We start from the raw sequence: 230,686 nt of genomic DNA, 5'->3' as shown, positions 1-230,686 counted from the left end.
GATCTACGCGGCTTCCTCGCTCGTCGGCGGGCTGGCCCCGTCGCCAGGCGTCCTGCTCGCCGTCCGCGCGGCCCAGGGGATCGGTGGCTCCCTGCTGTTCCCGGCCACGTTGTCGCTCATCACCACCACGTACGCCGAAGGGCCCGTCCGCAACCGGGCGCTCGCGCTCTGGGGCGCCGCGGGTGCGGGCGGCCTGTGTTTCGGCTCGCTGCTCGGCGGCGTCCTGGTCCACGCGTACGGCTGGCCCTCGGTGTTCCTGGTCAACGTCCCCATCGCCCTGGCCCTGGCCGTCTCGGGACGGCTGCTCTTCCCGGCGGATCCGCCCCGGGACCGTACCCGCCGCTTCGACGCGGCCGGAGCGCTCATCGCCAGCGCCGGGCTCACTCTGATCGTCTTCCTGCTGGTCCACGCGCCCGCCGCCGGCTGGACGTCCACCGCGGCCCTGCTCGCCGCGGCGGGAGGGCTTGTCCTCCTGGCCCTGTTCGCGGTGGTCGAGCGACGGACGCCCGATCCGCTGGTGCCCGTGCGGCTCTTCCGGCACCGGGGGCTGGTCCTGGCCACAGTGGTGGCGGCGTTGTTCAGCGCGACGTTCAGTTCACTGCCGTACTTCCTGACCCTGTACTTCCAGTCCGTGCGGGGGTACGACGCCTTCGTCACCGGGCTCTGCTTCCTCCTCCCGGCCGTCGTCGTCGCGGCGGGCACCCAGGCCGGGCCGCCCGCCGTCGCCCGGTTCGGCACGCGGCGGCTGCTGGTCGGCGGACTGGCAGGCGGCTCCGTCGGCGCGCTGGCCCTGGTGCCCGCGGTCGCGGCGGACGGGTCCTACCTGTCGCTGCTGCCGGGGATCGTGCTCGTGAGCCTGGGGCAGGGCTCGGCGTGGACGGCTCTGTGGATCGCCGCCGCCTCGGGCGTGGCCACCGGCGACCAGGGCATCGCCTCGGGAATCGCGTCCGCCTCCCTCCAGGCCGGCGGCGCCGTCGGCCTCGCTCTGCTCGTCGCCGCCGCGTCAGGTGTCGGCCGGCAGTCCGCGGCGGCGGACCTCCTCGACGGCATCCGGACCGCTCTGTCCGTGATGGCCGGGGCCCTGGCCCTGGGCGCGCTCGCCGTCCTCGCGACCCGGAGGGCGACCTCCCCGTGAACACCCCGACACCCCCACTCCCGCACCCACCTGCACCGCTCACCTCACCAGGAGAACCATGTCCGTGACATCCGTCGGGCGAACCGACCGGGCCGCCGTCCTGTGCGGCGTCGGCGGATGGCTGCCCCGGCGTCAGGTCGGCAACGACGAGCTGGCCGCCCGGCTCGACACCGACGACAGCTGGATACGGACCCGTACGGGCATCCGTTCCCGGCACCTCGCCGCCCCCGACGAGGCGACCTCCGACCTGGCCGTCGCCGCCGGCCGCCGAGCCCTCACCAACTCCGGTACGCGGCACGCCGATGCCGTCGTCGTGGCCACCACCACCCCCGACCGCACCTGCCCCGCCACGGCTCCGGCGGTCGCCGCCCGGCTCGGGCTCTCCGGAGCCGCGGCCTTCGACGTCGGTGCGGTGTGCACCGGCTTCGTCTACGCCCTGGCGGCCGGGGGCGGCCTGATCGCCTCCGGGGCGGCGGACCGGGTCCTGGTCATCGGCGCCGACGTGTACTCCCGCATCGTGGACCCGGCCGACCGGCAGAACGCGGTGGTGTTCGGAGACGGAGCCGGCGCCGTCGTCCTGCGCGCCGGGCATGCCGACGAACCCGGCGCCCTGGGGCCCTTCGATCTCGGCAGCGACGGCGACCACGAGGACCTGATCACGGTGGCGGCCGGGGGTTCCCGCGTCCGCGCGGATCCGGACCGGACCTCCCGTGCCGAACGCCACTTCGCGATGCGCGGCAAGGAGGTCTACCGCCACGCGCTGCACCGGATGACGGACTCGGTGCGCACCGTGCTCGACCGCTCCGGCCTGGCCGTGGACGGCGTCGACCGCTTCGTCCCCCATCAGGCCAACCTCCGCATCCTGCGCACCGTCGCCACCGATCTCGGCCTGCCCGCCGACCGCTGCGCGACCCACGTCGAGACGGCCGGGAACACCGGAGCCGCCTCCATCCCGCTGGCTCTCGCCGACGACCACGCGCACCGGGTTCTGCGACCGGGCGACCGGGTCCTGCTCACCGCCTTCGGCGGCGGCCTCACCTGGGGCTCCTGCCTCCTCACCTGGCCGGACCTGCCACCGACCGCCGAACCCGCCCACCGCGAAGAGGAATCCGTCCACCGCGAAGCCGAACCCGCCCACCGCGAAGAGGAACCCGCCCCGTGACCGCCACCTACGAGCAGCTGGTGTCCATCCTCACCACCCTGCACGACGCCCCCGCCGACCGTTTCCGGCCCGAGGCCACCTACGCCGACCTCGACGTCGACTCTCTGACGATGGTCGAGATCAGCATCCACATCGAACGCCACCTCGGCGTCACCGTCGAGGACAGCGAGCTCGTCCCCGACCTCACGCTCAGGGCAACTGCGGAGCTGATCGACGCCCGCCGCCCGGCTGCCTGATCCGGCGCACACCCCGCCACCCCACCACGAGGAGCACCACCATGCGCATCACCGACCGCACCGACACCACCATCGGGTCCTCCGTCGAGGACTTCGACCACACCACGGCTTCGGCGGACGACATCGCGGCGCTCAAGGAGACCGTCTACCGCCGCAAGATCGCCGTCCTCAAGGGCCAGGACCTCTCCCCGCAGGCGTTCCTGGAGCTGGGCCGGCGGCTCGGCCGCCCGGAGACGTACTACGAGCCCATGTACCAGCACCCCGAGGTCTCCGAGGTGTTCGTCTCCTCCAACGTCCCCGAGAACGGCAAGCAGATCGGCGTTCCCAAGACCGGCAAGTTCTGGCATGCCGACTACCAGTTCATGCCCGACCCGTTCGGCCTCACCCTGATCCACCCGCAGGTCGTACCGGCCAGGAACCGCGGCACGTACTTCATCGACATGGGCGCGGCCTACGAGAGGCTGCCGCAGGACCTCAAGGACGAGATCGAGGGCACACGCTGCCTCCACTCCGTACGCAAGTACTTCAAGGTCCGCCCGCACGACGTCTACCGCCCCCTCTCGGAGATCATCCGAGAGGTCGAGGAGAAGACGCCCGCCATCCACCAACCGACCGTTTTCACCCACCCCATGACCGGCGAGAAGGTGCTCTACCTCAGCGAGGGCTTCACCGTCGGCATCGAGGACGAGAACGGCGAGCCGCTCGGCGAAGGACTGCTCCGGCGGCTCTTCGAGGCGACCGGACAGCTCGACCGCGACTTCGCGCACGAGAACATCCACCTTCAGAGCTTCGAACAGGGCGACCTCCTGGTCTGGGACAACCGCAGCCTCATCCACTGCGCCCGGCACACCACCACGCCGGAGCCGACGGTCTCCTTCCGCGTCACCGTCCACGACGAGCGCAAGCTGCACGCCGGACTGGAGGCGGCATGACCGTCACGGAGACCGCCCCGACGCGGACCTTCACCACGGACGAGGAGCTGCTGCCCCGGGTGCTCGCCCCGTACAAGCCCCACTGCCGCTATCTGCTCGGCGCCGAGGTCTCCGCCCTGCCCGGCGGGCTCTCCCGGGTGCGCGCGGTGTTCGCGATCCCGGAGTCCTGCTACATCGACGACACCGGCCACCTGAACGCCGTGGAGGTGAACATCGCCTACAACCAGATGATGTATTACCTCGTCGCCACGTCGGTGAAGGAAGGGCTGCTGACCGGCTTCGAGAGCTGGACACTCGAGGACTTCTGGCGCCACCAGCTGCCCGACATCCTCATCGCCCGCTTCGCCTCCCGCTTCCAACGTCCCATCGACGCGCGGGACTTCCACGGGGAGATGGAGTTCCGCTCCGTCGCGCGGCGCGAACCGGGCGGTAAGCCGCTCCTCATGGCCACCACCGCCTTCCGCTACGGCGACGCCGACGGCGGCCGGTGCGACGGCGAGGCCACCCTCGCCTTCGTCAACATCACCTGATCCCCGGGCCCGCCGGCGCGGGCCGTTACCCGGACGGACCTCACGCATGACCTCTCCCGACAGCCCACGCCCGGGCGCCCGGCTGCACCACGGGCTCACCACACTCGTCGACACCGCCCGCTTCCACGCCGAGCACCGGCCGGACACCCCGGCAGTCGTCTGCGGCGACACCACCCTCACCTACGCGGATCTGCACCACGAGAGCAACCGGACCGCGCGGGCCCTGCGCGCCGCCGGAATCGCACCGGGGGACCGGGTCGCCTACCTCGGCAAGGAGTCCGAGCGCTACTACGAGATCCTGTTCGCGTGCGCCAAGACCGGCACGGTTCTCGTCCCGGTCAACTGGCGGCTCACCTCACCCGAGGTGAGCCACATCCTCCAGGACTCGGGCACCCGGCTCCTCTTCGTCGAGGAGGAGTTCCGCCCCGTCGTGGACGACATGCCCGCCGCGGCGCCCGAACACACCGTCGCTCTCGACACGGCCGAGGGGTACGTCGCCTGGAAGGCCACCGGCACCGGAGCCGACGAGGCATACCCGGCCGGCCGCGACACCCCGGTGGCCCAGCTCTACACCAGCGGTACCACCGGGCTGCCCAAGGGCGTCGTCCTGGCCCACCGCAGTTTCTTCGCCATCGCCGACGCCATGGCCGAGGCGGACGTCGACTGGATCGACTGGCGGGCCGGGGACATCGCGCTGATCGGCATCCCGGGGTTCCACATCGGCGGGCTGTGGTGGGCCACGCAGAACTTCAACGCCGGCACCACCGTCGTGGCCATGCCCGCCTTCGACGCGGCCCTGGCCGTCGAGCTGATCCACCGGATCGGGATCACCACCGCCTGCGTGGTCCCGGCGATGCTCCGGATGATGCTGACCCGGCCCGGTGTCACCCCGGCCGACTTCGCCACCCTCCGCAAGGTCGTCTACGGCGGATCGCCGATCTCCGAGACCCTGCTGGAGCAGAGCCTGGCGGTGTTCCGCTGCGAGTTCGCCCAGATCTACGGACTCACGGAGACCGGCAACACCGCCGTGTGTCTGCCGCCCGCCGTCCACCGACCGGGATCGCCCCTCATGCAGGCCGCGGGCCGCCCCTACCCGGGCGTGCGCGTCCAGGTGATCGACGACCACGGCACCGTCCTGCCTCCGGGAGCCGTCGGAGAGGTCTGCCTGGCCACGCCGGCGCACATGGTCGAGTACGGGAACCTCCCCGACAGGACCGCAGAGACCCTCGTCGACGGCTGGATACGCACCGGGGACGCCGGCTTCGTCGACGAGGACGGCTACGTCTTCATCCGCGACCGGATCAAGGACGCCATCCTCGTGGCCGGGGAGAACGTCTACCCGGCGGAGATCGAGAACGTCCTGGAACACCACCCCGGCGTCGCCGAGGCCGTGGTCGTCGGCGCGCCGGACGAGCGGTGGGGCGAGTACGTCCACGCCTTCGTCGTCCCCGCCGACCGGGGCGGAGATCCCCTGCGCGCCCGCGACCTCCACACCTTCCTCACCCCGCGGCTGGCCGCGTTCAAGCTCCCGGCGACGTACGAGTTCATCGACCACGTGCCGCGTAACCCCAGCGGGAAGATCCTCCGCCGCGACCTGCGCGACCGGTTCTGGGACGGCTCCGGACGCAAGGTCAACTGAGCCCGGCCCACCGGGAATCGCCCGTCGCGCACAGAGGAAGGACCACCATGCCCGCCACGCTCACCCTCCGGCGGTTCCGCGCCGACCTGGCCGAACTGCTCCACCTGGAGCCCGAAGAGGTCGACCTGGACGACAGCCCCGTCGGCGCGGGACTCGACTCCCTGCGCCTCGTCACGCTCACCGAGCGCTGGCAGGAGTACGGCATCGACGTCTCCTTCATCGACCTGGCCGACCTGCCCTCCTTTCAGCGCTGGTGGCAGCTGCTGGACGAACGGCAGCGAGCACGACAGGAAGCAGGACACCATGGCACCGCCTGAACACGCCCTTCGCCGCCACCCGTTGCTCGGCGCCCAGGAGGGCATCTGGACCGGGCACCAGCTCGACACCTCCAGCCCCGCCTACAACACCGCCGAGTACGTGGTGATCGAGGGCCCCGTCGACGTGGACCACTTCGAAGCCGCACTGCGCCGGGCGGTCGAGGAGACCGAGGCCCTGCACGGCGTCTTCACGGCGGACGACGACGGGCGCCCCTGGCAGATCGACACGGCCATCCCCGTCTGGGACCTCCACACCGCCGACCTCTCCGAGGCGCCCGACCCGCACGCCGCCGCGCTCGCCCGGATGGACGAGGACATCGCCCGCCCCGTCGACCTGACCCAGGGTCCGCTCTTCGGCCACGCCCTGTTCCGCCTGGGCACCGGCCGGTACCTCTGGTACCACCGCGTCCACCACATCGCACTGGACGGCTTCGGCCTCTCCCTGGTCGCCCGCCGCGTCGCCGACCTCTACACCGCCCTCGTGGCCGGGACGGATCCGGGCCCGAGCGGCTTCGGCACGCTCGCCTCCGTACGCGAGGAGGAAGCGGCCTACCGTACGTCCGAGCAGTTCGCCCGCGACCGGGACCACTGGAACCGCCGCTTCGCCGACCGGCCGGACGTCGCCACCCCCGCGGCCCGCTCCGCGCTCCCGGCCGCCTCCTTCCTCCGCGACACCGCCGACCTCGACGCCGGGACGACGGCGGCGCTGCGGGCCACCGCCCGTACGTTGAAGGTGTCCTGGTCCGAGATCCTGCTCGCGGTCACCGCCGCCCACCTCCACCGCGCCACCGGGGCACCGGAGATCGTGCTCAGCGTGCCCGCGATGGGCCGCTTCGGCTCGGTGTCCCTCCGTGTGCCCGCCATGGTCCGCAACGTCCTCCCGCTGCGGGTCCCCGTCGGCCGGGACGACAGCCTGCGCACCCTGGTCGCCGCCGTCTCCCACGAAGTACGCGCCGCCCTGCCGCACCAGCGCTACCGCTACGAACGCATCCGCCGCGACCTACGGCTGGTGGGCGGAGGCCGACGCCTCTCCGGCCCCGGCGTCAACATCATGCCGTTCGCCTACGACCTGCTCTTCGCCGGACATCGCAGCACCGTCCACAACGTCTCCGCCGGCCCGGTCGACGACCTCGCGTTCAACGTGTACGACCGCTCCGAAGGCACCGGTCTGCGCTTCGCCGTGGACGCCAACCCCGACCTCTACACCACCGCCGAGGTCACCGGCCACCGCCGCGCCCTGTTCGCGCTGCTGACGGCGGCCGTCGCGGAGCCCGACAGCCCGCTCGCCGCGCTCGCCGCGTCGCCGCCCGCGGACGTGCCCGGTCCGACGGCTCTCGTACTCGAAGGGGATCCGCTCCCCGCGCCGCCGCGCCCCGTCCTCTCGCTCATCGCCGACCACGCGGCCCGCCGGGGCGACGCGACCGCCGTGGAGGAGGGCGGGCGGAGCATCTCGTACGCCGATCTCCTCGGCGCGGCCCGTCGCACCGCCCACCGGCTGGCCGGACGGGGAGTGAGCCGCGGCGACCTGGTGGCCGTGGCCCTGCCCCGGGGCATCGACGCCGTCACCACCCTGCTCGGCATCCTGGCCGCCGGCGCCGTGTACTGCCCTCTCGACCCCGGTGCCCCGGCGAACCGGACCGCCGCGCTGCTCACCTCCGCCGCGCCCGCCCTCGTCGTCACCGAGCAGCGGTACGCCCATCTCTTCCCGGACCGTACGATCCTGCCGCCCGACGCCCCGGCGCACGCCGAGCCCCACGAGCCCCGGCTCCCCGCCCCCGAGGACCTCGCCTACCTGCTCCACACCTCCGGTTCCACTGGACAGCCCAAGGGCGTCGAGGTCGGACACGGAGCACTGGCCCACTTCGTCGCCGGGGCCGGAGCCCGCTACGGGCCCCAACGAGCGGACCGCGTACTCCAGTTCGCGCCCTTCCACTTCGACACCAGCATCGAGGAGATCTTCCTGACCCTGTGCTCCGGCGCCACCCTGGTGATCCGCGAACCGGACATGACCGACTCCGTGCCGCACTTCCTCGCCGCCTGCGAGCGCCTGGCCGTCACCGTCCTCGATCTGCCGACCGCCTACTGGCACGAGCTGGCCTACGCGCTCTCCACCGGGGCGGGCACCCTGCCGGGCACCGTGCACACCGTGGTCATCGGCGGCGAGGCGGCCCTGCCCGAGCGAACCACCCGCTGGCGCAAGGCCGTCGGCACGCACGTACGGCTGATCAACACCTACGGGCCCACCGAGGGAACCGTCGTCGCCACCGCCGCCGACCTGAACGATCCCGCCCTCGCCCCCGACGACACCCCCATCGGCCGCCCCCTGCCCGGCAGCAGGGTCGCCCTGATCGACGGCGAGCTGTACCTCCTGGGCCCCGCGCTCGCCCATGGCTACCGCGACCGGCCCGAGGAGAGCGCCGAGCGGTTCGTCCGGCTGGAGCACCTGCCCGGTTCGCCCCGCGCCTACCGCACCGGCGATCTCGTGGAGCTGGGCGACGACCGGCTCCTGCGCCATCTCGGGCGCGCGGACGACGAGTTCAAGATCAGCGGCCACCGTGTCCAGCCCGCGGAGGTGGAGAGCGCCCTGCTCTCGCACCCCGGCATCAGCGACGCCGCCGTGGCCGGCCAGGTGCTGCCCGACGGCACCCGCAGGCTCACGGCCCACCTCGTCGCCGCCGACGCAGTGCCCTCGCCGGCGGCGGTACGCGACCATCTGAGGGCCCGGCTGCCCGCGCCGATGATCCCGGCCTCGCTCGCCTTCCTGCCCCGCCTGCCCCGTACCGCATCCGGCAAGACCGACCGCAGGGCCCTCCTCTCCCGGCTCTCCGATCGGCGGGGCGGCCCGGACGAGCCCGCCGCCGGGGACCGGACACTGACGGAGGCGGTGACCGGGGTCTGGCGGCAGGTGCTGGCCTCCGGTGACCTCACCGACCACGACGACGTCTTCGACCGCGGGGCCCAGTCCCTCCAGGCCATCCAGGCAGCCAACCGCCTGGCGGAGGTGCTGGGCCGGGAGGTGAAGGTGGCCTGGCTCTTCCAGCACGCCACCCCCGCCGCCCTCGCCGCGTTCCTCACCACCGCACCCGGCTCCAGGTCCGCCGAGGTGCCAACCGGGTCCGTGCTCCCGCCGGCCCTGGCCGCCGACACGACCCTCACCCCCGATGTCCGACCGGGAACAGCCACGGCCGCCCGGCCGCCCCGACGGATCCTGCTCACCGGCGCCACGGGCTTCGTGGGCACGCACCTCCTCGCCGAACTGCTGCGCCGCACGGACGCCGAGGTGGTCTGCGCCGTACGCGCCCGGAGCCCCGAAGCCGCCCTCCGGCGCGTCCACTCCGCGCTGGAGACGGCCGGCCCGGCCCTGTCACCGGACCGGCACCACCGCGTGACCGCGCTCCCGGCCGACCTCGCCCGGACCCGGCTGGGCCTCGACGACGAGCGGTGGGAGGAACTCGGCTCCACCGTCGATGCCATCGTCCACAACGGCGCGGCCGTCAGCGTCGTCCGCGACTACACCGCGCTCCGCCCGGCGAACACCGAATCCACCCACGACCTGCTGCGGCTGGCGGCCCCCCGCCGCATCCCGCTGCACTACGTCTCCACCCTCTCGGTCGGCCCGCCGCGTGCCCTGAGCCCGGAGTTCCGGGAATCCTTCCTCCCCGCCCACGAAGGGCTGGGCTACGGCTACCAGCAGACCAAGTGGGCCTCCGAACGCCTCCTGGAACAGGCCGCCGAGCGCGGTCTCCCCGTCACTGTCCACCGGCTCGGCCGCGTCGTCGGACCGCTCTCCACGGGCCGGGTCAACCGCCAGGACTTCCTGTGGACCGTCCTGCGCGCCGGAATCCCCGCGGGCCTCGTCCCCGACCTCTTCACGGAGGAGTCGTGGACCCCGGCCGACCGGGTCGCCGCCGAAATCGTGGCGACGGGCCCCGGCACGCACCACCACGCCGCGGTGGTCCACCACCACGCGGGAGCACCGGTGCGCCAGGCGGATCTGCACCAGTGGCTCCGCGCGTACGGCTACGCCGTCGAGACCGTGCCCCTGGACACCTGGCGGGAGCGGATACCCCAGGACACCGAGGACGCCTCCGCGGTCCTGGCGTTCTTCGGCTCCCTGCCCGAGCCCCCGGCCGGAACCGGCGGAGACCTCGCCCCGGCGACCGTCCGGGCGGATCACGTACGCGCGAGCCTGGCGGCGGCGGACGGCCCCGTCACGTCCGACCACCCGGCGATCGACCGGGCGGCCTTCTTCCGGCAGCTGGACCACTGCGTGGCCCGGGGAGACCTTCCGGCCCCGGCCTCGCACAGACCGCGGGAGCGGGGAACCGGCCCCGGGCCCCGTCCGACTCTTGCTACGAACCCCGGCCACGAGCCGGCCTCGAACTAGGAGCACACATGTCCACCAAGCGGATCGCCGCCCTCGGTGCGATCGCCGTCGTCGGCCTCGCGACCGCCGGATGCGGGGACGCGTCGGACGGGAAGCCGACGGCGGCCGAGAAGCCGGCCGTCTCGTCCTCGGCCGACGGCTACCCGGTGACACTGGAGAACTGCGGGGTGAAGCAGACCTTCACCAAGGCCCCCGCCCGGGTGGTCGTGATGAACGGCGCCTCGGTCGCCGAGGTCTCCACACTGCTGGCCCTCGGGCTCAAGGACCGCATCGTCGTCAACCAGCAGACCTACGGCATGTCCGAGATCCCGGGCCGGGCCGACGCGATCAAGGCGCTGCCGAAGGGGGACATCGAGCTCAACGACGCCTTCGACATCCCCCGCGAAGCGATGCTCGCCCAGCGCCCCGACCTCGTCCTGTCCACCACCGCCTACGGCTTCGACGCCAAGAACGGCTTCGCCACCCGCGACCAGCTGAAGCAGGTCGGAGCCAACAGCTACATCTCGCCGCAGGGCTGCGACCAGGACACCTCCAGGATGACCATGGAGGACAGCCGGACCCTGCTGCGCGACATGGGCAAGATCTTCGGCGTCGGCGACCGCGCCGAGAAGCTGATCGCCGCGTCCGACCGGCGGATCGCCGAGGTCGCCGAGAAGGTGAAGGGCGAGAAGAAGCCCAAGGTCATGGTGGTCTTCTCCAACATGAGCATGGGCGGCAACGACTTCAGCTCCGTGGTCGCCAAGGGCATCTACAACGACATCCTCGCCGACGCGGGCGGCACCAACGCCTTCGAGAACGCCGCCCAGGGCTCCTTCGCCGACCTCAGCAAGGAGAAGGTCGCCGCCACCGACGTCGACGCCCTCGTCGTCATCAGCTACAACGACCCCGACCCCACGGCGTACGCCGAGAAGCTGCTCAAGGAGTTCCCCCAGTGGACGGCCGCGAAGAACGACGCGTACGTGGTGCTGTCCGACTCGATCTACCTCGGCCCCAGCAACGACGTGGCCGTCGAGAAGATCGCCAAGACGCTCCATCCGGACGCGCTCTGACCGGGCTCCGGCTCTCCCTGGGCGTCACCGTCCTGCTCGCCGCGCTGATCGCCGCCATGATCACGGCGATCAGCATCGGGGCGGTGACCGTACCGGTCACCGACGTCTGGAACATCGTCGCCCACCACCTCACCGGGCAGGGGGCCACCGACGACCCGGCAGCGGACCAGATCGTTTGGGCCTTCCGCACCCCCCGGGTCCTGCTCGCCGCCCTCGCGGGCGCCGGGTTGGCGGTGGCCGGAGCCGTCCTCCAGACCCTCGTCGCCAACCCGCTGGCCGATCCGACCGTGCTCGGCTTCTCCTACGGGGCCTCCTTCGGCGCGGTCCTCGTCATCACCCTCGGCGGGATCGGCATCGGCGGCGTCGGAGTGGCGGGAGCGGCCTTCCTCGGCGCCCTCGCGACCGGGGCGGCGGTCTTCGCCCTGGGCCGCCGCCGAGGACGCCTTGCCCCCACCCGCCTCGTCCTCGCGGGCGTCGCGGTCGGCTATGTGCTGCTCTCGGCCACCAGCTTCGTCCAGCTCTGGGCCACCCCCACCGAGCTGCGCACGGTGATGTTCTGGATGCTCGGCAGCGTCGCCGGGGCCCAGTGGGACCAACTGCCCGTCGTCGCGACCGTCGTCCTCACCTGCACGGTCCTGCTCGGCCTCTTCGGCAGACAGCTCAACGCCGTCCTGGCGGGCGACGAGTCCGCCACCGCGCTCGGCGTGGACGTCGACCGGCTCCGTGCCGTCCTGCTGGTCATCACCGCCCTGCTCACCGGCTCGGTCATCGCGGTGGCGGGCGGCATCGGCTTCGTCGGCCTGATGATCCCCCACCTCGTACGCCTCACCGCCGGCGCGGACCACCGGCGGCTCCTCCCGCTCACCGCGCTGCTCGGAGCCGTCTACCTCGTCCTCGTCGACCTTCTCTCCCGCACCCTCATCCGCCCGAACGAACTGCCGCTCGGCATCCTCACCGCCCTCCTCGGCGCCCCGTTCTTCGTCTGGCTGCTGCGCCGCAACAAGGGCTTGGACACCGTATGAAGCTCACCGTCGACCGGGTCCACGTCGAACTGGAAGGCACACCCGTCCTCCAGGGCGTCGACCTGGAGGTCCTGCCCGGCGCGGTCGTCGGACTCGTCGGCCCGAACGGCAGCGGCAAATCCACCCTGCTCCGCACGGTCTACCGCTCGCTGCGCCCCACCCGAGGCGTCGTCAGGGTCGGGGAGGACGACGTCTGGCGCCTGGCCCCCCGTACCGCCGCCCGTCGGACCGCCGCCGTCCTCCAGGACCCGGTGGGCAGCACCGGGGGACTCTCGGCGGCGGAGATCGTCGAGCTGGGGCGCACTCCCCACCACGGGCTGATCGGCCGGGAGGGACCCGACGACCGCCGCGCCGTCGCCGAAGCGATCGATCGCTGCGGCGTCCGCCCCTTCGCGGCTAGGGAGTACGCCACCCTCTCCGGAGGCGAACGCCAACGCGTCCTGCTGGCGCGAGCCCTGGCCCAGGAGCCGCGCCTGCTGGTCCTGGACGAACTGACCAACCACCTCGACATCCGGGCCCGCTTCGAACTCCTCGACCTGATCCGCTCCACCGGCGTCAGCACCCTCGCCGTCCTGCACGACCTCGACCTGGCCGCCCGCCTCTGCGACCGCGTCATCGTCCTCGACGAGGGGAGGGTCGTGGCGGCGGGCCACGTTCTCGACGCGCTCACCCCGCAGATCATGGCCGACGTCTTCGGGGTGGCGGCCGCGGCCGAACGCCACGCGGACGGAGTCGTACGCATCACCTACGCGGCCGACCCCCTCGACACCGGCCGAGCGACCGGGACGGCCGACCGGTAGCGTGATCGTTCGCCGCGTGGAACGTCCATGTGCCCGGTCGGCCCGTGCGAGGGTTCCGGTGGTGAGTCGAGGGGACCGCGATGAGTGAACCGGCGAAGCCCGAGGTCGAGGTTCCGGAGGGTGTCGCGCCCGCCGAGCTGACGATCCGGGATCTCGTGGTCGGGGACGGGCCCGAGGCGCAGGCGGGCAGGGTGGTCCAGATCCACTATGTGGGGGTCACGTTCGCGTCGGGGCGGGAGTTCGACTCCTCCTGGGAGCAGGGGCGGCCGTTCAAGTTCGCCGTGGGCGGTGGCAGGGTGATCAAGGGCCTGGACCGGGGGATCAGAGGCATGGCGGTGGGCGGGCGGCGCGAGATCGTCGTTCCGCCGCGTCTCGGGTACGGCAAGCAGTCGCCCTCCGCGTCGATTCCGGCGAACTCGACGCTGATCTTCGTCGTGGACCTGCTCACGGTGGTGGGCGGGCCCGCGGGGGCGCGGCCCGGCTCGTCCGGGCCGGCCTGAATCCGGTGCTGGTGAAGGCCGGGCGGGCAGTGGGCCTCTGCCCGGCGGTCAGGTCGACCAGACCACCCTGCCGTTGTGCACGATGACCACCTTGCCGTCGGGCCTCAGGACCAGCTGGGCGCCGCCGAAGTCATGGGTCTTGGAGGCCCAGATGGCTCGGTCGTCGCCGTTGTGGATGACCAGGTTGCCGTCCGGCTGGAAGATCGCCCGGTGGTTCTCGCCGAAGGTCATGGCGGCCCAGATCGGCTTGTTCTGCTCGTTGTAGACGACCAGGTTGCCGTCCTGCTGCATCGTCATGCGGATGCGGTTGGTGGCCCAGGACTGGCCGACCCCGATGGAACTGGTCGCGGAGACCGTCTGGGTGCCCCAGTTCGGCTTCGGGGCCGCCTTGGGCTTCGGCTTCGGTGAGGCCTTCGGCTTTTCGGCGGGAGCGCTCGTCCGGGGTGCGGGGGTGGGCACCACGGGTGCGGGAACGGCCTTCGGCGCGGTGATCTTCTTCTGTTCCGTCGGGGACGGCGTGGGCTTCACCGCCACGTAGTCGTCCATGGCCGCCGGAGCCGATTCGGGGTTGAGCACCGTGTCGGCGCTCCCCGCGACCGGGGTGGTGGCGGGGTTTCGGGGCTCGTCGTCGTTCGCGCTGCCCATCAGCAGCACGGGTATCGCGACCAGGGCGGCACCGACGAACGCGGCTCCCGCCAGGACGGGTGCTCGGGGGCGGCCCCGGTCGGCAGCGGTGAGGGTCTTGGTGTCCGGCTTCGCCGCGACGGCCGCTGCCAGGGCGATGCCCTCGGTGTGGCCCTCGGAGGAGTCGGCGCTCCGCGCCGTGGACGAGGGCTCGGACGGCGCGGCTGTCGCCGGCGATTCCCCGGGCGTGGCCGTGGCTTCGGCCTCGGCCGGTGCCCGGGCGCCTTCGGCGCCGGCTGCTGCGGCGGGCTCGGTCGGGGACTTCGCGGCGCCGGCCGTCGTGGCGGCCTCGCTCCGTGTCTCCTGTGCCTCGGCGAGGGTGGCGGGCGGCGGGGACTTCTCCGCGGCTGCTGCCACGGAATCGGTGCCGGGGGTACGGGGCTCGGGGGGCATACGCGGACTCCTCCTCGGGGGCATGCACAACGTAGCCCGTCGAAGGAGTGGGAGAGGTCACCCGCCTCGATACGTCAGCGTCGCTTTGTCATCCGAAGCCCGTCCTGTCGCGAAAAGTTCCCCACTCGGGCAGTGAACGGGCAGGTGGAAGGCCGATTCGGGCCCGCCGCCGGACCCCGTGAGCGGAGCGCGTATGACATCCTGTTGAGGCCGTTCGGCACTCAAAGATTCGTACGGAGCCAAGAGTTCAGGTGGATGCCTCCCTCGTGCCGGAAGCCGTGAAGGACGCCGCACGTCGTGCGCCGGGCCACTGGGTCGGAATCGTCGATCCGGAGTGGTCGCGAGCGCGGACGCCGCCGGAATGGGCGGTGCTGGGAGAGTGGCGGTCGGACGAGAACGGAGACGTCGGCGAATACCGCGCCAACCCCGCGTACCGTCCCTCGGCCCGCGTCCTCGGCTGGCCGGAGCCCACCGATCCGGTGGACGCGGCAGCTCAGCGGGCCGCCACCGGGTACGGCACGGCGGACGAGGCGCTGGCCGCGCTCGCGGAGGCGGACGTCAGCGTCGTCCGCGGTCCGGACGGTGGGCCGCTCATGGCCGCAGGGCGGGACGGGGCGCCGGTGGTGCTCCTGTTCACCTCGCTCACCCATGCGTTCATGTCCGCGGCACTTCACCATGACACCGTGTCCGTCAGGGAGCTGGCCGGGTCGCTGGCCGGCACCGGCGCTCTGCTGATGGTCAACTCCGGTGCCGCGGCCCCGCTGCTCTTCCCCGCCGACAGCCTTCCCGACGCCGAGAACTCCGGCCCGGTGACCGCGGCCGCAGGCGTCGCCCCGACCGAATCCCGGCCCCACACCACAGGGAGGACCCCGTGACGCGTTCATCGTCCCAGCAGGCCCCCGCCTCCGCTCCCGCACAGGCGAAGACCGAAGCCGCGGCGGCCGAGTCCGCCGATGCGGCGAAAACCCCGAAGACGGGTGAGGGCGAGGGCGGCGAAAAGGGAGCGCGCCCCGAGGCGCAGGTAGCCGAAGTCCGTTCTCCCGCGCCGCAGGTGGCACCGGACCAGGCCTCGGCCGCCACCGCTCCCGAATCCGAGGCCGACCCCGAGGCCTCCGCCGCCGCCCAGAGCCGGCTCCCCGCCCTCGTACGGACCATGACCGCCACCGCCATCGGGCAGCCCCAGCAGGAGGCCGGTCCCGTGGGACGGCCGGGCAAGGCCGCGCTCGCGGGGGCGGCGGTCGTGGGGGCGCTGCTCGTGTCGGTGCCCTTCCTCGTGCTCGCCGGGAACAACGACGACGGGCCCGAGCGGACGAAGACCGCAGGAGCCGGGACCGTCCTCGACGGGAGCGGACCGGAGGCGCCCGGGGAGTTCGCCGTCACCGCGCCCGAGACCAGCGCTCCCACCGAGGACGGGAAGGGGGAGAAGGACGGGGCGAAGTCGGAGAAGGCCGGCAATCCCGTGCCGGCCATCCCTCCGGTGGACGCCGGCAAGGAAGAGGCGAAGAAGGGCGACGCCGCCAAGGATTCGTCGAAGAAGGACGATGCGTCCGAGGAGAAGCCCAAGGCGGACGGCGGCGGTGGCAAGAACCAGCCCGCCAAGGCTCAGCCGGCCGTCACGTTCAGCGGACCCGTCTCCTTCCGCAGCCACCTTTCCGGCCGCTGCCTCGACGTCCCCGGTCACAACTTCAACGACGGCCAGCCGCTGTTCATGTGGGACTGCAACGGCGCCGACGCCCAGAAGTGGCGCTTCGGCTCCGACGGCACCATCCGGGCCAGGGACAAGTGCCTGGACGTCGCCAACGCGAACTTCAACAACGGAACCCGCATCCAGCTCGCCTGGTGCAACGGCGCCGACGCCCAGAAGTTCACCCTGAACGGTGCCCACGACCTGGTCAACACCGCGGTCGGCAAGTGCGTCGACATCCCGAACCACAGCAAGGGCCGGGGCCCGGAGACCTACCTGATCCTGTGGGAGTGCACGGGGCTCGACAACCAGAAGTGGAGCACCTGACCCGGAGGCGCGGAGCGAGACATGATGGGAACGCCGAACCGCGTCTTCGGCGAAGAGGGGCGTCCGGAGAGGACGCCGCCGTAGCAAGGAGGTTGGTGCGTGTCGCGCCAGGTACTGACGGTCGGCCCCGCGGACCGCTTTTCGACGATCGGTGAGGCGCTCGCCGCCGCCCGTACCGGTGCGCTCATCAGCGTCCGGCCCGGAACGTACGCGGAGAACCTGGTGATCCACACCCGGGTCACCCTCACCGCCGCCGAGGGGCGGGGCACGGTGGAGATCCGGCCGCGTTCGGGCAGCGTCATCGCGCTGCGCGCCGACGCCGTGATGCTCTCCGAACTCACCCTGCGCGGCGGTGATGCCGAGCTGCCCGCCGTCGATGTCCGGCGCGGCCAGGCCGCGTTCGACGGCTGCGAGATCATCGGCGCGGCCTGGACCGCGATGCTGGCCGGCGGGACCGGCTCGCTCGCGCTGCGGGAGTGCCGGGTCAGCAACCCGCAGGGCGCCGGGATCGTGGTCACCTCCACCACCCCCACCACCGTCGAGTCCTGCACGCTCGAACACCTCGGCACCAGTGGAATCGTCCTCGCCGAACAGGGCGAGGCCCGTGTCCGCGACTGCACTGTGCGGGGTGCCCGGGGCAACGGGTTGCTGGCCAACGGCGAGACCCGGGGCACCGTCGAGGACTGCGACATCTCCTCCACCGACAAGCCCTCGATCGCTCTGGAGGAGAACTCCGCCCTCTCGGTCGTCCGCACCGTCGTGCACGACACCAGCACCGGCGTTCACCTGAGCACCACGGGCCGCACCACCTTGGAAGACGTCCGCGTCACCGGCGCCTCCGGCAACGGAATCGTCCTCGCGGCGGGCACCGATCCGGTACTGCGCCGCTGCCGTGTGTCGCGCGCACGGGGGCACGGCCTGTTCGTCACCGACCGGGCGCGCGGCACCTTCGAGGACTGCTGGGTGGACGGGGCGCAGGGCGCCGCACTGCGGGTCGCCGGGGCCTCCTCCCCGGCGCTGACCGGTCTGACCGTCCGCGACTGCGAGGGGGCCGGACTGCTCCTCGAGGAGGACGCGGCGCCCGAGCTGGACCGCCTGGAGGTCATCGGCTCCTCGCCCGCCGTCGCTCTGCAGGGCGGTGCCAACCCGCTGCTGCGCCGGGCCCGGCTGGTCGAGCCCGCCGGTGACGGCATCGCGGCCACCAAGGACGCCCGGGGCCGCGTCGAGGACTGTGAGATCGTCCGGCCCCAGGGCGCCGGGGTACGGGTCGCCTCCGGCTCCACCCTCTACCTGGCCGGCGGCGGGGTTTCCGACACCGTCACCAGCGGCCTGATCGTGGAGGACGGCGGCAACGTCACCGTCCGCGACTTCCGGGTCGAGGTCTCCGATGAGGAGGGTGTGGTCGTCGCCGCGGGCGGTGAACTGACCGCCAACCGCACCACCGTGCACGCCCCCAAGGGCCACGGCTTCCTGATCCGTGAGGGCGCGCTCGCCTCGCTCAGCGGCTGCGAGGCCAACGGGGGCGCCCAGGACGGCTTCCGGGTGGAGTCCACCGCGCCCGTCTCACTCGTCAACTGCACCGCCCGGGAGAACGAGGGCGGCGGCCTGGTGCAGACCACCCCCGGCGAACGGCTCGCCGTGGACGGTCTCAACAGCGTCGGCAACGGCAAGCGCGACGCCTGGGGCAGTGGCAGCGCCGAGAACACCGACCCGGCCGGGTCCGGCGCCGCCGACGCGCCTCCGCCGGACCGTGCGGACGGCCCGCTCGGGGCCCTCAACGCGCTGATCGGCCTGGAGAACGTCAAGCAACAGGTGCGCACCCTGGTCAACCTCACTCAGCTCGCCCAGCGCCGCGAACAACTCGGCATGCCCGCACCGCCGATGAGCCGCCACCTCATCTTCGCCGGTCCCCCCGGCACCGGTAAGACCACCGTCGCCCGCCTCTACGGGGCGATCCTGGCCGAGCTGGGTTCGCTGCGCAGCGGCCACCTGGTCGAGGTCTCCCGCGCCGACCTGGTCGCCCAGGTGGTCGGCGGCACCGCGATCAAGACCTCCGAGACCTTCCAACGGGCCCTCGGAGGAGTCCTGTTCATCGACGAGGCGTACACGCTCACCGCCGACAGCGGCAACGGCGGCGCCGACTTCGGCCGCGAGGCGGTGGACACCCTGCTGAAGCTCATGGAGGACCACCGCGACGATGTGGTCGTGGTCGCGGCCGGCTACTCCCGGGAGATGGAGTCCTTCCTCAGCTCCAACCCGGGCCTGGCGTCCAGGTTCTCGCGGACGGTCGAGTTCGAGAACTACGCGGTGGACGACCTGGTCGCCATCATGGAGAGCATGTGCGCCCAGCACCAGTACGAGCTGGGGGAGGGGACGGCCCAGGCGCTCGCCGCCCACTTCGGGGCCATGGACCGGGATGCCGGATTCGGCAACGGCCGTGCCGCGCGCGGGGTGTTCGAGGAGATGGTGGACCGGCAGGCGATCCGGCTCTCCACCCAGACCCAGGTCAGCGAGCACGATCTGAGGCTGCTGCTGCCCGAGGACGTCTCCGCCACCGCCGCCGCGTCGGCCGCCGAGACCGCAGCACCGGCCGACGACCCGCTCACCCGCCTCGGCGACATGATCGGCCTGGCCGAGGTGAAGCGCGAGGTGGCCGACCTGGTCAACCTCATCACCACCGCCCGGCACCGCGCCGCCGCCGGGCTGCCGGTCCCCTCGCTCAGCAACCACCTGGTCTTCACCGGCCCGCCCGGTACCGGCAAGACCACCGTCGCCCGCCTCTACGGCGAGGTGCTGACGCAGCTCGGCGTCCTGGAACGCGGCCAGTTGGTCGAGGCGGCCCGCGCCGACCTCGTCGGCCGCTACATAGGCCACACCGCCCAGTTGACCCGGGAGGTCTTCGAACGGGCCCGTGGCGGTGTGCTGTTCATCGACGAGGCGTACACCCTCACCCCGCGCGGCGGCGGCGCCGACTTCGGCCAGGAGGCGGTGGACACCCTGCTGAAGCTGATGGAGGACCACCGCGACGAGGTCGTCGTCATCGTCGCCGGCTACACCGACGAGATGGAGCGCTTCCTCGCCTCCAACCCCGGTCTCTCCTCCCGCTTCCCCCGCCGGATCGCCTTCGCCGACTACTCCTCCGAGGAACTGGTCACCATCGTGCGCGCCCAGGCCACGGCCATGGGATACGAGTGCGGGCCCGGCACCGGACCCCTGCTCAAGGAGTACTTCGACGCGGTGCCCCGCGACCGCTCCTTCGGCAACGCCCGCCTGGCCCGCCAGGTCGTCGAATCGATGGTCACCCGCCAGGCGGGCAGGCTCAGTTCGCTGGCCGCGCCCACCCTGGACGACCTGCGCATCCTCCTCCCGGCAGACGTCACCGCCGCAGCCCCGAAGGTGGTGCCCCAGTGACGCCGCCCGCCCGCAGGACGACCCGCCTGCTGTACGGGGCCTCGCTCGCCGCCGCCCTGGTGGTGCCCGCGGCCCTGCCCGCGCACGCCGTGCCCCCGTCCCGTACACCGATGGCTCTCCCGGCCGCCGACGGGGCCAAGGGCCAGGAGCTGCCCGGCATGCCCACCGCGCTCGACGCGCGGGCCGAAGCCGTCGCCTGCACCCCCGCCTCGAAGGAGCGGGCGAAGAAGCAGGACTGGTCGCGTCAGCGCCTCGACCTCGACCGGCTGCACCAGCACACCATCGGGGCGGGCGTGACCGTCGCGCTCATCTCCACCGGCGTCGACCCCGAAGCCGAAGGACTCGACGGCCGCGTCACCGCCGAGGGCGAGGCCGCCGATGACTGCGTCGGACAGGGGACGTTCCTGGCCGGGCTGATCGCCGGGACCGGCGGCTCCACCCCGGGCCTGGCCGGAGTCGCCCCGGGGGCGAAGGTCCTCGCGCTGCGCGGCACCGACCGGCGCGGACAAGCGGACCCCGCGCTCGTCACGGCGGCCGTACGCGCCGCGACCACCGCCGAGGCCGACGTGATCGCGGTCGCGGTGGCTCTCCCGCGCAAGGACGCCGCGCTCACCCGGGCGGTCGCCGAGGCTCGCAAGGCCGGGGCCGTGGTGGTCGCGGCGGCCACCCCGGAGCCGCCGACGCGCGGATCGGCCGACGAGATCCCCTCCCGTACCTACTGGCCCGCCGGCGAACCCGGCGTCCTCGCGGTCGCGGACATGCTGCCCGTCGGCGCGCGGCCGGACGGCGCGCTGCCCACCGAGGGCGTCGATCTGGCCGCCCCGGGTGCCGGGGTCGTTTCCGGCGGGCCGCGGGGGAAGGGCCACTACCTCGGCGCCGGTGTGGCGGTGGCCACCGCGTACGCGGCCGGGGCCGCCGCCGCCGTCCGCGCCACCCACCCCGAGGAGTCGGCCGGCGCCGTGATCCGCCGGCTGACCGCCACCGCGTACCCGGCCGATACCCCCCAGTTGGACGCGTACGCCGCCGTGACCACGATTCTCGACGACTCGGCCGCTCCCGTCGCCGGTGCGGAGCGAGCCGCGGACCCGGTGACGGTACGCGACACCTCCGACACCGACCGCGCCACCGGCCGGGCGGTTCTCTTCGTCCTCCTGGGGGCGTCGGGGGTCGGCTCCCTGCTCTGGGCCGGTTTCGCCTTCACCCGGGCCCGTGCCCGGGGCTGGCGCCCGGCGGGGGCGGGCACCGCGGACCGGAGCTGAACGCGAAGGGGCCCCTCCGGCCGGAGGGGCCCTTCGCGTTCAGCCCGGCTCTAGTCCACCAGGGCCGTCTGTACGAGCCGCGGCTTGCGGCGCTGGATGTGCAGGGCCCGGCCCGGCGGCAGGTTCAGCGGCTTCGCGTTGCCGAAGAGGCGGCCCTCCGTGGGCGGGCAGGAGAGCAGAACCGCCGGGTTGTTCGCTTCGTCCAGGCGGCGGATCAGCCCGTCGCTCAGACCGCGCCCCGCGCCCATGGCGCTGCGGGCGACGACCAGGTGAAGGCCCATCTCGTAGCCGAGTGTCAGATGCTCGAAGACCGGCTCGAAGGGGCTCTGGAAGGAGTTGCCCGACACCATGTCGTAGTCGTCGACCAGGATGAACAGACGCGGGCCCGTCCACCAGTCGCAGTTGCGCATCCGCGCCGGTGAGATGTCGGCCCCGGGCACCCGGGTCTTCAGCGCGCGGGCCGCGCCCTCGATGGTCTCGTTGAGGTTGTCCAGCGAGATGACGTGCCCGATGCGGTACTCCTCGGGGATGGCGTCGACCAGGGTGCGGCGGTAGTCCACCGCGATGATCTTCGCCTCCTCGGGGGTGTACCGGGTGGTGATGCCCTTCGTGACGAGGCGCAGCAGGTTGGTCTTGCCGCTCTCGGTGTCGCCGACCGCGATCAGGTGCGGGGTCCGGCTGAAGTCGTGCCAGACCGGCTCCAGGGCGTCCTGGTCGAGGCCGAGCGCGAGGCGCATGCCGCCGCCCTCGGTGGCCTCGGGCGCCGGGAGTTCGGAGACCGGGAGGCGGTGCGGGAGCATCCGGACCTGCGGGGCGGAGGGGCCGGACCAGTGCCGGGAGATCTCTCCGACCAGGTGGGCGACACCCTCGCCGAGATCCTCCAGGGAACCGCTGCCGTCCAGCCGGGGCAGGCCGGCGAGGAAGTGCATCTTGCTGTCCGCGGTGATGCCCCGGCCACCGGTGCGCGGCACCGAGCGGGCCTTGCGGGTGTCGATCTCGGAGTCCATCGGGTCACCCATCCGCAGCTCCAGGCGGGTGGCGGCCTGGTCGCGGACCTGCGCGGACAACTCCACCCAGCGGGTGGTGGTGATGATCAGGTGGATGCCGTAGTTGAGTCCCCGGGCGGCGAGTTCGTTGAACTTCGGGATCAGATCGTCGTAGTCCTGGCGGACCGTGGACCAGCCGTCGACCACCATGAACACATCGCCGTAAGGCTCGTCGGGGAACTCCCCGGCGGCGCGGCGCCGCCGGTAGGACTGCATGGAGTCCAGCGTGTGGTCCACGAAGAACTGCTCACGCCGGGCCAGGAGTGCCATCACCTCGGCCACCGTCCGGTGCACCCGGTCCGGGTTGAGCCGAGCGGCGACCCCGCCGACGTGCGGGAGCGCGGCGAGCTGGGAGAGCCCGCCGCCACCGAAGTCCAGGCAGTAGAACTGCACTTCGGCCGGGGTGTGGGTGAGCGCGAGCGCGGCGATGAGCGTCCGGGCGACCGTGGACTTGCCGCTCTGCGAACCACCCGCGACGGCGACATGGCCGCCCGCCCCGGCGAGGTCCACGATCAGCGGGTCGCGCCGCTGCTCGAACGGCTTGTCCACCAGGCCGACCGGAACCCGCAGCTTCCCGGTGCCCGGCCACCGCCCGGCGATGAGGCCCCGCTCCTTGTCCGCCGCGATCCCCGGCAGCAGCGCGTCCAACGGCGACGGCTCGTCCAGCGGCGGCAGCCACACCTGGTGGGCGTCCGGCCCGGAGCCACGGAGCCGGTCCAGCGCCACCTCCAGCAGCGCCTCCTCGTCCTCCTCGCTCGACGGCTCCGGCTCGGGCGCGGCCTCCAGGGTGCGCGGCACCACCCAGCCGCTGGTCCACGGCACCACCTGGCTCGCCACCCGGGCCTGCACGACGGCCCCCGTACGGCGTCGGTACGTCCCCGAGGAGTACGCGGCGCGGAACCGGGTCAGCGCCTCCACCCCGGACTTCAGATAGCCGCTGCCGGGCGCGGCCGGCAGCTCGTAGGCGTCCGGCACCCCGAGCACACCACGGCTCTCCATCGCGGAGAACGTCCGCAGGCCTATGCGGTACGAGAGGTGGCTCTCCAACTGGTGCATGCGCCCCTCGTCCAGCCGCTGCGAGGCGAGCAGCAGATGCACGCCCAGCGAGCGGCCCAGACGGCCGATCATCACGAACAGCTCCATGAACTCCCGGTGCGTGGAGAGAAGTTCGCTGAACTCGTCGACCACCACGAAGAGGCTGGGCAGCGGCGCGAGATCGGCTCCGGCGGCGCGGGCCCGCTCGTACTCCAGCGCCGATGTGTAGTTGCCCGCCGAGCGAAGGAGCTCCTGGCGGCGGATGAGTTCGCCGTGCAGGGCGTCCTGCATGCGTTCCACCAGGGCGACTTCGTCGGCCAGGTTGGTGATCACGGCGGAGGTGTGCGGGAGTTCCTCCAGGCCGAGGAAGGTGGCGCCGCCCTTGAAGTCGACCAGCACGAAGTTGAGCGTCTCGGAGGAGTTGGTCAGCGCGAGGCCGAGGACGAGGGTGCGCAGCAGCTCGCTCTTGCCGGATCCGGTGGCGCCGATGAGCATGCCGTGCGGGCCCATGCCGCCCTGCGCGGACTCCTTGATGTCGAGCTCGACCGGGCGGCCGTCCACGCCGACCGCGATCGGCACCCGGAGCCGGCCGGAGCCGGAGTGCCGGGCGAACAGGGTCTGCGGGTCGTGCCGGTGCAGGTCGGGGATGCCGAGCAGGGTGGTCAGCTCGACGTCGGTGTCCAGCGGCTGCGCGATGTCGGTGCCGAGGCTCATCCGGCGCGGGGTGAGCAGCCGGGCCAGCGCCTCCGCGCCGAGCGGGCCGAGCCGGTCGGGGCGGCCGAGCGGCACCGTGCGCTCCTTGCGGCTGCGGTCGGTGCGCACCAGGTTGACCTGGTCGGGCCCCACGGTGAGGCGCAGCGTGTTGCGGCCGGGCCGCCAGCGCAGCGCCCCGGAGACGTCGAGTATGAGGGCGTTGCGGTAGCCGTGGCCCTCCCAGCGGTGGCCCTCCGGGACGCTGACGCCGTCCAGGACGACGACGGTGTACGGCTCGTCACGGCCGGGGCGGGCGTCCGGATCGAAACCGGGGCGCTCGGCGAACTCGGCGCCGAGCAGGTCGTCCAGCTCGGCGAGGTCGGCGGTGATCCGGCGGGCCTGCCCGGCGCCGTCCTCCTCGTGCGGATCCAGCACGTGCGGCAGCCACTTGACCCACTCCCAGTCGGCCCGCCGCTCGTCGCTGACACAGAACGCGATCCACAGTTCCTCGGGTGCGTGGAACACCGCCAGCTGCCCGAGCATCGCCCGCACCAGCGCCCGTACGGCGTCGTGCTCCGGGGTCTCCCTGTCGGGGGCCTCTCCCTCCGGACGCAGCAGGATCCGGGCGGAGGAACGCAGGTAGAGGCCCAGCGGCTGCTCGGGAATGGTGGAGTAGGCCCGGATGAAGCGGCGGAGCGCGTGCGCGCAGAGAGGTTCGAGATCCTCGACCGGGCGGGTGGAGACGGGGTTCAGCGTGAGCGCGAGCTGCTGTTCACCCACCGCGAGCCGGACTTCGCCGAAGTCCTCGTCGGCCGGGCGGCGCTCCCACAGCCGGGAGGTGCGGGCCAGCGAGCGGAGCGAGGCCGGCTCCGGGTGGCGCCAGGCCAGCGCCCGCTGCTGCTCCGCGATGGTGGTGCGCACCCGCTTGCGGGTCTGGGCCAAGTAGCGCAGGTAGTCGCGGCGTTCGCCCTTCAGCCGTTGCTTGCGCTCGCTGGAGCGGCGCATGAGCTGACCCAGCAGCATGGCGCCGGCGGAGAGCGCCATGACCCCCATGGCCAGGTACATGAAGACGCCGTTCCCGCCACCGGGGCGCAGGAACATCAGCATCATCGACACCGACATCAGCGCCATCGGCAGGTAGGTCCACACCGCCGAGGTGTCGGGCACCGTCTCGGCGAGGACCGGCGGCTCCTGGAGGGTCAACTGCCCCTCGGGCATCTCCGGCCCGCGCCTGCGGGCCGGGCGGCGAAACAGCACGACACTCAAGGAAAAGAACCTCCGGTTCACTGACTTTCCGGCTCCGCCGAATACCGGCGCATCCGGGGGAGGAAAGGGCCGCACTCGACGGATTCCCCGGGCGCGGGTGCCACGATGAACGCCGGGTGAATGTTTCGAGTTGACAGCGGGGGCAGTCAACTTCCGTGTCGGCCGCCCATTTGCCGGATTCCTCACCCCGGCCCGCCGCACGGCCGGTGGCCGCAGGCAGTAGTCTGCATTCACGGAACGCGCCCTGTCCACGCGGGAGTGGCGGTCACCGGGTGTGCGGGCACATTTTCTCTGCCCGGCCCCCTCGCTCACAGCCACGCGGACTTATCCGTACTCTTCGCACATTCCCGCTCCCGGGGAAGCCTGTCAAAGCCCGCACCGAAGACGAGAGTTCTGCTGATGACCGACAGTGCGGTGGCCGAATCGTGCCGCCTGACCGTACGTGCGCCGAGCGTCACCATCGATCTGGCCGTACCCGCCGACGTGCCGGTCGCCGATCTGCTCCCCACGCTCCTGCGCTACGTCGGCGAGGAGGCCGAGGAGGCCGGCCTCGACCACGCCGGCTGGGTGCTCCAGCGGCTCGGCGACGCCCCGCTCGACGAGGAGACCACCCTGGCCCAGGCCGGTCTCGCCGACGGCGCCGTGCTGCATCTGCGCCCGCACACCGAGGCCCTGCCCGAGGCGCGGTTGGACGACCTGGTCGACGGGATCGCCGAGACGGTGGGCCGCCGACTGCACACCTGGCACGCGGGTGCGGCGCGAGGCCTGCTGGTGGGCACCGCGGTGGCCACCGTGGTGGCCGCGCTGGTGCTGGTGTTCTGGCCCGGAGTCGCCCGCTCCACCGGTATTCGGGCTGCCTGCGCGGCCGTGGCCGGGGTGCTGCTTCTGGCCGGTGCCGGCTCCGCCAGCCGCGCGGTCGGCGACCGGCTCTCCGCCACCGCCCTCGGCCTGCTGGTCGCCCCGTGCTTCGCCCTGGTCGGCTGGGTGCTGCCCGGCGGCGACCTGACCGGCCCGGACGCGGCGCAGGTCGCGGGCGCACGGCTGCTCGCGGCGGGCGCGGCCGCGGCGGGCGGCGCGGTCCTCGCGCTCGCGGCGACCGCCGTCGGCGCACCCGCTCTGCTGGCCACCGCCGTGGTCGCGGTCGCCGCCGCCCTCTCCGGTGCGCTGATGGGCTACACCGGTCTGGACGTGCCCGCAGCCGTGGCGCTGGTGGCGACGGTGGTCGCTCTCGCCGCCGGTGCGGTCGCACCCTTCGCCTTCAAACTGGCCGGGATGCGGATGCCGTCGCTCCCCTCCTCCGCCGGACAGCTCCAGGAAGGCATCGACCCGTACGCGGGCGACGAGGTCGCCGAGCGCACCGAACTCGCCGGGCGCTGGGTCACCGCGCTCTTCGCGGCCACCGGCGCCGTCGCCGCCGCCGCCCTGGCCGTCCTCGCCCACACCCCCGACCTGCCCGAGACGCTCACCGGGCTCGCCCTGTCCCTGCTGCTGCTCCTGCACTCCCGGGGGCTTGTCCACATCGGCCAGCGGCTCACGCTGGCGGTTCCGGGGATCCTGGGGTTGCTCCTCTTCGCCCGCGCCTGGGCGGTGGACAGTGACGCCGACGGCCGCGTGGTCGTCTTCGCGGTGCTGCTCGCCGCCGCGGCCGCGCTGGTGACCGCGTCCTGGATCGTGCCCGGCCGCCGGGTCCTGCCGTACTGGGGCCGGGCGGCCGAGCTGGCCCACACCGGGCTCGCGGTCGCGCTGCTGCCGTTCTCCCTGTGGGTGGCGGGTCTCTTCGGCTGGCTGCGCGGCCTGTTCGGCTGAGCAACCCCGTACGCCGTTCCATCGCCGGTCCATCGAAAAAGAGTTGAGGAGAGGCTGTGCAGTCCAAGCGCGACCAGGTGCAGGCCCACGGTTTCATGATGGGCAGGCTCAGCTCGGGCCTGCTGACGGCCGACCCGGACGCCCCGGAAAGCCCGTTGGGCCGGACGACGCGTGGTGTGGTCTTCGGTCTCCTGGTGACGGTCCTGATCGGCGCCGGAGCCACCGTCTACGGACTCCTGCGGCCCGGTGGCAACGAGACCTGGCGCAAGGGCGAGAACCTGGTGGTCAACCGTGAGACAGGTGCCCGCTACCTGTGGACCGGCACCGACGGTGTGCTCCACCCGGTGCGCAACTACGCCTCGGCCCGGCTGATCGGAGGCCCGCAGCTGAAGGCCGTGGACGTCTCCACGGCCTCGCTGCGGGACGTCCCCGTCGGGTCCCCGGCCGGTATCCCCGGTGCCCCCGACACCCTGCCCGGCCCCGGACAACTCGACTCCGGAGCCTGGAACATGTGCGTCACCGGCCCGTCCGGAGCGTTGCCCAGCACCACCGGCGGTGTCACGGGCACCGGTGTCGACGAGCCCGGAGCCACCACGCTGGTCGCCGGAGCGCCGCTGGAGACCCAGGACGTCGGAGCCGACCGGGGAGTGCTCGTACGCGGGCCCGACCGCAGCGAGTATCTGGTGTGGCGGGGCAGCCGACTGCCCCTGGACCGCGCCTCCGACGCCCGCAACGCCCTCGGCTACGGCTCCGAACAGGCCATGCCGGTCTCGGCCGCCTTCCTCGACGCCCTGGCCCCCGGCCCGGCCCTGAAGCCGCCGGAGGTTCCGGGCCGCGGGGGGAAGGGGCCGGCGATCGGCGGAGAGCCGAGCCGGATCGGTCAGCTCTTCGAGGTGAGCGTGGTCGGCGGTGGCTCCACGTACCACCTGCTGCGCAAGGACGGCCTCGTGCCGCTCTCCGGGCTTCAGGCCGCCCTGGTGCTGGGCGACCCGGCCACGCAGAAGGAGGCCTACCAAGGGCGCTCGCCCGAGGCCCGAAAGGTCGGCGCGGACGTGCTGCGCACGCACCGGGCGAAGGAGACGGCCGGTGGCGCGAACGCCGCAGAGCTGCCGAGTACCCCCCCGCTGCCCCGGTCCACGCCCCGTGGCAGCGCGCTCTGCGCCCAGGTGGACGGCGGCAGCGGCGGCGCCCGGATCAGGTCGGTGCTGGTCCCGCTCACCGGGCTCACCCCCGTGGCGTTCTCGCGGGGAGCCGCCCAGCCGCTTGCCGACGCCTGCGCCCGTACGGACGCCACGGTGGTACGTCCCGGGCGCGGCGCCCTGGTGAGGGCCCTGCACGCCAGTGGCGCGGCGCACGCGGGGACGACCTACCTGGTGGCGGAGAACGGCGTGAAGTACCGCGTCCCGGCCAAGGAAGCCCTGGGGGCGCTCGGCTACGGGGAGGACGACATCGGCTCGGTCCCGGCACCGCTGCTCGCGGCCCTGCCGACCGGTGCGGACCTGGACCCCGCTGCCGCTTCGGGCATCGCGGAGCCCAGGATCACGGCCCCCGAGTGCGCTGCCGACAAGGACGGGGCCGCGAGCAGGAAGGGCACGGCGGTCGAGGACGGCGCACCGGGTGCGATGGAGGCCGCCGGAGCAGCCGATTCTCGGCCATGATTCCGGCGAACACCCCAAACGACCGCAAGTGTGAAGAAGAGCGTGCGCGGCGTCGGCCATAAAGGGAGCCGGGTCGGGGAGATTTGGTGAGGGGTGTGAGCGGTCAACCTCAAACAAAGCTCAGAAAATGGGCTGCCCCGGTGACCGTTCGGATTTCTTCGACGCCCGTTTCCTGTCCGTTTCCCGTTCGCGGGCGGTCCGGCGCCGACGCCTGTTCATTTCCCGGAAACATGCGGCAACTGCCGTGCCCCGGCGGGTAATCCGATACCCAAACCTATGCTCAAATCTTCCTTACATGCGTTGCGTCGGACGGTGAGTTCTCCATAGCCTCGGCGGACAACGGTGTGACGAGAGTTACCTCGACGAAGGGAGCGTGACATGGCGGACAGTGGCCAGAGGAGGGCCGATTATGCCAAGGGCTTGGGAGGTGTCTCCTCACTGGAGTCGGCCCGTGCCTCGGTGGAGAAGACTCAGAACAACGTCGCCGAGATCGCCGCGCGTTCGGGCGTGGGCGGTGACGAGGGCCAGGCCCTGCTGAAGCTCTTCCGCAGCTGGAACGGCGAGGCCCAGAAGGTCGTCGTCCAGATCAGCAAGATGATCGACGCGCTCCAGGAGAACGTGACGTCGGCCAACCGGCTGGCGAAGGAGAACCAGGACCTCACCGAGGTGCTCAACAGCAAGACCAGCCAAGGCGTCTTCGAAGCGCTGCGCTGACCCCCTCGCGTGACCGGCCCCCTCCGTGGCGGCCGGACCCCGTGAGCAGCTCCGGGCCCGCGCGCCCGGCCACCCGAGAGGAGATGTCATGGCCGACGGCATCATCGATGTGCAGTACTCCACGGTCCGCAACGCGATCGAGGAGCTGAAGCAGCAGACCCAGCAGATCATCACCACCCTCAACAACCTGGAGGACGAGCTGAAGCCGCTCGTCACCTCCTGGGAGGGTGACGACCAGGCGATGTACCGCGGCGTGCAGGCCGAGTGGGACCAGGCGACCAAGAACATGGCCCTGCTCCTCGGCGACAGCGGCGAACTGGTCCAGAGCATCCACGACAACCACTCCCGGGACGAGCGTCGCAGCGCCGACAACTGGGGCAGTGTGCGGGCCCGTTAGCCCACCGCCCGGGGCCCGCCCTGCCGCGCGCAGGAGGGCGGGCCCCGGCTTCCCGCAGCCCCGTTGCAGTCATCCCGTCCGGGCCCGATCGCAGGAGGACGTCCCATGGCCGGTGAGCACGCCGACGTCAAGCATTTCGACCTCAAGCAGATGGAGAACTTCCGCGACAACGAGGTGCACCCGGTCTACACCAAGGCCAAGAAGCACAAGGAGGACGGAGAGGGTGAGGGCGACAGCCGTATCCGCCCGCTCAGCGAGCTGATCGGCGGCTACACCACGGCCGACAACCTCGACCAGGAATCACAGCTGCTGCGCCTCGGGCTGATCAACCGGGAGAAGCTGATCTCCGGTCCGACGCTGGTGGAGAGCGTGAAGTCCGTCGCGACCTCCCTCGACAAGCTGCTCGGTGACCAGATGGAGCTCTTCAAGGAGCTCAAGGAAGCCCTCACCGAGACCATCGAAGAGGCCAACAAGACCAAGAACAAGAACCTGGACGCGATCGACGCACAGACGCTGCTCCAGACCTTCGAGGAGGTCGACACGCTCACGAGCGGCTCCTCGGGCACGGAAGAGAAGTAGCCGCCCCGAGCACCGGGGTGGACGGCGAAGGACGAGAGAGGGCGCGCGGTGGCCGACCGGTACGACGAATCATCCGTCGAGAACGTCGACAAGTACGAGAACACGGATGCGGCGTCCAGCGACAACTGGGCCGACCTTGTCACGCACATCACCGGCTATCCCGTGCCCAAGCGCAGCGAGATCTTCGACACGCTCCGCTCCGACCACGGCGGCAAGCTCTTCCGGATGGACATCAAGGAGCGCAGCCTCGGCCTTCTCCTCAAGGACTCCGGCTTCATGCTGGATCCGAAGAACCAGGACTACGACATCTGGTTCTTCGACAGCGGTAAGAAGCGTTCCGTCATGCAGGCCCGGATCGTCTTCGAGGGCCGCGTGAAGTCCGGTGACGAGACCGTCTTCGCCGGCACCGACTCCACCGACGTCAACAACGTGTCCGTACGCGAGGGCAACGAGTTCACGGACTACAACAAGGACAAGTTCAGCACCATCCCGCTGGCCCGGTACATGAACGGTCCCCGTGCGGCGCTGATGGCTCTGCTGAAAGGCAACAGCGGCGACGGCCGCTTCAGTGGCCTGGTCGCCAAGGAGTCCGACGTCGTCGACCTGAGCTCCTTCACCAAGGCCGGCTACTCCTTCGACTACGCGGCCAAGTTCTTCAAGGACCATGCGCCGCTGCTGAAGGACTGGGAGGACCGGTTCGGCAGGGACGACGCGAGCTGGAAGGGCGAGGCCGCGGAGGTCTTCCGCAGCCTCATCAAGAAGATCCGCGAGAACTACGACAGTTACGTGGAGACCTTCAACGAGACGGCGGGCAGCGGGGACGCCACCGGCACCGGCAGCACGGTCTACTCCCGCGCGCTCTCCCTCGGCCGCTCCCACCTGGAGCAGGCCGCCCGGGACCTGCTGAACAACTGGCTGACCTGGGCCCAGTCCGACTACTACGACCCGCACCGGGTGCTGCGTTACGTCCTGGACGACCTGGCCAAGTGGGTGGACGCGGAGAACGTGGCCAGGACCGAGATCAAGTCGTACACCACCCGCTACTCCACCACCGTCAGCCACAGCCCGAAGGAGGGGTTCACCCAGGTGCACCCCGACTACGGGGACCTCACCGACATCGCGAACTGGGCGAAGGTCGGCGACAAGGCGGTGGACATCTGGAGCCGGGCCGTGGACGACCTGCTCGTGAAACCCGCCCGCGAGGTGCAGTCGAGGCTCAACAACCAGTTCCTGACGCTCTCCAAGGACTTCTCCGAGAACGTACCCGAGCCCAAGTCGACCGGCACCGCGAGCGAGGAGTACGAGAAGAAGAAGCTGGAGGAGGAGAAGGAGAAGATCAACGAGGAGAACGAGGAGAACCGCCGCTACCAGGACGAGCTCCGCGAGGAGCAGCGCAAGCAGCGGGAAGAGGACAAGAAGTATCAGGACGAGCTGCGCGAGGAGCAGAACAAGCAGCGCGAGGAGGACAAGAAGCTTCAGGACGAGCTGCGTGAGGAGCAGCGCCTCCAGCGCGAGGAGGACAAGAAGCTCCAGGACGAGCTGCGCGAGGAGCAGAACAAGCAGCGCGAGGAGGACAAGAAGTACCAGGACGAGCTCCGTGAGGAGCAGCGTCGGGAGCAGGAGGAGGCCAAGCGGGAGGCCGAGGAACAGGCCAAGCAGATGGAGGAGAGCCTCGGCAACATCAACGGGCCCGGCGGTGGCGGTGGCGAGGGCCTCGGCGACCTCGACGATCTGCTCAACCTCAAGCAGGACATCCCGGTGACGGAGAGCACGGGCAACCTCGACGGCATCAACAGCCCCGGCCCCGGCGGATCGAACACGCCCAGCCTCGACGACGTGACCAACGCGGTCTCGGAGAACCTCGGCAATCTCGGCGACGTGAACAACCCGGGTGACGTGAACACCGCCGGCGGCGGCCCGCTCCCCGTGGGCCAGAACCTCGGCAACTTCGGCCAGCTCAACGGCGGCCCCGGCACGCGGAACCCCAACGACGCGGCCAACCAGGCGATCACCGAGAACCTGGGCAGCCTGGGCGACCTCAACAACGGGTCGGGCGGCTCCCTCGACACCCCGACCGGCGGTCGGACCCAGCTCGACGGCAACCAGCTCACCACGGGCTTCCCGGACGGCAGCAGCACCTCCTTCGATCCGGACAGCGGACTGCTCACCACCACCCACCCGGACGGCAGCGTCACCACGCAGGATCTGGGCGACGGAACCCGGGTGACCAATCCCGACGGTTCGGTCACCTCTCTCGGTGACGACGGCAAGCTGACGACGACGTTCCCCGACGGTACGAAGCAGGAGATCGACCCGGCGACCGGTCAGGTCACCTCCACCGCCCCGGACGGCAGTGTGACCACGGAGAACCTCGGCAGCCTCGAAGGTCTGAACAACCGCAACGGCATCGGTGACCTGGGCGACCTGGGGAACATCAACGCCGACCTGCCGACCGAGTCGCCCGGTGACCTCGGTGACCTCGGTGATCGCGAGACCGTCAACGACTTGGGCGACCTCGGGAACCTGAACGCCGACGACGCGGGCCTGGAGTCCCCGACCGGCAGTCTCACCGGGCTGGAGAACGGTGACTTCGCCACCACCTTCCCGGACGGCGGCAAGGCCGTCTTCGACCCGGACACGGGACAGCTCACCAGCATCGCTCCGGACGGCTCGAAGGTCACCACCGACCTGACCCACGGGGCCGAGGTGACCAACCCGGACGGTTCCGTCTCCTCGCTGGACAACGGCCGGTTCCTCAACTCCTTCCCGGACGGCTCCAGTCACTCCATCGACCCGGACACCGGGATCGCCACCGTCACCGACCCGCAGGGCAGGACGGAGACAGTCGCCCTGGACGAGCTCAACTCGGCCGGTGGAAACAGCGGTGGCAACGACAGCAGGCCGGACTTCCTGGACGACCTGCGGGACCTCGGCCAGAACCGTGATCTCGGCAACCTCGGAGATCTCAACGGGAACCAGGACCTGGACGGCCTGAACGGGAACCGGGACCTCGATCTCGACGGGCTCAAGGACCTCGCCAACGGCAGTAGCGGCAGCGGTGGGGGCGGTGGAGGCGACGGGACCAGCACCCGGGACGTCTCCCTCTCGGAGCTGGGGCTGAGCGCCCAGGCCGGAGCGGGCGGCCCCGGCGGTGGCCTCTCCGGTGCGAACCTTCCGTCCGCGGAGACCCTCGGCCAGGTCGCTCCGCTCTCCGACAGCGCGGCGAACAACGCGACGACCCCGGGCGCCGGCTCCGGCGGCGGTCCGGGAGCCCCCGGCGCCCCGGGCACGCCGGGCACCCCCGGTATGCCGATGGGCGGCGGTATGGGCGGGATGGGCGCGGGCGGCGGCGAGAAGGGCAACGGCGAGCGTGTGCGCGCCGTCCTGGTCGACGCGGCGGAGGAGAGCGAACGCCGCAACCGCCGCAGGCGCAGCCCGTGGAACCGCCAGGAGGACAGCGACACCTTCCTGGCCCCCGCGCAACGGGTCTCGACCACCGGCGGCAACTCCCCGGAGGAGGAGGGGGAGCAGGAGCGCAGGCCCGCCACGGCCGCCGACTACCTGGAGGAGGACGTGGATGTGTGGGGCACGGAGGAGGGCGGCACTCCGGCTGTCATCGGCCGGTGACAGCCGTGGGGGCGGCAGAGGCGGGGCCGGAGTACGCGGCCGCCGAGGTGAACGTACGGTCATGTGTACGGATGTCGATATGATCATGAAGGTAGGAGGGGTGCGCGCATGACGGAACCGCTGGAGAAGCGCCTGGAAAAGGCCATGGCCGAACTGCACGCCGCCCAGGAGGCGGTGGCGCGTACCGAGCGCGAACTACGGTCGGCCTCGTTCTCCGTGCTCTCCTCCGACCGGGCGGTCCGGGCCACCGCGGGCCCGCAGGGCGAACTGACCGGAATCGAGTTCCTGGAGAACAAGTACCGCGACATGTCGCCGCAGGAACTGGCCGCCAGTGTCCTGGAAGCGGCCGGCGCGGCTCGGCTGAAGATGAACCGGCACGTGATGAAGGCGATGGCCCCCTTCGCCGAGCCGAGCAGCGACCTGCCGGAGCTGAAGGGCTTCGAACTGGACTGGGAGAGGATCTTCGGCCCCGAGGTTCTGCGTGAGGACGACGAGGACACCTCACGAGGCGGTCCGGCGACCCCGGCTTGGCGGGATGCCATCGGCGACGAGGGAGAGGACTGACGATGGGACAGCGCTACTACGTCGACCCGCACCGCATCGAGGCTCTGGCGCGACAGCTGGAGGAGATCGGCACGCTCACCCGGAGCATGACCGAGGAGTTCCTCGACGAGCTGGCGCCCACGGTCAGTTGGCCCGGCACCAACAGCGAGTTCTCGGAGAAGGCCAAGCCGCAGGAGCAGAAGGAGCGGCAGACCACCAAGGACACCATGCTGTCCATCCGTGACGCGCTGGTGGGCATCACCGACGCCACGGTCAGCAACGTCCGGATGATGAAGGACACCCGCGACCGCAACATCGACGAGATCGAGCACGGCAACAGCCGCCTCGAAGCGGACGGATTCGACGGCCCGGGCGGGCATGGCCGCCGCTGACCCGCGCAGCGCAGGCCGCTCCCGTACGCGACCGGGAGCGGCCGCTCCGTCCTGCCCGCACGGTCCCCGGGGCGGCAGTCGGTGAGCATCCAGGTATCGCCCGAGGTCAACGCCATGATCTTCATCCTCACCGGGGAGAAGCTCATGGACGCCGACGAGGACCTCGCCTTCGAGAGCCGTCGGCCCTACTCCGGCCTCGGGCGCAAACTGGATCGGCTGTCCTCGCTGATCGACAAGTCGATCCATGACATCGGCGAGTCCATGCCGGACGATCTCGCCTCGTCGTACGCCAAGGCGATGGGCATGCTCATCGATGACGGCGGCAAGAACTACCTGCGCGAATTCTCCGACCAGCTGGACAAGATCGCCGAGGGCCGCCGCAAGACCTCCATGGACATCATGGAGTCCAAGTGGCAGGTCATCGCCGAGATCATCCGGCTGCTCATCGAGATCGCCATCTACCTGGCGATGTCCTTCTTCACCGGTGGCGCTTCGGCCAGCCAGATCATGATGGCCAAGCTGCGCAGCCGGTTCTTCATCCTCACCACCCTCAGCCACCTCCTCCAGCGGCTGCACCTGGCGCCCTCGCTGACCGAAGCGTTCGCCGAGGCGTTCACCACCTTCGCGGTCCGGCTCGCGATGATGAACTTCGCTCCGGACGGGCGCCGTCCCGACGGCATCGACTGGAGCGACATCGGCAAGGCAGCCGCGTTCGGCGCGGCAGCGGGTTTCTTCACCAGTGTCTTCGACAAGTTCGCCAAGGACATCGTCCGCAGTTTCGACGGCAACTTCCTCAAGGGAGGCCCGGACCTCGACTTCAAGAACCCCAAGTGGCGGGACACGCCGGACGTCGACCTCAAGCCCAACGGCCCGACCCCTCACCCCAACCCCAAGCCGGGCCCCGACCTCGACGATCTGCCGAAGGACCGCCCCGACCCGAAGCCGTACGGCAACGGCCCGACCCCCTCGCCCGGCCCCGTACCCGTCACCTTCCGGGACGGTCCGCTGTCCTTCCGGAACAACCCCGAGCTGTGGCGGAACAACCAGATCCTGCGCTACAACTCCGATCGGCCGGGAGCGCTGGCCGGCCACTACGGGCTCAAGGGCACGGCCGACTTCCTCGCCGCCGGATCCGGCGAGGCCCTGGCGGAGATCCTGATCAAGGGTGCCTTCGACGGTGACTGGTCCACCAGCTGGACCACCTTCGTCGGCGCGGGAGTGAGCAGCCAGGTCGAGTCCACGCTCTCCGACACGGCTCTGAACAGTGGTGCCGAACTGCGCCATGTCATCGACAAGTTGCGCGTCCAGCCGCCGCCGACCGTCTCCTCGGGCGATGTCGGTGCGCCCGGATCCGGGGAATCCGCCGGCGCCGAGGACTCCCGCGGTCCCTCGCGTACGGAGGGAAGCGATGGCGGGGGCAGCACCGGCGGCGCCGGACGTGGCACGCCGCCGCCGCTCGCCCAGCAGACCACGGGCCACAGCGACCTCGTCGGCAGCGAGCCGCCGCCTTACGTCAGGGACGGTTCCACACCGTTCAGCTCCGCACCGCCCCCGTACAGCAGTCCGGCGCCTCCGGCGTACACCCCGGGCCCGATGCCGGTCACCGCGGCCGAGAACGAGCTCTGGCAGCAGGTCCACAGCGGCCCGGTGGAGCTGCGCGAGCAGGTGCTGCGCGATCTGGCGGCGCTGCGGGGCGGCCAGACCCCGGATGCTGCGGAGATAGAAATCCGCGGTCGTCTTCAGGACGGCCTGTCGGGCATTCCCGAGGTACGGGTGGTGCCGGGCGACAGCTCCCCGGCCACCCAGGTGGACACCGACGAGGTCCGCCGTGCTCTCGGCGGTTTCGACACCCAGGTCACCATCGACCGCCCGGCCACCGTCGGCTCCCCGGGGCCGAGCGGCGGCCCGGTCGAGGGCGGTGCGCCGGTCGGCGAGAACGTACCGGTGAGGGGCGATGCGTCGGTCGACGGGCCCGTGTCCGTCGGCGGGACCGGTCCGGACCCGGCGGTTCAACGGGACGGGAGCGACGTCGGCCTCGGTGACGTCTCCGGCATGAGCCGGGACAGTTCCGGCCCGGACGTCCTGGAAGAGACCGGAGGCCGGAAGGCTGACCCCGGTCTCGTCTCCCCGGCGGACGGCACCCCGGAGCAGTCGGACGCACCCACCGCGCCTCATCCGGACGCCGTCGCCACGGACCGGCCCGCCGATCCGACGACGGGCTCCGCCGCCGACGCGGACACGTCGCCCTCCGACGGCTCCGCCACCGCCGGGACGCCCCTCGGCGAGGCACGAGGCGGCGCGTCGGATGCGGATCTCGCGGACGGCTCGACCGAGGGGAGCGGGCGCACCGATCCCGTGTCCGGTGGGACGGAAGGCGTGCCCGTCGCCCCCGCGGCCAACGCCGCTCCGGGGCAGAGCGGTTCCGCCCGGCCAGGAGGCGCCCCCACCACCGCGAGCCCTCCTGCCGCGGGACCCTCGACCGGTCCGGCCCAGGGCACGCGCACCCCGGACGCCACCCCTTCCGCGGACGGCCCCGGGACCACCACCACCGAGGGCGCGACGCAGACCACGGACGAGGACCACTCCACGCGGACCGTTGCCGACGACGCCCCTCGCCCCGGCTCCGACCCGTCCCGGTCGAGTGACGTCGACACCTCCCGGGCCACGGACCTGAACGTGACCACGGACTCCGGTCCGTCCGCCCCACCGTCGAAACCGAGCACGGTCGGCTCGTTCGCCGACCCCGCGGGCCAGGGTCCCGACAGCGCCGTCACCGACGTCAGGACGGCGCCTGACACGTCCCGGGAGACGGGGAGCACGACGGCTCCGTCGCTGACGATCGTGGTCTCCGACGCGGAACCGCCGGGGGAGGGGACGCCGGAGTCGGCCACGCTGCTCGACGCGGCGGGAACCGACCGGGTCGTGGTGCTCGGCCCCGTGACCACGGCTGACGGCACCGGCCCGGTACGCGCCGCCGTCGAGGTGACCCGCGAGGCACCGGGCGCTCCGGTGCGGGTCCGTCCTCTCACCGGGCCCGGCACCGCCGCGACCGCGGACGGCACGGTCTTCCCCGGCGCGGATGTGCTGCGTCCGTTGGCCGACGCCTTCGGACCGGCGCCCCGCCCCGCCCCGCCCAGCAGCACGGCTACCCCCTCCGCTCCCTCGGCCACCTCGTCCGCGACACCCGCCACGACGTCCTCCGACGGCGATGTCCCGAGGAAGCCCACGACGACAAGCGGTCCGGAGAAGCCCGCTTCGACCGTCGGACGTGACCGGGAGAAGCCCGGGGCCGCACGCGCCGACGGGGTCGTTCCCACCGTCTCGTCGGGCCCCGGGAAGCTCGCCGCCTCATCCCGCCCATGGACCGGAACGGCCTCCTCCGTGCTCCTGGAGTCGGACCCGGGCGACGGCGGAGGGCGGGGCACCGGAGGGAACACCTCCGGGACCGGCGGCGGACGCGGACCTGGCAGGGGATCGGCCACCCCGCCCCCCGTGGAGACCGCCCCGGACGACACGCCGGCGGCCACGCCGCCGCCCGCGCCCCCGTCACCGGCCGGCCGGGTCGTCACACGGCCCGCGGACGGCGCCACCGGTGACGGACGGTCCGGTGGCGAACCGTCCATCACCACGCTGGACGGCGCGACGGTCCCTCTCGCACAGGTGCGCCGCTGGGTTCCTGAAGCGGCGGTGCGTCCCCGCCCCGGCCAAGCCGTACAGACACTGACGGTCTCTCAGAGCCCGGCCGAGGACGGTACGGAGCGCAGCGCGGGTCGTCGTGCCCTGCTGGGCCAGGACACCTTCCGTGGCGTACGGACCACACCCCCGCTCCCGGGCACGGACACCGTGACGTCGGCCACCCCCGGCAGGATCTTCACCGGCCCGCCCACGCCGCTGCCCGCTTCCGGAACCGAACGGGGCGCCGACGCCTTCGCCGGGCACGGCAGCTCTCGGACCGTTACCCTCGGCACCGACGACGCCACCCGGCCCACGGTCAAGGTCAGCGGGATCCAGCTCGGCGAGGTCCTCAAGTCCTGGGCGACGGACGGTTCGCAGGACCGGCCGCTGCTGCTGTTCTCCTGCGAGACCGGCCGCCGGCCGAACATCGCGGGCCTGGCGGTGGCTCAGCATGTGGCGAACCGGACAGGCCGCTCCGTCTACGCCCCCACCTCGGAGGTCGGCACCGCCCAGGACGAGGACGGCAACGTCTGGCCGGTGCTCACCGATGGGGCGGACGGACCGGGCCGGTGGCGGCTGTTCACCCCGGAACCCGCCGGGGCCGATCTGGACGCGCTGGCACGCGAGGCGGGGCTGCACGCGGGCCCCGGCCCTGCTGATGCCTTCGCCCGCGCCCGTACCCTCCAACAGGTCCGCACTCTGCGCGAGGTCCTCGGTCCGGACGCCGAACAGCAGCCGGAGAACCGGCAGGCACTGGCAGCTCTCGCCTACGTCGACGGTGTGCGTTGGCGTGCCCCGGGCACCGCCGCCCGCTACGGCGACGGTCGTATGACCCCGGACCTGCTGGACCGGATGGTCACCGACTGGCACACCGCCACCAACCTCACGAACGTCGACCCGGCCACCGGACCCACACCGGGGCAGTACAGGGCATTCCTCGAAGCCGCCGCCGAACTGCGGGCCGGTGCGACCCCGGCGACGACTCTCGACGTCCTGCTGCCGCCCCCACCGCCCGAACTGCCCCCGGACACCTTGGTCTCGCGGTCCGATGCCCTGGGTCTTTCCTATGCGCGCTCCGCCGAGATCGCCTGGTCACTGTCGAACGCACCGCTCCCGTTGCCCGAACTGGGCCTCGGCCCCGAGGACACCGCCGAGCTGGCCCGCCGTCTGCACCAGCCGGAGCCCCCGGCGCCGCCCACCCCGACCAGGCCGCACGACGTGCCCGAGTCCGGTGGGATCCCGCCCTTGCCCGCGACCCCGGTGAACTCCCTGGTCGTCGATTCCTACACGGCTCGGCATGTGTATGGCATTCCGGAGAAGAATTTTTCCAAGTTCCGTGATGTGGCGCGGGATCGGAATGTGGTCGTGGATGTGCGGCCGACGAATCCGTCTGCGCCGAAGTGGTTGGATGCGGGGGCGATGCCGAAGCCGCAGGAGATCAAGGCGAAGACGGTCAACGAGGTTGATGTTCTGTTGGGGGCCGATGCGGGGAACGTCGGTCTGGTGGGTTATTTCAAGCCGGTTCTGCCTGCTGAGGGTTCGGTTCCGGTGGATGCGTGGGACGGGGTGGTCTCGCGGTTCAATCAGCGGTCCGTGGAGTTTCATGAGTTGGCCGGGAAGATGGCCCGGTATGAGGCTGAGGGCACGTTCACGGTGCATGACGGCATTGTGTTCGGTTTTGATGGTGAGGGTGGGCGTCGTCCGATCACGGGAGATCATGATCTGTTCGATGTGTCGTCTCCGGATGGTTCTCGGATTTCGCATCCGGAGCATGATGCGCTGATTGATGAGATGCGGGCCAAGGACATGGCGGTGGCGCATGGTGCGCACATGTTCTGGAATCCGCCGACGGCGTTCGACAAGTCGGTCTTCGACAAGATCGTCGGTTCTCATCAAGGGCCTTCCGGCGAGCCGCTGCTGCGCTTCACTCCGAACAGCGACCACGCCGTGCTCACGTGGACGCAGAAGCTCAAGCCCGGACAGGTCGATTCCTACACGGCTCGGCATGTGTATGGCATTCCGGAGAAGAATTTTTCCAAGTTCCGTGATGTGGCGCGGGATCGGAATGTGGTCGTGGATGTGCGGCCGACGAATCCGTCTGCGCCGAAGTGGTTGGATGCGGGGGCGATGCCGAAGCCGCAGGAGATCAAGGCGAAGACGGTCAACGAGGTTGATGTTCTGTTGGGGGCCGATGCGGGGAACGTCGGTCTGGTGGGTTATTTCAAGCCGGTTCTGCCTGCTGAGGGTTCGGTTCCGGTGGATGCGTGGGACGGGGTGGTCTCGCGGTTCAATCAGCGGTCCGTGGAGTTTCATGAGTTGGCCGGGAAGATGGCCCGGTATGAGGCTGAGGGCACGTTCACGGTGCATGACGGCATTGTGTTCGGTTTTGATGGTGAGGGTGGGCGTCGTCCGATCACGGGAGATCATGATCTGTTCGATGTGTCGTCTCCGGATGGTTCTCGGATTTCGCATCCGGAGCATGATGCGCTGATTGATGAGATGCGGGCCAAGGACATGGCGGTGGCGCATGGTGCGCACATGTTCTGGAATCCGCCGACGGCGTTCGACAAGTCGGTCTTCGACAAGATCGTCGGTTCCCATCAGGGGCCTTCCGGCGAGCCGCTGCTGCGCTTCACCCCGAACAGCGACCACGCCGTACTCGTCCACCCCGCATCCCGCCCGGTCGGGAACCGGAAATCGCCCCGCGAGCACACCGCTGTCCCGGGCCTGGCGGGGACGGTCCAGGCGGACGGCCAGACCTTCCACAGGATGCCCACCCGGGGCGACGGGGACTGCCTCTTCCGGTCGCTCCTCGACACCGCGCGCAGCCACCCTGTCCCGCCTGCCTGGGCCGCGCGGAACGTCGCCGGACTCCGCGAGCTGCTTCGTGACCGGCTCGCCGGCTCCGAACTGCTAGCCCCGAACGTCGAGGCCGCCCCCGATCCGGTGCTCGTCGTCGTGGACGACCTGCGGATGGCCGCTCTGGACCGGGTACGGAACGCCGAGGAGCGGGACCGGACACGGGAGCGCTGGGACCGGATCGCGCAGGAGGTCGTCGAGGCCGGGGACGAACGCCGGTGGCGGCAGATCCTGGAGGAGAGCGGATATCCCCGCCTCGCCGCGGTGGCACCGACCCCTGCCGACGCGCGGCGGCTCGGCACGGACGGGCTGATCCTCGCCGCGGCCGAACAAACGGCCCTGTGGTCCTCACCCTTCGCCGACGCGCTCCCGCTCGCGCTGGCACACACCCTCGACATGGAGCTTCGGCTCGTCCGGCCCGACGCTTCGGCACCGGAGGGCGTCTCCGTCATTCCGCTCAACCCCGGAGGCCGTGGCGGCACCCTGCACGTCGCCTACAACGGCTCCGACCACTACGACACCCTGGTTCCGGCCACGGCTCTGCCCACCCCCACCCCCATCCCCGACCCCGCTCCCACCCGGGCCACCGAAGATCCGGCCGGCTCCGACGTCTTCGGGGAGTGGCTGCGGAGCATGGGGGGGATCACGGATCTGGACGTCCCCGCGAAGGAGAGCCCGGCCCCGGACGTCTCCGCCGAGGAAAGCCCGGACCGGGGCGATCCCGTCCCGCTGGAGACGCAGCTGGAGCGGTACCGTCCGGCACGACTGCTCACCGGCGAGGACGCCCGGCCGCCGGGCCGCGCACCGCGCACCGTCACCTTCGACGACGGCAGTCGCCTGCCCACCGTCCTGATCAGCCCGGACGCCGATCCGGGCGACGGCTCCACCGGACCGGGCGCGCGGCCCGCCGGGACGCCGAGGACCGGACTCCTCAACGGCCCGGGCGTCCTCACGCTGCGCTCACCCGAGCAGGTGGCGAAGGAGATCTTCGACCGGCTGCCCAAGAAGCTCCGCGCCCAGTTCGACGGGGCGGAGCTGCTGCGCCTGCTGCGGGACCAGCCCGGCGCGTTCACCTCCCCGCGCGGTGCCCGCCTCGTCGGCCGGGAGAAGTCCGGGGTCGGCCACGAGATGATCGTCGAGGCCGTCCCGTACCACCGCTGGGAGCGTTTCTCCGAAGCGGGCGGCGCCACCGTCCGGTTGGACACGATGAGGCGCGGCCAGGCCGGTACGGGCGGCGGGCGCAGCGTCGGTGTCGGCCGCCGGGTCGCCGCGGCGCTGGGCATGGGCCCGCCCCTCAACTGGATGCTCAAGATCGGCGTCTCGCTGGGCTGGACCCGCAGGACCGACTACACCTTGGGCACCCAGGCGTACCACCAGAGCGAATACCGGGCCTGGACGGGGTCCCACCTCCACCTGGACGATGTCCACTACCAGGTGCGTGTCGAGCGGATCACCGAGGACCCGTCGGCCCCCGTACCGGGTGCGCCGCCCGCCGCCGCACCCCACTGGCAGCGCAGCGAGGTGCACTCGGGCGGGTTCGCCATGCGCGACGGGTTGAGCTGGCGGCTGCCCGACGACCTCACCGTGCCCTTCACGGGGCCGAAGCGCGCCCCGGAGACGCTCACCTTCCCGGATGGGGTCGAGCCGCGGATCGCCGACACGACCGCCCTGCACCTGACGGATCCGCCGGAGGAGATCGCACTCGCCATCTCCGGTGCACGCCCCGGAAGCTCGGCGCATCGCACGCTGATCTCGTACGTACGTCCCGGGCGGCTCCTCGGCCTCTTCGGCCGCCTCTCCGGACCCGTCAGCGGGCCCGAGCTGACCCGGGGCAGCGGGCAGCACCCCTTGGGCCATCTGATCGTCGAGAGGTCGATCCCGCACCGGGCCACCCTGGTCACGGAATCGGTCAAGGCCGAGATCCGGGACCTCGCCCAGACCACCTACCAGAACCAGCGCGCTCACGCGCGCAACACAGCTTTCGGCGTACAGGTCACCGCGGGGCCGAACAACACCCTCATCGGCCCCGAGACCGACGTACGCATCCAGGCGGGTGCTCTGGTCCGTACCGATCTGAGCGCGGGCCGGAGCCACTTCCTCGGCGCCGACTCCGCGCGCAAGGTGACCGGCCGCGTCCGCAACCAACCGGTGGCGCTCTACCGGGTGGAGCGCACCCTGATGGTCCGCAAGGCCGGTCAGCCCAGCTCCGCGGCCCGGCCGGTCCGCGTGGTCAGCCTCGACTGGTACTCCACCCAGGACGCGCGCCGACTCGCCGGCTGGGACAGCCGTACACCCGGAGCGACCGGGCCGAACCCGACCGCCGAACCGCCGGTGCCGTGGTACCTCACCCGGGAGGACCCGGTGCACCTGGGCGGCCAGGTCCGCGCCGAGGGCTTCGTGCCGGACCAGCGGCCCCCGGCCCCGACGACGGCCACGCCTGCCCCGGTCGCCGCGACGACGGCTCCCGCCCCGGCGACGACCACGCCCGCCCCGCCACCGGTCACGCCCGCGCCCGTCCCCCAGGACCCTCTCAAGGCCTTCGCCGACACGGTCCTGGACACGCTGCACCGCGCGTACCCGTCGCTCTTCGTCCCGCCGCTGATGCTGCGCCACCCCCACCTGGCCAAGCTCTGGTACGGGGACGGGCGCATGCGGACCGCTCTGCACAACGAGCGCCAGGTGCGCGAGGCGCTGAACCGGCCGACCCTCGCGCAGAGCCTCGACGATCTGACCACCACCGGCGTGCCGGTCACCCTGACGGAGGACGGCAAGGTCCGCCGGGGGCACCACACGCTCATCCTGCGCGCCCGGCTCACCGACCGACGGTTCGAGACCACTCTGAGCGAACGCTCGCTGCGCAACGCCGTCGTCGGCACCGAGATCTCCGGTCAGGGCCAGCAGGATTCCACCACCCTCTCCGCCGGCGTCGAGCTGGGCATCTCGCCGCGCGAACACGACAAGGACCCCGGCACCGGGCTGCCCCGTCAGGCGGGCAACGTCTCTCTGGGCGCCCGCTACGCGCAGACGCGCACGCGGGCCACCAAGAACACCGTCGCGGTCACCCACGATCAGCTGGCCTACCAGAACAACGCCGACCTCTACAGCTACCAGGTGGAATTGGGCGCCACCTTCGAGGGGCACCGCCGCCCGCGCGGCTGGACCCGGCTGGTCTCGGTGGGACTGCTGGGCGCCGGCGTCTTCGTCAGCAAGGTCGCGGAGCGCCCGCTGTTCGCCCGGGGGACCGAGACCGTGGGCCGGGTGGAGCTGGCCGTCCCCGCAGCCCACGGCTCCGAGCGCCACGCCCCTGTCGACCCACCGGCCACCGGCCCCGCGCCGACGCCCGCACCCGCCCCCGTACCGCGAACCCTGTCCTCCACCGAGGCCGACCAACTCCTGGACGGCACACGGCCCTTGCCCCGGACCTCCGCGGCCGACCGGCAACTCGTGAACAAGCTGCTCAGCGCCCCGCACGTAGTTCTCGGTGCTGAGGGCGGCGAGCGGCGCCAGCAGCTCGTCCAAGACACCGCCGACCGCGCCACCGGCGACTCCTGGCACGTCAACGCGCCCGGCACCCCGATCCGCACGGCCCTGCGCCGGGCCATGGCCAACCTCGGCGTCGCCGGGCAACTCGGCCAGTACCTGGGCCCGTTCGGATCCCGCATCACCGGTCTCACCGGGGCGGGCCCCTTCTCGACGCACTACCTCAAGGCGGCGGTGCGGGGCGAACTGGAGAACCTCCGCGTCAAGAGCGACCCGAAGCCGGGCAACCTCGAAGCCACGATCGGCAACGAGCACCGCGTCGCCGGCACCTCCGGCCGCGGTTCCCGGACCACCCTCGGACTCCAGGGCGCCGTGACGCCGGTGCAGCGCGTCCCCGGTCAACAGGCGCTGGTGGGTGCGTACTCGTCCGCGTTCCAGTACGCCTGGGGCAAGGGCCGCAGCGTCTCCCAGACCCTCACCCGGGGCCGCAACACCACCCTCAGCTATGCCGGCCGGATGTACCTGGTGGTCGCCGACGCCGCCGAGACCGTGGCCGTACGCGACCGCTGGACGGCCGCGATGGGGACGGTCGGCACCCGGGCCGGGGGCCGGATCAGCTCCGCCGCCGGCCGGATCTCCGGCCGGCTGGGGCGCGGCCTCTCGCCGCGCCGCGCGGCCGCCGCACTTCACCGCGTCCGCGACGCGGTGATGTTCCACCTGCCGATGCAGGACGCGATCGAGGCAGGCCTCGCCCCGGACGGGCTCGGCACCAGCACACCGGACAACCTCGGCGGCGGCTACCGGCTGCCCCCGTTCCTCCGCCGCCGCCACTTCCCCTCCCACCCCAGCGGCCAACTCGACGCGAGCCGGGCGGCGCAGCGGCTGATGGGGCAGCTGGAGCGGATGGGCGTGCCGTCGCACGACCGGGAACAGGTGCTCCAGCGCCTCTCGCCGGACTTCCTCCGCTCCCACGTGCATGAGTTGACCACCGACGGGATGGCCCTGCCGGTCCATTACCGCACCTGGTCCAGCCCGCACCACCTGCCCGTCGGCGGCAGCCCCGGGCAGCTGCGACTGACCCTGACGCCGGTCACCACCACCGTGGAACGGCTGCGTACCGGCTATGAGTTGGAGGACTACCGCACCACCGCCCGCGACGACGTCGACGGCCGTTCCCAGGACCGTGGTGCCGATGCGACGCTCAGCGCGAGCGAACGCGTCGCGGGCAGCGGGGTGCTGGTCGCCAACCCCGCGCTCCAGGGCACCGCGGCCAAGCAGCGGTCGAGCAACGTGACCGAGGCGGTCGGCAGCACCTCGATGCCCAACATCGCGACCACCCAGGCACACGCCGAGATCGTGACCACCTACACGCTGACGGCCACCCTGGTCGACGCGTCCGGCAAGCCGCTCGGCCCCACCGCCACCGCCCCCGTCGGCAGCCTCAACGAGATCCTCCCGGCGAGCCTGCTCACCCCGGACGGCGACGGCGCCGACGGTGCGCTCACCGAACAGGACGTTCCGGAACCGCCGCGCGCGGTCACGATGCTGACGGCAGATCAGGCCCTGCCGGACTCCATCGCGCAGTGGCGGACGGCAAGCGGGGAGACCGGTGGGAGCGACCCGGACATCCTGCCCTTCGACGATGTGATCGGCTCCGGCATCCTCGCCGTGGACATCCTCGGCTCGGCCAATGTGCAGGACGCCCTGACCCTCGCCACCGCACGCGCCGACGGCTTCCCCGGCGACACGGACCTCGGCAAGCGGCACACGGACACCACGCTCACCGAGCGGGTGCGGATGGCCCGGCACACCCCGCTCACCGCCCTCGGCACCGCCCCCGCCCAGGCCCAGCAGGAGGCCACCTCCCAGGTCGGTCTGACCGCGGGCTTCCGCGAGGCGCTCGGGGCCGACGGCTCGCCGCTGCCCACCCAGTCCTCCGCCCGTCTCCTCGGCCAGTCCCACACCGCCGACTCCCGTCTCTACGCCAAGATGCACCGGAGCGGCGCGCGACTGCTGGCCGTGGAGAACAAGCCGCGCATGGAGGCCATGCAGCGGCGCAAGACCGGCGACGCGCTGGACGCCGGCATCACCGACAACGTCGAGGGCGCGATCAGTACGTCGCCGCTGGCGGGCAACAGCAACGCGGGCGTGACCAACCCCGGCGCCACGGTCCCGATCGGCGGCGCCAACGACTCAACCGCGCTCAAGAGCGCCACCGACACCACCCTCGGCACCCACGTCAAGGTGGTCACCGACCGCAGCATGCTCTTCGCGGTCCCGGTCAGCTGGCTCTCGGTGGCCGAGGTGGACCACCGGGTCACCGACAGCCGGCCGCTGCAGGCCCTCGGCAAGCCCAGGCGAGGCCCGCGCGCCGTCGAGGCCGAGACCACCGCCCTGGTCTGGCTCCGCGAGGACATCGCCCGGGACTACGGCCTCCTGGACGACACCACCTTCCCCGACGAAGCCCGCGCGGCCTGGGACGACCAGGCCAAGGCCGCGGCCGACCTCGCCACCGCCGAGAAGAACTACTACGACGCCCGCGCGAAGACCCGGGAGACCTGGCTCGACCTGAGCCCCGAGGAGCAGGCCGCGCTCGGCGACGACGACACGTCCACGGTCCTGCCCCGGACGGTCGCCGCGTCCCCGGCCGTCGCCGCCTGGCAGACAGCCCGTGAAGAGGTACGCCGGTGGCAGCAGCGCCTGGAGACCGCCGCCGACGATCACCATCGCCTGCACCGGGCCGCCGCCCGGCTCACCGCTCACCACCAGGGGCTGACGCCGGACAAGGACGCTCCACAGGAATACGCGGCACCGGACTGGCGCTCCGAGGCGCCGGAACCGTACAAGGTCACCGATGCCACGGACACGGCCCCGCGCACCCTCACCTCCCCGGACGGTGCCACGACGCGTGACGTGCACGAGGTGCCCCACGACGGAGCCTCGTTCTTCCACGCGCTGCTCGCCACCGCCTCCAGCACACCGGACCGGCTGCCCTACCTGCTCGGCGACGACCTCGCCGCCCGGTATGCCGCGAACCCGGGCGACCCGGCGGTCACCGCCGAGGCCGTGACCTCGGTACGCGACCGGCTCGGCTGGGCGTTGGGGGACCCGGCCAACGAAGATCTGCTGGACGCCCTCGCGCTGGACGCGGCCGACAGCTTCACCCAGGACGAGATCGACGCGGCGGGCATCCGGCTGACCCCCGCGCAACAGGCCGAGTTCGACGCCCTCGGGCGCCTGCCGCAGACGCTCTGGCCCAGCCCGGAACAGCGGGCCTCGCTCGCGCTCTCGGCGCTCTCCCGTCCGTTCACCGCCGAGCCCACCACCACCGCACCCGGTGCCGGAACCGAGCAGCCGGCACGCCGCGCGGGCGACCACGGAGGGGCGGATCTGCTGCCCGCTCTGGCCGCCCGGGTGCTGGGCATGCCCCTCACCGTGGTCACCGGCGAGGGGCGTGACCAGGTCTTCCTGCCGCGCGGCGGCGATCCGGCGTCCCTTCGCCCGGCGACCGACCCCGTGCTCTTCCTGGCCGACGGCTACTTCCACGCCGCGTTGCCCCCGGGATCCCCGGCCCCCCGTACCGCGGCTCTCCCCGGGCCCGCGTCCGCCTCCGACGCGGAGACGGACGGCGGCACCCGGACCGATCCCTCCGCGCACCGCACCCACAGCGCGCTCCCGTGGGCTCCGCCCGCCGACGCGGCGGGCCCCCGCTACCGGCTCGACCGCCAGGGGATCCTCACCGCCCCCGACGGAGCCACCTACCGTCAGGGAACCCCCACCGGCCGCGGCAACGGCTTCTTCGGCCTGCTCTCCGCCGCCCTGGAGCAGGCCGCGAGCCGGCCGGGCCTCGACCAACGCGAGGCCCGTCGGCTGACCCGGCGTGCCGAGGAACCACCGGCCGCCCTGATGCGGATGAACGGGCTGCCCGGCACCCCGGAGGAGCGCGGGAAGCTCTTCGACCCGCCCCCGATGGTCGTCCGGCCCGGCGCGCCCGCCCCCAGCCCACAGGCGGTGGACAGCCATCTGCGCCGCTACCTCGCCACCGCCCCCTGGGGCCCGGACGCCGACCGCCTGTTCGCCGAGTGGGCCGCGTCCGCCACCGGCACCGTCGTCACCCTGATCGAGGAGAACGGCACCGCGCACACGTACCCGGGCCCGGCCGCGGCCGGAGAACCGCACATCCGGCTCCGCCGCCGCGGTGGCGACTTCGTCCCGCTCACCGAGCTGACCCCGGCGACCGCCCCGGCCCTGTCCGGAGGCACCCCGCTGCCTCCGCCGCCCGGCCGGGACACCGTCGTACCCACGTCCGGGCAGCCGAGCACGGTGCCGGCCCCGGCGAGGGCCGCCGTCCCCCCGCCGACCGGCGCGCTCGCCGACCTGGCGGCCCTGCTGCCCGGTATGACGGCCGGCGACCGGGCGAGGGAGCTGGCCCTGCTGTCCGCCGCCGACCGGGAGCGGCTGGCCGCCGACCCAGCCCTGGTGGCGGAGCTCCGCTCGACCCTCTCCGATGACGAACTCGCCGCAACCGCGGCTCAGTTGCTCGTGCACGTGGCATCCGGCGTGGACCAGCCGGTGTCCGCCGGACACGTGGCACGGGAGCGGATCGCGGCCATGCTGCGCGACCCCGCGGTGGCGATCCGTCTGCTGGAGCGGGGCGCCCGGGTGCTCGTGGTGCCGAAGAACGAAGCCCTGACGACGCTCGGCCCCTTCCGTGAACTCGCCGGCCGCCGGCTCTCTCCGACGGAACAGCGCACCTGGGACACCGTGCGTGGCGTGGGCCAGTTGAGCACGGGCGTCACCGAGGAGAACCTCCTCGGCGAGACCACCGGCGTGCCGGGCGCGTCGAGCTACGTGGACGGGTACTCCACCACCACCCACGAGTTCGCGCACACCATCCACCTGTACGGGCTCAGCGAGTCCGACCGACGGACGATCACGGCCGCCTACCACGCGAAACTGAACCCGACCGACGGACAGGACCCCGCCCACGTGGACTGGCCGGACGGTCCCCGCCGCAGCGCGGTGGACGGCCGTCCGACCGACAACTACGCCTCCACCAACGAGTTCGAGTACTTCGCGCAGGCCGTCAACGCCTACCTCTCCACCAATACCGGCCATGACCCGTACACGCGGCAGCCGCGCAACAACGGCCCGGACTGGGTACGGGCCAACGAGCCCGGCCTGCTCCCCCTGCTGGAGCGACTGTTCGGCGCCACCCCCGGGCAGGACGGCCCCGGACCCGCCAACCCCGTCGAGGCCACCCGCGCCGAGAACGAGATGTACGAGGGGTTCCGCGCGCTCTGGGACCAGACGGAGGGCCTCCACCTCGCGCAGCCGCACCCGGCCGCCCCCATGCTCCCCGCCACGCCCACCACGGCGGACGCGGGGACGACAGACGACGGACCGACCGCTCTGCCCCCGCCGCCCGACCGCCGCAGCGGCTGGGCCGAGCCGCCGGAGGGACTGATCGAGTCGCTGGACCGGTTGCGCGCCGGCGACCCCGACGCGGAGGCGTTGTCGCGCTTCCGCTTCACCGAGACCGGCGACAGCGACGACTCCGCGAGCGTGGAGAACGACGCCGGCACGGTGCCGCACGGGTGGGGGGACCTGCTGTTCGGACCCGCCGCCAGGTACGACTACTCGCCCGAGGCTCTGGCCGAAGCCGTCCGGTCGCTGGAAGAGCTGTCCCGCCGGGACGGTGCGCACACGTCGGTGGCGACCGGCGTCCTGGACAGCCTGCACGACCTGGCCCGGCGGGTGCTGAACCTCGACCCCGGTACGCCGGTCGGGCCGCGCGACCTGCTGCTGCTGGGATCGCTGGCGCTCAGCGCCTCGCCCGACGAACTGGCCGACGAGGACCTGCTCGCCGCGTACCTGACGCGCCTGGACATCGCCCTGAGCGAGGGGACCCTGGTCGTTTCCGGGCGCAGCACCGGACGGAACTGGGCCGGTGTCGGCGGCCGGACGCCGCCGCTCGACTCCTACGCGGCACAGGACGAGAACGGCCTCCAGACCATCTGGCCCGCCCCCTGGCCGGCCGCATACGTCGTGCTGGCCCAGCCCTCCGGCGACACCCTGCCTCTGCACACCCCGGACGGAACGCTGCGCTTGGAGGAGCCCGAGCAGCTGGCCGGGCTGGTGGCCCGTGATCCCCGCAGGGACGAGGGGACGGACGTGGTGCTCGCCTTCTCCCACGAGGAGATCGAGTCGGTCGCGCGCTTCGTGGCGGATCTCACCGGCTCGCGCGTCTGGTTCCCGAACCTCACCGGCTCCGCCCTCGGGGGATCCCCGCCCACCGTGCGGTTGGCCACCGACTGGCGTGGCGGCCCCGACCGCCTCTCCATCGGTCCGATCCAGGGCGGTTCGACGCACGCATGGATGTCTCTGCGGCCGGGACAGGAACCGGTCGCGGGCGAACGCGCTCCGGACGGCCTGGAGACGGCCGAGGAAGCGCCCGACCGGACCGGGAGCACGACGGCCAGGGAGGCGCGCAGGGCCCGGCCGCTGCTCACACGGAATTACGGGATCATCGACCGGCGGGGCGACGGTGTCCTCTTCCGCACCATCGGCAACGGTGACCTGCGGTGGAACGCGCCGCGAGCTCTGGAGGGCACCGAGTACGCGCCCGAACTCGCCCTGCCGGTCCAGCTGTGGGACGTGGCGACGACCGACGACCGTCCCGTGGTCCGGATCTCGGCCGACCGTACGCTCGCCGTGTTGAACGACGCGTACGGGCAGCAGGTCTATGCCACCCCGCGAGCGGTCGAGGAGGCCACCGCCAAGCTGAAGCGGGCGGGACTGATCGTCCGGCTCAGCACGGACGACGAGCTGGGCATCGTCCTGCCGCTGCCCGGAGGGGGCAGCCGACAGCTCTTCCGGGTCACCCCCTTCTTCGTCAACCGCGAGGGCGACTCCACCGAGGAGGTGTGCCGTGACTTCGCCGACATGCTGGCGGACGAGGGCCGGACGTCCCACCTGATCTTCCGCACCCCGCACGGCGGGCCCGTGGTCACCGCGCCGGTGAACGCCACCAGCGGAACCGAGGTCACCGGCACCCACCACCTCGCCGAAGGACTCGCCGAGGCCGCCGACGGCGACGTATCCCTCGACCGGGTGGACTCCCACTGGGCGGCTTCGCTGGTCCGTCAGGACGATCGGCCCGCCGGCGGCGACGACACCGGTCCCACCCCCGCCGAGGCGTACGGCAGCGCCCTCAGCCTGGAGGCGGCCGACGACCCCCGGCGCGAGAGACTGACGGCGGCGGCCCTGCGGATCGGGGTCAACGAACACGCGTGGGCCGATGTCGGCGAGGGCTATCTCGTCCAGTCCATCGCGGCACCGGGGGAGAACGGCCCGAGTCTGGCGACGAACTACGCCGTGCCGTCGAGCCCGCCCGACGCCTCGCACTTCGGCTACCACTTCATCACCGTGGTGCTCGCCAGCGAGGACGGAACCCACCAGGTCTCCCTGGAGAACCACGCCCGGCAGTACCAGCACGAGGAGCGCTACCGCAGGACCGTCACCGCGAACTACGAGGCCCGCACGATGGCGGAACTGCAGGAGCTCAAGGAGGATCTGGGCCGCGAGATCGCCCGGCAGGAGGCCGACGGCGTGGATGAGAATCTCAGGGAGGTGCAGCGCTTCCGCGATCTCACGATCCTCCTGATCAGCGCCAAGAACGCCGAGGAGACGCGGAACACATTCGCCGTCGGCACCCCGGAACACACCCAGGCGCACGCGAGGTTCACCGGCCTGCTGCGGTCGGCCGCCCAACGGGTGAGGGGCATCGAACGGGTCGTGCCGGGCAACCGGCGCTGGTACATGCGGATGTACACCCAGCGGCCCGGGGAGTCGGCGCACGACGTCAACGCCCATCTGGTGGGCGATGAGCCCTCGGCGGAGGCCAACCCGCTCACCGCGAGCGTCGTCCGGGGTCAGCAACTGCTCCCCGTCCAGGTGCTCTTCGAGCCCGGCACGGAGCGGATGCCCGAGGGTTCGACGCAGGCCGTCCGGTACCTCAGCAGGGGAGTGGCCCGCACCGGGCTGTGGAACCACGCCAACGGGCTGCCGCTCCCCGAGATCACGCTGACCGGTCACCGGCCCGGCCGGTTGGGCCGCGACCTCGGAAAGATCCGTGCCCAGGCGGCCGCCGAGACGGTCCGGCGGGAGCTGGAGACCGCGCTCGCCCAACTCCAGGACGGGCTGCCGGGGCCACACCTGAGCGCCGACCTCTTCACCGTCCGGCCGGTGTCGACGCGCGACCGGGGGAGTTCCGCCGCCGACGCCGTGCACATCACCGTCGACGACCGACGCGGCGGACCCCGGCGGGTCGCCGTCCGGGGCCTGCGCGGCGGCTCGCCCGACGACGGCCTCGACCCGATGGCCGAGCAGTGGCCGATCGGACGCCCGGTCACCGTGATTCGCCCCCGATTCGGCGAGCGGACGCCCCCGGAGTCGCTGTCCGTCTCCGAGGCGCCCGAGCCCGACCGGTCCTCCACCTCCGGGAAGGGCAAGAGCCCCGAGCCCGGTCCCCGGCGCTGGTTCCCCTACATCCGGACCGCCGACTCCCGGCCGGAACCCTTCCGGTACGAGGTCGCCGACACCGGGCACCTTCGCCTGCCGACCGGACGGCAGATCCCGCCCACCGGCTGGACGCGGTTCGGCGACGACTTCGTACACACCGAGGCCGGCGCCCTTCTGCGGGGCGACAGCGGCTGGCTGGGCCGGGTCGCCAACATCGACACCCTCGCGCCGGCCCTGTCGCATCTCGACCCGGACGCCGCTCCGTACCGCGTCACGACCGACGGTTCGTCGCTGCACCTGGTGCCCGAGGACAGCGGCGCCCCCGCGTTCCGCATCCCGCTGCGCGAGGGACCCGCGCCGCGCGCCCGCATCGACGACCGGCCGCGCGTCGTCGTGCGATCCTCCTTCGACGTACGCCGGATCGCCCTCGGCGGCGAGACGGTCACCGACCTGGAGATTCGCCTCGCGCTGCGCCCCGGGGACGGAGAAGAGGCCACCGACACCGTGCTGGCGCGGGTACGCGAGGGCGTGGAGGAGTTCTACAACCGCCCGGAACACCGTCTCCCCAACGGCGACCGGGTGCACATCACCATCACCCCGGTCGCGCCGGACGCCTCCCCCCACCTGACCGTCGACCTCGTCGGCCGGGACCGGCCGATGAACCAACGGGCGTGGTGGGCCGACGCCGAACCGGTGGAGTTCGCCCACGAGCTGGCCCACCAGCTCTTCCTGCGCGACGAGACCCGCGGGGCCGACAACCCGGCCCGGCTGCACGCCCCCGGCAGCCTCCTCGGGCCGTTCCGGGAGCAGGCGCCCGCCGGTCTCGCACAGGGCGGACTGCGCGACCGTCACCTCCAGGTGTGGGCCGCCGTCGTCGGCGATCTCCCGGCGCACGTCGTGGCGGACGGCACGAGCTGGGACCAGGCCTGGGCGGACACGAGGGAAGAGCGCAGAGAACGGGTGTGGGCCGACCCGGTGTCGCTGCCCGCACCCTCCCCGCAGACCGAGCCGGACGGCTCCGTGCCGCCACCGCTGCCCCCCGGAACCCTCCCGGCCGACTCCGACGAGAGCGCCGACCCCCCGGTCTGGACCTGGCCGGACTGGCTCGCCCCCGTCTTCGGATCGCAGTGGAGGCAGGCCCCGGAGGCCCGGCTCCAGGAGACTTCACAGGCCCTGTACGCACGTGCCGAGGAGACCGCCGCCGGCCGAAGCCTGCGCGACGGGCTGGCCGACCTCACCCGGCAGGTCCTGCACCTGCCGGACAACGCTCCGGTGACCGCCCAGGACGTACTGGCCCTGGGATCGCTGGCACTGGAGGCGTCCTCCGACGACCTCGCCAGTGCCGAGGATCTCGCGTTGTACTTCGTCGACCGGCAGATCGAGTTCCACAGCGATGCCCTGGCCGAAGACACCCTGGTGCGCACGGCCGACGGGCAGCCGGTCGGACGCGACTTCACCGACGCCGACGAGCCGGCGCCGGCCCTGGACGCCACCTTCACCGAACGGTTCGGCCGACTCACCCGACTGCGGGCGCCCTGGCGCAACCCGTACCTGTTCGTCGCGGAAGAGGCCGAGGGCGGCGGCATCGAGATCGTCACGCCCACCCGCACCTTCGTGGTGCGTGACGAAGCCGAGATGGCCCGGATCGTCTCCTACGACTCCCGCCGCCCGCCCGGCGCGGACATCGTCCTGGCGCTCCCCGCCGCGTACGCGCCCGCGGTCGCCGACTTGGTCGCCGGGACGACGGCCCGGCCCGTCTGGTATCCGCAGGGCCCCGTCGAGATCGCCACGCACCCCCGGACCCAGGTCCGCCACCTGGTGCTGCACCAGCCCGACGGCGACCCCGAGGCGGGCTGGGCCACGCCCCCGCCGCCCCGGGAACCCGGTCTGCCCGGAGCGCGCGACCTCAGCAGCGACAGCGAGTCCGACGCGGACAGCGAAACCGACAGCGACGGCGACGCGGAATTCGACCGTATGGTCGAGGAGTTGGAGCGCGAGCGCCGGATCGACGCGCTGCGCCCCCGGCCGCTGATCACCCGCGACTACCAGGTCGTCGACGAGAGCGGCACCGGGGTGCTGTTCACCGGGCCGGGGACCCGCACGGTGGGCGAGGTGTCCGCCACGGCTGATCCCGACGCACCCACCCTCGTCCTTCCCCGTCAGACCGGGGGCGAGGTCCGTGCGACCGAGCGGCCGCCGCTGCACATCTCCGCCGACCGCACCCTGGCGCTCCTCTCGGCAGGCGACGACACCACCGGCCGCTCCCGGCAGGTCTACGCCACCCGGGTCGCCATCGAGCGCGCCTCGGCTCGCCTCACCGCGGCCGGGGCCGGCGTGCGACTCGTCGCCGACCCGTCGGTGAGCCTTCTGCTGGACCACGAGGACGGCTCGACGGGAGAACCGCTGCTCCGGGTGGAGCCGCGGTTCCTGACCCCCTCAGGAGTGTCCGAACACGCCTTCACCCGGGATTTCGCCCGCATGGTGGCCGGCACCGGAGCCCCGCCCCTCTCCCACCTCGCCTTCCGCTCCCCGAGCGGAGCCCTGGCCACCGCCCCGGCCAACGCGCAGCACTCCCGCGAGGTCACCGGCACCCACCACCTGGCGCAGGCACTGGCCGGGATCGCCGACGGCACCCGCCCCGCCACCGATGCCACCCCCCGCTGGGCGGCCCACCAGGTCGCAGCCGACCCGCGGTTCGGCGGCGGGGTGGTGGGGGCGCCGATGCCCGGCGCGGCCTACGGCAGTGCCCTGAGCCAGACCCCGGACAACACCCGCCGCGGCCCGTTGACCGCGGCCGCGGCCCGTGCCGGAATCAACGAGTTCGCCTGGGCAGAGGTGGGCGAGGGCTATCTGATCCAGTCGGTCAGCACCACCAACGACGGCGTCGCCCAGCTCTTCACCCACAACCACGCCAAGCCCGGCGACCCGGCCGGCCCGCACGCCCCGTACCACTTCGCCCAGGTGGTGCTGGCCAGTGAGGACGGCACCCACCAGATCACCCTGGAGAACGAGACCCACACCCGCGCCGAGACCGCGGCGGACCAGCTCGACACCGTCGTCGACGAGAACCTGGAACGTTACGACGAGGACCAGCTGGAGCGGCTGGCGGACGACGCGGGCCGCCTCCTCGAGACGGCCCGGCGCGACGGAGCCGGGACCACCCCGCTGGAGAGCTTCATTCGCGCGGCACGGGCTCTCGTCGAGGTCCACCGGGCGGAGCAGGTCCAGTCGTACTTCACCGAGGACCGGCCCGAACACGCCCTGGCGCAGCGGGAGATCGACGTGGCCAGGGTCCGGGCCCGGGACGCCGTCCGGGCTGCCGCGCCCGTGACCGACAGCACGGACCTGTGGTTCTTCCGGGCCTACAGCAAGCGCCCCGGGGAATCGGCACACGCGGTCAACGCGGCCCTTCTGACGGACCACGCACCCTCCGTCGCCAACCCCCTCACCACGGTGGCCCTGCACGGCCACGCGCCGCTGTGGCACCACCGTACGATCCCCTTCGCACGGGAACGGCACACGCCGTCCGCCGAGGCGGACGCGACCCTGGACGGGGTGGCCCTGTCGCTCGTACGGGCCGGTCTGTGGAACCGGGCCCATGGCCTGCCCCTGCCGATGACCACCCTCACCGGCCACGGAAACCGCTCGCAGGCCAGCGGACGCAAGCGCGCCGAAGCGGTCCGGAGCGCCCTCCTGGCGCGGCTCGAACGGCTGCTGAAGGACCATCAGGCAGGCTCGTCCGGACCGCTCGTGACCCCCTCCGACTTCCCCGTGGCCCTGGAGGCGAAGCGGGTGCGGCGTGCGGCCGACCCGGATCTGGGCAGGCTGGTGACGGTCGGCATCGACGACCGGCGCGGAACCCCGGCCATGTCTCCGTCTCCCGCCACCTCCGCGCTGCCCTCCCGGACCGGCACCCCCGATCCGTCCAGGTCCGCGAGCCCCGCCCCGGCCGCCGGGGAACGCTCACGGTCCCCGCGACGCTCGACGCCCCCCGGCCCGGACCGCGGCACACCCGTGCCCGCATGGGTACAGGCCCGCATCCGGTACGCCCAGGAGTCCGCGGTCTTCGAACGGCGGCTGGCCGACCATCTCGCCGACAACCAGGCCGTGGTGGAGGAGTTCCGGAAGATGGCGCGGGCCGCCTGGGAGCAGGCGCGCATGCGGTACCCGAACGCTCTCGGCGCGTTCGGCAGCGCCGCCGCGGTCCACGACGGGGCCGTGGGAACGGGCCGGCCCGCCCTCCAGCGGGTCGTGCGCGACGGAAACCTGCGGGAGCTCGTGAGGCTGATGTTCCAGGGCATCTCCACCGACCTGGTGCCCGAGATGCTCGGCGGAGTCGAGGAGCAGCACCCGGAGATCGCCGCCGAGCGGCCCAGCCGGCGTACCGCCGAAGTCCGCTCCGAACTGGAGCGTCTGGCCCAGCGGTTGCAGAACGATCCCACCCTGTCCCCGCAGGAGCGGCAGGACCGGCTGAGGGAAGCCACCATGCCGCTGCTGGTGCAGACCGACCCGGGCGCGGTGCGGCCGCCTCTGAGCGACGCGGAGCGCGGGCTCGGGCCGGCCGACGGGCGGTTGGCCTGGTATCCGGCCTCCTCGCAGCACGACATCGCGATGAGCGCCGTGTTCCAGAGCCTGTCCGAGGACACCGGCGGCCTGGTCATGACCGGCACCTCGGGTTCGACGTACCGCTTCCTGGTGCATGCCGCGCGGATGCGGGACCAGTGGGGCGTCGACCTGGACCTCGGTCTGATCCGGGCCGGGATGATCGCCACTTCCCTGCCCGCCGGCCACCACTCGTTCCACGAGGTGATGCGCGGAGCCCAGCTCGCCCTCGACGACATGCCCGGCCACGACCCCGCCCTGGACTACCAGGACAACTGGGGCCGTTACTGGAACGTCTACCCGCTCACCGAGCAGGAACTGCGCGACCATGTCGCCCGGGACGGCCGGTTCCCCGACGAGCACGCCGGGGAAGCGCTCGCCGAGCCCGCACCGGTCGCACGGCGCTCGCTCCCGCTCCGGTCCATCCCGACCCGACCCGTGGCCGCCCGGCCCAACCGGCCCGCCCCGCAGCTCCCCAACCACCCGTCGGCCACGGCGCCGCCCCCGGCCGCCTCTCCCGCTGTCCGGCCGGTCACCGCCGCGGAGGCGGAGCAGCACCGCGAAGCCCTCCTCGACGCGCTGTACGGCCTCGGCTCCCTGGACGGCATCCCCAGGGAGGCGGCCGCCGAGGGCCTGGAACGGCTGGACCGGCTGCGTCAGGCCGACCCCGGGCTGAGCGGCGGGTTCCTCGACCTGGACGCCGTGGCCCGCCGCGTCCTGCTGATGGCCCCCGCCGACCCGCTGAACGCGGCGGCCCGGACCGCCTTGCTGCGGCTGGCCACCGATCCGTCCACCACCGGGGCCGTCGGCCTGGACGGACTCTCCGCCCACCACCTCGTCCGGCGCGGGGCCTTCCACCCCGACTTCCGGCTCACCGACGCGCAGGGGCGCGCACGCGGCTGGAACTGGCTCGGCCGGCCGCTGCCCGCCGACTTCGACCCCGACCACACCGGCCGCGTCACCCGCACACCCGACGGCACCACCGGACACAGCGACCCGTGGGACGCGCCGTGGCGTCCCGCCCCGGGCCACCCCGCCGCCTACACCCTGCTGCTCACCGCCGGCTCCGCATCCGCGGTGGTCCGCGGCCTCGGCGGATTCTCGCGCTCCGTCAGCCCCGAGGTGCTGCGCGAACTCCTGGCCCTGGACCCGGAACTGACCGGACAGGCCGCCGACGTGCCGCTGCTGCTGCACGTGGAACGCGCCACCGCCACGGACCTGGAGCTACCGCGCCGGATCGCGGACCGGCTCGGCCGCCAGGTCTGGGCCACCGCGGGACGAGCGGGCATCGGCCGGCTCCCGGGCACACCGGGCGGTTCGATGCTGCTCCTCCTGGACGAGGTGGACCGGGCTCCTCGGGCCCAGTGGCTCCTCAGCTCGCCCGCCACGTCCCCGGCCTCTCCCACCACCCCGTCCGACGACGGGATCGCCGCCGTCTCCATCGGCCACGGCGGTCCCGGGGCGACCGGCTACATCTCCATGGACCTCGCCTCCGACTCCGACGGCGGCTGGTCCCGGACTCTGGCGCACAGCGGACTGGGCTCGGTGACCGTATACACCCACCAGCGCAACGGCTACGGCTTCGGCCGCCCGGCGCCCGCCCCGGTGCCCTGGGTCGAACTCAACCTGGCCCAGCCCTACTTCGCGAACAACCACGGTCTGCCCGGTGCGGTCATGTGGCACACCCCGCTGGGCGAGCGCAGAGACGACGGCCCCCGGTTCGCCCGCACCCTCGCCCGCCGCCGCAGCCTGGCGTCCCTCGACCCCGAACATCCCGTGGTGCTGCTCATCTGCTACGCGGCGACGGCTCCCGGCATCGGCGAGATGCACGGCCGTCACATCGACGGTCCCCTTCCGTTCGTGCCGGACCCGCTCGCCTCCGTCGCGGTCGCCCAGCACACGGCCGACGAGACGGGGCGCACGGTGTTCGCCTCCGTCCTGATGAACGCCGTCGAACACCGGCCCACCGGTTCCCCCGAGCCTCGCATCAACCTCCAGACCGACGCCCGGGGCCGTGCCCACGACTGGGTCATGTTCCGGCCCGAGCCCACCGGCGACGCCGTTGACGCGCGGGCCCGTGACGCCGGACTCCACCAGGGACCCGGACCCGTCCCGCCCGAGACCGCCGAGCGGACCCTGCGACTCGTACGGGCGCTGCGCCGGATCTTCGGCCCCACGGTCGACGACACTCCGGAGTACCCGCGGCTGCTGCGCGGGATGGGCGCACTCGACCTGATGCGCGGTGCCGACCCCCGGCTCGACCGGGACGGTGCGCGCCGGTTCACCATGGACCTGTACGAGCAGATCCTGAGACGCCACTCCGGCGCCGATCTGTCCGGCCCGGTCCCGGCCTTCACGCCGGACGCCCACCGGGCCCTGCTGACCGAGGCGGCCGATCGCCTGGACGCGGGCCGACAGGGCCCGCTCACCGACTGGATCGGCCTGCCCCATCTGACCCACATGCTGGACGGCCTGGCCGCCGCGCCCCACCGCGCGACCCTGGCCCGCGAGGTCCTGGGCCTGGAGGCCACGGATCCGGTGGGGGAGGCCGAACTCTCCCGGCTGCTGTGGGCGTCCTACCGCGTGGCCACCTTCGCCAACGGACAGGACCACGGTCTGTTCGCCGCTGTCGTGCTGCACCTGCCGGCACCGGACGCCACCCGGTACGACGAGGCCCTCCAGGTGGCGCGCCGGGCCGCCGCGGCCGGCCGTGACCTCTGGCAGGTCCACGAGCTGACCGCCTTCCACCTGGAGCAGCAGGGCGTACTCGACGAGGACCGGCTCCTCACGCGTGACGACGGCACATCATGGGGACGCGCCCTGGACGGTGTCGATCGCCCGGAAGGCGCCTTCGACCCCTCCGTGATCACGCTGCTGGGCCGTGCCGCCGACGGATCGCTCGTCCCGGTGGGCACCGAACCGGCCCCTTGGGCGGCCGATCCGCACCGCCCGGCGCCCTTCGTGTACGTCGCCGACGGGGACGCCGACGCGCTGCGCATGCCGGGACCGGTGCCGCCCCGGGAGTTCGGCGAACTGGTCTTCCGCGACCCGGAGCTGGTCGCCGAGGACGGGTACGCCGAGGTCGTCGCGGTGATCCCGCACGGCTCTCCGGCAGCGGGCAACCCGGCCGGCGGCACCGTACCGGGCGAAGGCGCTCGCAACTCGGCCCGCAACTGGTGGACCACCAGCGGCGCCACCACCCTCCACCACGACCCGGCGACCGGTACGTACACCGTCGCGCTGCTCCCGGGCCCGGACGGACAGCCGGGCACCGCCGCCTCCTGGAGCCGGACCGAACCCTCCGACGGCGACCTTTCCGGCACCGCCCCCGACCCCGGGCATGCTCCGGTCCCGACGGCGGCCAACTCCGCCTCTTCGGCCGACGACCGCCTCACCTCCGTCTGGCAGGCGCACACACGGGCCCTGGCGGCTTTCGGCGAGGCCACCGCCGAGGCGGCAGGACTTCAACGGTCCGGGCAGGAGGCATCCGCGACCGAGTCGGCCTGGTCCCGGGCCGACGCCGCCCGCCGACCGCTGGAGGACGCCGAAGCCCGGCTCCGGGAAGGGGGAGTCGCGGCGGAGGCGCTGGGAGCCGCCCGGACCACCGCTCCCGTGGAGGATTCCACCCCGACCGACGCCGCCCCCGTGGTGCCCCGTGACGCGGAGCTGGTCCGCTGGCTCACCCGGCGGGTGACCGAAGCCGACCTGCCGTACGAAGCGCCGACACCCGGTGCCGACGAGACCGTGGGGATTCCCGAGCTGATGGAGGCGGGCGGCACGCCGAGCCCGGGCCAGCGCACCGAGGCGATGCTGCGCGCCGACGGCCGGCTGCCCGCGAGCACGCTCACCCCGCTCGATCTCACCCGGGTCCGTCTGAGCCGCGCCGAGCCCTGGACGCGGACGCTGGACAAGGTGGCCGCCGACGTGGCGCGGCGCCTGTGGGCGCAGACCCGCTCCGACCTCACCGCCGCCGCGCCGCAGGGCACCGACGACGAGCAGCTCGACCGAGCCTGGTCCGCCGCCCTGGCCCTGGTGCTGCCGCCCGAACCGCACCCGGTGCTCGCCGACTTCCGTTACGCGGCGGACGGCTACCGCGACGCGGTACGCCGCGTGGCCGCGCACCTTCTCGCGGAGGACTCGACGCCCTTCGGCACCGGGGACGCGCAGGACTCCGCCGCGGAGCTGGCCGACACCCTGCGCGCCGGTCTCGGCCTGCCACCGCGCTGGACCGCGTCGACCAGCTCCGCGGCGGCCGAGGAGTCTGCCCCGGAGCCGCCTCCGGCCGGCCGGTCGCAGTCCGGCGCCGACCTGGACAGCCTCGACTTCGGCGCCCTCGGCGACCTCGACGGATTCGGCTTCTCCCTCCCGGGAACAGATCTGCCGGACGCCGACCTGGGCCGGTTCCGCACCCCCGCGGGGCTGCACGACGCGCCCTGGGCAAGCGACGACAGGGGCAGGAAGCTGCCCGTCCCCTTCCTGGTCCAGGCCACTCCCGACGCGGACGACCCGGATCTGGTGGAGGTGACCCGGGAGGGCCGGACCCATCGGATGCCACTGGGGGAGTTCGCCGAACTCCTGGCCCACGAACCCGCATCGACGCGCCCGGCGCCGATCGTCCCGGTGGTGCTGGCCTTCCCGGACCCGGTGGCCGATCCCGGGCCCACCGCCGACCGGGTCGCCCGGCGGCTGGGTCGCGGTGTGTGGTGGACCGGCTTCCCGGCCGACCTCTCCGGCACGGACGACTCGGGAACCCCCGTGCTCACCCTGCGTGCCTCGGCCGACGGAAGCCTCCCCGGGTCCCGGTCCTGGCAGCAGGCGCAGCCCGCGCACCCCGGCCGGACGCAGGAGGCGTCACGCCCGCGTCCGGAGCCGCTGCCCCGGAGCGGCGGTCGTGTGGACCGGGGCGAAGAGCCCGGCCCCGACTGGGCGTTCGCCCCGGCCCACGAGTCGGGCCCCGCGCCCCTCTCGCCCGTCTCCGCAACGTCCTCGGCCGAGACGTCCACCGGCACGGACCTCGACCCCGAGACCTCCGGAGCCGCCCTCGCGCTGCTCTCGGACGCCACCCTGCTCACCGACGTGTCCGGCGCGGCGAGGGGCAGGGACTGGACCGGGGCGGCCGCCGGAGTCGTGGATCCGAGCCGGATACGTCTCCGCGGCCTCGGCGACGGCGCTGACGACGTGACCGAACAGCCCGCCCCCTGGGGGCGCGATGCCTATGTGATCGCGGCGGAGGGAGGCTACGAGGAGCTGTTCGCCGCGGGCCGTGAGCTCGGCCCGGACGAGATCGCGGAACTGCTGGCCGCCGACCCGGTGCTGGCTCTGCTGCCGCCCGGCGTCCCCGTGGTGCTGGCGAGCCCCTACGCGGGCGCACAGGACGGTCGGATCGCCCACGCCGTGGCGCGGCGACTGGGCCGGCGGGTCTGGGCGCCCAGCGGGGACGGGCGATTGGAGAGCATGACGGAGGCGCCCCCGGCACCCGGCTCCTCCCGCTCCGGAGCGGGCCCCCTGACACCGACGCTCGTGGACGCCGATCCGAACGCCGCGTACGGCGACTGGGTGCCGTTCGACCCGCCCGCCGACGGGGCGTCGGCCCTTTCCGTGGACCGCGAGTGGGTCACCGTCGACGGCATCCGGTTCAGGGACAGCGACGTGGACACGCGCCCCCTGGTCGGCTCCGACCACCGCTTCGAAGGCCGTGAGTCGATGCCGGACGACGGCCGCGGGCGGCTGCGGGAGCGGCGGCTGCGCCGCTGGCGCGAGATGCGCGAACGCACCCATGTCGTGCGCGTCGGCGACGCCTACCACACGGTCGCCTCCGAGGAGGTCACCCCCGATCCCGAGGCGTCCGTCTACACCTTCCACGCCCACGGCGTGCCCGGTGGCCTGAAGCTTGTCCACCAGGACGGCCGCGTGCTGTTGCTCGGGGCCGAAGAAGGCGGACGCTATGTCGGCGGGCTGCCCGAGGTGGTCGCCCGCGCCGCCGGAGACGAACTGCACCTCGCCAGTTGCTACGGAGGCGTCCCCGGGGACCCCCGACGCGACCAGCCGCAGACCAGGCCCGCACCGCCCGTCGAGGATCCCTGGGAAGAGGTGGCGACCGCCCAGCACGTCGCCAACCACAGCGGGCATACCACGACAGCGGCCACCGGACGCACCGGTTACAACGACACCGGCCGTCTGTTGGCCGCGACCCCGGACGGCACCTTCGCACGGATGGAGACCTTCCGTCCCGAACCGGTGGACGACACGGCGCGCTTCGCCGCCGTCGCCGGTCTCCGACCGCTCACCCACCCCTCCGGCCTGGACGCCTGGGACGGTACGGGACCGCGCGTCCTGCGCCTCGTCCGAGCGCTGCGTCAGGTCTTCGGCAACGACGTGGAAGCCGACCTGGGCGTCCCCGGCGGCCGTTACGAGCGGCTGCTGCGCGGGATCGGCGCACTGGAGACGCTGCGGGCCAACGACCCGTCGCTGGCCGCCCTGACGCCGCTCCGCCGTGAGCTGTGGGACCTGCTCGCCGCACCTCCCGGCGGGGCCCCGCCGACGGCCGCCGACCACGAGGCCGTCCTGGACCGGGCCCTGGCCGCTTCGAGCGACGCCTCCCTCACCGATGTGTGGACGGCTCCCGCGCTGAAGACCGCGCTGAGCCGGCTCGACACCCACGGCGACGCCGAGGTGCGCGCCGTGCTCCGACGTCCCGCCGGCCCGGTCGGTCCGCGCGACCGGGCCCGGGCGCTGTGGGCGATGACCGGGGCCGCCCGACTGCTGGACGCCCGTTCCCCCGCCGAGCGCGAGGAGGGCGGACGTACAGCGCTGCACGTGCCCGCCGACGCGCCGTGGGACGCCACAGCCGAAGTCCGGCTGCGGGAGCTGGCCGAACAGGCCCTGGCCGCGGGGCGGGCCGTCGGCGACCTTGGCGATCTTGCCGTCTTCCACCTGGAGTCGCTCGGCGCCTTCGCCGAGGGAACCCGTGTCCGCCGGCCGGGAGGAACCCTTCAGGGCCGCAACTGGGGGCCCGTGCCGACGCCCGGCGGAATCGACCCGCTCCGGCTCTCGGAGACGGGCCCGGACGGGACCGCCACCCTGCGGTTCGCCCCCTGGGCCCAGGAGGGAGCCCCCGCCCCCTGGTTCGTGTATGCGGAGACGGACGACTCCGGCGCGGTCGTCCTGCGTCTGCCGGGCGGAACGGTCCATGTGCCCCCGGACCAGGTCTACGCCCTCCTGGAATCCGACCCGGAGCCGGCACTCGTCAGCAGTCGCCGGCCGCTGGTGCTCCTGGTGTCCGGCCTGGACGCGGGACCGGACACCGCACTGGGGGAGTTCGCCCTGCGCAACGACCGGACGGTCTGGAGCTACGGCGGTCCGCTCCTGCTCCCCGAGGGGGACGGCCCGACGCATTCCGCCGTGCCGACCACCCGGCCGAACCCCCGGGTGGAACCGGCCGAGGCGAACCCCGAACCGGCCGCCTGGGTCAGCACCCGGCCGCGGCTCCCGGTCGCTTCCGTACGGCCTTCCCCGGCCGATTCCGCCAGGTGGAACGCGCAGCCGGAGGCGGATGCTTCCGCTGTCCCCGCGACGCCGCTGCCCTACTCGGCGGACGGCACGTTCGACAGGACGTTCGCCGAGACGGTGGCGGAGTTCCCGGTGGCCGACTCCACCGAGCGGCACACCGTGTGGGGCTTCGGTGAGGACGACCCGGACTACTACGCCTTCGTGGCGGAGATCCCGTCGCTGGGACTGCGCGGCGAGTACACGTCGGACGGCCCGTCCGCCGGCGGCGTCACCGACATGTCCGGGCGTATCCACCGCGACGGACCCGCGTGGAACTGGTACCTGCCCGGCCGCGGTCTGGTCGCCTCCTCCCGGCTGGAGACGCGCAAGGGCGTGGCGGAGCCCGTACCGGTCGGCTGGCCGGCCACCGGGCCGGTCAGTCCGACGCCCCCCGTGGATCCGGCCGTGGTCGCCGCCGCCCCCGTCGCGCTGGAGGGCGCGACGCTGCCGGACGCCCTCTGGCGCGACCACGACGGCCCGTTGTACCGCTTCAGCCCCGATGGCCCCGAGCGGATCTTCAGCGAGGGGCTCAAGCCGTACGGCCCCGAGATGGTCCATCTGATCGACCACGTCTACGGCGGCAGCGCGCTGGTTCCGAACACGGTCTTCGCGAGCTCCACCGCCAACCCGCACTACGTACGCGACAGCGCGCTGTCCAACCCGCTGGGAGCCGACGCCCTCCACCGCCGCTATCGCTGGCGCTACGACATCCAGGCACCCGGCGGTATCGACGTGAACGCCACCCTGGGGCTCGCCTCACCCTTCCCCGACCAGGAGGAGGTGCTCTTCCCCGGAGGTATCGCCCGCCGGTACATCCGAGGCGCGCAGCCGATGATGTCCGGGATGGCGGTAGGCCCGTACATCCCCAACCCGCACTTCGAGCCGCACGCCCGGGTCCAGGCCGAGGACGCGGACTTCTCGGGCCCGGCGGCGCCGGGCGCCGGGCCGGTCCTGGAGTCGTTCCCGGCGCTGTCCCTGGACACCGACGGTGAGTCGGACTCGGACGACGACCCCAGGCCGCTGTTGTCGCGGGACGACTCGACTCCGCCACCCTCGCGCGGTCGGGAGCCGTCGACGGACCGCGAGACCACCCCGGCTCCGGCCGCGCCCCGGCCGGCCGTCGAACCGGAGGACTCCTCGGACTCCGACGAGGACGCCGACGAACTCCCCGCGCCTGCCTGGGTCCTGGCACGCGTGCGCTACGCACAGGAAGCGCTGTACTTCGAACGCCGACTGGCCGCTCACCTGGGCGAGAACCGTCAGATCAACGAGGAGTTCGGCAAGGTCGTACGGGCTTTCTGGCACATCGCCCTGAGCAACCGCTTGGACTACCGGCTGTTCGGCAGCGACAGAGGCGAGGACGGTGGTGCGGTCGGCACCGCGTACGAGAACCTCGCGCGGGTGGTCGAATCGGGCAACCTGCGCGAACGGGTCACCTTCCTGTTCAACGGCGTCGCCAGCAATCTCGTCCCCTACCTCATGGGCGGCGTCGAGCCTCAGCACCCGGTGATCGGAGTGGAGCGCCGCGACCGGCACCGGAGTGAGCAACTGAGGCGGTTCGAGCGTGAGGTGGCCGAACTCCGGGACGCGGAGCTGGACCCCGAGGACGAGGCGCAGGAGATGGCGGAGCTGGAGGCGATGCTGCGTACGCCGCTGCGGCCCCACGAGGTGGGGCCGGCGCTGAGCCCGGCCGAACGGCGCCTCGCCGTCCGCGACGGCATCCTGCTGTGGTCGCCCGCCGGGCAGTTGCACACGCTGCCCATGGCCGCCGATTTCCAGGCGCGCTCCGAGGACTCCGGCGGCCTGGTCCTGACCGGAACCTCCGGCAGCGCCTATCGGATCATCACGCACGTGGCCCGGTTGAACCGGCTCGCCGGGGTGTCGGTGGACCTCGGCCTGATCCGGTCGGGACTGGCGAGCATCCTCGTCGGCGTCGGTCATCACAGCTTCCACGAGGTGATGACCGGTGCGCAGCACGCTCTCGACGAGATCGATCCCGGGGCGGCCTCCGTCTACGCCGACAACTGGGGGCGCTACTGGGACGTCCTCCCGCTGACGGAGGAGGAGCTGCGGACTTTTGTCGCCCGGGAGGGACGGTTCCCGGACGAGCACGCCAGGGCGCTGTCGACCGTACTGGAGGAACAGGAGCGGCGCCGTGCCGAGGGCCGCCCGGACGGGGGAGAGCCGTGACGGCCGTCGCCCCCCGCTCCTGGACCGCCCGATGGTCCTCCCTCGGGCCCTCCTCTCCGGGCGACGCCTCGCGGTGCCGCCCGTGCGACCACATGACCCGAGCCGCACGCCCGCGCGGCATGACGCTCTGGAGCGACCTCGATGCCGGACTCTGACGCACGTCCCTCGGACGCCCCTGGGCCGAGCGCTCACGGTGGCGCGACGGAAGGCCGGGCCCGGACGCCTGACGCCGGGGTGGTCGCCGTCGGCGACCCGGGCTTTCCGGTCCCGCCCGCGGACATGGTCGCGGCAGCCCGTATCGCGCCGGACCACTGGCTTTCGGTGACCGACCGACACTGGCTGGGCGAGAACGACGAGGAACCGGCGCCCCCATGGGCCGTCCTCGGCCGCTGGCGCAGTGATGCGCGCGGCCGGATCGTGGAATGGGAGCCCAACCCGGACTATCGTCCCTCGCCCGCCGCACGGGGCTGGGCCCCACCGGTCAGCGACGCCGACGCCGCCGTACAGCTGGCCTCCACCGGGTACGGTCCCGCGTCGGACGTGGCCCTGGCGCTCGCCGAGGCCGCGGCGGTGGCCGTCTGCGTGGGCGAGGACGGCCGACCGGGGTGGACACGTCTCCCCGGCGGCGCCCTCGCACTGCCGGTCTTCCCGGAGTCCCCGCAGGCGCCACCGGACCGGTTCCCCCCGCATGTGATGATGACGCTGTCCGAACTCCTCGACCTGCTTCCGCCCGGACGGGACGTGATGTTCCTCAGCGCGTCCGCCCCGGCGGCCCAGCTGGTGGCTGCGGACGAACTGCGGGCGCGGTGGGAGGAGACGGCACCGGCCCCGGCCGGCGGAACCGAAACCCCCGATGCAGGCACCCCCGGTGAACGAGGAGACCATGACTGAGCCCGGCGTCCGGACATCCACCTCCGCTCTGGATCCCGCGCCCCCCGAGGAGTTCGTGGAGGCCGCCCGTCTGGCACCCGACCACTGGCTCTACCTGGCCGACCCTGCCTGGCAGGGTGACGGGCCGCCACCGGAGTGGGCCGTGGTCGGCCAGTGGCGCTCCGACTCGACGGGAGAGATCGTGGAGTGGGAGGACAACGAGGCGTACCGCCCGTCGCCGGAGGCAATGGGGTGGCCGGAGCCGGCCGACGCGGTGGACCGTGCCGTCCAGCTCGCCACCACCGGGTACGGTCCGGCCGAGGACGTCACCGCCGCACTGGCCGGGGCCGAGGTCGCGGTACCGGTCACGGCGGACGGCGTTCCGGTGAGCGCGTCGGCACCCGACGGCACGGCAGTCGTCCCCGTGTACACCTCCGAGCGCTACCTCCGGAGCATCGGGCAGCTGGCATCCGTCACGCTGCCGGTTTCGGAACTGCTCACCAGAATCCCCTCCGGACACCGTCTGTTCCTCAACAGTTCGGCGGCTGTCGGCATGGTGCTGGCCACGGAGGGGCTTGCGGAGATCCTGGCGGAAGGGATCGGGGCTCCGGCGTCCCGGCCATGAAAAGAGCGCACAGCCGAGGGCGTCCACCGGGGCCGGAATCGGCCCCACCGCCGGAGCCTCTCCTCCTGCGCGCAGGAGGAGAGGCAAGGGCTGTCAGACCAGGTCGAAGCGGTCCAGGTCCATGACCTTGGTCCAGGCCGCGACGAAGTCCGTCACGAACTTCTGCCGCGCGTCGTCGCTCGCGTACACCTCGGCGAGGGCACGGAGCTCGGAGTTGGAGCCGAAGACCAGGTCGGCACGGGTGCCGGTCCACTTGACCTTGCCGGACGCGTCCCGGGCCTCGAACTCGTCCTGCGCCGACGACGTGGACTTCCAGGTGATGCCCAGGTCGAGCAGGTTCACGAAGAAGTCGTTGGTCAGCGTGCCCGGGCGGTCGGTGAGGACGCCGTGCTTCGAGCCGCCGGTGTTGGCGCCCAGCACCCGCAGACCGCCGACCAGGACGGTGGTCTCCGGGGCGCTCAGCGTCAGCAGGTTCGCCCGGTCCAGGAGCAGGTACTCGGCGGGCAGCCGGGCCGCCTTGCCGACGTAGTTGCGGAAGCCGTCGTACGCCGGTTCCAGGGCGGCGAAGGACTCGACGTCCGTCTGCTCCTGCGAGGCGTCGACCCGGCCCGGGGTGAACGGCACCTCCACCTCGACACCGGCGTCCTTGGCCGCCTGCTCGACGGCCGCGCCGCCCGCGAGGACGATCAGGTCGGCCAGCGAGACCTGCTTGCCGCCCTTGGCGTTGAAGGACTCCTGGATGCTCTCCAGCGCGCGGACGACCTGGGCCAGCTCGTCCGGGTCGTTCGCCTCCCAGCCGCGCTGCGGCTCCAGACGGACCCGGGCGCCGTTGGCGCCGCCGCGCTTGTCGCTGCCGCGGAAGGAAGAGGCCGAGGCCCAGGCGGCGGAGACCAGCTGCGCCACCGTCAGGTCCGTGGCGAGCACCTGCTCCTTGAGCGCGGCGATCTCCGCGGCGTCCAGCGGCTCACCGGTCCGCGCGGGCAGCGGGTCCTGCCACAGCAGCACCTCGGAGGGCACCTCCGGGCCCAGGTAGCGCTGGATCGGGCCCATGTCACGGTGCGTCAGCTTGTACCAGGCGCGGGCGAAGGCGTCCGCGAACTCTTCCGGGTTCTCGTGGAAGCGGCGCGAGATCTGCTCGTACGCCGGGTCGAAGCGCAGCGACAGGTCGGTGGTGAGCATCTGCGGCTTCTGCTTCTTCGACGCGTCGTGCGCGTGCGGGATGGTCGCCTCCGCGTCCTTGGCGACCCACTGGTGCGCGCCGGCGGGGGACTTGGTCAGCTCGTACTCGTAGGCGAAGAGGTTGTGGAAGAACTCGTTGCCCCACTGCGTCGGCGTGCTGGTCCAGGTCACCTCCAGACCGCTGGTGATGGCGTCGCCGCCCTTGCCCGACTTGTACGAGCTGCGCCAGCCGAGGCCCTGCTCCTCCAGCGGGGCGCCCTCCGGGTCCGCGCCGACGCTCTCGGCCGGGCCCGCGCCGTGCGTCTTGCCGAAGGTGTGGCCACCGGCGATGAGGGCGACGGTCTCCTCGTCGTTCATCGCCATCCGGCGGAAGGTCTCGCGGATGTCGCGGGCGGCCGCGATCGGGTCCGGGTTGCCGTTGGGGCCCTCGGGGTTGACGTAGATCAGGCCCATCTGGACCGCGCCGAGCGGGTTCTCCAGCTCACGGTCGCCGGTGTAGCGCTCGTCGTCGAGCCAGGTGGTCTCCGGGCCCCAGTAGACGTCCTCCTCCGACTCCCAGACGTCCTCGCGACCACCGGCGAAGCCGAAGGTCTTGAAGCCCATGGTCTCCAGGGCGACGTTGCCGGTGAGGATCAGCAGGTCGGCCCAGGACAGCGCCTGGCCGTACTTCTTCTTGACCGGCCACAGCAGCCGGCGGGCCTTGTCCAGGTTGCCGTTGTCCGGCCAGCTGTTCAGCGGGGCGAACCGCTGCTGACCTGCGCCCGCGCCACCGCGGCCGTCGCTGATGCGGTACGTGCCGGCGCTGTGCCAGGCCATCCGGATCATCAGCGGTCCGTAGTTGCCGAAGTCGGCGGGCCACCAGTCCTGCGAGGTGGAGAGCACCTCGGCGATGTCCCGCTTCACCGCGGGCAGGTCGAGCGCCTCGAACGCGGCCGCGTAGTCGAAGTCCGCGCCGAGCGGGTTCGCCACGGCGGGGTTCTTGGCGAGGATCTTCAGGTTGAGGCGGTCCGGCCACCACTGGCGGTTTCCGCCGCCCTGCGTGGGGTGCGGCGCGCGGCCGTGCGCCACGGGGCAGCCGCTCGCCTGCGCCTCGGGCACCTCGGGGACGGCCGTCTCGGGCGAATCCGGGGTGACGGGGTCGAAGACGTGCGACTCGTGGTTCTCGGTCATGAGCAATCCTTCCGGACCCGGCGGGTCGTGGGGCGCTGAACGGGGGAGGAGGATTCGGGCCGTGCAGAAGGGGGCACGCTGTGTGCCGGGGACTCACCGCGGGTCGTCCGAACGCCTCACGGACCACCGGACCGGACGGTCCCGGGCGGTGTGGCGAGGACGGCACCTGGCCGGCCGGCGGCGCTGTGCGGTCGACCGGCGGAGCCCCGCCGCGTGTCTCTGCTGCAGTACCGGAGTCTTCCTGTCTCTTGGATGTCGCCGGGATCGATCCTACGATGGACTTCGTCCAAGTCAAGAAGTGCGCTAAAACTACAATGGTCGAGGCGTGTGTCGTCGGATCTTCCGAGGCCGTACGTCCCCCGCGAACCGGAGCAGGTGAGACGAGATGAGTGACCTCCTTGAGCGGCTGCGGAGCCGTGGCTGGCGGTTGACCTCGCAGCGGCGCGTCGTCGCGGAGGTCCTCGACGGCGACCATGTGCACCTGACGGCGGACGAGGTGCACCTGCAGGCCGCCGCACGACTGCCCGAGATCTCCCGCGCGACCGTCTACAACACGCTGGGCGAGCTCGTCGCGCTCGGCGAGGTGCTGGAGGTCTCCACCGTGGGCCGGGCCAAGCGCTACGACCCGAACGCGCGCCGCCCCCACCAGCACCTGGTGTGCTCCGGCTGCGGCACGGTCCGCGACGTCCACCCGGCCGGCAACGCCATCGGCGACCTGCCCGAGGCCGAGCGGTTCGGCTTCGCCGTCGGCTCGGTGGAGATCACCTACCGCGGCTTGTGCCCGTCCTGCGCCTGAGTGTGCGACAGCGTCGCCTTAGGGTGTCGGCATGTCGCTGAGCCACATGGTCCTCACGTCCGGCCGTACGATCCGGCTCACCGAGCTGCGGATGTCCTCGACCTACGGCGGCATGCTGGAGGGCTACCCGTGCAAGCGCGTCAACGACCTGAGGGTCGGCTGGCTCCAGCGGCAGGCCGAACGCGAGTATTCCGCCATGCGGGTCCATTGCGTCGAGCCCTCCCGTGAGTACCCGGACGGGACCCCGGGCGCCTTCGGGCCCGTCGAGGTGCTTCCTCCCGTGGCGTGCATCGGCGCCTTCGACTCCTCGGCGCTCGACCCGGCCATGGACGGTTCCGCCCTGGTCGTCGCCTGGTTCCAGGCTACGACGGAGGTGCCGGCGGGCGAGGACGCCGATGCCGCGCTGCGTGGGCTCCGCTGGGAGCGACTGGCCGAGGACTACGAGCTGTAGCGGCGCGTGCTCCCGACCCCGCTCACGGTGCGGGCGCCGGTAGCGGTACGTACGCGGCCCCCGGTACCACGCGCATGCCCAGCCCCCGGACCCGGTAGATGCAGGTGTCGTCGCCCCACAGCGACGCGTCCGCCACGGCATAGGGGCCCCGCGCGTCCGTGCCGCTCTCCACGATGTCCATGTCCACCCGGATCAGCCGGTCGGCCGGGGTGATCTGACCGCGGTACGTCCAGGTCACCTCGCGGCCGGGCAGCACCGGTTCGAACCCGGGGGCGGCGATCCCGTCGGCCGCTCCTTGTTCGAGCAGGTGGAACTGGAGGAGCTGGCACATGGCCTCGATCCCCAACGAGCCGGGCTGCACCGGGTCCTGGAAGAAATGGGCCCGGAAGAACCACGCGTCCGGGTGGACGTCCTTCTCCGACCTCAGCCGGCCGAGTCCCGCGCTTCCGCCGTCCGGCCAGTAGCCCGTGATCCGGTCCAGCATCAGCAACATCGGTCCCGGCAGGCGTGGTTCGCCCGAGCAGTACCGGGCGGGGCGGGCGGTCAGGTCGACCGTACGGCCGCAGGGCTCGGACAGACGGGTCCGGTCGTCCGCCGAAGTCGCCAGGCCCTGCTGGTCGTCGAAGGCCGCCGGGGGGAAGTAGCCGAAGACCGTGGACAGTTCGAACACGCCCATGTCGTCGGCGGTGCACGTCACCCGGAACGACTCGATGATCATGTCTCCGCTGTGCGACAGACGTGTCAGTTCGGCCCTGGTGCGGACCGTACGCGTCGCCGGGGTGACCTCGCCGGTGACGGTTCCCGTCCCGTCGAGGTTGCGGAACAGCAGGTCCGTCCCGCTGGTCGTCGCGCTGCCCACGTACGAGGCGAGCCACCCGCAGGGCTGCAGCGCGACCTCCATGAGGACGGCGAACGGCATGGTGCGGCCGGCGTTCTCCTCGAAGAACCACGCCCGGTCCGGTACGTCGTACTCGGCGACGACGACGCTGCCCTCCCGCATCCCGCCCTGCGGACCGTCCACCGACACGATCCGGCTCATGAAGTGGTACGGAGGTCCGGGCAGCCTGGCCACCCGCCGGGTGCCGTCGAAGGGTTCGTACATCGCGCCGAACGCCTCGCTCGGCCGGCCCCAGGCGCACGCCAGCAACGACGCCCGGTCGAAGGGCAATCCGTCGGCCGCCACGGCCACCGGCCCCTCCTCCCGGTGCCCCGCCAGCCCGCCCAGCCGCGGCAGCGGCACCGGCACCCCGTCGGCCTGCACCGCGGGCGGGCCGGTGTGCCGCCAGTGCGACAGCGGCCAGTCGGGGACCAGCCGGAGCGCCATGCCACGGCCCAGGAACGCCTTCACCCCGTCGACCGAGCCGAGGACATCGGCGTGGAGGGTCGGCACCGGACCGGCCGAGACGCCGCGTACGAACAGCTCGTACACGACCCGCCGGGACTCCGGGGTCGCCTGGCCCCGGCACATCGCCGTCGCGGGCTGCTCGTCGACCGGTTCGAACCGCCAGCCGTCCCGGTCGACGGTGAAGCCCATGGCCGTCAGATAGAACGCCATCGCCTGGAGACCGCCCTGCAGCATCAGTGTGCCCGGCATGCAGGGGTCGTTCTTGAAGTGCCCGGTGAAGAACCAGTCGTCGGGCGAAACCGCGGTCTCCGCGCGCAGATATCCACGGCCCCATGGCCCACCGGACGGGTTGAACGCCGTGACCTCGTCCAGCAGCCGCAGCCGCTCCTCGTCCAGCACGGGCGACCGCACATGGGCCGCCGTCGCCTCCCAGCCGGGCCCGAAGCACTCCGCCGGACGCCCCTGCGCCAGCGCGCGCAGCAGGTCCGTGCCGAACCGGCTCCGCTCGCAGCGCAATGCCGGCGGATCGAGCGGCAGACCGTCCCCGGGCGCGTGCTCGGCGGGATCCCAGCGGACCCCACCGCTGCCGGCCAGCTCCGCCGGGGTGAAGAAGCCGGCCTGGCCCTCGCGGACACTGAGCCGCAGCTCACCGTCCACGTAACAGTCGTAGTGGAAGAAGGCCAGCCGGACCCCGTCCGCCTCCGCGTGGCCGTCGACATGGATCTCGAAGCACAGGGTGTCGCCGGGGCGCGGCGGGCTGCCGTGGAACGTCACCTCGCAGCCGAGCAGCCGGTAGGCGCGCTCGCCCCGGTTGAGGAGATCGACCCCCAGCCAGCTGAGCAGCAGCAGATCGGCCTGGCCCGCCTCGATCAGCACCCCGGCCGGCATCCGCCCCGTGGAGTCCAGGTACCAGCTGTCGGGCAGGACATCGGTCTCCGTCCAGATCCTCCCGTCCGTGCGGACCGGGCCCGGCAGCACGAGCGCCGCGGGCACCGCGTCGATGCCGGTGACCCGGTCGGCGAAGAGCATGGGCGGCCCGGGCATCCGGGTCTGCACCGCGTAGCCGTCCTGCTCGGCGAAGCGCGGACCGAACAGGGCGGAGATCTCACGGGAGGCGAGATGCTCCAGCTGGGCGCGGTCGAAGGCCGGCCCCTGCGCTGCCGCTGGAGTGGCGGGCAGGCGTACGGGCGCCTCGGCGGGCAGACGTACGGGCGCTGGTGCGGATCCCGCGGTGGTTGCCGCGGTGGTCAGCGCCGTGACGGTGCGCGCGGACATGCGCAGGAACCGCTGGTGCGCCTCGGTGTGCGCGGCCATGACCTCCTGGTGCACCGCCGCGACCCGCAGGTGCTGCCGGGCGATCAGGCCGCCGACCCCCGCTGTCCCCGGCTCCCGGTCGGCTCCGGCGGGCGGCCGGGACCGCTGGGCCGGGGCGGAGGGCGGCACGGCGACGGCGATGTCGGTGGACGGTGGCGGGCCGGGGTTCCGGTCCGGTACCGGGGCCAGTTCGGGGGCCCGGGGCAGTACGGTCACGGCGGGCTCCAGGGGCGGTAGGCGCGGAGAGGGGGGTACGGGAACGGTGACCGCGGGGCCGGGGTGCGGGAGGTCCGTCGCGGCCTCGGCGAGTCGGGCGAGCAGCGCGTCGGCGTCCACCGGCACTCCGGCGACGACGAGTTCGCCGACCGCGAGACACAGCTGCCGCAGCCCGGTGTCGCCCGGGGCGTCCAGCGCGACGGCCACATGCTCCCGGTCGCCGAGCACCCGCTGGATCCAGCCGGTGCACAGTTTTCGCGGCCCGTGCTCCACGAAGATCCGGACCCCGTCCGCCCACGCCTGCTCGATGGTGGCCGCGAAGTCGATCGTTCCGAGGCCCTGGGCGGTGAGCGCCTCGGCGGCCCGCTCGGTCGTCGGCCGGTACGCCCGGCCGGTGGCCCCGCTGTAGAACCGGACCCCGGGCACCTCGACCGTGGGGCGGCGGTGGGCCTCGCGCCACACCTCGCGGACCTCCGCCAACTCCGGGGCGTGGGCGGCCATGTCGTAGTCCAGCTCGATCGCCAGGTCGGCGCCGATCCTCGCCACGACGGCCGAGCACGCCCGGGACTCGCCACCGATGACACAGACCCCGGGCGCGTTCACCGCCATCAGATGGACCGCGGCCTCCCCGGCCAGCTCCGCCCGGACGGTCTCCACCGGTGCGGCGATCAGATGGCTCGACCACCTCTCTCCCCGGATGCCCCGCTGCCGCCAGTAGCGCCGCACCGCCCGCAGTTCACCGGTGAGTTCGGTGGTGAACAGACCGCTGTCCCGGGTGGCTTCGTACAGCCCCGGGGCGTCCGGCCAGGCGCCCAGCGCGACCAGTGCCGTCGACTCGCCCGAGGAGTAGCCGATCGCGGCGTCCGGCCGCAGCCCGAGGACATCACGGCTGAACACCGTGTGGAAGACGGCCAGTTCGGCGACCGCCCAGATCTGTCCGAGCACGCCGGGCTCCTCCCGAGCCCGCAGCCGCGCCCCCACCGCCCGGTGCCGTTCCCGGACGGTCTCGCCCAGCGACGGCCACGCGAGCGCCAGTTCATGGCCCATTCCGGGGTAGGCGGCCGAGCCGTTGGTGTACACGAAGGCGGTCTGCCCGGTGACGGGACCGTCCCGGTACAGGACATCGGCCGGACGGATCCCGCCCTCCGTCAGCCAACGGCGGGCCGCTTCCCTGCGGTTCGCCGACGAGGTGCCGCCGTCGACCACGAGCGCCAGCCGGGCCGGGCCCGCCGAGGACTCCGTACCGGATTCCAGCGCGGCCAGCACGCCCGCGCGGTCGGCCCCGGAGAACACCTGGAGGCGCGGGGCCGGGCCCCGCAGCCACGGCCGGGCGTCCCCCGCGCGCAGCCGTACGCTCGCGGGCGGCCCCTCCAGCGGTGCGACCACGGCCCGCGCGGTGTGGGCGACGGCCGCGGTGTCCGCGGGCCCGCCCGGGCGGGGGATCGCGCGGTGCTGGAGCGAGAGCGCCGCCACCGCGACGGAGACCAGCCCGGACGCCGCGTGAGCACGCCCGAACGCGGACGCCGGGTCGAACACCGCGTCCGGGCCGTCGCCGATGACCATGTCGGGGGTGCCGTCGGCCTCCTCGTCCAGCAGCGCGACGACGGTGTCGCCGTCCCCGCGGGCGGCGTCCAGGGACTTGAGGACCAGCACGACCGCCGCGTCCCCGGCCTCTTCCGTCCGGCCGAGCTCCCGCAGGGCGGCCCGGTGGACGGCTTCGCAGGACAGGTCGGTGGCGCCGACGAGCGCGGCATCGGCCTCGCCCGAGCGGATGGCCCGCGCCGCGACCTCCAGCGCCACCAGCCCGGACGCCTCCTCCGCCGACACCGTGAACCCGGGCCCGGCCAGGTCCAGTTGGGTGCTGATGCGGTTCGCCGCGAGGTTCGGCATGCTGCCCACCACACCCTCCGCCGTCATCGGCGGGGTGAACGCCTCCCGGGCGAGATCCGCCGCCCCGTCCGTGATCCGCGCACCCGACCGCTCCAGCCAGTACGGAATCCGCCAGCGGGCGCCCGCGCGGGCCACCTCCGGGTCCACCCCCGTACCGATGACCACCATGGTCCGCTCACGGGGCAGACGCACCGTCCGTACGGCCTCCCGGGCGGCCTCCAGGACCAGGAGCTGATGGCGTACGGTCCGCTCCAGCGCCAGCGGCGGGAAGCACAGGTCCGTCAACTCCACGGCGATCTCCGCGACAGGGCCCCGCCGTTCACCGCCCAGCACCGCCCGGCGCAGGTCCTCGGCGGACGTTCCCTCACCGACCCGCGCGCCGACGGCCACGATCGCCACCGGTGTGCGGGTGCGGGGTGCGTCGGCTGCCGGGGGCGAGGGCGGAGCCGGTTCCGGGGCAGGGGCAGCGCCTGCGGCTCGGGGCGTCGGTCCGTCGGCCCGAGCGGTGGAGAGCGGGGCGCGCACCGGCCGGGGGCCCGCAGGCGGGGCGGCGCTGTCCGGGGCGTCGACGATCAGGTGGGCGTTGGTCCCGCCGAAACCGAAGGCGCTGACCGCCGCCCTGCGCGGCCCCGCCCACTCCTCCGGCGCGCCCAGCACCCGCAACGGCGTGCCCGCCAGCGCGTCCAGGGGCTGCTGTGCGCCGAGCGTCGCCGGCCGCACCCCCGCACGCATCGCACCGAGCACCTTAAGCAGCCCCGCCACACCCGCCGAGGCCAGCAGATGCCCGACGTTGGACTTCGCCGAACCGATGGGCACGTCCTCGGCCGCCCCGAAGACCCGGGCCATGCCGCGCGCCTCCACCGCGTCCCCGACCGGCGTCCCCGTCGCATGGCACTCGACGAGCGACACCGACTCCGGAGCGACGCCCGCCACGTCGTACGCCAGGCGCATGGCCCGCACCTGGCCCTCCTCCGACGGGCTGATCAGCCCGGAACCACGCCCGTCGTTGGACAGCCCCACACCGCGGATCACGCCGAGCACGGGCAGCTCCGCGGCACGGACGTCGGACAGCCGCATCAGGGCGACGAACCCGGCGCCCTCGCCGTGCATCAGCCCGTCCGCGTCACGGTGGAAGGGGCGGCTGCGTCCGGTGCGGCTCGTCGCGGACAGCCCGCAGAACCCCATGTGGAGGTAGAGAGGATCGGGGCGGCTGACCGCGCCCGCCACCATCAGGTCGGCCGTGCGGTCGTGCAGCCGGTCGCATGCCAGCTTGATCGCGTACAGCGAGGACGCGCAGGCGGCGTCGAGGGACCACGCCCCCGCGCCGAGGCCGAGCGCACGGGCCGCGAGGAGGGCGGGCAGCCCGGAGGAGAAGCGGTTGCGGGCGTCCGGGCGCGTATGGTGCCCGCCCGTGAGCAGGGCGTCGCGGAGCCGGGGCCGCTGTGCGGACAGCCAGACATGTTCGGCGAAGGCCGCACCGGTGGGTGTGGGGTACGACAGATTCCCCAGCACCAGCCCCCCGCGCGGCAGCCGACCGGTGCGGCCCGCCTCGGTGAGCGCCTGCCGCACCCCGTGCAGCACCCAGTGGAAGAGCGGGTCCAGCGAGGCGATCCGCTCCGGGGCGAGGTCGAAGCCGCCCGGATCGAAGACGGAGTCGAACCCGTGGACGTAACCGCCGACATCGGTCCAGGTCCGGTCGAGGTGGTCGTCCACCGAACCCATCGCCCAGCGGCGCGGCAGCCGCCACCGGTCCGCCGGGGCGGCCGACAGGCTGACGCGGCCGGCCGCGATGTTCTCCCAGAACGTGTCCGGGTCCAGCGCGCCGGGCAGCACACAGCCCCGTCCGACGACGGCGATCGGTTCGACATGCATGGGGATCTCGCTTCACGGCGGGGCCGGGCCCGGGCGGCGGGGCCGGGAGGGCGGCAGTGGGATCAGGAGTGGCGGCAGTGGGGTCAGGAATCAGGAGGGGCGGCGGACGAGTTCCACGCCGAGCAGTTCGAGCCGGACGGACCCGTCGGCGTCGATCAGTGCCGCGTCGCAACGCGCCCCCGTGTCGTGCGTCTTCCGTCCGCGCACCACACAGCGCACGGTGCCGTCCACCGGGCCGCGCCGGTGCACCCGGCATTCGGCGACGGCCATCGGCAGCGTCGCCGCACCGAGCGCCTTCTCGCCCCAGAGCAGCGCGAGTTGGAGCGCGCCGTCCACCGCGGCCGGGTCGAGCGGCCCGTGCCCGCCCGCTTCCCAGTCCAGCGCCCGCAGGCCCGCGACGGTGGCCTCGGCCCCGTGCTCCGAGACACCGCGCACCCTGCGCAGGGCATGGAACCGGGGGCCGTGGAAGAGGACGTCCCCGTCGTACGGATCGGTCCGGTCGAGCGGCTTCAGACCGTCCGGGGTGTCCCAGGCGGCCGCATCGGGCTCCTCGAACCCGGTGTCCAGCACGGCCCGGAAGCGGGCCGGGCCCTCCTCGCCCCGCAGCTCCGCCTCCAGACCCGACGGCGAACCGGGCGCGGCCCCGCCGCCGAGCACGGTGAGCCGGTGCCCCGCCCCGGACAGCTCGGGCAGGGCGTACTTCTGGTACACCCGCAGATCGCGCAGGACCAGCCGCCCAGCCTGCGGCAGCCAGGCCGTGGCCGCGCCCGCGAACCAGTCCAGGACCAGGGCCACGGGCAGCACCGGAGTCCCGGCGGGCGCGTGGTCGGCCACCTGCGGCAGCGTGTCCGCGCGCACCAGCAGCTGGGCGCGGCGCGCGGCTCCGGCCGGGGACAGGGCGGCCGGATCGTCCCCGGCCGCCAGGACGACGCAGACCTCGCCGACGGCCCCGTCCAGCTCGGCGGTGAACGCGGCGGCACCCTGCGCCAGGGGGATCAGCGGCACCCCGGACCTGCCGAAGTGCGCGGCCAGGGCCGGGGTGACCATGCCGCCCTGCCAGGGCCCCCAGGCCACGCACCGCACCAGGCAGCCGGGGCGGCGTGCCTGCTCGGCCGAGGCGACCTGGCGGAGCACCTCATTGGCCAGGGCGTAGTCGCTCTGCCCAGCGTTGCCGAACACGGCCGCCACCGAGGAGAACAGACAGATCGTGTCCAGCGGATCGTCCGCCGTCGCCGCCAGCAGCGCCCGCAGAGCGTCCACCTTGGTGGACATCACCAACTCGGCCTGCTCGTCGGTCTTGTCGGCGATCAGCTTGTCGGCCAGCACTCCCGCGCCGTGCACGATGCCGGTGACCGGCCCCCAGGTCTCGCGCACCTCGCTCAGTGCGGCGGCGAGGGCGTCGGCGTCGCGGACGTCCGCCCGCACGTATCGGACGGCTGACCCCGCCGCCTCCAACTCCGCGATGGTCGACCGTACTTCGCGCGCTGCCAGGATCTCCCGGGCCCGCTCCGCGATCCGGGCGGGCGAGGAGTCCGCCGCGAGCTCGGCCGGACGGTCCGCGAGCAGACGGGTGAGCGCCGCCTCGTCGGCCGCCGCCTCCAGCCCGGCCGGCTCGGCGGCCGGATCGGTCCGGCCCAGCAGCACGATCCGTGGACGGTGGGTCCGGGCCAGGTCGAGCAGGGCGGCGGCGGTCACCCCGCGCGCCCCGCCGGTGGCCACGATCACCGAGTCGGCGGTGATCCGGCCCGCGCCGCCGGGCGTCACGGGTTCGGCCGCCATGCGCAGGACGGCGCGGGCGCCGTCCGCGCGGAGACCGACCTCGGGGTCGCCCCCGCCCCGGAGGAGTTCCCGTACGACGGCCTCGGCGACCTCCTCGTCGTCCCGGCCGCCCCGCTCGCAGTCGACGACCCTGACCGAGGCGTCCGGCCACTCCTTCGCCGCGGTCCTGGCCAGCCCGGCGACCCCGCCCAGCCACGCCCGGCCGGCCGCGCGGCCGCCGAGCCCGAAGTCGCCCCCGGTGTCCTGGACGCTCACGAACACCCCGCCGTCCGCCGCCGCCCGTGACGCCACCGCACGCGCCGCGCGCAGCGCCGACCGGTGGACCTCCCGCGCCGCGTCCGGATCACCGCTCGCGGTGAGCGCTCCGAGGTGGATGACACCACGGGCGCCCTCGGGCACCTCCTTCGCGGCGGTCGCGTCCACGCCGTGCTCGGTGAGCTTCCGGGCCACGAGCGAGACGATCGAGCACCCGCCACCGCCCTCGCCGGTCACCACGACCGGACCGTCCAGCAGCCCCGCCGTCACCAGCCCGGACACCGGAGCCGCCACCATGCGCGGCACCAGCCGTGTCAGCGGCGGTCGTTGGGCGGCCCCGTGGTCCGCTTCCGCCGGGGCAGGGGCTTCGGCGACCACGGACGACCCGACGGTCGCGACGGGCCGGGCGTCGCCCGTGATCGCCTCGACGATCTCGCGCAGCGTACGGAGCTTGCCGAGTCGCCCGACGTCACCCGCCGCCACATCACCCACCCGCCGGCGCACGGCCGACAGGATCTCGACGCGCTTGATGGAGTCGACGCCGAGATCCGCCTCCAGCTCCATGTCCATGTTGAGCATGGCTGCGGGATAGCCCGTGAGTTGGGCCACCACCGACAGCAGCAACTCCTCCAGCTCCGACGGCGACAGGGACACCGAGTCGTCGACGGAAGCGGGAGTGGCCTCCGGCGCGGGGACCTCGCTTGCGGCAGAAGCTGACGGAACCGATGAAACCGATGAGACCGCCGGAACCGCCGGAACCGCCGGAACCGCCGGAGGTGCAGCGGCAGATGCGGCAGATGTGGCAGACGGCGCAACGGCCGCCGGTGCGGGGCGCGGTGACGCAGCACGGGGCAGCGGCAGCGGCAGCGCCGGCGCGTTGGCCGTCAGCTCCACCTCTGCGTCCGCGTCCGGCATCCCGAGCATGGCGGACAGAGTCGTCTCGGTCATGCGCAGAAACGCCATGTGGCTCTCCGCCATCAGGCGTTGGCAGGCCGCATGAGCCTCCGCCGTCTGCCGGTGGACGCTCTCGACGGCGGCGAGCCGGTCGCCGTCGGCGACAGCCGTCCCGTACGACGGCGGCTGCGGGGTGTGGATCGGGGAAGGGACGTGCGCGGGCATGGGAACCGCCGGGGTGTGGGACGCGGATACGGGAGTGGGTACGGATACGGGTGCGGGAGCCGGTGCGGGCGGCGACGCCTCGACGGACGTGGCACGCGGCGACGTCTCGACGGACGCGGCCCGTGGTGGCGGCACGGCGAACTCTGCGCGCGGCGGCGGCGCTTGACCGTAGTTGCCGCCGCTGATCTTCACGGTCATCCGGGGCTCGGGCTCCTTCGCTGCGGCTTCGGGCGGGGCGTACGGGGCCCAGAGGGTGTCGAGTTCGAGGGGGACGCCGCGTACCGCCAGTTCGCCGAGCGCGGCGTGCAAGGTGTCGGCCCCGGGGCGGGCCGACCGGTCCAGGGGCACCGCCGCGTGCTCGCGGTCGCCGAGGATCTGCCCGACCAGGCCGGTCAGCGCCGCACCCGCGCCGACCTCGACGAAGGTGCGTACCCCCGCCGCGTACATCGCCTCGATCTGGTCCTCGAAGAGCACCGGTGAGGCGAGGTGACCGGCGATCCGGCGGCGCACCTCGTCCGGCGACGACGGATACGGCCGCGCGTCCGCGTTGCCGTAGACCTGGAGCCGGGGCTCCGCGAGCGGCACCGTGCGCAGATACGCGGCGAGCGGTTCGACGGCCGGGGCGACCAGCGGACTGTGGAAGGCGGTCGACGCGGCCAGCCGACGGGTGCCGACCCCCGCCGTCGAGAACGCCTTCTCGGCACGCGCGACCGCCTCCGCCGAGCCCGAAAGCACAACCTGGCGCGGTGCGTTGTGGTTGGCGGGCCACAGGTCACCGAAGCCGCCACGGGCCAGCACCTCGGCCACCTGCGCCCGGCCCGCCGCCACCGCCAGCATCGCGCCGGAAGCGGTCGCCGCGTCCCGCATCAGCTCACCGCGGCGGCGGGCCAGGCCCACCAGCGCGTCGGCGTCCAGCGCCCCCGCGCAGTGCAGCGCCACCAGCTCGCCGAAGCTGTGGCCCGCCACGCAGTCCGGCCGCAGCCCCAGCCCCCGTACCACCTCCAGCAGCGCCAGCGCGTGCACTGCCAGTGCGGGCTGTGCCCACTCGGTGGCGTCCAACAAGGCCGCCCGAGCGGCGCGTTCCTCGTCGGTGAAGGAGGGCGGCGGGAACACGACCCGGTGCAGGGCCCGCCCGTCGAAGCGGGTCGGCCCCAGCCGGTCCCACACGGTCTGGGCAGCCGGCGCCAGCATCGCGAGACCGGCCCCCATCCCGACGTACTGGGCCCCCTGCCCCGGGAACAGGAAGCCGATACGGCCGGGCGAGCCCTTCCCGTGCGCGTACCGGATGCCGGACGGTGTGGAGAACGCCGCGTCGGGCCGCTGCCGGATCGCCTCGGCCGCCTGCGCGTACTTCTTCCGCAGGTCCTCGGCATCGGTGGCGACGACGGCCAGCCGCACCCGGGCGGCGGACGAGAAGGCGGCGTGGCTCTCCCGGGCCAGTGCGGCCAGCGGACGGCCGTCGTCCGGCAGGGGCGGGACCAGGTCCGACGGGGAGTCGCCGCTGAACAGGACGAGTTCGCTCGGGGCCGTGCGATGGCGCGGGGCCGCGCGTCCCGGTCCTGACGAGGGCGTGTACTCCTCCAGCGTGACATGGAAGTTGCTGCCGCCGAAGCCGAAACTCGACACCGCCGCGCGGCGCGGATGACCGGCCGGGCGCACCCAGGGGCGGACCTCGGTGTTGACGTAGAACGGGCCGTCCGGGGCAGCGGCTGCCGGGTTCGGCCGGTCGACCTTGACCGTCGGCGGCAGCACCTTGTGGTGCAGGGCCAGCACCGCCTTGAGCAGCCCCGCCGCACCCGCCGCGCACTTGGTGTGGCCGATCTGCGACTTGACCGAGCCGATCGCGCACCACTGGCCGTCCTTGCGCCCCGAAGCGGCGAACACCTCGGTGAGCGCGGCGAGTTCGGCGGTGTCTCCGGCCTTCGTGCCGGTCCCGTGCGCTTCGACCAGCTCCACGGTCTCCGGCCCGTAACCCGCCTCCTCGTAGGCGCGGCGCAGGGCCCGCGCCTGACCGTCGGGCAGCGGGGCGTAGATCGCTGTGCTCCTGCCGTCGGAGGAGGTGCCGATGCCCCGGATCACCGCGTGGATCCGATCGCCGTCACGCTCCGCGTCGGACAGCCGCTTCAGCGCGTACATGACGACCGCTTCGCCGAGCATGGTGCCGTCGGCCGCGGTCGAGAACGGGCGGCAGTCGCCGCTGGGGGAGAGCGCGGGCGTTTTGGAGAAGCACAGGAACATGCCGACGTCGTTCCCGGTGTCCACGCCACCGCTGATCACCAGGTCGGCCCGGCCGAGGGCCAGTTCACCGACCGCCGTCGACAGGGCCGCCAGCGAGCTGGCGCAGGCCGCGTCGGTGGTGTGGTTGACGCCGTGCAGATCGAACCGGTTGGCGATCCGGCCCGCGACCACGTTGCCGAGCAGCCCCGGGAAGGACGACTCCCGCCATGGCTCGAAGCGCGCCGCGATGCGGTCGCAGACCGCTTCCGCCTCGGCCTCGCCGAGTCCGCTCTCCCGCAGACCCGCGAGCCACAGCGGGCGCTGGGCACGCCCGTACATGTGCGGAAGCAGTTCGAGGGCGGCCGCGCCGAGAACGACACCGGTCCGGTCCCGGTCCACCCCGCCCAGGCCGCCGGCGTCCTTCAGCACCTGGTCGGCGACCATCAGGGCGAGCAGCTGGGAGGTGTCCGTCGCCGACAGGTTGGACGGCAGCACCCCGTAGGCCATCGGGTCGAAGTCCACCTCGGGCAGGAAGGCGCCCCGACGGGCGTACGTCTTGTCGGGGGCGGCCGGGTCCGGGTCGTAGTGGTCCTCCACCCGCCAGCGGGAGGCGGGCACCTCGGTGAGCAGATCGCGGCCGCCGGTCACGATCCGCCAGTAGCCGGCCGCGTCCGTCGCGCCGGGCACCAGAGCGCCCACGCCGACCACGGCGACGGGGACCTGACGGGGGGTGGAGCCGGGCACGGTCTCTCCTCGGGGTCGAACGGTCGGTACCGGCACGTCGGTCGCTCCGGGGCCGCTCACGCCAGCTCGCACGGCGGGCAGGTGAACGCTTCCGTCGGCAACGGAACGCCGTAGGTGCGCAGTTGATGGGCGCGCGTGAGCACGGCGGCCCCTTCGAGGAGGTTGAGCGCGATCTGCACCACGGACCGGTGCGCCGGCTCGGCCAGAAACGTGCCCGCCACCCACCGGTTGAACGCGCCCATCGCCGGTCCGCACCAGATCTGGTAGTCGGCCCGCCGCGCCTCCTCCCCGGAGATCGCCCACCGGCTGGAGCTGCCCAGGTACCAGCGGAACACCAGGGCCATACGGTGCTTGGGGTCGGCCTCCGCACGGGCGATCTCGGCGGGATCGCGCCGCTCCCAGAACGCGCGCGTGTGCCGCCAGGTCTCGTCGAACGGGGCGCGCAGCACATCGCGTTCGATCGAAGTGCGCAGCGCGGACGGGATCTCCTCCAGCGATCCGTGGTCCCGGTACGCCGCGTACAGCCGGCCGGCCCGCTGCGCGAACAGCGTGCCCCGGGACAACACCTGGAGCTTCACACCGAGTTCGAACATGTCGGCCGAGGGCGCCATGGCCACATCGGCGACGTCCGCCTCGCAGAGCATCGCCTTGGCCTCGTCGGACAGGCCCGCCTCGACCGCCGTCTGGTTCACCGAACCGACGACCACGTAGGACGCGCCGAGGGCGAAGGCGGCGGCCACCGCGTCCGGGGTGCCGAGACCGCCGGCCGCGCCGAGCCGGACCGGGCGGCGGTAGCCGAACCGCCGGCACAACGCGTCGCGCAGGACGGTGATCCTCGGCAGCAGCACCGACAACGGCCGGTTGTCGGTGTGCCCACCGCTGTCCGCCTCCACGGTGATGTCCTCGGCCACCGGCACCAGGGCCGCCAGCTCCGCCTCCTCGCGGGTGAGCTTCCCCCGGGCGACGAGTGGCTCCAGCAGGGCGGGCGGTGCGGGGGAGAGGAACCTCTCGGCCACCTCGGGCCGCGAGACCTTGGCGAACAGACGCGTACGCCGGACGACGCCGCCGTCCGCGCCCCGGCGCAGCCCGTGGGCCGCGCACAGCACGACCGCCGGGGTCAGCTCCATGAACGCCGACGCGGAGATCCGGGGGACGCCGCAGCGCAGCAGCAGCTCGGCGACCCGGAACTCCAGCGCCGGTTCGGCCGGTGAGTGGATGAGGTTGACACCCCAGTTCGAGCGGGACTCCAGCTCGTGCGCGAGCGTGTGCACGGCCCGCTCCACCTCGTCGTACGCCAGACCTCCCGCCCCGAAGAATCCGAGCATCTCGGCCCGGGCCATCGCCGCGACCATCGTGGTGGTCGCGATGCCGTTCGCCATCTCACCGGCGACATAGGGGAAGCGGACGCCGTGCGCCTCGCAGAACGTACGGTCGCCGAGCCACTCGGGGTACAGCGGTGGCAGCGTGCCCAGCACCTGGCCGCCGGGCGACGGGCCGGTCGCGAGCCCCAGCTCCCGGCCGTCCGGCCCGCTGACGACATGGACGGGTTCCCGGATCCGCCGGGCGCGGGCCGCGATCCCCTCGGGCGAGAAGTCCGGCGGGGGCGCGGCGGTGGCGCCGGGAACGGTGAGGACGGACACGCGAAGACTCCAACGGAAGAGGAGATCGGCAGGTCAGGAGGTCAGGAGGTCGGCCGGTCAGGAGACGGTCGTGGGGATCTGCGGTGGCAGGGGGGCGGGGAGAGGCCTGTCCTGTGGGGCCAGACCGGACCAGAGGTGGTCGAGGCCCACCGGAGCCGAGACCGCCGACGGCCCCAGCCGGACCCTGACCCGGGTGGCGTCGAACCGCCGACGATGGGCGAGGTATACCGTCACACCCGGGTAGAAGTCGATCAGCGCCTCCAGCGCCGACGGGCGCTCCGGCTTGGCGGCGACCAGGTCGATCGCGATCGGGACCAGCCGCTCCAGCAGGGCCACGACCACCGGCACGGGCACATCGCGGTCATGGACGACGTGGTACGTGTCGACCCCGCCGGAGGGCCGCAGACCGGCCAGCCGCACCATGACCTCGGCCGCGTGCTCCACCTGCAACAGGTTCAGCCGGCCGTGCGGATGTCCCACGGTGCGGACGCGCGGCCGGGGCCCGGCGAAGTCGTCCGAGGCGGGCGCGCCGCTGTACGGTGCCGGGCTCGCGGCGGCGGCGCTTCGCGCGTCGCGCAGGATCCGCTCGACGACCTGCAGTGGGTGTGAGGGCAGCTCGGGGTGCGGCGGCAGGTCGGTGACCAGAATGCTCGGCCGCAGCACGAGGACCGGACGGCCGTGCTTCCGGGACCAGGCGTGAACCAGCAGTTCCGCCTCGTACTTGGACCGTTCGTAGGCGTTCTCGAAACCATCGGTGTCGTCCAGCTCGTCCTCGTACGCCACCCCGTCCCGCCGCGCCCCGGCCACGAACGCGGTGCTCACGTGGTGGACCACGGGCGACCCACGGCCCGAGGCCGCGAGCTCCAGCACCCGCCGGGTCCCTTCGACGTTGGTCCGGCGCAGCTCGGGAAGGTCCCCTTCGAGATTGATGCTGCCCGCGCTGTGCCAGATCGCGTCGAGGCTGTCGGCCAGCTCCTGGAACGTCCGCGCGGGCAGCCCCAGCCGGGGCAGCGTCAGATCGCTCTCCACCACCCGCAGCCGATCGGGGAGCCGGGCGATGAACGCCTGTGGTGCACCCGTCACTTCGAAGAACCGGGTGATGCGGTGCAGCGCGTCCCCCGACCCGGCGTGGGCCAGGACCGTCACCGACCGATGGGCGTCGAGCAGGCGACGTAACAGGCGCAGTCCGAGGAATCCGGTGGCGCCGGTGAGTGCGACGTGCACGAGCGTGGCTCCAAGGGCGGTGAGAGGGGGCGGATCGCCGGCCGTGTGCGGAGGGAGGGCGGTGCCGCCGTTACGGAGACCGGATGCGGGAGGAGGACGACGGCACCGGCCGTCCTGCGTCGCGGATCGTCACCGGCGATCGCACCGCGCACGGTCCGGCTCGTCCGGCCGGTCCGGTGCGGCTGGTGCTTGCTCGCCGGTTCTCCGACCACCCGTCCGGACGGGTGTTATCGGGCCTTTCGGACCCGGTGATCTCCGGCGCACGGCACACAATGGCAGACGAGCGGCGGAGAACGCGCCTCGATCTCCGCTGCTCACCCGAACGAAGTACGCCACCCCGAGGCGGGTGAAGGGCCGCCGGTCCGGTGCGCGGCCGGGCGGCACCTCACCTGCGCGGCAGCCGTGCGCGGACGGATCCGTACGGCGGTGGTCGGAGCCCTGTCCTCCTTTCGGGGGAACCCGTCGCGGGAGTCCGAAGGCGGCGTCAAAGAGTCGCCATGTCGACAGTGCCTGTGGGCGGGTGGGGCCGCCGAGCCCGGCAGGACAAGGAAACCGGGGGCCGCCGGGGCCGACCGCGGATACGGCCGACGGCCGCGGGGACGACCGGAATCCGGCTGCCGGGGGCGGGGCGGCGTGCCGACGTGGGGCGGAACCGCTCCGGGCGATGGTCATCCTGATGGCCATCGCCCGGACCCGGCAGTGCGCCGGGCCGGTTCCGGGCGGACGGGCCGCCCCGAACCGGTGGCCTCCTGCCGCTCACGTCCCACCGCCCTCCGGTTCGTCAGCGCGATTCGCCCCGGCCCGAATGGGAGCCCCGAAGCCTCATGCCCGATTCCGAGCAGCGCACCCCGTCCGCCCCGCAGCCGACCCCGCCCACTTCGCCCACCCCGCAGTCGGCTCCGCCCACTTCGCCCACGCCCTCCGTCCCGTCCGCCCGGTCCGAGGCGTCCGTTCCCCCGCCCCGCCACCCCACCCACTCGGTCGACCGCGCGTTCCTCAGCCTGGAGCGCCGTCGGCCGGACGTCCGCTGGGACGCCGGTGGCATCGCCTACCTCAGCGGACCGCCGCCGTCCCTGGCGGACCTGCGCGCGTACGTGGGCTTCCGGCTCGGCGAACTGCCCCTGCTCACGAGCCGGGTGGCGGGCGGCCGGCGGTCACGCTGGCAGCCGGACGGGGACTTCGCCGTCGACCGGCATGTGCACGAGGTGGTCGCCGACGGGCCCGCCGGCTGGGACCCGGCCCTGGACACCGCGCTCAACGCCCCGTTCGCTCCCGGCGCCAACTGGGGAATCTGGCTGGTCCACGGCCATGAACCCGACAGGTACGCCGTCTGCTACCGCTTCCACCACGCCTGCCAGGACGGCGCGGCCGCCGCCATGACCTTCCGGGCCCTGCTGAGCGGAGGCGGGCCGTCCGCCCGCCCGGTGCCGGGCCGGAGCCGGCTTTCCGGGGCGCCCCGGCGGGTCGGCGCGGCCGTCGGTCTCGCCACCAGGTTCCTGGCCGGCTCGCTCGCCGTACGCGGTCACCGCCCGTACGCGGCCTTCACTCCTTCCGGCGAACGGCGGCTGTGGCGCGGTCGCGTCCGGTCGGACACCCTGCGCCGGATCGGCGCCGGCCGGGGCGGCTCGGCCCACGACGTACATCTGGCGGCCCTGGCAGGGGCGTTGTCGGTCTGGTCGGCGCGGGCCGGCGTACCGCTTCCCCGGGTGACGGCCGTGCTGCCCGTCGACGCGCGCCGCGCGGACGAGGAACAGACCTGGGGAAACCGCTGCTTCGCCCTGCCGTTCCAGCTGCCCGTGCACGCCGCCCAGGAACACCCGGACGGCCCCCGGAACACTCAGGCGCCGCTGCGACGGCTGGATCACGTCATGGCGACGACCCGGAAGCTGCGGGGCGAGACCTGGCGGCAGGCCATTCAGGACCTGGTCCGTTTCATGCCGGACGCCCCCACCGAGTGGTACCTGCGCAGGATGCTCTCCCCGCGCGTCACCAACGTCATGGCCACCTCCATGCCCCTCGCCGACCAGGGGAGCCTGGGCGACTCGCAGGTGACGGGCACCGCCCTGCTGCCCCTGCTCGTGCCGGGGCATCTCTTCGCGGTGGGGCTGTCGTTCTTCGGCGACTGGGCCGAGGTGTCCTTCCTCACCGATCGCGCCCTGCCCCTGGGGGAGTCGCTGCCCTTGCTGTGGGAGCAGGCCGTGGGCGAGCTGGCGGAGAGCACGACGCCGGCCTGAGCCGCGCGGGCGCCGCCCGCCACCCGACGCGGACGGGTCTCCGCGGGCCAACAGGAACACCTGGCACGACAACACCCGGCACGACAACACCTGGTACGACGGAGCAACGCGATGGACGTCACCGATGTGCACCACTCCTACCGGCAGCATGCCGTTCTCCGGGGCATCGACCTACGGCTGCGGCCCGGCACCCTCGCCGGGATCGTCGGGGAGAACGGCGCGGGCAAGACCACGCTGCTGAAGATCCTCGCCGGTGAACTGAGGCCGGACCGTGGCTCGGTGCGGCACAGTGGCAGATTCGGCTACTGCCCGCAGTCCGTGGTCCTGGACGACTCCTTCACCGTCCGCCAGCACCTCGACCTCTTCAAGAGCGCGTTCGGTCTCGCGAACCTGCGACGGGCCGAGGAGGTGATGGAGACCCTGGCCTTCACCGAGTACCTCGACCAGCGGGCCGGCCTGCTCAGCGGTGGCTCCCGGCAGAAGCTCAACCTGACCCTGGCGCTCATGCACGACCCGGACGTGCTCCTGCTCGACGAGCCCTACCAGGGGTTCGACTGGGAGACGTATCTGCGCTTCTGGGAGCTGGCGGAGAGGCTGCGCGACGCCGGGCACTCGGTGCTGGTCATCTCGCACCTGGCCTACGACATCGACCGGCTGGACCTGCTCTGGCGGCTGGAGAACGGGCGCCTGGAGCGCCAGGAACGACGTACGGAGGCGGTGGCGGTATGAGGCGGCATCGGCAGCTGTTCACCACGGCGTCCAAATACGCGCTGATCGGGCACGCCCGCAACCGGTTCGCGATGCTCCTGGTGGTCGTGTACATCCCCGTGTGGATCGCCCTCGCCTATGTGACCATCCCCGACCGGCCGGCCCCGTTCCGGCTGCGGGCCACCGGTGAGGTGCTGTCCCCGCCGGGCAACCACCTCACCCAGATCACCGGTGCGCTGAACGCGGTCACCCTGATCGCCGGGTTCATGATGTTCGCGGCCACGTTCACGGGAGGCGCCTTCGACCGCCGCCTCGCGATGGCGGGCTACCCCCGGTATCACCTCGTCCTCGCCAAGCTCTCCGCGCTCACGCTGGTCTGCGTCGCCGTCGCGGTGTACGCCACGGTCGCCGTCGGGGTCTCCTGGCCGCCGCGACAGCCCCTCCTGCTCGCCGCCGCGCTCTTCTGCGCCGCTCTGACCTACGGCGCGCTCGGCGTCGTCCTCGGATCGGTGCTCCGCCGCGAGGTCGAGGGCATGTTCGCCATCCTGATGATCAGCATCCTCGACGTCGCCCTGCAGAACCCCCTCTCCAGCTCCGGCTCGGACAGTGCGGTCGTGCGCTACCTGCCGACGTACGGAGCCGTGCAGGCCAGCATGTCCGCCGCGTTCTCCGACGCGTCGGCCGTCCGGGGAATCGTGATCCAGTGCCTGTGGCTCATCGGCGCCGCGACGGCCGGATTCCTGGTCTTCCGCCGCCGTACCCGCAACGCCCTTGACACGCCCGTGACCTGGGAAGGCGGTGATCGTTCCGTAGCCGTCGGACGCTGATGCCGCGCTCGGAAAGTTCGCCAGGTCCTCGCTGCGGACGCTCAAGACGTACGCCCCGAACGTCTGGCGCGACTCCATGGAGAAGCCGGCGGCGGAGGCCATCAACGCCGACTGCCGCACGGCCTGCAACGCGGTGAAGACCGGCTGGTAGCGGCACGGCGGGCGGCCGGTGCCGCCGCGCCGGCCCGCCCCTGTCCTCCTCCGGCTGCCGGTACGCTGAGCGTGGTCGGACAAAGGGAGGCGCTTGTGCGGCGGTTGGGTGAGCTGGAGGCCGAGGTCATGGACCGGCTGTGGCGGTGGCAGCGGGCCGCCACCGTGCGTGAGCTGGTCGACGACATCAACACCACCATGGGCAGGTCGCTCGCCTACACCACGGTCCTCACCGTGGCGGACGTGCTGTTCCGCAAGGGCTGGCTGAGGCGGGGCAAGGTCGGGCGCGCCTGGGCCTACGAACCGGTGCGGAGCCGCGAGGACTACACCGCCAGCCTGATGGAGCACGCGCTGGGCGGTACGCCGGACCGGTCGGCGGCGCTGCTGCGGTTCGTCGAGCACATGTCCACGGAGGACGTTCAGGCACTGGACGTCGCGCTGCAGGCGGTCAGACATCCGGAACGGAACCGTGGGGCGGGCGGGAAAACCGTGTCCACGGACGGTCGGCGCGAGTGAACCCGCACCTTCTCCCGCCGCTGTTCCTGGCCGCCTGTACCGGCCTGCTCTGCCCCGGGCTGCTGGTCCGGGCCCGCTGGGCGCGGAGGGCGCCCGGCCTGGCTCTCGCCGCCTGGGGGACCCTTGCGGTGGGCTTCGTCTTCGCGCTGGCGCTGGAAGGCACCCATCTGGTGCTGTCGCGTGACCAGATGCTCTCCTCCACCGCCGCCGTGGCGACCGTTCTGTTCGCCCTGCCCGTCGTGGCGTTCTGCGTCGAACTCCTCGGCGCGCGACGCCGGCGGGCACGGCACGCGGACACCCTGCGCCTCGTCGGGCGGAAGGACCCCGGCCTGGGCGTCACCGTGCTCGCGCACGGCGAGCCCGCCGTGTACTGCCTGCCCGGACGGGCCCCTCAGATCGTCGTGACCACCGGCGCCATGAGCCTGCTCACCGATGAACAGCTGGCCGCGACGCTGGAGCACGAACGGGCCCACATCGGGGGCCGCCACCACCTGGTGAGCGCCGCCGCCGAGGGCTTCTCACGGATCTTCCCGGGGCTGCCGCTGAGCCGGCGTGCCCGGGCCGAGGTGCCGTTGCTGCTGGAAATGGCCGCGGACAGACGAGCCTTGCGGAGCAGCACGCACGAAGTGCTGGCCACCGCTCTCTACTCGATGGCGTCGGCCCGGCCGGAGGTGGCGGACCGGGTCGCGTTCGGAGCCGGCGGAACGTCCGTCGTCCTGCGCATCCAGCACATACTGCACGACCGGGACCGCGCGGACCGGCCGGTCGCCCGCGGGCTGCTCACCCTGGGCACGGCCTTCGGTGTGCTGCTGTCCGTCGTCCTCACCTGCTGCGGCGTCAGCTGCTGACGCCGCAGCAGGCAGGGTGCAGAGGGGCAGGGGGCAGGCCCTAGCCCGCTTTCGCGTCCTGGCAGCCGACGAGTTCGAGCGCGGTGGCCCGGTCGGTCGTACGGACCCTGACCCGGCGGTCCACATCCTTCTCCCGGTCGGGGAACCGCACATCCACCCGGCTGACTTCCCGGCCCTGTTCCGACAACGCCCGCAGGGTGCACACGATCACGGCGTCCGTGCTCTTGCGTACCGACAGCCGTGCGTCGACGGCCTCGGGCGAGACCACGTCGAAGGTGACCAGTTCGCCGCTGTAGTTCTGGCCGGTGAGGTACGCGGTGCCGCTCCAGGCGAGGAAGCCGACGAACACGGCGGCGAGGACACCGCCCACGACCGTGAGGATCCGGTCCTTGCGGGCGTCCTCGCCGGGACCGGAGCCGGCGACCGGCCGGGACAGCGTCACGGGCACGGAATCCGGCGGCAGCGGCAGCGACAGCGACGGTGATGGCGACGGAGTCGGTGACGGCGTTGGGGCCGGAGTCCGCGTCGGTGACGGTGGTGCCGGTACGGGGCCGGGCGTGCGGGCCTCGGGACTCTGCTCCAGCTCCCGGCGGCGCAGCCGGAACCACATGAACACGACGAAGCCCGCGAACACGAACCACTCCCCGGTGTAGCCGAGGTTCTGGAACGCCTTCAGATCGAGGCCCGCGCCCTCCGGGACGACCGGTGGCACCGCGCGCAACGGGCCGGTCGGCTCCTGGACCGTGATCCAGGCGTCGTGGGGCGGACGCGGTTCGTCCGGCATGAGGCTGACGAAGGTGGCCGCGCTGATGACACCGATCCGGCCCTCGGGGAGGCCGCCCCGCCCGCGACGCCTGCCGCCACCGCGGCCCCGGGCGGGGCGGATGGACGCGCTCGGGGTTCCTGCGGGGAGCCAGCCGCGTACGACGGGCAGTGCCCGGCCGCCGTCCGTACGGAACAGGGTCAGCACGTAGAAGGCGTCCTGGCCGTTCACCCGGCGGTCCGGGACCTGGAACTCCGCTTCGGGGTCGTAGCGGCCGCTCACGGTGGCCCGCCGTCCCACGGTGTCCGTGCTGACCGGCAGCAGCTCCGTGAGCGGGACGGCCGTTCTGTCGGTACGGGCCTCCTGGTACGCGCGGTCGGCCTCGGTTCGTGCCGAGAACCTCTCCAGCTGCCACAGGCCCATCAGAACGCAGAACGGTACGGCCAGGACGGTGAAGAGGTGGATGCCCCACCAACGGGGCGTGCGCAGCGAGCGGTTCACGGGGGAGAGGTTTCCTTGGTGCTCAGTCGGTCGGCCATGCGGTCGGCGACCAGCGCGACGACTTCGTCCCGTACATCGTTGAGGAAGAAGTGACCGCCGGGGAACACGTCGAGGGTGTGGCCGCGGGTGGTGTGGCGACTCCAGTCGACGGCTTCGTCGATGCTCACCACGGGATCGTCAGAACCGGTCAACACGGCTATGGAGCAGCCGAGTTCGGTGCCGGGCCGGTGTCGGTAGGTTTCTATCGCCCGGTAGTCGACGCGCACGCCGGGCAGGATCATCCGCAGGAGATCGGGGTCCGAGAGCAGTTCCCCGTCGGTGCCGCCGAGCCGCCGGATGTGGTTCGCCAGCCCCTCGTCGTCCTGGAGATGGACGGACTCGGGGCGGTGCCGGCAGGGCGCCCGGCGGCCGGACGCGAACAGCAGCTCGGGGCGGGCCCCCGCCCGCTCCAGGCGGCGGGCCACCTCGTAGCCGACCGTGGCGCCCATGCTGTGCCCGAACAGGGCCGTCGGCCGGTCGTCCAGGAGCGGCAGGAGAGCCGCGGCCGCCCCGTCCGCGAGGACGCCCACATCGTCGATGCCGGGCTCCCGGTGGCGGTCCTGACGACCGGGGTACTGAGCGGCGAGGACCTCGATGTCCGGTGCGAGCGCCCGGGCGAACGGGAAGTAGAAGCTCGCGGAGCCGCCCGCGTGCGGGAAACAGACCAGCCGGGACGCGGCGCTCTCCGTCGTACGGAAACGGCGGAACCAACGGGCGCCGTCCGGCTCGGGCCCGCCCGGCCCGCCGGGCGCGCTCATGCGCCCGCCTTCCGGCCGGTGGTCACGGCGGCCGGCCGGAGCCAGCCGGCGGAGGCGGCTGCCGTGGTGCCCGGCCCCCCGGCCGGAGCGTCGTCCGCCAGACGCAGCAGCAGCTCCTCGTACGCGCGGAGCATGGTGTCCATCAGCCCGTCCGGGAAGAGCTCGTCGACCGCGTCCCAGGCGAGGACCACGCCGTCGTCGGTCCGGTAGACCTGGTGGTCCAGCCAGACCTGCGGGGTCTGGGAGATCATCCAGCTCCACTCGCCGAGCTCCTCGCGCATCTCCGGCGGCACGAACGCGGAGCCGAGATTGCACGCGAACACCACGGGCGCGGCCGTCCTCCTGCCGCCGTGGGCCCTGCGCAGATCCTGGAGCACGCTCAGTGTGGAGTACTGGGCGTGCGAGGCGTTGTCGTGGAGCTGGCGCTGAAGATCCAGCGCCCTCTCCGCGAACGGGACCGGCCGGCCCACATCGACGCTGAGCAGGATCAGACTGGTGAAGTCGGCCACCAGACCGCCTACTTCGGGGGCGAGCGGCTGCCGGTCGAACAGCGGTACGTTGAGCAGGAAGCGGTCCTCCTCGCTCCAGGCCCCGAGCACCTCCGCGTACGCGGTCGCGAGCACCACGGCCGGCGTCAGGCCGAACTCCCGTGCCCGGCCGACGATGTGCTCCCACGCCGCCGTGGGCAGCGTGAAGGCGCGCCGCGAGAACACCGGAGCGGTGATGTCCTCCGGCCGGGTGGCCAGGGGCAGCGCGGGCCCCGACGCCGGCAGTGCGGGAATCCGCTCGCGCCAGTACGCCCGGGCGGCCGCGAGCGGGCTGCCCGCCTCGGCCGGGGCGCCGCACCAGTCGCGGTAGTCGTCCAGATAGCGGGGAAAGCCGTACCCGGAGGCGGGCGCGAGGCCCGCCGGGTCGCGATAGGCCGTCACGAGGTCGGCCAGGACGAGTTCGATGCTGGCCACGTCCGCCACCAGCAGGTCGATGCCGAAGTGGATACGGGTGCGGGAGCCGGGCAGCAGCGACAGCTGCACGTCCACCACCTCGCCCGCCGCGACGTCGAACACGCGGTGCGAGAGCCGGGCGCGCACATCGGCGAGGTGCTGCTCCGCCTTGTCCGGGCCGGCGTCGGTGACGTCATGGACGGTCAGTCCCGGCCACGGGCTCTCGGCGAGGATCTGCTGTCGGCCGTCGTCGAGGAACCGCGCCCGGAGCATGCCGTGCCGGGCGATGACCCGGCGTACCGCCAGGTCCAGCCGGACCGGGTCGACTCCGCTGCCGTCGAACTCCAGGAAGGCGTGGCAGCCGACACCGCCCAGGGGCATCTCCGGGCGGCGGCCGATCCAGTAGGCCCGCTGCACCGGAGTGAGGGCGAACGGAGCCTCGGAGTCCTCGGTGGCGGGCCGGGCAGGTTTCCGGGCCGGTCCCGCCTCCGCCGTCGTCTCGTCCTTTGCTTCCGCCGCGACCGGTGCCGCCGCGGCACCGGATGCGGTGAGGAGCGCGAACCAGGCGTCCACCGTGGGCTGTTCCGCCAGTTGACGGAAGGTCACGGACGCGCCCGCGCGCCGCCAGCCGCCGGCCAGCCGCATCATCCGCAGCGAGTCCATCCCGTGCTTGATCAGGTTGGCGCCGTCCGGAACCGATCCGGCGTCCACCCCGAGCACTCCGGCCGCGGCGCGCCGCACGTCGTCCTTGGACATGCCGGTCATCTGGGTCATCTCCCCTCCTGAGGTCCCTGGGTGGTGCCGGAAGCGGCCGGAACACGGGTGCCGAGCCATGCGGCGGCCCGTTCGGCGATCGCCGGGAGTACGTCGGGCCCGACGATCGTGTAGTGATCGTGCGGCCAGGCCTCCGCCTCGATACCGGGGCACAGGTCCCGCCAAGCGGCCACCGGGTCCGGCCGCTCGACCCGGTCGGCGACCAGGAGGAGGGCGGACACCTCGCACTTCTCCGGCCGGTAGGCGTTCAGTACGTCCAGGTTGTGGGCGTGCACCCGCATGAGCAACGCGTACTGCTGTACGCCGGTTTCGGCCGGCAGCCAGCCGTGCCGGACGGCTGCCGCGGTGCCCGCCTCCATGAGCTGCCCGGCGGGGGCGGCCCGGAGCGCTTCGCGGGCGTCGGTGGGGAGCCGCCCGCCGGCCAGGTCGCCGAGGAACGCCGTGTGCCGGTCGGCCTCGGACCTCGCCGTACGGTCCTCGGTGAGATCGCTGTCGATCATGAACAGGGCAGCGTGGTGGCCCTGTTCGGTGAGCAGGCGCGCCACCTCGTACGCGATGACTCCGCCCATGGACCAGCCGCCGAGGGCGTACGGGCCTTCCGGGCGCAGCTGTCGGATCTCCGCCAGATACGCCGCCGCCATCGTCTCCAGGTCCGGGTCGCCTGCCGTCGACGTCCCCTCGGCGAGGGCCCGGCTCTGGAACGCGTGGACCGGGCCCGGCCAGTGCCGGGCCAGCGCGGTGTAACTGGTGACGGATCCGCCGACCGGATGGAAGAGGAACAACTCCTGCTCGCTGGCCCGCTGTTCGGCACCGGATGACAGGGTTACGCGGCAGGTCGCCGTTCGGCCGGGTTCGTGCTCCCCGATCCGCGCGGCGAGCGCCCGCAGGGTCGGCGCCTCGAAGACCTGGCCGAACGGCAGCTCCACTCCGAGATCGGCCTGGACGCGGTTGACCAGGCGCAGGGCGAGGAGGGAATTGCCGCCGAGCGAGAAGAAGTCGTCGTCGGGGCCGACCGCCGGGAGCCCGAGCAACTCGGTCCACAGCGCACCCAGCCGGGCGAGGAGCCCGGTGGTGTCGGCACTCCCGGCCGCCTCCGGCACGGCCGGCCGCATCCGTTCCCGGGCGGCGATGTCGGCGAGCGCGCTCGCCACGTCCACCTTGCCGTTGGGCGTCAGCGGAAGCCGGGGGAGCAGGTGCACCTGAGCGGGGACGAGGTAGTGGGGGAGCCGGGACCGCAGATGGGCGAGGACGGTCCGGTCGTCGAGCACCGCGCCGTCGTCCGGCACGACCAGGGCGACCAGCCGCCGCTGCCCGCCGGGGGCCTGCGCGCCGTCGACCACGCATTCGCGGACCGCCGGGTGTTCACGGGCGGCCGCCTCGACCTCGCCCGGTTCGACCCGGAACCCCTGGATCTTGAGCTGGCGGTCCTCACGGCCCAGGAACTCGATGGTGCCGTCCGGCCGGTAGCAGCCGAGGTCGCCGGTCCAGTAGAGCCGCTCGCCGGTGTCCGGGTGGTGGAAGTACCGTTCGGCGGTCCGCTCCTCGTCCGCCCAGTAGCCCCTGCTCAGTCCGGAGCCGCCGATGTGGATACGGCCCACGGCCCAGGGCGGGCAGAGCCCGAGACGGTGGTCGAGCACCCGCATGGTCTGGTTCCGCAGCGGCACACCGTACGGGATGCTCGGCCAGGCCGGGTCGACCTCGTCGATCTCGTGGATGTTGGACCAGACGGACGCCTCGGTCGCCCCGCCCATCGCGATCAGACGGGCGTCGGGCCAGCGCGAGCGCAGCAGGTCCGGCAGGGTGGTGGGGATCCAGTCGCCGCTCATCAGGAAGGCCCGGACGGGCGGTGCGACACCGGGCTCGGTGGCCTCGGCCAGCATCTGGGCGAGCGCCGGCACGGAGTTCCACACCGTGGCCCCGCAGTCGGCCGCGCGAGCGGCCCAGCCCACCGGGTCGGGGCGGGACGTCGCCGCGGGCAGGACCAGGGCCGCTCCGGCGGCGAGCGTGCCGAACACGTCCCACACCGACAGGTCGAAGCTCAGCGACGAGATGCCGAAGACCCGGTCCGAGGGGGCGAGGGTCACGCGCTCGTTGACGTCGAGCAGCGTGTTGACCGCCGCCCGGTGCTCGATCATGACGCCCTTGGGCCGGCCCGTGGAGCCCGAGGTGTAGATGATGTACGCGAGATCCTCGGGCCTGCCCGCCGGTTCGGCCGCCGTCGGAAGGGAACCGTCCGGCTCCGTGCCCACCTCGTCCACGGCCAGCAGCGGCCGGTCGCCCAGGGCCTTGGCACCGGGCGCGGTGTACGTCTGCACCAGGACCGCGCGGGCGGAGCAGCTGTCCAGGAGCTCGGCGATCCGCTCGGCCGGGAGCCCCGCGTCCACCGGGCAGTACGCGGCACCGGCCCGCAGCACGCCGAGAACCCCCACCACCTGCTCCCAGCCCTTGGCCATGACGACGGGGACGACGTCCTCGCGGCCGATGCCCTCGGAGCGCAGCCGGTTCGCCACCGCCCGCGAGGCGACCTCCAACTCCCCGTACGTGAGCGTGCGGTGCGGGCTCATGACCGCGACCGCCTCCGGCGTGAGGGCGGCGCTGCGCAGGAAGCCGTCCTCCAGACGCTCCGCCGGCGGCGGCCCGGCGGTGTTGAGGGCCGCGATCACCGAGCGGTGCGCCGCGGGCACCGGATCCGGTGCCCGCGAGCCCGCTCCGGGGCCGGAGAGCAGGTCGAGCATGTCGGCGTACGCGTCGAACATCAGGTCCGCGAGGCCCGCCGGGAAGGCTTCGTCGACGACGTCCCACACACAGTCGACCCCGCCGGCGGCCCCGTCGTGCAGCTGGTTGTCGATCAGGACCTGCGGGGTGCGCAGATCGCTGTGGACCTCGCGGCACGCGAGCCGGCCCGGGGCCGAAGCCCCGGCCGCGCCCGCACCGGCCGCCGCACCCGGTCCGAGCATGCTGGTGAAGACGTAGGGCAGCGCGGCGCGCGAGGTCCAGCCGCGCCGGGCCGTCAGCTCGCGGGTGATCCGTACCCCGGCCACGTCCGCGTTCCGCAGGTCCCGCATGACCTGCCGCTGGAGGGCCCCCGCGCGTTCCCAGAAGCCGGCGGGGCCGCCGAGGTCCACGGCCAGCGGAAGCGTCGCCCCGAACTGCCCGACGACATCGGCCATGTCGGGGCGGGAGGCCGCCCAGTTCTGGTGCAGCATGTTCAGGCTGAAGCGCGGCGACTCCGCCCAGGCGCCGAGTACTTCGGCGAAGACGTGCAGCAACCCCGTGGTGGGCAGGATGCGGTGCTCGCGGAACGTCGCGGTCAGCCGCCGCCAACGGTCCTGGGTGAGGTGGTGGGTGCGACGCCGGAAACGCACCGACGCGATGGCCGACGGCTGCACCGCGAGCGGCAGCCGGGGCCCCTCGGGCAGCGTGTCGAGCCGTTCCTCCCAGTACCGCCACTGCTCCTGGTAGGCCGGGGTGCTCTCGTACGCCTGGAGGGCGAGGCGGCAGTCCCGGTACGTGGTGTCCGGGACCGGAAGACCGGCCGCGGGATCGTGGTAGTACGTCCGCCACTCGTCCACGACGCGGCGGATGCCACGCCCGTCCAGGAGCAGCAGGCTCATGGCGATGTGCGCCCGGAACCGCCGCTCCCGCACGCGCTGGACAACGACCTCGAACAGCGGCCAGCGGGACGGGTCCACACCCTCCCGGCACATCCGCTCGCGGGTGGCGAACAGGGCGGCCTGCTGGTCCTGCTCGCTCAGCGCGGTCAGGTCGGTCGTCCGGAACGGCAGCCGGGTGGTCTCCGCCTCGGGAAGGACGCGCTGGCTGCCGGTGTCCGTGTCTATGACGACGCGCAGATGGCCGTGGCGGCGCACCAGGACGGCGAGGGCCTGCCGGGCCCGGTCGAGGTCGAGGTCCACCAGGTCGAACTCGGCGTAATAGCTGGGATGGAAGCCGCCCAGCTCGACCATGCGGGACATGCCGACCAGATAGCCCTCCTGGAGAGGGGTCAGGGGGAACGGCTCGTACGCGCTCATCCCCGCGCCCCCGCCTCACGGGAGAGGAGTACCGCCAGCTCCTTGATCGTCGGCGCTTCGAAGAGCATGTCGATGGCCTCGCTGCCGTCCTTCTCGATGCCGAGGTCCGTGCGGAACCGGCCCGCGATGCGCACCGCGTGCAGGGAGTCGCCGCCGAGGTCGAAGAAGTTCGTCTCCGTGCCGAAGTCGCCGTGGCCGAGCGTGTCGGACCAGATCGCGTGCAGCCGCTGCTCCAGCTCGGACAGCGGCAGGGTCGGGTCCTGCTCCTCCTGCTCCCGCCAGGGGGACGGCAGGGCCGACCGGTCGACCTTGCCGTTGGCGCTCAGCGGCACCTCGTCGAGGAGCAGGAAGTGGTGCGGCACCATGTAGTCGGGCAGCAGCCGGCCCAGCGCGGTGGCGAGGGCGGCGGTGTCGAGGGGCCGGGGGCCATGGCCCTCGTCGGCCGTGGATCCGTCGGACGTACCGGCGAGCAGCACGTGCTGGATCAGCGCGTCGACGGCGGGCTCGCCCTCGGGGACCGGGGCGAAGCGGGTGAAGCCGGCCCGGGCCAGGTGCGCCTGCCACTCGGGCACCGACAGGAGGGTGGCCTCGCGCTGGTCCTGGTAGTTCCCGAAGCCTTCCAGGAAGGCGAAACTGATCATGTTGAGGGGGGAGTTGACCGTGCCCTCGATCTGCACCAACAGTCCGCCGGGGGCCAGCAGTTCCCGCAGCCGTGCCAGGGTTCGGTCCAGGTGCTTGGCGTCGTGCAGCACATTGGCCGCGACGAGGACGTCGACGCTGCCGGGCGCGAGACCCTGGCCGGCCGGGTCCTTGTCGATGTCGAACAGGCCGTAGTCGACGAAGGGATGAGCGTCCCGGTAGCGCTTCCTCGCCTGCTCGGTGAAGGCGGTCGACAGATCGGTGAAGCGATAGGCGACCCGGTCGGCGGGCAGCGCGGGCAGGATCGTGTCGGCGGTCGAGCCGGTGCCCGCGCCCACCTCCAGGATGCGGACCGTGCGTTCGGCCGGAGCCGCGTCCACGAAGGTGCGTACCGCCCGGGCGGCGATCCTGTTCTGCAGCCGGGCCGCGGGATTGGTCGCGTACAGCGCTTCGGTGACCCGCCAGTCCCCGTCCGGGAGCAGGAGCTGCAGCGGGCGGACCGTGCCGCGCAGCAGGGGGAGTTGACGTTCGATGCACGAGGTGAAGTAGTCGAGCAGCACCTCGTCGGAGCCCTCGGCGTCCAGGGCGCTCAGGACGGTCTCGATCTCGCTGTCCAGCGCGGCGGCGTCGAGGGCGCGGTCGGCGCGGTACTCGCCGGGCCGCCCGGTGGCGGTCAGGACACCCTGCCGGGCGAGGACCGCCGCCCACTGGGCGAGCAGCCCGCGGTAGAGGGGGCGTACGCCACCGGTGGCCACGGCCTCGTCGACGGTGGCCGTCGCGCCCGGCTCGGTGAAGCAGCCGAGCTGCGCGAAGGTGCGGGCCATCACGGCCGGTGCGAGGTCTTCGAGGCTCTTCCACAGCGCGCGGAACGTGGTCACGGCCGGGGCGAGTTCGGTGGCGGCGCGGTGCAGTTCGGAGTGGGCGGCTTCGAGGGCGGCCGGCCAGGCGTCGCCGCCCGGTGCACTGTCCGGGGCCGGACCGGCGCGGCCGTCGTCCTCCGGCACCACATAGGCGACGAGCTGGCCCCGGCCGGTGGCCGGGTTGGCGTCGACCGTGAGCAGCGCCTCGCGCACGCCGGACTGGCGGCGCAGGACGGCGCTGATCTCGTCGAGCTCGATGCGGTAGCCGTTGACCTTGACCTGGCTGTCCTCCCGGCCGAGGAACTCGATGTCCCCGCCCGCCAGATAGCGCCCCAGGTCGCCGGTGCGGTACAGCGTCCCGCCGGTGGCCGGGTGGACCACGAACCGTTCGGCGGTACGGACCGGGTCGGCCCAGTAGCCCTTGGCGACGCCGATGCCGCCGATGCAGATCTCCCCGGTGGTCCCGACGGGGCACGGGTCCATCCGGTGGTCCAGCACGTGCAGCGTCTGGTTGGCGAGCGGCTTGCCGTACGGGATGCGGTGCCAGGAGGCCGGGACGTCCTCGACCGGGTGGTGGACCGACCAGATGGACGCCTCGGTGGCGCCCCCCAGGCTGATGACCCGGGCGTCCGGGTACGGGGTGCGCAGCGCGTCGGGCAGGGAGACGGGGATCCAGTCGCCACTGAGCATCGCCAGCCGCAACGGCGCTTCGGCGGGCGCGGACGACGAGTCGAGCCAGAGCCGCAACAGGGCCGGCACCGAGTTCCACACGGTGACGCCGTGCCGGTCCACCAACTGCGACCAGTGCGCGGGGTCGTGGACCCGGTTGGCGGCGGGCAGCACGAGCGCGGCCCCGGCGGCGAGCGTGCCGAAGACGTCGTACACGGAGAGGTCGAAACTGAGGGAGGACAGCCCGAGCACCCGGTCGGCGGGGCCCACACCGAACCGGTGGTTGATGTCCTGCACCGTGTTGGCGGCGCCCCGGTGGTCGATGACCACGCCCTTGGGCCGGCCGGTCGAACCCGAGGTGAAGATCACGTACGCGAGGTCGTCGGGCGTCGGCGTGACGGCCGGCGGGCCGGTCGGGGCCTCGCGCACCTCCGGGTCGTCGAACGTGACGAGACGGATGCCGTCGGGCCATGCGAGGGTGTCGCGGAGGTGCGGGGTGGTGACGACGACGCGGACGCCGCCCTGGTCGACGAGCTGGGCGCGGCGGGCGGCCGGCCAGGAGGCGTCGATCGGCAGATACGCGGCCCGGGACAGAGTGACACCGAGGACGGCGGGCACCTGGGTGCGGCCCTTGTCGACGACCACGCCGACGAGCTGACCGGGCACCGCGCCGAGGGCGAGGAGCCGGTGGGCGAGCTGCCGGGCGAGGCCGACGGTCTCGCGGTAGGTGAGCTGTCCGTCGTCGGCGAGCACGGCGACGGCGTCGGGGGTGGCGGCCGCCCGGTCCTCGACCAGGCCGCAGAGCGTGGCGGCGGGGAGGTGGTCGGCGGTGGTGCTGTTGGCGGCGGTCCGCTCGTCGATCTGCCACCGCGGGACGCGGGGGAGCCGGTCCGTGGTGTCCCAGGACTCCGGCTCGTGGGCCAGCCGCTCGAACAGCTCGGTGCAGACGGAGACGACGTCGGCGGGGAATCCGGCGGGCAGTTCGGCCGTGCGGAACTCCCAGGTGAGGGTGAGGACTCCGGCGTGCTCGGTGGCGTGGCAGGTCACCGGCGAGGCATCGGCGGACCCCGTGGACGCGGTGGACCCCGTGGACCCCGCGGACCTGTCGGCCTCCGTGGGCGACCCGGGCAGCTCGGCCAGCTGCCGGTGGAGGCGGCCCGCACGTACGGCGAACGAGTCCCCGGGGCGTACGTCGAAGGTCAGCTCGTGGGCCGGCCCGGTGGCCGGCGCGTCCAGCGCCAGCGCGAATTCCGGCTGTTTGGACCAGAGGCGAAGCACCTCGGCGGCGGCCGTCAGAAGAACCGCTACCGAGCTGAGACATCGCTCTCCGGACATCTGGACGATGGAATTCCATTCCACTGCGAATTCTTTGTCCGAGCGGTGGATCGCGTCTTCTCCGGGATCGCTGAACGGAGACGGAACCGGAATTTCGGGTGCTGTGCGGGTGCCCGAAGGTCGGACGGGGAATCGGAGAGATATTCCGGAACGGAGAATTTCAGAAAGATTCGATTCGGGCACTTCTCGATATTCCTTGCCTGTGGGCTCGGGTGGCCGGTGTGAGTGCGGTCAGGAGGCGTCTCTGCCCGCGTCCTCGAGTTCGAGCAGTCCGCTGCGCAGCGCCACGGCGACGGCCGAGGTGCGGTTCGGACACTTCAACTTGCGCATGATGTTGGCCAGATGGCGCTTCACGCCGTGCTCGGTGATGTCCATCCGGCGGGCGATCTGGCGGTTGCTCATGCCCTGGGCGACTCCCCAGAGGGTCTCGGTCTCACGTTCGGTGAGTCGCGGGCGCCGGCTCTCGTGGCGGGCCGCGGAGGAGGCCAGTTGGACGACCTGGTGCAGGGCTTCGGGCGTCACCGCGACGGTTCCGCACCTGCTCTGACCGAGCACTTCGTCGAGTGTGGCCTTGTGGAGGTCCTCCAGGCGGAGGACCGTGTTGGCGAGCACCCACTGCGCGGTGTCGAGCTGATCCTGCATCAGGGAGCGCAGGACGAGGACGACATGCGTCCTCGGATCGAGGAGCAGCGGGCTGAGCTGGGACAGATCCCGCACGCTCGCACCCGACGAGATGAGGAGTGTCAGCGGGGGTGCGGTGAGATGCGCGGGGATGTCGGATGCCGCGGCCACCGCGATGATGCGGTCGGGCCGGGTGTGGGATTCCGCGAACCTCCGCAGCAGCGATCTGGAGGAACTGTCGGGATCGACGACGAGTACCTTACGACAGTCGCTGTCTGCATCTTTTTGCGTTGATTTCACTGTGACCCCCCCGGGCGAGTATCAGCCGTCACGGCTCCAACTACTATTGACCATAGTGGTTCGGGGAGTCAAGCATTTATCGTCCGCCGCTCACGGCGTTCCCGACGGGTTCTTCGGTGTTCATGAAGGTTTGCCTCATGAACACCGAAGAATCTGTCAATGTGCGAACACGGGACCGGCCGAAGGGTCGGGCCGGCCCTTCGGCAGCAGGGTCAGGCCGGCCACGGCGGCGACCGCGGCGATGCCCGCGCAGGCGGCGAACGCACTGCCGAAGCCGTCGATCGAGGGGGCCGTACCGCCGTCCAGGCTCGCCCCGGCGACGGCGGCCACCACGGCGACCCCCAGGGAGGCGCCGAGCTCGTGGCAGGTGTTGACCAGACCGGAGCCCAGGCCGGCGTCCTTGTGCTCGACGCCGTGCATGGCGCTGGTGATGGCGCAGATGAAGCCGACACCGAGTCCGAACCCGAGCAGGACGAAACCGGGAACTACCTGGGTCCACGCGTTGCCGTCCCGCTCCAGGCCGGTCAGCAGCAGGGCGCCCGCGACGGCGACGGCCATGCCGGCGCCGGCGGTCGGCCGCCAGCCGAGCCGGGCCACGGCGGTCGAGCCGAGGTGTGCGCCGACGGTGGTGGCCAGGGCGACCGGCAGGAACATCAGGCCGGTGCGCAGCGGGCTGAAGCCGAGGACGTGCTGGAGATAGAGCGAGCAGAGGAAGAACGCCGAGATCAGCACGCCGGACGCGGCGAGCATCAGCATGCAGCCGCCGACCAGGGAGCGCCGCGCGAGGAACGGCAGCCGGACCAGCGGGGTGGCGGCCCGCCGCTCCGCGACCACGAACAGCGCCGCGCCGAGAGCGGAGCCGAGCAGCGGCAGCCACGCGGTCACATCGCCGAACCCGTGCTCACGCGCCTGCATGAGTCCGAAGATGAGCAGGGCGGGGGTGGCCGTCATCGTCAGCGCGCCGGGCAGATCCATCCCGGACGGGGCTTCGCCGTGGCTGTGCCCGTGCCCGTGGTCGTGTCCGTGCCCATGGCCGTGAGCGGCCGCGTCGCCGTGCCCGTGACCGTGGGCGCTCTTCGTGTCCGCCTTGACCAGGGCGGGCACCGCGACCAGGACGACGATGCCGATCGGCACATTGACGAAGAAGATCCACTCCCAGCCGATGCCGGACACCAGGACGCCGCCGAGCAGGACGCCGAAGGCCGCGCCGGTGCCGCCGATCGCGGCCCAGACGCCGAGCGCGCGGTTGCGCTCCGGCCCCTGGAACACCGTCATGATCAGCGCCATGGCGGCGGGGGACATGGCCGCGGCGCCGATGCCCTGGACGGCCCGCGCCGTGATGAGCGTGCCGCCGTTCTCGGCGAGGCCGGACACCAGCGAGGCCACGGTGAACAGCACCAGGCCGGCCAGGAACATCCTGCGTCGGCCGAGGAGGTCGCCGAGCCGGCCGCCGAGCAGCAGCAGGCTGCCGAAGAAGAGGGTGTAGACGGCGACGATCCATGTCAACGCGGTCGCGCCCAGGTCGAGTTGTCCACCGATCGTGGGAAGGGCGACGTTCACCACGGTCACATCGACGATGAGCATGAACTGCGCCATGCACAGCAGTGCGAGGATCAGCCAGCGCCGGGGGTCGGGTGCGGGGCCCGCCTCGTCGTGCGCCGGGTGGGCCGCCCGGTCGTGCGGGTCGCTGCCCCGCGCGGCCGGGTCGGCGTGGGCATGACTCTCCGGGTGCACCGGAACTCCTTAACTTGAACAGCAGTGTCAGGATTAATATAGAGCAGTGATCCGGCATTTTGAACAGCGATGTTCAAGTTATGTGGTGGGCGGGGTGATCCTGGCCGCCAGCCGGAGCACGGTCGGATGCTCGAACAGCGCCTGGGGCGCGAACTCCAGACCGTGCTGCCGCGCCAGCACGGCGGCGCGCGCCGCCAGGGCCGAATCGCCGCCCAGGTCGAAGAAGTTGTCGTCCGGGAGGACCTGCGGCACGCCCAGCACCTCGGCCCAGACGTCGGCCAGAACGTCAGCCGTACGGGTGGAGCCGCCGGCGTCCGTCGCGCCGGTCACCCGTGGCTCGGAGCCGGAGCCGGAGCCCGCGTCCTGGGCGGTACGTCCGTCGGTCGCCGAACGCTCGTCGAGGGCGTTCGCGGACGCCGGACGGGCGGGCTCCGTCCAGTGCCGCACCCGCCGGAACGGATAGCCCGGCAGCGACAGCCGGCGCTCCTGCCCGTGCCGGGTGCCGGACCAGTCGATGTCGGTACCGGCCTCCCACAGCGCGCCCAGGGCACGGGACAGCGCCTCGCCGTCGTCGATCGTCTCGTCGCGGTGCCGCATGGCGCTCACCGCGCGATGGTCCGCCGACCAGGCGGAGTCGCGGCGTGCCGCGGAGGCCAGCGTCCGGCCGGGGCCCGCCTCGACCAGGAAGCGACCCGCCGCGTCCGGCGTGTCTCCGCCGAGAAGCGTGTGTACGCAGTCGGACCAGCGCACGGTGGAACGCATCTGCCGTGCCCAGCGCAGCGGGTCGACGGCCTCCGCCGCGGTCATCCAGGTCCCGGTCGTGTTCGAGACCAAGGGGACGGCCGGGGCCGACAGTTCGGACCGGCCCACCACCTCCGCGAAGCGTTCCGCCGCCTCGTCCATCGCCCCGGTGTGGAACGCGTGGGGCGTGCGCAACACCGTCACCTGCACCCCGGCCGCCGTCATACGCGCCGCGAACTCCCCGGCCGCGGCCGGGGGCCCGGCGACCACGCGGGCCCCGGGCTCGTTGACCGAGGCCACCTCCAGGGCGCTGTCCACGAGGTGCGCGGCCAGCTGCTCCCGCGAGCAACGGACCGCCAGCATCGTCCCGGCCGGAGCGGTGTGCATGAGCCGCCCCCGCGCCGCCACCAGGCGTACCGCCGTGGCGAGTGCGAACACCCCGGCCAGACAGGCGGCGGTGAACTCGCCCACGCTGTGCCCGCCCAGCGCCACCGGCCGGACCCCGTACTCCTCAAGGGTGCGCGCCAGGGCGTACTCCACGGAGAACAGAGCGGGCTGAGCGATGTCCGTGCGCAGCAGACGCGCCGCGTCGTCGCCGAAGAGGGCGTCCCGCGGATCCTGCCCGGTCTCGTCGGCGAACAGCTGCGCACAGCGGTCCAGTTCACGCCGGAAGGCGCCGCCGCGCCGGTGGAGGTCCTGGCCCATACGGAGGTACTGCGCCCCTTGCCCCGGCAACAGCAGAACCGGCTCGGGCGGCCGCCGAGGACCGGGCGCGGCCGCACGGCCGGCACGCAACAGCTCGGTCGCCCGCTCCGGTGTGTCCGCCGCGACGGCCGCCCGGTACGGGAAGGCCCTGCGCCCCTCGGCGAGGGTGTGGGCCACGTCCGCGAGGTCCGTCCCCGGGGTCAGCGCGTCGGCCAGCCGGTCCGCCGCGTCCCGCAGCGCCTCGGGAGTGCGGGCGCTGACCAGCAGCACGGGGACGGCGGCACGGGCCTGTGCCGCCTCGGGGCGGGGCGGCGGGGCCGGCGCCTCCGTCAGGACCACGTGCGCGTTGGTGCCGCCGACGCCCAGCGAACTCACCCCGGCCGTCAACGGGCCCGGACCGGTCCACCCGCGCGTCCCGGCGACCACCTCGAAGGGGCCCTTGTCCAGGTGGAGTTCGGGGTTCGGGGCGGTGAAGTGGGCGGTGGCCGGGAGGGTCCGGTGCTCCAGTGCGAGCACCGCCTTGATCAGCCCGACGACGCCGGACGCCGCTTCCAGATGGCCGATGTTCCCCTTCGCCGACCCGAGCAGACAGGGCTCCGTACGGTCGCCGGTCGGGTCCAGCGCCTGCCGCAGGGCCGCGACCTCGACCGGATCGCCCAGAGCGGTGCCCGTGCCGTGCGCCTCGACGTAGCCGACCTCGTGCGGGTGGACCCCCGCCACCGCGAGTGCCTCGGCGACCACGGCCGCCTGCATCTCGACACTGGGCGCGGTGAACCCCATCTTCAGCGAGCCGTCGTTGTTGACGGCGGTGCCGCGCACGACCGCCCGGACCCGGTCGCCGTCGGCGAGGGCGTCGGACAGCCGCTTGAGCACGACCACCCCACCGCCGCTGCCGAACACCGTGCCGTTCGCGGCGGCGTCGAAGGGGCGGCAGAACCCGTCGGCGGACATCATCGAACCCGGCTCGTACAGATAGCCCGCCCGATGCGGCACCTTCACCGTCATCCCGCCCGCGAGCGCCACGTCGCTCTCCCCGCACAGCAGGCTCTGACACGCCAGATGCACCGCCACCAGCGAACCGGAACACGCCGTCTGCACGGTCAGCGCGGGGCCGCGCAGATCCAGCGCGTGCGCGACCCGGGTCGCGAAGAAGTTCGGGTCGGTCAGCGTCAGGGCGTGGATCAGCGCCGGCGACGTACCCGAACCGAGCAACGTACGCGGATCGTGGTGCGAGAGCAGGTTGTAGCCGAAGTAGCCGCTGAAGGACGGAGCCCCGAACACGCCGACCGCGCCGTCCCGGCGGGCCGGGTCGTGCCCCGCGTCCTCCAGGGCGTGCCAGCAGGCCTCCAGGAACAGCCGCTGCTGAGGGTCCATGGCGGCCGCCACCGCCGGAGGCAGCCCGAAGAAGTCCGCGTCGAACGCGTCGAACCCGTCGAGGGACGCGGACCGCCGTACGTAACCGCGCCCGGCGAGCACCGGAGCGGGCACCCCCGCCGCGAGCAGCTCCTCGTCGTCCAGCTCGTCCAGGCAGTCCTGCCCGGCGACCAGCCGGTCCCAGAACTCCTCCGGGGTACGGGCCCCGGGGAAGCGTCCGGCGATTCCGACGACGGCGATCGCCTCACCGGGGCCGTCGTCATCGGGGCCGGGGTGCGCCGGCCTGGGGTGCGGGGGTGTGCCGTTCACGGGTTCCTCCTCGAAGTGTTCCGTCGCCGCGCCCGGGCCGCGCCGGCCGTCGCGGTACGGGCGGCGCCCCGGCGCTCGGCGTCGCGCACGACCGAGGGCACACCGGCACGCCCACCTCCACCGCCGAGGCCGTCGGCGAGCCCGTCCGCCACCTGCTCGGCCAGCTCCGCCGCGCTGACGCCCTGGAGCAGCCGGGCCACCGGCACCTCGACGCCGAAGTCCTCGTACAGCGCGCTCTTGACGCGTACGGCGGTGATCGAGTCCAGCCCCAGGTGGACCAGCGGCCGGTCGTCGATCCGGTCGTGGTCGGAGAACCCGAGGACGCGGCCGACGCTCAGCAGGGTCCGGGCCCGCACGACCCCACGACGCTCCCCGTCCGGCATCCCGGCCAGCGCCGCCACGTCGAAGGCGCTCCCGGCTTCGGCCGGGCCGGCCAGTGCGGCGAGGAACGAGGAACCGCGCGCCTGCGGGTGGGCGCGGGCGAACGCGCGGTCGGTCAGCCGGGCCACGCCCGCCCGGCCCGCACCGGCGGCGAGCAGGCGCTCCAGCGCGGCGAAGCCCTCGCGCACGGTGAGCTTCCCCAGACCGGCGATGTCCCGGTCCCGCACCGCGCCGACGCCGCCCCACGGGCCCCAGTTGACGGTCAGCGCGGGCAGGCCGCGGGCGCGGCGCACAGCCACCACGGAGTCGAGGAAGGCGTTGGCCGCCGCGTACTCGGCCTGCCCGGGGGAGCCGACCAGGGCGGCCAGCGAGGAGAACCCGAGCCACCAGTCCAGGCCGGCGTCCACCGTGGCCTCGTGCAGCCGCCAGGCCCCGTCGGCCTTCGGCGCCCACACCCGGTGCAGCCGGCCGCCGTCGTCCGCCGTCATCGCCGCGTCCTCCAGCACGGCCGCCGTGTGCACCACCCCGCGCAGCCGCACCCCCGTGGCCGCCAGGGCGTCGATCATCCGCTCGGCGGTACCCGGCCGCGCCACGTCCCCGCGGACGAGTTCGACGTGCGCGCCCAGCGACCGGATGCGCTCCAGCTCCTCGGCGGCGTCGGGGCCGACGACCCCCCGGCCGCCCAGGACCAGAGCGCCCGCGCCGCCCTCGGCGAGCCAGCGCGCGGTGGCCAGACCGAGGCCCCGGGTCCCGCCGGTGACGAGATAGCCGCCGCCGGGCCGGACGACCGGCCGGCCGCGCCCGTGCGCCGCGTTGCCGGTGCCGCCGACGGTGGCCGTCGGCGGCCCGGCGGTCAGGCGCGCCACCAGGCGCAGGCCGTCGCGCCACGCCACCTCGTCGGGCCCGTCCCGGTCGAGGATCTCGTCGACGGGTATGGGGCCGGGACCCGCCAGGTCCACGCTGCGCGCCCGCAGTTCGGGGCGCTCCTGGCACAGCGTGCGGACGACCCCGCGCAGCGCCGCCTGCTCCGGGTCCGGCTCCTCGTCGGGGCGCACCTGCTGGGCGCGCACGGTGAGAACGGTCAGGGGCGGGGGCGGCGCGCCGGTCTCCTCGGCGCGGAGCAGCAGACCGGCGGCAAGCCGCAGCGCGATGTCCACCTGCCGTTCCGCGCGACGGGGTACGTCGGCCGACGCGTCGGCCGGTACGTCCGGTGCCGCACCCGCGACGAGGAGTACACCGTCCGCATGCCCGGCGGACCCCGGAGGCGCCGACGGAGGAAGCAACTCGCACACGACCCCGGCGGCTGCCAGCGAGGCGGCCGCCGCGCTGTCAGGATCGGCGTCCACGACGAGCCACCGGAGCCCGGCGCCCTGCCGTGGCTCCGGTGCCGGGCCGGGCTCCCAGCGGACGTGCCGGAACAGGGGTTCCACATCGACGGGCAGGGCCTCCGCGCCGACCCGGCCGATCCGCAGGCCGGTCACCTCGGCGACGGGCGCCCCCTCGGCGTCCATGATCTCGATGTCGGCGTGGAGCGCTCCCGAGGCGGCGGTGAGCAGCCGGGCACGGCATACGAGGGTGTCGCCCGGCTGTCCGAAGAACCGGATCCGCTCGATGCCGGTGGGCAGAAAGGTGCCGTCCACGGCGGTCGGAAGCAGTGCGCCCACTCCGTGCAGACAGGCGTCGAGCAGCGCCGGGTGGAAACGCCAGCGGCTGTCGGGGGTGAGGACCGGGGGCCGGGACACCCGGCTCGTGGCGACGCCGCCCGCCACCCGCACCTCGCCGACCCCGGCGAACGCGGGCCCGTGCTCCTGGCCGAGGGCGTGCAGCACCGCGTACAGCTGATGCGCGGCGACCTCGACGCCGTCCTCGCCGCCGGAGTGCACAGCGGTGGGAACGGAATCGGCCGGGGCCGGGTCCACCGGGTCCACCGAGAGCCGCGCACGGGCGAGGACCGTCGGCTCCGCTCCGGTGCGGACGCCCGCGACGACGGTGACCGTGCCGCCGCACCCCTCGGCGTCCTCCTCCAGGGTGGTGGTGAGCGTGACGGGGTCGGTGAGCGGGAGCAGCCGCACCAGCTCCAGGCCGTCGACGCGCACCGCGCCGGGGCCGGCGCCGAAGGCGTCGCAGGCGGCGGCCAGGGCGAGTTCGGCGTACGCGGTGCCGGGAAGGACCGGTGCGCCCTGCACCCGGTGGTCGCCGAGCCACGGCAGCCGGTCGAGCGAGACCCGGCTCTGCCACAGATGACGCACCGGTGTGCCGGGCACCACGATGTGGTGGCCGAGCAACGGGTGCGGAGCCGCGTCGACGGGCGTGCGGGCGGGGCGGTCGAACGTACGGTGCTGCCAGGCGTAGCCGGGCAGCTCGGCGTGGCGTCCCGGCGTGGCCGCCGCCCGGGGCAGCGTCACCCCGGCGCAGTGCAGGGCGGCGAGGGTGTCGGCGAGCGCGTCGGACCCGGCGACACCCCGGCTGAGCGTGCCCAGCACGGTGCTGCGACCGCCGTGCGTGGCATCGGCCTCCAGGACGGTCTCCAGAACGGACTGGGCGACCACCGGATGCGGCGAGACCTCCAGGAACACCCGCAGCCCGTCGTCGGCCGCCGCCCGCACCGCCTCCGTCAGCCGGACCGGCCGCCGCAGATTGGCCGCCCAGTACGCGGCGTCGAGCGCGGCCCGTTCCCTCGGGTCCTCCAGCGTGGTGCCGTAACAGGGCAGCCGGGTAGGCGCGGGGGCGATGTCGGCGAGTGCGGTACCGAGTTCGCTGAGCAGGGGGTCCACCAGAGGGCTGTGCGCCCCGATCCGTACGCCGGGGACCAGCCGGGCGAGCAGCTCCTCGCCCCGGCACTCGGCGACGAACCGTTCCACGGCGTCCGGCCGGCCCGCCACCACACAGGCGCGGGGCGAGGAGTGGACGGCGACGGAGATCCCCGGGCGGCCGGTCAGCCGGCGGCGCGCCTCGGCCGCGGGCAGCTCCACCAGCGCCGTGGCGCCCGTACCGGCTGTTCGCTCCATCAGCAGTGAGCGCCGGCACACGATCCGCGCACCGTCCTCGGGGGTGAGCGCACCCGCGACCACGGCCGCGGCGATCTCTCCCATCGAATGCCCGATGACGGCGGCGGGCCGGATGCCGCGCCCGCGCAGCACGGCGGCGATGCCGAGCTGGAGGGCGTACACGGCCGGCTGGACCCGGTCCATGCCGGAGCCGGTCAGGCCGTCCTCGGTGACGAGCGTGCGCAGGTCGTAGCCGCTCTCCTCCTTCACCACCCCTTCGAGCGCGGCCACCGTGGCGGCGAACTCGGGCTCCTCGGACAGGAGTTGCGCGCCCATGCCGTCCCACTGCGAACCGTGACCCGAGAAGACGAACACCGGGGCGACCGGCCGGGCGTCCCGTACGGTGCCCCGGGCGACGAGCGCTCCGGGCCGGCCGCCGGCGGCCACGGCCCGCAGCAGCCGGATCAGCGTTCCCCGGTCGGCGGCGCGGACCGTCAGCCGCTCGGCGAGATGAGTACGCCGCACGGCGAGGGTGTGCGCCACGTCGGCCAGCGGGACCTCGGCGCCGTCCCCGGCCAGCCAGTCGGCGAGCCGTCCGGCACCGGCGAGCAGCGCCGCCGGGGAACGCGCGGAGAGCGCGAAGAGCATCTCTGGATGTCCCATGGGGGAGTTCACTCTCACTCGGGGATCGACACCGGCTGGGGGAGCGGGGCTTCGACGAGCACCGCATGGGCGTTGGCGCCGCCGAACCCGAAGGAGCTGACACCGGCGGTACGCGGTCGGTCACCGGGCGGCCACGCCACCGGACGGTCCACCACCGACAGGCCCCGATCCGCCATCGGGATCAGGGGGTTGGGCGCGTCGTGGTGCAGGGTCGGGGGAATCAGGCCGTGGTGCAGCGCGAGGACGCACTTGGCCAGGCCGAGGAGTCCGGCCGCGCCTTCCAGATGGCCCAGGTTGGACTTGACCGAGCCGATCCGCAGCGGAGAGCCGGCGGACCTGCCGCCGCCCAGGGCCGCACCGAGCGCGGAGGCCTCGATCGGATCGCCCAGCGGGGTGCCGGTGCCGTGCGCCTCCACATAGCCGGCCTCCGCCGGGTCGAGCCCGGAGCCGGCCCACACCTCGCGGATCAGGGCTTCCTGCGCCGCCGGGTTCGGCGCCATCAGACCGTTGGAGCGGCCGTCCTGGTTGGTGCCGGTGGCGCGCAGCACGGCGAGCACCCGGTCGCCGTCGCGCAGCGCGTCGTCGAGCCTGCGCACCACGACGACCAGACAGCCCTCGCCACGGACGTAACCGTCGGCCGAGGCGGAGAAGGGACGGCACCGGCCGCCGGGCGAAAGCACCCCGCCGTCCGCGAAGTTGAGCGTCACGCCCGGTGAGAGCAGCAGATTGACGCCGCCGACCAGCGCGGTGTCGCACTCCCCGGCGAGCAGCCCGCGCCGGGCCAGATGCAGCGCCACGAGCGATGACGAGCAGGCCGTGTCGACGGTCATGCTGGGCCCGCGCAGATCCAGCGCGTACGACAGCCGGTTGGCGATGACGCTCATGGCCGAACCGGTGCCGGTGCGCGCCGTGATCGACGGCAGGTCCTCCAGCGCGGCCCGGCCGTGGTCGTCGCCGCACGCGCCCACGTACACACCGGTACGGTCGGCGGCCGGGCGGTCGGCCGGCAGCCCCGCGTGCTCCAGCGCCTCCCAGGCCACCTCCAGGAGGATCCGCTGCTGCGGGTCCATCGCAGCGGCCTCGGCCGGTGATATGCCGAAGAAGTCCGCGTCGAAAGCGGCCAGTTGGTCCTCGTCCAGGAACGAGCCGTGCCGGGGCGTCCGGTCGACGGCGGCCGCGTGGCCGGGCGACAGACGGCGGTAGGCGTCCCACCGTCCGTCCGGGACGGTGCCCACCGCGTCGACGCCGGAGCGCAGCAGCTCCCAGAGCCCGGCCGGGGTGCCGACACCGCCGGGCAGCCGGCAGCCGAGCCCGACGATCGCCAGATCCGTGTCACCGTACGGGCCGCCCGCCGCACCGGCCCCGGGGGCCGCCTCCACGGGCCCTGCGGGCGGGCGCGCCGGATCGCCGGTGAGGAAGTCCGTCAGCTCACGGATGGTGGGGTACTGCCAGAGCACGGTCGGCGGCAGGTCCCGGTCGAGCAGATCCTCCAGCTCCGCCGAGAGCGCCACCGCGTCGACGGAGGTGAAGCCGTACGTGTCGAACGGCGCGTCCAGGTCGACGCGTTCGACGGGCAGACCGCCGCGTGCGGCGGCCCGCTCGACGAGCAGACGGTGCACCGCGTCCTTCACCGGGCCGCCGCCCCGTCCGGCACGGCGGCCGATGCGGTGGCGGCGGCCGGGTCCGGTGCGTCGAACGTTCCCGCCAGATACCGGTCCCGGCAGTGCGCCCGGCGGATCTTCCCGCTGGTGGTCCTGGGCAGGGCGCCGCGCCGGACCAGCACCACGTCCCGGGGGTCCAGGGAGTGCCGCGCCACGACGGCCGCACGGATCGCGGCGCGCAATGTCTCCCGTTCCGCATCCGTGCAGCGGCGCTCCAACTCGGCGACGATCACCGCCCGTTCGCCCCCCTCCTCCGGCGATCCGGTGGAGAACGCGGCGACATGGCCCCGCCGCACCGCCGAACTGGCCTCCTGGACGGTCTGCTCCAGGTCCGACGGATGGTGGTTGCGGCCCTCGACGATGATCAGGTCCTTCAGCCGGCCCGTCAGATACAGCTCCCCGTCCCACAGGAAGCCGAGGTCGCCGGTGCGCAGCCAGCGGCCGTCCGGATCGGCGGGGTCGCCCGCCGCGAACACCTCGGCCGTCCGCTCGGGCCGGCGCCAGTACCCGGCGCACACATTGGCCCCGCGCACCCGGACCTCGCCCGTCCGGCCCTCGGTCACCGTCGCGCCGGTGTCGGGCGCGACGATCCGGACCTCCTGGCCGGCCGGTGTCCCGCAGCTCACCACGCGGTATCCGTCCGGGCCGCCCTCGGTCAGGACGCGCACCCGGTCCTGCGCCAACTCGGCCCGGTCCAGGGTCAGAACGGTCGGCTCGGACGGGCCGCCCAGGGTGACGGCGAGCGTCGCCTCGGCCAGTCCGTAACCCGGGCTGTGGACCTCGGGCCGGAATCCGAAGGGGCCGAACGCGGCGCTGAACCGGTCCAGGCTGGCGGCCCGTACCGGCTCCGAGCCGTTGACGAGGGTGCGCAGCGACGACAGATCGAGACCGGTCCTCGCGTGCGCCGGAATCCGGTCGACGCACAGGTCCAGGCCGAAGTTCGGCGACACGGTGTGGGTGGCCCGGTGCTCGCTGATCGCGGTCAGCCAGCGCACCGGCCGCTGCACGAACGAGAAGGGCGGCATCAGCACCGCGGGGACGCCGCTGGTCAGGGGCACCGCCAGCATCAGCAGCAGCCCCATGTCATGGAAGAACGGCAGCCAGCCGGCGATCCGCGCGTCCGCTCCGATGCCGAGCCCGGCCCGCAGCTGTTCGGCGCCGACGGCCAGATTGCGGTGGGTGACCTGGACACCCGCCGGGTCACGGGTCGACCCCGAGGTGTACTGCAGATACGCGATGTCGTGCGGGCGGTCCGCCTCGGCCAGGATCACCCGCTGCCGCGGCCCCGGCTCGACCGTGTCCACGCACAGCACCGAGGGCGGCCCGGCGGTCCCGGCCGTCCCCGCCAGGAGCTCGTGCACCGGCCGGGAGTGCGGCGAGGTGGTCAGGACGACGGCCGGTGCGCAGTCCGCCATGGCCAGCCGCAGCCGCTCGTCCGTGCGGAACGCCTCCGGTGCGTACAGCGGCACGGCGATCACCCCGCTGTAGAGGCAGCCGAGCAGCGCGACGACGTAGTCCGCGGTGTGCGGGCACAGGATCGCGGCCCGGTCGCCCGGTGCGCAGCCGCGGACGAGCGTGCCCGCGACGGCCTGGGCGCGGGCGTCGAGCTCACCGTAGGTCAGCTCGGTGGTCACACCGGAACGGTCCGTCGAGTGGTCCACGAACGTCAGCGCCGTGGCCCGCGGACGGTGCCGGGCCCACTCGCGTACGGCCGCGGCCAGGCCGGGCGGCCGCGGTGAGGTACACGCAGACATGGGTTCTTCCTCTCAGCCGCGGTCGTCGGTCCGGGGCACGGCGGTGCCGCGCAGATAGGGGGTGTTGGTGGGGTAGCGGGGCCAGGGGCGGACGACCTCGTGCACGCGCACCCGGTATCCCGCGTCGCGCAGCGCGGTCAGCAGCCGCCGGTTGGCCCGGCAGCCACCGGCCACGCGCTTCCACAGCGGGGCCAGCACGTCCTGGACCAGACCGACGGCGCCCGGGGCCCTGACGTGCTCGAAGAAGATCAGCTGCCCACCCGGCCGCAGGACGCGCCGGATCTCGGCGAGGGCGGCGGGCAGATCGACGACGGTGCAGAGTACGAGCGTGCACACGACGGTGTCGAAGGAGGCGTCGTCCAGCGGCAGGTCCTCGGCCCAGGCGTCCACGACCCGTACGTCGATCGGGGCCTCGGCGGCCCGCACTTCCAGCTGCCTGCGCATCTCGCCGGCCGGTTCGACGGCGACGAGGGATTCGGCCTTGGCGAAGTAGGGGACGTTGGCGCCGGAACCGGCGCCGACCTCCAGGATGTTCCCGGTCAGCTCGCCGAACATCAGCGTGCGCAGCGGCCGGCCCCACTTCTCCTCGGCCCGGGCCGTCATGGCGTCGTAGTAGCGGGCGAAGAACTTCCCGCTGCGGCTTTCCAGTTGCGGGTTGTTCGGAGCGGTGGCCGTCATGCGGAGGTTCCTCCGGGGGTGGGCTCGGTGGTCGGCGAACGGTCGGCGGCTTCGTGCGTCCCGTCGTGGGGTGCGCCCTGCGACGTCAGCCATCGCTCGAAGGCGGCGAGATCGGGCAGGATCACATCGGAGCAGGCGAGCACCGCGAGGTTCTGGCGCATCTCCGTCACGGCGACGACGGTGGCGCCGCCGCGATGGGCGCTGAGCATCTCGGCCGCGGTGCCCATGCTGGGTTCGTGATCCGGCAGCCAGGCCACGCACACATCGCTCTCGGCGGCGAGCTCGGTCAGCCGGTGGAAGGTGGCGGTGAGCAGGGAGACCGCCGGGTCGAGGGCGTCCCGGTGGATCTCCGGGGTGTCGGCCAGCGCGGCATGACCGGTCAGGATCGCCTGTTCGTGGGCGCCGATCCACTCCCGCATCAGCCGGCCCGGTTCGTGCACCACGGCGTCGGGCCGGTGTTCCAGGATGGTGCGGCGCAGCTGCTCGCGGTAGCCCTGGTCGGCCAGTACGGCACCGCCGCGGGCCCCCTGCATGACGCCGGCCAGGAAGTAGGAGCGGGGACCGGCGGCGGTCACGCGTCCTCCAGGGAGTAGTCGGGGACCACCAGGTCGACGGGGGCCGCCGCGTCGTAGAGCGCGGCGGCCCGGAGCAGATGGTCGACGACCTCCCGCGGGGAGGTCGTCAACGCCTCCGCGACGCGCTCCAGTTCGCGCCCGAAGGCCGGGCTTCCCCAGCGGCTCACCCGCCCCTGGTCGTCCCGGGCGACGAGGGCCTCCTCGCGGGCGAGGGCGCCGCGCGGTCGCCCCGGGAACGGCAGCGCCACCTCGGTGAGCCCGTCGTCGCCGGGATGCACGGCCCGCACCGAGAGGTTGTTCTGTTCGGGGTGCAGCAGCAGTTCGCGCACCAGCGGCGCCGGCACCGGCAGTTCGGTGACGGTGTCCTCGGGCCGCATGGTGTAGGCCCGGTGCATGACGAGCTCGCCGAGCCGGGGGCTGTACCGCAGGTACTGCAGCCGCAGCACCCCGTCCGCAGGCCGCCAGAAGGCCCGTAGGACCGACGGCGCCGGGGAGCCGTCCGCGGCCCGGCGCAGCGGGTAGGCCTCCGACTCCGTGCGGACGACGCCGTCGACGGCGGCCGACCGCGAGAGCCGCAGCGGGGCGCGGTGCAGCAGATACGGGTCGAGGACCGTGAGCGTCTCGCCGTCGTCGTAGAGCGCGCAGACGTGCCGGCCGCCGACCCGGTACCGGGCCGTGACGCCGGTGAGCCGGGCGACCCGCTCCCCGGCGTCGAAGGTCTGCCAGGCGCAGGCGGTGCCGAAGCGCTCCGGTGAGGAGCCGGTCCCGTAGTGGATGTGGTACTGGGCGGCGCTGTTGTACGGGACCTGGGTGAGGACGTCGGTGAGGACGCCGGCGAGCAGGTCCTGGTCGAGCCGGGACCGGGAGGCGGAAGCCGCCATCAGGTGTCTCCTAGCGGGAGGGATGGGACGGGCGGCGCGCGGCGGCGCCGACCGGTCCGGAGCTGGTGAGGATGAAGGCCACGACCGCCTCCGGGCGTTGCACGACGTGGTCGGGGCCGCCCCGCATGGCACGCAGGGTGAAGGCGCCGGTCGTGCAGGGACGCCAGCCCTGCGCGTGCCGTGAGGTGACCCGTGCGCCGTGGATGCCGACGAGCGCCGTGACCGGGCAGTGCAGGGGCGGGCCCGGCCGGTAGCGGTAGCGCGCGGCGAGCCGGAGGTCGGCGTACACGGTGGCGGGGGGCACCGGTGCGTGCCCGTCGGCCCGCGATGCGGCGGCGCTCACCGGGGAGGCCGTCCCGTCCAGACCGTGTGCCCGGGCGGCGGGGCTGTCGTCGTACAGCAGGGCGGCGTGCGGTTCGCCGTCCATCGGCGCGACCTGCTGCGAGACGAACAGGGCCATCGGCGGCACCTGGTGATGGAACGTCAGGACGCGCGCGGTCTCGAACGCGGCGAGCGCGCCCATGCCGTGCCCGAAGAGCACCAGCGGCAGATCGGCCCGCTCGGCGAGCTCCTTCGCCGCCGGCTCCACGAGGTCGTCGAGGTGGACGGGCGGCGACTCGCCCGCCCGGTCGCCGCGGCCCGGGTACTGGACGGCGCCGAGTTCGACCGAGGCCGGCAGCTCCCGCAGCCAGGGCTGGAAGAACCGCGCCGAACCACCTGCGGGCGGGAAGCAGATGAGGCGCAGTCCGGGGTGCTTCCGGGGTTCCGGCGTGCGCAGCAAGAAAGTCGACCTTTCGGTGGAGGCGCGAAAGACGGAAAGCGGAGGGCGCGGTTTCCGGAGGGGGAGTGCTGGAAATGCAGAGGAATGAACCGGCGATGTCGACGGGTAATTCCCAGGTCAACGTACGCGAACGGATGCCCCTTCAGAAGAGGGGGTGCCTGAAGGGGTAGTACCCGCCCCGGTCATGTCGGATCTCCTGAACGAAATCGCAGATAAGGGGGGTAATCGCAGTTCAGGCAAGGATTGTTGTTACCAAACAGTGATCTCATTTGGATTGCCTGAAACTTTCCGAGAAGGAGAATCTTTACGGCGCAGTCAAGTCTTCGCGCTTCCTTGGCTAAACTTCCCGACGTGCCTCCCGGAGTGCCTCCTGATGTGCTTCCGGATGTCCTTCTTGATGGAGAGGAGCGAGATTCTTCGTGGAAATGGTTCGATGGCCCGACGCGTCGGCCGAGCGGTATCGGAAGCTCGGCCATTGGCAGGGCCGTCCACTGGGCGCCTTCCTCGCGGAGCACGCCCGGGCGGCCGGACCGGCCCCGGCCCTCGTGTCCGACGACGGCCGGCTCTCGTACGCCGATCTGGACCGCCGGGCCGGCCACCTCGCCGCCGGCCTCGTCGGCCTCGGCCTCAGGACCGGCGACCGGATCGTCGTCCAACTCCCCAACGGCCCGGACTTCTTCGTCCTGCTCTTCGCCGCGCTGAGAGTCGGCGTGATACCCGTCCTCGGTCTGCCCGCCTACCGCCGCAGCGAGGCCGTCCACCTCTGCGACCACAGCGGGGCCGTCGCCTATGTGGTCCCCGCCGAGGACCCCGACCCCGCGTCCGACTTCGACTACCGGGCGCTCGCCGGCGAGGTCCGCGCCCAGGTCCCGGGGCTGCGCCACGTCCTGGTGTCGGGCGAACCCGGGTCGCACACCGCGCTCGCCGACGTCGAGCGGGCCGGCCGCGAGCGCGCCGCCGTCGGCCGGGAACCCGTCGTGCCCGGCCCCGACCCGCAGGACACGGCGGTCCTCCTCGTCTCCGGCGGCACCACCGGCCTGCCCAAGCTGATCCCGCGCACCCACGACGACTACGCGTACAACGTCCGTGCCGCCGCGGAGGTCTGCGGTCTCGGCCCCGGCACCGTCTACCTCGCCGCGCTGCCCGTGGCCCACAACTTCGCCCTGGCCTGCCCTGGAGCGCTGGGCACCCTGCTGTCCGGCGGCACCGTCGTGCTGAGCCCGTCCCCCGACCCCGAGACGGTCTTCCCGCTGATCGAGCGGCACCGCGTCGACGTGACGGCCGTGGTGCCGCCGCTCGCCGCCCTCTGGGCCCAGGCCGCCGAGTGGAGCCCCGAGGACCTCGGCAGTCTGACCCTGCTCCAGGTGGGCGGCGCCCGGCTGGACCCCGACACCGCCCGCCGGGTCCAGGCCACCCTGGGGTGCGAGCTCCAGCAGGTCTTCGGGATGGCCGAGGGGCTGCTGTGCCTGACCCGCCCCGGCGACGACCCGGAACGCGTCGCCACCACCCAGGGCCGCCCCCTCAGCCCGGACGACGAGATACGCGTCGTCGGCCCGGACGGCCACGACGTCCGGCCCGGCGAGGTGGGCGAACTCCTCACCCGGGGCCCGTACACGCTGCGCGGCTACTACCGCGCCGAGGCGCACAACCGCACGGCGTTCACCGCGGACGGCTTCTACCGCACCGGTGATCTGGTGCGGGTACTGCCGGACGGTGACGTCGTCGTCGCGGGCCGGCAGAAGGATCTCGTCAACCGCGGCGGCGACAAGGTGTCCTCGGACGAACTCGAAGGGCATCTGCGCGCCCACCCCGCCGTTCTCGACGCCGCGGTGGTCCCCGTTCCCGACGAGTACCTCGGCGAGCGCACCTGCGCCTGGATCGTGCTCCGCGAGCAGGACGCCGCCCGGTACGAGGCGCGGTCCGGGGCGGGCGAACCGACCGAGGACGGCGGCCCGTTCGGCCCCGGAGGGCTCGACGCGTTCCTCGACGGGCGCGGTCTCGCCCCGTACAAGAAGCCGGACCTGGTCCACATCGTCGGCTCGCTGCCCTTCACCGCGGTCGGCAAGCTCGACAAGCGCGTCCTCGCGCGGCGCGCGGCCGAGGCCGCCGCCGGTCAGGGCTGACCGGCCGGCCTCCGCACCACCACCCTCGACCCAACTCTCGTACGCCCACAAGGAGATCCCCGTGGCCATCGTCGCCGTGTCGCCCGCAGTCAGCCGCGCCCCGTTCAGCGGCACCCCCGCCCAGGCCGCGGTCCGGCTGGCCCGCGCCGGTCTGTACGACGAGTACATGGTCTACGAGCGTGAAGGCGCCTGGTGGTACGCGGGCGGGGTGCGGGCCCGGCTCGTCGTGGACCGGACCCATGTGACGCTGGAGCACGGGGGGAACCGCGTCCGGACGCCGTGGGAGGGCGAGCCGCTCGAACACGTCCACCGGATGCTGTCCTCGCTTCCCTGTCCGGAGTGGCGCGCCTACGGGTGGAGCACCTTCGAGCTGTCGTACGCGCTGGCCGGCGAGAGGGCGGACCTCGGCGAGGAGCCCCTGATCCATCTGGTGGTCCCCGAGACCGAGGTCCGGCTCACGGCGGACGGGGCGGAGCTCCGGTGTTCCGGGACGCATGACGCGGCCACCGTCGCCGACCGTCTCGTCGCCGAACCCGGCCCGGAGCGAGGCGAGTTCGCACCGCTGCCGGTCGACCTCGGAGGGCCGGCCGAGAGCGGGTACCGGGAGGCCGTCTCCCGGGCCGTCGCCGAGATCCGCGACGGCGAACTGCAGAAGGTGATCCTGTCCCGGGCCGTCCAGGTCTCCGGAGACCTGGATCTTCCGGAGACCTATCTGGCCGGGCGCTCGGTCAACTCGCCCGCCCGGTCCTTCCTGTTCGACCTCGGCGGCATGGAGGCCGCGGGCTTCAGCCCGGAGACCGTCGTGGAGGTGTCGGCGGACGGCCGGGTGTCCACCCAGCCGCTGGCGGGAACCCGGGCGCTCAGCGGGGACGCCGGCGAGGACGCGGCCCGGCGCGCGGAACTCCTCACGGACGCCAAGGAGATCTACGAGCACGCGATATCCGTCCAGGTCGCCTGGGACGAGATGGCGCGGGTGTGCCGCGAGGGCTCGGTGCGGGCCGAGGAGTTCATGACCGTGAAGGAGCGCGGCAGCGTTCAGCACATCGCCTCCCGGGTGAGCGGCGAACTGCCGTCCGGGGACAGCGGTCCCTGGCCGGCGCTGGCCGCCGTCTTCCCCGCGGTCACCGCGTCGGGCGTACCCAAGCGGGCCGCCTACCGGGCCATCCGCGGCTTGGAGCAGGGTGCGCGCGGGCTCTACAGCGGGGCGGTGCTCACGGTCGGCAGCGACGGGTCGCTCGACGCCGCGCTCGTCCTGCGCACGGTCTTCCGGCAGCACGGGCGGACCTGGCTGCGGGCGGGCGCGGGCATCGTCGGCCAGTCGCTGCCCGAGCGGGAGTTCGAGGAGACCTGCGAGAAGCTGCGGAGCGTCTCGCGCACGCTCGTGCGGGCCCGGGGGCGCCAGGAGGGCGCCTGAGGGACCGCGGTGACGGCCGTACGGGGGCCAGGGGCGCCGATCCACTCAACCTTTACGGTGCTGTTCGACTTGTGCCGCGCTCCGCGCTACCCTCAACCCGAACAGTCGTGTTCAAGTTAAGGAGCATGTCGTGACTGCAGCGTCGCCCCCGCCCCCGACCGGCGCCCCGCCGGGAGCGGCCGGTCACCCCCTGCGCTGGCCGATCCTGGTGGTGCTGTGCCTGAGCCTGCTGATCGTGGGGCTCGACGTCACCGTACTGAACGTCGCCCTGCCCACGCTGATCAACGAACTCGGCGCATCCACCGGTGAGTTGCAGTGGCTGGTCGACATCTACAGCCTCATGGCGGCCGGGCTGATGCTCTTCGCCGGCAGCCTCGCCGACCGCTACGGCCGCAAGCCGGTCTTCCTCTCGGGCCTGGTCCTCTTCACCGGCGCCTCCGCCGTCGCCGCGTTCGCCGGCAGCACCACCGAGCTCATGATCGCCCGCGGGGTCATGGGGGTCGGCGAAGCCCTGATCATGCCCGCGACGCTCTCCATCATCGGCGTCGTCTTCACCGATCCCAAGGAGCGGATGAAGGCGATCGGCCTCTGGTCCGCGATGATCGGCGTCGGCCTGGCCATGGGCCCGCTGGTCGGCGGCTGGCTGCTCGGGCAGTTCTGGTGGGGTTCCGTCTTCCTGATCAACGTACCCATCGGTGTCCTCGCCCTGGCAGCCGCGCTCAAGATGGTCCCGAACTCCAAGGCCGCCGTCGCCCGACGCCTGGACCTGCCGGGCGCCCTGCTGTCCGTGCTGGGCGTCGGCACCCTCCTCTGGTCGATCATCGAGGGCCCGTCCAAGGGCTGGACCAGCGCGCCCGTGCTGATCGCCTTCGCCGTCGCGGTGCTCCTCCTGATCGCCTTCGTCACCCGCGAGCACACCGCGAAGGAACCCATGCTGCCGCTCGGGATCTTCGCCCACCGGCGGCTGGCCGTCGGCAACATCCTGGTCTTCCTCGGACTGCTCTCCCTGCTCGGGGCGCTGTTCGTGATCGTCCAGTACCTGCAGTTCGTCCTCGGCTACGACGCGGGGGAGACCGGGCTGCGCATCGCACCCACCGCCCTGATCATCCTGCTCGCCGCCCCGCTGGCGTCCGCGCTCGGCCAGAAGGTGGGAACCCGCTGGCTGGCGGCGACCGGCCTCGCGTTCGCCGTGGTCTCGCTGCTGATCCTCGCCACCACCGGCGACGGCGACGGCTACGGCCGGGCGCTGGCCGCGATGCTCTTCCTCGGCTTCGGGGCCGGGTTCATCATCGGCCCGACCAGCGACGCCATCGTGGGCTCCCTCTCCGAGGACGACCTCGGCGTCGGCTCCGCCACCAACAGCGCGGCCGTGCAGCTGGGCGCGGCTCTCGGGGTGGCGGTCCTCGGCAGCCTGCTGGCCGGCACCTACCGCGGTGAGGTGACGGACAGCGGCGTCGCCGCCGGTCTCCCGGACACGGCCCTGGACGCCGCGGGCGACTCCCTCGGCGGCGCCCTCGCCGTCGCCCGGGAGCTGCCGGGCGAGGCGGGGGAGGCGTTCGCCGAGGTGGCGCGGTCCGCCTTCGTCTCCGGGATGGCGCCCTCGATGTTCACCGGCGCCGCCGTCGCCGCCGTCGGCATCGTCGTCTCGGTGCTGCTGTTCCCCAAGGGCAGGGCCGGTGACGCGGGCCCCGCGAAGCTGCCGGAGCAGTCCGACGCCCCGGCCGTCACCGAGCCCGATCCACGGCTCCATGCCTGACCGTACGCGGAACGGGCCCGGCCCCGGGGCACGGCCCGGCACCCGGACCGTCCCCGGAGAGGGTGGCCTACGCTCACACCATGTCCACGCCGCATGAGAAGGTGCGCCGCCCCGGCGGCCGCACCCCAGGAGGAGAGCCGCGCCGACGCGCGGACGCGGAGCGCAGCATCGCGTCCATCGTCGCCGCCGCGCTCGAATGCTTCCGCAAGGACCCCAACGTCAGCCTGTCCGCGGTCGCCGGCGCGGCCGGGGTGAGCCGGGTCACGCTGTACGCGCACTTCCCGTCCCGCGAGGACCTGCTCGACGCCGTGCTGGAGCACTCCGTCGAGCAGGCCGACGCGGCGCTGGGAGCCCATGTGCTCGACGAGGGGCCGGCCGACGAGGCCTTCTCGCTGCTCGTCCGGTCCGGCTGGCGGATCCTCGAACAGCACGCGTTCCTGCTCGCCGCGTCCGAGGGCGTCATCGCCCCGGCCCGACGCCGCAGGCACCACGAGAAGGTCCTCGCCCGGGTGGAGCGGGTCCTGGTCCGGGGCCAGGAGGAGGGCGTGTTCCGCACGGACCTCCCGCTGTCCTGGCTGGTGACCACCTTCTACAGCCTGCTGCACGCCGCGGCGGCCGAGGCCGACGCACGACACCTCAAGGTCAAGGACGTCCCCGACATCCTCGACAGCACCCTGTCGTCGATGTTGCGGACGCCCGCTTCATCCTGACGCTCCGTGGATACGGGGCGTCCCGTCCCGAAACCGGAGCAGCCCATGCACGCCAACGAACAGCTCGTCCGCGTCTGCCTCGCCGCGATCAGCGAGGCGGACGCGGAAGGCTGGCTCGCCTCCTACACCGACGACGCCGTCTCACGGGACGTGCCCCTGGACTCCGTCTGGAGCGGCCGGGCCGAACTGGAGGCGGGGGTACGCTCCTGGCTGGCCGCGATCCCCGAGACCCGGATGGCGGTACGGTCCGTCTTCGCCGACGACCGGTCCGGGGTCTGCGAGTGGACCATGTCGGGCACGCTGGAGGGCGTCCTCGACGGACTGCCCGAGCAACTCGCCGCCCTGGCCAAGGGCAAGCACTTCACGATGCCGGGCGCGACCGTGTACCGGTTCTCGGCGGACGGCCGCATCCAGGAGGAGTCCCTCTACTGGGACCTGGCCGGTGTGCTCGGCCAGTTCGGGCTGCTGCCCCGCCTCTGACCGGGGGCAGGGGGCCACGGCGGCCCTGCCGCAACGACCAGGTTTCTCAACTACCCGCAGGAGATGGTCCCGATCGACACGAACGGAACCCCGCACCACACCCGCCTGGCCGGCGCCCTGAGCGCCGAGGACCCGTCGGTCCGGCTCAAGGCCGCCATGGCGATCGGCTCGGCCCCCGACCCCGCGCTCCTGGAGACGCTGGTCGAGCGGTGCGGGGTCGAACCCGACCTCTTCGTACGGGACACCCTGTCCTGGGCGCTGATGCGGTACGCGCCCGAGGTCACCCTGCCCCGGATCCGCCGGGAGCTCGACTCCGCGTCCGCCCAGGCCCGCAGCCAGGCGATGCACACGCTCTCCAAGATCGGCGACAAGGCCGCGTGGGACTGGATCACGCGCGACATGCTGCACGACGTCGACGACGAGACCGCCCGGACCGCGTGGCGCGTCGCGGTCTCCCTCGTACCCGAAGCCGAGGAGAAGTGGCTGACCGCCGAACTCGTCAAGGAGCTCGGCCGCGGCAACCGCAGTCTGCGGATGAGCCTGAGCCGGGCCCTGGTCGACCTCGGCGACGTGGTCGAGCCCGCCCTGAAGAAGGCCGCGGCCGCGCCCGACCCGGCGGTGGCCGAGCACGCCGCCGCGACCGAACAGCTCCTGCGGAGCAGGCGGGCCGACCTCGAAGCCGCCGCCGAGCGGGCGAAGCGCGTGGCGGCACCCGCCGAGGGCGCCCTGGAGCGCTGAGCGGCGCTCCGCCCGCCGGGTACGCGCCGGCGGCTACCGCCGGGTCCTGCTCGCGAACACCCAGCGGTTGCCCGCCAGCGCGTCGTTCGGCTCGGGCAGCGGGCCGCGCCCGTGCAGACGGGTGAAGTCGAACGGCGTGCGGACCGAGGTGGACCAGCCGTGGTCCGTCAGCCGCCCCGCCGAGTCGGGCCGCGGCTCCCGGTCGAACAGCTCCAGCAGATCGATGCCGATCTGCTGTCTCGTGGCGGTGTAGAGCGGGCTGTCGCGGTACGCCAACAGATCCTTCTCCAGCTTGACCTCGAAGGCCAGCGCGCTGCCCGCGACGCTCAGCCCGTCCACCGTGTCGATCAGATACGTCTCCGCGGCGGGCGGCAGATAGAACAGCAGCCCCTCGACCAGCCAGATGCTCGGCGCGGCCGGATCGAAGCCCGCCCCGGGCAGGGCGCCGGCCCAGTCGTCGCGCAGATCCATCGGGACCGGCACGCGCGCCGCCTTCGGCACGGCCGAAAGGCCGCCGAGCACCTGGTGCTTGAATGCCAGGACCTCCTCCCGGTCGACCTCGAAGACCACACACCCGGGAGGCCAGTCCAGCCGGAACGCCCGGGAGTCCAGCCCCGCCCCGAGCAGGACCACCTGGCGGGCGTTCCCCGCGTGCGCCGAGCGCAGAAGGAAGTCGTCGAGGACCCGCGTCCGCAGCCCGAAGTACCGGGCGAACCTTCCCCACAGCGGATTCGTGTCCCCGTCCGGGACCTCCCGGGGGTGGACCGGCCAGCCCGTGGACGCCGGTGCCGCGCGCACGAAGTGCTCCGCGTAGGCGTCCCGCGCCAGGCTGTCGGGGCGATGTGTCTCGATGGCCCGCGCCGCGGCGACCAGCAGAGCGGTCACCCCGACCCCTCCTGCCACGCCCTCCACACCGGTGTTCCGGTGCGCCGTGTCGACCATGTGCACTCCCTCGGTGTCGGTGAACTTCTTGGGCCCGCCTACGGAACGAGGACCGGTTTCACCACGCGGCCCAGGTCGCAGTCGCGTTCGGCCTCGTTGATATCGGCGAGCGGATACGTACGGATCAGCTGGTCGAAGGGGAAGAGACCGGCCTCCCACAGCCCGGTCAGCCGGGGGATCAGCAGGGCGGGCACCGCGTCGCCCTCGCAGATGTGGGAGATCGTCCGGCCCCGGTCCAGCGTCCCCGGTTCGAGCGGCAGTGCGGTGTGCAGCCGGGCCACCAGCCCGAGACGGCCGGTCGGACGCAGCGCCCGGAGCGCGTCGTTGATCAGCCGCGCGGACCCCGTGGTGTCGAGGGCGAAGCGCGCGCCGCCGTCGGTCAGCCGCCGGATCCGGCCGGGCAGATCGGCCGAGGCGGCGTGCAGCGCGGTGGCGTTGAACTTCTCGGCGAGCGCCAGCCGTTCGGCGTGCAGGTCCACCGCCACGGCGGCCGCCCCGGACGCGGTGGCCGCCATGACCGCCGCCAGCCCCACCGCTCCGGCGCCGAGCACCACGACGGTGTCGCCGGGGCCCGCGCCGAAGGAGTTGAGGACCGCCCCCGCGCCGGTGAGGAAGCCGCAGCCGAGCGGCCCGAGCAGTTCGAGCGGGAGCGAGGCGTCGACCCGTACGGCGTTACGGGCCGGGACCATCGCGTACTCGGCGAACGAGGACTGGCCGAACCACCGGGGCGCCAGCGCGCCACCGGCCGCGTCGGTGAACCGGGAGGCGTGCTCGGACCGGCCGCCGAAGAGGTTGAGCGCGGCGAACCGGTCGCAGTAGGCGGGCGCCGCGCCCAGGCAGCTTCGGCAGTGTCCGCAGGAGTCGAAGCTCAGCACCACCGGGTCGCCCGGGCTCAGACCGGTGTCCGGGCCGCCCGTCTCCACCACCACCCCGGCGCCCTCGTGGCCCAGCACCGCGGGCAGCGGTGAGCGGCCCGCCGAGCGCCGGACGGCGAGATCGGTCCGGCACATGCCGCAGCCCGCGATCCGGACCAGGATCTCCCCGGCGGCCGGACCCGCGTTCAGCATCACCTCCTCGACGGCGAACGGGTCCTCGTACGAGCGCAGTACCGCCGCGCCGAATCTCACCCTCCGGCCTCCCTCGCACCATGGACGACGAACGGTCTGAGGTTCCCGTACAGCCCCCACGGCCCGCCCGCGACGCCGACGCCGCTCTCCTTGATCCCGGCGAACGGCTGGGCGAGGGAGAGTTCGGCGTGGTGGTTGATCCACGCCGTCCCGCACTCCAGCCGGCCGGCCACCTCCTCCGCCCGGTCCAGGTCGGTCCCCCATACCGAGCCGCCGAGACCGAAACGGGTGGCGTTGGCCGCCTCGACGGCCTCGTCGAGACTTCCGTACGGCAGCACCGGCAGGACCGGACCGAACTGCTCCTCCGTCACCACCGGACTGTCGGGCGGGACATCGGCCAGCACGGTCGGGGCGTGGAAGTAGCCCGGCCGGTCCAGCCGGTGACCGCCCGCCACGGCCCGCGCCCCGTCCGCCAGCGCACGGGCCGTGTACCGCTCCACCCGGGCCAGCTGGGCGGCGTTGTTGAGCGGCCCCAGCTCCGTACCCGGGTCGAGACCGGCCCCGACGACCACGGACTTCGCCCGTTCCGCGAGGGCCTCGACCACCCGGGAGTGGAGCCGGGCCGGGGCGTAGACGCGCTTGACCGCCATGCAGACCTGGCCGCAGTTGCGGAACGCCGCCCAGAACAGCCGGTCCGCGATCCGCTCCACCTCCACGTCGTCCAGCAGGATCGCGGCGTCGTTGCCGCCCAGCTCCAGGGTGACCCGGGTCAGACCGGGCGCGGCGCCCGCCGCGACGGCCCGCCCGGTGGGGACCGAACCGGTGAAGGTCACATGGCGGATCCCCGGGTGAGACGCGAGGCGGGCGCCGAGGGGCTCATGACCGGTCACGATGTTCAGCACGCCCTCGGGCAGTGCGGTGGACAGGACGGAGCCCAGCAGCCGGGTGGCCAGCGGTGTGCAGGGCGAGGGCTTGAGCACCACCGTGTTGCCCGCGGCGAGCGCGGGCGCGAACTTCGCCGACGCCAGCTGGAGCGGAAAGTTCCACGGGACGATGGCGGCGACGGGCCCGAGCGACCGCCAGCGGATCTCGCTGTGCCCGGGCCGGCCGTCGGCGATCGTACGGGTCTCGGGGGCGGAGGCGGCGAAGTGGCGCAGGCGGGCCGCCGTGCGGGCGACCTCCGCGTACGACTCGGGCAGCGGTTTCCCCTGCTCACGGGTGAGCAGGGGAGCGAGCCGCTCCCCGGCCGCCTCCACGGCGTCGGCCGCCGCCAGCAGCGCGGTGGCACGGGCGGCCGGGTCGGCCCGCCAGCCCGGCCAGGCCTCGTGAGCCCGGCCGACCACCGCGTCCAGCTCCTCTGCCCGCTGGTCGGGAGCCTCGTCGAAGTCCTCGCCCGTCGCCGGATCGAGGACGGTGAAGTGCCCGCCGCGGGACGCCGGTCCCGGGCGGGGCCGATGCGGGGCCACGCGGGGGATCAGCCCGCTGCCGGGGCGGCCGCGAGCTCCCGGGCGTGCCGGTCCATCTCCGCCCGGAAGGCGGCCACCAACCGGGGCTGGATCCGCCCGGAGTTGCGGTCGCCGCCCTCGCAGACCGCCCCGCGCACCCCCACGATGTCCGTCCCGATCCGGGTCAGTGTGGCGAGATCCTCCGCCTTCACGCTGCCCGCGAGGGCGGCGAGCAGACCGGCCTCGTGGGCCAGCCGGACGAATTCCCCGCACGCTTCCGGCGGCACATGGTCGAACAGCCGGCTGCCGTCCTTGATCGCGGTGTCGAGCATGGCCGCGTCCGAGCCCGAGCGGCGGGCGATGTCGGGCAGCGCCAGCGGGCTGACGCAGCCGATCCGATGGGCGTCGGCGTAGCCCGAGGCGACGACGAACGCGTCCGGCCGGAAGTCCTTCACCGCCCGCACGACTCCGCTCATGACCTCGATGGCCTGGTCGGGCGTCGTGCATCCGTAGAGGCCGACCTTGATGTACGTGGCCCCGGAGACGGCCGCGCCGAGCGCCGCCTGCGCCACCGTGCCGGGCTTGTACGGCACGTCTCCGACGGTGGCGGAGACCGGCTTGTCCGCCGGGACCGCTCCGCGGATCTCCCTGATGACCCAGGGGAAGTTCGCGCCGAGCGAGCCCTCGTCGGGCTTCTTGACATCGACGATGTCAAGGTGTTCCGCCGCCTTCGCGCACGCGAGGGCCTCCTCGACACCGTCCGGGGAGATGAGAAGCAGCAACGTGGATTCCTTCCACCGCGGGTCCACCCACCGGACGGCGGGTGCGCGGATGTGTCGGGATCGTGTGCGGTCGGCTCATCCTCGCCGCGTCACGTGGCCCCCCGGCAGGGCGCGCGGGATGGCGAACGGGGCACTGCGCGGGCCCGCTCACGCCCCCGCGCCGCGCCGTTCACCTTGTGTTCCCCTTGACCGGGCCCGCCGGGAGCATCCAGGAGTCCGGCTCACACGGCTCCAGGGTTGCCGTAGTAGGCCCCCGCCCCGTGTTTACGGGTGAAGTGGCGGTCCAACAGATGCTGAGGCGGCGGCACCGCCCCCAGGGACAGCGTGTGCAGCGCCATCTCCGCGACGGCCTCGCAGATGACGGCGTGCTCCAGCGAGGCATGGGCGTCCGCGCCCCAGGTGAAGGGACCGTGGTGGGCCACCAGGGCGGCCGGCACGGCCCTGGCACGCTCGTCGTCACCTTCGAGCAGCTCCACGATCACCTCGCCGGTGTTGAACTCGTAGTCGACCGCGCACTGTTCGGGGCTGAGCGGCTCGGTGACCGGCACCGGGCCGTCGAAGGTGTCCGCGTGCGTGGTGCCGAGCACCGGGATCGGGCGGCGGGCCTGCGCGAAGGCCACCGCGTGCGGGGAGTGGGTGTGCGTGATCCCGCCGATCGACGGGAAGGCCCGGTAGAGGCTGCGGTGCGTCTCGGTGTCCGTCGAGGGGCGCAGGTCGCCCTCGACCACCCGGCCGTCCTCCAGCGCGACGACGACGAGATGGTCCTCGCCGAGCCGGTCGTAGGGCACTCCCGAGGGCTTGATGACGAACACCCCGGCCTCCCGGTCCACCCCGCTCACATTGCCCCAGGTCAGGGTCGCCAGTCCGGACCGGGGGATGCGCAGGTTGGCGGAGAGGACCTCGCCGCGCAGCGACGCGAAAGCGGAGCGGGACATGGCGGTGCCTCCTGACGGGGACGGGGAAGGAGCCGTTCGGGCGAGGCTGCTCACAGGGCTTCGGCCAGCCGGTGGTAGGCCTGGTTCCAGCGGAGCTCCTGGGCGAACCGGCGTACGGTGGTGTCCGCGTCGATGAAGGCGAGCTCCACGGCGAGCATGTCGGCCAGGTCCTCGAACTCCTCGCGGCCCAGGGCCGTGGTGAGGACCGTGTGGTGCGGCGCGCCGGCGGTCAGCCATGCCTCGGTCGAGGTGCGCAGGTCGGGTTCCGGGCGCCAGACCGCACGGGCCACGGGCAGCAGGGGCAGCGGTTCGGGCGGTCCCACGACATCGATGCGGTTGGCGACCAGCCGGAAGCGCGACCCCATGTCGGCCAGCCCGATGACGACTCCGGGGGCGGGGGCCGCGTCGAACACGAGGCGGACCGGGTCCTCGCGTCCGCCGATGCTCAGCGGGTGGATCTCGCAGGAGGGCGTCGTCGAGGCGAGGGACGGGCACACCTCCAGCATGTGGGCCCCGAGGATGAGGCCGCGCTCCGGGGCGAGGTCGTAGGTGTAGTCCTCCATGAAGGAGGTGCCTCCCGGCAGCCCGTACGCCATGGCCTTCGTGGCGCGCAGCAGCGCCGAGGTCTTCCAGTCGCCCTCGCCGCCGAAGCCGTAGCCGTCGGCCATGAGGCGCTGGACGGCCAGACCGGGCAACTGCCGCAGGCCGCCCAGGTCTTCGAAGTTGGTGGTGAAGGCGCTGAAGCCGCCGGCGGTGAGAAAGCCGCGCAGTCCGGCCTCGATCCGGGCCGCGTACCGCAGCGACGCGTGGCGCTCTCCGCCGGGGCGCAGCTCGGGGGCGAGCGCGTAGCTGTCCGCGTACTCCTCGGTGAGCGCCAGGACGGTGTCGTCGCCGACGGCGTCCACGGCTTCCACCAACTCGTTGACGCCGTAGGTGTTGACGGACGTGCCGAACCTGAACTGGGCCTCGACCTTGTCCCCTTCGGTGACCGCGACATCGCGCATGTTGTCCCCGAAGCGGGCGAGGCGCAGGCGCGCGAACTCGGCCCGGCCGACGGCGGCACGCGTCCAGGCGGCGATGCGGTGGGCCGTGTCCGGCGAGGAGACATGTCCCGTGACGGTCTTGCGGGCGACGCCGAGACGGGACTGGATGTGGCCGAACTCGCGGTCGCCGTGGGCCGCTTGGTTCAGATTCATGAAGTCCATGTCGATCGTGGACCAGGGGAGACCGCGGTTGGCCTGGGTGTGGAGGTGCAGGAGGGGCTTCCGCAGGGAGCCGAGGCCGCCGATCCACATCTTGGCCGGGGAGAAGGTGTGCATCCAGGCGATGACGCCGATGCAGCGGTCGTCCGCCTCGGCGTCCAGACACATCCGGCGGATCGCGTCCGCCTCCGTCAGAACGGGCTTCCACACGATCCGCGCGGCCGCTCCGGTGGCGGCCCCGGCGGCGACCGTTTCGCATATCTGCTGTGACTGGGCGGCCACTTGGGCGAGGGTCTCCTCGCCGTAGAGTGACTGACTGCCCGTCAGGAACCACACTTCGCTGTCGGCGGGGACGAGGGGCATGGCGGGTACTCCTTGGTCGTGGTGCGGGTGCGGGTGCAGCGGACTGTGCGGCGCGTCCGGGTCAGGGGGCGGCCCGGTGGGCCCTGGCCCGGTTGCGGAGCCTGCGCAGCCGGTGCAGCAGGAGGTCGTCGCCGGTGCCGAAGTGGTCGTGCAGCGCGCGGTATTCGGCGAACAGTTCGTCGTAGACGTCGGCGTTGTCCGGGTCGGGGAGATACGCGTTCCGCTCGATGCCGCCCATGCGGGCGGCGGCCGCGCGGACGTCCGGGTACGCCCCGGCCGCCACCGCCGCGTGGATCGCCGAGCCGAGCGCGGGGCCCTGGTCGGAGGTGGCGAGCGACACGGGACGGCGCAGGACGTCGGCGTAGATCCGCATGAGCAGCGGGTTCTTCTTGAGCCCGCCCGCCGCGATGAACTCCGTGACGGGCACCCCGTGCCGTTCCAGGGCCTCGACGATGACGCGGGTGCCGAAGGCGGTCGCCTCCAGCAGGGCGCGGTAGACGTCCTCGGGGCGGGTGTCGAGCGTGAGGCCCACCAGCACGCCGGAGAGGTGGTGGTCGACCAGCGTGGAGCGGTTGCCGTTCATCCAGTCCAGCGCGATCAGACCGTGCGCCCCGACCGGCTGCTCGGCGCTGAGCCGGGACAGCCGCTCGTGCAGGTCCTCTCCCGCGGCCTCGGCGGCGGCGCGGTAGTCCTCGGGCACACCCTGCCGCAGCCACCAGGCGAAGATGTCGCCCACCCCGCTCTGCCCCGCCTCGTAGCCGTACGCGCCCGCCACGATGCCGCCGTCGACCACCCCGCAGACCCCGGGGACGTCGGCCAGCTCGTCGCTGTTGACGACATGGCAGGTGGAGGTGCCCATGATGGCGAGCAGACGGCCGTTCTCCACCGCGCCGGCCGCGGGGGCCGTGACATGGGCGTCGACGTTGCCCACCGCGACCGGCGTTCCCGGCCTGAGCCCGGTCAGGGCCGCGGCTTCGGCGGTCACGGTTCCGGCGCACGAGCCGAGCGGCAGCAGCGGGTGTTCCAGCCGGGTGGCGGGGAAGTCGGCGAAGTCCGGGTGGAGCCCGGCGAGATACGCGGGCGAGGGGTAGGCGCCGTCCTGGTGGATGCCCTTGTAGCCCGCGGTGCAGGAGTTGCGCGACTCGGTGCCGGTCAGCTGCCAGACGATCCAGTCGGCCGCCTCGATCCAGCGGGCGCAGGCGGCGTACACGCGCGGATCCTCTTCGAGCATCTGAAGGGCCTTCGCGTACTGCCACTCCGCGGAGATCCGGCCGCCGTAGCGGCTGATCCAGGGCTCGCCCCGCTCGTGCGCCAGGGCGTTGATGCGGTCGGCCTGGTCCTGGGCGGCGTGGTGCTTCCAGAGTTTCGGCCACGCGTGGGGGCGGTCCGCCCAGGCGGGCTGCTCGGCCAGCGGAACGCCGTCCGCCGTGGTCGGCAGCACCGTGCAGGCGGTGAAGTCGGTGCCGATGCCGATGACCTGGGCGGGATCGACATCCGCCGCCGCGAGCGCCTCCGGTACGGCGGTACGCAGCGCCTCCCGCCAGTCACGCGGATCCTGGAGCGCCCAGTCGGGGGGCAGGGGGGTGTCCGAGCCCGGCAGGCTCCGGTCGATGACGCCGTTGCGGTAGGTGTGCACGGCGGATCCGAGTTCCGCGCCGTCGCGGACGCGCACCACCACGGCGCGTGCCGAGAGGGTGCCGAAGTCGACGCCGATCGCGCAGGCGTCGGGCGCACGGTCGAGGGGGCTGCCGGGAGGATCGGGCTGTGGGGTCACGAGCGAGACTCTCTGCTGCGGGAGTGGGTGCGGGGGAGCGCCGCCGCCCCTGATTGTTAGCGCTAACAATCGATGGAGGCAAGAGGCCCGGGCTTTCGGAGTGGCGTGGGACCGGGGCTTTTCGGGGCGGCGGCCGGCTCAGGCGCCGTCCTGCGAGCGGGTGCTCGCGCGGACGATGAGCTGCGGTTCCACCACGATGTGCTCGACCCCGGCCGCGGTGCCCTCGATGTGCTCCAGCAGCAGTTGGATGCTCCGGCGGCCGATGGCCGTGAAGTCCTGGCGCACGGTGGTCAGCGGGGGAGGGAAGAACCCCGCCTCCGGAATGTCGTCGAAACCCGCGACGGCCACCTGCCGCGGGGTGCGGATGCCCGCCTCCCGCAGGGCGCGCAGCACCCCGAGCGCCATCTGGTCGTTGGCGACGAAGGCCGCCGTGACCGGGGCCGAGCCGCGCCGGGCCAGGGTCAGCCCCGCCAGTTCCTGCCCCGCGTGGTAGCCGGACAGGGGGCTCCAGTCGCCCCGCAGCACGCGCGGCGGGCGGATCCCGTGCTCCTCCAGGACGGCGCGCCAGCCCTCGGTGCGCGCGGCGCTCTCCAGCCAGTCCTCGGGGCCGGCCACGTGCCAGACGGTCTCGTGGCCGGCGGCGAGCAGATGCTCGGTGACGAGCCGGGCGCCCAGCTCCTGGTCGAGGGAGACGCCGGGGACGTCGAGCCCGTGGCTGCCCTCCACGGTGACCACGGGAAAGGGCGGGGTCAGCCGTGCGAGGGCCTGCACGCTCGAACGCTGGGGGGTGATGACGACGGCGCCCTCGACGCCCCAGGCCGCCAGATGGTCCAGAGCGTCCTCCAGGGCGTGGCCGCCGCCGCTGCGCAGGGTGACGGTCGAGACCAGGTAGCCCTCGTCGCGCGCGGCTTCCTGGAGTCCGGCGAGCGTGCTCGCGGGTCCGTAGAGCGTCGGGTCGACCGCGATGACGCCGAGGGTGCGTGAACGCCGGGTGACCAGGGCGCGGGCCGCGGAGTTGCGGCGGTAGCCGAGCCGTTCGATGGCGGCCGTCACCTGCTCCCGGGTGGTGGCCCGGACGTTGGGGTGGCCGCTGAGCACCCGGGAGACGGTCTGGTGGGAGACCCCGGCCTCCCGGGCGACATCCGCCATCGTCGGTGGGCGGACGGCCTCGGTGGGGCGGGTCATGCCTTGCTTCCTCCGGACGACGGCCGCGGCCCGGCCGCGGGGTGCTCCGCGAGGGCGACGGGCCCACCTCGAATTCGAGAAACAGCTTAACGCCTCTTGCCCCCGACATGTGTGAGCGCTAACAATCCAGTGGCTGGTGAGCGGTTCCCCTGTCGACGGCGCCCGCGCCGCGACAGCGGGCGCCCTCCCGCTGTCGCCCCTGCCTCCAGAGCCGCCCCAACGACGGGAATGCCAGGTAACGACCATGACGAACCGACGACATGCTCTTCCGCTCCTCGCCGCCGCGACCGCGTGCGCCCTGCTGCTGACCGCCTGCGGCCAGAACAGCGAGGGCGGAAGCCGTGAGAAGTCCGGCGACGACGCCCGAACCATCGGCATCGCGATGCCGACCAAATCGTCCGAGCGCTGGATAGCCGACGGCCGGAACATGACGGCGAGCCTGAAGAAGGCCGGCTTCCGGACCACCCTCCAGTACGGCGAGGACGACCCCGACCAGCAGGTCTCCCAGATCGAGAACATGATCACCCAGGGCGTGGACGCCCTGGTCATCGCCGCGATCAACGGCGAGGCCCTCTCCAACGTGCTCCAGCAGGCCGCCGACGCCGACATCCCCGTGATCTCCTACGACCGGCTGATCCTCGGCTCTCCCCACGTCGACTACTACGCCTCGTTCGACAACGAGAAGGTCGGAGAGCTCCAGGCGGGCTACATCGTCGACAAGCTCGGCCTGAAGGAGCAGCCGGACAAGGGCCCCTTCAACATCGAGCTGTTCGCGGGCTCGAACGACGACAACAACACCAAGTACTTCTTCAACGGCGCCATGAAGGTGCTGAAGCCCTACGTCGACGACAAACGCCTCGTCGTCCGCTCCGGGCAGACCCGCCTCAACCAGGTCACCACCCTGCGCTGGGACGGCGGCACCGCCCAGAAGCGGATGGACGACCTCCTCACCTCCACGTACTCCAGCGCCCGGGTCGACGCGGTTCTCTCGCCGTACGACGGCATCTCCATCGGCATCCTGTCGGCCCTCAAGTCCGACGACTACGGCAGCACCGCCAAGCCCCTGCCGGTGGTCACCGGCCAGGACGCGGAGGCGGCCTCGGTGAAGTCGATCATCGCGGGCGAGCAGACCCAGACCGTCTACAAGGACACCCGCGCCCTCGCCCAGGTGGCGTCCGACATGGTCGGAGCGGTCCTGGACGGGAAGAAGCCCGAGACCAACGACACCACGACCTACGACAACGGGAAGAAGGTCGTACCGGCCCACCTGCTGCCGCCGGTCAGCGTCGACAGGAGCAACTACCAGTCCGTGCTCGTGGACTCCGGCTACCTGAAGGCCGAGGACCTGCGGTGACGGAGGAAGCCCCGGAGGCCGGCGGCGTCCCGGAACAGGGCGCGGCCGGCGACCTCGTGCTCGACATGCGGTCCATCAGCAAGACGTTCCCCGGCGTGAAGGCGCTGAGCGAGGTGAACCTACGGGTCGCACGCGGCGAGGTCCACGCGCTGTGCGGCGAGAACGGCGCGGGCAAGTCCACGCTGATGAAGGTTCTCTCCGGCGTCCACCCGCACGGCAGCTACGAGGGCGAGATCCGCTACGAGGGCGAGGAGTGCCGGTTCCGCGACATCCGCGCCAGCGAGCGGCGCGGCATCGTGATCATCCACCAGGAGCTGGCCCTGGTGCCCCAGCTCTCGATCGCCGAGAACATCTTCCTGGGCCACGAGCCCGCCCGGCGCGGAGTCATCGCCTGGCCGCGGACCCTGCGCCGGGCCGCCGAACTCCTGCGCCGGGTGGGACTTGACGAGCACCCGCAGACCCGGGTCGCCGACATCGGCGTGAGCAAGCAGCAGCTGGTCGAGATCGCCAAGGCCCTGGCCAAGGACGTCGGCCTGCTGATCCTCGACGAACCGACCGCCGCGCTGAACGACGAGGACAGCGCCCAACTGCTCCGCCTGATCGGCGAGCTGAAGAACCAGGGCATCACCTCGATCATCATCTCCCACAAGCTCAACGAGATCGCGAAGGTCGCCGACTCCGTCACCATCCTCCGCGACGGCCACACCGTGGAGACCCTCGACCTCGGTGCTCCCGGGACCACGGAGGAGCGCATCATCCGCGGCATGGTCGGCCGCAGCCTCGACAACCGCTTCCCGGACCGGACTCCGTGCGCGGCCCCGCCCGCTCCCGCGCCGGCCCTGGAGATCCGCGACTGGACCGTGGGCCACCCCGTCGACCACCAGCGAACCGTGGTCGACGGAGTGTCGCTGCGGGTGGAGCGCGGCGAGATCGTCGGCATCGCCGGGCTGATGGGCGCGGGCCGCACCGAACTCGCCATGAGCGTCTTCGGCCGTTCCTACGGCAGACACCTCGGCGGAACGGTGCTCCGTGACGGGACCGAGGCGCGGACCCGTACCGTGCCGGAGGCCATCGACGCGGGCATCGCCTATGTGACGGAGGACCGCAAGCACTACGGCTTGAACCTCCAGGACACCGTCAGCAGGAACATCTCCCTCGCCTCGCTTCCCCGGCTGGCCCGGCGCGGGGTGGTCGACAGTCACCAGGAACGCGTCGTCGCCGAGGGCTTCCGCCGCACCATGAGCATCCGGGCCCGCAACGTCTTCGAGCAGGTGGGCCGGCTGTCCGGCGGGAACCAGCAGAAGGTCGTCCTGAGCAAGTGGATCCTCGCCGGGCCCGAGGTCCTCATCCTGGACGAACCCACCAGAGGCGTCGACGTCGGCGCCAAGTACGAGATCTACACGGTGATCGACCGGCTCGCCGCCGAAGGCAAGGCGGTCCTGCTGATCTCGTCCGAACTGCCCGAACTGCTGGGCATGTGCGACCGGGTCTACACGATGGCGGCCGGCCGGATCACCGGTGAGAGCTCCCGGTCCGAAGCCGACCAGGAACTGCTGATGCGGTACATGACGCACGACCCCGCCGTCCCCGCGCCCCGGCACCCCGCACCCCACGAAGGACTCACCGATGAGCACTGACCTCAGCCCCACCCCTCCGGCCGCCGCGGACCCCGGGCCACGCGGGGCCGCCCCGGCGGTGGCGCGTCTGCTGGTGGACAGCGTCCGGCGCAACAGCCGGCAGTACGGGATGCTGTTCGCGCTGGGACTCATCGTGCTGCTCTTCCAGATCTGGACGGGCGGCGACCTGCTCCTGCCGCGCAACGTCTCCAATCTCGTCCTGCAGAACAGCTACATCCTCATCCTCGCCATCGGCATGATGATCGTCATCATCTCCGGTCACATCGACCTCTCCGTGGGATCGCTGACGGCGCTGGTCGGCGCGGTCGCGGCGGTGCTGATGGTGGAGCACCATCTCTCCTGGCCCCTCGCCGTGGTGGTGACCCTCCTCATCGGCGCCGCCGCGGGGGCGGTCCAGGGCTTCTTCATCGCGTACGTCGGCATACCGTCGTTCATCGTCACCCTGGCCGGCATGCTGCTCTTCCGGGGCCTGACCGAGATCTTCCTGGCGGGGCAGACCCTCGGTCCCTTCCCCGAAGGCCTGCAGAAGGTGGCGAACGGCTTCCTGCCCGAGGTCGGGCCCGTCACCAACTACCACAACCTGACCCTGCTGCTCGGGCTCGGAGTGATCGCCCTGGTGGTCAACCAGGAGATCCGCAACCGCGCCCGGCAGCGGGAGTTCGACCTGGCGCCCCTGCCGAAGAACCTGTTCGTGCTGAAGCTCGTCGCCCTGATCGCCGCCATCACGGTCGCCACCCTCCTGCTCGCCAGCTACAAGGGCGCGCCCGTCGTCCTGATCGTCCTCGCCGTGCTGCTGGTCTGCTTCGGCTACGTGATGCGCAACGTCGTGGTGGGACGGCACGTCTACGCCATCGGCGGCAACCTGCCCGCGGCCAAGCTGTCGGGCGTCAAGGACCGCAAGGTGACCTTCGCGGTCTTCCTGAACATGGGCATGCTGGCGGCCCTGGCGGGACTGGTGTTCGCGGCGCGGTTCAACGCGGCCTCGCCCAAGGCGGGCATCAACTTCGAGCTGGAGGCCATCGCCGCCGCCTTCATCGGCGGGGCGTCGATGAGCGGCGGTGTCGGGACGGTGCTGGGCGCCGTCATCGGCGGCCTGGTCCTCGGGGTCCTCAACAACGGGATGAACCTGGTCGGCATAGGTACCGACTGGCAGCAGGTGATCAAGGGCCTGGCGCTCCTGGCCGCGGTCGGATTCGACGTCTGGAACAAACGCCGGGCCGGTTCCTGAGGCTCGATGTCCCCCGGCCGGCCGGGGGACCGGGGCCTTCTGCGCCGGTACGTTCCCCGGTCCGGCGAAATCCGTGCGGAGGTGCGAGGTGATCGTCGCCGGACGGGGTAGCGAAGTGGTATGACCACTGACAAAACAGCTACCGCTTCCGGCGGATACGTACAGCCGGAGCTCGACGTCCGGGCGCTGACCGAGGTGCTCGACGGCGAGTACGCCGAGGTGCGCGACCTGGTCCGGGCCAACCTGGTGACGCATGCCTCGGTGCTCGACGAGGCCGACGAGCTCGGCGTCGACGCCTTCCGCGAACGGGTGCGCGAGCTCGTGGTCGCGATGGCGGCGACGGGCCAGACCGGCATGGGCTTCCCGAAGCGGTACGGCGGGGGCGGCGACGTCGGGGCCTCGATCGCCGCGTTCGAGACGCTCGCCTTCGGCGATCTGTCGGTGCTGGTGAAGGTCGGCGTGCAGTTCGGGCTCTTCGGCGGCGCGATCCTGCACCTGGGCACCGAACGCCACCACGACGCCCATCTGCCGGACCTGGTCACCGGAAAGCTGATGGGCTGCTTCGCGATGACCGAGACCGGACACGGCTCGAATGTGCAGGCGCTCGGCACGGTCGCCCGGTACGACGCCGCCACGCGGGAGTTCGTCATCACCACCGAGGGCGACCAGGCGCGCAAGGACTACATCGGCAACGCCGCCCGCCACGGCGAACTGGCCGTTGTCTTCGCCCAGTTGGAGGTGGGAGGCACCTCCGAGGGCGTGCACGCGTTCGTCGTGCCGATCCGGGTCGACGGCCAGGTGGCGCCCGGCGTCGACATCGAGGACGACGGCCGCAAGATGGGCCTCAACGGCGTGGACAACGGGCGCATCCGGTTCGACGGCGTCCGGGTGCCCCGCGAGGCGCTGCTCAACCGGTTCGCCGACGTCACCCCGGAAGGTGTCTACACGAGCCCGATCGACAACCCCGACCGCCGCTTCTTCACCATGCTCGGCACCCTGGTGCAGGGCCGGGTCAGCGTCGGCGGCGCCGGTGTCAACGCCGCCAAGGTCGCCCTCGCGATCGCCACGAAATACGCCCTGAGGCGCCGGCAGTTCGCGGCGGGCTCCCGGGACGAGGAGCAGCTCCTCCTCGACTACGGCCTGCACCAGCGCCGGCTGCTGCCGCTCATCGCCCGCACCTACGCGCTGCACTTCGCCCAGGACGTCGTACGCACCCAGCTGCACGACGTCTTCTCCGGCATCGAGGACGACCCGCAGGAACGGCGCCGGCTGGAGTCACGGGCCGCCGGAACCAAGGCGCTCGGCACCTGGCACGCCACCCGGGTGATCCAGGAGTGCCGGGAGGCCTGCGGCGGCGCCGGCTATCTCGCCGTCAACCGGTTCGCCGCCCTCAAGGCCGACAGCGACATCTTCACCACCTTCGAGGGCGACAACCACGTCCTGCTCCAGCTCGTCGCCAAGGGCCTGCTCACCGACTACGCCAGTGAGTTCGAGGACCTGGACCAGCTCGGCATGGTCCGCTACGTCACCAACCTCGCCGTCGAGACGGTCATCGAGAAGACGTCGGCCCACAAACTGCTGGAGCGGGTACGCGATCTGCTGCCCGGCGGCGACGAGTGGGACCAGGAGGCCGGTCTGCTCGACTCGGAGTACCAGCTCGCCATGGTCCGCTACCGCGAGGAGCATCTGCTCGCCGGGGTGGCCCGCAGGCTCAAGCGCGGGATCGACCAGAAGCGCGATCCCGGCGTCGTCTTCTCCCAGGTGCAGGACCATGTCATCGCGGTGGCCCGCGCCCATGGGGAGCGGCTGGTGCTGGAGGCCTTCGTCGAGAAGGTGCGGACGCTGCCCGAGGGCGGCAACAAGGTCGCGCTGGGCCTGCTGTGCGACCTGTTCGCGCTGTCGACGATCGAGGCGGACCGGGCGTGGTTCATGGAGCACGGCCGGCTGACCGTCCAGCGTTCCAAGGCGATCACCCGCGAGGTGAACGACCTCTGCCGCAAGGTCCGGCCCCTCGCGGGCGGTCTCGTCGACGCCTGGGGCATCCCGTCCGAACTGCTGCGTGCCCCGGACCTGGTGGGCTGAGCCCGGCGGTATCCGTCCCGGGCGTCGGGCTCCGGGCCCGGCGGACCGGGCCCGGAACCCGCGTCGGGTCAGCCGGTGAAGAGCTGGGTGGCCTTGCGGATCAGCTCGTACAGCCCGTAGGCGAGCGGCACGCCCACCCACAGCCAGGTGAAGGCGATCAGCGGCCGCCGGTCCTTCACCGCGGCGGCGTCAGGCGGGCTCTGACTGCTGTCGTCGGACATCGGGCGCTCCCTTCCGCGCCGTCACGGCGTCGAGGTGGTGGGACGGGTGAACAGGGCGGACCAGCTCATTGGCCACGAAGCCGACGACGAGCAGGCCCATCATGATGAAGAGCGAGGTCCCGTACAGCTCCGCGCCGTCCTTCCCGGCCTCCTCCTGCCGGTCGGCGATCCAGTTCACGATCAGCGGCCCCAGCACACCGGCGGTGGACCAGGCGGTGAGCAGACGGCCGTGGATCGCGCCGACCTGATAGGTGCCGAAGAGATCCTTGAGATAGGCGGGAATCGTCGCGAAGCCGCCGCCGTAGAAGGAGAGGATCACCAGCGCGCACAGCACGAACAGCGGCTTGGAGGAGCTGCCCACCAGGGCGATGAGCGCGTACATGAGTGTGCCCGCGCCGAGGTAGAGACGGTAGATGTTCTTGCGGCCGATCAGGTCGGAGGTGGAGGACCAGCCGATCCGGCCCGCCATGTTGGCCGCGGACAGCAGGGCGACGAACCCGGCGGCGGCCGCAGCCGACACCGGTGTGGAGGTGTCCGAGAAGAAGTCCGTGATCATCGGCGCGGCCTTCTCCAGGATGCCGATGCCCGCGGTGACGTTCATGCAGAGCACGACCCACAACAGCCAGAACTGCGGGGTGCGCAGCGCCTGCCGCGCCGACACCCGGGGCCCGTCGGTCGCCGTGGCGGTGCCCCCGGCTTCCTGTTGCTCGGCCCGCGGGCGCGGTACCCGTACCAGCAGGACGCCCAGCAGCATGAAGACCGCGTAGGACAGTCCGTGGACGAGGAACGCCAGCGCGATGCCCGAGGTGTCGCTGCCGAAGGACTCCAGCATCTGCGCCGACCAGGGCGAGGCGATCAGTGCGCCGCCGCCGAAGCCCATGATGGCGATGCCGGTGGCCATGCCGGGGCGGTCGGGGAACCACTTGATGAGCGTCGACACGGGCGAGATGTAGCCGATGCCGAGACCGATGCCTCCGACGAAGCCGTATCCGAGGACGATCAGCCAGAACTGCCCGGTCGCGGCGCCGAGCGCGGAGATCAGGAAGCCGGACGAGAAGCAGACCAGGGCGACCGTCATCGCCCAGCGCGGTCCCCGGCGCTCCACGAGCGTGCCGCCGAAGGCCGCGGAGAGGCCGAGCATGACGATGCCGAGCTGGAAGGGCAGGGCGCTCTGTGTGCCGCTGAGGCCGAGCGCTTCCTCCAGCGGTGGTTTGAACACGGACCAGGCGTAGGCCTGGCCGATGGAGAGGTGGATCGAGAGGGCGGCGGGCGGGACCAGCCAGCGACTCCAGCCCACGGGGGCGATGGGGGGACTCATGGGTCCCTCACCGTAGTGAGGGGGAATCCGGTTGAGAAGACTGTTGGTTAAACTTTCACCTTGTTCGACTCGCGTGATGGTGACGCGTCGGGTGACGTGACGCCCTCACCCGCCGCCGGGCAGCTCCCCGGAGGCGGTCGCCGCGAGCACCAGGGCCACGCAGTGCGACTCCAGCCGCTCGCGCGGTACGTCGAGCGTGCCGTGCAGCCATCCGGCGAAGAGGTTCGCCAGGCCGCCGACCAGGGCGTGCGCGGCCATGCGGCGGTCGATGTCGTCGCCCGTACCGGCGAGCTGGCCGCCGACGAGGTCGGTGAACACCGGCATGAGCCGGTGGCTGTGGGCCCCGAGGGCCGGGTCGGCGAAGGGCTCCAGGAGCAGCAGGCGGCCCTTGTGCGGCGCGTCCAGGACCAGGGCGACGAAGGCGGCGACGGCGGCCCGGGCCCGGACCTCGACCTGTGGATCGCTGAGTGCCGCGGCCTCCTCCAGCGCGCTCCTGGCCTCGTCGGCGACCCGCTCGAAGGCGGTGAGGAGCAGATCGTCGCGGCCGGTGAAGCTCTCGTAGAAGTAACGGTCCGTCAGGCGGGCCTCCCGGCACACGGACCGGACCGTGACGGCCGCGCACCCCTCCTCGCCGGCCAGCCGCTCGGCGACGTCCAGGAGGGTCTGTCGACGGGCGGCGCGACGATCGGCGAGCTTGGTCCCGCCCCAGCTCCGTTCCGTCAACTCCGGTTCCCCCGTGTTCTGTTCAAGCAATTGACGACACCTGTCCGCACATTTTAACCTGAGGACAGGTGTCATCAGATAGCTCTCGACGGCCTCGCAACGGAAAACCCCAGCGGAGGTAAACGTGACAGCGTCAGACCAACGACCGCGCCCGCCCGGCCCGGCGACCCCCGAACCCCTCGGCCCCGACTCCCTCACCTGGCGGTGGTTCGGCGACTGGCGAGGCCTCCTCCTCGCGCCCTGGGCCGGATCGATGCAGAACATGCACCCCGAGCTGGGCGCGGGCGTCGCCGAGCACTCGCGCTTCTTCGAGGAGCGCTGGGAGCGCCTCTTCCGCTCGCTGTACCCGATCGGCGGAGTCGTCTACGACGGCCCGCTCGCCGCCCGGACCGCCCGAGAGGTGCGCGGCTACCACGCCTCGGTCAGCGGGGTCGACGAGCACGGCCGCCCGTACCACGCGCTCAACCCGGGCACGTTCTACTGGGCGCACGCCACGTTCTTCATGCTGACCGTCCAGGTGGCCGAGCGTTTCGGCGGCGGCCTCACCGACGCGCAGCGGCACACGCTCTTCGACGAACACGTCCGCTGGTACGCGCTGTACGGCCTCTCGATGAAACCCGTGCCCCGCACCTGGGAGGATTTCCAGCGGTACTGGGACCACATGTGCGCCGACGTCCTGGAGGACAACCGGCCGACCCGGGACGTCCTCAACATGCGCCGGATCGCCAAACCGCCCCTCCTGCGGCTGCTGCCGTCGCCGCTGTGGGCCCTCGCCCGCATCCCGCTCGTCCGGCTGACGCTGTGGATCACGGTCGGCCTGTATCCGCCGGCCGTCCGGGAACGCCTCGGCCTCCGCTGGACGCCCCACGACGAACGACTGCTGCGCGCACTGGGCCTGGTGGTGCACCACACCTGGCAACACGTCCCCGAACGGCACCGCTACCACCCGCGCGCCCGCGCGGGCTGGGACCGCGAGCGGGGCCGGGCGGTGCCGGGCCCGGTGGAGACACCGGCCCGGAACCTCCCGCCCGTGGAGCGGCGCGGGCTGCCCCAGCACTACGCACCGAAGACCGACCGCCCGGGCGAACCGGACCTGCCCGGCAGCTCCTAGGACCTGTCGGAGAAGCACTCCGGCAGCGCCGGGCGTTGCTTCGCGCGTACGGCGGGGAGCCAGCCGGTCGGGGGCTCGGAGCCCGGCGGCAGGCGGACGCGGAACCAGTGGGTGGAGCGGCGGTCCTCCTCGTCGATGATGGTCTCCCCGTCGAGCACCCGGCAGTCGGCGACGAGCACGTCCCCGTGCCACACCCTGGTCGGCACGACGTTCTCCGCGGTGTACGGCCGTACGGGGTCGATCGCCAGACCCAGGCTGCACCGCGGGTCCCGGTCGGCCCGGGCCCGGCAGTCCCGCTCCGCGTTGTACACCTGGATCGTGCCGGGCGGCGTGGTGCCCGCGCGGCCGGACGACGCGGACGAGGCCGCCCGTACCGCGTCCGCGCACAGGGTCGCGCCGGCGATCCCGCACAGCGCGGTCGCCAGGACCGCCGCGCGGGCCCGGGAGCCCCGCCGCCCCGCCCCCGCCCCGGCTCCCGCCCGGTGGGCGGCGATCCGGGCGAGCAGACGCTCCGCGCTGTGCGGCGCGCGGGCCTCGTGGGTCGGGGCGAGACAGTCGGCCGCCAGCTCCCGCCAGAACGGCGGCACGGCCTGGTCCATGCGCAGCGGCGCCCGCCCCTGGCCGTACTCCTGGACCGCGGCGCCCCGTGCCATGGGTGTGGCCCCGGGGAACGGCGACGCACCGGACGCGAACACCTCGTGGATGACGATGCCCAGCGCCCAGACGTCCGCCGACGGCCGGACCCGTACGCCGAGTTCGCCCAGCGGCGCCCGCCAGCGCTCGGGCGGGAAGTAGTCCAGGGTGCCCAGCGGAGGCACATGGCCGTGGGTGCCGGTCAGCTCGGTGGCCAGGCCGAAGTCCGAGAGCCTCACCGACCGGTCCCGGCCGAGCAGGACGTTCTCCGGCTTGAGATCCGCGTGGACCCAGCCCGACCGGTGGAGGTGGGCGAGCCCCTCGCAGATGCCCGCGATCAGCCGGCCGCGATCGGCCTCCGGCACCCCCGCGTCGATCAGTTCCCGCAGACTGCCGACGGCCCGCTCCATGACCAGCACGATCGCGCCCTCCAGCGCGGGGTGGTCGGGTGCGGCGAGAACGAACGACTCCAGGACGCCGATCAGCCGGGGATGCCCGGCCCCGCGCCCGAGTTCGACCTCGCGGCGGGCGGACTCCACGATCCGCCGCGCCTGGCGCGGCGCGAGCCCGGCGGTCGGCATGATCTTGAGCGCCACGTCGGTGTGCCCCCGGGGCACGGCGGCCCCGCCGGTCCGCCCCTCGGCCGGCCGGGCCGCGTACACCGTGGACCAGCCCCCGGACCCGATCGGCCGGGTGACCACCCAGTCCCCGACCCGGTAGCCGGGCGGAAGCAACTCCGCGCCGTCGCCGTCCGCGAGGTCCCGCAGACCCTGCGGCGCGCTCACCGTACGGCCTGCCGCTCCCGCCCGCCGGCCCCGGCCAGGGGCGGCAACAGCGCGAGATGCTCCTCCCGTACGAGCCCGAACCGCAGCGCCAGGGCCACGATCTCCTCCCGCTTGCCGTTGCGGCGGTCGCCCTTGCCCGGCTCGGAGGCGTCCGGCCCGCCGATGCGCAGCTTCTGCTCGGCGAGGTAGTCGATGTGCGAGCTGACCGCCCGTGCGGTCAGCTCGCCCCCGGGGAGATGCCCACCGAGCCGCTCGACGATGTGCGGCGTGGTGGGGACCGCCACCCGCGACTGATCGCGCAGCCGCGGTTCGCAGAGCGCGACCAGCACGAGGAAGTAGGTGGCCGTCTCGTTCAGGGAGTACGCCGTGACCGTGCTGTTCCCCCAGGGGCCGCCCATCGCGTCCGGGTCCAGATAGAGATGGTCGGGCGCGAACACCTGGAAGGAGGTCGTGACGTCACCGCGCGTCGGCAGCACGACGCGCGCGAACTCGAACGGGATCGGCGCCCCCACCCGTCGCGGCGGCACCCGCAGGTATTCCCCCGCGCCCTCCGGGTTCTCCACGAGATAGCTGTGGGTCGTGCTGTGGTTCGTCAACTGCCAGTGGTCGTCGGTGACCCGGATCTCCCCGGCGAGCCGGGAGATCGCCGGATCGTCGAGACGCAGCTCCACGGGCAGGGCCGTGGAGCCCCGCCCGAAGCGGGCCGCCTCGCCGGGGCCCAGCCGTAAGGTCATCGTGTCCCCGTGCGGTCCGCCGCCGACGGCGCCACCGCTTCCCTGCGGCAGATGAACGACTACACCGCTCACTGCGCCCCCCGTCCTGTTTGTCGCTTGTCGGACGAGCGGAACGATACTCATCCGGCGGGGGAGTTCATCGGTGCTCTTCGGCCACATAGCCAAAACTCGTTGCCCGACGCCATGGATGCCCCGTTCTGGACGGGGTTCGGTGGGCCACGTCACCGTGCGGATTTCAGCGGGATTTCATCGCCGCTCCTTAACTTGACCGCGTTCGGGCGACGGCCCGTACGACAGGGGAGGGACAGCGATGGCACGGAGGAGACACCGAACGAGGCTGCCGGTGGCGGTCGTCGCCGCGGTGGCGGTGATGAGCACACTGGCGGCCACCGGTTCGACGGCCACGGGGGCGGCGGCCGCCGAAGCCGGGCCGGACAGGCCGACGATCCGCTACACCGAATACGGCATTCCGCACATCATCGCCTCGGACTGGGAAGGGCTGGGAACGGGTTACGGATACGCGGCGGCCGAGGACAACATCTGCACCCTGGCCGACACCTATCTGATGGTCGACGCCCGGCGGTCCCGGTATCTGGGCCCCGACGGCAGGGCGAGCCCCGGACAGAACCAGAACACCACCAGCAACCTCAACAGCGATCTGTACTTCCAGCGGCTCAAGGACGACCGGGTGGTGGAGCGGCTCCTCGACCAGCCCGCCCCCGACGGGCCCGAACCCGAGGTCCGGGAAGCCATCCGCGGCTATGTCCAGGGGTACAACAGATACCTGGCCGAGACCGGCGTGGACGGCATCTCCGACCCGGCCTGCCGCGGCGCGGACTGGGTCCGCCCGATCACGGAGATGGACGTCTACCGGCACGCGCACGCCGAGATCATCATGGGCAGCGCCGACGCGCTCCTGGACGGCCAGGTGAACGCGGCGCCCCCGGGAGCCTCGGCCGCCGCACAGCCGAAGGCCGCCTCCGGCGAACCCGCGCCACGGGCCTCCTCGCCCGAGGAGACCGCCGCGAAGATCCGCGACGCGATGGCGGCGAGCCGCGAACAGGGCATGGGCAGCAACGCCCTGGCGGTCGGCTCGCAGGGCGTGTCCGGCGGCACCGCCATGCTGCTGGCCAACCCGCACTTCCCGTGGCAGGGCAAGAACCGGATGTGGCAGAGCCAGCTGACGATCCCGGGCAAGGTCAATGTCTCCGGGGCCAGCCTGCTGGGCTTCCCCGCGGTGAACATCGGCCACAACGAGAACGTGGCCTGGAGCCATACGGTCGCCACGGTGGCCCCGTTCGGACTGTTCGACGTACAGGTGGATCCGCTCAACCCCACCACATACCTGGTGGACGGGGCCTGGGAGCGGATGACCTCGCAGCGGGTCGAGGTCGACGTGCTGAAGCCGGACGGCTCCCTCGCCAAGGCCGGCCGGACGCTGTGGTCCACCCGCTACGGCCCCGTCACCACCTCGATGCAGGGCATCCCGCTGCCCTGGGTGGTCAGCGCGCACGCCGTACGCGATGTGAACCTGCACAACCTCCGGGCGCTGAACAGCTGGTTCCGCCTCGACCAGGCCGAGGACGTCCACGACGTCGTGAACATCCTGGAGACCACCCAGGGCGTTCCCTTCTTCAACACCGTCGCCGCCGACCGCACGGGCAACGCGCTGTACGCGGACATCCAGGCCACCCCGAACATCACCGACCAGCACGCGGAATCCTGCCTCACCGCCACCGGCCGACTGCTGTTCGACCAGTCGCTCCGGCTGCCGAACGTGCCGCCGATCTCCATCCTCGACGGCAAGCGCAGTGCCTGCGACTGGCCCGACGACCCGAACGCGGCCGCGCCGGGACTGCTGGACCCGCACCAGCAACCGCGCCTGATCCGCAGCGACTTCGTGGGCAACGCCAACGACAGCCCCTGGCTGGCCAATCCCGCGCAACCGCTGTCCTTCCCCCGGGTGATGGGCGACACCGCCGCGCCCCGGTCGCTGCGCACCCAGGAACTCATCCTGACCGCGCAGAAGCGGATCGCCGGCACCGACGGCCTGCCCGGCAAGGGCTTCACCCCCGAAACCATGGGGCAGTTGCTGTTCGCCGACAACAGCAGAGCCGCCGACCTGGCCCTCGACGCCACGGTGACGATGTGTCAGAACGTGCCCTTCGGGCACATCCTGGTCGACGGCAACCTGGTCGACGTGAGAGAAGCCTGCCCGGTCCTGGCCGCCTGGAAGAGCCATGACTACACGACGGACAGCCGGGGTTCCTGGCTCTTCGCCAACTACTGGGCCTTCCTGCTGAACGGACAGGGGGTGGAGAAGCTGCCGTGGCGGGTCCCCTTCGACCCCAAGGACCCGGTGCACACCCCCAATTCGCTGGACTCCGGAAGCTCCGCCGTACGTGACGCCTTCGGCCGGGCCGTCCTCGCGCTGCGCAAGGCGAACATCCCGCTGAACGCCCCGCTGTCGGACATCCAGAAGGTCACCCGGGGCGGCGAGCAGATCCCGATCCACGGCTCGCTCGGCCAGCTCGGCGTGCTGAACGTGATCACCCCCGGCCAGGTCGACGGCGCACCGGACATCGTCTTCGGCTCCAGCTTCATCCAGCAGGTGCGTTTCACCGCCACCGGCCCGCCCCAGGCGCTCTCCGTCATGGCCTACTCCCAGTCGGCCGACCCGAACTCGCCGCACCACGCCGACCAGACCAAGCTGTTCTCGGCCGGGGGGTGGGTGACCGAGCGGTTCACCGAGGAACAGATCGCTGCCTCACCGCAGTTGCGCACCACCGTTCTGAACTGAGCCTTCCGGCAGCCTCACGAGGGGAACGCAGTGACGAGTACCGTACGAAGAACAGCACTCTGGTGGCGGCTCGCGGTGGCCTGGGCCGTCGCGGCGGTGGCCGTGGTCGCACCCGCGGGGGCGGTACGCGCCGCCGACCCCGGCACGCCGCCGTCGCTGCCCGACGGCTTCGGCCTGACCCAGGTCGGCGCACCGGTCGGAAGCGCCACCGACTTCTACCTCACCGTGACCACGCCCGAGGTCGCGGGCGAGCAGCACATCAAGATCATTCTGCCCGGCGGCTACCACGACGCCCCGGACCGCCGCTACCCGGTCCTCTACTTCCTGCACGGCTCGCCCGACGACCCGGTCCAGCAGAACTACCCGGCGCTCCACCGGTCGGACGAGATGATCACCGTCATCCCGGACGGCGGCGCCCGGGGCTGGTACACCAACTGGCTCAACCAGAAGACCGCGGCGGGAGCGCAGAACTGGCAGAACTTCCACCTGGACCAGGTCATCCCGTTCATCGACGCGAACCTGCGGACCATCGCCACCAAGAAGGCCAGGGCCGTCGCCGGCGTCTCCATGGGCGGCTTCGGCGCCTTCCACTACGCCCAGGTCCGCCCCGACCTGTTCAGCCATACCGCCTCCCTCTCCGGCGACATCGACTTCTCGGTCAGGTCCATGGGCCTGCGGCTGGCCGTCGTCGCCTCCCTCATCGACGGGCAGGGCGTGATCTGCGCCCTGGCGTCCGGGAGTTGCGACCCGAACGACTCCCCGTACCGACCCGCCGTGGACAGCGACGCCGCCTTCGGCTCGCCCTACCCGGTGTTCAACGCCGACTGGCGGTTCAACGAGGTCGACCCCTCGCAGCACATGGACCGGCTGGCCGACGCCGGAGTGCGGGTCTCCATCTACACCGGCGACGGGAGAGGCGAGGTCACCGATCCCGAGTTCTGGGTGGCGGGCGCGGCCAAGAACGTCAAGGCCGCCATGGACGCCCTGGGCATGTCCTACTACTACGTCAACTACGGCGACGGGGCCGGGTGGGGCGGCCAGTGCAACGGCGGCCACAACGGCTACTGCTGGGAGCAGGACCTCCAAGACCTGATCCCCCGGCTGGAAAGCGAGTTCGCCGCGGCGTAGATCGGGCGTGGATCAGGCCGGGCCGAGCTCCGGTCCGGCCTCGTCACCGCGCAGAATCATCTGATGCGCCCGTCGCAGCACCCCGCTCGGGGCGACCCCGAGGTCGTCGGAGAGGCTGCGGCGGGCGCGCTCGAACACCGCCAGGGCCTCCGCCTGGCGCCCGTCCCGCTGCAGCGCCCGCATCAGCATCGCGGCCGACGGCTCGTTCAGCGGGTGCTCCGCCGACAGCGCGAACAACTCGGCGATCGCCTCGGCGTCCCGGCCCAGCCGCAGCTGCCACCGGGCCTTCCGCCGCACCACGGCGATCCTGCGCTCGGTGAGCCGCAGCCGCTCCAGCTCGGCGACCGGCCCCGGCAGCCCCGCCAGGGGCTCGCCGCGGAACAACTCCAGCACCCGGGAGCAGAGCCGGACCGCCTCCGCCGGATCGTCCGCCCGCTCGGCCTCCCCGATGCCGGCGACCAGCTCCTCCACCCGTGCCACGTCCACATCGACGGCGCCGGGGGCCAGCCGGTAGCCCCGGGGGCCGTGCTCGATGACCGGGGCAGGACCGCCCCCGTCGCCCAGAGCCTTCCGCAGCCGGTAGACGTACACGGGCACCACGTTCGCGGCCGGCTGCTCCAACCCCCACACATCGTCGAGGAGTTCCCGCCGGGTAAGGGGCCGCCCCAGGCCCAGCGCCAGAACGGCCAGAACGGTCTGCTGGCGCTGATGCCCCAGGTCCAGGACGCGCCCGTCCCGCCAGGCCCGCAACGGCCCCAGCAGGGAGACCCGTAACGCCGGTGTCGCTCCCGCCACCGGCACGGCCACGGTCCGGGAGGCCGGTCGCGCCGGACGGGGGCCCTGCCCGGGGGCGACCAGACCGCAGTCGAAGGCGTGGACGATGGCGGCGGCCCGGTCGCGCAGCCCCAGCTTCGCCAGGATCCGCGCGAGATGCTCGGCCACCGTGTCCTCGGGAACGGCGAGCGCGGCGGCGATCTCCTCGTCCCCGAGCCCGCAGCCGACCGCGGACAGCACCTCGCGCTCCTGCTGCCGCAACGCCGTGGCGGTGGGGCGGTCGTCGCTGGTGACGGTCGTCGGCATCGCTGCTCCCCGGGCTCCGGACGGGTCGGTCTGGCGGGCGCCGTCGACACGGTAGAGGGGGAGGCGCCGGGCCCGGCACCCGGGACGATCCGGAGTGACATACGGGAGCACGCGTCCGACGCGGATGCTCGGCCCGACGGCACCGGGCGCGGGTACCCGCCGCGTCCGCCGGTACCGCCCTGCGGCTAGTTTGTGTGCAGGACGGATGAGCAGGCCCGTGGTGGGGACGCACGGGGGACGGAGGTCGGGAAGAGTGTCGCTGCGCGGAGGCGATCCAGCCGAGATCGGCGGTTATCCGCTGGAGGACCGGCTCGGTTCGGGTGGCATGGGCACGGTCTTCCTGGCCCGGACGAGTTCGGGGCGACCCGTCGCGATCAAGCTGATCCACCAGCAGTTCGCCGGGGACGACGAGTTCCGCATCCGCTTCCGGCAGGAGGTGGCGGCCGCGCGGCGGGTGAGCGGAGCGTTCACCGCCGCCGTGGTCGACGCCGCTCCCGAGGCCGATCAGCCGTGGATGGCGACGACCTACATCGAGGGGCCCACGCTCGCCCAGCGCATCACCGAACAGGGCCCGCTGAACGGGCCGGAGCTGCGGAGCCTCGCCATCGGTCTCGCGGAGGCGCTGCGCGACATCCACCGGGTGGGCGTCGTCCACCGCGACCTGAAGCCCTCGAACGTCGTGCTCTCGGCCGAAGGCCCCCGCGTCATCGACTTCGGCATCTCGCGCGCCGTGGACCAGCAGACGCTCACGATGACCGGGCGGGTCATCGGCACACCGCCCTTCATGTCGCCCGAACAGCTGCAGGCCCCGCGCGGCGTGGGCCCGCGGTCCGATGTCTTCTCGCTCGGGACGCTCCTGGTGTACGCGGCGACCGGCCACGGGCCCTTCGACGCCGACAGCCCCTACATAACGGCCTACCAGGTGGTGCACGAGGAACCGTCGCTGGGCGCCGTGCCGACGGCCCTGCGCGCGGTCGTCGAGCCCTGCCTGGACAAGGAGCCCGAGCACCGCCCCTCGGTGGACGAACTCCTCGTGCTGCTGCGGGACCTGCCGACCGACCTCGGCGGGGCCGGCCCGGGCGGGCCGGTCGCCGGGCGCACCCGCGACATGGTCACGCAGCACCACCTCGCGACCGGGGCCGACCCGGCGCCGCCCGCCCCGGCCGGTTCCGGCACGGGAAGCACCGGCACCGCGATCGGCGGCCGGCTGCGCCGCCGTTGGCGGCCGGCGCTCGCGGCGGCCGTCGCGGTGGCCGCGATCGGCGGGGGAGTGGCCGCGCTGACGACGGGCGGCTTCGGAGCGTCCGGCGGCGGGGCGGACCCGGGCGGCGGGGACACGGGCCGCAGCACCGCGGCCTCGCCCGCCGGCGCGCTTCCGAAGGGCTTCGCGCCATGGCGCGGGACCGTGCCGGGCGGCCGCGAGGACATCCCCGACGAACTGCGGTGCGTCGCGCGGGACGACGCGCTGTTCTGCGGGGGCGGCGGTGTGGTCGCGACCCGGATCGACGCCCGCGACGGATCGCGGGTGTGGGTGGCGAAGAGCCCGGGCGTACCCGTCCAGGGCATGCACCTGGTGGGCGCCACCGACGACACCGTCCTCGGCTACCGCTTCGCCGCCCAGGACGACCCGCAGGGCCCGCGCAGCGAGGTGGTGGCCCTCGACGCGGACAGCGGCCGTGAGCTGTGGTCCGCGCCGTCCGGCGCCCAGTCGACGGCCGTCACGGGCCGTTCCATGGACGCCGTCGTGACCGGTTCCGCGGTGGTGACGGTCGACGCCTCCAACTCCCGCTTCGAGGCCCGGGACGCCCACAGCGGCGAGATCACCTGGACGACGCCGTTCCCCGGCTCCACCCAGTGCGCCCCGGTCCCGGCGGGCCCCCGGCTGCTCGCCATGTGCGCGACGGACGCGGAGGTGGACGCCGTACAGGTGAGCCGTCCCACCCTGGCCACGCTCGACCTCGCCTCCGGGGCGCTCGGCGAGCCCGTCGCGGTCGACGGCCCCGTCGTGCCGGTGGGCGCCGCCGACGGCAGGCTCGTCCTCCTCTCGAAGCGCTACGAGGGAGCGTCGCGGGCCGGGTACGACGGGGTGGCGCGGGTCGACCCGGCCGCGCGGAAGGTCACGTACTCCCGGTTCGGCCAGGTGTACGCGGGCACGGCCGGCATGGCGGACGGCACGGTCTACGTGAGCGGGCAGACCGGCCGGGTGACGGCGCTCGACTCCGCGACCGGGAAGCGGAAGTGGTCGCGGCAGACCGGTGTGGAGGGTGCGTCGGGCCCGGCGACGGGAGGCGACGCGGTGTACTTCAGCTCGGCCACCGGCCGGGTGGTCGCGCTGTCGCGGGACGACGGCGCCCCGCTGTGGAGCACGGATCCGCAGGCCGACGGCCTGACGGGCGAACAGGACGCGAGCCCCCGGGTGACCGTCGCGGGCCGGGCGGTGTTCGTGGCCGCCGCCGAGAACACCCTCTTCGCCTTCGACGCGCGGAAGCCGCCGAGGTCGGACTGACCCCGGCGGCCTCCCGCCCGCCCCTCCCCTGTGGAGGCGGGCGTCAGCTCCGGCGCAGGACCGTGGCCTCCGTGCCCCAGCCGAGCCCGACGGTCCGCTCGACGTCCCAGCCCGACCGCCTCGCGAGGGCGGCGACGGCGGCGGAGTCGCGCAGCGCGCTGCCGGTCGCGGTGTAGGCGTGCAGCCCCGCCTCGGCCGCGTGCGGGCTCAGACCGTCGGGGCGGGAGGCCTCGACGAGGACCGCCGTCCGGGTCCAGCCGGCCAGCCGCGTGAGGAGCTGTACGGCCTCCTCGTCGGTGCGGTGGGCGAGCGCCTTCGCGGCGACGGCGACATCGGCGGGACCGGCCGTCCAGTCGACCCGGTCCGGCGCCGTGATGTGCCCGCGCAGGACCCCGGCCGGTGTGGCCTCCTCCGCGATCCGCAGCCTCGGCCGCCGTCCGGCGTCGTCGAGGGCGGCGACCACCGAGGCGCTGCCGGGACCGGTCAGCAGACAGCTTTCGACGTCCGCCCAGAGGGAGTCGGCCGTCAGACCGTTCAGCAGGAAGACCAACTGCTCGCATTCCTCGACCAGTTCGCCGTAACGCTCCGCGTCGCGGGTCACCGTCTCGTGCAGGGTGGCGCCCGAGGCGAGCCGCCAGGGCGATGTGCCGCTCCGGAGTGCGGGGGCGAACCGGGCCAGGGCGAGCAGCAGTTCGGCCTCGTGGCCGGCGTACTCCTCGCGCTCGTGGTCCTCCAGGAGTTCCTCGCCCGCCGGACCGAGCCGCAGCCCCTCGTCGCCGCCGGTCACCACGCCGTAGGTGGCGAGCAGCGGAAGCAGGACGTCGATGCCCGGCCCGGGCACGCCCAGACGGGCCGCGAGCGTCCCGGCGGAGAGCCCCGGCGTGTCGGCCACCGCGTCGACGACGCCCAGCTGCAACGCGGCGCGGGCGACCAGCCAGGGCAGCGGCGACGGGATCCCGGCGGGGCTTTGTCCGGCCGCGCCCGTCTCGGCGGCGCCCTCCGCCTCCGGTGCGGTGGCCTCCTCGCGGTGCCAGTAACCCGTGATGTTCACCCGGTCCTTGGCGAGCTTCCGCTCGCGCTGGAGATACCGGCGTACCGGAAGCAGCGCCCGGCTCTCCGCCGCCGCCCAGGCATAGCCCTCGCCCGCCGGCACCGGCAGCGCACGGACCGCGGCCTCCAGGGCCGCCGCGTCGCCCGGTTCCGCGTGGACCCAGGTGACCGTGTCGCCGTCGCGCAGCGCCAGTTCCTGGCGTGCCGCGTCGTCCGAGACGGTCACGAGGACATGCGCCGTGGCGTCGAGCGGGCGTTCGTCGAGGAAGCGGCCGATCGCGGGCAGCGCCGTCTCGTCCCCGATGAGGAAGATCCAGTCCAGCCGTTCCGGCAGCCGGAGCGACGACTTGGGCCCGACGAACCACAGCTCGTCGCCCTCCCGCGCCGAGGCGGACCAGGCCTCGGCGGGCCCTTCGCCGTGCACCACGAAGTCGAGATGGAGCTCTCCCGTACGGAGGTCGACCCGCCGGGGCGTGTAGTCGCGGGTCACCCGGTGCTCGGCCGGCGTCCACTCGATGCCGTGCGGCAACTGCGCCGGGAGCGCCGCCCGGATGTTCCCGTCGGCGGCCAGGATCAGCTTGACGTGGTCGTCGAACCCGGGCGCGGCGAAGCCGGGGTGGTCGATCCCGTCGCGGGTGAACGCCGCGAGGTCCTCGCCGCCGAGGACGACCCGCCGCATCCGGGGGGTCACCTCCTCGACGCGGCGCACGGTGACCCGGCGCAGCACGAGGGGGTGCGTCGTGTAGGCGCGCTGGGCCGCCATCAGGAGAACTTCTTCTCGATGATGTCGAGCAGCGCCATCGACTCGTCGTAGTCGCCGCGCAGCACCCAGTGCGGGAGGTCGTAGGCCCGGTTCGCCTTGAAGGCGGGCAGCGCGCCGTAGACCGGGTTCTTCTTCAGGGTGGCGACGTCGGTGGTGTCGGCGTTGAAGCCCATGACGAACACGGACGGCTGGGTGATGGTCTGACCCACCTTCTCGGTCGACAGCTCGAACATGTCACCGCCCTGTCCGTACACCTTGAAACCGCCGTCGGCGAAGATCGGCGCCGGCTCGATGCCGACCTTCTTCAGCTCGGTGGGCAGGCCCACGCTCTCCACCAGGCCGAAGGCGGTGCCGTCGCCGGTGAGCGTGAGGAAGGACACCGGCCCGGCCGGCGGCTTGATCGCGCTCTTCACCTCGGCGATCCGCTTGTCGTAGGCGGCCACGTGCTCCTTGTAGACGTCGGGCTTGCCGAACACGTCGTCCGCGAGGAAGGAGAACTGGGCCCGCCAGTCGCCGAGCTTCTTGCCGACGAGCACGGTGGGAGCGATGTCGGAGAGGTCGTCGTACACCTTCTCCGCCTGGAACAGCGGGAAGCCGATGCCGCCGCCGACGATGAGGTCGGGATCGAGGGCGAGGATCGCCTCCAGATCGAAGCCGTCGACGCTCCACGGCAGGAACGTCGTGCCGTCCTCCTTCGCCTCCTTCTCCCAGTACGGGGAGAACGCGCCCTTGCCGTCGGCGTCCTCGGGAATCGTGGCCCGCACCGGCACATCGAGGTCGTACAGATAACCGGCCAGCGCGTGGTTCAGCACGACCACCCGCTTGGGCTCGGTCGGCACCTTCACCTTGCCGTAGTCGGTCGTGACGGTACGGGTCTTCGCGGCGGACGCCTTGCCCCCGTCGCCCGACGGGTCGGAGGCCGAGCAGCCGGTGAGAGCCAGCGCGGCGACGGCCGCGACGGCGAGAAGACGGGCAGGAGCAAACATGGGACCTCATGTGGCTGGGTAGGCTCGAACGTTCGAGCTGTTGGTAAGGTGAGGCTAACCTCGCTGGTTCCGCTGCGTCGATCCGAGTACGACATCGTCGGTGACGGACACGACGTATCGCACAACGGGAGGCACGCTTGCCGATGACATCCCTCGGCACGGTGGTCGCCGAGAACGCCATCCGCTTTCTGGGACACGACACCCACGCGCACGACGAACCCCATCTCGTCTACGTGGTGACGGGCAACGCCCGCCTGACCGCCGACGGCGAGGAGTGGCGGCTCGGGCGCCACGAGGCGCTCTGGCTCGCTCCCCGGGTGCCGCACGCCCTGCGGATCGAGCCGGGCGGCATGGCGCTCGGACCCTTCCTCGACCCCGCTGACCAGCCACGATGCCGGGTCCAGCCGCTCGGGGCGGTGCCCGCGCTCACCGAGGTCATGACCACCGCACTCGGCGCGGCACCGACCACGCCGGAGCAGGTCGAACCGTTCCGGCAGGCGCTCGGGCGCGTCCTGAGAGGCATCTCCCGGCAGTACTTCCCGGTCGTCCTCCCCGTCCATCCAGCGGTGCGCGCCCTCGCCCGCGAGGCCCTGCGCACCCCCTCCGCCACCCTGGAGAGCCTCGCCGAACGGCACCGGATGAGCGCCCGCCAGGTCCAGCGCGTCTTCCTCGACGAGACCGGACTGCCCTTCACACGGTGGCGCAACCGGGCCAGGATGAACGCGGCCGTCGAACACCTGCGCGGCGGAGGCGAGCTGACGGCGGCGGCCAGGGCGGCGGGCTACGCCACCCGGGCCGGGCTGCTGCGCGCGCTGAGCCGTGAGTCCGGGGTACCGGTGAGCGCGCTCACCACGGACGCGGCGGAGGCGCTCGGCGGCCACTGAACCGGGGGAGCCGGGGCCGCGGCGCCCCGGCAGTACATGTACGTCGATCACGCACGGCACTTCGGCCTGTCCGGGTGGCGGGTTGCTCAGGGAGAACAGACAGATGGCACAGGCGCTCGCGAAGACGGCCGCGCCACCACCGACCGCACCGTCGCGGTCGGCGCGTCGCCGCACCCGCCGGCTCGTCGGCCTGGGCGTCGCCCTCGGCGCGCTCCTCGTGGCGGTGCTGCTCAGCGTCGCGATCGGCTCGGCGCTGCTCCCGCCGGACGTGGTGTGGCAGGCGCTGACCGCCCCCGACGGCTCCGCCTCGCACGCCACGGTCAGCGGCGCCCGTGTGGACCGTACGCTGCTCGGCATCGTCGTCGGCATGTCCCTGGGCGTGGCGGGGGCGCTCATGCAGGCGCTCACCCGCAATCCGCTCGCCGACCCGGGAGTTCTCGGCGTCAACGCGGGCGCCGGCTTCGCCGTCACCCTGGGCGTCGCCGTCTTCGGCGTCACCCGCATCGAGCAGTACCTGCCCTTCGCGCTCGTCGGCGCCGTCGTCGGGGCGGCGTTCGTCTACCTCGCCGCGAGCGGCGGCCGGGGCGGACCGACACCGGTGCGCCTCACCCTCGTCGGGGTCGCCTTCACGGCGGTCCTGGTCGGCATCTCCCAGACCCTCGCCCTGATCGACACGGAGACCTTCGACCGGATGCGGTTCTGGGGGGCGGGCACCATCACCGACCGCCCGACGGGCACCGCCGGCGACATCCTGCCCTTCGTCCTGGCCGGGCTGCTGGCCGCCGCCCTCTGCGCCCGCCCGCTCAACGCCATCGCCCTCGGCGACGACGCGGGGCGGGCCGTTGGGCTGCGGGTCGGCGCGGTCCGGTGCGGTGTGGTGGTCGCGGTGGCCCTGCTGTGCGGTGCGGCCACGGCCGCGGCGGGACCGCTGATGTTCGTCGGTCTCATGGTGCCGCACGCCGTGCGCTGGATCACCGGGCCCGACTGGCGCTGGATCCTCGTCCACTCCGCCGTCCTTGCCCCGGTGATCGTGCTGATCGCCGACGTCCTCGGCCGGCTGATCGTGATCCCCTCCGAACTCCAGGTCGGTGTGATGATGCCGCTCATCGGCGCGCCCGTACTGATCATGCTCGTACGCGGAAGCCGGGTGAGGGAGCTGTGAGCGGGGCATTCGTCCTCAGGGCAGGGCCCCTGAGCCTCAGGGCGACGCGCCGCTCGGTCCTGGTGTGCGGGCTGCTGTCGGTCGCGCTGGCCGCACTGGCCGTGTGGGCCTTCACGCTCGGCAGCTACCCGCTGAGCCTCGGCGACCTGAGCGCGGTCCTGTCCGGTACTGCCAGGAACAGCGTCCGTACCGTCGTCCTGGAGTGGCGGGCGCCGCGTATCGTCGCCGCCGTCCTGTTCGGGGCCGCCCTCGCCATGGGCGGCGCGATCTTCCAGTCCCTGACCCGCAACCCGCTCGGCAGCCCCGACGTCATCGGCTTCACCACCGGCTCCTACACCGGTGTCGTCCTCACCCTGCTCGCGGGCGCGAGCAGCTACTCGGCGCTCGCGGTGGGCGCGCTCACCGGCGGGCTCGTCACCGCCTTCGCCGTGTATCTGCTGGCGTTCCGGCGGGGGGTGAAGGGCTTCCGGCTCATCATCGTGGGCATCGCGGTCGGTGCGCTGCTGTCCTCGGTCAACACCTGGTTCTCGGTGAAGGCCGATGTGGACACCGCGCTGAGGGCCGCGGTGTGGGGCGCCGGTTCGCTGAGCGCCATCGGCTGGCCCGCCGTGCTGATGTCCTCCGGCCTGATCGCCGTGGTCGCCCTGGTGGCCCCGGTGGCACAGCGCCGGATGCGCTGGCTCGAACTGGGCGACGACACGGCGGCGATGCTGGGCGTACGCGTCGAGCGCACGAAGCTGCTGCTGGTCGTGCTCGGGGTGGCAGCGACCGCCGCGGTGACCGCCGCCGCGGGCCCGATCGTCTTCGTCGCCCTGGCGGCACCGCAGATCGCCCGCCGTCTCACCGGACGCGGCACCTCCGTGGACCTCGCCGGTTCGGCGCTCGTCGGGGCGCTCCTGCTGCTCGGCGCGGACATCGCGGCGCAGCACGCGATTCCGGGCGTGGTACTGCCGACCGGCGCGGTCACCGTGTGCGTCGGCGGGGCGTATCTGCTGGTGCTGCTGGTCCGCGAGTCCCGCCGGGGGTTCTAGACAGCCGGGGGAGTACGTGAACCCGGCGGACCGGGCTCAGTCGCCGAGGATCCGTTCCCACAGCAGCCCGTCCCGCCAGGCCCCGTCGAGCAGGATCGCGGAGTGCGCGACGCCGTACGGGGTGAACCCGTTGCGGCGCAGCACCCGTTGCGAGGGCAGGTTCTCCAGGTTGGTGGAGGCCTCGGCGCGGTGCAGGCCGAGCTCGTCCGCCATCACCCGGAGCACCAGCCCGACGGCGTTCCCGGCGTGCCCCCGGTTCTGCGCGACGGAGGCGATCCAGTAGCCGACCGAACCGCGGCGCAGATGCGGCTGCGGCAGGATGCCGCCGACGGTCACCTGGCCGATCACCCGGCCGCCGGCGAGGACCACACCCGGCCAGACCGTGCCCGCCCGGTGACCGGCCAACAGGCCCTCGATCCGCTCGGCCTGGCCCTCCGGGGTGAAGTAGTCGGCCGGCTGGGCGGGTTCCCACCGCCGGAAGGCCTCGACGTCCCGTACCCGGTGTTCGGCGATCGGGGCGGCGTCGGCGGGCTCTATCAGGCGGATTCTGGTGTTGCCGGGCATGGCGGTCCTCGTCGCGGTGCGTCGGATGGAACGGCCAACCTACGCGAGGACGCCCCCGCCTCCGCACGGGGGCGGAGGCGGGGGCGCAAGGACCGGGGGAGCGAAGCACCACCCGGATCGGGCGACCACCACCCGGGGCGGGGAACCCGGGTCAGGAAGCCCGGGTCAGGGAACCCGGGTCAGGGGACCTTCACCCAGTCCAGGGTGCGCTCCACCGCCCGCTTCCAGCCCGCGTAGCCGTCCGCGCGCTGTTTCTCGGACCACCGGGGCGACCAGCGCTTCGACTCGTGCCACTGGGCGCGCAGTTCATCGGTGTTCTGCCAGAACCCGGTGGCGAGCCCCGCCGCGTAGGCGGCGCCGAGGGCGGTCGTCTCGGCGACCACGGGCCGGCTGACCTCGACGCCGAGGATGTCGGACTGGATCTGCATGCAGAGGTCGTTGGCGGTGACACCGCCGTCGACCTTGAGCACGTCGAGATGGACCCCGGAGTCCTGCTCCATGGCCTCGACCACATCGCGGCTCTGGTAGCAGATGGCCTCCAGTGTGGCCCGCGCCAGATGGGCGTTGTCGTTGTACCGGGCCAGGCCGACGATCGCGCCGCGGGCGTCGGACCGCCAGTACGGCGCGAACAGGCCGGAGAACGCGGGGACGAAGTACATACCGCCGTTGTCCTCGACGCTCCGCGCCAGCTCCTCGCTCTCCGGCGCCGACTTGATGATCTTCATCTGGTCGCGCAGCCACTGCACCGCGGATCCGGTGACGGCGATGGAGCCCTCCAGCGCGTAGACCACCGGGCTGTCACCGAACTGGTAGGCCACCGTGGTGAGCAGACCGTGCTGCGAGCGGACCAGCTCGGAACCGGTGTTGAGCACCAGGAAGTTGCCGGTTCCGTAGGTGTTCTTGGCCTCGCCGGGCTCGAAGCAGACCTGGCCGACCGTGGCCGCCTGCTGGTCGCCGAGGACGCCGCCGATCGGGATGGCGGCGTTCAGCGGCCGGGAGGTGCGGGTGGACCCGTAGGCCTCCGCGTCCGACGAGGGGTTGATCTTCGGCAGCATCGCGCGGGGGATGCCGAAGAAGCCCAGGAGTTCCTCGTCCCAGTCGAGGGTCTCCAGGTTCATCAGCATGGTGCGGCTCGCGTTGGTGACGTCGGTGGCGTGGATACCGCCGTTCGGGCCACCGGTCAGGTTCCACAGGACCCAGGCGTCCGTGTTGCCGAAGAGCGCGTGACCGGCCTCCGCCGCTTCCCGTACGCCGTCGACGTTCTCCAGGATCCACTGGATCTTGCCGCCGGAGAAGTACGTCGCCGGCGGCAGCCCGGCCTTGCGGCGGATCACCTCGCCCTGTCCCGAGCGCTCCAGGTTCGCCGCGATGGCGTCGGTACGGGTGTCCTGCCACACGATCGCGTTGTAGTAGGGCCGCCCGTTGCGCGGGTCCCAGACCACCGTGGTCTCGCGCTGGTTGGTGATCCCGATGGCCACCAGGTCGGACGGCGAGAGGCCGCCGTGCCGCAGGGCGTTCTGCATCACCGAGTTGGTGCGTTCCCAGATCTCCACGGGATCGTGCTCCACCCAGCCGGAGCGGGGCAGGATCTGCTCGTGCTCCAGCTGGTGCTTGGCGACCTCGTTGCCGCCGTGATCGAAGATCATGAATCGGGTGCTGGTGGTCCCCTGGTCCACCGCGCCGATGAAGTCCGCCATGATGTGCCGCCTCTCCGGCCGGTGTCGTCAGTCCTCGGACGCCGGGACGCGTCCCGGCGGTTCGGGCTCGGCGGACGGCAGGAAGCGTCCGACGAAGGCCTTGTAGAAGCCCGCACCCAGCAGACCGCCGATCAGCGGTCCGATGATGGGAACCCAGAAGTACAGATTCCCGTACTGGTCCCGCCACGCCCCGCCGTAACCGGTGAGGAAGCTCGCCAGCCGGGGACCGAAGTCACGGGCCGGGTTGATCGCGTACCCCGCGTTGGTGCCCCAGGCCATACCGATCGCGACCACGACCAGGCCGATGATGAACGGGCCCAGGTTCGAGCCGGGCGGGGTGTTGAGCATGTCCGTGATGGCCATGATCAGCAGCAGCAGGATGGCGGTGCCGATGATCTGGTCGCGGAACGCGCCCCACTCGTGGACCGGCAGGGCCGGGTTGCCGTTGGCCGGCAGCGTGGAGAAGACGCCCTGCGTCTTGATGGTGTGCCCCGGGTCGGCCTTCGCCAGCGCCTCGCTGTAGTTCCAGCGCACCAGGAGCGCGGCCACGAACGCACCGGCCGTCTGCGCCAGCGCGTAAGGAGCCACCTTGCGCCACGGGAATCCCTTGAACGCGGCCAGCGCGAGGGTCACCGCGGGGTTGAGATGCGCCCCGCTCAGCCGCGCCGCCACATAGACGCCGAGCGTGACGCCCAGCCCCCACGCCCAGGCGATGCTGTCGTGGTCCCCGAGCCCGCCGGGCGGATCGGTCAGGGCGCCGCCCGCCACCACCTGGGCGACGACACCGCATCCGAAGAGGATGAGGATCATCGTGCCCGCGAACTCGGCGGACAGTTCGCCGATCAATCCGTACTTCTTGCGTAGCTCAGCCATGGAAGCTCGCCCTCCGCCGACGGCGCCGGCTGTCGACTATCCGAGCAGTGTCAGCAGGCTAAGGCGTTTCACGAGATCGGGCATATCGGGACGATTGGTTCGTGAGGGCGGGGCGTGCGAGGTCGTCCCCCGCGACCGGGGCCGATGAGGCGCGGCGCGGGCCGTCGGAGGGCCCGCGGAGGGCCCGCGGACGGGCGGAGACGCTCACCCGGCCGGGTGGAGAAAGGGAAGGCGCCGCTCCGCCGGACATCCGGCGGAGCGGCGCGGGCGGGCCCTCCCTCCCCGGGGCTACCGGGGAACGACGCCCGCCCGCAGCCGTTCGCCCGGGTGCTACCGGGCCGGCGAAAGCCCCGCCGACTCCAGGCAGGCCGCGACCGCCGCCGTCTCCGCCGCGTCCAGGCGGCGCATCGGCGGGCTCATCACGTTGGTGGCGATGACGCCGAGCAGCATCAGGGCCGTCTTGAACGCGCCCAGGCCGGCGGCCGTCGCCGAGACCGTGCCGGGGCGGGCCGCGCGGACGATGTCGAACAGGCCGACGAGCCGGTCCTGTTCGGCCCGGGCGGTTGCCCAGTCGCCCCGCACGGCCGCCTCGTGCAGCCGCACGTAGCCGTGCGGGTCCACGTTGCCCAGGCCGGGCACGGAGCCGTCGGCGCCGCTCAGCATCATCGCGTCGACCACCAGCTCATGACCGGTGAGCACCGAGAAGCCGGGGAGGGCACGGGCGCCGATGACCAGCCGGCGGAAGGAACCGTCGTCCCCGCTGGAGTCCTTCACCCCGGCGAGCACCCCGTCCGCCGCGAGCGGCAGCAGGAGCTCCGGGTCCAGCTTGCTGTGCACGCAGACCGGCACGTCGTACGCCAGGAGCGGCAGGTCCACGGCGGCCGCCAGGTCGCGGAAGTGGCGGTCGATCTCGGTGACATGGGTGCGCGTGTAGAAGGGTGCGGTGGCCACGACGGCGTCGGCGCCCAGGGCGGCCGCGGCGCGGGCTCGCTCGGCGGCCCGGTCGGTGGTGGTCTCGATGGCCCCGACGAGGACCGGAACCTGGCCCGCCGCCGTCGCGGTGATCACCTTGATGACCTCGTCCTGCCGGCCGGGCGTCAGGTAGGCCGTCTCACCCGAACTGCCCAGCGCGAAGAGGCCGTTGACGCCACCGTCGAGGAGATGCCCGACCACCCGCTCCAGTGAGGGGCGGTCGAGTTCGCCGTCGGCGGTGAGCGGGGTCACGACGGGCGGGATCACGCCGGAGTACGTGGGGGAGGGGGCGGTCATGCGGTGCTCCTTGCGGGCGGTGCGGAGTTCCGGGTCTCCGAGGGGGACGCGGAGGTCTGGGGGTGGACGCAGTGCCAGCGGTGTTCGCCGGGTCCGAAGGCCGCCACGGGGAAGACGCCCGCGCATGCGTCGTCGGCCTTCCAGCAGCGGGTGCGGAACGGGCAGCCGGTCGGCGGGTTGGTGGCGGAGGGCACCGGGCCGGTGAGCACGATGCGTTCCGTCTCCTCCAGCAGGCTGGGCGTCGCGGAGAGCAGCGCCTCGGTGTACGGGTGCTCGGGGGAGCCCGCCACGTCGGCGGCCCGGCCCTCCTCGACGATGCGGCCGAGGTAGAGGACGGCGATGCGGTCGGCGAGGTAGCGCACGGTCTGGATGTCGTGGCTGATGAACACCATGCCCAGGCCCAGACGTTCGCGCAGGTCGACCAGGAGGTTGAGCACCTGGGCGCGTACCGAGACGTCGAGTGCGGACGTCGGCTCGTCCGCCACGATCAGCTCCGGTTCGAGGGCCAGGGCGCGGGCGATGGCGACGCGCTGACGCTGGCCGCCGGAGAGCTGCCCGGGCAGGGCGCCCAGGGTGTGGCCGGGCAGCCCGACCAGATCGAGCAGCTCCGCCACCCGTGCCTCGCGCGCCTGCCGCGTACCGCGCCGGTGCACATCCAGCGGATCGCGGAGGATCTGCCGGACGGTGAGGCGGGGGTTGAGCGCGGTCGCCGGGTCCTGGAAGACGACGCCGACGGCCGAACCGAAGTCGTTGCGCCGCTCCGCTCCCGACATCTTCCACAGGTCCCGCCCGTGGAAGAGGACCTCGCCCTCGGTGGGCTTCTGCAGTCCCGTCAGCACCCGGGCGAGCGTGGACTTGCCGCAGCCGGATTCACCTACCAGGCCCACGATCTCGCCGCGTTCGACCTTCAGCGTGGCGTCGGTGAGGGCGTGGACGGCATCGCGGGAGAAGATCCCGCCGCTGCGTGCCCTGTGGCGTACGTGGACGCCGTCGAGCCTGATCACAGGATGCTCCCTTCGAGCTTCTCGGTGGTCGCCCCGGCCGGGTGGTGGCAGGCGAAGCCGTGGTCGTCCGCGGGGTCGCGCGGGGTCAGCGCGGGTGCCGTGGTGCGGCAGAGGCCGGTGGCGGCTCCGCAGCGTCCGGCGAAGCGGCAGCCGTCGCCGAAGCCCTGGGGCGCGGGGACCACGCCGCGGATCTGGTGGAGCCGGTCGGCGCCGGCCTCCAGGGAGACGACGGACCCGAGGAGACCGCGGCTGTAGTGGTGGGCGGGGCCGGTGAGGACGGACCGGGTGTCGCCGACCTCGGCGAGCCGGCCCGCGTACATGACGGCGACCCGGTGGGCGAGGTCACCGACCAGGGCCAGGTCGTGGCTGACCAGCACCATGGCGAAGCCGAGCTCGTCGCGGAGCTTGATGAGGAGTTCGACGACCTGGGCCTGGACGGTGACGTCGAGGGCGGTGGTCGGCTCGTCCGCGATCAGCAGGCGGGGGCTGCGCGAGAGGGCCATGGCGATGAGGACTCTCTGGCGCTGTCCGCCGGAGAGCTCGTGCGGGTAGCTGCGCAGGGTGCGTTCGGGCGACAGGCCGACGAGTTCGAGGAGCTCGGCGGGCGTCTTGGTGCCACCGCGTGAGGTCAGCTGCTTGAGCTGGGTGCCGACGAGCACGGAGGGGTTGAGGGAGGAGAGCGCGTCCTGGTAGACCATCGCGATCTCGGGGCCCATCAGGGCGCGGCGCTCCTTGGGCGGCAGCTTCAGCAGGTCCCGGCCGCGGTAGAGGATCTCGCCGCTGACCTCGGCGTTGCGGGCCAGGAGGCCCATGACGGCCAGGCTGGTGATGGACTTGCCGCAGCCGGACTCGCCGACCAGGCCGAGGGTCTCGCCCTCGTGGACGGTGAAGTTCAGCCGGTCGACGACGGGGATGTCGCCGTAGCGGTCGGGGAAGCGGATCGCCAGGTCGCGGACGACGAGGAGTTCGCCGGCGTCCGCGCGTACCGGGGTGATGGTGGGCTCGGTGGCGTCGATGTGCCGGGCGAGCTTCGCCAGTGCGGCGTCGATGTCGACGGTGGCGGCGGCCTCGACCGGGTCGGGAGCCGTGGTGGCGGGTGCGACCGGGGCGCGGGCGCTCTTGGGCGCGGCCGAGGCGTCCGTGAGGCCCTCGGAGAGGATGTTGAGCGCGAGGACGGTGATCAGGAGGGCCAGGCCCGGGAAGAAGGTGGCCCACCAGCCGCCGGCCAGGAGGATCTGCCGGCCGTAGGCGAGGACGCTGCCCCAGCTGGGGTCGGGATCCTGCACGCCGGCCCCGATGAAGGAGAGGCTGGCCTCGAAGATGATCGCCTCGGCGACCATGACGGTCGCGAACACCATGACCGGCGCCATGCAGTTGACGGCGACGTGGCGGAGCACGATGTACGCGCGCCGGGCGCCGATGACCTTCTCGGCCGCGACGTAGTCCTCACCGTACTGCGCGAGGACGTTGGCCCGTACGACGCGGGCGAGTGAGGGGGTGTAGACGAAGGCGATGGTGAAGATGATCACCGGGACGCTGGTGCCGAAGACGGCGACCAGGACGGCCGCGAGGGCGATCGGCGGGAACGACATCACGACGTCGAGGGTGCGCATGACGGACTCGTCGCCGAGCTTGCGCGAGGTGGCGGCGAGCGAGCCCAGCACGGCCCCGGCGACCAGGGCGACGGCGGTCGCGCCGAGCCCGATGACCAGGGAGTAGCGCGAACCGTGCACCACGCGGGCGAAGACGTCGCGGCCGGCCCGGTCGGTGCCGAACCAGTGGTCGGCGCCCGGGGCCTGGACCGGGGTGCCGGTGGTCAGCGGGTCCTGGGTGAGGAGCGGGGCGAGTACGGCGCCGAGGATCACGACGACCAGGACGCCGAGGGCGACGCGGGAGGTGACCGGCAGGGCGCGGAAGGCGATGCCCGGTCGGGAGAGCTTCTTGGCCAGACGGCCCGTGGCGAACATGTCACACCGTCCTGATGCGCGGATTGACCAGCAGGTAGAGCAGGTCGACGATGACGTTGACCACCAGGAAGGCGATGGCGATGGTCAGTACGGTGCCCTGGACCAGGGCGACATCGCCGCCGGTGACACCTTCGAGGATGAGTTTGCCCATGCCGGGCAGGTCGAAGATCGCTTCGATGACGACGGCCCCGCTGAGGAGGTAGCCGACCTTGACGCCGAGCACGGTGAGCGGGGTGACGAGCGCGTTGCGCAGCACCGAGCGGATCACCAGGAAGGCCGGCAGACCGTTGCCCTGGGCGGTGCGGACGTAGTCGCGGTCCAGCTCGGCGACCATCGAGGTGCGTACGAGGCGGGCGAGCGACGCCGCGACCGGTACGGCGAGCGACAGGGCGGGCAGGGCCATGGTGGTGAGCCAGCCGCTGAACGAGTCGGCGGGGTTGGTGTATCCGCCGGTCGGGAAGATGCGGGTGTTGAGCGCGAACTGCTGGATGAGCAGGACGCCGAGCCAGAACGACGGGATGGCGACGCCGGCCATGGACAGCACGCGGAAGAGCTGATCGGGCCAGCGGTCGCGGTACATCGCGCCGAGGACACCGCCGACGACGGCGAGCGTGACCGCGAGGAACAGCCCGAGGAAGGTCAGTTGGAGCGTGAGGGGGAAGGCCTGGGTGATCCGGTCGATCACGGGCTGGCTCGGCGGGACGGTCATCCCGAGGTCGAAGCGGAGGAGCTGGCCGAGGAAGTCGACGTAGCGGACCGGCAACGGGTCGTTGAGCCCGTTGGCTTCGGCGAAGGCCTCTCTGGCCTCGGGACTGGCGCTCTCCCCGAGCGCGTTGTAGGCCGGGTCGGCCGGCGAGAACTGCAGCACCACGAAGACCAGCAGTGCGATGCCGAGAATCATCACCGGCATCATCGCGACGCGGCGCAGCGCGAGCCGGAGAAAAGCAACCATCGTCGGGTTCCTTGCGATCGGGCGGAGGGCGGGTCCGGGCCGCCGTGGAGGCGGCGGCCCGGACCGGGCGGACGTCAGGCGCGGCCGACGCCCACGAAGGACAGGCCCGTGGTGGGCAGCGGCTTGAAGCCGGGCAGCGCCTTCTCGCTCCAGGCGGTGGGCAGTTTGCGGTGCAGGATCGGGTAGAGCGCGGCCTCGTCGGCGACCAGGTCGGTGATCTCGCCCCACAGCCGCTTGCGGGTCGCCTCGTCGGCGGCCTGCGCCGCCTTGTCGAGGAGCTGCTTGACCTTCTTGTACTCGGCGGTCCTGGACCAGCCGTAGCGCTTCTCCGGCCAGAAGCCGTAGTAGAACCAGCGCATCAGCAGGTCGACGTCGTTGCCGAAGACGGAGGGGTCGCCCGGGGCGACCATGACCTCGAAGTCGCCGCCGTCGACCTTGGCGTACTGGGCGGCGGACTGGGCGATGTTCAAGGTGGCGTCGATGCCGGCCGCGGCCCAGCTCTCCTTGAGCAGCGGGGCGATGTCCTTGACCCAGCCGGTGTCGGTGGTGAGCACGGTGAACTTCAGCTTGCCCACGCCCGCGTCGGCGAGCAGCTTCTTCGCCTTCGCCACGTCGTGGGTGTAGGCGGTGGCCGCCTGGTGGTAGTCGGGGTGGGTGGTGGGGACATATCCCGTGGCGGCTGTCGCGTTGCCGACCATCGCGGTCTTGATGATCTTCTCGGTGTCCAGCGCGTAGTGCAGGGCCTGGCGGACCCGTTTGTCGGCGAACCGCTTGTCGGCGGTGTTGAACATCAGGAAGAGAAGGCCGAAGGACTGGACCGACTCGGTCTTCGTAGTGGCGGAGAGCCGCTGGACGTCGATGTACGGAACGTCCTCGATGGCCTGGACGCGGCCGGACTCCATGGCGCTGACACGTGCCGACTGGTCCGACATCAGGCGCCAGATCATCTTCTTGGCCTTGGCGGGGCGGGGGCCGTTGTACGCGTCGAACTTCTCGAAGACGATCTTGTCCTCGCGGGTCGCCTCGACGAACTTGTACGGCCCCGAGCCGACGGGCTTGGCGTCGAAGCCCTTGACGTCCGCCTCGACGATCTTCTTCGGCACGATCCGTGCCACGGCTATGCGGGAGGGGAAGAGCGCGAAGGCGTACTTGAGCTTGAACTCGACCGTCTTCGCGTCGACCGCCGTGACCGTGTCGATGAAGGGCACGAACTGTGCCATCAGCGACGCGTTCTTCTCGTCCAGGATGCGTTCGAAGCTGAACACGACGTCCTCGGCGGTCACCGGTGAGCCGTCGTGGAAGGTCGCGCCGTCACGCAGGGTGGCGCGATAGGTGGTGGCGTTGATCTTCTTCGGCATCTCGGTGGCGAGTGCGGGGCGCGCCACGAGTGTTGCGGGATCGAGATCTACGAGCCCCTCGAAGATGTGCATATTGGCGGCGTACGGGGTGGCGCCCGAGGTGATCATCGGGTCGAATCCGGTCGAGAGGGGGTACGACAGACCCGCCTCGATGGTGCCGTTGCCGTCGCCCTTCGCAGCCGCTCCGTCGGCGGTCGAGGAGGGCCCGCCGCACGCCGAAAGGCCTGCCGTGATGGCGGCTGCCGCGCCGAGGGCACTGGTGTAACGCAGGAAGGTGCGGCGCTCGACGCCGGCTGGCCTCAGCTCGGGCACGGGTCCTCCAAAGGACGTTGGTGAGGAATGGGTGGAGAACGGATTTTCGAAGGCTATCGGGACGCCTGAGCGGCGTGAGCGTCAGACGTCAGATGTCTGATGCCTTGATAGCGTGGGAACGTAGCTCGACAATCGAGAGGGGTCAAGAGGTGGGGAGTTCACCTATGTCCGGCGCGAGACCCGGTCGCACCCTGTTGCGACAGGAGGTCGTCGAGGGCATCAAGCGGTACATCCTCGACGAACGGCTGCGCCCGGGGGACCCGTTGCCGACGGAGCCGGCCCTGTGCGAGGCGCTCGGCGCCAGCCGCTCCAGCGTCCGGGAGGCCGTCAAGATTCTCGCCGCGCTCGACATCGTCGAGGTCCGTCACGGCCACGGGACGTACGTGGGCCGGCTGAGCCTGTCGGCGCTGGTGGAGAGCCTCACCTTCCGCGGTCTGCTCTCGCCCGACGACGACTTCCAGGTGATGGCCGACCTCGTCGACGTGCGTGAGCTCTTCGAGCGGGGCATGGCCGACCGGATCATCTCCTCGCTGGACGCCGAGGAGCTCGACCGGCTGGACAGCCTGGTGGCGACCATGCGCGAGACCGGTGCGGGCGACGGGCACGGCTTCGTCGCGGCGGACCGGGCCTTCCACGCGCTGCTCGTGGCGCCGCTCGGCAACGACCTGATCGGCCAGCTCTCGATGGCCTTCTGGGACGTCTACACCATCGTCGCGCCGCATCTGCAGGGGTTCACGCACGCCGACGAGGCCGAGACCGTCGCCGCCCACCAGAACATCGTGGACGCGGCCCGCGCGGGCGACGTCACCGCGTTCCTGAAGGCCCTCGGCGAGCACTACGCCCCGGTCAGGCGCCGGATCGCGGAGGCCAGGGCGCGCGGGGAGGGCGAGGGCTGACCGCGGCCCGCGCGCTCCTGTCCGGCCTCGGGGGCGGGAGCGCGGGGTGGCCCGGCCCTTGACGGGCGGCCCCACGCTCCCTACGGTCTGGTTTGCCATCAGGACATCTGACGTCTTCTGTCCTGTCGCTTTCCTCGTCCCCTCCAGGAGGGCACCGCCATGCCGTCGGTCGATCTCACGCTCGCGGAATGCCGCGCCTACCGGCCCGAACTGCCGCTTCCCGACGGGTTCGACGCCTTCTGGTCCGGCACCCTGGAGGGGAAGGCCCCCAGCGGCGCGACGGACCGGCAGCCGCGATTCGACGAGGTCGACAGCGGGCTGGTCCAGGTCCGCTGTTACGACGTGAGCGTCCCCGGGTACGACGGCCGTCCGGTACGGGGGTGGCTGCGGATGCCCGCCGGGTCCACCGGGCCGCTCGGCTGCATCGTGGAGTTCCTCGGGTACGGGCGGGGCAGGGGGCTGGCCCACGAGCAGCTGATGTGGGCCTGCGCCGGATACGCGCACCTGGTCATGGACACCCGTGGCCAGGGCTGGTCCTCGGCGACCGGCGACACCCCCGACACCGACCCCGGATCGGCCGGAGCCGTGCCGGGCTTCCTGACCCGGGGCGTCGAGAGCCCGGCAACGCACTACTACCGGCGGGTGTTCACCGACGCGGTCCGCTGCGTGCAGGTGATGCGCGAGCACCCCGAGGTCGATCCGGCCCGCATCGTGGTGACCGGGGTCAGCCAGGGCGGCGGTATCGCGCTGGCCGTGGCCGGACTGGTGCCGGGGCTGGCCGGAGTCATGCCGGACGTGCCGTTCCTGTGCAACATCCCCCGCGCGGCGCGGATCGCCGCGACACCCCCGTACACCGAGATCGCCACCTACCTCCGGCTCCACCGCGACCGCGTCGAGGAGGTGTTCCGCACCCTGTCGTACTTCGACGCGGCCCACCACGCCACCCGGGCCACCGCCCCCGCGCTGTTCTCCGTCGCGATGGCGGACGACGTCTGCCCGCCCTCCACCTGCTTCACGGCCTACAACCGGTACGCGGGCCCCAAGGACGTACGCGTCTACGAGTTCAACGGGCACGAGGGCGGCACCGAACACCACCGGGCCGAACAACTGGCCTGGGTGCGCGACCTGTTCGCCGGCCTCCCGGCCGACCGCGTCTGACCGCCGACCGCTCCGTCCGCACGTCTCCCCTCACGAGAAGAGAGATCGTCCATGCAGCGTAGAGTCACCGTCGCCCTGCTGTCCGCCGCCGTCCTGGTGGCAGCCACCGCGGGCACCGCCCACGGCGCACCGGCCGCCCCCGGCGAACTGACCTCCCAGGACATCGCCACCCAGGGCGTCGGATCCCCGTACTACCGCATCCCCGCGCTCACGACGTCCGTCGAGGGCACCCTGATCGCCGCCTACGACACCCGCCCCACCCTCGGCGACCTCCCCGGCAACCTCGGCGTCGTCGTACGGCGCAGCACCGACGGCGGCACCACCTGGGGAACCCAGCAGGTCGTCCGCAAGGAGGCGGCCCCCAAGGGCTTCGGCGACCCCAGCCTCCTCGTGGACCGCACGACCGGGCGGATCTTCGTCTTCTACGCGGCCTCCGTGAACCAGGGCTTCTTCGGCTCGGCCACCGGCAACGACGAGAGCGACCCGGACGTTCTCCAGGCCGACTACAGCTACTCGGACGACGACGGCGTCACCTGGAACCACCGCCGGATCACGAAGCAGATCAAGAATCCCGCCTGGGCCGGCATGTTCGCGGCCTCCGGAGAGGGCATCCAGGTGCGCAACGGCGCGTACAAGGGCCGGCTGATCCAGCAGTACGCCATCCGGAACAACGGCGCCAATTACGCCGTCAGCGCCTACAGCGACGACCACGGCGCGACCTGGAACATGGGCGACCCGGTCGGCCCGGGCGGTGACGAGAACAAGACCGTCGAACTCAGCGACGGCCGGATCATGCTCAACAACCGCTCCGCGCCGTACCGCACCGTCGCGTACTCCTCCGACGGCGGCGTCACCTACACCCCGTTCACCCCGGACACCGCTCTGCCCGACCCGGCCAACAACGGCTCGATCATCCGGTACGCCCCCGACGTCCCCGCCTCCCACCCCCAGGCGTCCTGGCTGCTGTTCAGCAACACCGACAGCACCTCGCGGAAGAACCTGACCGTGAAGATGTCCTGCGACAACGGGAAGACCTGGCCGATCCGGAAGGTCGTCGACCCCGACAGCGTCGCCTACTCCACGCTGACCCGGCTGCCGGACGGCCGGCTCGGGCTCCTCTACGAGCGTGCCGACTACCGGTACATCACCTACTCCTCGTTCGACCTGAAGTGGCTCGGCGGCACCTGCGCGGACATCACCATCACGCCCCCGGCCGCGCTGAAGGCCGGGACGACCACCGAGGTGACCGTACGGGTCGTCAACCGGATGGACGTCACCCGCAACGCGGGCACGCTCGACCTGACGGTGCCCGGCGGCTGGAGCACGGAGCAGGTGGCGTTCCCGGCGGTCCGCCCGGGTGAGGGCGCCAACATCAAGGTGCCGGTCACGATCCCGGCGGGTGCGGCCGGCGACGCCCGGCTGACTGTGACCTACCGGGCCGACGGCAAGCAGGCGTCCGGCAGCCGGTCGGTGACCGTGACTCCGTGATCGTCCGGGTCCGGGCTCCGCTCCAGGCGGGCGCGGATGCCGTCGAAGTGGGCACGCATGGCCGACGCCGCCCGGACCCTGTCGCCCGCCGCCACCGCCACGACGATCTCGTGGTGCTGGCGGCAGGTGGTGAGGGGGTCCTGGTGGCCGTCGTCCATGCTGGTGCGCACCCGGTCCATGGCCGCCCAGAACGCGTCCAGCACCTCGCTGAGAAGGTGGTTGTCGAGCGAGGCGTAGAGCGCCAGATGGAAGGCGCGGTCGGTCGCCCGGGCGACCCGGCCGTCCCGGGCGGCCTCGGACTCCATCGCGGTCACCAGACTCCGCAGCACCGCCAGGTCCTCGGCGGGGATGCCCGCGCTGACGGTGCCGACCAGCCCGGTCTCCAGCGCCTCGCGCACCTTCATCAGCTCCAGCAGCCCCGGCTCGCCCCGGCCGTGCCGCACGACGGCCCGGAAGGCCAGGCCCTCGGCGAAGGGCGTCAGGGAGAGCGAACCGACGAAGGTCCCGAAGCCCCGTCGGATCTCCACGACGTTCATGGCCTGCAGCGCCTTGAGGGCCTCGCGCACCGAGACCCGCCCGGCGGCGAACAGCTCCATCAACTCGGGTTCGGTGGGCAGCGGATCACCCGGGCCGAGCGCCCGGTCGAGGATCAGTTCCTTGATCCTCCGCTCGATGTCCTGCGCCATGGTGGGGCGGGCCACAACCGTCCTCCTGAAGTGTCGTCGACCGCCGAGGCCTCTTGACCGGCCGCCGGGGCATCGGCTTAAGGTAAGCCAAGACGTAAGACATCTTACGTCTCATGTCTTGGTCTCGTCTTCCCTTCCGGGCGAAAGACCGGCGTTCCGAGCGAGCTGGAGCTCTTCCACCATGTCCTTGACCGCACCGCTGCGCGGCGTCGTCCCGCCCGTCTGCACCCCGCTCGACGACCGGGGCGAGGTCGACACGGCCTCCCTCACCCGGCTGGTCGGCCACCTCGTGGACCACGGAGTGCACGGCCTCTTCGCCCTCGGCTCGACCAGCGAGGTCGCCTATCTGACCGACGCTCAGCGGGCCACCGCCCTGCAGACCGTCGTCACCGCCGCCGCGGGCCGGGTCCCGGTGCTCGCCGGGGTCATCGACACCACGACCCCCCGTGTGCTCGCCCACGCCCGGACCGCCGGGGAGCTGGGCGCCGACGCCCTCGTCGCGACCGCGCCCTTCTACACCCGCACCCACCCCACCGAGACCGCGAGGCACTTCCGCAGGCTGCGCAGCACCGTCGACCTGCCGCTGTTCGCCTATGACATCCCGGTCGCCGTGCACTCCAAGCTCTCCGCCGCCCTGGTCCGTGAGCTGGCCGAGGACGGCACCCTGGCAGGCCTCAAGGACAGCAGCGGCGACGAGGGCGGGCTGCGCAGGCTCGTCGTCGAGCTGGGCGGGCGCGAAGGCCGGGCACAGGGACCCGTGCCGCACTTCAGCGTGCTGACCGGTTCCGAACTCACCGTGGACGCGGCCCTGCTGACCGGAGCCGACGGTGTCGTCCCCGGGCTCGGCAACGTGGATCCGGGCGGCTACGTACGGCTGTACGAGGCGGCGCGCGCCGGAGATTGGACGCTCGCCGCACGCGAACAGGAGCGGCTCGTCGAGCTGTTCGCCATGGTCGACGTCGGCCCGGAGCAGGAAATGGGCCGCAGCTCGTCGGCGCTCGGGTCCTTCAAGGAGGCCCTGCGGCTGCTCGGCGTCATCGACCGCGGCGCCACCGCCTTCCCGCAGATCCCGCTGTCCGCCGCGGCCGTGGACTCCGTCGCGGAGCGGCTGCGCGGCGCCGGTCTGCCGCCGGTCCGATGACCGGGCGTACGGCCGGAGCCGTGGTCATCGGCCTCGATCTCGGAGGTACGAAGATCGCGGCGGCGCTCTTCGCCCCCGACGGCGCGGTGCTGGCCCGGCACACCCGGGCCACCCCCGCCCGCGAGGGCGCCGCGGCGGTGCTCGACGCGCTCGCCGCCGCGGCGGCCGCGGTGGACCCGGACGGCCTGGCCGCCCTGGTCGGCATCGCCGCTGCCGGGGTCGTCGACCCCCGCAGCGGCATGGTCACCAGCGCCACCGACTCCATCCGGGGCTGGGCGGGCACCGCGCTCGGCGCCGGCCTCGCGGACCGTACGGGCCTGCCGGTGGCCTGCGACAACGATGTGCGCGCCACAGCGGGGCCGGAGCTCGACGCACTGGCGGACAGCCGGGGTTCGCTGCTGTACGCGGCCGTCGGCACCGGGGTGGGCGGCGCCCTCGCCGTCGACGGACGGATGCTGCACGGCGCCGCCGGCATCGCCGGCCACCTCGGCCATCTGCCCAGCGCCGAGGCGGCCGGGCTGCCGTGCACCTGCGGCGCCACGGGGCACCTGGAGGTCATCGCCTCGGGGCCGGGCATCGCCGCCCACTACGAACGGCTCACCGGCACCCGGCCGGACCGGCTCGAAACGGTCGCCGCCCGCGCCGCCGAAGGCGACCGGGCGGCCGTCCGGGCCATCACCACCGGTGCGGCGGCCGCCGGCCGGGTCCTCGGCGGCCTGGCCAACGCGCTCGGCCCCGACCGGGTCGTCGTCGGCGGCGGGGTCCCGCACATCGGCCCGCTGTACCGCGACGCGCTGGCCGCCGCCTTCGCCGCCGAACTGATGCCGCCCCTGCGAGGGCTTCTCCCCGAACCCCCGCTCCACGGCGCGGACGCCGCCGTGCTGGGCGCCGCTGCCCTGACCACCACCCTTCCCCTCCACCACCCGGGAGCCCACCGATGAACGCACAGGACCTGGCCGCCGCACTCCAGGGCCGGCTGATCGTCTCCTGCCAGGCGCCCCCCGGCGACCCGATGCGGGAGACCTCCACGCTCGTCCGGCTCGCGCTCTCGGCGGTCGCCGGCGGCGGCGCCGCGATCCGCGCCAACGAACCGGAGGTCGTCGCCGCGATCGTGGCCGCGGTCGACCTGCCGGTGATCGGCCTCTGGAAGGACGGCGACACCGGGGTGTACATCACCCCGACCGTCCGGCACGCCCTGGCCGTCGCCGATGCGGGCGCCGCCGTGGTCGCCGCCGACGCCACCGACCGGCCGCGCCCGGACGGCTCCACCTTCGCCGAGCTGGTCGCCGCCGTCCACGCGGCGGGCGCACTCGTCATGGCCGACGTCGCCACGCTCGCCGAGGGGATCGCCGCCGCCGGACAGGGGGCGGACCTCGTCTCCACCACCCTGTCCGGCTATGTGCCGGGAACCCCGGAGCAGACCGGCCCGGATCTGGACCTCGTCGCGTCGCTGTCGGCCGCGATCTCCGTACCCGTCGTCGCCGAAGGCCGTATCAACACCCCCGAGGAGGCCGCCGAGGCGCTCGACCGCGGCGCCCACAGCGTCGTGGTCGGCACGGCCATCACCGCGCCGACCGCCCTGACCTCACGCTTCGTCGGCGCACTGGCGCGGCGGGCGGATGACGGCGTGGACGGACCGGACCGGGTCTGAACCCGCGGGCCGGCCGGGCCGCGCCCCCGCCTCAAGGACGCGCCCGCCCGTCTGAGACGCTGTGCCCGCGCCCGACCAGGCGTTCCGCCCGGCCGGTCGGCCGTCGCACCTGATCCACCCGCAAGGAAGACATGCAGGGAGTCCTCACCGGATTCACGGTGATCGCCACCGTGATCGCCGTCGGTTACGTCCTCGGGCGCCGCGGTTATCTGGGGCAGGACGGCCGTGCCGTGCTGACCCGGCTGGCCTTCAACGTCGCGACCCCGGCCCTGCTCTTCACGATGCTCGCGGACGCGGACCTGTCCGTCGTCCTGTCGACCCGTCTGCTGGTCACCGCGACAGCCGTGGCCGCCACGGCCGGAGTCTTCGTCGTGGTGGCCGGGCTGTTCCTGCGCTGGGAGGCCGGACGGGTCACGATCGGCGCCCTGTGCTCCAGCTACGTCAATGCCGGGAATCTGGGCATCCCCATCGCCGTGTACGTCCTGGGCGACGCCTCGCTCGTCGCCCCCGTCCTGCTCCTCCAGCAGATCCTGGTGACCCCGCTGGCCCTGACCGTCCTCGACCTCGGCCGGCCCGGGGAACCGATGTCGTTCGTCCGGCGGCTGACCACCCCCCTGCGCAACCCGATGGCGATCGCATCGCTGGCCGGGGTGACGGTGGCGGCGTCCGGCCGGACACTGCCGGGACCGCTGCTCGAACCGCTCGCCCTCATCGGCGACATGTCGGTTCCCGCGGTCCTCATCGCCTTCGGGATATCCCTGCACGGCGGCGAACGGCCGGGCCGCGGGGAGGACCGGGGCGCGCTGTACCTGTCCGCCGGGCTGAAGACCGTCGCCCAGCCGATCGTCGCCTGGGCCGTCGGCGCCGGCCTGTTCGGACTGCGGGGCGAGGCGCTGCTGGACGTCGTCGTGATCGCGGCGCTCCCGGCCGCCCAGAACCTCTTCACGTACGCCTCGCACTACCGGGTCGCCGAGCGGTTCGCCAGGGAGTCCATCCTGCTGTCCACGCTGCTCTCGGTCCCGGTGCTGATCGCCGTCGCCGCACTGCTCGGCCGGTAGCCACCGGGCCGGACGGCCCGGGCGAAGGTGTGACGCAGACCACTCCCCGGTGAGAACCCTCGCGCCCCGTCCCGCGTCTGGCCGGTGTGAGACTACGTAAGAAGCGGCCCCCGGAACCGGCCGAGGAACACCTCCTCCGTCTGGTCGCCGACGGAGACCGCGGCGCGTTCGACGAGCTGTACCGGCTGACCTCGCCCTGGCTGGCGGTACGGCTGCGCCGCCGCTGCGCCGACGAGCAGATCGTCGCCGAGGTCATGCAGGAGACCTATCTCGCCGTGTGGCGTGCCGCCGGCGCGTTCGCCGGCAGCGCGGTCGGCGGGAGCGCCGCCGGGTGGCTCTGGACGATCGCGGCCCGCCGCCTGGTCGACGCCTTCCGCCGCCGCGCCCACCACGCCGCACCACCGGCCGCCGCCGCCGAGCACGCCACCGCCCCGGCCGCCGAGGACGAGGCGCTGGCCGCCGACGTCGGCGGGGAGGTCGGGGACGCCCTGCGGACCCTCGCCCCGGAACTGCGGCAGGTCCTCCAGGCCCTGGTGCTCGACGGGCTGTCGGTCCGCGAGGCCTCCGTCCTGCTCGATCTTCCCGAAGGCACCGTCAAGACCCGGGCCCGCCGGGCCCGTATCGCGATGAGAAGGGCACTGGCATGAGCGTCGAGCATCCGTCCGACCGGCTGGTCAGCAGCTACGCGCACGGCGACACCGATCTGCCCGCCGACGCACTGTGGGCCGTGGAGGCCCATCTGGAACAGTGCGCCCCCTGCCGACGCAGACTGGCCGGGGCGGCGGCCGAGGTGCCCGCCGTCACCGCCCTGCTGACCGCCGTCCGCAGCGATCTGGAACCGGCCCTGGACCGTTCGACGCCCGCGCCGCGCCGCCGTCGCCGCCCGACGGCCTGGGCCACCCCGGTGATGGGCCCCTGGCTGGCCATGGTCATCGGCGTGAGCGTCGTCGCGGTGCTGCTGGACCGTACCGCCGGCTGGACGCGCGGGGCGCCGCCCGTCCTGCTGCTGGCGCCGGTCCTGCCGCTCGCCGGAGTCGCCGCGGCCTGGTCACGCGGTCTGGACCCGGCGTTCGAACTGACCGCCGTCACCCCGCGCGCCGGCCTGTCCCTGCTGCTGCGGCGCACGGCGACGGTGCTCGCCGTCGTCCTGCCGGTGCACCTGGTCGCCGGCCTCCTGACCGGCGTCGCCCTCGCGCAGTGGCTGCTGCCCTCCCTCGCCCTCACCGCGACGGCCCTGGCGCTGGGCGGCGTCATCGGCGTCGGCCGCGCCACCGTCGCCCTGGGCGCGCTGTGGACCGTGGCCGTCCTCGCCCCGGCCGCCGCCCTGGGCCGCCTCTTCCTCCTCCGCCCCGAACACCTTCCCCTCTGGGCCCTGGCACTCGCCGCCGCCGTCGGCGTCGTCCTGGCCCGCCGCCGGTCCTACACCACCCCCACGAGCCTGTGATGACGCCCCGAAAGCCTGCGACGGCACCCCGCAAGGAGCAACCGATGACCGTTCCGACCGGCGCGCTCGACACCGCGCCACGCACCTACGTCCACGAGATCCACACCACCGGCCTCACCGTCGAGGTGGGCCGCCGCCACCGCGCCGTCGACGGCCTCGACCTCTCGCTGGGCACCGGGACCCACGGTCTGCTCGGGCCCAACGGCGCCGGCAAGACCACCCTGATCCGCACGCTCGCCACCGTCCTGCGGCCCACCGGCGGAGACCTCGAACTGTTCGGCCACTCCGTCCGCGACCGCGCCCACCACCGTGAGCTGCGCCGCCGCATCGGCTATCTGCCCCAGGAGTTCGGCTACTACAAGCGGTTCACCGTCCGCGAGTTCGTCACCTACATGGCATGGCTGAAGGAGATGCCCGCCCGCGACATCCCCGGCGCCGTGCAGCGCGCCGTGGAACGGGTCGGTCTGGCGGACCGGGCCGAGAGCCGGATGAAGGCGCTCTCCGGAGGCATGGTGCGCCGCGTCGGCATCGCCCAGGCCATCGTCAACGACCCCTCGGTGCTGCTGCTCGACGAACCGACCGTCGGCCTCGACCCGGCACAGCGCCTCCAGTTCCGCGCCCTGCTCCAGGAACTCGGCCGGGAGAGCTGTGTGCTGGTCTCCACCCACCTCGTCGAGGACGTCGCCGCGGCCTGCACCGATGTGGTGCTCTTCGACCGGGGCCGCCTCGTCTTCCAGGGCACGCCGGAGGCGCTGGCCGCCGCCGGAACCGCCGACCAGCCCGGCGACAGCCCGCTGGAACGCGGCTACTCCGCCCTGCTGTCCGGTTCCGACCAGGGAAAGGGCAGCTGGTGAACCTCCGCGTCCTGCGCACCGAACTCCTGCGCTCCGCCGCGCTCTGGGCCGGCCTCACCGTGCTCGTCGCCGGCTTCCTGTTCCTGTTCGCCATCGACGGCAGCTGGTGGCGCGGCACGGTCCGATGGACCGGCCAATGGACCTCGCTGGCCCTGTGGACCCGGGTGCTGCTCGCCTATCTGTGGCCCGTGGCCGCCGGAATCGGAGCCCTGTACGGGCTGCGCGACCACCGCTCCCGGATGCCGGAACTGCTGGCCACCACACCGAGGCCCGGCTGGCAGCGCGCCGCGACCCCGGCCACGGCGATCGCCGTGGCGCTGGTGACCGGCTTCGGCGCCCTGCTGGTGTGCGGCGGCGTCCTGGTGGCGCTCGGCCCGGCCTCGTACACCCACCTGGGCTGGCTGCCGATCTCGGCGGTCGCGCTGCTCGCCCTGGTGGCCGCCGGCGTGTTCGGCATGGGGGTGGCACGGGCCCTGCCGTCACCGCTGACCCCGCCCGCCCTGGCGGTCCTGTTCCTCGCGGCGAACGTCCTGCTGATGCAGCAGGGCGACAGCGAACTGCCCACCGCCCGGGTCGGATCGCATCTGTTCTCGCAGCTCTCACCGGCCGTCGCCGAACCGCGTCAGGCCCTGCTGACCCTCACCGGATCGGTACACCTGGGCCAGAGCCTGTGGTTCCTCGGCCTGCTCGCCACCGGCTTCGCCCTGCTCGGCGCCCGGAACACGCGCGGCAGGCTGCTGTCCGTCGTGCCCGTCCTCGCCGGAGCGGCCCTGGCGCTGCTGGTGCTGCCCGGCGACGCGCGCGGCAGCTACCGCGTCGACCCGGCGGCCGCCGCGCAGGTCTGCGAAGGCCGGGTGTGCGTAACGGAGTTGCAGCGCCCGCGACTGGAAGCGCTCGCCCCGACCGCCGCCCGGGCACTGGACGTCCTGGACACCGCGCTCGGCGACGTGGCGCCGCACCGGGTACGCGAGGAGACCGCGCTCCGGGCCGTCGGCGCGGACCGCCGGCTCGACGCCGGATCGGTGCTCGTGAACTTCGAGGACCCGCAGATCGGCGGAGCCGAGGGCGACCAACTGCTGCGCCGGCTCGTCGGCGAGGGCCTCGCGCCGAGCTGCCGGGCCCTCAGCTCACGGGAGTTCGGCGGCGACGGGGTGCTCGTGGTGCAGAGCGTGCTGGCGAGCTGGGCGCTCGGTACGTTCCGGCCGATCGAGGCCGATGTGTACGACCGCGACGCCCACCGCGCCTCCCTGCGCAAGACGTGGAAGGAGTTCTCGGCGCTCTCCCCGGAGCGGCAGCGCAACCGGGCCGCCGAGGTGCGCGAGGCCGCTCTTCGCTGCGAGTTCACCTGGGCCGAGGAACTGGCCGGGGGAGCACGGTGATGAACGGGCTCCTGCTGTACGCGCGGTCGCGGCGCGCCCCGGCCGCCGCGGGGGCGCTCCTCGCGTCGGCGGTCCTGTTCGGGGTGGCGGCGGCGGGCGACGGCGCGGCCGACCCCCGGCTGACCGTCCTCGCCGTGGCGGCCGCCGTGGCCGCGGCGGCCCCCGGGCTCGGCGGCCAGGACGCCGCCCTGGACCGGACCGCGGCGATCCGCTGGGCCCCGTTCCGGGCGGCCCATGTTCTGCTGATCGCCGCCGCCGTCACCCTCGTACTCCTGGCGGCGCAGTCGGCGGGGCGGGAGCCGGTGACGGCGGCGTTCCTGCTCCGGGACGCCGCCGGGCTGACCGGACTGGCCGCACTCGGGGCCGTCCTGTTCGGCGCGACGTACGCCTGGACTCCGGTCGTCGGCTGGCCCGCCGTCACGCTCTTCGCGCCACCGGACCCGGGCGGCGTCGCGGGCTGGCTGCAGGCCCCGGCCGGCTCGGGGCCCGCCGCCTGGACCGCCGCCGCACTGCTGACCGGCGGAGTCGCCGCCTACGCCGCGACCGGCCCCAGAAAGTGACGAACCGTCAATTCTCGTACGGGGAAGCGAGGGTGTAGAGCGTCTTCTCCGGGATGTGCCGGGTGTCCCGGCGGGCCAGCAGCCAGTACAGGGCCGCCGGGACCACGAGGCCCACGATCCAGGAGACGTCCGCGCCGCCCAGCGGATCCGCCAGCGGGCCCGTGTAGAAGTGCGTGACCAAGAAAGGGAGTTGGGCGAGGATGCCGATGCCGTAGACGGTGAGGGCGTCCCAGCGCCAGGCGCCGTAGCGGGCCCCTGGGTCGAAGAGCGCGGGAATGTCGTACCGCTCCCGCGAGATCAGGTAGTAGTCGACCAGGTTGATCGCCGACCACGGGGTGAAGAACGTCAGCAGGAACAGCAGGAAGTCCTTGAACGACGTCAGGAAGCTGTCCTTGCCCAGCAGCGCCAGCGCTGTCCCCGCCACCATGATGAGCCCGATGTACACGGCCCGGCCGCGCGGCGACAGCGTCCGCAGGCCCCGGAACCCGCTGATGCTCGTCACCATCGACATGAAGCCGCCGTAGGTGTTCAGCACATTGATGGTCAGCTTGCCCAGCGCGATCACGAAGTACAGGAACGACGCGATCAGCCCCGTGCCGCCCAGGCCGACCACATAGCCGACCTGGTTCGTCAGGAACGCCTCCCCGGCGGTCGCCGCCACGAGCACGCCGAAGGTCATCGACCACTGCGAGCCGACGGCCGACCCCGACAGCGTCCACCAGAACGTGGACCGCCCCGACGTCGTACGCGGCAGATAGCGCGAGTAGTCCGCGACGTACGGCCCGAAGGCGAGCTGCCAGGACGCCGAGAGCGACACCGCCAGCAGGAACATCGGCAGGTCGAAGCGCGCGTCGGCGAGCAGTGCGGAGAGGTCCACCCGGTCCAGCAGCCGGATGCCCAGATAGACGAAGGCCAGCGCGCAGACCACGCTCGCCACCCGCCCCAGGAGATGGATCACGCGGTAGCCGACCGCCGCCATCACGGCCGTGACGGGCCATGACGGCGCCGCCGAGCACATTGCCCGCCGAGCCAGAGGGTGAACTGACTGAACGCCGTCCCGTGCCGTTCGCCGTCCGGGACGACGTCGATGGAGCGGCGCCCCACCAGGTCTTCGGCTGCCATGACGCGGCTCCTGGTCTCTCGGTGGGGTGGTACCGCCCGCCCGGGCCGGCGACTGCCGGCCCGAGGCGGCTACTTCCTGATGCCGTGCTCGGCCGCCCAGTCGTTCGCGACGTCCTCGGGGTCCTTGCGGTCCTTGTCCACCAGGCGGTTGAGCTCGGTGAGGTCCTTCGTCGTCAGGACGGACCCGAGGCGGGCGAGCGCCTTGCGGACCGTCGAGTCGGCCTTGCGGTCGGCGATGAGCGGCACGACGTGCTGGCCGGGGATGAGGTTCTTGGGGTCGGTGAGGACGACCCAGCCCTCGGCGGCGATGTCGGTGTCGGTGGTGAACAGGTTCGCCACGTCCACATCGCCCTTTCTGAGGGCTCCCTTGACCAGCGGACCCGAGGAGTCGAGGGACTTGAACTCCTTGAACTCCACGCCGTAGACCTCCTTGAGACCCACCGAGCCCACCGTGCGCTTCTTGACCTCGGGCGCAGCGCCGATGACGAGCTTGCCGTTGTGCTTCGCCAGGTCGGCCAGGGACTTCAGCCCGTACGCGTCGGCGGTCTCCTTGGTCACGGCGAACGCGTCGGCGTTCTCCGCCTCGCCGTACGGGAGGATCTGCAGGCCGCGCGGCAGCAGCATCGCGAGGGCGTTCTGCATCGTGCCCTCCTCCGTGGCGGTGGCACCGGCGTCGAGGTAGTGCAGCAGCGCGCCCTGGTACTCGGGCAGCAGATCGATGTCGCCGCCCTTGAGCGCGGGGATGAGGATCTCGCGGGTGCCCAGGTTGGGGCGGACCCGGGTCTTCACCCCGGCCGCTTCGAGGGCGGCGGCGTAGAGGTGGCCGAGGACCTGGTTCTCGGTGAAGTTGGCGGTGCCGATCGTGACGCCGCCCTCGCTGGAGCCGCCGCCCCCGCCGCCGGCGCCGTCTCCGTCGAGGGAGGTGATGCCGCTGCTGCAGGAGGCCAGCGCGGGGACGGTGGCGGCGGCGAAGAGTCCGCCGAGGAGAGTTCTGCGGTTCATGGGGGCTCCTAGGCCTGGGCCTGCGTGGCGGGGCGGTGGCGGAAAAGGGCGCGCTGGAGCGCGGAGAGCGCGAGATCGAGGACGACGGCGACGACCGCCACGAGCACGGCGCCGCCGAGCACCTGCACGAGGTCGCGCTGGGCCAGCCCGTCGAAGACGTACCGGCCGAGCCCGCCGAAGGAGACGTACGCGGCGATGGTCGCCGTCGCGACGACCTGGATGAGCGCGAGCCGGAGCCCGGTCATGATCAGGGGCAGCGCGAGGGGCAGTTCGACCTGGAGGAGAACCTGGTGCCGGCGCATGCCCTGGCCGCGTGCCGCGTCCCGCACCTCGGGGTCGACCGCCGTCATTCCGGCGTAGGTGTTGGTGACGATGGACGGGACCGCCAGCGCCACCAGGGCGATGTAGACCGGCCACATCGACAGACCGCTGGCGAGGAAGACGAGGACCACCAGACCGACCGTGGGCAGCGCCCGCCCGAAGCTCGACAGGTTGATGGCGATGAACGCGCCGCGCCCGGTGTGACCGATGAGCAGACCGACCGGCAGGGCGATGGCGGCGGCGACGAGGGTGGCGAGCAGCGAGTACTGGAGGTGTTCGGCGAGGCGGTGCCCGATGCCGTCGGAGCCGGTCCACTGCTCACCGCTGACCAGCCACGAGCCGAGGCCCTTGAGGAGTTCGTACATGAGGTCAGGCCCCCTGCTTCTGCCGGCGGGTCCAGGGCGTCAGGACGTACTGGAGGGTGACGAGCAGGGCGTCCGCGACGATCGCGAGGAGCAGGGTCAGGACGACGCCGACGATGACGGGGGTGGGGAAGTTGCGCTGGAACCCGTCGGTGAAGAGCTGTCCGAGTCCGCCGTCGCCGATGTACGTGGCCACGGAGACCAGGGAGATCGCCATCACCGTCGCGATCCGTACGCCCGCCATGATCACGGGGAGGGCGAGGGGCAGTTCGACGGTGAGCAGGGTGCGCAGCGGCCGGGCGCCCATCGCCTTCGCGGCCTCCTTCGTCCGGGTGGGGACGGAGTCCAGGCCCTCGACGGTGTTCCGCAGGAGCACGACCAGCGTGTAGATCGTCAGGCCGATGACGGTGGTGGTGCGGGTGAGTCCGCTGACCGGCAGGAGGAGCACGAAGACGGCGATGGACGGAATGGTGAACAGGACGTTCGACAGGCCGAGGAGGAGCCCGCGCAGCCTGCGCACCCGGTGGGCCAGCACGGCCAGCGGGAGCGAGATCAGCAGGCCGAGGAGTACGGCGGTCAGCGCGGCCTGGAGGTGGGTGAGCGTCAGGGTGGTGAGATCGTCGGTGTGGTCGGCTATCCACGACCAGTCGACGCTCATGCGGCCACCGTGCTCGCCGCGCTGTGCACCTGGCCCGCGCGCTCGTGGATGTCCTCGCGGGAGGTGACGCCGGTGAGGACGCCGTCCGCGTCGACCCGGGCGACCAGGCCGCTCGGCGCGGCGATCGACTCGTTGAGCGCGGAGAGCAGCGAGTCGGTGTCCCGCAGCGGCCGGACGGGTATCTCGGCGTCGCCCTTGCTCTCGCTGTCGCGCCAGGCCAGCGGCCTGCGGGCGGAGTCGAGGGCGAGCCGCCAGCGGCCGCCTTCGGGGGCGGGGCCCTGGGCGACCTCTTCGAGCGTCGTCAGGGACAGCAGCTTCAGGCCGCGCTCCGCGCCGAGGAAGTCCGCGACGAACGCGTCCGCCGGACGGGCCAGCAGTTCGGCGGGGGCGGCGCACTGCACGAGATGGCCGCCGGTACGGAAGACGGCTATCCGGTCCCCGAGCCGTACGGCCTCGTCGATGTCGTGCGTGACGAAGACGATGGTCTTGTTCAACTCCCGCTGGAGGCGCAGCAGTTCGTCCTGCAGCTGGGTGCGGACCACCGGGTCGACGGCGCCGAAGGGCTCGTCCATCAGGAGGACCGGCGGGTCCGCGGCGAGTGCGCGGGCCACGCCGACGCGCTGCTGCTGGCCGCCGGAGAGCTGGTGCGGGTACCGCTTCCCCGCGTCGGCGGCGAGGCCGACCGTCTCCAGCAGCTCCGCCGCCCGTGCCCGCGCCTTTCTGCGGCCCCAGCCGAGCAGCAGCGGTACGGTCGCGATGTTGTCCAGGACGGTCCGGTGCGGGAAGAGCCCGGACTGCTGGATGACGTAGCCGATGGAGCGGCGCAGCTCGGCGGCGTCCTGTTCCAGGACGTCCTTGCCGCCCACCCTGATCGTCCCGGAGGTCGGCTCGACCATCCGGTTGATCATGCGGAGCGTGGTCGTCTTGCCGCAACCGGAAGATCCGACGAGGACGGTCACGCCCCCTTCCGGCAGGTCGAGCGTGAGGTCGTGCACCGCGGTCGTGCCGTTCGGGAAGCGCTTGTGGGCCTTGTCGAATTGGATCATGAGGAGTCCCTTGCCCGGCTGCATATCATCATGCAGAGTTCTCGGTGACTGAATAGGTTGTCAATAGGTCGTCGCCGCTCAGGCGTAAATCCCTGGTAACGAGTGGCCGTAGGGCAAGACGTAGCGCCTGATCGAGGAGGAATTGTCACTGATGTCGTCTCATATCTCGGACAGGGTGGCCGAAGACGCCAGTGCGATCGTCGTCCTCGACGGCCGCCGACTGATGGTCGCAGATGTCGTACGCATGGCCGAATCCATCGCCAGGCCGGTTCCGGCGACCGAGGGCTTGAAGCGCGTCGAGGACTCCTGGAACGCCGCCAGGGAGATCGCTTCGTGGGGCCGCGTCTACGGCCGCTCCACCGGCGTGGGCGCGAACCGGAATGAGTCCGTGCCCACCGAGGCGGCCGCCGACCACGGTCTGCGCCTGCTGCGCAGCCATGCCGGAGCGATCGGCGAGGAGCTGCCGGCACGTCAGGTCCGCGCCATGCTCGCCGTCCGCGCCAACCAGCTCCTCGCCGGTGGCGCCGGCCTGCGCCCGACCGTCGTCACCGCGCTCTGCGAGGCTCTGGAGACCGGCGCCTACCCGAAGGTCAACGAATTCGGCTCGGTCGGCACCGGCGACATCGCCGCGCTCGCGCAGATGGGCCTTGCCCTGGCGGGCGAACACCCCTGGCAGGGCGCGGGAACCGCCCCCGAACCCCAGCCTCTCGACAACAACGACGCCCTCGCCCTGATCAGCAGCAACGCCCTCACCCTCGGCCAGTCCGCCCTCGCCCTGCAGGAGCTGCGCGCCCTGATCGGGGCGACCCAGGTGGTGGCGGCCCTGTCCCTGATGGCGATCGACGGCAGTTACGAGGCCTATGCGCTGCCCGTCCACGAGGCGCGGCGGCACGCCGGTTCGTACGCGGTCGCGGAGCGGATGCGCCTGCTGCTCGGCGCCCCCGACCGACCCACCCCGCCGCTGGGTCGGATTCAGGACCCGTACGGCTTCCGCTGTCTGCCGCAGATCCACGGGCCCGCGCACGACGCGGCGGACGCGCTCGAAGAGGTCCTCGCGGTCGAGATCAACGCGGCCGCCGAGAACCCGCTGATCTCGGCGGACGATATGGCCGCCTACCATCACGGCGGCTTCTACCTCGCCCAACTCGCTCTGTCGCTGGACCACTTCAGGCTCGCGGTGACCCAGGTGGCCCGGCTGTCCACCTCCCGCCTCTCGACGCTCAACGAACCGGGCTTCACCCGGCTGCGGCCGTTCCTCGCGGACGGCGAGCCGGCGTCCTCGGGCGTGATGATCCTCGAATACGCGGCCGGTGCGGCCCTCGGTGATCTGCGGGCCTACTCCGCGCCCGCCTCGCTCGGTCACGCCGTGCTCTCGCGGGGCGTCGAGGAGCAGGCCAGCTTCGCGTCACTGGCGGCGCGTCAGACCCTGCGGGCGTGCGAGGCGTTCCGGCTCGTCGTGGGCTGCGAACTCGTCGCGGCCGTCCGGGCGTTGCGCCAGCGCGAGCTGCGGCTCGACCCGGAGCTGCCGGTCGGCCGCGCCTTCGAGCTGGCGGCCTCGGTGCTCGACGCGGAGGCCGCCGACCGGCCTCTGACGGACGATGTGGCGGCGGCGGCCGGGCTGCTCGACCGGTTCGCCGAGCTGTGGGCGGCCCCGGGCCCGGCCGGGGAACCGGGCCCGTAGCCCGGGCCCGTGGCCGGGGGACCTCAGGAGCGGGTGGCGACGTCGCAGCCCTCGCCGTCGCCCGCCCGCATCCGCTCCTCGATCGGCGTGCTGCGGTCGTACGGGTCGACCGCCGGGCCGTCGCCCCCGTCGGCCGTGGTGCGGTCGGCGAGGAACGCGGGGATCAGATAGCCGGTGTAGGTGTCGCAGCCGCCGTTGGTGGTGTCCAGCTTGTACGAGACGAGTGAGAACGTCCCCGGCTCGATCACGATCTTCGCCGGGTCGTCCCAGCTCAGCACCGTCTCGCGGCGCACGATGGTGCGCGCGACCTCGTCGTCCCCCGAGGCGCGCAGGACCGGGTAGACGTAGGTGACGTCGGTGGTGACCTCCACCGCGCCCTTCTCGCCCTCCCGGAAGGTGATCCGGCCGCGGGTCTTGACCACGTCCCCGGCCGGCCGCACATCGGCGGACCGGAAGCGGCTGAAGAGCAGAAGGGGGTCGTTCTCGCGGTCGGGCGAGCGGAACGCCTTCTTCAGGTAGTCCTGCACATCCGACTGGTGCGGATTGATGAGTGCCAGAGCCTTCGCGGGCCGTTCGCCGCGCAGCACGGCGGGGTCCAGGCTGGAGGCGACCAGGAAGTCCCGGGTCCGGGCCAGCGCCTCGCCGACCTCCGCCTCGCTCATCCAGCCGGTCGCCCGCGGCGCGGGCAGATGGATGCCCGCCGCGCCGTCGGCCCACCGCGCCGCCGGGGATCCGGCGAACGGTTCGTCCGGGGTGGGTCGCGGCCCGTCCGCCTCCTGGGCGGGCGGCCCGTCCGGGCGCTCCGACTCCGCGGCGAGGGGCGGGGTGTCCACCGCGTCCCCGCCGTCGAACCAGCCGATGATCCGGCCCGGGGCGACGGCCACCGCGACCAGCAGGACGACGGCGACCACCAGGCCGAGCGCGTACCAGCTCCGGCCGCTCCGGCGCCTGACCGGGGTGTGGGTCCGCCACCCTTCCGGCGGGCCCGGCTCCTCCTGGATCCGCCGCGTCACCATCCGGGCCCGCGCCGACGGTTCCTCGGGCGCACCGGCGCTGCCGGCCTCGGCCTCCCGGAGGAAACGCTCCCACTCCTCGTCCGGTATGGACGCCCCGCCCTTGCTCAACTCGCCGCTCCCGTCCCCTGTTTCCGCGCCCGGCCCCTCCCCGGGTCCGAGCGCCGTACGGGGCATCATCACACGGCCCGCCGACAGCTCCCGGCGCGGTCCGCTCACCGGCCGGGCGCCCCCACGCGCAGCCCGTCCATGACGAAGTCCAGGAGCCGGCCGGCCCTCGGCTCCCAGTCCTCGTGCGGATCGATCTGCCAGAGGCCGGCGATGGCGAGGAAGAAGTCGTCCGGGTTCACCCCGGGGCGGATGGCGCCGATCTCCTCGCAGGCGCCGAGGAGGGCTCCGGCCGCCTCCATGATCGGGGTGGGGCCGGGCCTCGCCGGTCCGTTGGGCGCACTGGTGACCAGCCGGATCGCGTCCGCCAGACCGGCCTTGGTCAGGGCGAACCGGGCGAGGCGGTCCATCCACTCGCGCAGCGCCCGCTCGGGCGGCCGGGTCTCCAGCAGCTCGCACGCCGCGTCGGCGACCTGCTGCATCTCGTAGCGGTAGACCTCCAGGACGAGCGCCTCCCGGTGCGGGAAGTTGCGGTAGAACGTGCCCTGCCCGACGCCCGCCTTCTTGGCGATCACGCTCAGCGGCGCGTCCGCGCGCAGCGTCAGCTCGACCATGGCGACCCGCAGGATGCGCTCACGGTTGCGCTGCGCGTCCGAGCGCAGGGGGGCGTCCTTGTTCGACCGGGACACGGATCCTCCTCGCGGGTTCATGGCCGAAACCCGTCCTTGTTAACCGGACAGCTGTCCGTTACGTTTTCCAGGCAAGCGGACAGTAGTCCGGTTAGGGCTACCTTACTGCCGACCGGGGCGGCCGGTCACCGGCCGACGGCCCGGTTCCTCGTCACCTGACACCAGAAAAGGCTGATCATGGCCCCAGCGACCTCGTCGACGTCCAGTGCGATCACCCTGAACATCAACGGCGAGAAGCACCACCTGTCCATCGACCACCGCACCACCCTGCTCGACGCCCTGCGCGAGCGCCTCGATCTCACCGGCACCAAGAAGGGCTGCGACCAGGGACAGTGCGGCGCCTGTACGGTCCTGGTCGACCGCCGGCGCGTCGTCTCCTGCCTCAGCCTCGCGGTCGCGGCCGAGGGGCGCGAGGTCACCACCATCGAGGGTGTGGCCGACGGCGACCGCCTGCACCCCGTCCAGCAGGCCTTCCTCGACCTCGACGGCTACCAGTGCGGCTACTGCACCCCCGGTCAGATCTGCTCGGCCATCGCCGTCATCGAGGAGCACGCGGCCGGCTGGCCGAGCGCCGCGACCGACGACGTCGGCCCCGAGGCCGGGCCGACGCCCCTGACACCCGAAGAGATCCGCGAGCGGATGAGCGGCAACCTGTGCCGCTGCGGGGCCTACGTCTCGATCGTCCGGGCCGTCGCCCGCGCCGCCCAGGAACACACCGCCCAGGAACACACCGCCGAGGCCCACGCCGAGGACCGGACGGCACTCACCGAGGAGACCGCCGCATGAAGGAGTTCGGCTATCAGCGCGCCCACGACGTCACCGGCGCGGTCGCCCTCCTCGCCGCCGACCCGGACGCGCGGTACCTCGGCGGCGGCACCAACCTCGTCGACCTGATGAAGAGCGGCGTGGAGCGCCCCGCCCGCCTCGTCGACGTCCGCGAACTCCCCCTGGACCGTATCGAACCCACGGCGGACGGCGGCCTGCGCATCGGAGCGACCGTCACCAACAGCGACCTCGCCGCCCACCCCGAAGTCCGCCTCCGCTACCCGGCGTTGGCCCAGGCAGTGCTCGCCGGGGCCTCCGGGCAGCTGCGCAACATGGCCACCGTCGGCGGCAATCTCCTCCAGCGCACCCGCTGCGGCTACTTCACCGACGTGAGCAAGCCCTGCAACAAGCGGAACCCGGGCAGCGGTTGCCCCGCCGTCGCCGGCGAGCACCACAACCACGCCGTCCTCGGAGCCTCCGGCCACTGCGTGGCCGTACACCCCTCCGACATGGGCGTGGCCCTGACGGCGTTCGACGCCGTGGTCTCCTACGAGAGCGCGGACGGGCCCGGCGAGAGCCCGATCACCGACTTCTACCTCCCCGTCGGCGACACCCCGCACCGGGAGACCGCCCTGCCGCCCGGCGCGCTGATCACCCACGTCAGCCTGCCCGCCGCGCCCGTGGCCGCCCGCTCCCGCTACCGCAAGGTCCGCGAACGCGCCTCGTACGCCTTCGCCATCGGCTCCGTCGCCGCCGCGCTCGACATCGAGGACGGCCGCGTACGGGAGGTGCGTCTCGCCCTCGGAGCCGTCGCCTCCCGGCCCTGGCGCGCCCGTGCCGCCGAGGCCGTCCTCACCGGCGCGCCCGCCGACGGCGCGGTCTTCGCCGCCGCCGCGGACGCCGAACTCGCCGCCGCCAGGCCGCTGCCCGACAACGGATACAAGGTGACCCTCATGCGCAACCTCGTGGTCTCCGTACTCACCGAACTCGCCGAGGGGAACGCCCGATGACGACCACCACGCCGGGACCTTCGGCGGTGCGCGGATCCGTCGGCGTCGCCACCACCCGTATCGAGGGCCGCGACAAGGTCACCGGCGCCGCGCGCTACGCCGGTGAGATCCCCTTCGCCGACCTGGCCCACGGCTGGCTCGTGCTCTCCACCGTCACCCGGGGCCGCATCCTCGACGTGGAGACCGCGCCGGTCCTCGACCTGCCGGGCGTGCTCACCGTGCTGCACCACGGCAACGCCCCCCGGCTGCACACCGATTACGTCGGCATGCTCGGCACCCCGCCGGACCCGACCTGCGCCGTCTTCCAGAACGACCGGGTGCCGTTCGCCGGCTGGCCGGTCGCGCTGGTCGTCGCCGAGACCCCGGAGCAGGCCCGGGAGGCGGCCGAGGCGCTCGTGGTGACGTACGACCAGGAGCCGCACGACACCGTGCTCGTCGACGACCACCCCGGCGGCTACCCCGCGGCGGGTCACATGCCCGCCGAGACGGAGAAGGGCGACCTGGACGCACAACTGGCCGCCTCCGCCTTCGTGGTGGACGCGCGGTACACCACCCCCGAAGAGCAGCACAGCATGATGGAGCCGCACGCGGCGACCGCCCGGTGGGAGGGCGGCCGGCTGGAGGTCGTCGACTCCAACCAGGGCGTCGGCTGGGTCCAGGGCGAGCTGGCCACGATGTTCTCGCTCGACGCGTCCTCGGTGCGGGTGCGCTCCGAGCACATCGGCGGCGGCTTCGGCAGCAAGGGCCTTCGCGCCCACCAGGTGTCCGCCGTGATGGCCGCCACTGCCCTCCAGCGCCCGGTACGCGTCGTACTGACCCGGCGTCAGACCTTCTCACTGGGCGGCTACCGCAGCCCCACCACCCAGCGGGTCAGGCTCGGCGCGGCCCCCGACGGCCGGCTGCTGGCCCTGGAGCACCGCTCGCTGAACCAGACCTCCACGGTGTACGAGTTCGTCGAGCCGAGCGCGGGCGTCGCCCGGGTGCTGTACGACGCCGACGCCCACCGCACCGCCAACCACGTCGTCCGGCTCGATGTGCCGTCCCCGACCTGGATGCGCGCACCGGGCGAGGCCCCGGGGTCGTTCGCGATCGAGGCGGCCCTCGACGAACTCGCCGAACGCGGCGGCGTCGACCCGATCGAACTGCGCCTGCGCAACGAACCGGCCGTCGGCCCCGTCTCGGGGCTCCCGTTCAGCAGCAACAACCTCACGGCCTGCTTCCGCGAGGGCGCCCGCAGGTTCGGCTGGGCGGACCGCGACCCACGCCCCGGCATCCGCCGGGACGGGCGCTGGCTGCTGGGCACCGGCACGGCGGCGGCCTCCTTCGGCGCGGGCGCGGCCCCGTCCACGGCCCTGGTCACGGCGGAGGCGGACGGCTCCTTCACCGTACGGATCGCCGCCGCCGACATCGGCACCGGAGCCCGCACCGCCCTCACCCTGATCGCCGCCGACGCGCTGGAGACCACACCCGAACGGGTCCGGGTCCGCATCGGCGACAGCGATTTCGGCCCCGCGATGATCGCGGGCGGCTCCATGGGCACCCGCTCCTGGGCCTGGGCGGTCACGGCGGCCGCCGCCGAACTGCGCGAACGGCTCGCGGTGACCGCGTTCGTCCCCCCGGAGGGGATCACCGTCCGGTCCGACACCACCGCGGCTCTCGGAGCGCTCGCACAGAAGGAACGGCACTCCTTCGGGGCCCAGTTCGCCGAGGTCGCCGTCGACACCGCCTCCGGCGAGGTCCGGGTGCGGCGGATGCTGGGCATCTTCGCGGCGGGCCGGATCGTCAACCCGCTCACCGCCCGCAACCAGCTCGTCGGCGGCATGACCTGGGGCATCTCCATGGCCCTGCACGAGGAGGCCGTCCGCGACCGGAACACCGGCGGCCACTACGCCCCCGATCTCGCCGGCTACCACGTGGCCACGCACGCCGACGTCCCGGACATCGAGGTGGACTGGGTGGACGACCACGACCCGGACGACCCGGTCGGCATCAAGGGCGTCGGGGAGATCGGCATCGTGGGCGCGGCGGCGGCCGTGGCCAACGCGGTCTGGCACGCCACCGGCGTACGCCACCGCGACCTGCCGATCCGCCCCGACCGGATCCTCGCGGCGGCCCGCGCGGGCGGGGGAGCCGTGGATGCTTGACATCGCCGGCGAGCTGCACCGATGGATGGCGGAGGGCCGGGAGTTCGCCGTCGGCACGGTCGTCTCCGTCGGCGGCAGCGCGCCGCGCGGGCCCGGCGCCGCCCTCGCCGTCGACAGCGAGGGCACCGCGATCGGCTCGGTCTCCGGCGGTTGTGTGGAGGGCGCGGTCTACGAACTGTGCGAGCGGGCCCTCCAGGACGGCGCGACCGTGCGCGAACAGTTCGGCTACAGCGACGAGGACGCCTTCGCCGTCGGGCTGACCTGCGGCGGGGTGATCGACATCATGATCACGCCGGTCCGCGCCGACTCACCGGAACGGGAGGTGCTGCGGGCCGCGCTGACCGCCGCGGTCACCGGCGAGGCGGCCGCCCTCGCCCGGGTGGTGCGCGGCCCGGACGAACTCCTGGGGCGGTCCCTGCTGGTTCGCGCAGACGGCAGCCGGCAGGGCGGGCTCGGGGGCCACCCGGAGCTGGACCGTACGGCGGCGGCCGAGGCCTCGGCCCTGCTCGACGCGGGCCGGACCGGCACCGTGGACCTCGCCGAGGACGGATCGCACTGCCCCGGCGGACTCACCCTGCTCGTCGAGAGCAGCGTGCCGCCGCCCCGCATGATCGTCTTCGGCGCGGTCGACTTCGCCGCGGCGCTGGCACGGGCCGGGAAGTTCCTGGGCCACCATGTGACGGTGTGCGACGCCCGGCCCGTCTTCGCCACCCGGGCCCGCTTCCCCGAGGCGGACGAGGTCGTCGTCGACTGGCCGCACCGCTATCTGCGGCGCACCCCGACCGACGCGCGCACCGTGCTCTGCGTGCTCACCCACGAGGCCCGGTTCGATGTGCCGCTGCTGGTGGAGGCGTTGCGGATGCCCGCCGCGTTCGTCGGGGCGATGGGGTCGCGCCGGACCCACGAGGACCGGACGCGGCGGCTGCGCGAGGCGGGCCTGGGCGCGGACGAACTGGACCGCCTGCGTTCCCCCATCGGCCTGGACCTCGGAGCCCGTACGCCCGAGGAGACGGCCCTGTCCATCGCGGCGGAGATCGTCGCGGCCCGGCGCGGCGGCACGGGCGCGCCGCTGACCGGCGGCGCGGACCCCATCCACCGCGAGCCGCACGGGGAGAGCCGCCGGGATGCTCACCGGGAGCCGTCGGCCGTCAGTTCGCGCTGAGTCCGTCGCGGATCTTGGCGACGACGGCCCCGACGACCTCCTCGAACTGCTCGTCCGCGCCGGGTAGCGACAGCGCGGCGGCCTCCCGGAGCGTCGGAAGGTCGAGATCGGCGTGTGCCGAGAACCAGTGGCCGGGGACGATCGTGGTCCGGTCGTCCCCGGCCCGGTCGGCGGGCCCGTCGACCACGAGGACGAAGGACAGGACGAGCAGGGACAGCTGACGGTGCGCCGCGAGCGCCGCCGGGAGGTCCAGCCCGGCCTCCCGCAGCAGGCCGAGGAACCGGTCCAGGTGGAGCAGGCGGTTCGGATGCACCGAGGCCGGCGGGGTGTCCTCGTCCAGGGAGACCAGCAGAGCCCGGGGCCACCGGCGGTACAGGGCGCGCAGAGAACGGGCGTAGTCGGCGACGGAGGTCTCCCAGTCCGCCGGGTCGGGCGCGGGCGGGTTCCAGGAGCTCAGCATGAGGTCGACGGCCAGGCCGACGACCTCCGCGCGATCTTCGACGTAGTTGTACAACGCCCTGACGGTCACGTCCAGTTCGGCGGCCAGCGCGCGCATCGTGAGGGCCGGGAACCCCTGGGTACCGGCCATTTCCAGCGCCTTGGCGGCGATGATCTCGCGGGTGAGGACCGGGCGGCCCTTGCGGGTTGCGGGGCGGCGGCGAGGGGTGGCGGGCATGGCGACAGCGTACGGGCCGCTTGAACTTCACACATGTTGACTTTAAGGATGGATGGAGCCAGGGTTGCCCTCCGTACCCCAACGCCGCCTCGACGCCCGGAGGTCGATTCCCGTATGCCGGCTCAGAAGTACCGCCGCTTTCCGCCGCTGAGCGGGGTCCTGGTGCTCGTGATGGCGTCCACCGGCCTGGTGGTCGTGGACCTGACGATCGTGGCCATCGGCCTCCCGCTGATCAGCGCCGACGTGGGGGACGGAGCCTCGGCGGAGTCCGTGGTGGTGACGTACATGGTCGCCATGGGCGCGCTCACCCAGGTCGTCGGAAGCCTGTCGGACCGGTGGGGCCGACGGACCCTGTTCCTCGCCGGGATCGCCGTGTTCACCCTTGCCTCACTGGGCGCGACCGTGGCACCGGATCTGCTCCTGCTCGACATCGCCCGCGTGGCCCAGGGTGCCGGAGCCGCCGCGATCATGGTGAACGGCATCCCGCTGCTCTCCGACCGCTATTCCGGCGAGGAACGGAACCTCGCCATCGGCGCCTGGGGCTCGTTCGCGACCGCGGCGGGCCTGCTCGCCCCGGTCTTCGGCGGGGTCCTGGCCGAGACCTTCGGCTGGCGTGCGGTCTTCGCGGTCAACCTGCCGCTCGGCGCGGCCGCCTGGCTGCTGGCCGTACGCGTACTGCCCCGTACTCCGGGGACCGGGGGAGCGGGCCGGACGGACTGGCTCGGCAGCCTGCTGCTGATGCTCGGCCTCGGCACGGCGACGCTGCTGATGCTCCGCCCCGGTGATACGCCCTGGTCCCGGCAGGACACCGCGGTGCTGCTCACCGCCTGCCTGGCGCTCATGGCCTTCCTGCTCGTCCGGCTCCGGGTGCCCGCGCCGACGCTGGAGCTGCGGATGTTCGGCCGGCCCGCGTTCTCCGGCGCGATGCTGGCCGTCCTCCTCTCCCGCGTCCTGACCATCGGGGGATCCGTCTACCTCGTGCTGTACTTCTCCGACGGCCTCGGCCTGAGCCCGACCCGGGCGGGCCTGCTGATGACCCCGATCTTCCTCGCCCAGATCGTCATGGGCATGGTCGGCTCCAAGCTGATCGGCGACCGGGCGCCCGGCCCGGTGATCGGTGCCGGTTACGCGCTCAAGGGCATCGGCTTCGCCGCCCTGGCGTTGCTGATCACCCCCGACACCCCGTGGTGGGCGCTCCTCCTGCCGCTGCTCGCCTGGGGAGCGGGTGGCGGGATCGCCGGCGCCCCGGTCATGGCCGTCGCCGTACGCGTCACGGCTCCCGAACGCGTCGGCATGGTCGCCGGGACCGTCTCCACCCTCGCTTCCCTCGGCGCCGCCTTCGCCCTCCACGGCGGCCACGGCGCCGAGGCGGTCACCGAAGGGGCCCGGGCCGTACTGGGCGTGTCAGCGGCGCTCGCGGCCGTCGCCGTACTCACCACCCTCACGCTCATCGACCCGCGCCGGGTGCCGCGCCCCGACCCCGGCGGGTGACGGACGGCGGCGGTTCCGTTCCGGGCTGCGGCTCCTCCCGGCCCTGGCTAGCGTGAGCCGTGTGGCGGCCGTACGACAGCCGTACGACCGCGCCCACGAGCGACCCGACGAGTAAGGAGCCCGCGATGCCCTCATCACCGCATCCGGCGAGAGGGGACCTGGGCCGGCGCATCGCGGCCCGCCGCCTGCAGCTCGGTCTGTCCCGGCAGGACGTGGCTCTGCGGGCGGGCGCCGCGCCCGGCTACATCGAGTACGTGGAGGAGCAGCCGGCCACGCCCGGCATCGGCTTCCTGCTCCGGCTGGCCGACGCGCTGGAGACCACGGTCCAGGAACTGTGGGGCGGCACCGCCGACCTGCCGCCGGGCATCGGCCGAGGCGCCCGCAGGGCCCGGATGGTCGAACTGGATGAGTCGATGTGCTGGACGCTGCTCGGCGACCACGGCGTGGGGCGGGTGGCCCTGACCCACGGCGACGGTCCGGTCGTGCTGCCGGTGAACTACCAGGTGCTCGACGGCGAGGTCATGTTCAGCACCGGCGAGGGCTCACCGCTCGCCACCGCCGCCGACACCGAGATCGCCTTCGAGGCCGACCACATCGACGACGCCTTCAGCAAGGGGTGGAGCGTGCTCCTGGTCGGACCCGTGCGGGCCGTGACGGACGAGGAGGCGGCGCGCCGGCTCAGAGAGGCGGCGTACGCGACACCGTGGGCGGGGGAGGAGCGCGAACACGTCATGACGCTCGCGCCGCGGCGGATCACCGGACGGAAGATCATCGTGCCGGACGCTCCGGGCGACGACGGCTGAACCGCGCGGGCCCGGCCGGAGGCGCTCAGGCGAGTGGGACGACGGCCACCGGCGCGCTGCTGTGATGGATCACGGCGTGGGCGACGTGCCCGAGGTGCGGCAGCGCGGGCCGCCTGCCGCGCCGTCCGACGACGAGCAGCTCCGCGCCACGGGAGGCGTGGACGAGCTCGCGGGCGGCCGGACCGACAACCACCTTCTCCACGACCCGACCGCCAGGGGCGGAACCGTCAGCCCCGCCGGCCCGCGGAGCAGTGCCGATCAGCCCTTCGGCCTTCGCCGCGGCCCGTAGGCCGGCCGGCCCGGTGACCATCTCCGCTGTGACGACCCGGAGCGGCAGGTTCCGGCGGGCGGCCGTACCGAAGGCGAAATCCAGCAGCGGGTCGCTCGGGTGCGCGATGTCGAGGCCGAGGACCACATCCGGCGAGGTCGCGGGTCCTCCGCGATGTCGGCCCCTCCTCGGCCACCGGCGGCGTCCTCCGCGGCCCGCGGAAGCCTGCTCCGGCCGCGCGCCGGCGGATTCCGTGGCGCCCGCCTCCGCACCGGGCCGCTCCGCCCGTACGAGCACCACCGGCCGTGTCGACGCGGCGACGACCGCGAGCGAGACCGAGCCGACCAGGAAGCCGACGAACCCGCCGAGCCCGCGTGAGCCCAGCGCCATCACCTCGGCCTCGTCCGCGGCCCTGGTCAGTTCGGCCCCGGCCCGTCCGTGCACCATCTCCGTCGTGACGTCGAGGCCCGGATGGTCACGGCGGGCCCGTTCCGCCGCCTCGCGCAGCAGGGTCTCGTACCGCTCGACCAGCGCCTCGGTGAGAGTCAGTGGGATCTCCGGGGTGATCGGCCACTCCTCCACGTGCACCACACGCAGTGCGACGCCCCGCGACGCTGCTTCACGGGCGGCCCAGGCCGCTGCCGCGTGGCTTTCGGTGGAGTCGTCCAGGCCGACGGTGACGTGGCGGTTCATGACGGGGCCTCCTCGGCGTGCCGGGTCCCGGTGCGGAACCACGTCTCCAGCCTCCTGCCCGCCGGGCCCGCCGGGGGAGGGCCGACAGGGCTCGATCGGGGCCGAAAGGCCCATGCCCGCCGCCCGCCGACCGGTGCGACGGTGGAGGTGTCACTCTCCCGACCCTGCGCGAGGAGCCGTCATGACCAGCGACATTCCCGGGCGCCCGGAACTCGGCGCCGTCGTGGTCGGAGTGGACGCGTCCACACCGGCACGAGAGGCCGCGCTGTGGGCCGCGGCCGAGGCGGACCACCGCGGGGGCCCGCTGCACATCGTCCACGCGTCCGACAGCGACCGGCGGGTGTTCCACTCCTCGGCCGACACCATCCAGGCCGTACGGGAGGCGGGGCGGAAACTGCTCGCCGAGACCGCGGCCGCGGTGCGGGAGAGCCGGCCCGGCCTGGTCGTGACGACGGAACTCAGCCGCCAGGGGCCGGTGGCCGGGCTGCACGCCGCGGCCGGGGAACGCGGCACGATCGTCGTGGGCAACAGGGGCCTGGGCGGCTTCGGCTCCCTGATGCTCGGATCCGTCGGGCTGGGGGTGGCCGCGCGGACCGAGGTCCCGGTGATCGTGGTACGCGGCGCGGCCGACCGGCCCGGAACCGGCGTGGTCACCGCCGCCGTGCACGGCGCGTCGGATCTCGACTGGCTGCGGATCGCCGCCGCCGAGGCACAGGCCCGAAAGGCGTCACTGCGGCTGCTGAGCGTCTACAACGTCCTCGCGCACGTCGGCGGTGTCACCACCATGCTCGACAGCCTCGGGGACATCGCCGACGAGAAGGTGCACGAGGTCGCGGCCGTGGCCGAACGCCTCTCCCAGCTGTACCCGGACCTCCCGCTCGTCCATCACGTCGAGACGGGCACCAGCGTCCCCGGCATGCTCGTCGAGGCCTCGGTCCACACCGATCTGATGGTGATGGGCAGCAAGCGGCGGGTGCTGGGAGCCGGTCCGGCGCTGGGACGGGTCGCTCACGCGATGCTGCACCACGGGAACTGCCCCGTCGAGATCATTCCGCCCGGTTACGCCGATGAGGCCGCCGGGACGTCGGAGGTGGCGGACGCCTCGTGAGCCGGCGTCCCACCGGCTCATACGACGGTGAGGACGTCGGCGACCGGCCGGCGCGGGGTGGCCGTTCCCGAGGGGCCGTAGCCGAGCCGCAGCACCATGTGCACGAAGCCCGACGTGGAGCCGGGATCACGGGTGAGGGGGCGGAGTTCGGGCCATTCGAGCGGCTGCGACATCAGCGAGGTCGAGAGACCGTCGAGCGTGGCCTCCAGAAGCACGCGCTGCATCGCCTGCCCTGCCCGCAGCCAGTCCGCCGGGGTGTCCGTCGCCGTGCCGAGGAGCGCGATCTGCGGCCGCTCCTCGAACGTGGCCGCCGTACGGTCCGGCACGGTGCGGGGGGTGTCGAAGTCCCGGGCGGGGGCCGTCACACCGTACTGGCGCGGGCCGAAGGCGGAGGACGGGATGCCGTCGTCGGCGGGGCCCTCGCCGGTCCTGCCGGTGCGCGTCCAGTCGGCGATCTCGGCGCGCATGGCCGCGCTGGCGGACTCCAGGAGCTCCGCGTCGTGGACGAGGTCCAGCACGGCGTCCCGGTGCCAGGTGCCGGGCACGATCAGCCGGCAGCCTTCCAGGAGGGCCGCCGCGCACAGCTCGTCGAACAGCTCCGGCGGGATCGGCTCGTCGGAGAACGGGAAACGGCTGGTGTGCCGTCGCGCGATCGCGGGATGGAGGTCGGCCAGCACGGTGTCCGTGGTCCCGGACTCCGTCAGCCGGACGTCGGCGAGACGCAGGTGGTCCGAGGGATCGGGAAGCAGCTCGGCGTCGGCGGTCCACCCGTGCAGCGCGGCGGACACGCGCAGATTGAGCAGCGCCGCGCCGCACCCCAGATGCAGACCTCGCCGGTCCGGGTCACCGACCGGCAGTGTGCGTTCCGGATCGCCGTACAGGGAGAGCAGCCCGGAGCCCGCGTGGTGGACGAATCTCCAGGGCTGGGCGTTGTGCATGGACGGCGCGGCGACGGCGTCCTCGACCAGCGACGTCACCACCGCCGTGAGCTGTTGTTGTTCCTGCGTGAGCATGGCGTGTCCTGTCTGCGAGAGGTCAGCGGTACCGCTCTCTACCTGCTCCGTACCCGCCCCGCGCCCCCTCATCACGCGCTTCCCGACATGAGGCGACGGAGTGCGCGGGATACGTTGGGAGAGCGGTCGGTGAGCGCTCCTCGTCTCCTTCCGGCCGTCGGAGGTGCCCATGGGCGTGGACGGCGACGAGACCCACGTGGCCCGGCTCCCGCGACTGCGGCTCGATGAGCTGCTCGACGAGATCCAGGGCCGTATCGACGAACTCAGAGGTACCCGGGACCGGCTGAACGGCCTGCTCGACGCGGTCGTCTCCGTGGGGCGGGAGCTGGATCTGCCGCAGGTGCTGCGCGGGATCGTCGAGTCCGCCGTCGCGCTGGTCGACGCCGAGTACGGTGCGCTGGGCGTGGTGGGCGACGACCGGAAACTCGCCCAGTTCCTCCCCATCGGCATCAGCGACGAGGTGCGCGCGCGGATCGGCGACCTCCCCTCCGGGCACGGCCTGCTCGGCGAGCTGATCCGGCACCCCGAGCCCCTGCGGCTCTCCGAGCTCGCGGACCATCCGGCCTCGTACGGCTTCCCGCCCGACCATCCGCCGATGCACTCCTTCCTCGGCGTGCCGATCCGGGTACGCGACGAGGTGTTCGGCAACCTCTACCTCACCGAGAAGCGCGGTTCGGCCGACTTCGACGCGGAGGACGAGGCCGTCGTCTCGACCCTGGCGGTCGCGGCCGGCATCGCCATCGAGAACGCCCGCCTCTACGAGGAGGCACGGCTCAAGGAGCGCTGGCTCGCCGCGAGCTCGGACGTCACCAGCGCGCTGCTGTCCGGCTCCACCGAGCCGGAGGTGCTCCACGGGATGCTGGAGCAGGCCGTCGACATCGCCGGGGCCGACCTCGGGGTCTTCTACCGCCTCGGGCCGGACGGCGAGCTGACCGGTTCGCTCGCCCTGGGCGAGCGGGCCGACGCGCACGGCGGCATGGTGCTGCCGAGCAGCCGGGGCACGCTCGCCGCCCTGGCCCTGGCGCAGGACGGGCTCGTCACGGTGCCGGACGTCGCCGACGACCCGAGGGTCACCGTGCTGCCGGACAGGTGGAAGGGGTTCGGTCCGGTGGTGGCCGTCACGGTGGGCACCCAGGAGAAGCTGAGCGGAGTCCTGATCCTCGCCCGGCTCGAAGGCGGACCGATGTTCATGGACGCGGAGATCGCCGCTCTGCCGGGCTTCGCCGACCAGGCCGCCCTCGCCCTCGAACTGGCCGACCGCCGCCGGGACGCCGAGCAGATGAGCCTCCTGGAGGACCGCGACCGGATCGCCCGCGACCTGCACGACCTGGCGGTCCAGCGGCTGTTCGCCACCGGGATGACCCTGCAGAGCGCCCGCCCGCTGGTCGAGCATCCGGGGGCGGCCGAGCGGCTGGGCCGGGCGATCGACGACCTCGACTCCACCATCAAGATCATCCGATCCACCATCTTCGGCCTGCGGGAGCACGGGAGCTCCAAAGGAGCTCCGACGCTCCGGACCCGGGTCGTCCAGGCGATGGACGACGCGGCGCCCGCCCTGGGGTTCAGCCCGGCGCTCCGGATGGAGGGGCTGATCGACACGGATGTGCCGCGCGCGGTGGCCGACCATGTGATCGCGGTCATCGGAGAGGCCCTGAGCAACGTCGCCCGGCACGCGGCGGCGAACCGGGCGGAGGTCTCGGTCACCGCCGACGAAGGGGTGCTGGTGGTGACGGTGACCGACGACGGCATCGGCCTCCCGCCCGGCCTCCCGACCGACGGCCGGCGCGGCGGCCTGCGGAACCTTGCCGAACGGGCCGAGAGCCTGGGCGGCACCCTCTCCGTCCGCGCCGAGCCGCGCCCCGGCAACGGCACCGTGCTGGAGTGGCGGATCCCGTCGCTTCCCGGGCACGGCTGAACGGGCGGTCCACACGCGTCGCCGCCTCACCGGCCGAACAGCCGGTGCATGTGCGCCCGCCGCCTCACCGGCCGAACGGCCGGTCCACGCGCGCCGCCGGCTCACTGCTCGTGCTGCCGGTGCTCCCGTACCTCCGCCGCGATGACGGCCGCCTGCACCCGGCGTTCCACGCCCAGCTTCCCGAGCAGCCGGGAGATGTGGTTCTTGACGGTCTTCTCGGAGAGGTACAGCCGCTCGGCGATCTGCCGGTTGGTGAACCCCTCGCCGACGAGATCGAGCACCGAACGCTCCCGCTCGGACAGCACCGCGAGCCGCTCGTCCTCCGGCGGCCCGTCGTCCTCCGGGCCCCGCAGCGACCGCAGGAGCCTCGCCGTGGTCGCGGGATCCAGCATCGACCGGCCCGTCGCCACGGTCCGCACGGCGGAGACCAGGTCCGAGCCGTTGATCTGCTTCAGCACGTAACCGGCCGCTCCGGCCATGATCGCGTCGAGCAGCGCCTCCTCGTCGTCGAACGAGGTCAGCATCAGACAGGCCAGCTCCGGCATCCGGGACCGCAGCTCGCGGCAGACGGTGACGCCGTCGCCGTCGGACAGCCGGACGTCGAGCACGGCGACATCGGGCCGCAGCGCCGGTCCGCGCGCCAGCGCCTGCCCGGCGGTGGCGGCCTCGCCGACCACCTCCAGATCCGGCTCCGCCTCCAGCAGATCGCGCACCCCACGCCGTACCACTTCGTGGTCGTCCAGCAGGAAGACACGGACCGGCGCCCCACCGGAGTCAGTCGGTGTGTCGGACATCTGCGACCCCTGATGTCTCGGTCCGCGCGGGTGTGCGGTCGCCTGCCTACCGGCATTGTCCCAGGAGCGGTGCGCCCGCCGCACCCTGGTGCAGACCGTGCGGGCCGGGGGGACCGGACCCGGCTTCGAGGCCGGGTCAGGAGTCCGTCCGGTGTTCGACCAGCCGGGCGAGGCGCGCCAGCATGGTGCGGTGGCGGATCTGGATCACCGAGTCCAGCAGCACGTTGTGGAGCGTGCCGCCGAGGCCCCGCAGAGGGTGCTCGTCCACGATCACCAGGGTCCGGTCGCCCCACGGCCGGATGTCCAGGGCGATCCGGGCCGACCCCAGCGGGCCCGCCTCGGCCTCCAGCTCCAGCGCTCGCGGCTTGTCGACGAGCCGGACGACGGTCCGGCCGGTGAACTCCTTCGGCCCGAGCGCCACGCGATACGTGATCGACGAGCCGACCTCGGGCCAGTCGCCCTGCTCCCTGCGGGACCCGGACGTGCCCACGACCCACTTCCCGTACAGCTGTTCGTCTTCGAGCACGGTCCATACCGCGGACGGCGGTCGGTCGATGAGGTGGTGCCGGGCGGCCATGGTCTCCTCGATTCGTCGGCCGACGCCGGACGTGCGCCGGGGGTGCCGCCACCGGGTACCACCCCCGGGCCAGGCGAAACACCCGGAAATGCACCCCTTTGGGTCCGCGTCGGCCGGGAGAATGTTTGGCGAAGCCGTCGAGGGTCACTCCATTACGGCGGCACGGGCACCGAAGCCGCGAGGAACGCGTACCCCCGAGGACGAAGGCGGCAGGATGACGCAGCAGGCCCCGCCGGAGGCGCCCGGCGAAGCGCCACGACCGGTCAGAGTGGTGTGCCTCCCCGGTGTGTACCGGCCGCAGACCGACACGCTGCTGCTGGCCTCCGCCATGCGCCGCGAGGGCATCCGGCCGGGCATGGACGTGCTGGACCTGTGCACCGGAAGCGGGGCACTGGCCCTGCACGCGGCCCGGCTCGGCGCCAGTGTCACCGCGGTGGACATCAGCCGTCGGGCCGTGGCGTCGGCACGGCTGAACAGCACGCTCGCCGGGCTGCCCGTCACGGTGCGCCGAGGAGATCTGCTGCGCGCCCTGCCGGGCCGTACCTTCGACGCGGTGGTCACCGCACCCGCCGGTCCGTCCTGCCCGGAGGCCGCCCACCGGGCGACCGGGCGACGACGGCACGACGGTCCGGTCCGACCGGTTCGTCGTCGCGATCTGCACCTGCCGCCGCAGCCGCACCCAGCCGTGGTGCGACACCAGCCACCGCCGCCGCAAGCCCACCGGGCCCGGCCCGGGCGACCGACAGCCCCAGGAGGGCGAGGAGGAGACCCGACCGTGACGACCTCGGCCACCACCCCGCACCGCGGCCCCGCGGCCTCTCCCGAGCTCCCACCCGCCCGTGGGCAGCTGAGTGAGAGCGTCATCGAGGTGCTGGACGGCCATGGATCGCGACTGCCGGAAGCCGTACGGGTCCGCCGTGCCGACCCGTACGGTGACGACCTGCAGCTGCTCCTCTACGTCCTGTACGAGCTCCACTACCGGGGGTTCGCCGGTACGGACGAGCGCCTGGAGTGGGACCCCGCCCTCCTCGGTGTGCGCGCCGCCGCCGAGGACGTCTTCCTCGACGCGCTGCGCCGCGACAGCGGTCCGGGCGGCACGGACGTGACGGCCGCGGTCGACGCGCTGCTGGTGGAGCCGGTGGGCGACGACGGGCACAGCGTCAGCCACCACCTCCAGCGGGAGGGAGAGCTGTGGCAGCTGCGGGAGTACGCGGCACTGCGCTCCCTCTACCACCTCAAGGAGGCCGACCCGCATCTGTGGGTGGTGCCCAGGCTCCGCGGCCGGGCGAAGGCGGCGATGGTCGCCGTGGAGTTCGACGAGTTCGGCGCGGGGCGGGCCGAGGACATCCACGCGCAGCTCTTCGCCGACCTGATGGCCGACCTCGGCCTCGACCCGCGGTACGGCCGCCATCTCGCCACCGCGCCCGCCGAAGCCCTGGCCACGGTCAACCTGATGTCCCTCTTCGGCCTGCACCGGCGCCTTCGCGGCGCGCTGGTCGGACACTTCGCGGCCGTGGAGATCACCTCCTCACCGGGGTCCAGGCGGCTGGCGGCCGCCCTGCGCAGGGCGGGCGCGGGCCATGCCGCCCAGCGGTTCTACGACGAGCACGTGGAAGCGGACGCGGTCCATGAACAAGTGGTCCGCCACGATGTGATCGCCGGGCTGCTGGAGGACGAGCCGGAGCTGGCGGCCGACGTCGTCCTGGGCATCGAGGCGACGGGCCACCTGGAGGACCGCCTGGCGGAGCACCTGCTGACCGCGTGGCGCGACGGGCGGACAGCGTTGCGCGCGCCGCTCACGCCTTTCACGCCATGAGGGACGAAGCCCGCCGGAGGTGTGAACGGAGTCCGCCGTGCGGATGGTCGTACGGCGGACTCCGTTTGCCCGCCACCCGCGAACGGCAAGGCCATGAGGTGCTTCGGACGCGAGGCACGCCCCGGAGACGGATGCTGTGAGCCGTCCTCATGGACGCCCGGAACGGCCACCGCACCATCCTCCCGGCGACAGCGATCCCGTACGGCGAGGAGGCGAACGCACTCATGGCCGCGGAAAGCCGGTATGCCGACCCCGACACGGCAGCGTGCTTCCGTCGACTCGTCGAACTGCCCGAAGGGCCCGCGCGCGAGCACCTGCGCGAGGAGATCATCTGCGCCTGGCTCCCCATGGCCCACCGGCTGGCCGCCCGGTACCGCAACCGCGGCGAGTCGCTGGAGGACCTGCGGCAGGTCGCGGCCGTCGGCCTCGTCAACGCCGTCGACCGCTACGATCCGCGGCTCGCCCACGCCTTCGTGCCGTTCGCCGTGCCCACCATCACCGGCGAGATCAAGCGGCACTTCAGGGACCGGATGTGGTCCGTGCACGTGCCTCGCCGGATCCAGAACCTCCGTAACGCCGTCCGTCTGGCCGTCGCCGAACTGGCCGCCGCGGGCGCTGTGCCGTCAGCTGCCCGGATCGCCGAGCACACCGGGCTGACCGAGGACCAGGTCCGGCAGGGCAACGAGGCCCTGCACGGCTTCAGCGCGCTGTCCATCGACGCCGAGACCTCGTCCGGCGGCGACCTGTTGCTCGGCGACAGCCTCGGAGCCGTCGACGAGGCGTACGAGCTGGTGCTCGACCGAGAGGCGGCGAGACCCGGGATCCAGGGCCTGGCCGACCGCGAGAAGCGAGTGCTCTACCTGCGGTTCTTCGCCGGAATGACGCAGAGCGCCATCGCCGCCGAACTCGGCGTCTCCCAGATGCACGTGTCACGCCTGATCGCCGAGTCCTGCCGCAGGATCCGCGAGGAAGCGACCCGCGAACCCGCCCGCCGTGACCGGCCTCGCGGCGCCGCCCCGCACCCGGTATGACGGCGCCCGGCGGGTGTCAGAAGGCGACGGAGTCCGCGTCGCGGACGGCGGCCCCCATGTTTCGCTCCATCATGCGCAGAGCCGCGTCGGCGAGGTCGCTGTGGATGTGCGCGACAGCGTCGCGGGGGACGGTCACCCGCAGCTGCCGGATATGCGCGTCGAGCGCCGAATACAGAACACACTGCTCCGTCACCTGGCCGGCCAGCACGACGTGAGCCACGTCCAGTTGGGACAGCAGATAGCTGAGCGGTGTTTCGTAGAAGATGGAATGCCGGGCCTTGACGACGAAAAGGGAATCGTCGTCGGGCAGCACAGGTTCGACCAGTCCGGCGTTCTTTCCGGCGAGAGCCGTCTCGACGATCTCTCCATGATGGGACCGCCATTCGCCGAAATTGTCGTTCGCGTAGATGACGGGAACCTTCTCCGCACGCGCCCGGCCGATCAGACGAGTGAGCTGAGGAAGGGCCGTGCGCACGGAGGGGACGAGCAGCTCCGCATCCGGATGATCGTAGCTATTGATCATGTCGATGACGATGAGAGCGCTGTTTCCCATGGCCCCGTACTCTCCCCGGCTCTTTCCCGGGCGCCCGGGCGCCCGACCGTCAGCGACCGAGCGCCTTCTTCAGCTCCGCCTTGTTCATCGAGGACCGGCCGTCGATGTTCTTCTTCCTGGCCTCCGCGTAGAGCTGATCCTTCGTGGGGCCCTGCGCGCCCTTGTGGGAGCGTTCTCCACCGCGTTGGTAGGCCGACTTCCTGTCCTGCGTCGACGTCCTGCTCGCCGATTTCGACTCGCCCGACCGGGCGCGCTGCTTGTTCACGGTCCGGGCGGCGATTTCTTTCGCGCGTCCCTCGGAGGCGCCGCGTTCCTCCTGGCTCTCCTTGATGTGCTCGTACTGCCGCTCACGCTTCTTGCTGGATCCGGCCGGCATGACGTACTCCTTTCCTCTTCCTGAGATCTGTCTCCCGCGTTTCCTGTTCGGACTCCACTAAACAACGCCCACCGGGAAAGCGCCCGCTGTCGGCTCCCCGTAGGTCAGGAGGCCGGGTACGGGCGGTCGGCGAGCAGGCGGGCCAGGTGGACGGCGTTCGCCGCGAGCGCCTCGGTCGTCGAGGCGACGGCCTCGGGCGTCTCGTCCAGATCCTGGTAGTCGGTGCCGTGCATGGCTTCGCCGACCCAGTACGTGACGGCCCCGGGCGCCAGCGAGAAGCCGACGTCGTTCAGCCCCTGGAACACGTCGGCGCTCACCTTGTGCGCACCGTCCTCGTTGCCGACGACGGCCACGGCCGCGACTTTGCCGTAGGTGTGCGGCCGGCCCTGGTCGTCGGTCTCGGACGACTCGGCGTTGAGACGTTCCAGGACCCGCTGGCAGACGCTCGAAGGGTGTCCGAGCCAGATGGGCGTGGCCACGAGGAGGATGTCGGCGGCCAGGACCTTCTCCCGCAGGGTGGGCCAGGCGTCGCCGTCGCCCATGTCCACGCCGATGCCGGGACGGACGTCGTGGTCGGCCACGCGGACGATCTCGCCCTGGACGTCATGGCGCGCGAACCCGGCCATGACCTGTTCGGCGATGTGGTGGCTGCTGGACCGGGCGGGCGAGGCGTTCAACGTGCAGACGAGAGCGAGTGCGCGCATGAGGGCGGCTCCTTCGGGAGTGCGGAAGCGGGCAGGGCAGGGCTGTGCGTCAGAGGTCTCCGTCGGTGGCACACACCCGGATGGTCTCCAGCGTGGGATCGGCGGGATCGGGCACGTTCATGCCGGCCTCGACCCCTGAGCGCAGATAGCGCAGGAGGGGTTCGGTGATGCGTTCGCCGGGCAGTACGGCCGGAATGCCGGGCGGGTACGGCGTCAGCATCTCGGCGGCGACGCGGCCCACGGCCTTCGCGGCGGGGACGTCCTCGGTCTCCGCGAAGTAGGCGTCGCGCGGCAGCAGGGCCTGGTCGGGGCGGAGCTCCCGCGGCGTGGGCACGTGCACCTCGGGTGCGGGACGGAGCGTGTGCGCGTTGCGGGAAAGGTCCCGCAGGGCGGTCAGCAGCCGCTCGGCCGTGCCGGCGTCGTCGGCGTGGGTGAACTGCGCGCTGATGCGGCGGTGGTCCACGAGATGCATGTCGATCCGGTGGTGTTCGCGCAGCCAGTCGGCCGCCCGGTAGCCGGTGGTGCCGAGTCCTCGGATGTCGATGATCACGGGCAGCGGGTCGAACTCGGCGGCCGCTCCGGGCCCGCAGAAGTCGTCCCGGTCGTTGACGTGCATGCCCTCGATCTCCTCGATACGGCTGCGCACCGTCGCCGTCAGGTCGAGCGCGCGCGAGAGCAGCGCGTGACCGTCCAGCGCCATCTGGCGGCGCCAGCCGTCGATGCCCGCGTAGAGCAGCACGGACGGGCTGGTGGTGCCGAGCAGGTCCGCGCGCGAGGCCAGGGTGTCGTGGTCCACCAGATCGCCCTGGAGATGGAAGACCGAGCCCTGTTCCAGACCGCTGCCCATCTTGTGGATGCTGGTGACGCAGACGTCGGCGCCCGCGTCCATGGCCCAGGACGGAAGCTCCGGATGGAACGGCAGGTGGGCGCCCCAGGCCTCGTCCACGATCAGCGGCCTGGCGCGGCGGTGGCAGATGTCGGCCATCGCCCGCAGGTCCGCGGCCGTTCCGTACGGAGTCGGGCTGGTGACCAGCGCGCCGCGGGCGTCGGGATGCTCGGCGAAGGCCTTCTCGACGGTCGCCGGTGACGGCGGATGCGCGAGATGGCGCTCCGCGTCCCACTGCGGTTCCAGCCATACGGGCTCGACTCCGCAGAGGATGAGTCCGGCGATGACCGACTTGTGCGCGTCCCGGCCGACCAGGAGCTTCTGCCCGGGCGCGGCGACGCTGAGCATGGCCGCCTTCACCGACAACGAGCTGCCGCAGGTGGAGAAGAAGGTGTGCTCCGCGTGAACCGCGTCGGCCATGAGCTCCTCGGCGCGCCGCAGCACCGCGGACCTCCCGCGCCGGTCGTCCAGTCCGCCCGTGGCGAGTACGTCCCCGAAGAACGCCGCGTCGCCGAGCACGGAGCGCACGGCGGCGGAGGCGCCCCGGGCCTGCTTGTGACCGGGCGGCGAGAAGCCCAGCTCGTCGTGCTCGTGGTAGGCCGCCAGAGCGTCGAGAACAGGCGCTTCGTCATGGTTCATGGTCATTCACCACGCTTTCCCGGGCGGGCTGCCGGCCAATCAGGGCCGTGCGTCGGCGGCGGTACCGGCGTCACGGGAGCGGTGTGCCGCCGGTGGCGTTCATGATCTCGCCGGTGATGAACGAGGCGTTCGCGGAGGCGAGGAAGACATAGGCGGGCGCCATCTCGGCCGGCTGTGCGGGGCGGCCCAGCGGGCTCTGCTTTCCGAACGCGGTGGTGTCGGGCAGGGTCGCCGGGATGAGAGGCGTCCAGACCGGTCCCGGGGCCACCGCGTTGACGCGGATGCCGTCGGAGGCCAGCATCTGGGCCAGCCCCTGCGTGAACGTGACGATCGCGCCCTTCGTCATCGCGTAGTCCAGCAGATGCGGGCTCGGCTTGTACGCCTGCACCGAGGTGGTGTTGATGATCGAGCCGCCGGGCGGAATGTGCGGCAGCGCGGTCTTGCACAGCCAGAACATGCCGTAGAGGTTGGTGCGCATCACACGGTCGAACTGCTCGGTCGAGATGGCGGCGATCCCGTCGGGCTGGGACATCTGGTACGCCGCGTTGTTCACCAGGACGTCGATCCGGCCGAACTCCGACACGGCCCGCTCCACGAGCGCACGGCACTGCTTCTCGTCCCGGATGTCGCAGACGACCGGCACCGCGCCGCGGCCCGCCCGCTCCACCAGCCGGACGGTCTCCTGGGCCTCCTTCTCCTCCTCCGGGAGATGGGTCAGCACCACGTCCGCGCCTTCCCGCGCGAAGGCCAGCGCCACCGCTCGGCCGATGCCGGAATCGCCGCCGGTGATCACGGCCTTCCGGCCGTCGAGCAGGCCGGATCCGCGATAGGAGTCCTCGCCGTGGTCGGGCGGTGGATCCATCGGGCCGGTCCAGCCGGGGTGTGCCTGGTCCTGCTGCGGGAAATCGGGCCGTGGATGGAGCTGGTTCGGGTCCCGCGGCGGTTCGTCGTTCGTCATCGGCCGGTCCTTTCCTGTCCTGCTCGGCGGTGCACGCTGCTCCGGGTGCCCTTCCAGGCATGACCGAAACGCCCGCTTTCGCCGTCGGGCCGCTCCTGCCCGGGTGAGCCGTGTCTCACCGGGGCTCCACGACTTGTCTATGCAACTCGTTGCATAGAAGGATCGCGGTATGGCTCTCGACCACGCGATCCTCGTCTCCCTGCTGGAGCGGCCGGGCTCCGGCTACGAGCTGGCCCGCCGGTTCGAGCGGTCCATCGGGTACTTCTGGACCGCCACCCACCAGCAGATCTACCGCGTGCTCGGCCGCATGGTGACCGACGGGCTGCTCCTCGTCCGCGAGGTGGAGCAGCAGGGCCGGCCGGACAAGAAGGAGTACTCCGTCACCGGGTCCGGCCGCACCGCGCTCGCCGCGTGGCTGCACAAGCCGATCGAGCCCGAGAGCCTCCGGCACGACCTCGCCGTGAAGATCCGGGGCGCGGCCTTCGACGACCCGGCCGCCCTGATCCGCGAGGTCGAGCGGCACCACCAGGTGCACCGGGACCGGCTCGCGCACTACCTCGCCGGGGAACTGCGCGACTTCACCGGGCCCGACGCCCCCGCACCGCAGGACGCGGGCCAGGAGCTCCAGCACGTCGTGCTGCGCGGCGGCATCGCGTTCGAGCGGATGACGATCGCCTGGCTCGACGACGTACTCGACACCCTCAACCGGCTCGCGGCCTCCGGGCCGGGCGCCTGAGCGGCGGCCCGCCGCCACCCTCCGTAAGCACCGACCACCCTCCTCCTTCCCGTAAGGCGACCCCCATGGCTGACTCCGCGTCCTTGCTGTTCAACCCGCGCACCTACGACCCCCAGCACTTCGACCCGGAGACCCGCAGGCTGCTGCGCGCCACCGTCGACTGGTTCGAGGAGCGCGGCAAGCGCCGGCTGATCGAGGACTACCGCTCCCGCGCCTGGCTGGGCGACTTCCTCGCCTTCGCCGCGAAGGAGGACCTGTTCGCCACCTTCCTCACCCCGGCATCCGCCGCGCGCAACGAGGACCAGCGCTGGGACACCGCCCGGATCGCCGCCCTCAACGAGATCTTCGGGTTCTACGGCCTCGACTACTGGTACGCCTGGCAGGTGACCATCCTCGGCCTCGGCCCGGTCTGGCAGAGCGACAACGCCGCCGCCCGCGAGCGTGCGGCCGAACTCCTCTCGCAGGGCGAGGTGTTCGCCTTCGGCCTCTCCGAGAAGACCCACGGCGCCGACATCTACTCCACCGACATGCTGCTGACGCCGGACAGCGACGGCGGCTTCCGGGCCTCCGGCTCCAAGTACTACATCGGCAACGGCAACGCCGCCGGTCTCGTCTCCGTCTTCGGCCGGCGCACCGACATCGAGGGCCCCGACGGTTACGTCTTCTTCGCCGCCGACAGCCGCCACGAGGCGTACCACCTGGTGAAGAACGTCGTCGACTCCTCCAAGTACGTCAGCGAATTCCGCCTGGACGACTACCCGGTGGCGCCCGCCGACATCCTGCACACCGGCCGCGCCGCCTTCGACGCCGCGCTCAACACCGTCAACGTCGGCAAGTTCAACCTCTGCACCGCCTCCATCGGCATCTGCGAGCACGCGATGTACGAGGCCGTCACCCACGCGAGCAACCGCATCCTCTACGGCCGCCCGGTCACCGCCTTCCCGCACGTGCGCCGCGAGCTGACCGACGCGTACGTCCGGCTCATCGGAATGAAGCTGTTCAGCGACCGCGCCGTCGACTACTTCCGCAGCGCCGGGCCCGACGACCGCCGCTACCTGCTCTTCAACCCGATGACGAAGATGAAGGTGACCACGGAGGGCGAGAAGGTCATCGACCTCATGTGGGACGTCATCGCCGCCAAGGGCTTCGAGAAGGACAACTACTTCGCCCAGGCCGCCATCGAGATCCGGGGCCTGCCGAAGCTGGAGGGCACGGTCCACGTGAACCTCGCGCTGATCCTCAAGTTCATGCGGAACCACCTGCTCGACCCGGTCGACCACCCGGCCGTCCCCACCCGCCTCGACGCCGCCGACGACGCGTTCCTCTTCCGGCAGGGCCCGGCGCGCGGCCTCGGCTCCGTACGCTTCCACGACTGGCGCACCGCGTTCGACGCGTACACCGAGGTGCCGAACGTCGCCCGCTTCCGCGAGCAGGCCGACGCCCTGTGCGCCTTCGTCGAGACGGCCGCCCCGGACGAGGAGCAGAGCCGCGACCTCGACCTCCTCCTCGCCGTCGGCCAGCTCTTCGCCCTCGTCGTCCACGGCCAGCTGATCCTGGAGCAGGCCCGGCTGACCGGCCTGGACGAGGAGCTGCTGGACGAGCTGTTCGCCGTGCTCGTACGCGACTTCTCCGCGCACGCCGTCGAACTGCACGGCAAGGACTCCGCCACCGAGGACCAGCAGAGCTGGGCGCTCGGAGCGGTACGCCGTCCCGTCGTCGACGCGGCCCGTTCGGCACGGATCTGGGAGCGCGTCGAGGCGCTGTCGGGGGCGTACGAGATGGGGCAGTAGTCCCCTTCCGGGCGGGGCGGCACCGGGGGGCCGCTCCGTTTGCGGGGTGGTGGACATCGCGTTTGAGTGGGAGAACCCCCTCGCCGCCCCTGGAGCTGATATGTCGATGGCGTTCGGTTCACCCCTCGGTCCGTCCGATCCGTTCAGCGATCTGCTGAACCGGTTCTTCGGTATGTCGCCCGCCTCCTCGCCCCCCGCGATGCAGCGCGTGCCGATCGGCCGGCTGCTGACCGAGTCCTCCCACGAGCTGCTGGGCCGGGCCACCAGCAAAGCGGCCGAGGACGGCACCGCGGACCTCGACACCGAGCACCTGCTGTGGGCGGCGACCCAGGTCGAACCCTCGCGCGGGCTGCTGTCCCGCGCCGGGGTCGACCCCGACGCGCTCGCCGCACAGCTCGACGAGGTGCTGCCCCGGGAGTCCGCCGAGCCGTCCGCCGAGCCCGGGCTCACCCCGGCGGCCAAGCGGACCCTGACCGCCGCCTACGCCCGCTCGCAGGCGGCCGGGGTGTCCTACATCGGGCCCGAGCACATCCTCGGCGCGCTCATCGACGACGCGGACTCCGGGGCCGGGCGGTTCCTGGGGTCGGACGACCTCGACGTGGGGAAGCTGCGCGGCGCGGCCGACCGCGCGGCGGGCCAGGACGGGGCTTCCGCCGGGGCCAAGCAGCCCGCGACGACCCTGGACGAGTTCGGCCGCGATCTGACCGAGGAAGCGAAGGCCGGAAAGCTCGACCCTGTCGTCGGGCGGGCCGAGGAGATCGAGCAGACCATCGAGATCCTCTCGCGGCGCTCCAAGAACAACCCCGTCCTCATCGGCGAGCCCGGAGTCGGCAAGACCGCCATCGTGGAGGGCCTCGCCCAGAGCATCGTCGCCGGCGAGGTGCCCGACACCCTCAAGGACAAGCGGGTCGTCTCCCTGGACCTGTCCGGCATGGTCGCCGGAGCCCAGTACCGGGGCCAGTTCGAGGAACGGCTGAAGAAGGTCATCGAGGACGTGCAGAACGCCGAAGGGGAGATCATCCTCTTCATCGACGAACTCCACACGGTCGTCGGCGCGGGCGCCACCGGCGAGGGCTCGATGGACGCGGGCAACATGCTCAAGCCCGCCCTCGCCCGCGGTGAACTCCATGTGGTGGGCGCGACGACCATCGACGAGTACCGCAAGCACATCGAGAAGGACGCCGCCCTGGAACGCCGCTTCCAGCCCGTCCTGATCCCGGAGCCGACCGTCGAGGAGACCGTACTGATCCTCGAAGGGCTCCGGGACGCCTACGAGGCCCACCACCAGGTCCGCTTCGCCGACGGGGCCCTGACGGCGGCGGCCGAACTGTCCGACCGCTACATCAGCGACCGCTTCCTGCCCGACAAGGCCATCGACCTGATGGACCAGGCCGGGGCCCGCGTACGGCTGCGCAGCGCGAACCGCTCCACCGAGGTCGTCAGCCGCGAGGACCGCCTCGCCAAGCTGCGCCGCGAGAAGGACGAGGCCGTCGCCGGCGAGGAGTTCGAGAAGGCGTCCGGGCTGAAGCAGCAGATCGCCGAGGTCGAGGGCGAACTCGCCGGGATCGAGGAGCGCCGCGAGGGCGTCGTCTCGGTCACCGCCTCCGACATCGCCGACATCGTCTCCCGCCGCACCGGCATCCCCGTCTCCCAGCTCACCGCCGGCGAGAAGGAGAAACTCCTCAAGCTGGAGGAGGAGATGCACGCCAGGATCGTCGGCCAAGGCGAGGCGGTCACCGCGGTCTCCGAAGCCGTACGCCGTAACCGCGCCGGCATGGGCGACCCGAACCGGCCCGTCGGCTCGTTCCTCTTCCTCGGCCCCACCGGCGTCGGCAAGACGGAGCTCGCCAAGACGCTGGCCGAGCTGCTGTTCGGCCAGGACGACCGGATGATCCGCTTCGACATGAGCGAGTTCCAGGAGAAGCACACGGTCGCCCGGCTCGTCGGAGCGCCGCCCGGATACGTCGGTTACGACGAGGCGGGCCAGCTCACCGAGAAGGTGCGGCGCAACCCCTACAGCGTCGTCCTGTTCGACGAGGTCGAGAAGGCGCACCCCGACGTCTTCAACACGCTGCTCCAGATCCTCGACGACGGCCGCCTCACCGACGGACAGGGCCGCACCGTCGACTTCCGGCACTGCGTCGTCATCATGACGTCCAACATCGGCGCCCACCGCATCCTCGCCCACGAGGGCGACGCCGCCGAGCTCAAGGACGAGCTGATGGAGGACCTGCGCGGCCGGTTCCTGCCCGAGTTCCTCAACCGTATCGACGACATCATCGTCTTCCACAGCCTCACCGAGGACGACCTGTCCGAGATCGTCGACCACCTCCTGGACCGCAGCAAGCACCGGGTCCACGCCCAGGGCATGACCCTGGAGGTCACCGAGGCGGCGAAGAAGCTCCTGGTCGCCCATGGCTATCAGCCGGAGTTCGGCGCCCGTCCGCTGCGCCGCACGATCCAGACCGAACTGGACAACCGCGTCGCCTCCCTGCTGCTCGGCGGCGAAGCCGACCCCGGGGACACGATCGTCGCCGACGTGATCGACGACTCCCTGCACTGCACCATCCGCAAGGACGACGGCGACGGAGAGACCCCCGCCGCCGACACCCCCGAGGGCAAGGAGTGAGTGACTGATGTCCCATCACCACCACAAGTCGAACGAAGAGGTCGAGGGCGACCCCGACACCAGCCACAGCCGCGGAATGCCCCGCCGCCCGGACGAGAAACGACTCGACGAGCGCCTGGAGGAGGACCGCGAGGATGCGGGCCTTCCCGCGGACCAGGACAGGAAGTCCGACTAGAAGACGTCCGACACCGATGTGGCAGCCGCTACCGAGCGGCTGCCACATCGGTGTCTCCCGCGTTCCCCCGCGCTCTGCGGGAGAACGCGGGCCGTTGGCTGCTCAGGCGGCCGGGACCACCGTGACCTTGACGTGCTTCATGATCGGCTGGTCGCTCTGGGTGCTGTAGTCGCCCAGCGCGCACAGCACGTTCATCTCCGGCATGTAGCCGGCCGCGCAGCCGCGCGGGATGTCGTACGGGATCGCCGTGTAGCCGGTCAGGAACCGCCGGCTGCCGTCCTTCGCCGTGCTCGTGATGTCGACGGAACCCATGTCGGCGATACCGCGCTCGCGCATGTCGGCCCGGTTCATGAAGACCAGCGTGCGCAGGTTCTTGACGCCCCGGTAGCGGTCGTTGTCGGAGTAGATGGTGGTGTTCCACTGGTCGTGCGACCGCATCGTGCCGAGCGCCAGGGTGCCGGGCTCGGGCACGACGTCGGGCAGCGCGGCCGCCGAGAACTCGGCGCGCCCCGACGGGGTCAGGAAGACCAGTTCGCGGGCGGGCTGCCTGATCCGGAAGCCGAGGGGCAGCCGGACCCGGCGGTTGAAGTCCTCGAAGCCGTCCAGCGCCTTTGCCATCGTGTCCCGGATCCGGTCGTAGTCCTCGATGTACCAGTCCCAGGGCGTCTCGCTGTCCGGCAGGGCGGCGCGCGCCATCCCGGCGACGATGGCCGGCTCGGACAGCAGATGCGGGGACGCGGGGCGCTTCATCCCGACGGACAGGTGGACCATGCTCATCGAGTCCTCGACCGAGGTGCTCTGCACCCCCTTGCGCTGATGATCCTTCTCGGTGCGTCCGAGGCACGGCAGGATGAGCGCCGCGCGGCCGTGCACGACATGACTGCGGTTCAGCTTGGTGCTCACCTGGACGGTGAGGTCGCAGGAGCGCAGCGCCGCGTACGTGGCCGGGGTGTCGGGCGCGGCGAGCGCGAAGTTGCCGCCCATGCCGACGAACACCTTCACCTCGCCGTCCCGCATCGCCTGGATCGTCCGCACGGTGTCCAGGCCGTGTTCGCGGGGCGGGTCGATTCCGCAGGCCTCGGCGAGCCGGTCCAGGAACGCCTCGGTGGGGCGGTGATCGATGCCGCAGGTGCGGTTGCCCTGGACGTTGCTGTGGCCGCGCACGGGGGAGGGGCCCGCGCCCTCCCGGCCGAGATTGCCGCGCAGCAGCAGGAGGTTGACGATCTCGCGGACGGTGTCGACGCCGTGCTCGTGCTGGGTGAGGCCCAGGCACCAGCTGACGATGGAGCGGTCGGCCTCCTCGTACACCCGCGCCGCCTTGAGGATGTCGTCCCGGCTCAGCCCGGACTGGTGCTCCAGCTCCTCCCAGGGCGTGGCCTCGCACAGCGCCCGGTACTCCTCGAAGCCGGTGGTGTGACGGTCGATGAAGGTACGGTCCAGGGCCTTGGGGTCGCTCGCCGACTTCTCCAGGACCGCCTTGGCCATGCCGCGCAGCAGCGCCATGTCGCCGCCGATGCGCGGCTGGAGGTTCAGCGTGCTGGTCTCGGTTGCTTTGAGCAGCGCCATGTCCGTGAAGTCGTGCGGAACGATGGTGCGGGTGGCCGCCGCCTCGACCAGCGGGTTGACGTGCACGATCTGCGCGCCGCGACGGTCGGCATCGACGAGGGCGGTGAGCATCCGGGGCGCGTTCGACGCGGCGTTGACGCCCAGGATGAACAGGGCGTCCGCGGACTCCCAGTCCTTGAGGTCGACCGTCCCCTTTCCGGTGCCCAGAGAGGCCTGGAGGGCCCGCCCGCTGGCCTCGTGGCACATGTTGGAGCAGTCCGGCAGATTGTTCGTGCCCAGTTCGCGGGCCATCAGCTGGTAGAGGAAGGTGGCCTCGTTGCCGAGCCGCCCGGAGGTGTAGTACGCCGCCCGGTTCGGGCTGTCGAGGCCGCGCAGGGTGGCTCCGACCAGCTCGAACGCGTCCTTCCAGCTGATCGGCACGTAGTGGTCGGATGCGTCGTCGTACACCATCGGCTCGGTCAGCCGGCCCTGGTTCTCCAGGTCGTAGTCGCTCCACCCGGCCAGCTCCGTCACCGCGTGCGCGGCGAAGAAGTCGCGGTCCACGCGCTTGCGGGTCATCTCCCACGTGACGTGCTTGATGCCGTTCTCGCAGATGTCCAGGTGCAGGCCCTTGGTGTCGTCCGGCCACGCGCACCCGGGACAGTCGAAGCCGCCGTTCTCGTGGTTCATCCGCATGATGGCCCGTGGACCGTCCACCAGCGCGCGTTCCTCCACCAGGAAGCGGGTCACGCTCTTCGCCGCTCCCCAGCCGGCGGCCGGGTGGTGGTAGGGCCGGAACTCCGGATCGGCCTCGGGGGCGGGACCGACCCGGGGCTCCAGGGGCTCCTGTGCTTCGTTGTCGGTGCTCACGACACTTCCACCCTTCCCACCTGCGGGTACGACGGACCGGACGGTGCGGCGGCGCGAAACGGGTCCATCCGGGCAGGCTATGTCCGGTGCATACCGCCTGCCACTCGGCTCGGGGGCCGCTCCGGGCTGCGCACCGGACCCCTCCTCGGGCAGCACACGTGAGGCCCCCGTGAACCGTCGGATCCCGCTCCGGCGGGATCGACTTCAACACGGAGGAAGCTCAGCGCTCCGGAAGGGTCAGCACTCCGGCAGGGTCAGCCGCCGGGTGACGCGCAGCGCCGCCTCCAGCAACCGCGTCCTGACCTCGGTGGTCCGGTACATCCGGTCCGACCGGAACGAGACGCCGATCGAGCCGACCTGGTCACCGCTGTACACGGGCACCGCCACGCAGGTCGTGCCCCGGGCGTACTCGCCCCGGTCCAGCGAGAGCGGGCCCGCGGGGGCGGAGTCGAGCTCCCGCAGCAGCTCCTCCCGGTGGGTGATGGTGCGGGGGGTGAGGTCGATCAGGGAATGCCGGGAGAGGTAGTTGGCGCGCGCCTCCTCGTCCAGCTCGCGGAGCACGCTCTTGCCGAGCGCGGTGGCGTGTCCGGCCTCCTGGAAGCTCACCCAGACGTCCACCTTCGGGGCCCGCGGGCTGTCGACGATCTCCAGGACCCGGATCTCGCCCTCGTCGTACAGCGTCAGATAGGCGGCGGCGGAGAGGTTGTCGCGCAACGAGGAGAGCAGGGGGCGGATGCGCTGCAGCGCCAGGGCGTCCACGTCCGGCTGCGACCGCAGCTCCCGCTCGTGGAGGGCGAACGCGCCGCCGTCCAGCTCGTCCAGATAACCGTCCCGGGCGAGCTCGTGCAGCAGCCGCCGGGCAGTGAGGTCCGACAGCCCGGCCTCGTGGGCCAGCTGCTGCGCGGAGGCACCGTCCGGGTGCGCCCCGGCGGCCTCCAACAACCGGAGGTCCTGGAGGACGGACACCGTCGGCTCGGGGCCGGCCTGGTCACCCATGGCACCAGGATGGACCCGGCGCGGGGGCGCGGCAAGGCCGGTCCTCCGGGCGGACCGGAGGCGTCCGGCGCCACCCGGCGGACCTCGCGAACATTCATGGATTGCGCAATAGTTAAACTATTGCCATGGAATGGAACGAGGCGTCACGCTGGGAGTCCGCGGTACTCGACGGAGGCCCGGCAGACGGGCTGCGCACGAGGGTCGCCGACCGGCCGCATGTCCTGCAGGTGACCCGCCCCTGCCCGCCGGACGGCCCCGACGATCCTGGCGATCGCGATGATCGCGACGGCTCCGGCGATCCCGACGGCCCGGGCGGCCCCGGTGCGGACGTACGGGTGTCGGCGCTGTACGTCTACCGACGCGATCCCCGTACGGACCGTGCCCCGCTCCGGTACACCTTCGACGTGGCCAGTCCCTGACCCCGCCCGGACATTCGATACGCTCTCGTCTGATCTTCGGGGCGTGTGCAGGCTCCGGACTGCCGTGACCAGGGGGATGGTTCCTAATGAGCAGCGCGCCTTCGGCCGACCCGTTCCAGCCACTCAAGGCCGACGACCCCGCGGTGGTGGGGGGTTATCGGCTGGCGGCGGTGCTGGGTGCGGGTGGTATGGGCAAGGTGTATCTGTCCTACACGCCCGGTGGCCGGCCGTTGGCGCTCAAGGTGATCCGGGCCGAGTTCAGTGAGGACCCGGAGTTCCGGCGGCGCTTCCAGCAGGAGGTGCGGGCGGCGCAGCGGGTGCAGGGGCTGTACACCGCGCCGGTGATCGATTCGGATACCGAGGGTGCGCAGCCGTGGCTGGCGACGGCGTATGTGCCGGGTCCTTCGCTGGCGCACGCGGTGGCACGGCACGGCGGGCTGCCGTTGCGCAGTGTGCTGTTGCTGACGGTGGGGGTGGCGGAGGCGCTGGGGGTGATTCACGGTGCGGGGATCGTGCACCGTGATCTGAAGCCCGCGAACGTGCTGCTGGCCTCGGACGGGCCGCGGGTCATCGATTTCGGTATCGCCCGGGCCGCCGACACGACCGCCCTGACCGGTACGGGGGTGAGTGTGGGCACTCCGGCGTTCATGGCGCCGGAGCAGGCGGCCGCCGGGACGGTCACCCCGGCCACCGATGTGTTCGCCCTCGGGCAGATCGCCGCGTACGCCGCGATCGGCGCGCCCGCGTTCGGCGACGGGCCCTCGCACGCCGTCCTCTACCGGATCGTGCACGAGGACCCCGACCTCAGCCGGCTGCCCGACGCACTCCGGCCCCTGGTCACCCGCTGCCTCAGCCGCGACCCCGCCGACCGGCCCGCCCTCGCCGACATCATCCGCATCTGCCACGAGATCTCGCCCGAACCCCTGCGCCAGGGCGAGGACTGGCTCCCGCAGGCGGTCGCCGGCTCCATCACCGAACGGCACCAGCTCCCCGCGCCGGCGCCCACCCCGCCGCCGCAGCCCACCACCGCGCCCACGCCCACCCAGGCCGCCCCGCAGGCGCCGCCGACCCCGCCGCCGGGAGGCCCGCACTACACCCCGACCGGCTACGCGGTGGCCGCCGCACCCACCCAGACCGGACCCGCCGCACCCGGAGCCCCCGGGGCGCCGGGTGCTCCGGGGGCTCCGGGCACCGTGCCGCCCGGCCACTGGCAGCAGAACACCCGCCCCCAGGGCTACCCCACTCCGCCGCCGCACCAGCAGTCCGGATTCGCTCAACCCGGCTTCCAGCAGCCCGGGTTCCCGCAGTCGGGGATCCAGCAGCCCGGCTGGGGCGCGTCCGGGTTCCAGCCCGCCGCGCCGCGCCCCAAGCGGACGGGCCTGATCATCGGCGCTTCGGTCTTCGGCGCGCTGGTCGTCCTCGGCGTCATCGGCAACCTGCTGCCGGACGACGACACGTCCGGCAAGGGCGACCGGTCCACGGCGTCCTCCGACGGAGGTTCGAGTGGCGGCGGTTCCGCGGACAAGGCCGGGGACAAGCCGGCCGATCCCAAGCCGGTCTCGTACAAGGGCATAGACATGACGGCGAACTACGCCCTGAAGCTGGCCGACCATCCGCCCCGGCCGGTGGAGGACGAGGGCAGCGGCGTCAGCTACGGCAAGAGCGACTTCTACTTCTACCGGGATTCCCTCTTCGGCGACGAGCGGGTCGGCAGCGCCAACGGGAAGCTGGTGGTGCTGAAGAACTCGCAGAAGGGCTCTCTGGAGGTCTGCCGACAGGAGACCCGCTTCACCGAGAAGATCGAGCTCGAACAGCTCACGTCCGGGTCGGAGATCTGTGTCCTCAGCAAGGCCGGACACATCGCCGTGGTGACCTACCGCGGCAAGTCGGGCCCGGACGACCCGAGCCGCTACATCACCCTCGACCTGACCGTCTGGCGCAACGCCGAGGAGGCGCAGCAGAGCTGACGGCCCGCCGGCCGGCCCGACGGCCCGCCCCGGTCAGCAGGTCGCGCCGGGGCGGACGGGCTTCAGGCCGACGAGATAGGCGTCGACCTTCTCCGTGACACAGGCGTCGCCGCGCCCGTACGCGGTGTGCCCCATCCCCTCGTACGTGAGCAGCATCCCGCCGGGGAACTGCTCCGCGAGGCTCTCCGCCTCCGCGTACGGGGTGGACGGGTCGCCGGTGGTGCCCACGACCAGCACCGGCGGCACCCCGTCGGCGTCGACCCGGTGCGGCGTCCGGCCGCCGGACGGCCAGCCGCGGCAGGTGAGTTCGGCGGTCACCCCGGCGGTGCCGTAGACGCCGGCGGCCTTCTCCGCACGCGGCAGGACGTCCCAGTAGGCGTCGAGGTCGCGAGGGTGCGGGACGTCCAGGCAGTTGACGGCGGTCAGTGCGGCGCCCTCGTTGTCGACGGGGGTGACGTCCTCGTCGCCGGGGCCGCCCTCCCCGCTGTCCTCGGGAGCGGGTTCCTCCTCGGCCGGTCCCTCCTCGGCCGGCTCCTCCTCGTCCAGCGCGCCCAGCCCGGTCGCGTCACCCGCGTCCGCCGCGGCCAACGCCTGGGACAGCGGCTCCCATTGGTCCTCCGGTGTGTACATCGCCATCGACACCGCGTCCAGGACGGCCGTCGCGTCCATCCCGCCGTACTCCGCGTAGGAGCTGTCCTCGGAGACCGGCAGCGGCTCGCGTCCGGCACGGGTGTAGAGCCGTTCGATCAGCGCGCGTATCGCGTCGGGGCTGTCGGCCGGGCAGCTGTCACCCGCGACCTCCGCACAGTGGTCGGCGTAGTCGTCCACGCTCCGCCGGAATCCGGCCGACTGGCTGAGCACCCGCTGCGACCAGTCCAGCGACGGGTCGATCGCCCCGTCCAGCACCATCGCGCGGACCCGGCGCGGGAACAGCTCGGCGTACGCGGTACCCAGGCTCGTCCCGTACGACCAGCCCAGGTAGGTCAGTTCACGCTCGCCCAGGGCGGCGCGGAGCACATCCAGGTCACGGGCCGCGTCCTGGGTTCCGACGTGCCGCAGGAGGCCGCCGCTGTGCTGCGCGCAGTCCTTGGCGGCGGCTCGTGCCCCCGCGTCGGCGGCGGTGCGTTCCTCGTCCGTACGGGGGTGGAGCGGCACGACGCCTTCCGACGCGGCCGGCTCCGTCGCGTTCTCCTCGGCTTCGGGCTCCTCGGCTCCGTCCTCCTCGTCATCGGCCGCCGTGCAGGTCAGGGCCGGGACGCTCGCCCCGACCCCGCGCGGGTCGAAGGCGACGATGTCGAAGCGGTCGCGGGCCGCCCGGCCGAACGACTCGTCCATGCCCTCTTCGAGCGACGCGACCCCGGCCGCCCCCGGACCACCCGGGTTGAAGACGAGTGAGCCGATGCGCCGTTCCGGCTTCCCGGCCGCCGCGCGTGCCACCGGAAGGACGAAGGTCCTGCCGTTGCCCGGGTCGTCGTAATCCCGGGGAACGGTCAGTCGCGCGCACACGTACCCCTCCGTCTCGCAGTCCGTCCACCGAAGCCGCTGGCCGTAGAACGGCTTGAGGTCCGGCCGGGACGCGGGGTCGGCCGAGGCCGGGGCGGTGGCGGCCCGCCCCGGTCCGTCGGCCGGACCTGCCGTGCAGGAGGTGAGCGCGACCGCGCAGGCGAGTGCCAGTGCGGTGACGAGGGCGGGACGGCGGACGGGGTGGTTCAACGGACTGCTCCCGGGGATCGGACCGTGCGGTTCCCGGCAGCATCCCTGGTCGATGCTGAGGATTTGCTGAGTCGCCCCGGCGGCAGCCCCGCGGCCCGGTGTCAGCCGTCCGCGGCCGGCCGGTCGCCGCTCGGCAGCCGCAGCACGAACCGGGCCCCGCCGCACCGCCCGGGTCCGGCCGTGAGGCTGCCGCCGTGGGCGTGCGCGACCCAGGAGGCGATGGAAAGGCCGAGCCCCGTCGACCGCGAGCCGCTCCGGAACCGGTCGAACAGCGCCCCCGCCACCTCGGGCGGCAGCCCCGGCCCGGCGTCCTCCACCGTCACGGTGGCCGAGGTCCCCTCGACGGCGACCGTGACCGCCACCTCGGCCGGGGTCCCGGGGGCGTGGCCGTGGACGAGCGCGTTGCCGACGAGATTGGCCACGGCACGCCGTACGAGGTCGGGGTCGGCGACCACGACGGCCTCCTGGGTCCGGACCGTCACCCGGTGGCCGTCCGCCGGCGCGTCCTCCACCACCGCCTCCACCAGCTGGTCCAGCCGCAGCGGCTCCGCCGCGAGCACGGCCGTCCCGGACATCAGCCGGGCCCGGGTGAGCAGCCCGTCGACCAGCGCGCCCATCCCCTCGGCCAGCCGCAGTGTGCGCCGGTGCACGTCGGTGCTGTCGGTGTCCCCGCGCAGCGCGGTCTCGGCGAGGGTCCGCAGCGAGGCCGCGGGCGTCCGCAGGTCGTGGGCGGCGTCCGCGAGGAACGACTCCTGCCGGTCCAGTGCCTCCAGGGCGGGCCGGACCGCCCGGCCCGACAGCAGATGCCCGACCAGGGCCGACAGACACACCAGGAGAGCGCAGCCGCCGGTCACCCGCCCGGCGAGCCGCCGGTGGTCCGCCTGCTGCGCGGCCGTGTCCGCGACGGTGACCAGGGCTCCCTGCGGGCGGGCGTCCTCCTCGGCCTCGGGCGGATAGAACGGCAGGGCCAGCAGCCGTACCGGTTCACCCGTCGTCGTGACGCCGTCGAGGGACCGTTCCTCGTCGGCGTTCACGGCCGACGCGGCGGCCCGGCGTACGGCAGGACCGTCGACGGTGAGACAGGGCGTGCGGGGCGCGTGCTCGACGACCAGGTCCGCCGGGGCGATCCGGTGTCCGGCCCGCGCGGCGTCCGGCGCCGGGTCCGGCGGGACGGACAGCAGATGCAGGGGCGGGCAGGCGGTCCCGGCCGTGTCGAGCAGCACGTCGGCGTCCAGCCGCCCGTCCTCGTCCGTCTCCAGCAGGCCGAGCGCCCAGTTGGTGTCCGCGCTCATCGTCCGGTCCAGCTGATCGCGCCAGCGCCCGTCGTCGCCGCGTACCGCCCAGACGGCCATCGCCACCAGCCCCACCGCGCTGGTCAGGGCGAACAACAGGGTGATACGGCGGCGGAGCCGGCGCACCCGGGCGGTCGGGGTGAGCGGGCGGGAGCGCCGGAGCCGGCCGCGTACGGCTCCGGTCACGAGGCCGGGCCCTCCGCGTCCTCCGCCACGGCCAGCCGGTAGCCGGTGCCGCGCACGGTGTGGAGCAGCGCAGGAGCGCCGAGCTTGCGGCGCAGCTGCGAGATCAGCACCTCCAGCACATTGGACCGGTGCTCGGCCATCTCGTCCCAGCAGCGCTCGGCCAGCTCCGCCCGGCCGACCGCCTGGTCGGCCCGTTCGGCCAGCACCTCCAGCACCGCGAACTCCCGGCTGGTCAGCGTCAGCAGCACCCCGCCCCGCCGCACCCGCCGCCGTGCCGTGTCGATCTCCAGATCGCCGACCCGCAGCACCGGCGGGGTGACGGCGGGGGCGCGGCGGCACAGGCTGCGCACCCGCGCGACCAGCTCCGGGACGGCGAACGGCTTGACCAGATAGTCGTCGCCGCCCCGGGCGAAGCCCTCCACCCGGTCGGCGACGGTGTCCCGGGCCGTCAGGAACAACACCGGCACCGCCCGACCGGAGCGCCGCAGCTCCTCCACGTACTCCGCGGCGTCCCCGCCGGGCAGCATCCGGTCGAACACGACGCAGTCGTACGCGGTGACGAACAGCGCCTCGTCGGCCTGCGGCAGGTCGACCGCCTCGTCGACCGCGAGCCCGGCGGCGCGCAGGGCGGCGGCCACGCCGAAGCGCAGGTTGGCGTCGTCCTCGACCAGCAGCACTCTCACGCCGTCACCCTAGCCGGGCCGGGCAGCGGCGGTTACGCAGGTCAGGACCGGACCGTACGCAGGTCAGCGGCCCGACCGGTAGGCAGGTCAGGACCCGACCGCACGCCGAGTCAGCGGCCGACCAGCTCCCCGTCCCGGGCGACGATCCGGCCGCCGCGCACCACCATCTCGCGCCGCGGCAGATCGACCACGACCTGCGGCAGGCACTCCCCGCGCACCAGCAGGAAGTCGGCCGGCGACCCCGGCTTCAGGTCCGCCTCCGGCAGCCCGAGCAGCTGCGCCCCGCCGTCGGCCCCCGACCGGAAGGCCGCCTC

150 protein-coding genes and 2 pseudogenes (2 of these 152 running past the window's edge) are annotated in these 230,686 nt (G+C 72.8%); 82 read left to right on the top strand and 70 right to left on the bottom strand.

Annotation, left to right across the window (positions count from 1 at the left end):
* The 12 genes from KV381_RS03455 to KV381_RS03400 all read left to right on the top strand — a co-directional run.
* Positions 1-1,135, top strand: partial view of an MFS transporter gene (locus KV381_RS03455; RefSeq protein WP_032790370.1) — the 3' portion only. 269 nt of this gene lie to the left of the window's left edge; only the last 1,135 of its 1,404 coding nucleotides appear in the window; its start codon lies off the left edge, out of view; the stop codon is at positions 1,133-1,135.
* Between the two features lie 58 nt (positions 1,136-1,193).
* Complete coding sequence (locus KV381_RS03450; protein ID WP_050504775.1) at positions 1,194-2,297, top strand: beta-ketoacyl-ACP synthase III; 1,104 nt, start codon at positions 1,194-1,196, stop codon at positions 2,295-2,297.
* Entirely contained in the window at positions 2,294-2,533 is a 240-nt protein-coding gene (locus tag KV381_RS03445) for an acyl carrier protein (RefSeq protein WP_030624389.1), read from the top strand. Before KV381_RS03450 ends, KV381_RS03445 begins: the two co-directional genes overlap by 4 nt.
* A 41-nt stretch (positions 2,534-2,574) precedes the next feature.
* A complete protein-coding gene (locus tag KV381_RS03440; protein WP_030624391.1) occupies positions 2,575-3,465 on the top strand; it encodes a TauD/TfdA family dioxygenase in 891 nt (296 codons plus the stop codon).
* Positions 3,462-3,995 carry an FcoT family thioesterase gene (locus KV381_RS03435; protein WP_218784455.1) on the top strand — a complete coding sequence of 178 codons (534 nt, stop codon included), beginning with the start codon at positions 3,462-3,464 and terminating at the stop codon, positions 3,993-3,995. Before KV381_RS03440 ends, KV381_RS03435 begins: the two co-directional genes overlap by 4 nt.
* Before the next feature lie 46 nt (positions 3,996-4,041).
* The gene (locus KV381_RS03430; RefSeq protein ID WP_030081446.1) at positions 4,042-5,634 is read left to right on the top strand and encodes a long-chain-fatty-acid--CoA ligase; all 1,593 of its coding nucleotides are present in this window, start codon (positions 4,042-4,044) and stop codon (positions 5,632-5,634) included.
* Between the two features lie 47 nt (positions 5,635-5,681).
* Positions 5,682-5,951: a phosphopantetheine-binding protein gene (locus KV381_RS03425; protein ID WP_030081448.1), complete on the top strand. Its 270-nt coding sequence runs from the start codon at positions 5,682-5,684 to the stop codon at positions 5,949-5,951.
* Positions 5,938-10,338 (top strand): non-ribosomal peptide synthetase, encoded by a 4,401-nt coding sequence (locus KV381_RS03420; RefSeq protein ID WP_218784453.1) that lies wholly within the window; start codon positions 5,938-5,940, stop codon positions 10,336-10,338. Before KV381_RS03425 ends, KV381_RS03420 begins: the two co-directional genes overlap by 14 nt.
* Before the next feature lie 8 nt (positions 10,339-10,346).
* A complete protein-coding gene (locus KV381_RS03415; RefSeq protein ID WP_218784452.1) occupies positions 10,347-11,387 on the top strand; it encodes an ABC transporter substrate-binding protein in 1,041 nt (346 codons plus the stop codon).
* A 56-nt stretch (positions 11,388-11,443) separates the two neighbouring features.
* Entirely contained in the window at positions 11,444-12,409 is a 966-nt protein-coding gene (locus KV381_RS03410) for an iron ABC transporter permease (RefSeq protein WP_030081454.1), read from the top strand.
* Positions 12,406-13,209 carry an ABC transporter ATP-binding protein gene (locus KV381_RS03405; protein WP_218784450.1) on the top strand — a complete coding sequence of 268 codons (804 nt, stop codon included), beginning with the start codon at positions 12,406-12,408 and terminating at the stop codon, positions 13,207-13,209. The genes KV381_RS03410 and KV381_RS03405 overlap by 4 nt, the downstream gene beginning before the upstream one ends.
* Positions 13,210-13,289: 80 nt before the next feature.
* Positions 13,290-13,709, top strand: coding sequence for an FKBP-type peptidyl-prolyl cis-trans isomerase (locus KV381_RS03400; RefSeq protein WP_050504776.1), 420 nt, complete (start codon positions 13,290-13,292; stop codon positions 13,707-13,709).
* Positions 13,710-13,757: 48 nt separating this feature from the next.
* Here the strand turns inward: KV381_RS03400 and KV381_RS03395 are convergent, their stop codons facing one another.
* The gene (locus tag KV381_RS03395; protein ID WP_030624423.1) at positions 13,758-14,786 is read right to left on the bottom strand and encodes a mannose-binding protein; all 1,029 of its coding nucleotides are present in this window, start codon (positions 14,784-14,786) and stop codon (positions 13,758-13,760) included.
* Positions 14,787-15,037: 251 nt separating this feature from the next.
* On the opposite strand from KV381_RS03395, the gene KV381_RS03390 reads away from it, so the two are divergent.
* The 4 genes from KV381_RS03390 to KV381_RS03375 all read left to right on the top strand — a co-directional run bounded on the left by KV381_RS03390 (position 15,038) and on the right by KV381_RS03375 (position 21,467).
* On the top strand, positions 15,038-15,661 hold the full coding sequence (locus tag KV381_RS03390; RefSeq protein ID WP_030081461.1) for a type VII secretion system-associated protein: 624 nt from the start codon (positions 15,038-15,040) through the stop codon (positions 15,659-15,661).
* Positions 15,658-16,797: an RICIN domain-containing protein gene (locus KV381_RS03385; RefSeq protein ID WP_218784448.1), complete on the top strand. Its 1,140-nt coding sequence runs from the start codon at positions 15,658-15,660 to the stop codon at positions 16,795-16,797. Before KV381_RS03390 ends, KV381_RS03385 begins: the two co-directional genes overlap by 4 nt.
* Before the next feature lie 99 nt (positions 16,798-16,896).
* Positions 16,897-20,208 carry a right-handed parallel beta-helix repeat-containing protein gene (locus tag KV381_RS03380; RefSeq protein ID WP_030624427.1) on the top strand — a complete coding sequence of 1,104 codons (3,312 nt, stop codon included), beginning with the start codon at positions 16,897-16,899 and terminating at the stop codon, positions 20,206-20,208.
* On the top strand, positions 20,205-21,467 hold the full coding sequence (locus tag KV381_RS03375) for a S8 family serine peptidase (protein ID WP_086777450.1): 1,263 nt from the start codon (positions 20,205-20,207) through the stop codon (positions 21,465-21,467). The genes KV381_RS03380 and KV381_RS03375 overlap by 4 nt, the downstream gene beginning before the upstream one ends.
* A gap of 50 nt (positions 21,468-21,517) precedes the next feature.
* Here KV381_RS03375 and eccCa read toward each other — a convergent pair whose 3' ends face one another.
* Positions 21,518-25,507, bottom strand: a complete 3,990-nt coding sequence (gene eccCa / locus KV381_RS03370; RefSeq protein ID WP_218784446.1) for a type VII secretion protein EccCa — start codon at positions 25,505-25,507, stop codon at positions 21,518-21,520.
* Positions 25,508-25,906: 399 nt separating this feature from the next.
* Between eccCa and eccD the strand changes: the two genes are divergently transcribed.
* The 11 genes from eccD (at position 25,907) to KV381_RS03315 (ending at position 69,595) form a co-directional block, all read left to right on the top strand.
* Complete coding sequence (gene eccD, locus KV381_RS03365; protein WP_218784445.1) at positions 25,907-27,313, top strand: type VII secretion integral membrane protein EccD; 1,407 nt, start codon at positions 25,907-25,909, stop codon at positions 27,311-27,313.
* 56 nt (positions 27,314-27,369) lie between these two features.
* Entirely contained in the window at positions 27,370-28,971 is a 1,602-nt protein-coding gene (eccB, locus tag KV381_RS03360) for a type VII secretion protein EccB (RefSeq protein ID WP_218784443.1), read from the top strand.
* A 378-nt stretch (positions 28,972-29,349) separates the two neighbouring features.
* Positions 29,350-29,685 carry a hypothetical protein gene (locus tag KV381_RS03355; RefSeq protein WP_030081476.1) on the top strand — a complete coding sequence of 112 codons (336 nt, stop codon included), beginning with the start codon at positions 29,350-29,352 and terminating at the stop codon, positions 29,683-29,685.
* Positions 29,686-29,773: 88 nt separating this feature from the next.
* On the top strand, positions 29,774-30,082 hold the full coding sequence (locus tag KV381_RS03350; RefSeq protein ID WP_030081478.1) for a WXG100 family type VII secretion target: 309 nt from the start codon (positions 29,774-29,776) through the stop codon (positions 30,080-30,082).
* Between the two features lie 105 nt (positions 30,083-30,187).
* Positions 30,188-30,661: a type VII secretion system-associated protein gene (locus tag KV381_RS03345; protein WP_030081480.1), complete on the top strand. Its 474-nt coding sequence runs from the start codon at positions 30,188-30,190 to the stop codon at positions 30,659-30,661.
* Between the two features lie 48 nt (positions 30,662-30,709).
* Positions 30,710-34,288 carry an AAWKG family protein gene (locus KV381_RS03340; protein ID WP_218784442.1) on the top strand — a complete coding sequence of 1,193 codons (3,579 nt, stop codon included), beginning with the start codon at positions 30,710-30,712 and terminating at the stop codon, positions 34,286-34,288.
* Positions 34,289-34,396: 108 nt separating this feature from the next.
* Positions 34,397-34,852: a YbaB/EbfC family nucleoid-associated protein gene (locus tag KV381_RS03335; protein ID WP_030081484.1), complete on the top strand. Its 456-nt coding sequence runs from the start codon at positions 34,397-34,399 to the stop codon at positions 34,850-34,852.
* Between the two features lie 2 nt (positions 34,853-34,854).
* Positions 34,855-35,223: a hypothetical protein gene (locus KV381_RS03330; protein WP_030081486.1), complete on the top strand. Its 369-nt coding sequence runs from the start codon at positions 34,855-34,857 to the stop codon at positions 35,221-35,223.
* Between the two features lie 81 nt (positions 35,224-35,304).
* Positions 35,305-68,100 carry a lonely Cys domain-containing protein gene (locus KV381_RS03325; RefSeq protein ID WP_218784440.1) on the top strand — a complete coding sequence of 10,932 codons (32,796 nt, stop codon included), beginning with the start codon at positions 35,305-35,307 and terminating at the stop codon, positions 68,098-68,100.
* A gap of 141 nt (positions 68,101-68,241) precedes the next feature.
* Positions 68,242-68,991: a type VII secretion system-associated protein gene (locus KV381_RS03320; protein WP_107422392.1), complete on the top strand. Its 750-nt coding sequence runs from the start codon at positions 68,242-68,244 to the stop codon at positions 68,989-68,991.
* The gene (locus KV381_RS03315; protein ID WP_218784438.1) at positions 68,984-69,595 is read left to right on the top strand and encodes a type VII secretion system-associated protein; all 612 of its coding nucleotides are present in this window, start codon (positions 68,984-68,986) and stop codon (positions 69,593-69,595) included. The genes KV381_RS03320 and KV381_RS03315 overlap by 8 nt, the downstream gene beginning before the upstream one ends.
* A gap of 93 nt (positions 69,596-69,688) precedes the next feature.
* Here the strand turns inward: KV381_RS03315 and katG are convergent, their stop codons facing one another.
* A complete protein-coding gene (gene katG / locus KV381_RS03310) occupies positions 69,689-71,944 on the bottom strand; it encodes a catalase/peroxidase HPI (RefSeq protein ID WP_086777200.1) in 2,256 nt (751 codons plus the stop codon).
* Between the two features lie 385 nt (positions 71,945-72,329).
* Between katG and KV381_RS03305 the strand changes: the two genes are divergently transcribed.
* Complete coding sequence (locus tag KV381_RS03305; protein ID WP_030081500.1) at positions 72,330-72,740, top strand: Fur family transcriptional regulator; 411 nt, start codon at positions 72,330-72,332, stop codon at positions 72,738-72,740.
* A gap of 31 nt (positions 72,741-72,771) precedes the next feature.
* A complete protein-coding gene (locus KV381_RS03300; RefSeq protein WP_218784436.1) occupies positions 72,772-73,191 on the top strand; it encodes a hypothetical protein in 420 nt (139 codons plus the stop codon).
* Positions 73,192-73,213: 22 nt separating this feature from the next.
* On the opposite strand, the gene KV381_RS03295 is transcribed toward KV381_RS03300, so the two are convergent.
* The 4 genes from KV381_RS03295 to KV381_RS03280 all read right to left on the bottom strand — a co-directional run bounded on the left by KV381_RS03295 (position 73,214) and on the right by KV381_RS03280 (position 88,806).
* Positions 73,214-79,828, bottom strand: a complete 6,615-nt coding sequence (locus KV381_RS03295; protein WP_218784434.1) for a polyketide synthase — start codon at positions 79,826-79,828, stop codon at positions 73,214-73,216.
* A 90-nt stretch (positions 79,829-79,918) separates the two neighbouring features.
* Positions 79,919-85,942, bottom strand: coding sequence for a type I polyketide synthase (locus tag KV381_RS03290; RefSeq protein ID WP_218784432.1), 6,024 nt, complete (start codon positions 85,940-85,942; stop codon positions 79,919-79,921).
* A 56-nt stretch (positions 85,943-85,998) separates the two neighbouring features.
* Positions 85,999-87,582, bottom strand: coding sequence for a PfaD family polyunsaturated fatty acid/polyketide biosynthesis protein (locus KV381_RS03285; RefSeq protein WP_218784430.1), 1,584 nt, complete (start codon positions 87,580-87,582; stop codon positions 85,999-86,001).
* Between the two features lie 57 nt (positions 87,583-87,639).
* Positions 87,640-88,806, bottom strand: coding sequence for an SDR family oxidoreductase (locus tag KV381_RS03280; RefSeq protein ID WP_218784428.1), 1,167 nt, complete (start codon positions 88,804-88,806; stop codon positions 87,640-87,642).
* Positions 88,807-89,630: 824 nt separating this feature from the next.
* Between KV381_RS03280 and KV381_RS03275 the strand changes: the two genes are divergently transcribed.
* From KV381_RS03275 to KV381_RS03255, 5 genes are all read left to right on the top strand, one after another.
* On the top strand, positions 89,631-91,040 hold the full coding sequence (locus tag KV381_RS03275) for a wax ester/triacylglycerol synthase family O-acyltransferase (protein ID WP_218784427.1): 1,410 nt from the start codon (positions 89,631-89,633) through the stop codon (positions 91,038-91,040).
* Between the two features lie 111 nt (positions 91,041-91,151).
* A complete protein-coding gene (locus KV381_RS03270; protein WP_030081514.1) occupies positions 91,152-91,769 on the top strand; it encodes an ABC transporter ATP-binding protein in 618 nt (205 codons plus the stop codon).
* Positions 91,766-92,575, top strand: a complete 810-nt coding sequence (locus tag KV381_RS03265) for a hypothetical protein (RefSeq protein ID WP_050495614.1) — start codon at positions 91,766-91,768, stop codon at positions 92,573-92,575. The genes KV381_RS03270 and KV381_RS03265 overlap by 4 nt, the downstream gene beginning before the upstream one ends.
* 246 nt (positions 92,576-92,821) lie before the next feature.
* Positions 92,822-93,241 carry a BlaI/MecI/CopY family transcriptional regulator gene (locus KV381_RS03260; RefSeq protein ID WP_193463667.1) on the top strand — a complete coding sequence of 140 codons (420 nt, stop codon included), beginning with the start codon at positions 92,822-92,824 and terminating at the stop codon, positions 93,239-93,241.
* Positions 93,238-94,089, top strand: a complete 852-nt coding sequence (locus tag KV381_RS03255; protein ID WP_030081520.1) for a M56 family metallopeptidase — start codon at positions 93,238-93,240, stop codon at positions 94,087-94,089. The genes KV381_RS03260 and KV381_RS03255 overlap by 4 nt, the downstream gene beginning before the upstream one ends.
* Before the next feature lie 40 nt (positions 94,090-94,129).
* Here KV381_RS03255 and KV381_RS03250 read toward each other — a convergent pair whose 3' ends face one another.
* From KV381_RS03250 to KV381_RS03180, 15 genes are all read right to left on the bottom strand, one after another.
* Positions 94,130-95,353 (bottom strand): SURF1 family cytochrome oxidase biogenesis protein, encoded by a 1,224-nt coding sequence (locus tag KV381_RS03250; RefSeq protein WP_218784426.1) that lies wholly within the window; start codon positions 95,351-95,353, stop codon positions 94,130-94,132.
* On the bottom strand, positions 95,350-96,150 hold the full coding sequence (locus KV381_RS03245) for a thioesterase II family protein (protein WP_050495616.1): 801 nt from the start codon (positions 96,148-96,150) through the stop codon (positions 95,350-95,352). The genes KV381_RS03250 and KV381_RS03245 overlap by 4 nt, the downstream gene beginning before the upstream one ends.
* Complete coding sequence (locus KV381_RS03240) at positions 96,147-97,865, bottom strand: condensation domain-containing protein (RefSeq protein ID WP_181009646.1); 1,719 nt, start codon at positions 97,863-97,865, stop codon at positions 96,147-96,149. The genes KV381_RS03245 and KV381_RS03240 overlap by 4 nt, the downstream gene beginning before the upstream one ends.
* Complete coding sequence (locus tag KV381_RS03235) at positions 97,862-101,896, bottom strand: non-ribosomal peptide synthetase (protein WP_218784425.1); 4,035 nt, start codon at positions 101,894-101,896, stop codon at positions 97,862-97,864. The genes KV381_RS03240 and KV381_RS03235 overlap by 4 nt, the downstream gene beginning before the upstream one ends.
* Positions 101,893-105,399, bottom strand: coding sequence for an amino acid adenylation domain-containing protein (locus KV381_RS03230; RefSeq protein WP_218784423.1), 3,507 nt, complete (start codon positions 105,397-105,399; stop codon positions 101,893-101,895). The genes KV381_RS03235 and KV381_RS03230 overlap by 4 nt, the downstream gene beginning before the upstream one ends.
* Before the next feature lie 231 nt (positions 105,400-105,630).
* Positions 105,631-106,191, bottom strand: a complete 561-nt coding sequence (locus KV381_RS03225) for a response regulator transcription factor (protein WP_256995009.1) — start codon at positions 106,189-106,191, stop codon at positions 105,631-105,633.
* Positions 106,192-106,476: 285 nt separating this feature from the next.
* Positions 106,477-108,054, bottom strand: coding sequence for an MFS transporter (locus KV381_RS03220; RefSeq protein ID WP_234024601.1), 1,578 nt, complete (start codon positions 108,052-108,054; stop codon positions 106,477-106,479).
* 78 nt (positions 108,055-108,132) lie between these two features.
* Positions 108,133-111,183, bottom strand: a complete 3,051-nt coding sequence (locus KV381_RS03215; protein ID WP_218784422.1) for a type I polyketide synthase — start codon at positions 111,181-111,183, stop codon at positions 108,133-108,135.
* Positions 111,180-115,214, bottom strand: coding sequence for an SDR family oxidoreductase (locus KV381_RS03210; RefSeq protein WP_218784421.1), 4,035 nt, complete (start codon positions 115,212-115,214; stop codon positions 111,180-111,182). Before KV381_RS03210 ends, KV381_RS03215 begins: the two co-directional genes overlap by 4 nt.
* 14 nt (positions 115,215-115,228) lie before the next feature.
* The gene (locus tag KV381_RS03205) at positions 115,229-116,833 is read right to left on the bottom strand and encodes a type I polyketide synthase (RefSeq protein ID WP_218784420.1); all 1,605 of its coding nucleotides are present in this window, start codon (positions 116,831-116,833) and stop codon (positions 115,229-115,231) included.
* Between the two features lie 8 nt (positions 116,834-116,841).
* A complete protein-coding gene (locus KV381_RS03200; RefSeq protein ID WP_218784418.1) occupies positions 116,842-118,629 on the bottom strand; it encodes a fatty acyl-AMP ligase in 1,788 nt (595 codons plus the stop codon).
* A gap of 12 nt (positions 118,630-118,641) precedes the next feature.
* Positions 118,642-119,307 carry a class I SAM-dependent methyltransferase gene (locus KV381_RS03195; protein WP_218784416.1) on the bottom strand — a complete coding sequence of 222 codons (666 nt, stop codon included), beginning with the start codon at positions 119,305-119,307 and terminating at the stop codon, positions 118,642-118,644.
* Positions 119,304-119,882, bottom strand: a complete 579-nt coding sequence (locus tag KV381_RS03190) for a hypothetical protein (RefSeq protein ID WP_218784414.1) — start codon at positions 119,880-119,882, stop codon at positions 119,304-119,306. The genes KV381_RS03195 and KV381_RS03190 overlap by 4 nt, the downstream gene beginning before the upstream one ends.
* The gene (locus tag KV381_RS03185; RefSeq protein ID WP_218784413.1) at positions 119,879-120,763 is read right to left on the bottom strand and encodes a hypothetical protein; all 885 of its coding nucleotides are present in this window, start codon (positions 120,761-120,763) and stop codon (positions 119,879-119,881) included. Before KV381_RS03185 ends, KV381_RS03190 begins: the two co-directional genes overlap by 4 nt.
* Before the next feature lie 10 nt (positions 120,764-120,773).
* Positions 120,774-121,544: a thioesterase II family protein gene (locus KV381_RS03180; protein ID WP_103537706.1), complete on the bottom strand. Its 771-nt coding sequence runs from the start codon at positions 121,542-121,544 to the stop codon at positions 120,774-120,776.
* Between the two features lie 425 nt (positions 121,545-121,969).
* On the opposite strand from KV381_RS03180, the gene KV381_RS03175 reads away from it, so the two are divergent.
* The 6 genes from KV381_RS03175 (at position 121,970) to KV381_RS03150 (ending at position 128,765) form a co-directional block, all read left to right on the top strand.
* Complete coding sequence (locus tag KV381_RS03175; protein WP_103537705.1) at positions 121,970-123,667, top strand: (2,3-dihydroxybenzoyl)adenylate synthase; 1,698 nt, start codon at positions 121,970-121,972, stop codon at positions 123,665-123,667.
* 61 nt (positions 123,668-123,728) lie between these two features.
* Positions 123,729-125,081 carry a salicylate synthase gene (locus tag KV381_RS03170; protein ID WP_230543795.1) on the top strand — a complete coding sequence of 451 codons (1,353 nt, stop codon included), beginning with the start codon at positions 123,729-123,731 and terminating at the stop codon, positions 125,079-125,081.
* Between the two features lie 130 nt (positions 125,082-125,211).
* Complete coding sequence (locus KV381_RS03165; protein WP_218784412.1) at positions 125,212-126,837, top strand: DHA2 family efflux MFS transporter permease subunit; 1,626 nt, start codon at positions 125,212-125,214, stop codon at positions 126,835-126,837.
* 80 nt (positions 126,838-126,917) lie between these two features.
* Positions 126,918-127,547: a TetR/AcrR family transcriptional regulator gene (locus tag KV381_RS03160; RefSeq protein ID WP_063751847.1), complete on the top strand. Its 630-nt coding sequence runs from the start codon at positions 126,918-126,920 to the stop codon at positions 127,545-127,547.
* A 45-nt stretch (positions 127,548-127,592) separates the two neighbouring features.
* Complete coding sequence (locus tag KV381_RS03155) at positions 127,593-128,027, top strand: ester cyclase (protein WP_030081555.1); 435 nt, start codon at positions 127,593-127,595, stop codon at positions 128,025-128,027.
* Positions 128,028-128,090: 63 nt separating this feature from the next.
* Positions 128,091-128,765: a HEAT repeat domain-containing protein gene (locus KV381_RS03150; RefSeq protein WP_193463653.1), complete on the top strand. Its 675-nt coding sequence runs from the start codon at positions 128,091-128,093 to the stop codon at positions 128,763-128,765.
* Between the two features lie 33 nt (positions 128,766-128,798).
* On the opposite strand, the gene KV381_RS03145 is transcribed toward KV381_RS03150, so the two are convergent.
* The 8 genes from KV381_RS03145 to KV381_RS03110 form a co-directional block, all read right to left on the bottom strand.
* Positions 128,799-129,707, bottom strand: a complete 909-nt coding sequence (locus KV381_RS03145) for a class I SAM-dependent methyltransferase (protein ID WP_218784411.1) — start codon at positions 129,705-129,707, stop codon at positions 128,799-128,801.
* A 38-nt stretch (positions 129,708-129,745) separates the two neighbouring features.
* Positions 129,746-130,834 carry an NAD(P)-dependent alcohol dehydrogenase gene (locus tag KV381_RS03140; protein WP_030629392.1) on the bottom strand — a complete coding sequence of 363 codons (1,089 nt, stop codon included), beginning with the start codon at positions 130,832-130,834 and terminating at the stop codon, positions 129,746-129,748.
* On the bottom strand, positions 130,831-132,240 hold the full coding sequence (locus KV381_RS03135) for an aldehyde dehydrogenase family protein (RefSeq protein ID WP_218784410.1): 1,410 nt from the start codon (positions 132,238-132,240) through the stop codon (positions 130,831-130,833). Before KV381_RS03135 ends, KV381_RS03140 begins: the two co-directional genes overlap by 4 nt.
* 8 nt (positions 132,241-132,248) lie before the next feature.
* Positions 132,249-133,001, bottom strand: coding sequence for a (5-formylfuran-3-yl)methyl phosphate synthase (locus KV381_RS03130; RefSeq protein WP_030081565.1), 753 nt, complete (start codon positions 132,999-133,001; stop codon positions 132,249-132,251).
* Between the two features lie 221 nt (positions 133,002-133,222).
* Positions 133,223-133,936 (bottom strand): L-ribulose-5-phosphate 4-epimerase AraD, encoded by a 714-nt coding sequence (gene araD / locus KV381_RS03125; protein ID WP_086779741.1) that lies wholly within the window; start codon positions 133,934-133,936, stop codon positions 133,223-133,225.
* 50 nt (positions 133,937-133,986) lie between these two features.
* Positions 133,987-135,501 carry an L-arabinose isomerase gene (gene araA / locus KV381_RS03120; protein ID WP_103537702.1) on the bottom strand — a complete coding sequence of 505 codons (1,515 nt, stop codon included), beginning with the start codon at positions 135,499-135,501 and terminating at the stop codon, positions 133,987-133,989.
* A 61-nt stretch (positions 135,502-135,562) separates the two neighbouring features.
* On the bottom strand, positions 135,563-137,275 hold the full coding sequence (araB, locus tag KV381_RS03115) for a ribulokinase (RefSeq protein ID WP_218784409.1): 1,713 nt from the start codon (positions 137,273-137,275) through the stop codon (positions 135,563-135,565).
* A gap of 138 nt (positions 137,276-137,413) precedes the next feature.
* On the bottom strand, positions 137,414-138,460 hold the full coding sequence (locus KV381_RS03110; RefSeq protein ID WP_030081570.1) for a LacI family DNA-binding transcriptional regulator: 1,047 nt from the start codon (positions 138,458-138,460) through the stop codon (positions 137,414-137,416).
* Between the two features lie 244 nt (positions 138,461-138,704).
* Here KV381_RS03110 and chvE point away from each other — a divergent pair, with 244 nt between their 5' ends.
* The 4 genes from chvE (at position 138,705) to KV381_RS03090 (ending at position 144,761) form a co-directional block, all read left to right on the top strand.
* Positions 138,705-139,814 carry a multiple monosaccharide ABC transporter substrate-binding protein gene (chvE, locus tag KV381_RS03105; protein ID WP_030081571.1) on the top strand — a complete coding sequence of 370 codons (1,110 nt, stop codon included), beginning with the start codon at positions 138,705-138,707 and terminating at the stop codon, positions 139,812-139,814.
* 65 nt (positions 139,815-139,879) lie between these two features.
* A complete protein-coding gene (gene mmsA / locus KV381_RS03100) occupies positions 139,880-141,451 on the top strand; it encodes a multiple monosaccharide ABC transporter ATP-binding protein (RefSeq protein ID WP_193463679.1) in 1,572 nt (523 codons plus the stop codon).
* Positions 141,441-142,679, top strand: coding sequence for a multiple monosaccharide ABC transporter permease (gene mmsB, locus KV381_RS03095; RefSeq protein WP_218784408.1), 1,239 nt, complete (start codon positions 141,441-141,443; stop codon positions 142,677-142,679). The genes mmsA and mmsB overlap by 11 nt, the downstream gene beginning before the upstream one ends.
* 120 nt (positions 142,680-142,799) lie before the next feature.
* On the top strand, positions 142,800-144,761 hold the full coding sequence (locus KV381_RS03090) for an acyl-CoA dehydrogenase family protein (RefSeq protein WP_030081577.1): 1,962 nt from the start codon (positions 142,800-142,802) through the stop codon (positions 144,759-144,761).
* 68 nt (positions 144,762-144,829) lie between these two features.
* Here the strand turns inward: KV381_RS03090 and KV381_RS03085 are convergent, their stop codons facing one another.
* The 3 genes from KV381_RS03085 to KV381_RS03075 form a co-directional block, all read right to left on the bottom strand.
* Entirely contained in the window at positions 144,830-144,982 is a 153-nt protein-coding gene (locus KV381_RS03085) for a hypothetical protein (protein WP_181011014.1), read from the bottom strand.
* Entirely contained in the window at positions 144,951-146,300 is a 1,350-nt protein-coding gene (locus tag KV381_RS03080; protein ID WP_030629372.1) for an OFA family MFS transporter, read from the bottom strand. The genes KV381_RS03085 and KV381_RS03080 overlap by 32 nt, the downstream gene beginning before the upstream one ends.
* A gap of 105 nt (positions 146,301-146,405) precedes the next feature.
* Positions 146,406-147,023: a TetR/AcrR family transcriptional regulator gene (locus KV381_RS03075; RefSeq protein ID WP_218784407.1), complete on the bottom strand. Its 618-nt coding sequence runs from the start codon at positions 147,021-147,023 to the stop codon at positions 146,406-146,408.
* A gap of 124 nt (positions 147,024-147,147) precedes the next feature.
* Here KV381_RS03075 and KV381_RS03070 point away from each other — a divergent pair, with 124 nt between their 5' ends.
* Entirely contained in the window at positions 147,148-148,134 is a 987-nt protein-coding gene (locus tag KV381_RS03070) for an oxygenase MpaB family protein (RefSeq protein WP_086779073.1), read from the top strand.
* Here KV381_RS03070 and KV381_RS03065 read toward each other — a convergent pair.
* On the bottom strand, positions 148,131-149,552 hold the full coding sequence (locus tag KV381_RS03065; RefSeq protein WP_256995008.1) for a serine/threonine-protein kinase: 1,422 nt from the start codon (positions 149,550-149,552) through the stop codon (positions 148,131-148,133). The genes KV381_RS03070 and KV381_RS03065 overlap by 4 nt on opposite strands.
* Positions 149,549-150,358, bottom strand: coding sequence for a serine/threonine protein kinase (locus KV381_RS03060; protein WP_218784406.1), 810 nt, complete (start codon positions 150,356-150,358; stop codon positions 149,549-149,551). Before KV381_RS03060 ends, KV381_RS03065 begins: the two co-directional genes overlap by 4 nt.
* A gap of 238 nt (positions 150,359-150,596) precedes the next feature.
* On the opposite strand from KV381_RS03060, the gene KV381_RS03055 reads away from it, so the two are divergent.
* Together KV381_RS03055 and KV381_RS03050 are read left to right on the top strand one after the other, a co-directional pair.
* On the top strand, positions 150,597-153,086 hold the full coding sequence (locus KV381_RS03055; protein WP_218784405.1) for a penicillin acylase family protein: 2,490 nt from the start codon (positions 150,597-150,599) through the stop codon (positions 153,084-153,086).
* A gap of 30 nt (positions 153,087-153,116) precedes the next feature.
* Complete coding sequence (locus KV381_RS03050) at positions 153,117-154,214, top strand: alpha/beta hydrolase family protein (protein WP_193463645.1); 1,098 nt, start codon at positions 153,117-153,119, stop codon at positions 154,212-154,214.
* A 12-nt stretch (positions 154,215-154,226) separates the two neighbouring features.
* On the opposite strand, the gene KV381_RS03045 is transcribed toward KV381_RS03050, so the two are convergent.
* Positions 154,227-155,294, bottom strand: a complete 1,068-nt coding sequence (locus KV381_RS03045; RefSeq protein WP_193463644.1) for a BTAD domain-containing putative transcriptional regulator — start codon at positions 155,292-155,294, stop codon at positions 154,227-154,229.
* 253 nt (positions 155,295-155,547) lie between these two features.
* Here KV381_RS03045 and KV381_RS03040 point away from each other — a divergent pair, with 253 nt between their 5' ends.
* Positions 155,548-157,800 (top strand): serine/threonine-protein kinase, encoded by a 2,253-nt coding sequence (locus tag KV381_RS03040; RefSeq protein WP_218784404.1) that lies wholly within the window; start codon positions 155,548-155,550, stop codon positions 157,798-157,800.
* A gap of 43 nt (positions 157,801-157,843) precedes the next feature.
* On the opposite strand, the gene KV381_RS03035 is transcribed toward KV381_RS03040, so the two are convergent.
* A complete protein-coding gene (locus KV381_RS03035) occupies positions 157,844-159,613 on the bottom strand; it encodes a siderophore-interacting protein (protein ID WP_218784403.1) in 1,770 nt (589 codons plus the stop codon).
* Complete coding sequence (locus KV381_RS03030) at positions 159,613-160,599, bottom strand: ABC transporter substrate-binding protein (RefSeq protein WP_218784402.1); 987 nt, start codon at positions 160,597-160,599, stop codon at positions 159,613-159,615. Before KV381_RS03030 ends, KV381_RS03035 begins: the two co-directional genes overlap by 1 nt.
* A gap of 143 nt (positions 160,600-160,742) precedes the next feature.
* Here KV381_RS03030 and KV381_RS03025 point away from each other — a divergent pair, with 143 nt between their 5' ends.
* The 3 genes from KV381_RS03025 to KV381_RS03015 all read left to right on the top strand — a co-directional run bounded on the left by KV381_RS03025 (position 160,743) and on the right by KV381_RS03015 (position 163,676).
* The gene (locus KV381_RS03025) at positions 160,743-161,483 is read left to right on the top strand and encodes an AraC family transcriptional regulator (RefSeq protein WP_218787168.1); all 741 of its coding nucleotides are present in this window, start codon (positions 160,743-160,745) and stop codon (positions 161,481-161,483) included.
* Positions 161,484-161,586: 103 nt separating this feature from the next.
* A complete protein-coding gene (locus KV381_RS03020) occupies positions 161,587-162,645 on the top strand; it encodes an iron chelate uptake ABC transporter family permease subunit (RefSeq protein ID WP_030082950.1) in 1,059 nt (352 codons plus the stop codon).
* Positions 162,642-163,676, top strand: coding sequence for an iron chelate uptake ABC transporter family permease subunit (locus tag KV381_RS03015; RefSeq protein WP_030629334.1), 1,035 nt, complete (start codon positions 162,642-162,644; stop codon positions 163,674-163,676). The genes KV381_RS03020 and KV381_RS03015 overlap by 4 nt, the downstream gene beginning before the upstream one ends.
* A 36-nt stretch (positions 163,677-163,712) precedes the next feature.
* Here KV381_RS03015 and KV381_RS03010 read toward each other — a convergent pair whose 3' ends face one another.
* From KV381_RS03010 to KV381_RS02975, 8 genes are all read right to left on the bottom strand, one after another.
* On the bottom strand, positions 163,713-164,240 hold the full coding sequence (locus KV381_RS03010; RefSeq protein WP_218784401.1) for a GNAT family N-acetyltransferase: 528 nt from the start codon (positions 164,238-164,240) through the stop codon (positions 163,713-163,715).
* Positions 164,241-164,419: 179 nt separating this feature from the next.
* The gene (glpK, locus tag KV381_RS03005) at positions 164,420-165,937 is read right to left on the bottom strand and encodes a glycerol kinase GlpK (protein WP_030082954.1); all 1,518 of its coding nucleotides are present in this window, start codon (positions 165,935-165,937) and stop codon (positions 164,420-164,422) included.
* 27 nt (positions 165,938-165,964) lie between these two features.
* Positions 165,965-166,810, bottom strand: coding sequence for an MIP/aquaporin family protein (locus KV381_RS03000; RefSeq protein WP_030082956.1), 846 nt, complete (start codon positions 166,808-166,810; stop codon positions 165,965-165,967).
* A 330-nt stretch (positions 166,811-167,140) separates the two neighbouring features.
* Complete coding sequence (locus KV381_RS02995) at positions 167,141-168,079, bottom strand: dihydrodipicolinate synthase family protein (RefSeq protein ID WP_030629322.1); 939 nt, start codon at positions 168,077-168,079, stop codon at positions 167,141-167,143.
* Entirely contained in the window at positions 168,076-169,083 is a 1,008-nt protein-coding gene (locus tag KV381_RS02990) for an ABC transporter ATP-binding protein (protein ID WP_030082960.1), read from the bottom strand. Before KV381_RS02990 ends, KV381_RS02995 begins: the two co-directional genes overlap by 4 nt.
* Complete coding sequence (locus KV381_RS02985; RefSeq protein ID WP_218784400.1) at positions 169,080-171,050, bottom strand: dipeptide/oligopeptide/nickel ABC transporter permease/ATP-binding protein; 1,971 nt, start codon at positions 171,048-171,050, stop codon at positions 169,080-169,082. The genes KV381_RS02990 and KV381_RS02985 overlap by 4 nt, the downstream gene beginning before the upstream one ends.
* A 1-nt stretch (position 171,051) precedes the next feature.
* A complete protein-coding gene (locus tag KV381_RS02980; RefSeq protein WP_030629315.1) occupies positions 171,052-172,002 on the bottom strand; it encodes an ABC transporter permease in 951 nt (316 codons plus the stop codon).
* A gap of 74 nt (positions 172,003-172,076) precedes the next feature.
* Positions 172,077-173,672, bottom strand: coding sequence for an ABC transporter substrate-binding protein (locus tag KV381_RS02975; RefSeq protein WP_218784399.1), 1,596 nt, complete (start codon positions 173,670-173,672; stop codon positions 172,077-172,079).
* 164 nt (positions 173,673-173,836) lie between these two features.
* Between KV381_RS02975 and KV381_RS02970 the strand changes: the two genes are divergently transcribed.
* The 3 genes from KV381_RS02970 to KV381_RS02960 all read left to right on the top strand — a co-directional run bounded on the left by KV381_RS02970 (position 173,837) and on the right by KV381_RS02960 (position 177,214).
* The gene (locus tag KV381_RS02970; protein ID WP_030082967.1) at positions 173,837-174,568 is read left to right on the top strand and encodes a FadR/GntR family transcriptional regulator; all 732 of its coding nucleotides are present in this window, start codon (positions 173,837-173,839) and stop codon (positions 174,566-174,568) included.
* Between the two features lie 159 nt (positions 174,569-174,727).
* Positions 174,728-175,726 carry an acetylxylan esterase gene (locus tag KV381_RS02965; RefSeq protein ID WP_218784398.1) on the top strand — a complete coding sequence of 333 codons (999 nt, stop codon included), beginning with the start codon at positions 174,728-174,730 and terminating at the stop codon, positions 175,724-175,726.
* A 51-nt stretch (positions 175,727-175,777) separates the two neighbouring features.
* Entirely contained in the window at positions 175,778-177,214 is a 1,437-nt protein-coding gene (locus KV381_RS02960) for a sialidase family protein (RefSeq protein ID WP_218784397.1), read from the top strand.
* Here KV381_RS02960 and KV381_RS02955 read toward each other — a convergent pair.
* Positions 177,157-177,915: a FadR/GntR family transcriptional regulator gene (locus KV381_RS02955; protein ID WP_030629301.1), complete on the bottom strand. Its 759-nt coding sequence runs from the start codon at positions 177,913-177,915 to the stop codon at positions 177,157-177,159. The genes KV381_RS02960 and KV381_RS02955 overlap by 58 nt on opposite strands.
* A 166-nt stretch (positions 177,916-178,081) precedes the next feature.
* Here KV381_RS02955 and KV381_RS02950 point away from each other — a divergent pair, with 166 nt between their 5' ends.
* The 9 genes from KV381_RS02950 (at position 178,082) to KV381_RS02910 (ending at position 185,987) form a co-directional block, all read left to right on the top strand.
* On the top strand, positions 178,082-179,041 hold the full coding sequence (locus tag KV381_RS02950; RefSeq protein WP_218784396.1) for a dihydrodipicolinate synthase family protein: 960 nt from the start codon (positions 178,082-178,084) through the stop codon (positions 179,039-179,041).
* Entirely contained in the window at positions 179,038-179,982 is a 945-nt protein-coding gene (locus KV381_RS02945) for an ROK family protein (protein ID WP_030082977.1), read from the top strand. Before KV381_RS02950 ends, KV381_RS02945 begins: the two co-directional genes overlap by 4 nt.
* On the top strand, positions 179,979-180,692 hold the full coding sequence (locus KV381_RS02940) for an N-acetylmannosamine-6-phosphate 2-epimerase (protein ID WP_030082979.1): 714 nt from the start codon (positions 179,979-179,981) through the stop codon (positions 180,690-180,692). Before KV381_RS02945 ends, KV381_RS02940 begins: the two co-directional genes overlap by 4 nt.
* A 131-nt stretch (positions 180,693-180,823) precedes the next feature.
* Positions 180,824-181,750: an AEC family transporter gene (locus tag KV381_RS02935; RefSeq protein WP_218784395.1), complete on the top strand. Its 927-nt coding sequence runs from the start codon at positions 180,824-180,826 to the stop codon at positions 181,748-181,750.
* 86 nt (positions 181,751-181,836) lie between these two features.
* Positions 181,837-182,397, top strand: a complete 561-nt coding sequence (locus KV381_RS02930; RefSeq protein ID WP_030082983.1) for an RNA polymerase sigma factor — start codon at positions 181,837-181,839, stop codon at positions 182,395-182,397.
* On the top strand, positions 182,394-183,194 hold the full coding sequence (locus KV381_RS02925) for a zf-HC2 domain-containing protein (protein ID WP_218784394.1): 801 nt from the start codon (positions 182,394-182,396) through the stop codon (positions 183,192-183,194). The genes KV381_RS02930 and KV381_RS02925 overlap by 4 nt, the downstream gene beginning before the upstream one ends.
* Positions 183,195-183,238: 44 nt before the next feature.
* Positions 183,239-184,048 (top strand): ABC transporter ATP-binding protein, encoded by an 810-nt coding sequence (locus KV381_RS02920; protein WP_030082987.1) that lies wholly within the window; start codon positions 183,239-183,241, stop codon positions 184,046-184,048.
* Positions 184,045-185,427: a hypothetical protein gene (locus KV381_RS02915; RefSeq protein ID WP_218784393.1), complete on the top strand. Its 1,383-nt coding sequence runs from the start codon at positions 184,045-184,047 to the stop codon at positions 185,425-185,427. Before KV381_RS02920 ends, KV381_RS02915 begins: the two co-directional genes overlap by 4 nt.
* Complete coding sequence (locus tag KV381_RS02910) at positions 185,427-185,987, top strand: hypothetical protein (RefSeq protein WP_218784392.1); 561 nt, start codon at positions 185,427-185,429, stop codon at positions 185,985-185,987. Before KV381_RS02915 ends, KV381_RS02910 begins: the two co-directional genes overlap by 1 nt.
* Before the next feature lie 7 nt (positions 185,988-185,994).
* Here the strand turns inward: KV381_RS02910 and KV381_RS02905 are convergent.
* The 5 genes and pseudogenes from KV381_RS02905 to KV381_RS02885 all read right to left on the bottom strand — a co-directional run bounded on the left by KV381_RS02905 (position 185,995) and on the right by KV381_RS02885 (position 190,522).
* Positions 185,995-187,109 (bottom strand): annotated as a pseudogene (locus KV381_RS02905) (cytosine permease).
* A 69-nt stretch (positions 187,110-187,178) separates the two neighbouring features.
* A complete protein-coding gene (locus KV381_RS02900) occupies positions 187,179-188,111 on the bottom strand; it encodes an ABC transporter substrate-binding protein (RefSeq protein ID WP_030082995.1) in 933 nt (310 codons plus the stop codon).
* Positions 188,112-188,119: 8 nt separating this feature from the next.
* Positions 188,120-188,797, bottom strand: coding sequence for an ABC transporter permease (locus KV381_RS02895; protein ID WP_030082997.1), 678 nt, complete (start codon positions 188,795-188,797; stop codon positions 188,120-188,122).
* Positions 188,798-188,801: 4 nt separating this feature from the next.
* Positions 188,802-189,452 carry an ABC transporter permease gene (locus KV381_RS02890; protein WP_030082999.1) on the bottom strand — a complete coding sequence of 217 codons (651 nt, stop codon included), beginning with the start codon at positions 189,450-189,452 and terminating at the stop codon, positions 188,802-188,804.
* On the bottom strand, positions 189,449-190,522 hold the full coding sequence (locus KV381_RS02885) for an ABC transporter ATP-binding protein (protein ID WP_030629283.1): 1,074 nt from the start codon (positions 190,520-190,522) through the stop codon (positions 189,449-189,451). The genes KV381_RS02890 and KV381_RS02885 overlap by 4 nt, the downstream gene beginning before the upstream one ends.
* Before the next feature lie 127 nt (positions 190,523-190,649).
* Here KV381_RS02885 and KV381_RS02880 point away from each other — a divergent pair, with 127 nt between their 5' ends.
* Positions 190,650-192,179, top strand: a complete 1,530-nt coding sequence (locus KV381_RS02880) for an aromatic amino acid ammonia-lyase (protein WP_218784391.1) — start codon at positions 190,650-190,652, stop codon at positions 192,177-192,179.
* A 23-nt stretch (positions 192,180-192,202) separates the two neighbouring features.
* Here the strand turns inward: KV381_RS02880 and KV381_RS02875 are convergent, their stop codons facing one another.
* Together KV381_RS02875 and KV381_RS02870 are read right to left on the bottom strand one after the other, a co-directional pair.
* Positions 192,203-193,303 (bottom strand): hypothetical protein, encoded by a 1,101-nt coding sequence (locus tag KV381_RS02875; protein ID WP_086777724.1) that lies wholly within the window; start codon positions 193,301-193,303, stop codon positions 192,203-192,205.
* A 104-nt stretch (positions 193,304-193,407) separates the two neighbouring features.
* On the bottom strand, positions 193,408-194,010 hold the full coding sequence (locus KV381_RS02870) for a TetR/AcrR family transcriptional regulator (protein ID WP_256995007.1): 603 nt from the start codon (positions 194,008-194,010) through the stop codon (positions 193,408-193,410).
* Positions 194,011-194,166: 156 nt separating this feature from the next.
* On the opposite strand from KV381_RS02870, the gene KV381_RS02865 reads away from it, so the two are divergent.
* From KV381_RS02865 to KV381_RS02850, 4 genes are read left to right on the top strand one after another with little or no spacing between them, the layout of a single operon-like run.
* A complete protein-coding gene (locus KV381_RS02865; protein ID WP_218784389.1) occupies positions 194,167-194,775 on the top strand; it encodes a (2Fe-2S)-binding protein in 609 nt (202 codons plus the stop codon).
* Positions 194,772-195,764: a xanthine dehydrogenase family protein subunit M gene (locus KV381_RS02860; protein WP_218784388.1), complete on the top strand. Its 993-nt coding sequence runs from the start codon at positions 194,772-194,774 to the stop codon at positions 195,762-195,764. Before KV381_RS02865 ends, KV381_RS02860 begins: the two co-directional genes overlap by 4 nt.
* The gene (locus tag KV381_RS02855) at positions 195,761-197,908 is read left to right on the top strand and encodes a xanthine dehydrogenase family protein molybdopterin-binding subunit (RefSeq protein ID WP_218784387.1); all 2,148 of its coding nucleotides are present in this window, start codon (positions 195,761-195,763) and stop codon (positions 197,906-197,908) included. Before KV381_RS02860 ends, KV381_RS02855 begins: the two co-directional genes overlap by 4 nt.
* Positions 197,901-199,070, top strand: coding sequence for an XdhC/CoxI family protein (locus tag KV381_RS02850; RefSeq protein ID WP_218784386.1), 1,170 nt, complete (start codon positions 197,901-197,903; stop codon positions 199,068-199,070). Before KV381_RS02855 ends, KV381_RS02850 begins: the two co-directional genes overlap by 8 nt.
* Here KV381_RS02850 and KV381_RS02845 read toward each other — a convergent pair.
* Positions 199,057-199,746 carry a TetR/AcrR family transcriptional regulator gene (locus tag KV381_RS02845; protein ID WP_218784385.1) on the bottom strand — a complete coding sequence of 230 codons (690 nt, stop codon included), beginning with the start codon at positions 199,744-199,746 and terminating at the stop codon, positions 199,057-199,059. The two genes, KV381_RS02850 and KV381_RS02845, sit on opposite strands and share 14 nt — an antisense overlap.
* A 114-nt stretch (positions 199,747-199,860) precedes the next feature.
* On the opposite strand from KV381_RS02845, the gene KV381_RS02840 reads away from it, so the two are divergent.
* Entirely contained in the window at positions 199,861-201,237 is a 1,377-nt protein-coding gene (locus KV381_RS02840; RefSeq protein WP_218784384.1) for an MFS transporter, read from the top strand.
* A 125-nt stretch (positions 201,238-201,362) separates the two neighbouring features.
* Positions 201,363-202,040, top strand: a complete 678-nt coding sequence (locus tag KV381_RS02835; protein WP_218784383.1) for a pyridoxamine 5'-phosphate oxidase family protein — start codon at positions 201,363-201,365, stop codon at positions 202,038-202,040.
* A gap of 25 nt (positions 202,041-202,065) precedes the next feature.
* Here the strand turns inward: KV381_RS02835 and KV381_RS02830 are convergent, their stop codons facing one another.
* On the bottom strand, positions 202,066-203,001 hold the full coding sequence (locus KV381_RS02830; protein WP_218784382.1) for a universal stress protein: 936 nt from the start codon (positions 202,999-203,001) through the stop codon (positions 202,066-202,068).
* A 181-nt stretch (positions 203,002-203,182) separates the two neighbouring features.
* Between KV381_RS02830 and KV381_RS02825 the strand changes: the two genes are divergently transcribed.
* Positions 203,183-204,109 carry a universal stress protein gene (locus KV381_RS02825; RefSeq protein ID WP_218784381.1) on the top strand — a complete coding sequence of 309 codons (927 nt, stop codon included), beginning with the start codon at positions 203,183-203,185 and terminating at the stop codon, positions 204,107-204,109.
* Between the two features lie 17 nt (positions 204,110-204,126).
* On the opposite strand, the gene KV381_RS02820 is transcribed toward KV381_RS02825, so the two are convergent.
* Positions 204,127-205,122 (bottom strand): nitroreductase family protein, encoded by a 996-nt coding sequence (locus KV381_RS02820; protein ID WP_030083026.1) that lies wholly within the window; start codon positions 205,120-205,122, stop codon positions 204,127-204,129.
* 169 nt (positions 205,123-205,291) lie between these two features.
* On the opposite strand from KV381_RS02820, the gene KV381_RS02815 reads away from it, so the two are divergent.
* Positions 205,292-207,037, top strand: a complete 1,746-nt coding sequence (locus tag KV381_RS02815) for a GAF domain-containing sensor histidine kinase (RefSeq protein ID WP_030083027.1) — start codon at positions 205,292-205,294, stop codon at positions 207,035-207,037.
* Between the two features lie 101 nt (positions 207,038-207,138).
* On the opposite strand, the gene KV381_RS02810 is transcribed toward KV381_RS02815, so the two are convergent.
* Entirely contained in the window at positions 207,139-207,831 is a 693-nt protein-coding gene (locus KV381_RS02810) for a response regulator transcription factor (protein ID WP_030083029.1), read from the bottom strand.
* A 136-nt stretch (positions 207,832-207,967) separates the two neighbouring features.
* Positions 207,968-208,408 carry an SRPBCC family protein gene (locus KV381_RS02805; protein ID WP_030083031.1) on the bottom strand — a complete coding sequence of 147 codons (441 nt, stop codon included), beginning with the start codon at positions 208,406-208,408 and terminating at the stop codon, positions 207,968-207,970.
* On the opposite strand from KV381_RS02805, the pseudogene KV381_RS36900 reads away from it, so the two are divergent.
* The 4 genes and pseudogenes from KV381_RS36900 to KV381_RS02785 form a co-directional block, all read left to right on the top strand.
* A pseudogene (locus KV381_RS36900) lies at positions 208,386-208,916 on the top strand (50S ribosomal protein L11 methyltransferase); the annotation flags it as partial. The gene KV381_RS02805 and the pseudogene KV381_RS36900 overlap by 23 nt on opposite strands.
* A 7-nt stretch (positions 208,917-208,923) precedes the next feature.
* Positions 208,924-209,187: a CDGSH iron-sulfur domain-containing protein gene (locus tag KV381_RS37010; protein ID WP_373461196.1), complete on the top strand. Its 264-nt coding sequence runs from the start codon at positions 208,924-208,926 to the stop codon at positions 209,185-209,187.
* Positions 209,184-210,224, top strand: a complete 1,041-nt coding sequence (locus tag KV381_RS02790) for an iron-containing redox enzyme family protein (protein ID WP_218787167.1) — start codon at positions 209,184-209,186, stop codon at positions 210,222-210,224. Before KV381_RS37010 ends, KV381_RS02790 begins: the two co-directional genes overlap by 4 nt.
* A gap of 224 nt (positions 210,225-210,448) precedes the next feature.
* The gene (locus KV381_RS02785) at positions 210,449-211,255 is read left to right on the top strand and encodes a SigB/SigF/SigG family RNA polymerase sigma factor (RefSeq protein WP_086777736.1); all 807 of its coding nucleotides are present in this window, start codon (positions 210,449-210,451) and stop codon (positions 211,253-211,255) included.
* Positions 211,256-211,271: 16 nt separating this feature from the next.
* On the opposite strand, the gene KV381_RS02780 is transcribed toward KV381_RS02785, so the two are convergent.
* The 5 genes from KV381_RS02780 to KV381_RS02760 all read right to left on the bottom strand — a co-directional run bounded on the left by KV381_RS02780 (position 211,272) and on the right by KV381_RS02760 (position 215,371).
* Entirely contained in the window at positions 211,272-211,808 is a 537-nt protein-coding gene (locus KV381_RS02780) for a cysteine hydrolase family protein (protein WP_030083040.1), read from the bottom strand.
* 49 nt (positions 211,809-211,857) lie between these two features.
* Positions 211,858-212,184, bottom strand: a complete 327-nt coding sequence (locus tag KV381_RS02775; protein ID WP_218784380.1) for a plasmid stabilization protein — start codon at positions 212,182-212,184, stop codon at positions 211,858-211,860.
* A 104-nt stretch (positions 212,185-212,288) separates the two neighbouring features.
* Positions 212,289-212,888, bottom strand: coding sequence for a flavodoxin family protein (locus KV381_RS02770; protein ID WP_193463625.1), 600 nt, complete (start codon positions 212,886-212,888; stop codon positions 212,289-212,291).
* A 49-nt stretch (positions 212,889-212,937) separates the two neighbouring features.
* Positions 212,938-214,419: an aminotransferase class I/II-fold pyridoxal phosphate-dependent enzyme gene (locus KV381_RS02765; protein ID WP_030083046.1), complete on the bottom strand. Its 1,482-nt coding sequence runs from the start codon at positions 214,417-214,419 to the stop codon at positions 212,938-212,940.
* 64 nt (positions 214,420-214,483) lie between these two features.
* Positions 214,484-215,371 carry a glucose 1-dehydrogenase gene (locus KV381_RS02760; RefSeq protein WP_030629225.1) on the bottom strand — a complete coding sequence of 296 codons (888 nt, stop codon included), beginning with the start codon at positions 215,369-215,371 and terminating at the stop codon, positions 214,484-214,486.
* A gap of 169 nt (positions 215,372-215,540) precedes the next feature.
* Here KV381_RS02760 and KV381_RS02755 point away from each other — a divergent pair, with 169 nt between their 5' ends.
* From KV381_RS02755 to KV381_RS02740, 4 genes are all read left to right on the top strand, one after another.
* Entirely contained in the window at positions 215,541-216,107 is a 567-nt protein-coding gene (locus KV381_RS02755; RefSeq protein WP_030083050.1) for a PadR family transcriptional regulator, read from the top strand.
* Positions 216,108-216,172: 65 nt separating this feature from the next.
* Entirely contained in the window at positions 216,173-217,897 is a 1,725-nt protein-coding gene (locus KV381_RS02750) for an acyl-CoA dehydrogenase family protein (protein WP_030083052.1), read from the top strand.
* 100 nt (positions 217,898-217,997) lie between these two features.
* On the top strand, positions 217,998-220,526 hold the full coding sequence (locus KV381_RS02745) for an ATP-dependent Clp protease ATP-binding subunit (protein ID WP_030083054.1): 2,529 nt from the start codon (positions 217,998-218,000) through the stop codon (positions 220,524-220,526).
* 7 nt (positions 220,527-220,533) lie between these two features.
* Positions 220,534-220,701 (top strand): hypothetical protein, encoded by a 168-nt coding sequence (locus KV381_RS02740; protein WP_167396298.1) that lies wholly within the window; start codon positions 220,534-220,536, stop codon positions 220,699-220,701.
* A gap of 102 nt (positions 220,702-220,803) precedes the next feature.
* Here KV381_RS02740 and KV381_RS02735 read toward each other — a convergent pair whose 3' ends face one another.
* On the bottom strand, positions 220,804-223,116 hold the full coding sequence (locus KV381_RS02735; protein WP_030629218.1) for an FdhF/YdeP family oxidoreductase: 2,313 nt from the start codon (positions 223,114-223,116) through the stop codon (positions 220,804-220,806).
* Between the two features lie 237 nt (positions 223,117-223,353).
* On the bottom strand, positions 223,354-224,112 hold the full coding sequence (locus tag KV381_RS02730; protein WP_030629216.1) for an IclR family transcriptional regulator: 759 nt from the start codon (positions 224,110-224,112) through the stop codon (positions 223,354-223,356).
* 125 nt (positions 224,113-224,237) lie between these two features.
* On the opposite strand from KV381_RS02730, the gene KV381_RS02725 reads away from it, so the two are divergent.
* Entirely contained in the window at positions 224,238-224,531 is a 294-nt protein-coding gene (locus tag KV381_RS02725) for a hypothetical protein (RefSeq protein WP_030083060.1), read from the top strand.
* A gap of 86 nt (positions 224,532-224,617) precedes the next feature.
* On the top strand, positions 224,618-226,498 hold the full coding sequence (locus KV381_RS02720) for a serine/threonine-protein kinase (RefSeq protein ID WP_030083062.1): 1,881 nt from the start codon (positions 224,618-224,620) through the stop codon (positions 226,496-226,498).
* A 33-nt stretch (positions 226,499-226,531) separates the two neighbouring features.
* On the opposite strand, the gene KV381_RS02715 is transcribed toward KV381_RS02720, so the two are convergent.
* The 4 genes from KV381_RS02715 to KV381_RS02700 all read right to left on the bottom strand — a co-directional run.
* Positions 226,532-228,211, bottom strand: a complete 1,680-nt coding sequence (locus tag KV381_RS02715; protein ID WP_218784379.1) for an alpha/beta hydrolase — start codon at positions 228,209-228,211, stop codon at positions 226,532-226,534.
* Positions 228,212-228,312: 101 nt separating this feature from the next.
* Entirely contained in the window at positions 228,313-229,689 is a 1,377-nt protein-coding gene (locus KV381_RS02710; RefSeq protein WP_193463621.1) for a sensor histidine kinase KdpD, read from the bottom strand.
* Entirely contained in the window at positions 229,686-230,366 is a 681-nt protein-coding gene (locus tag KV381_RS02705) for a response regulator transcription factor (RefSeq protein ID WP_193463676.1), read from the bottom strand. Before KV381_RS02705 ends, KV381_RS02710 begins: the two co-directional genes overlap by 4 nt.
* Positions 230,367-230,482: 116 nt before the next feature.
* Positions 230,483-230,686, bottom strand: partial view of an amidohydrolase family protein gene (locus KV381_RS02700; RefSeq protein WP_193463620.1) — the 3' end only. Its footprint extends 1,191 nt past the window's final position; 204 of the gene's 1,395 nt are visible here — the last part of the coding sequence; the start codon falls outside the window, past its right edge; the stop codon is at positions 230,483-230,485.

The sequence above is a fragment of the Streptomyces sp. WY228 genome (assembly GCF_019287315.1).
In the GTDB taxonomy this organism is placed as follows: domain Bacteria; phylum Actinomycetota; class Actinomycetes; order Streptomycetales; family Streptomycetaceae; genus Streptomyces; species Streptomyces caviscabies.
Note: the sequence above shows the minus strand (reverse complement) of the source record. Positions and strands in the feature narration are given on the sequence as shown.

Excerpts from the sequence above, each read along its gene's own strand:
- KV381_RS03240 (WP_181009646.1), bottom strand. The coding sequence starts at position 97,865 with ATGACCCAGATGACCGGCATGTCCAAGGACGACGTGCGGCGCGCCGCG.
- KV381_RS02770 (WP_193463625.1), bottom strand. The coding sequence starts at position 212,888 with ATGCGCGCACTCGCTCTCGTCTGCACGTTGAACGCCTCGCCCGCCCGG.
- araD (WP_086779741.1), bottom strand. The coding sequence starts at position 133,936 with ATGTCCCGCTCCGCTTTCGCGTCGCTGCGCGGCGAGGTCCTCTCCGCC.
- KV381_RS02740 (WP_167396298.1), top strand. The coding sequence starts at position 220,534 with ATGTCCCATCACCACCACAAGTCGAACGAAGAGGTCGAGGGCGACCCC.
- KV381_RS02780 (WP_030083040.1), bottom strand. The coding sequence starts at position 211,808 with ATGGGAAACAGCGCTCTCATCGTCATCGACATGATCAATAGCTACGAT.
- glpK (WP_030082954.1), bottom strand. The coding sequence starts at position 165,937 with ATGGCGGACTTCATCGGCGCGGTGGACCAGGGGACCACCAGCACCCGA.
- KV381_RS03235 (WP_218784425.1), bottom strand. The coding sequence starts at position 101,896 with ATGAGCGCGTACGAGCCGTTCCCCCTGACCCCTCTCCAGGAGGGCTAT.
- KV381_RS03320 (WP_107422392.1), top strand. The coding sequence starts at position 68,242 with ATGCCGGACTCTGACGCACGTCCCTCGGACGCCCCTGGGCCGAGCGCT.
- KV381_RS03010 (WP_218784401.1), bottom strand. The coding sequence starts at position 164,240 with ATGCCCGGCAACACCAGAATCCGCCTGATAGAGCCCGCCGACGCCGCC.
- KV381_RS03295 (WP_218784434.1), bottom strand. The coding sequence starts at position 79,828 with ATGCATGTCGAACCGATCGCCGTCGTCGGACGGGGCTGTGTGCTGCCC.
- KV381_RS02835 (WP_218784383.1), top strand. The coding sequence starts at position 201,363 with ATGCCCTCATCACCGCATCCGGCGAGAGGGGACCTGGGCCGGCGCATC.
- KV381_RS02775 (WP_218784380.1), bottom strand. The coding sequence starts at position 212,184 with ATGCCGGCCGGATCCAGCAAGAAGCGTGAGCGGCAGTACGAGCACATC.
- mmsA (WP_193463679.1), top strand. The coding sequence starts at position 139,880 with ATGCGGTCCATCAGCAAGACGTTCCCCGGCGTGAAGGCGCTGAGCGAG.
- KV381_RS03355 (WP_030081476.1), top strand. The coding sequence starts at position 29,350 with ATGGCGGACAGTGGCCAGAGGAGGGCCGATTATGCCAAGGGCTTGGGA.
- KV381_RS02890 (WP_030082999.1), bottom strand. The coding sequence starts at position 189,452 with ATGAGCGTCGACTGGTCGTGGATAGCCGACCACACCGACGATCTCACC.
- KV381_RS03410 (WP_030081454.1), top strand. The coding sequence starts at position 11,444 with ATGATCACGGCGATCAGCATCGGGGCGGTGACCGTACCGGTCACCGAC.
- KV381_RS03160 (WP_063751847.1), top strand. The coding sequence starts at position 126,918 with ATGTCCACGCCGCATGAGAAGGTGCGCCGCCCCGGCGGCCGCACCCCA.
- KV381_RS03425 (WP_030081448.1), top strand. The coding sequence starts at position 5,682 with ATGCCCGCCACGCTCACCCTCCGGCGGTTCCGCGCCGACCTGGCCGAA.
- KV381_RS03110 (WP_030081570.1), bottom strand. The coding sequence starts at position 138,460 with ATGACCCGCCCCACCGAGGCCGTCCGCCCACCGACGATGGCGGATGTC.
- KV381_RS02845 (WP_218784385.1), bottom strand. The coding sequence starts at position 199,746 with ATGCCCGCCACCCCTCGCCGCCGCCCCGCAACCCGCAAGGGCCGCCCG.
- KV381_RS02760 (WP_030629225.1), bottom strand. The coding sequence starts at position 215,371 with ATGACGAACGACGAACCGCCGCGGGACCCGAACCAGCTCCATCCACGG.
- KV381_RS02720 (WP_030083062.1), top strand. The coding sequence starts at position 224,618 with ATGAGCAGCGCGCCTTCGGCCGACCCGTTCCAGCCACTCAAGGCCGAC.
- KV381_RS03035 (WP_218784403.1), bottom strand. The coding sequence starts at position 159,613 with ATGGCGGCCCAGCGCGCCTACACGACGCACCCCCTCGTGCTGCGCCGG.
- KV381_RS03430 (WP_030081446.1), top strand. The coding sequence starts at position 4,042 with ATGACCTCTCCCGACAGCCCACGCCCGGGCGCCCGGCTGCACCACGGG.
- KV381_RS02860 (WP_218784388.1), top strand. The coding sequence starts at position 194,772 with ATGAAGGAGTTCGGCTATCAGCGCGCCCACGACGTCACCGGCGCGGTC.
- KV381_RS02755 (WP_030083050.1), top strand. The coding sequence starts at position 215,541 with ATGGCTCTCGACCACGCGATCCTCGTCTCCCTGCTGGAGCGGCCGGGC.
- KV381_RS02940 (WP_030082979.1), top strand. The coding sequence starts at position 179,979 with ATGAACGCACAGGACCTGGCCGCCGCACTCCAGGGCCGGCTGATCGTC.
- KV381_RS03420 (WP_218784453.1), top strand. The coding sequence starts at position 5,938 with ATGGCACCGCCTGAACACGCCCTTCGCCGCCACCCGTTGCTCGGCGCC.
- KV381_RS02900 (WP_030082995.1), bottom strand. The coding sequence starts at position 188,111 with ATGAACCGCAGAACTCTCCTCGGCGGACTCTTCGCCGCCGCCACCGTC.
- KV381_RS03275 (WP_218784427.1), top strand. The coding sequence starts at position 89,631 with ATGCCCGATTCCGAGCAGCGCACCCCGTCCGCCCCGCAGCCGACCCCG.
- KV381_RS03195 (WP_218784416.1), bottom strand. The coding sequence starts at position 119,307 with ATGACGGCCACCGCTCCGAACAACCCGCAACTGGAAAGCCGCAGCGGG.
- KV381_RS02885 (WP_030629283.1), bottom strand. The coding sequence starts at position 190,522 with ATGCAGCCGGGCAAGGGACTCCTCATGATCCAATTCGACAAGGCCCAC.
- KV381_RS02970 (WP_030082967.1), top strand. The coding sequence starts at position 173,837 with ATGTCCGGCGCGAGACCCGGTCGCACCCTGTTGCGACAGGAGGTCGTC.
- katG (WP_086777200.1), bottom strand. The coding sequence starts at position 71,944 with ATGACCGAGAACCACGAGTCGCACGTCTTCGACCCCGTCACCCCGGAT.
- KV381_RS02895 (WP_030082997.1), bottom strand. The coding sequence starts at position 188,797 with ATGTACGAACTCCTCAAGGGCCTCGGCTCGTGGCTGGTCAGCGGTGAG.
- KV381_RS02995 (WP_030629322.1), bottom strand. The coding sequence starts at position 168,079 with ATGACCGCCCCCTCCCCCACGTACTCCGGCGTGATCCCGCCCGTCGTG.
- eccD (WP_218784445.1), top strand. The coding sequence starts at position 25,907 with ATGACCGACAGTGCGGTGGCCGAATCGTGCCGCCTGACCGTACGTGCG.
- KV381_RS03405 (WP_218784450.1), top strand. The coding sequence starts at position 12,406 with ATGAAGCTCACCGTCGACCGGGTCCACGTCGAACTGGAAGGCACACCC.
- KV381_RS03300 (WP_218784436.1), top strand. The coding sequence starts at position 72,772 with ATGTCGCTGAGCCACATGGTCCTCACGTCCGGCCGTACGATCCGGCTC.
- KV381_RS02880 (WP_218784391.1), top strand. The coding sequence starts at position 190,650 with ATGTCGTCTCATATCTCGGACAGGGTGGCCGAAGACGCCAGTGCGATC.
- KV381_RS02950 (WP_218784396.1), top strand. The coding sequence starts at position 178,082 with ATGTCCTTGACCGCACCGCTGCGCGGCGTCGTCCCGCCCGTCTGCACC.
- KV381_RS03395 (WP_030624423.1), bottom strand. The coding sequence starts at position 14,786 with ATGCCCCCCGAGCCCCGTACCCCCGGCACCGATTCCGTGGCAGCAGCC.
- KV381_RS02750 (WP_030083052.1), top strand. The coding sequence starts at position 216,173 with ATGGCTGACTCCGCGTCCTTGCTGTTCAACCCGCGCACCTACGACCCC.
- KV381_RS02920 (WP_030082987.1), top strand. The coding sequence starts at position 183,239 with ATGACCGTTCCGACCGGCGCGCTCGACACCGCGCCACGCACCTACGTC.
- KV381_RS02925 (WP_218784394.1), top strand. The coding sequence starts at position 182,394 with ATGAGCGTCGAGCATCCGTCCGACCGGCTGGTCAGCAGCTACGCGCAC.
- KV381_RS02840 (WP_218784384.1), top strand. The coding sequence starts at position 199,861 with ATGCCGGCTCAGAAGTACCGCCGCTTTCCGCCGCTGAGCGGGGTCCTG.
- KV381_RS02825 (WP_218784381.1), top strand. The coding sequence starts at position 203,183 with ATGACCAGCGACATTCCCGGGCGCCCGGAACTCGGCGCCGTCGTGGTC.
- KV381_RS03335 (WP_030081484.1), top strand. The coding sequence starts at position 34,397 with ATGACGGAACCGCTGGAGAAGCGCCTGGAAAAGGCCATGGCCGAACTG.
- KV381_RS03030 (WP_218784402.1), bottom strand. The coding sequence starts at position 160,599 with ATGTTTGCTCCTGCCCGTCTTCTCGCCGTCGCGGCCGTCGCCGCGCTG.
- KV381_RS02945 (WP_030082977.1), top strand. The coding sequence starts at position 179,038 with ATGACCGGGCGTACGGCCGGAGCCGTGGTCATCGGCCTCGATCTCGGA.
- KV381_RS03210 (WP_218784421.1), bottom strand. The coding sequence starts at position 115,214 with ATGGGACATCCAGAGATGCTCTTCGCGCTCTCCGCGCGTTCCCCGGCG.
- KV381_RS02855 (WP_218784387.1), top strand. The coding sequence starts at position 195,761 with ATGACGACCACCACGCCGGGACCTTCGGCGGTGCGCGGATCCGTCGGC.
- KV381_RS03450 (WP_050504775.1), top strand. The coding sequence starts at position 1,194 with ATGTCCGTGACATCCGTCGGGCGAACCGACCGGGCCGCCGTCCTGTGC.
- KV381_RS02935 (WP_218784395.1), top strand. The coding sequence starts at position 180,824 with ATGCAGGGAGTCCTCACCGGATTCACGGTGATCGCCACCGTGATCGCC.
- KV381_RS03020 (WP_030082950.1), top strand. The coding sequence starts at position 161,587 with ATGGCACAGGCGCTCGCGAAGACGGCCGCGCCACCACCGACCGCACCG.
- KV381_RS03270 (WP_030081514.1), top strand. The coding sequence starts at position 91,152 with ATGGACGTCACCGATGTGCACCACTCCTACCGGCAGCATGCCGTTCTC.
- KV381_RS03415 (WP_218784452.1), top strand. The coding sequence starts at position 10,347 with ATGTCCACCAAGCGGATCGCCGCCCTCGGTGCGATCGCCGTCGTCGGC.
- KV381_RS03440 (WP_030624391.1), top strand. The coding sequence starts at position 2,575 with ATGCGCATCACCGACCGCACCGACACCACCATCGGGTCCTCCGTCGAG.
- KV381_RS03230 (WP_218784423.1), bottom strand. The coding sequence starts at position 105,399 with ATGTCCGGAGAGCGATGTCTCAGCTCGGTAGCGGTTCTTCTGACGGCC.
- KV381_RS02730 (WP_030629216.1), bottom strand. The coding sequence starts at position 224,112 with ATGGGTGACCAGGCCGGCCCCGAGCCGACGGTGTCCGTCCTCCAGGAC.
- KV381_RS03080 (WP_030629372.1), bottom strand. The coding sequence starts at position 146,300 with ATGAGTCCCCCCATCGCCCCCGTGGGCTGGAGTCGCTGGCTGGTCCCG.
- KV381_RS02980 (WP_030629315.1), bottom strand. The coding sequence starts at position 172,002 with ATGGTTGCTTTTCTCCGGCTCGCGCTGCGCCGCGTCGCGATGATGCCG.
- KV381_RS03000 (WP_030082956.1), bottom strand. The coding sequence starts at position 166,810 with ATGGCTGAGCTACGCAAGAAGTACGGATTGATCGGCGAACTGTCCGCC.
- KV381_RS02985 (WP_218784400.1), bottom strand. The coding sequence starts at position 171,050 with ATGTTCGCCACGGGCCGTCTGGCCAAGAAGCTCTCCCGACCGGGCATC.
- KV381_RS02865 (WP_218784389.1), top strand. The coding sequence starts at position 194,167 with ATGGCCCCAGCGACCTCGTCGACGTCCAGTGCGATCACCCTGAACATC.
- KV381_RS03085 (WP_181011014.1), bottom strand. The coding sequence starts at position 144,982 with ATGTCCGACGACAGCAGTCAGAGCCCGCCTGACGCCGCCGCGGTGAAG.
- KV381_RS03305 (WP_030081500.1), top strand. The coding sequence starts at position 72,330 with ATGAGTGACCTCCTTGAGCGGCTGCGGAGCCGTGGCTGGCGGTTGACC.
- KV381_RS03145 (WP_218784411.1), bottom strand. The coding sequence starts at position 129,707 with ATGGTCGACACGGCGCACCGGAACACCGGTGTGGAGGGCGTGGCAGGA.
- KV381_RS03045 (WP_193463644.1), bottom strand. The coding sequence starts at position 155,294 with ATGCCGACGACCGTCACCAGCGACGACCGCCCCACCGCCACGGCGTTG.
- KV381_RS02850 (WP_218784386.1), top strand. The coding sequence starts at position 197,901 with ATGCTTGACATCGCCGGCGAGCTGCACCGATGGATGGCGGAGGGCCGG.
- KV381_RS02815 (WP_030083027.1), top strand. The coding sequence starts at position 205,292 with ATGGGCGTGGACGGCGACGAGACCCACGTGGCCCGGCTCCCGCGACTG.
- KV381_RS03345 (WP_030081480.1), top strand. The coding sequence starts at position 30,188 with ATGGCCGGTGAGCACGCCGACGTCAAGCATTTCGACCTCAAGCAGATG.
- KV381_RS02965 (WP_218784398.1), top strand. The coding sequence starts at position 174,728 with ATGCCGTCGGTCGATCTCACGCTCGCGGAATGCCGCGCCTACCGGCCC.
- chvE (WP_030081571.1), top strand. The coding sequence starts at position 138,705 with ATGACGAACCGACGACATGCTCTTCCGCTCCTCGCCGCCGCGACCGCG.
- KV381_RS02960 (WP_218784397.1), top strand. The coding sequence starts at position 175,778 with ATGCAGCGTAGAGTCACCGTCGCCCTGCTGTCCGCCGCCGTCCTGGTG.
- KV381_RS02765 (WP_030083046.1), bottom strand. The coding sequence starts at position 214,419 with ATGACCATGAACCATGACGAAGCGCCTGTTCTCGACGCTCTGGCGGCC.
- KV381_RS03055 (WP_218784405.1), top strand. The coding sequence starts at position 150,597 with ATGGCACGGAGGAGACACCGAACGAGGCTGCCGGTGGCGGTCGTCGCC.
- KV381_RS03025 (WP_218787168.1), top strand. The coding sequence starts at position 160,743 with ATGACATCCCTCGGCACGGTGGTCGCCGAGAACGCCATCCGCTTTCTG.
- KV381_RS02785 (WP_086777736.1), top strand. The coding sequence starts at position 210,449 with ATGGCCGCGGAAAGCCGGTATGCCGACCCCGACACGGCAGCGTGCTTC.
- KV381_RS03090 (WP_030081577.1), top strand. The coding sequence starts at position 142,800 with ATGACCACTGACAAAACAGCTACCGCTTCCGGCGGATACGTACAGCCG.
- KV381_RS03185 (WP_218784413.1), bottom strand. The coding sequence starts at position 120,763 with ATGGCGGCTTCCGCCTCCCGGTCCCGGCTCGACCAGGACCTGCTCGCC.
- araA (WP_103537702.1), bottom strand. The coding sequence starts at position 135,501 with ATGCCCCTCGTCCCCGCCGACAGCGAAGTGTGGTTCCTGACGGGCAGT.
- KV381_RS03330 (WP_030081486.1), top strand. The coding sequence starts at position 34,855 with ATGGGACAGCGCTACTACGTCGACCCGCACCGCATCGAGGCTCTGGCG.
- KV381_RS03265 (WP_050495614.1), top strand. The coding sequence starts at position 91,766 with ATGAGGCGGCATCGGCAGCTGTTCACCACGGCGTCCAAATACGCGCTG.
- KV381_RS03200 (WP_218784418.1), bottom strand. The coding sequence starts at position 118,629 with ATGTCTGCGTGTACCTCACCGCGGCCGCCCGGCCTGGCCGCGGCCGTA.
- KV381_RS03435 (WP_218784455.1), top strand. The coding sequence starts at position 3,462 with ATGACCGTCACGGAGACCGCCCCGACGCGGACCTTCACCACGGACGAG.
- KV381_RS02830 (WP_218784382.1), bottom strand. The coding sequence starts at position 203,001 with ATGAACCGCCACGTCACCGTCGGCCTGGACGACTCCACCGAAAGCCAC.
- KV381_RS02725 (WP_030083060.1), top strand. The coding sequence starts at position 224,238 with ATGGAATGGAACGAGGCGTCACGCTGGGAGTCCGCGGTACTCGACGGA.
- KV381_RS02805 (WP_030083031.1), bottom strand. The coding sequence starts at position 208,408 with ATGGCCGCCCGGCACCACCTCATCGACCGACCGCCGTCCGCGGTATGG.
- KV381_RS02820 (WP_030083026.1), bottom strand. The coding sequence starts at position 205,122 with ATGCTCACGCAGGAACAACAACAGCTCACGGCGGTGGTGACGTCGCTG.
- KV381_RS02910 (WP_218784392.1), top strand. The coding sequence starts at position 185,427 with ATGAACGGGCTCCTGCTGTACGCGCGGTCGCGGCGCGCCCCGGCCGCC.
- mmsB (WP_218784408.1), top strand. The coding sequence starts at position 141,441 with ATGAGCACTGACCTCAGCCCCACCCCTCCGGCCGCCGCGGACCCCGGG.
- KV381_RS02810 (WP_030083029.1), bottom strand. The coding sequence starts at position 207,831 with ATGTCCGACACACCGACTGACTCCGGTGGGGCGCCGGTCCGTGTCTTC.
- KV381_RS03175 (WP_103537705.1), top strand. The coding sequence starts at position 121,970 with ATGGTTCGATGGCCCGACGCGTCGGCCGAGCGGTATCGGAAGCTCGGC.
- KV381_RS03245 (WP_050495616.1), bottom strand. The coding sequence starts at position 96,150 with ATGAGCGCGCCCGGCGGGCCGGGCGGGCCCGAGCCGGACGGCGCCCGT.
- KV381_RS03315 (WP_218784438.1), top strand. The coding sequence starts at position 68,984 with ATGACTGAGCCCGGCGTCCGGACATCCACCTCCGCTCTGGATCCCGCG.
- KV381_RS03150 (WP_193463653.1), top strand. The coding sequence starts at position 128,091 with ATGGTCCCGATCGACACGAACGGAACCCCGCACCACACCCGCCTGGCC.
- KV381_RS02870 (WP_256995007.1), bottom strand. The coding sequence starts at position 194,010 with ATGAACCCGCGAGGAGGATCCGTGTCCCGGTCGAACAAGGACGCCCCC.
- KV381_RS03155 (WP_030081555.1), top strand. The coding sequence starts at position 127,593 with ATGCACGCCAACGAACAGCTCGTCCGCGTCTGCCTCGCCGCGATCAGC.
- KV381_RS03400 (WP_050504776.1), top strand. The coding sequence starts at position 13,290 with ATGAGTGAACCGGCGAAGCCCGAGGTCGAGGTTCCGGAGGGTGTCGCG.
- KV381_RS03350 (WP_030081478.1), top strand. The coding sequence starts at position 29,774 with ATGGCCGACGGCATCATCGATGTGCAGTACTCCACGGTCCGCAACGCG.
- KV381_RS02745 (WP_030083054.1), top strand. The coding sequence starts at position 217,998 with ATGTCGATGGCGTTCGGTTCACCCCTCGGTCCGTCCGATCCGTTCAGC.